The sequence below is a fragment of the Marinobacter sp. CP1 genome (genome assembly GCF_001266795.1).
GTDB classification, from domain to species: domain Bacteria; phylum Pseudomonadota; class Gammaproteobacteria; order Pseudomonadales; family Oleiphilaceae; genus Marinobacter; species Marinobacter flavimaris.
Genome location: NZ_CP011929.1, coordinates 2051511 through 2282196, shown reverse-complemented (window position 1 = coordinate 2282196; position 230686 = coordinate 2051511). Strand labels below are relative to the sequence as shown.

The 230686-nt window shown below is 58.6% G+C and carries 206 protein-coding genes, 1 tRNA gene, 1 pseudogene and 2 riboswitches; of the genes and pseudogenes, 98 read left to right on the top strand and 110 right to left on the bottom strand.

Annotation, left to right across the window (positions count from 1 at the left end; all coding sequences use genetic code 11):
• Positions 1–119 precede the first annotated feature (119 nt).
• Positions 120–343: riboswitch (cobalamin riboswitch) on the bottom strand.
• A gap of 122 nt (positions 344–465) precedes the next feature.
• Positions 466–2340, top strand: a complete 1875-nt coding sequence (locus ACP86_RS10505) for a putative nucleotidyltransferase substrate binding domain-containing protein (RefSeq protein WP_014579070.1) — start codon at positions 466–468, stop codon at positions 2338–2340.
• The gene (locus ACP86_RS10500) at positions 2333–3061 is read left to right on the top strand and encodes a 3'-5' exonuclease (protein WP_053113669.1); all 729 of its coding nucleotides are present in this window, start codon (positions 2333–2335) and stop codon (positions 3059–3061) included. Before ACP86_RS10505 ends, ACP86_RS10500 begins: the two co-directional genes overlap by 8 nt.
• A 1-nt stretch (position 3062) precedes the next feature.
• On the opposite strand, the gene msrB is transcribed toward ACP86_RS10500, so the two are convergent.
• The 3 genes from msrB to ACP86_RS10485 form a co-directional block, all read right to left on the bottom strand.
• Positions 3063–4286 (bottom strand): peptide-methionine (R)-S-oxide reductase MsrB, encoded by a 1224-nt coding sequence (gene msrB, locus ACP86_RS23600; RefSeq protein ID WP_053113667.1) that lies wholly within the window; start codon positions 4284–4286, stop codon positions 3063–3065.
• 79 nt (positions 4287–4365) lie between these two features.
• Complete coding sequence (locus ACP86_RS10490) at positions 4366–5865, bottom strand: ATP-binding protein (RefSeq protein ID WP_053113665.1); 1500 nt, start codon at positions 5863–5865, stop codon at positions 4366–4368.
• Positions 5866–5867: 2 nt separating this feature from the next.
• Positions 5868–6569 (bottom strand): response regulator transcription factor, encoded by a 702-nt coding sequence (locus ACP86_RS10485; protein ID WP_053113663.1) that lies wholly within the window; start codon positions 6567–6569, stop codon positions 5868–5870.
• 160 nt (positions 6570–6729) lie between these two features.
• Between ACP86_RS10485 and ACP86_RS10480 the strand changes: the two genes are divergently transcribed.
• Positions 6730–7311 (top strand): QsdR family transcriptional regulator, encoded by a 582-nt coding sequence (locus ACP86_RS10480; protein WP_014579065.1) that lies wholly within the window; start codon positions 6730–6732, stop codon positions 7309–7311.
• Positions 7312–7473: 162 nt separating this feature from the next.
• Here ACP86_RS10480 and ACP86_RS10475 read toward each other — a convergent pair whose 3' ends face one another.
• The 5 genes from ACP86_RS10475 to ACP86_RS10455 form a co-directional block, all read right to left on the bottom strand.
• Positions 7474–8889: an aldehyde dehydrogenase family protein gene (locus ACP86_RS10475; protein WP_008177061.1), complete on the bottom strand. Its 1416-nt coding sequence runs from the start codon at positions 8887–8889 to the stop codon at positions 7474–7476.
• Between the two features lie 10 nt (positions 8890–8899).
• Positions 8900–10006, bottom strand: a complete 1107-nt coding sequence (locus ACP86_RS10470) for a zinc-binding dehydrogenase (RefSeq protein ID WP_053113661.1) — start codon at positions 10004–10006, stop codon at positions 8900–8902.
• A gap of 72 nt (positions 10007–10078) precedes the next feature.
• Complete coding sequence (locus ACP86_RS10465) at positions 10079–11263, bottom strand: acetyl-CoA C-acyltransferase (protein ID WP_053113658.1); 1185 nt, start codon at positions 11261–11263, stop codon at positions 10079–10081.
• A 164-nt stretch (positions 11264–11427) separates the two neighbouring features.
• On the bottom strand, positions 11428–13521 hold the full coding sequence (locus ACP86_RS10460; protein ID WP_053113657.1) for a 3-hydroxyacyl-CoA dehydrogenase NAD-binding domain-containing protein: 2094 nt from the start codon (positions 13519–13521) through the stop codon (positions 11428–11430).
• Positions 13522–13808: 287 nt separating this feature from the next.
• Positions 13809–14633 (bottom strand): IclR family transcriptional regulator, encoded by an 825-nt coding sequence (locus ACP86_RS10455; protein WP_053113655.1) that lies wholly within the window; start codon positions 14631–14633, stop codon positions 13809–13811.
• Between the two features lie 276 nt (positions 14634–14909).
• On the opposite strand from ACP86_RS10455, the gene ACP86_RS10445 reads away from it, so the two are divergent.
• Entirely contained in the window at positions 14910–15839 is a 930-nt protein-coding gene (locus tag ACP86_RS10445; protein WP_053113652.1) for a 2-hydroxyacid dehydrogenase, read from the top strand.
• A 42-nt stretch (positions 15840–15881) separates the two neighbouring features.
• On the opposite strand, the gene ACP86_RS10440 is transcribed toward ACP86_RS10445, so the two are convergent.
• Positions 15882–17243, bottom strand: coding sequence for a hypothetical protein (locus ACP86_RS10440; protein WP_053115515.1), 1362 nt, complete (start codon positions 17241–17243; stop codon positions 15882–15884).
• A gap of 183 nt (positions 17244–17426) precedes the next feature.
• Here ACP86_RS10440 and ACP86_RS10435 point away from each other — a divergent pair, with 183 nt between their 5' ends.
• On the top strand, positions 17427–18596 hold the full coding sequence (locus tag ACP86_RS10435; protein ID WP_053113650.1) for an acyl-CoA dehydrogenase: 1170 nt from the start codon (positions 17427–17429) through the stop codon (positions 18594–18596).
• Positions 18597–18670: 74 nt separating this feature from the next.
• Here ACP86_RS10435 and oadA read toward each other — a convergent pair whose 3' ends face one another.
• The 3 genes from oadA to ACP86_RS10420 form a co-directional block, all read right to left on the bottom strand.
• Positions 18671–20470 carry a sodium-extruding oxaloacetate decarboxylase subunit alpha gene (gene oadA, locus ACP86_RS10430; RefSeq protein ID WP_053113648.1) on the bottom strand — a complete coding sequence of 600 codons (1800 nt, stop codon included), beginning with the start codon at positions 20468–20470 and terminating at the stop codon, positions 18671–18673.
• A gap of 21 nt (positions 20471–20491) precedes the next feature.
• Positions 20492–21913 carry an acetyl-CoA carboxylase biotin carboxylase subunit gene (locus ACP86_RS10425; RefSeq protein ID WP_053113647.1) on the bottom strand — a complete coding sequence of 474 codons (1422 nt, stop codon included), beginning with the start codon at positions 21911–21913 and terminating at the stop codon, positions 20492–20494.
• A 551-nt stretch (positions 21914–22464) separates the two neighbouring features.
• Positions 22465–23064 (bottom strand): hypothetical protein, encoded by a 600-nt coding sequence (locus ACP86_RS10420; RefSeq protein WP_014579051.1) that lies wholly within the window; start codon positions 23062–23064, stop codon positions 22465–22467.
• Between the two features lie 727 nt (positions 23065–23791).
• Here ACP86_RS10420 and ACP86_RS10410 point away from each other — a divergent pair.
• The 4 genes from ACP86_RS10410 to ACP86_RS10395 are packed head-to-tail and all read left to right on the top strand — an operon-like array spanning position 23792 to position 27414.
• Positions 23792–24988, top strand: coding sequence for an acyl-CoA dehydrogenase family protein (locus ACP86_RS10410; protein WP_053113643.1), 1197 nt, complete (start codon positions 23792–23794; stop codon positions 24986–24988).
• 10 nt (positions 24989–24998) lie between these two features.
• Positions 24999–26135, top strand: a complete 1137-nt coding sequence (locus ACP86_RS10405) for an acyl-CoA dehydrogenase family protein (RefSeq protein ID WP_053113641.1) — start codon at positions 24999–25001, stop codon at positions 26133–26135.
• Between the two features lie 40 nt (positions 26136–26175).
• A complete protein-coding gene (locus ACP86_RS10400; protein ID WP_053113639.1) occupies positions 26176–26934 on the top strand; it encodes a class II aldolase/adducin family protein in 759 nt (252 codons plus the stop codon).
• A gap of 21 nt (positions 26935–26955) precedes the next feature.
• Entirely contained in the window at positions 26956–27414 is a 459-nt protein-coding gene (locus tag ACP86_RS10395) for a MaoC family dehydratase (protein ID WP_008177039.1), read from the top strand.
• Positions 27415–27419: 5 nt separating this feature from the next.
• Here ACP86_RS10395 and ACP86_RS10390 read toward each other — a convergent pair whose 3' ends face one another.
• The 7 genes from ACP86_RS10390 to ACP86_RS10360 form a co-directional block, all read right to left on the bottom strand.
• Entirely contained in the window at positions 27420–29087 is a 1668-nt protein-coding gene (locus ACP86_RS10390; RefSeq protein ID WP_053113637.1) for a long-chain fatty acid--CoA ligase, read from the bottom strand.
• A 22-nt stretch (positions 29088–29109) separates the two neighbouring features.
• On the bottom strand, positions 29110–29889 hold the full coding sequence (gene surE, locus ACP86_RS10385; protein ID WP_008177035.1) for a 5'/3'-nucleotidase SurE: 780 nt from the start codon (positions 29887–29889) through the stop codon (positions 29110–29112).
• Positions 29886–30950 (bottom strand): phosphotransferase, encoded by a 1065-nt coding sequence (locus tag ACP86_RS10380; RefSeq protein ID WP_053113636.1) that lies wholly within the window; start codon positions 30948–30950, stop codon positions 29886–29888. The genes surE and ACP86_RS10380 overlap by 4 nt, the downstream gene beginning before the upstream one ends.
• A gap of 34 nt (positions 30951–30984) precedes the next feature.
• A complete protein-coding gene (locus ACP86_RS10375; RefSeq protein WP_008177032.1) occupies positions 30985–31752 on the bottom strand; it encodes an SDR family NAD(P)-dependent oxidoreductase in 768 nt (255 codons plus the stop codon).
• A 163-nt stretch (positions 31753–31915) separates the two neighbouring features.
• Entirely contained in the window at positions 31916–33118 is a 1203-nt protein-coding gene (locus ACP86_RS10370) for an acyl-CoA dehydrogenase family protein (protein ID WP_053113634.1), read from the bottom strand.
• Between the two features lie 47 nt (positions 33119–33165).
• Complete coding sequence (locus ACP86_RS10365; RefSeq protein ID WP_053113633.1) at positions 33166–33606, bottom strand: PaaI family thioesterase; 441 nt, start codon at positions 33604–33606, stop codon at positions 33166–33168.
• Complete coding sequence (locus tag ACP86_RS10360) at positions 33606–34400, bottom strand: SDR family NAD(P)-dependent oxidoreductase (RefSeq protein WP_053113631.1); 795 nt, start codon at positions 34398–34400, stop codon at positions 33606–33608. The genes ACP86_RS10365 and ACP86_RS10360 overlap by 1 nt, the downstream gene beginning before the upstream one ends.
• Positions 34401–34552: 152 nt before the next feature.
• Here ACP86_RS10360 and ACP86_RS10355 point away from each other — a divergent pair, with 152 nt between their 5' ends.
• The 5 genes from ACP86_RS10355 to ACP86_RS10335 all read left to right on the top strand — a co-directional run bounded on the left by ACP86_RS10355 (position 34553) and on the right by ACP86_RS10335 (position 40063).
• Complete coding sequence (locus ACP86_RS10355) at positions 34553–36148, top strand: class I adenylate-forming enzyme family protein (RefSeq protein WP_053113629.1); 1596 nt, start codon at positions 34553–34555, stop codon at positions 36146–36148.
• A gap of 241 nt (positions 36149–36389) precedes the next feature.
• Positions 36390–37436, top strand: a complete 1047-nt coding sequence (dctP, locus tag ACP86_RS10350) for a TRAP transporter substrate-binding protein DctP (protein ID WP_008177022.1) — start codon at positions 36390–36392, stop codon at positions 37434–37436.
• Positions 37437–37521: 85 nt separating this feature from the next.
• Positions 37522–38070 (top strand): TRAP transporter small permease subunit, encoded by a 549-nt coding sequence (locus tag ACP86_RS10345; protein WP_053113628.1) that lies wholly within the window; start codon positions 37522–37524, stop codon positions 38068–38070.
• Positions 38067–39377 carry a TRAP transporter large permease gene (locus tag ACP86_RS10340; RefSeq protein ID WP_053113626.1) on the top strand — a complete coding sequence of 437 codons (1311 nt, stop codon included), beginning with the start codon at positions 38067–38069 and terminating at the stop codon, positions 39375–39377. Before ACP86_RS10345 ends, ACP86_RS10340 begins: the two co-directional genes overlap by 4 nt.
• Positions 39378–39478: 101 nt before the next feature.
• Entirely contained in the window at positions 39479–40063 is a 585-nt protein-coding gene (locus ACP86_RS10335; protein WP_053113624.1) for a hypothetical protein, read from the top strand.
• A gap of 90 nt (positions 40064–40153) precedes the next feature.
• On the opposite strand, the gene ACP86_RS10330 is transcribed toward ACP86_RS10335, so the two are convergent.
• The 3 genes from ACP86_RS10330 to ACP86_RS10320 form a co-directional block, all read right to left on the bottom strand.
• Positions 40154–41551: a sodium-dependent transporter gene (locus tag ACP86_RS10330; protein ID WP_053113622.1), complete on the bottom strand. Its 1398-nt coding sequence runs from the start codon at positions 41549–41551 to the stop codon at positions 40154–40156.
• A gap of 166 nt (positions 41552–41717) precedes the next feature.
• Positions 41718–43292 (bottom strand): PAS domain-containing methyl-accepting chemotaxis protein, encoded by a 1575-nt coding sequence (locus ACP86_RS10325; protein ID WP_053113620.1) that lies wholly within the window; start codon positions 43290–43292, stop codon positions 41718–41720.
• A 152-nt stretch (positions 43293–43444) separates the two neighbouring features.
• Positions 43445–44317, bottom strand: a complete 873-nt coding sequence (locus tag ACP86_RS10320; RefSeq protein WP_053113618.1) for a carboxylate/amino acid/amine transporter — start codon at positions 44315–44317, stop codon at positions 43445–43447.
• 85 nt (positions 44318–44402) lie between these two features.
• Between ACP86_RS10320 and ACP86_RS10315 the strand changes: the two genes are divergently transcribed.
• Positions 44403–45824 carry an MATE family efflux transporter gene (locus ACP86_RS10315; protein ID WP_053113616.1) on the top strand — a complete coding sequence of 474 codons (1422 nt, stop codon included), beginning with the start codon at positions 44403–44405 and terminating at the stop codon, positions 45822–45824.
• Here ACP86_RS10315 and ACP86_RS10310 read toward each other — a convergent pair.
• Complete coding sequence (locus tag ACP86_RS10310) at positions 45788–46798, bottom strand: GGDEF domain-containing protein (protein WP_053113613.1); 1011 nt, start codon at positions 46796–46798, stop codon at positions 45788–45790. The two genes, ACP86_RS10315 and ACP86_RS10310, sit on opposite strands and share 37 nt — an antisense overlap.
• 275 nt (positions 46799–47073) lie before the next feature.
• Between ACP86_RS10310 and ACP86_RS10305 the strand changes: the two genes are divergently transcribed.
• On the top strand, positions 47074–48198 hold the full coding sequence (locus ACP86_RS10305; protein ID WP_053113611.1) for an HD-GYP domain-containing protein: 1125 nt from the start codon (positions 47074–47076) through the stop codon (positions 48196–48198).
• A gap of 14 nt (positions 48199–48212) precedes the next feature.
• On the opposite strand, the gene fghA is transcribed toward ACP86_RS10305, so the two are convergent.
• Together fghA and ACP86_RS10295 are read right to left on the bottom strand one after the other, a co-directional pair.
• Positions 48213–49055, bottom strand: coding sequence for an S-formylglutathione hydrolase (gene fghA, locus ACP86_RS10300; protein ID WP_053113609.1), 843 nt, complete (start codon positions 49053–49055; stop codon positions 48213–48215).
• A 29-nt stretch (positions 49056–49084) separates the two neighbouring features.
• Positions 49085–49516: a CBS domain-containing protein gene (locus tag ACP86_RS10295; RefSeq protein ID WP_041645917.1), complete on the bottom strand. Its 432-nt coding sequence runs from the start codon at positions 49514–49516 to the stop codon at positions 49085–49087.
• Positions 49517–49698: 182 nt separating this feature from the next.
• Between ACP86_RS10295 and ACP86_RS10290 the strand changes: the two genes are divergently transcribed.
• Positions 49699–51060: an alanine/glycine:cation symporter family protein gene (locus ACP86_RS10290; RefSeq protein ID WP_053113607.1), complete on the top strand. Its 1362-nt coding sequence runs from the start codon at positions 49699–49701 to the stop codon at positions 51058–51060.
• A 122-nt stretch (positions 51061–51182) separates the two neighbouring features.
• Positions 51183–51836, top strand: coding sequence for a peroxiredoxin (locus tag ACP86_RS10285; RefSeq protein ID WP_053113605.1), 654 nt, complete (start codon positions 51183–51185; stop codon positions 51834–51836).
• A gap of 112 nt (positions 51837–51948) precedes the next feature.
• Here ACP86_RS10285 and ACP86_RS10280 read toward each other — a convergent pair whose 3' ends face one another.
• The 3 genes from ACP86_RS10280 to ACP86_RS10270 form a co-directional block, all read right to left on the bottom strand.
• Positions 51949–52731, bottom strand: a complete 783-nt coding sequence (locus ACP86_RS10280) for a MetQ/NlpA family ABC transporter substrate-binding protein (protein ID WP_053113603.1) — start codon at positions 52729–52731, stop codon at positions 51949–51951.
• A gap of 186 nt (positions 52732–52917) precedes the next feature.
• A complete protein-coding gene (locus tag ACP86_RS10275) occupies positions 52918–53583 on the bottom strand; it encodes a methionine ABC transporter permease (RefSeq protein WP_053113601.1) in 666 nt (221 codons plus the stop codon).
• Positions 53583–54590 carry a methionine ABC transporter ATP-binding protein gene (locus tag ACP86_RS10270; protein ID WP_053113598.1) on the bottom strand — a complete coding sequence of 336 codons (1008 nt, stop codon included), beginning with the start codon at positions 54588–54590 and terminating at the stop codon, positions 53583–53585. The genes ACP86_RS10275 and ACP86_RS10270 overlap by 1 nt, the downstream gene beginning before the upstream one ends.
• Before the next feature lie 211 nt (positions 54591–54801).
• Here ACP86_RS10270 and ACP86_RS10265 point away from each other — a divergent pair, with 211 nt between their 5' ends.
• Positions 54802–56223 (top strand): HDOD domain-containing protein, encoded by a 1422-nt coding sequence (locus ACP86_RS10265; protein ID WP_053113596.1) that lies wholly within the window; start codon positions 54802–54804, stop codon positions 56221–56223.
• Between the two features lie 79 nt (positions 56224–56302).
• Here the strand turns inward: ACP86_RS10265 and ACP86_RS22095 are convergent, their stop codons facing one another.
• Positions 56303–56485 carry a sigma factor-like helix-turn-helix DNA-binding protein gene (locus ACP86_RS22095; RefSeq protein ID WP_227507877.1) on the bottom strand — a complete coding sequence of 61 codons (183 nt, stop codon included), beginning with the start codon at positions 56483–56485 and terminating at the stop codon, positions 56303–56305.
• A gap of 114 nt (positions 56486–56599) precedes the next feature.
• Between ACP86_RS22095 and ACP86_RS10260 the strand changes: the two genes are divergently transcribed.
• From ACP86_RS10260 to ACP86_RS10245, 4 genes are all read left to right on the top strand, one after another.
• Complete coding sequence (locus ACP86_RS10260; protein ID WP_053113594.1) at positions 56600–58084, top strand: DUF4331 domain-containing protein; 1485 nt, start codon at positions 56600–56602, stop codon at positions 58082–58084.
• A gap of 13 nt (positions 58085–58097) precedes the next feature.
• Complete coding sequence (locus ACP86_RS10255; protein WP_053113592.1) at positions 58098–58334, top strand: hypothetical protein; 237 nt, start codon at positions 58098–58100, stop codon at positions 58332–58334.
• Between the two features lie 76 nt (positions 58335–58410).
• Positions 58411–59529: a tetratricopeptide repeat protein gene (locus ACP86_RS10250; protein WP_053113591.1), complete on the top strand. Its 1119-nt coding sequence runs from the start codon at positions 58411–58413 to the stop codon at positions 59527–59529.
• Positions 59530–59654: 125 nt separating this feature from the next.
• On the top strand, positions 59655–60656 hold the full coding sequence (locus ACP86_RS10245; RefSeq protein WP_227507864.1) for a HupE/UreJ family protein: 1002 nt from the start codon (positions 59655–59657) through the stop codon (positions 60654–60656).
• A gap of 17 nt (positions 60657–60673) precedes the next feature.
• Here the strand turns inward: ACP86_RS10245 and ACP86_RS10240 are convergent, their stop codons facing one another.
• Together ACP86_RS10240 and ACP86_RS10235 are read right to left on the bottom strand one after the other, a co-directional pair.
• Complete coding sequence (locus ACP86_RS10240; RefSeq protein ID WP_053113587.1) at positions 60674–61291, bottom strand: hypothetical protein; 618 nt, start codon at positions 61289–61291, stop codon at positions 60674–60676.
• Between the two features lie 130 nt (positions 61292–61421).
• Entirely contained in the window at positions 61422–62909 is a 1488-nt protein-coding gene (locus tag ACP86_RS10235) for an amidase (RefSeq protein ID WP_053113585.1), read from the bottom strand.
• A gap of 52 nt (positions 62910–62961) precedes the next feature.
• Between ACP86_RS10235 and ACP86_RS10230 the strand changes: the two genes are divergently transcribed.
• The gene (locus ACP86_RS10230) at positions 62962–64101 is read left to right on the top strand and encodes a hypothetical protein (RefSeq protein ID WP_069182571.1); all 1140 of its coding nucleotides are present in this window, start codon (positions 62962–62964) and stop codon (positions 64099–64101) included.
• Positions 64080–64850, top strand: coding sequence for a sulfite exporter TauE/SafE family protein (locus tag ACP86_RS10225; RefSeq protein WP_053113583.1), 771 nt, complete (start codon positions 64080–64082; stop codon positions 64848–64850). The genes ACP86_RS10230 and ACP86_RS10225 overlap by 22 nt, the downstream gene beginning before the upstream one ends.
• Here ACP86_RS10225 and ACP86_RS10220 read toward each other — a convergent pair.
• Positions 64833–67175: a diguanylate cyclase domain-containing protein gene (locus tag ACP86_RS10220; RefSeq protein ID WP_053113582.1), complete on the bottom strand. Its 2343-nt coding sequence runs from the start codon at positions 67173–67175 to the stop codon at positions 64833–64835. The genes ACP86_RS10225 and ACP86_RS10220 overlap by 18 nt on opposite strands.
• 187 nt (positions 67176–67362) lie before the next feature.
• Between ACP86_RS10220 and ACP86_RS10215 the strand changes: the two genes are divergently transcribed.
• The 10 genes from ACP86_RS10215 (at position 67363) to ACP86_RS10180 (ending at position 74795) form a co-directional block, all read left to right on the top strand.
• The gene (locus ACP86_RS10215) at positions 67363–68151 is read left to right on the top strand and encodes a MotA/TolQ/ExbB proton channel family protein (RefSeq protein WP_008176973.1); all 789 of its coding nucleotides are present in this window, start codon (positions 67363–67365) and stop codon (positions 68149–68151) included.
• Complete coding sequence (locus ACP86_RS10210; protein WP_008176970.1) at positions 68138–68533, top strand: ExbD/TolR family protein; 396 nt, start codon at positions 68138–68140, stop codon at positions 68531–68533. Before ACP86_RS10215 ends, ACP86_RS10210 begins: the two co-directional genes overlap by 14 nt.
• Complete coding sequence (locus tag ACP86_RS10205) at positions 68530–68940, top strand: ExbD/TolR family protein (RefSeq protein ID WP_008176968.1); 411 nt, start codon at positions 68530–68532, stop codon at positions 68938–68940. Before ACP86_RS10210 ends, ACP86_RS10205 begins: the two co-directional genes overlap by 4 nt.
• Positions 68937–69683 carry an energy transducer TonB gene (locus tag ACP86_RS10200; RefSeq protein WP_053113580.1) on the top strand — a complete coding sequence of 249 codons (747 nt, stop codon included), beginning with the start codon at positions 68937–68939 and terminating at the stop codon, positions 69681–69683. The genes ACP86_RS10205 and ACP86_RS10200 overlap by 4 nt, the downstream gene beginning before the upstream one ends.
• Before the next feature lie 335 nt (positions 69684–70018).
• A complete protein-coding gene (locus ACP86_RS10195) occupies positions 70019–70867 on the top strand; it encodes a formate/nitrite transporter family protein (RefSeq protein ID WP_008176963.1) in 849 nt (282 codons plus the stop codon).
• 77 nt (positions 70868–70944) lie between these two features.
• Positions 70945–72669: a bifunctional protein-serine/threonine kinase/phosphatase gene (locus ACP86_RS10190; protein WP_008176960.1), complete on the top strand. Its 1725-nt coding sequence runs from the start codon at positions 70945–70947 to the stop codon at positions 72667–72669.
• Between the two features lie 214 nt (positions 72670–72883).
• Positions 72884–73402 carry an Hcp family type VI secretion system effector gene (locus ACP86_RS10185; RefSeq protein WP_008176957.1) on the top strand — a complete coding sequence of 173 codons (519 nt, stop codon included), beginning with the start codon at positions 72884–72886 and terminating at the stop codon, positions 73400–73402.
• Between the two features lie 53 nt (positions 73403–73455).
• Complete coding sequence (locus tag ACP86_RS22650; protein ID WP_139043689.1) at positions 73456–73803, top strand: hypothetical protein; 348 nt, start codon at positions 73456–73458, stop codon at positions 73801–73803.
• 10 nt (positions 73804–73813) lie between these two features.
• Positions 73814–74263, top strand: coding sequence for a hypothetical protein (locus ACP86_RS22645; RefSeq protein WP_139043688.1), 450 nt, complete (start codon positions 73814–73816; stop codon positions 74261–74263).
• Between the two features lie 103 nt (positions 74264–74366).
• On the top strand, positions 74367–74795 hold the full coding sequence (locus tag ACP86_RS10180; protein WP_008176952.1) for a hypothetical protein: 429 nt from the start codon (positions 74367–74369) through the stop codon (positions 74793–74795).
• Between the two features lie 119 nt (positions 74796–74914).
• On the opposite strand, the gene ACP86_RS10175 is transcribed toward ACP86_RS10180, so the two are convergent.
• Positions 74915–75820 carry a nucleotidyl transferase AbiEii/AbiGii toxin family protein gene (locus ACP86_RS10175; RefSeq protein WP_008176949.1) on the bottom strand — a complete coding sequence of 302 codons (906 nt, stop codon included), beginning with the start codon at positions 75818–75820 and terminating at the stop codon, positions 74915–74917.
• Positions 75821–75867: 47 nt separating this feature from the next.
• Entirely contained in the window at positions 75868–76440 is a 573-nt protein-coding gene (locus ACP86_RS10170) for a type IV toxin-antitoxin system AbiEi family antitoxin domain-containing protein (RefSeq protein ID WP_008176946.1), read from the bottom strand.
• Positions 76441–76739: 299 nt separating this feature from the next.
• On the opposite strand from ACP86_RS10170, the gene ACP86_RS10165 reads away from it, so the two are divergent.
• Positions 76740–77405 carry a hypothetical protein gene (locus ACP86_RS10165; RefSeq protein WP_053115514.1) on the top strand — a complete coding sequence of 222 codons (666 nt, stop codon included), beginning with the start codon at positions 76740–76742 and terminating at the stop codon, positions 77403–77405.
• Here the strand turns inward: ACP86_RS10165 and ACP86_RS10160 are convergent.
• Positions 77389–80034 (bottom strand): nitrate reductase, encoded by a 2646-nt coding sequence (locus tag ACP86_RS10160; protein ID WP_075267775.1) that lies wholly within the window; start codon positions 80032–80034, stop codon positions 77389–77391. The two genes, ACP86_RS10165 and ACP86_RS10160, sit on opposite strands and share 17 nt — an antisense overlap.
• Positions 80035–80129: 95 nt before the next feature.
• Between ACP86_RS10160 and ACP86_RS22640 the strand changes: the two genes are divergently transcribed.
• The 4 genes from ACP86_RS22640 (at position 80130) to ACP86_RS10145 (ending at position 84008) form a co-directional block, all read left to right on the top strand.
• Positions 80130–80312, top strand: coding sequence for a hypothetical protein (locus ACP86_RS22640; RefSeq protein ID WP_139043687.1), 183 nt, complete (start codon positions 80130–80132; stop codon positions 80310–80312).
• Positions 80313–80535: 223 nt separating this feature from the next.
• Positions 80536–81918, top strand: a complete 1383-nt coding sequence (locus ACP86_RS10155) for a CmpA/NrtA family ABC transporter substrate-binding protein (protein ID WP_053113578.1) — start codon at positions 80536–80538, stop codon at positions 81916–81918.
• Between the two features lie 27 nt (positions 81919–81945).
• Positions 81946–82953 carry an ABC transporter permease gene (locus ACP86_RS10150; RefSeq protein WP_200905088.1) on the top strand — a complete coding sequence of 336 codons (1008 nt, stop codon included), beginning with the start codon at positions 81946–81948 and terminating at the stop codon, positions 82951–82953.
• 188 nt (positions 82954–83141) lie between these two features.
• On the top strand, positions 83142–84008 hold the full coding sequence (locus ACP86_RS10145; protein WP_053113575.1) for an ABC transporter ATP-binding protein: 867 nt from the start codon (positions 83142–83144) through the stop codon (positions 84006–84008).
• A 10-nt stretch (positions 84009–84018) separates the two neighbouring features.
• On the opposite strand, the gene ACP86_RS10140 is transcribed toward ACP86_RS10145, so the two are convergent.
• On the bottom strand, positions 84019–85314 hold the full coding sequence (locus ACP86_RS10140) for a nitrate- and nitrite sensing domain-containing protein (protein ID WP_053113573.1): 1296 nt from the start codon (positions 85312–85314) through the stop codon (positions 84019–84021).
• Positions 85315–85698: 384 nt separating this feature from the next.
• Here ACP86_RS10140 and ACP86_RS10135 point away from each other — a divergent pair, with 384 nt between their 5' ends.
• The 3 genes from ACP86_RS10135 (at position 85699) to nirD (ending at position 90075) form a co-directional block, all read left to right on the top strand.
• Positions 85699–86931 carry an NAD(P)/FAD-dependent oxidoreductase gene (locus ACP86_RS10135; RefSeq protein ID WP_053113570.1) on the top strand — a complete coding sequence of 411 codons (1233 nt, stop codon included), beginning with the start codon at positions 85699–85701 and terminating at the stop codon, positions 86929–86931.
• A 25-nt stretch (positions 86932–86956) separates the two neighbouring features.
• Entirely contained in the window at positions 86957–89482 is a 2526-nt protein-coding gene (gene nirB, locus ACP86_RS10130; RefSeq protein WP_053113568.1) for a nitrite reductase large subunit NirB, read from the top strand.
• Positions 89483–89706: 224 nt separating this feature from the next.
• Positions 89707–90075 carry a nitrite reductase small subunit NirD gene (gene nirD, locus ACP86_RS10125; RefSeq protein WP_008176927.1) on the top strand — a complete coding sequence of 123 codons (369 nt, stop codon included), beginning with the start codon at positions 89707–89709 and terminating at the stop codon, positions 90073–90075.
• A gap of 135 nt (positions 90076–90210) precedes the next feature.
• Here the strand turns inward: nirD and ACP86_RS10120 are convergent, their stop codons facing one another.
• On the bottom strand, positions 90211–93375 hold the full coding sequence (locus ACP86_RS10120) for an efflux RND transporter permease subunit (protein ID WP_053113566.1): 3165 nt from the start codon (positions 93373–93375) through the stop codon (positions 90211–90213).
• Complete coding sequence (locus ACP86_RS10115) at positions 93375–94451, bottom strand: efflux RND transporter periplasmic adaptor subunit (RefSeq protein ID WP_227507862.1); 1077 nt, start codon at positions 94449–94451, stop codon at positions 93375–93377. Before ACP86_RS10115 ends, ACP86_RS10120 begins: the two co-directional genes overlap by 1 nt.
• Positions 94452–94502: 51 nt before the next feature.
• Here ACP86_RS10115 and ACP86_RS23200 point away from each other — a divergent pair, with 51 nt between their 5' ends.
• Positions 94503–94643: a hypothetical protein gene (locus tag ACP86_RS23200; RefSeq protein WP_176443080.1), complete on the top strand. Its 141-nt coding sequence runs from the start codon at positions 94503–94505 to the stop codon at positions 94641–94643.
• On the top strand, positions 94640–96007 hold the full coding sequence (locus tag ACP86_RS10110; protein WP_053113562.1) for a WS/DGAT/MGAT family O-acyltransferase: 1368 nt from the start codon (positions 94640–94642) through the stop codon (positions 96005–96007). The genes ACP86_RS23200 and ACP86_RS10110 overlap by 4 nt, the downstream gene beginning before the upstream one ends.
• A gap of 10 nt (positions 96008–96017) precedes the next feature.
• Here the strand turns inward: ACP86_RS10110 and ACP86_RS10105 are convergent, their stop codons facing one another.
• A complete protein-coding gene (locus tag ACP86_RS10105) occupies positions 96018–96425 on the bottom strand; it encodes an NINE protein (RefSeq protein ID WP_176443079.1) in 408 nt (135 codons plus the stop codon).
• Between the two features lie 366 nt (positions 96426–96791).
• Positions 96792–97898 carry a helix-turn-helix domain-containing protein gene (locus ACP86_RS10100; RefSeq protein ID WP_053113558.1) on the bottom strand — a complete coding sequence of 369 codons (1107 nt, stop codon included), beginning with the start codon at positions 97896–97898 and terminating at the stop codon, positions 96792–96794.
• A 225-nt stretch (positions 97899–98123) separates the two neighbouring features.
• On the opposite strand from ACP86_RS10100, the gene ACP86_RS10095 reads away from it, so the two are divergent.
• Positions 98124–99029 (top strand): metal-dependent hydrolase, encoded by a 906-nt coding sequence (locus ACP86_RS10095; protein ID WP_053113555.1) that lies wholly within the window; start codon positions 98124–98126, stop codon positions 99027–99029.
• 128 nt (positions 99030–99157) lie between these two features.
• On the opposite strand, the gene ACP86_RS10090 is transcribed toward ACP86_RS10095, so the two are convergent.
• The 3 genes from ACP86_RS10090 to ACP86_RS10080 form a co-directional block, all read right to left on the bottom strand.
• A complete protein-coding gene (locus ACP86_RS10090) occupies positions 99158–99943 on the bottom strand; it encodes a class II glutamine amidotransferase (RefSeq protein WP_008176917.1) in 786 nt (261 codons plus the stop codon).
• A gap of 48 nt (positions 99944–99991) precedes the next feature.
• On the bottom strand, positions 99992–101092 hold the full coding sequence (locus ACP86_RS10085) for a GGDEF domain-containing protein (protein ID WP_008176916.1): 1101 nt from the start codon (positions 101090–101092) through the stop codon (positions 99992–99994).
• 101 nt (positions 101093–101193) lie between these two features.
• Positions 101194–102009, bottom strand: coding sequence for an SDR family NAD(P)-dependent oxidoreductase (locus ACP86_RS10080; RefSeq protein ID WP_053113553.1), 816 nt, complete (start codon positions 102007–102009; stop codon positions 101194–101196).
• Between the two features lie 205 nt (positions 102010–102214).
• On the opposite strand from ACP86_RS10080, the gene ACP86_RS10075 reads away from it, so the two are divergent.
• The gene (locus ACP86_RS10075) at positions 102215–102673 is read left to right on the top strand and encodes an NfeD family protein (protein ID WP_008176913.1); all 459 of its coding nucleotides are present in this window, start codon (positions 102215–102217) and stop codon (positions 102671–102673) included.
• 2 nt (positions 102674–102675) lie between these two features.
• Positions 102676–103710 (top strand): SPFH domain-containing protein, encoded by a 1035-nt coding sequence (locus ACP86_RS10070; protein WP_014578987.1) that lies wholly within the window; start codon positions 102676–102678, stop codon positions 103708–103710.
• A 14-nt stretch (positions 103711–103724) separates the two neighbouring features.
• Here the strand turns inward: ACP86_RS10070 and yfbR are convergent, their stop codons facing one another.
• Positions 103725–104318 (bottom strand): 5'-deoxynucleotidase, encoded by a 594-nt coding sequence (gene yfbR / locus ACP86_RS10065; protein ID WP_014578986.1) that lies wholly within the window; start codon positions 104316–104318, stop codon positions 103725–103727.
• Positions 104319–104461: 143 nt separating this feature from the next.
• Here yfbR and ACP86_RS10060 point away from each other — a divergent pair, with 143 nt between their 5' ends.
• The gene (locus ACP86_RS10060) at positions 104462–105250 is read left to right on the top strand and encodes a substrate-binding periplasmic protein (RefSeq protein ID WP_053113551.1); all 789 of its coding nucleotides are present in this window, start codon (positions 104462–104464) and stop codon (positions 105248–105250) included.
• A 2-nt stretch (positions 105251–105252) separates the two neighbouring features.
• Here the strand turns inward: ACP86_RS10060 and ACP86_RS10055 are convergent, their stop codons facing one another.
• Positions 105253–108078: a DUF748 domain-containing protein gene (locus tag ACP86_RS10055; protein WP_053113549.1), complete on the bottom strand. Its 2826-nt coding sequence runs from the start codon at positions 108076–108078 to the stop codon at positions 105253–105255.
• A gap of 79 nt (positions 108079–108157) precedes the next feature.
• Positions 108158–109444: an MHYT domain-containing protein gene (locus tag ACP86_RS10050; protein ID WP_053113547.1), complete on the bottom strand. Its 1287-nt coding sequence runs from the start codon at positions 109442–109444 to the stop codon at positions 108158–108160.
• A gap of 234 nt (positions 109445–109678) precedes the next feature.
• Here ACP86_RS10050 and pdxH point away from each other — a divergent pair, with 234 nt between their 5' ends.
• From pdxH to ACP86_RS10025, 5 genes are read left to right on the top strand one after another with little or no spacing between them, the layout of a single operon-like run.
• Positions 109679–110314, top strand: coding sequence for a pyridoxamine 5'-phosphate oxidase (gene pdxH, locus ACP86_RS10045; protein WP_008176900.1), 636 nt, complete (start codon positions 109679–109681; stop codon positions 110312–110314).
• Positions 110283–111041, top strand: coding sequence for a 4'-phosphopantetheinyl transferase family protein (locus tag ACP86_RS10040; protein WP_053113545.1), 759 nt, complete (start codon positions 110283–110285; stop codon positions 111039–111041). The genes pdxH and ACP86_RS10040 overlap by 32 nt, the downstream gene beginning before the upstream one ends.
• Positions 111042–111074: 33 nt before the next feature.
• A complete protein-coding gene (locus ACP86_RS10035) occupies positions 111075–111656 on the top strand; it encodes a DNA-3-methyladenine glycosylase I (RefSeq protein WP_014578980.1) in 582 nt (193 codons plus the stop codon).
• 57 nt (positions 111657–111713) lie between these two features.
• Positions 111714–112019, top strand: a complete 306-nt coding sequence (locus tag ACP86_RS10030; protein ID WP_014578979.1) for a DUF6482 family protein — start codon at positions 111714–111716, stop codon at positions 112017–112019.
• Positions 112016–112474, top strand: a complete 459-nt coding sequence (locus ACP86_RS10025; protein WP_008176894.1) for a DUF3429 domain-containing protein — start codon at positions 112016–112018, stop codon at positions 112472–112474. Before ACP86_RS10030 ends, ACP86_RS10025 begins: the two co-directional genes overlap by 4 nt.
• A gap of 33 nt (positions 112475–112507) precedes the next feature.
• Here ACP86_RS10025 and ACP86_RS10020 read toward each other — a convergent pair whose 3' ends face one another.
• From ACP86_RS10020 to ACP86_RS09985, 8 genes are all read right to left on the bottom strand, one after another.
• Entirely contained in the window at positions 112508–113506 is a 999-nt protein-coding gene (locus tag ACP86_RS10020) for an RNA polymerase sigma factor RpoD/SigA (RefSeq protein WP_053113543.1), read from the bottom strand.
• 138 nt (positions 113507–113644) lie between these two features.
• A complete protein-coding gene (locus tag ACP86_RS10015; protein ID WP_039882177.1) occupies positions 113645–115087 on the bottom strand; it encodes an aspartate kinase in 1443 nt (480 codons plus the stop codon).
• A 50-nt stretch (positions 115088–115137) separates the two neighbouring features.
• Positions 115138–116406, bottom strand: coding sequence for a diaminobutyrate--2-oxoglutarate transaminase (ectB, locus tag ACP86_RS10010; RefSeq protein ID WP_008176887.1), 1269 nt, complete (start codon positions 116404–116406; stop codon positions 115138–115140).
• A 207-nt stretch (positions 116407–116613) separates the two neighbouring features.
• Positions 116614–117129, bottom strand: coding sequence for a diaminobutyrate acetyltransferase (ectA, locus tag ACP86_RS10005; RefSeq protein WP_014578976.1), 516 nt, complete (start codon positions 117127–117129; stop codon positions 116614–116616).
• A 148-nt stretch (positions 117130–117277) separates the two neighbouring features.
• Positions 117278–118228 (bottom strand): hypothetical protein, encoded by a 951-nt coding sequence (locus tag ACP86_RS10000; RefSeq protein ID WP_053113541.1) that lies wholly within the window; start codon positions 118226–118228, stop codon positions 117278–117280.
• A gap of 4 nt (positions 118229–118232) precedes the next feature.
• The gene (locus tag ACP86_RS09995; RefSeq protein WP_053113540.1) at positions 118233–119636 is read right to left on the bottom strand and encodes a sodium:solute symporter family transporter; all 1404 of its coding nucleotides are present in this window, start codon (positions 119634–119636) and stop codon (positions 118233–118235) included.
• A gap of 435 nt (positions 119637–120071) precedes the next feature.
• A complete protein-coding gene (locus ACP86_RS09990; RefSeq protein ID WP_053113538.1) occupies positions 120072–121043 on the bottom strand; it encodes a radical SAM protein in 972 nt (323 codons plus the stop codon).
• Complete coding sequence (locus tag ACP86_RS09985; RefSeq protein ID WP_053113537.1) at positions 121030–123219, bottom strand: FAD-dependent oxidoreductase; 2190 nt, start codon at positions 123217–123219, stop codon at positions 121030–121032. Before ACP86_RS09985 ends, ACP86_RS09990 begins: the two co-directional genes overlap by 14 nt.
• A gap of 254 nt (positions 123220–123473) precedes the next feature.
• On the opposite strand from ACP86_RS09985, the gene ACP86_RS09980 reads away from it, so the two are divergent.
• Genes ACP86_RS09980 through ACP86_RS09965 form a run of 4 tightly spaced genes read left to right on the top strand, consistent with a single transcriptional unit; the run spans position 123474 to position 125875 of the window.
• A complete protein-coding gene (locus tag ACP86_RS09980) occupies positions 123474–124091 on the top strand; it encodes an RNA polymerase sigma factor (protein WP_014578970.1) in 618 nt (205 codons plus the stop codon).
• The gene (locus ACP86_RS09975; RefSeq protein WP_008176876.1) at positions 124085–124351 is read left to right on the top strand and encodes a zf-HC2 domain-containing protein; all 267 of its coding nucleotides are present in this window, start codon (positions 124085–124087) and stop codon (positions 124349–124351) included. Before ACP86_RS09980 ends, ACP86_RS09975 begins: the two co-directional genes overlap by 7 nt.
• Positions 124348–124659, top strand: a complete 312-nt coding sequence (locus ACP86_RS09970; protein ID WP_008176874.1) for an EthD family reductase — start codon at positions 124348–124350, stop codon at positions 124657–124659. The genes ACP86_RS09975 and ACP86_RS09970 overlap by 4 nt, the downstream gene beginning before the upstream one ends.
• Before the next feature lie 43 nt (positions 124660–124702).
• A complete protein-coding gene (locus ACP86_RS09965) occupies positions 124703–125875 on the top strand; it encodes an ADP-ribosylglycohydrolase family protein (protein WP_053113535.1) in 1173 nt (390 codons plus the stop codon).
• A gap of 16 nt (positions 125876–125891) precedes the next feature.
• Here ACP86_RS09965 and ACP86_RS09960 read toward each other — a convergent pair whose 3' ends face one another.
• Both ACP86_RS09960 and ACP86_RS09955 read right to left on the bottom strand, forming a co-directional pair.
• Positions 125892–126584: a TVP38/TMEM64 family protein gene (locus ACP86_RS09960; RefSeq protein ID WP_053113532.1), complete on the bottom strand. Its 693-nt coding sequence runs from the start codon at positions 126582–126584 to the stop codon at positions 125892–125894.
• Between the two features lie 143 nt (positions 126585–126727).
• Positions 126728–127750, bottom strand: coding sequence for a Fe(3+) ABC transporter substrate-binding protein (locus ACP86_RS09955; RefSeq protein WP_053113531.1), 1023 nt, complete (start codon positions 127748–127750; stop codon positions 126728–126730).
• A gap of 193 nt (positions 127751–127943) precedes the next feature.
• On the opposite strand from ACP86_RS09955, the gene ACP86_RS09950 reads away from it, so the two are divergent.
• Positions 127944–129059, top strand: coding sequence for an ABC transporter ATP-binding protein (locus ACP86_RS09950; RefSeq protein WP_053113529.1), 1116 nt, complete (start codon positions 127944–127946; stop codon positions 129057–129059).
• 7 nt (positions 129060–129066) lie between these two features.
• Here the strand turns inward: ACP86_RS09950 and ACP86_RS09945 are convergent, their stop codons facing one another.
• The 3 genes from ACP86_RS09945 to ACP86_RS09935 all read right to left on the bottom strand — a co-directional run bounded on the left by ACP86_RS09945 (position 129067) and on the right by ACP86_RS09935 (position 132579).
• Complete coding sequence (locus tag ACP86_RS09945; RefSeq protein ID WP_053113527.1) at positions 129067–130779, bottom strand: ABC transporter permease; 1713 nt, start codon at positions 130777–130779, stop codon at positions 129067–129069.
• Between the two features lie 147 nt (positions 130780–130926).
• On the bottom strand, positions 130927–131778 hold the full coding sequence (locus ACP86_RS09940; protein WP_053113525.1) for a UDP-2,3-diacylglucosamine diphosphatase: 852 nt from the start codon (positions 131776–131778) through the stop codon (positions 130927–130929).
• 177 nt (positions 131779–131955) lie between these two features.
• Entirely contained in the window at positions 131956–132579 is a 624-nt protein-coding gene (locus ACP86_RS09935; protein ID WP_008176858.1) for a YbhB/YbcL family Raf kinase inhibitor-like protein, read from the bottom strand.
• A 114-nt stretch (positions 132580–132693) separates the two neighbouring features.
• On the opposite strand from ACP86_RS09935, the gene ACP86_RS09930 reads away from it, so the two are divergent.
• A complete protein-coding gene (locus ACP86_RS09930) occupies positions 132694–133026 on the top strand; it encodes an ankyrin repeat domain-containing protein (protein ID WP_008176856.1) in 333 nt (110 codons plus the stop codon).
• Between the two features lie 6 nt (positions 133027–133032).
• On the top strand, positions 133033–133776 hold the full coding sequence (locus tag ACP86_RS09925; RefSeq protein WP_053113523.1) for a spermidine synthase: 744 nt from the start codon (positions 133033–133035) through the stop codon (positions 133774–133776).
• A gap of 6 nt (positions 133777–133782) precedes the next feature.
• Here the strand turns inward: ACP86_RS09925 and ACP86_RS09920 are convergent, their stop codons facing one another.
• Together ACP86_RS09920 and yghU are read right to left on the bottom strand one after the other, a co-directional pair.
• Positions 133783–134343 carry a TIGR00730 family Rossman fold protein gene (locus ACP86_RS09920; RefSeq protein WP_053113521.1) on the bottom strand — a complete coding sequence of 187 codons (561 nt, stop codon included), beginning with the start codon at positions 134341–134343 and terminating at the stop codon, positions 133783–133785.
• A complete protein-coding gene (yghU, locus tag ACP86_RS09915) occupies positions 134340–135212 on the bottom strand; it encodes a glutathione-dependent disulfide-bond oxidoreductase (RefSeq protein WP_014578957.1) in 873 nt (290 codons plus the stop codon). Before yghU ends, ACP86_RS09920 begins: the two co-directional genes overlap by 4 nt.
• A gap of 109 nt (positions 135213–135321) precedes the next feature.
• Between yghU and ACP86_RS09910 the strand changes: the two genes are divergently transcribed.
• A complete protein-coding gene (locus ACP86_RS09910) occupies positions 135322–137430 on the top strand; it encodes a NosR/NirI family protein (protein ID WP_053113519.1) in 2109 nt (702 codons plus the stop codon).
• A 26-nt stretch (positions 137431–137456) separates the two neighbouring features.
• Here the strand turns inward: ACP86_RS09910 and ACP86_RS09905 are convergent, their stop codons facing one another.
• On the bottom strand, positions 137457–138011 hold the full coding sequence (locus ACP86_RS09905) for a carboxymuconolactone decarboxylase family protein (RefSeq protein WP_008176843.1): 555 nt from the start codon (positions 138009–138011) through the stop codon (positions 137457–137459).
• A gap of 117 nt (positions 138012–138128) precedes the next feature.
• On the opposite strand from ACP86_RS09905, the gene ACP86_RS09900 reads away from it, so the two are divergent.
• Positions 138129–138734 carry a TetR/AcrR family transcriptional regulator gene (locus ACP86_RS09900; RefSeq protein ID WP_008176841.1) on the top strand — a complete coding sequence of 202 codons (606 nt, stop codon included), beginning with the start codon at positions 138129–138131 and terminating at the stop codon, positions 138732–138734.
• 246 nt (positions 138735–138980) lie between these two features.
• Positions 138981–140291: an NAD(P)/FAD-dependent oxidoreductase gene (locus ACP86_RS09895; protein ID WP_014578953.1), complete on the top strand. Its 1311-nt coding sequence runs from the start codon at positions 138981–138983 to the stop codon at positions 140289–140291.
• Positions 140292–140315: 24 nt separating this feature from the next.
• Here the strand turns inward: ACP86_RS09895 and ACP86_RS09890 are convergent.
• A tRNA-Gly gene (locus tag ACP86_RS09890) sits at positions 140316–140389 on the bottom strand.
• A 70-nt stretch (positions 140390–140459) separates the two neighbouring features.
• Here ACP86_RS09890 and ACP86_RS09885 point away from each other — a divergent pair.
• From ACP86_RS09885 to ACP86_RS09875, 3 genes are all read left to right on the top strand, one after another.
• Positions 140460–142184, top strand: a complete 1725-nt coding sequence (locus ACP86_RS09885) for a potassium/proton antiporter (protein ID WP_053113517.1) — start codon at positions 140460–140462, stop codon at positions 142182–142184.
• Positions 142185–142291: 107 nt separating this feature from the next.
• Positions 142292–142855, top strand: a complete 564-nt coding sequence (locus tag ACP86_RS09880) for a L,D-transpeptidase family protein (RefSeq protein WP_053113515.1) — start codon at positions 142292–142294, stop codon at positions 142853–142855.
• A gap of 206 nt (positions 142856–143061) precedes the next feature.
• Positions 143062–143343 carry an Lpp/OprI family alanine-zipper lipoprotein gene (locus ACP86_RS09875; protein WP_014578950.1) on the top strand — a complete coding sequence of 94 codons (282 nt, stop codon included), beginning with the start codon at positions 143062–143064 and terminating at the stop codon, positions 143341–143343.
• Positions 143344–143384: 41 nt separating this feature from the next.
• Here ACP86_RS09875 and ACP86_RS09870 read toward each other — a convergent pair whose 3' ends face one another.
• The 7 genes from ACP86_RS09870 to ACP86_RS09840 form a co-directional block, all read right to left on the bottom strand.
• Positions 143385–144188, bottom strand: coding sequence for a slipin family protein (locus ACP86_RS09870; RefSeq protein WP_053113513.1), 804 nt, complete (start codon positions 144186–144188; stop codon positions 143385–143387).
• 37 nt (positions 144189–144225) lie between these two features.
• Entirely contained in the window at positions 144226–145713 is a 1488-nt protein-coding gene (locus ACP86_RS09865; RefSeq protein WP_053113511.1) for an NfeD family protein, read from the bottom strand.
• Between the two features lie 105 nt (positions 145714–145818).
• Positions 145819–146865, bottom strand: a complete 1047-nt coding sequence (locus ACP86_RS09860) for a L,D-transpeptidase family protein (protein WP_053113510.1) — start codon at positions 146863–146865, stop codon at positions 145819–145821.
• Between the two features lie 52 nt (positions 146866–146917).
• Positions 146918–147487, bottom strand: a complete 570-nt coding sequence (locus ACP86_RS09855) for a TMEM165/GDT1 family protein (protein ID WP_014578946.1) — start codon at positions 147485–147487, stop codon at positions 146918–146920.
• Positions 147488–147491: 4 nt separating this feature from the next.
• A riboswitch (yybP-ykoY riboswitch) is annotated at positions 147492–147679 on the bottom strand.
• 46 nt (positions 147680–147725) lie between these two features.
• Entirely contained in the window at positions 147726–149117 is a 1392-nt protein-coding gene (locus ACP86_RS09850) for an MDR family MFS transporter (protein ID WP_053113508.1), read from the bottom strand.
• 3 nt (positions 149118–149120) lie between these two features.
• The gene (locus ACP86_RS09845; protein WP_008176821.1) at positions 149121–149546 is read right to left on the bottom strand and encodes a MarR family transcriptional regulator; all 426 of its coding nucleotides are present in this window, start codon (positions 149544–149546) and stop codon (positions 149121–149123) included.
• A gap of 162 nt (positions 149547–149708) precedes the next feature.
• The gene (locus ACP86_RS09840; protein ID WP_053113506.1) at positions 149709–150992 is read right to left on the bottom strand and encodes an MFS transporter; all 1284 of its coding nucleotides are present in this window, start codon (positions 150990–150992) and stop codon (positions 149709–149711) included.
• Between the two features lie 271 nt (positions 150993–151263).
• Between ACP86_RS09840 and ACP86_RS09835 the strand changes: the two genes are divergently transcribed.
• The 4 genes from ACP86_RS09835 (at position 151264) to ACP86_RS09820 (ending at position 156176) form a co-directional block, all read left to right on the top strand.
• Positions 151264–152166, top strand: coding sequence for a helix-turn-helix transcriptional regulator (locus ACP86_RS09835; RefSeq protein WP_175497395.1), 903 nt, complete (start codon positions 151264–151266; stop codon positions 152164–152166).
• Between the two features lie 150 nt (positions 152167–152316).
• A complete protein-coding gene (locus tag ACP86_RS09830) occupies positions 152317–153936 on the top strand; it encodes an ExeM/NucH family extracellular endonuclease (protein ID WP_094182566.1) in 1620 nt (539 codons plus the stop codon).
• A 128-nt stretch (positions 153937–154064) separates the two neighbouring features.
• Complete coding sequence (locus ACP86_RS09825; RefSeq protein ID WP_053113502.1) at positions 154065–154952, top strand: alpha/beta fold hydrolase; 888 nt, start codon at positions 154065–154067, stop codon at positions 154950–154952.
• A 156-nt stretch (positions 154953–155108) separates the two neighbouring features.
• Complete coding sequence (locus ACP86_RS09820) at positions 155109–156176, top strand: AraC family transcriptional regulator (protein WP_008176811.1); 1068 nt, start codon at positions 155109–155111, stop codon at positions 156174–156176.
• Here ACP86_RS09820 and queE read toward each other — a convergent pair whose 3' ends face one another.
• Together queE and queC are read right to left on the bottom strand one after the other, a co-directional pair.
• Positions 156177–156833 carry a 7-carboxy-7-deazaguanine synthase gene (queE, locus tag ACP86_RS09815; protein WP_008176809.1) on the bottom strand — a complete coding sequence of 219 codons (657 nt, stop codon included), beginning with the start codon at positions 156831–156833 and terminating at the stop codon, positions 156177–156179.
• The gene (gene queC, locus ACP86_RS09810) at positions 156833–157498 is read right to left on the bottom strand and encodes a 7-cyano-7-deazaguanine synthase QueC (RefSeq protein WP_008176806.1); all 666 of its coding nucleotides are present in this window, start codon (positions 157496–157498) and stop codon (positions 156833–156835) included. Before queC ends, queE begins: the two co-directional genes overlap by 1 nt.
• 185 nt (positions 157499–157683) lie before the next feature.
• On the opposite strand from queC, the gene ACP86_RS09805 reads away from it, so the two are divergent.
• Positions 157684–158217, top strand: coding sequence for a hypothetical protein (locus ACP86_RS09805; protein WP_014578938.1), 534 nt, complete (start codon positions 157684–157686; stop codon positions 158215–158217).
• Between the two features lie 15 nt (positions 158218–158232).
• On the opposite strand, the gene ACP86_RS09800 is transcribed toward ACP86_RS09805, so the two are convergent.
• Entirely contained in the window at positions 158233–158472 is a 240-nt protein-coding gene (locus ACP86_RS09800) for a hypothetical protein (RefSeq protein ID WP_008176800.1), read from the bottom strand.
• 546 nt (positions 158473–159018) lie between these two features.
• On the opposite strand from ACP86_RS09800, the gene ACP86_RS09795 reads away from it, so the two are divergent.
• A complete protein-coding gene (locus tag ACP86_RS09795; RefSeq protein WP_041645887.1) occupies positions 159019–159291 on the top strand; it encodes a hypothetical protein in 273 nt (90 codons plus the stop codon).
• A 25-nt stretch (positions 159292–159316) separates the two neighbouring features.
• On the opposite strand, the gene ACP86_RS09790 is transcribed toward ACP86_RS09795, so the two are convergent.
• Genes ACP86_RS09790 through ACP86_RS09780 form a run of 3 tightly spaced genes read right to left on the bottom strand, consistent with a single transcriptional unit; the run spans position 159317 to position 163868 of the window.
• Positions 159317–159730, bottom strand: coding sequence for a response regulator (locus ACP86_RS09790; protein ID WP_008176796.1), 414 nt, complete (start codon positions 159728–159730; stop codon positions 159317–159319).
• 14 nt (positions 159731–159744) lie between these two features.
• Positions 159745–160302: a hypothetical protein gene (locus ACP86_RS09785; protein ID WP_041645885.1), complete on the bottom strand. Its 558-nt coding sequence runs from the start codon at positions 160300–160302 to the stop codon at positions 159745–159747.
• Between the two features lie 32 nt (positions 160303–160334).
• Positions 160335–163868, bottom strand: a complete 3534-nt coding sequence (locus tag ACP86_RS09780; protein ID WP_053113500.1) for a response regulator — start codon at positions 163866–163868, stop codon at positions 160335–160337.
• A gap of 127 nt (positions 163869–163995) precedes the next feature.
• On the opposite strand from ACP86_RS09780, the gene ACP86_RS09775 reads away from it, so the two are divergent.
• Positions 163996–165066 carry a hypothetical protein gene (locus ACP86_RS09775; RefSeq protein WP_053113499.1) on the top strand — a complete coding sequence of 357 codons (1071 nt, stop codon included), beginning with the start codon at positions 163996–163998 and terminating at the stop codon, positions 165064–165066.
• Here the strand turns inward: ACP86_RS09775 and ACP86_RS09770 are convergent.
• Positions 165063–165314, bottom strand: coding sequence for a hypothetical protein (locus tag ACP86_RS09770; protein ID WP_053113497.1), 252 nt, complete (start codon positions 165312–165314; stop codon positions 165063–165065). The genes ACP86_RS09775 and ACP86_RS09770 overlap by 4 nt on opposite strands.
• Before the next feature lie 196 nt (positions 165315–165510).
• Here ACP86_RS09770 and ACP86_RS09765 point away from each other — a divergent pair, with 196 nt between their 5' ends.
• The gene (locus ACP86_RS09765) at positions 165511–165855 is read left to right on the top strand and encodes a hypothetical protein (protein WP_008176786.1); all 345 of its coding nucleotides are present in this window, start codon (positions 165511–165513) and stop codon (positions 165853–165855) included.
• 10 nt (positions 165856–165865) lie between these two features.
• Here ACP86_RS09765 and ACP86_RS09760 read toward each other — a convergent pair whose 3' ends face one another.
• The gene (locus ACP86_RS09760) at positions 165866–167152 is read right to left on the bottom strand and encodes a serine hydrolase domain-containing protein (protein WP_053113496.1); all 1287 of its coding nucleotides are present in this window, start codon (positions 167150–167152) and stop codon (positions 165866–165868) included.
• Positions 167153–167276: 124 nt separating this feature from the next.
• Complete coding sequence (locus ACP86_RS09755) at positions 167277–168464, bottom strand: GGDEF domain-containing protein (protein WP_108018187.1); 1188 nt, start codon at positions 168462–168464, stop codon at positions 167277–167279.
• A gap of 222 nt (positions 168465–168686) precedes the next feature.
• On the opposite strand from ACP86_RS09755, the gene ybaK reads away from it, so the two are divergent.
• Both ybaK and ACP86_RS09745 read left to right on the top strand, forming a co-directional pair.
• Positions 168687–169169, top strand: coding sequence for a Cys-tRNA(Pro) deacylase (ybaK, locus tag ACP86_RS09750; protein WP_008176781.1), 483 nt, complete (start codon positions 168687–168689; stop codon positions 169167–169169).
• 3 nt (positions 169170–169172) lie between these two features.
• Positions 169173–170366: a cation:proton antiporter gene (locus tag ACP86_RS09745; RefSeq protein WP_053113494.1), complete on the top strand. Its 1194-nt coding sequence runs from the start codon at positions 169173–169175 to the stop codon at positions 170364–170366.
• Positions 170367–170464: 98 nt separating this feature from the next.
• On the opposite strand, the gene ACP86_RS09740 is transcribed toward ACP86_RS09745, so the two are convergent.
• The 8 genes from ACP86_RS09740 to ACP86_RS09705 form a co-directional block, all read right to left on the bottom strand.
• Entirely contained in the window at positions 170465–172708 is a 2244-nt protein-coding gene (locus tag ACP86_RS09740) for an NADP-dependent isocitrate dehydrogenase (protein WP_014578929.1), read from the bottom strand.
• Between the two features lie 484 nt (positions 172709–173192).
• On the bottom strand, positions 173193–175181 hold the full coding sequence (locus ACP86_RS09735) for an acetoacetate--CoA ligase (protein WP_053113491.1): 1989 nt from the start codon (positions 175179–175181) through the stop codon (positions 173193–173195).
• A 16-nt stretch (positions 175182–175197) separates the two neighbouring features.
• Positions 175198–175977 carry a 3-hydroxybutyrate dehydrogenase gene (locus ACP86_RS09730; RefSeq protein ID WP_053113490.1) on the bottom strand — a complete coding sequence of 260 codons (780 nt, stop codon included), beginning with the start codon at positions 175975–175977 and terminating at the stop codon, positions 175198–175200.
• A 13-nt stretch (positions 175978–175990) separates the two neighbouring features.
• Positions 175991–177355 carry a TRAP transporter large permease gene (locus ACP86_RS09725; RefSeq protein WP_053113488.1) on the bottom strand — a complete coding sequence of 455 codons (1365 nt, stop codon included), beginning with the start codon at positions 177353–177355 and terminating at the stop codon, positions 175991–175993.
• Entirely contained in the window at positions 177355–177993 is a 639-nt protein-coding gene (locus tag ACP86_RS09720; RefSeq protein WP_008176766.1) for a TRAP transporter small permease subunit, read from the bottom strand. Before ACP86_RS09720 ends, ACP86_RS09725 begins: the two co-directional genes overlap by 1 nt.
• Positions 177994–178109: 116 nt before the next feature.
• Positions 178110–179162, bottom strand: a complete 1053-nt coding sequence (locus ACP86_RS09715) for a TRAP transporter substrate-binding protein (protein WP_053113486.1) — start codon at positions 179160–179162, stop codon at positions 178110–178112.
• Between the two features lie 327 nt (positions 179163–179489).
• Entirely contained in the window at positions 179490–180902 is a 1413-nt protein-coding gene (locus ACP86_RS09710; protein ID WP_014578922.1) for a sigma-54 interaction domain-containing protein, read from the bottom strand.
• Between the two features lie 142 nt (positions 180903–181044).
• On the bottom strand, positions 181045–183150 hold the full coding sequence (locus ACP86_RS09705; RefSeq protein WP_053115511.1) for a 3-hydroxybutyrate oligomer hydrolase family protein: 2106 nt from the start codon (positions 183148–183150) through the stop codon (positions 181045–181047).
• Between the two features lie 354 nt (positions 183151–183504).
• Here ACP86_RS09705 and ACP86_RS09700 point away from each other — a divergent pair, with 354 nt between their 5' ends.
• Positions 183505–184416, top strand: a complete 912-nt coding sequence (locus ACP86_RS09700; protein ID WP_053113481.1) for an alpha/beta hydrolase — start codon at positions 183505–183507, stop codon at positions 184414–184416.
• A gap of 11 nt (positions 184417–184427) precedes the next feature.
• Here the strand turns inward: ACP86_RS09700 and ACP86_RS09695 are convergent, their stop codons facing one another.
• Positions 184428–184790, bottom strand: coding sequence for a DUF6164 family protein (locus tag ACP86_RS09695; protein WP_008176755.1), 363 nt, complete (start codon positions 184788–184790; stop codon positions 184428–184430).
• 97 nt (positions 184791–184887) lie between these two features.
• Here ACP86_RS09695 and ACP86_RS09690 point away from each other — a divergent pair, with 97 nt between their 5' ends.
• Genes ACP86_RS09690 through ACP86_RS09675 form a run of 4 tightly spaced genes read left to right on the top strand, consistent with a single transcriptional unit; the run spans position 184888 to position 189385 of the window.
• Positions 184888–186297, top strand: a complete 1410-nt coding sequence (locus ACP86_RS09690) for a DUF2868 domain-containing protein (protein WP_053113480.1) — start codon at positions 184888–184890, stop codon at positions 186295–186297.
• Complete coding sequence (locus ACP86_RS09685; protein ID WP_053113479.1) at positions 186294–187724, top strand: GTPase/DUF3482 domain-containing protein; 1431 nt, start codon at positions 186294–186296, stop codon at positions 187722–187724. The genes ACP86_RS09690 and ACP86_RS09685 overlap by 4 nt, the downstream gene beginning before the upstream one ends.
• 50 nt (positions 187725–187774) lie before the next feature.
• A complete protein-coding gene (locus tag ACP86_RS09680; RefSeq protein ID WP_008176749.1) occupies positions 187775–188170 on the top strand; it encodes an ectoine synthase in 396 nt (131 codons plus the stop codon).
• A gap of 12 nt (positions 188171–188182) precedes the next feature.
• Positions 188183–189385, top strand: a complete 1203-nt coding sequence (locus tag ACP86_RS09675) for a CynX/NimT family MFS transporter (protein ID WP_053113478.1) — start codon at positions 188183–188185, stop codon at positions 189383–189385.
• A gap of 170 nt (positions 189386–189555) precedes the next feature.
• On the opposite strand, the gene ACP86_RS09670 is transcribed toward ACP86_RS09675, so the two are convergent.
• On the bottom strand, positions 189556–190731 hold the full coding sequence (locus ACP86_RS09670; protein WP_008176745.1) for a type III PLP-dependent enzyme: 1176 nt from the start codon (positions 190729–190731) through the stop codon (positions 189556–189558).
• A gap of 178 nt (positions 190732–190909) precedes the next feature.
• Positions 190910–191728 (bottom strand): alpha-L-glutamate ligase, encoded by an 819-nt coding sequence (locus ACP86_RS09665; protein ID WP_053113477.1) that lies wholly within the window; start codon positions 191726–191728, stop codon positions 190910–190912.
• A 141-nt stretch (positions 191729–191869) separates the two neighbouring features.
• Between ACP86_RS09665 and ACP86_RS09660 the strand changes: the two genes are divergently transcribed.
• Positions 191870–192724 carry a translation initiation factor eIF-2B gene (locus ACP86_RS09660; protein ID WP_008176740.1) on the top strand — a complete coding sequence of 285 codons (855 nt, stop codon included), beginning with the start codon at positions 191870–191872 and terminating at the stop codon, positions 192722–192724.
• On the opposite strand, the gene hrpB is transcribed toward ACP86_RS09660, so the two are convergent.
• The 6 genes from hrpB to ACP86_RS09630 all read right to left on the bottom strand — a co-directional run bounded on the left by hrpB (position 192678) and on the right by ACP86_RS09630 (position 199412).
• Entirely contained in the window at positions 192678–195158 is a 2481-nt protein-coding gene (hrpB, locus tag ACP86_RS09655) for an ATP-dependent helicase HrpB (protein ID WP_053113476.1), read from the bottom strand. The genes ACP86_RS09660 and hrpB overlap by 47 nt on opposite strands.
• Positions 195159–195180: 22 nt before the next feature.
• A complete protein-coding gene (locus ACP86_RS09650) occupies positions 195181–195852 on the bottom strand; it encodes an SCO family protein (RefSeq protein WP_008176736.1) in 672 nt (223 codons plus the stop codon).
• A gap of 148 nt (positions 195853–196000) precedes the next feature.
• Complete coding sequence (gene cyoE / locus ACP86_RS09645; protein ID WP_014578909.1) at positions 196001–196921, bottom strand: heme o synthase; 921 nt, start codon at positions 196919–196921, stop codon at positions 196001–196003.
• Positions 196918–197979, bottom strand: coding sequence for a COX15/CtaA family protein (locus tag ACP86_RS09640; RefSeq protein ID WP_053113475.1), 1062 nt, complete (start codon positions 197977–197979; stop codon positions 196918–196920). The genes cyoE and ACP86_RS09640 overlap by 4 nt, the downstream gene beginning before the upstream one ends.
• Positions 197980–198043: 64 nt before the next feature.
• Entirely contained in the window at positions 198044–198682 is a 639-nt protein-coding gene (locus ACP86_RS09635) for a hypothetical protein (protein WP_053113474.1), read from the bottom strand.
• Complete coding sequence (locus ACP86_RS09630; RefSeq protein ID WP_053113473.1) at positions 198675–199412, bottom strand: SURF1 family protein; 738 nt, start codon at positions 199410–199412, stop codon at positions 198675–198677. The genes ACP86_RS09635 and ACP86_RS09630 overlap by 8 nt, the downstream gene beginning before the upstream one ends.
• Before the next feature lie 80 nt (positions 199413–199492).
• Here ACP86_RS09630 and ACP86_RS09625 point away from each other — a divergent pair, with 80 nt between their 5' ends.
• Positions 199493–199696, top strand: coding sequence for a twin transmembrane helix small protein (locus tag ACP86_RS09625; RefSeq protein ID WP_053113472.1), 204 nt, complete (start codon positions 199493–199495; stop codon positions 199694–199696).
• 10 nt (positions 199697–199706) lie between these two features.
• On the opposite strand, the gene ACP86_RS09620 is transcribed toward ACP86_RS09625, so the two are convergent.
• From ACP86_RS09620 to coxB, 4 genes are read right to left on the bottom strand one after another with little or no spacing between them, the layout of a single operon-like run.
• Positions 199707–200594: a cytochrome c oxidase subunit 3 gene (locus ACP86_RS09620; protein ID WP_014578903.1), complete on the bottom strand. Its 888-nt coding sequence runs from the start codon at positions 200592–200594 to the stop codon at positions 199707–199709.
• Between the two features lie 16 nt (positions 200595–200610).
• The gene (locus ACP86_RS09615) at positions 200611–201213 is read right to left on the bottom strand and encodes a cytochrome c oxidase assembly protein (RefSeq protein WP_053113471.1); all 603 of its coding nucleotides are present in this window, start codon (positions 201211–201213) and stop codon (positions 200611–200613) included.
• A gap of 15 nt (positions 201214–201228) precedes the next feature.
• Positions 201229–202812 carry a cytochrome c oxidase subunit I gene (ctaD, locus tag ACP86_RS09610; protein WP_053113470.1) on the bottom strand — a complete coding sequence of 528 codons (1584 nt, stop codon included), beginning with the start codon at positions 202810–202812 and terminating at the stop codon, positions 201229–201231.
• A gap of 57 nt (positions 202813–202869) precedes the next feature.
• Positions 202870–203994, bottom strand: coding sequence for a cytochrome c oxidase subunit II (coxB, locus tag ACP86_RS09605; protein ID WP_041645870.1), 1125 nt, complete (start codon positions 203992–203994; stop codon positions 202870–202872).
• Positions 203995–204194: 200 nt separating this feature from the next.
• On the opposite strand from coxB, the gene ACP86_RS09600 reads away from it, so the two are divergent.
• The 7 genes from ACP86_RS09600 (at position 204195) to ACP86_RS09570 (ending at position 211143) form a co-directional block, all read left to right on the top strand.
• Entirely contained in the window at positions 204195–205523 is a 1329-nt protein-coding gene (locus ACP86_RS09600) for an MATE family efflux transporter (RefSeq protein ID WP_008176715.1), read from the top strand.
• Between the two features lie 206 nt (positions 205524–205729).
• Complete coding sequence (locus ACP86_RS09595; RefSeq protein WP_008176713.1) at positions 205730–206380, top strand: hypothetical protein; 651 nt, start codon at positions 205730–205732, stop codon at positions 206378–206380.
• Between the two features lie 16 nt (positions 206381–206396).
• Positions 206397–207062: a methylamine utilization protein gene (locus ACP86_RS09590; protein WP_008176712.1), complete on the top strand. Its 666-nt coding sequence runs from the start codon at positions 206397–206399 to the stop codon at positions 207060–207062.
• On the top strand, positions 207062–209416 hold the full coding sequence (locus ACP86_RS09585; RefSeq protein WP_008176710.1) for a putative bifunctional diguanylate cyclase/phosphodiesterase: 2355 nt from the start codon (positions 207062–207064) through the stop codon (positions 209414–209416). The genes ACP86_RS09590 and ACP86_RS09585 overlap by 1 nt, the downstream gene beginning before the upstream one ends.
• Positions 209413–210288 carry a DUF3034 family protein gene (locus ACP86_RS09580; protein WP_053113469.1) on the top strand — a complete coding sequence of 292 codons (876 nt, stop codon included), beginning with the start codon at positions 209413–209415 and terminating at the stop codon, positions 210286–210288. The genes ACP86_RS09585 and ACP86_RS09580 overlap by 4 nt, the downstream gene beginning before the upstream one ends.
• 2 nt (positions 210289–210290) lie before the next feature.
• Positions 210291–210740, top strand: a complete 450-nt coding sequence (locus tag ACP86_RS09575) for a group I truncated hemoglobin (RefSeq protein WP_053113468.1) — start codon at positions 210291–210293, stop codon at positions 210738–210740.
• Between the two features lie 16 nt (positions 210741–210756).
• The gene (locus ACP86_RS09570) at positions 210757–211143 is read left to right on the top strand and encodes a DoxX family protein (RefSeq protein ID WP_053115510.1); all 387 of its coding nucleotides are present in this window, start codon (positions 210757–210759) and stop codon (positions 211141–211143) included.
• Between the two features lie 8 nt (positions 211144–211151).
• Here ACP86_RS09570 and ACP86_RS09565 read toward each other — a convergent pair whose 3' ends face one another.
• On the bottom strand, positions 211152–212948 hold the full coding sequence (locus ACP86_RS09565) for a diguanylate cyclase (RefSeq protein WP_176443092.1): 1797 nt from the start codon (positions 212946–212948) through the stop codon (positions 211152–211154).
• A 159-nt stretch (positions 212949–213107) separates the two neighbouring features.
• On the opposite strand from ACP86_RS09565, the gene ACP86_RS09560 reads away from it, so the two are divergent.
• Together ACP86_RS09560 and ACP86_RS09555 are read left to right on the top strand one after the other, a co-directional pair.
• Positions 213108–213338, top strand: a complete 231-nt coding sequence (locus tag ACP86_RS09560; protein WP_008176702.1) for a DUF1653 domain-containing protein — start codon at positions 213108–213110, stop codon at positions 213336–213338.
• A 116-nt stretch (positions 213339–213454) separates the two neighbouring features.
• On the top strand, positions 213455–214777 hold the full coding sequence (locus tag ACP86_RS09555) for a Na+/H+ antiporter family protein (RefSeq protein WP_053113467.1): 1323 nt from the start codon (positions 213455–213457) through the stop codon (positions 214775–214777).
• A 93-nt stretch (positions 214778–214870) separates the two neighbouring features.
• Here the strand turns inward: ACP86_RS09555 and ACP86_RS22625 are convergent, their stop codons facing one another.
• The 3 genes from ACP86_RS22625 to prlC are packed head-to-tail and all read right to left on the bottom strand — an operon-like array spanning position 214871 to position 217460.
• On the bottom strand, positions 214871–215062 hold the full coding sequence (locus ACP86_RS22625) for a hypothetical protein (RefSeq protein WP_139216041.1): 192 nt from the start codon (positions 215060–215062) through the stop codon (positions 214871–214873).
• Positions 215063–215102: 40 nt separating this feature from the next.
• Positions 215103–215357, bottom strand: coding sequence for a YheV family putative zinc ribbon protein (locus ACP86_RS09550; protein WP_041645867.1), 255 nt, complete (start codon positions 215355–215357; stop codon positions 215103–215105).
• 57 nt (positions 215358–215414) lie between these two features.
• Positions 215415–217460 carry an oligopeptidase A gene (gene prlC, locus ACP86_RS09545; RefSeq protein WP_053113466.1) on the bottom strand — a complete coding sequence of 682 codons (2046 nt, stop codon included), beginning with the start codon at positions 217458–217460 and terminating at the stop codon, positions 215415–215417.
• 484 nt (positions 217461–217944) lie between these two features.
• Here prlC and ACP86_RS09540 point away from each other — a divergent pair, with 484 nt between their 5' ends.
• Genes ACP86_RS09540 through ACP86_RS09525 form a run of 4 tightly spaced genes read left to right on the top strand, consistent with a single transcriptional unit; the run spans position 217945 to position 222887 of the window.
• A complete protein-coding gene (locus ACP86_RS09540) occupies positions 217945–218997 on the top strand; it encodes a tyrosine-type recombinase/integrase (RefSeq protein WP_227507859.1) in 1053 nt (350 codons plus the stop codon).
• The gene (locus ACP86_RS09535; RefSeq protein ID WP_053113464.1) at positions 218994–220640 is read left to right on the top strand and encodes a hypothetical protein; all 1647 of its coding nucleotides are present in this window, start codon (positions 218994–218996) and stop codon (positions 220638–220640) included. Before ACP86_RS09540 ends, ACP86_RS09535 begins: the two co-directional genes overlap by 4 nt.
• Positions 220637–222493: a tyrosine-type recombinase/integrase gene (locus ACP86_RS09530; protein ID WP_053113463.1), complete on the top strand. Its 1857-nt coding sequence runs from the start codon at positions 220637–220639 to the stop codon at positions 222491–222493. The genes ACP86_RS09535 and ACP86_RS09530 overlap by 4 nt, the downstream gene beginning before the upstream one ends.
• The gene (locus ACP86_RS09525) at positions 222477–222887 is read left to right on the top strand and encodes a DUF6262 family protein (RefSeq protein WP_053113462.1); all 411 of its coding nucleotides are present in this window, start codon (positions 222477–222479) and stop codon (positions 222885–222887) included. The genes ACP86_RS09530 and ACP86_RS09525 overlap by 17 nt, the downstream gene beginning before the upstream one ends.
• 342 nt (positions 222888–223229) lie before the next feature.
• On the opposite strand, the pseudogene ACP86_RS23195 reads toward ACP86_RS09525, so the two are convergent.
• The 4 genes and pseudogenes from ACP86_RS23195 to ACP86_RS09505 form a co-directional block, all read right to left on the bottom strand.
• A pseudogene (locus ACP86_RS23195) lies at positions 223230–223394 on the bottom strand (IS110 family transposase); the annotation flags it as partial.
• Between the two features lie 41 nt (positions 223395–223435).
• Positions 223436–223969, bottom strand: a complete 534-nt coding sequence (gene gloA, locus ACP86_RS09515; protein WP_053113460.1) for a lactoylglutathione lyase — start codon at positions 223967–223969, stop codon at positions 223436–223438.
• A 43-nt stretch (positions 223970–224012) separates the two neighbouring features.
• Positions 224013–225596, bottom strand: coding sequence for a GMC family oxidoreductase (locus ACP86_RS09510; protein ID WP_053113459.1), 1584 nt, complete (start codon positions 225594–225596; stop codon positions 224013–224015).
• A gap of 54 nt (positions 225597–225650) precedes the next feature.
• Complete coding sequence (locus tag ACP86_RS09505) at positions 225651–226076, bottom strand: hypothetical protein (RefSeq protein WP_200905087.1); 426 nt, start codon at positions 226074–226076, stop codon at positions 225651–225653.
• Between the two features lie 313 nt (positions 226077–226389).
• On the opposite strand from ACP86_RS09505, the gene ACP86_RS09500 reads away from it, so the two are divergent.
• On the top strand, positions 226390–227301 hold the full coding sequence (locus ACP86_RS09500) for a LysR family transcriptional regulator (RefSeq protein ID WP_053113458.1): 912 nt from the start codon (positions 226390–226392) through the stop codon (positions 227299–227301).
• Between the two features lie 1196 nt (positions 227302–228497).
• On the opposite strand, the gene ACP86_RS09490 is transcribed toward ACP86_RS09500, so the two are convergent.
• The gene (locus tag ACP86_RS09490; RefSeq protein ID WP_053113456.1) at positions 228498–229409 is read right to left on the bottom strand and encodes a TauD/TfdA family dioxygenase; all 912 of its coding nucleotides are present in this window, start codon (positions 229407–229409) and stop codon (positions 228498–228500) included.
• Between the two features lie 29 nt (positions 229410–229438).
• The gene (locus ACP86_RS09485) at positions 229439–230626 is read right to left on the bottom strand and encodes a radical SAM protein (RefSeq protein ID WP_176443093.1); all 1188 of its coding nucleotides are present in this window, start codon (positions 230624–230626) and stop codon (positions 229439–229441) included.
• Positions 230627–230686: the final 60 nt, after the last annotated feature.

The following is a 230686-nucleotide window of genomic DNA, read 5'->3' as shown; positions in this document are numbered from 1 at the left end:
CTCCGCGCGCACCCGCACGGGAATCTGGGTTTTGTTGCGGAACAGGGAATGGGGGCAGGCGGTAGACAGGTGTCAGGAGAGCGGAACCGGCATATCACCCACCCAGGTTGCCCACCGCAACATCGGGTGTTTTTCCAGGCCGGTCTCCGGGCTGGCAGGCGGAACCCTGGGTTCCCGGGCAATCACCTTCCCATGTCGTGGCGACACAGTGGCGCATAGATTGCCGTTGTCCTGCTTACCGTTGCGGGGGCAGCATCGGCCTTGCACTGGCATTACCAGGCTCACCGATTTCCCGTTTCACCCGTCGCGCTTTGCGACGGACACCTGAAAAAAGTGTGGCAAGGCTAGCAACACCCGGGTAAGCGGTCAATGAAATCCATCAAAGGTCGACATGGCCGCAGACCTCTGCCACTGCTATATTCCATGACTGACAATCACTTATTCTTCGCCAGAACAGGGAGTTTTATGCAGGCCGAGCTGGTCGACATCCGCAATCACATGGCTCAATACCCGCCGTTTGACGAGATGGCCGAGGAGCTGCTCGACAGAGTGGTTGGCGACATCGAGATTGTGTACTTCAAGGCCGGGAGCCAGATCCTCGAACTGGGTGACCCGAGCAGCTGGCTGTATTACGTGCGCAGTGGCGCCGTCGAGATCTATCGGCGCACCGGGGAGCTGTACAACCGCATCAGCGAGGGCGAAGTCTTCGGCCAGTTTGGCCTGCTGATGAACAGGAAGGTACGCTTCCCAGCCAAAGCCCTGGAAGACGTCCTGCTTTACAAGATTCCTTACGATACGTTCCAGTACCTCTGGGAAAATGACGACAACTTCGCCGATTTCGTTGAAATTGAAGACCGAAGCCGCCTGCGATCCGCCGTTTCCCGTCGCGAAAAGTCCAACCAGCTGATGACGTCCAAGGTTACCCGGTTGATTGCCCGGGAGCCGGTATCAGCGCCCCACACCGTTCGCCTGCAGGAAGCGGCGCGGATCATGACCGAAAACGGCGTCTCCGCACTGCTGCTGATGGACGAGGAAGGTGAAAAGCCCCTGCTCAAAGGCATCATTACCGACCGGGACCTGCGCACCCGGGCCCTTAGCGAAGCCCTGGCCTCGGAAACTCCGATCAGCGAGATCATGTCGGAGGATCTGATCACCATCCGCTCGAACATGTTCATATTCGAGGCCATGCTCACCATGCTGCACAACAATGTGCACCATCTTCCGGTGATGGATCGGGATGAGGTTCGCGGCGTGATTGCGCTGTCTGACATCGTAAAGTACGAGAGTCAGAGCAGCCTATACCTGGTCAGCAACATCTACCATCAGCAGGATGTCAAAGGGCTGAAGAAGATCAGCCTGGATGTGCGGGACAGCTTTGTTCGCATGGTGAACGAAGATGCCAACTCCCACATGATTGGCAGTGCCATGGCCGGTATCGGGCGCAGCTTTACACAGCGCCTGCTGACACTGGGCGAGGAGAAACTCGGCCCCCCACCCGTGCCCTACTGCTTTATGGCCCTCGGCTCCATGGCGCGGGACGAGCAGCTGGTGGTCACGGACCAGGATAACGCCATGATCCTGGACGACAGCTTTGTGCCGGAAGAACACGACGAATACTTCCTGGCGCTGGCGAAATTTGTCAGCGATGGCCTTGCGGAGTGCGGCTATACCTACTGCACCGGCGACATCATGGCCACCAACCAGAAATGGCGGCAGCCACTGCGCGTCTGGAAGGACTACTTCACCGACTGGATTGATAATCCGAAAGCCGAGGCTCTGTTAAACAGCAATATTTTCTTTGATCTGGATGGCATCTACGGCGAGACCGACTTTGCCGAACAGCTCAAGACACTGGTGGCGGACAAAGCCAGCAACAGCCAGCGGTTCCTGGCAATGCTGGCGCGCAACGCCCTGAACCGCACGCCGCCGATCGGCTTTTTCCGGACTTTCGTGCTGGAAGAGGATGGCAAGCACCAGAAGACCTTCAACCTGAAACGTCGCGGAACAGCGCCCCTGTCGGATCTGATCCGGGTGCATGCCCTGGCCTGCGGCTCCCGTGCACAGAACTCGTTCGAACGACTGAAAGCCATTGGCAACACCAAGCTCCTGCTGGACGACGATCTGGGCAACCTGAGGGATGCGCTTGAGTTTATCTCCATCGTTCGTATCCGACACCAGGCCCTGGCAATCGAGGCTGACCGGCAGCCGGACAACAACGTGCGGCCCGAAGACCTTTCACCGTTTGAGCGCAGCCATCTCAAGGATGCGTTCCAGGTAGTCAGCGGTGCCCAGAAGTTCCTGAAATTCCGGTATCACGCCGGGGTGGCCCGTAATGTCTAGTGAGGAGCAGGCCGAGAATTCTGTTACACGCCTGCCATGGCCCGAGCAATTCAAGGCCCTGGCGGAGCAGAGCAAGTCCCCGATTCTTAAAGCCTATTACGAGAGTGGGTGTGTGTCGCCGGAGACGCCCTTATCCGAGGTGCCCTTTGTCGCGCTCGATTTCGAGACCACCGGGTTGGACGCCAATCAACATTCGATTGTCAGTATCGGTCTGGTGCCGTTTACGCTCGACGGCATCCAGCTGGGCAAAGCCCGCCACTGGATCGTGCGGCCCAAGCTCCCGCTACACCAGACCTCGATTACTATCCACGGCATTACCCACAGTGATATCGACCAGGCCCCGGATTTGAACGATATCCTGAAGGATCTGTTTGCCAGCCTGAACGGGCGTATCCCTGTGGTTCACTACCGCAACATCGAGAGATCGTTCTTCGACGTTGCCCTGCAATGGCGCCTGGGGGAAGGAATCCGGTTTCCGTTGATCGATACCATGGCCATTGAGGCTCACCTGCACCCGGACCGAAACCCGTCACGCTGGCAACAACTGCTGGGGAAGAAGCCCGTGTCGATTCGCTTGGCTGATAGCCGGCTGCGTTATGGGCTGCCTCACTATGCCGCCCACAACGCCCTGATTGATGCGGTTGCCACGGCCGAACTCCTGCAGGCCCAGGTGTTGCAACATTTCAGCCGGGACACCCGGGTGGCGGATTTGTGGTTGTAAGTCAGGCGTCGCTCTCCGGTCTGACGTCATCAACCCATTTGCCGTAACCGGCCTCTTCCATCTTCTCCAGCGGGATAAAGTCCATAGCCGCGGAGTTCATACAGTAGCGTAGTCCGGTTGGCGCAGGGCCATCGTTGAAGACATGGCCAAGGTGGGAATCCGCGTGGCTGCTGCGGATTTCCGTACGGGTCATGAAGAACGAGTTGTCCTCACGTTCCACCACCGCGTCTGGTGTGATCGGCCGGGTAAAGCTGGGCCAGCCGGTACCGGATTTGTACTTGTCCCGTGAAGAAAACAGCGGCTCGCCGGAGACAATATCCACGTAGAGTCCTGGCTTCTTGTTGTCCCAGTATTTGTTGTTAAACGCCGGCTCGGTGCCGTCTTCCTGGGTCACCTCGTACTGCATATCCGTCAGGCGCTGCTTCAGGACATCCTGAGCAGGCTTTTCAAAGCTTGCCGGATCGAAGCCAACGCCCATCTGGCCGGGCTCTGTGCTGGCGCTTTCATCGCCCACCAGATCGTCACTGGCGTCCACTGTGGCATTCTCCTGGAACCGGGTGTAATCGAGCTCGTAATCTTCGCCATACACCTTCTCGATAAACTGATAGCGTCCAGAGTTGAAGGTGTAGAAGTTGTAGCGCACCGGGTTTTTGTCGTAATAATCCTGGTGGTATTCCTCCGCCGGGTAAAATTTCTCAAACGGCACGATTTCGATCACCACGGGTTTCTCGTAAACTCCGGATGCCTCCAATTCTGCAACGGCCGCCTCGGCCAGGCGCTTCTGCTCAGCGTTATGGTAGAAAATAGCAGGACGATACTGCTGGCCGCGGTCCACAAACTGACCCTGATTATCGGTCGGGTCCATCATCCGCCAGAGCGCCTGCAACAAGCCCTCGTATGTCATTTCGTTGGGGTCGTAATAGACCTGTACCGCTTCGGTATGGCCAGTCTGCCCCGAGGCAACCTGCTTGTAGGAGGGGCTTGCCTCTTTCCCACCAGAATAGCCCGAGACTACTTCCACCACGCCCGGCACCCGCTTTTCGTACCCGGCCTCAACACACCAGAAACAACCGCCAGCAAAGGTCGCCACGGCCAGACCCGGTTGATCCGGTGCGTATTTGCTCATCTGCGACTCCGACTTTTCGGCAACCGCGTAGGTGGTGAACAGACCAACTGCAGAGACAAATGCCACTGCGGAAAACAGACCCATGATCTTGCGTTTCATCAGATATCTCCTTCACGTGATTCCATACCTACAGCGTAGGGCGGTGGATTCACGAAAACGTTCACCAGGTATTACGAATTCATAACGCTGTGGATTTTTCGCCGCCCGCGACCGAGCTGTCGCGGGCCAGGGGCAGCCAGACACTGAAAACGGCGCCATCGGCATTGCGTACCGAGAGTTTTCCCTGCTGCAGCGTCACCATTCGCTGGGCAATCGCGAGCCCCAGACCGGCATGGCCCGTCCTGGACGCACCTGCGGCCTGATAAAAGGGTTCGAAGACGTGCTCCAGGTGCTCATCATCGATACCGGGGCCAGCGTCGGCGACGGTAATTTGCGCACCCCCGGCCTGTTCGACAACGCCCAGTGTGATCTCCGTATCTTTCGGCGAATGGCTGAGGGCGTTGCTGATCAGGTTATCCAATACCCGCTCGGTCATGGCGATATCCGCCAGCACCTGGACCGGAGCGACGGAAACAATCGACAGGGCAACGCCTGCGCGCTCCGCCTCGGGTTGGTGCTTCTGCACCACGTCATGCAGCAGTTCGGCAACCACAAACGGTTCCGTCTTCGGCTGTTTCTCCCGGGCATCCAGTGCGGCAAGTTCAAACAGTTCCTCCACAAGACGACCAAGCCGGTGGCTTTCGGTCAGGGCCACATCCAGGAAACGTGCCCGCTCCTCGGCGGCGAGCGTGTCCTGTTTCATGCGCAATGCTTCGATATAACCCTGGATGGATGCCAGTGGCGTTCTCAGATCGTGGGAGACCTGGGCAACCAGCTGCCGGCGCTGGGCATCCTTGTGTTTCAGAAGGTCCAGCTGGGCAACAATTCGCTGGGCCATCTGATCGAACCGGGCGGCCAGGTAATCAATGTCATCGCCTTTGCCCGCCACCGCGGCGGCGCGCTCCGGCGACATGCCGCGCTCGAAGGATTCCACCCGCTCGGTCAGCCGCGACAGCCGACGCGTCAGCAATCGGAAGAACACCAGCCCGGCCAGCAGGCCCACGAACAGGCTCACCGCCAGCGCGCCCGCGCCTAACTGGAGGAGCCGGTTACTGTGCACCATGCTCTCGGCCAGGTCGTACTCCTCGCCGCGCAGAACCACGTACAGATAACCCGTTGGATCAGCAGCCGAAGGCACCGGCGTTACCGAGAACACCTTCCGCCGGTCATGACTGCGCGGATCATCGCCGGGCAGTGGGTAAGCGCCCGGGTTTTCAAGCAGGATGCGTACCGGTTCCAGGGATACCCGGTTGCGCTTGATCTTGTTCGGGTCGGCGGAGTAGGAAAGGATATTACCTTCGGTATCCAGCAGGTAGATTTCGATACTGGGGTTGATGGTCATGTACAGCTCGAAGAGCTGCTTCAGGGCATCGCGGTTGAGCTTGCCATCGGTTACCAGGTTGCGGTCAGACACCAGGTTACGGGCGAGGTCGCGGTTCAGTTGCTGGTTGACCGCAGCCGAGTATTCCCTCACCGAAGCCAGACTCAGAAAGGTAAAGAGCCCACCCACCACGAGCAGCAGCAGGAACAGACCGATCGCCAGCCGGGCATAAAGGGTGCGGAAGACAGACAGGGCCATCGCTAATCCATGAACCGATAGCCAACACCCCAGACCGTCTGGACGTATCGTGGGTCGGCGGGATCGGCTTCAATCTTGTTGCGCAGGCGGTTGATGTGGGTGTTCACGGTATGCTCGTAGCCCTCATGGTTGTAACCCCACACAGAATCGAGCAATTGCTCCCGGCTGAACACCCGGCCCCGATGGGAGGCAAAGTGCCAGAGCAGGTCGAACTCGCGGGCGGTCAGGTCCACTTCCCGATCATCCACAAACACTCGCCGGCGAACCGGATCAATCCGAAGCCCGTCCACCTCAATCTCATCAGCCTGACCGCCGGCAGGCGCTGCCTGAGAGAGTGCGTCTACCCGTCGGAAAAGCGCTTTGACGCGCGCTGCCAGCTCCGCCACGCTGAACGGCTTCGTCAGGTAATCGTCCGCGCCCATCTCCAGGCCCAGGACCCGATCCAGCTCTGTGCTCTTTGCCGTCAACATCAGAACCGGCACATAGCCCGGGCAGGCACGAATCTCGCGGCACACCGCCAAACCATCCAGGCCAGGCAACATCAGATCCAGAATAACCAGATCGACGCCGCCCTCACGGAACCTTTCCAGGCCGGTGTCCCCCCGGTCCACGAGCACGGGCTTCATTCCCAGATCTGAAACCTGCATACGGACCAGCTCACCGATGCCGGGGTTGTCTTCAATAATCAGTACCGTTCGCGTCATGGTGATGGGCTTCGCTGAATTTGCCGGAGGCTTTCGATGCTTTCATGGCAGAGTGTAGGCGGAAAAGTTCACAAAACCATCACAAGCCGTCAGAACCGCGCGCATAGCCGGCTCCGGGTTTAGCCGTTAAAATGAATCCAAATTCGGGCATGAGGTTTCAGTGGCAGACAAAACCGTAACCAGGGCAACACCGGCCGAGGCGTTCAAGCGAGCACGTCGCATGTGGCTCAAGGGTGAGCGCATTCACTTGGCGCCGCTGGCTGATGAGCTCGGAATTGGCCGCGCCACCCTGTTTCGCTGGGTCGGCAACAAGGATCTGCTGATCGGCGAGATTCTCTGGTCCCTGTACGAACCCCTTTGGCGACAGGCCATGGCCGAAACGCCCGGCACTGGCGTGGACTACATTGTCGGCGTGTACCGCCGCACCAACTCCGCGATCCTGCACTTCGAGCCGCTGCGGCGATTCATCAACCAGGACCCGGAATATGCCCTGAAGATCCTCACCTCGTCCCAGTCGATCCTGCACACTCGCACGGTCGAAACCAACACGCGGATGCTGAAAGACCAGGTAGCAGCCGGGCATATCAAGCCACCAATGAACATCTTCAGCCTGTCTTACTTCATGATTAGACTGGCAGAGTCCTGCCTTTACAGCGACATCATCGCCGGACGCGAACCCAGGGAAGCAGAATTGGAGGATGCCTGTACGGCCGTGCGGATTTTGCTTGGGGGGAAGGCCTAGGGCTTACAGGCTTTGGGGGCTGGCCCCGAGGCGAGGGTGTCTTTTCTTCTGGGAAAAACAACTCGCTTCGCTCAGACATTTTTTCCCGGCAGAAAAGACACCCCCACCCCGTGGCCGATCTAACTCTCAGGGCCACCGATCGGCAGCCCAGCCTATCGGCATTTACAGCTGCAAAGACCGGATTTCCAGAAACTCCTCCAGTCCCCACTTGCCAAATTCGCGGCCGATACCGGAATGGCCGAAGCCGCCAAACGGTGCCATCGGGTTAAACGCACCACCGTTCACGAATACCTGGCCAGTGCGCAGCTTGCTGGCAATTTTCTTGGCCTTGGCGTCGTCGCCGGACCAGACTGCACCGGAAAGGCCGTACTGGGTGCCGTTGGCGATTTTCACCGCTTCTGCTTCGTCGTTGTACGGGATCACGCACAGCACCGGCCCGAAAATTTCCTCCTGGGCGATGCGGCTGTCCGGTTTTACGTTGCCGAAGACGGTCGCCTTGACGAAGTAACCTTTCTCGCATCCCTCGGGCGCTTCCGGCCCACCGGCGATGAGCTTGGCACCTTCCTGGATACCCAGTTTGATGTAGTCGATCACCTTGTCACGCTGCTGGGCAGACGACAGCGGGCCCAACCGTGTGGTTTCTTCCAGCGGGTTACCCGGGGTCATTTTAGCCACGGCAGCGGCGGCCAGTTCACAGGCCTCGTCGTGCTTGTCGGCCGGAACCAGCATGCGGGTGAGTGCGGTGCAGGTCTGGCCGGAGTTCAGCAGGCAGTTGTTGATGGTACCTTTAACAGCAGCCGCCAGGTCGGCGTCCGGGAGGATCACGGAGGCGGATTTGCCGCCCATCTCCAGAGCAAAGCGTTTGAAGTCATCGGCTGCGGCGTGGGCGATCAGGTTGCCGGTGCGGGTGGAGCCGGTGAAGGACACCATGCGCACATCCGGATGCTTGATCAGGGTATCACCCACGGTATGACCATAGCCGCACACCATGTTGAACACGCCCTTGGGCAGGTCTGTGCCATCGAGGATCTCGGCAAGGATAAACGCCGTCTGGGGGGCGATCTCCGAAGGCTTGAGCACCACGGTGCAACCGGCCGCAATCGCCGGAACGATTTTCAGGATCACCTGGTGCAACGGGTAGTTCCAGGGGGTAATGCAACCAACCACACCGACCGGCGCATATTGCACCTCGGAGTTGCCGGACTGTTCGGTAAACGGGAAGTCGGGCAGCAGTTTCAGGTAGCTCTTGGTCACGGCTGCCGGCATACCAGCCTGGATCGGCGTGGCCAGCTTGATGGGCATGCCCACTTCCCGGCAGACGGTCTCGGCGATTTCCGGCGCGCGCTCTTTCAGGCCCGCGTGTAGCTGTTCCAGCACCTTGATCCGTTCTTCCAGGGTGCTTTCCGACCAGCTTTCAAACGCCGCATCGGCGGCGGCAATGGCCTGTTCCATTTCATCCGCGCCGGCGGCGGGAACGCGGGCAATCACGTCACCGGTGCCAGCTTCGTGAACGTCGATCATGTCACCGGCCCAGCTAACCCATTGGCCGTTGATGTAGTTCCTGTTCAGCTCGTTCATGCTTCCCCCTTCATTCAAATACGATAACGCCACGGGCGTTCTTGCCTGCCACCATATCATCGAACGCCTGTGCGGCTTCTTCTATGGTGTAGGTACGGGTAACCAGTTCATCCAGTTTGAGTTTACCAGCCTTGTAAAGACCCAGGATCCTGGGGAAATCGTGCTGCGGCCTTGCCGAACCCAGCCAGCTGCCTTTCAAGGTTCGCTCGTCCGCCGGCAGGGTGAGGGTGGTCAGCGAGGTCTTGTCCTTCGGATCTGCCACACCCACGACCACGGCGGTACCGCCACGGCCCAGACTCTTGTAGGCCTGTTCCACCACCGGCCCGGCACCGACGCATTCGAAGGCGTAGTCAACGCCGCCGGTCATTTTCTTCACAGCCTTGGCGGCGTCCTCCACCTCGTTGATATTCACGGTGTGGGTGGCACCAAACTCTTTCGCCATCGCCAGCTTGGCGGGGTTGCTGTCCACCGCCACGATCATCTCGGCGCCGGCGGTCACGCAGCCCTGGATCGCGTTGAGGCCAACGCCACCGATGCCAAACACGGCGGCTCGGGAGCCGGGCTCCAGCTTTGCCGTATTGAAGACAGCGCCGACACCGGTCATCACAGCGCAACCCACCAGGGCGGCGTTCTGCATCGGCACGGTTTCGTCCACGTTCACGCAGTTGTCCACGTGCATGGTGGCGAACTCGGCCATCACGCCGCAGGCGCCGAAGACGTTCAGGGGCTCGCCGTCCGCGCCTTTGGTTCTGACCGTGCCATCCGGCAGGTTGAACATGGCCTTGCGGGCGTTCTCACAGAGCACCGGGCGGCCACGAACACACTGGCTGCATTTGCCGCACATGGATATGAAGGTACTCACCACATGGTCGCCTTCCTTGAAGGCCGTGACGCCCTCACCGACTTCGACAACCACGCCTGCGGCTTCGTGCCCCAATACAAGGGGAGGCGGGTAGGGAATCTTACCCGTGGTGGCGGACAGATCGCTGTGGCAAACGCCGCAGGCCGCGATCTTGATGGTGATTTCATCCCGCTTGGGACCTTCCACCGTGATGGTTTCCACCTGAACAGGCTGCCCCCATTCCCGGCAGACGACGGCTTTTGCTTGTCTGTCCATGCATTTCCCCTTTTGGTCAACAAGGGGTCGAAAGAAAGCATTCTTCTGACCCCGATCTCATACAGGCCGGCTTCAAACCACCTCGAACAGGCCAGCAGCACCCTGGCCACCGCCGATGCACATGGTGATCACCACGTATTTCGCCCCACGGCGCTTGCCTTCGATCAGGGCGTGGCCTGTCTGGCGGGCGCCGGTAACACCAAAGGGGTGGCCGATGGAAATTGAGCCGCCGTTTACATTCAGCTTCTCCATGGGAATGCCCAGGCGGTCACGACAGTAAATCACCTGCGACGCGAAGGCTTCGTTCAGTTCCCACAGATCAATGTCATCCATGGTCAGACCATTGCGCTCAAGCAGGCGCGGAATCGCATACACCGGGCCGATGCCCATCTCATCCGGCTCACAACCCGCCACAGCGAAGCCACGGAAAATACCCATGGGTTCAATGTTGTGCTTCTCGGCATAGGTGCTGTTCATCACCGTGCAAACGGAGGCGCCGTCCGACAGCTGGCTGGCGTTGCCCGCCGTGATGAACTGCTCCGGACCACGCACCGGCTCCAGACCCGCCAGGCCCTCAAGGGTCGTATTCGGGCGATTACACTCGTCACCTTTCAGGGTCACCTGCTTTTCACTGACCTCACCGGTTTCCTTGTCCTTGACCAGCATGGTGGCATCGAAAGGCACGATCTCATCGTCAAACTTGCTAGCCTGCTGGGCCGCCGCCGTGCGCTGCTGGGAGATCAGCGAATACTCATCCTGGGCTTCACGGCTGACGTTGTAGCGCTTGGCGACAATATCCGCCGTCTCAATCATCGAAAGGTACAGCTCGGGCTTGTTCTTCATCAGCCACTCGTTGGTGGCGTGGAAGCTATTGATCTTCTCGTTCTGCACCAGGGAAATGGACTCAACGCCCCCGGCCACCATGGCGGGTACTTTCTCGGACACCACCCGCTGTGCCGCCAGGGCAATGGACTGCAACCCCGAGCTGCAGAACCGGTTAATGGAGAACCCGGCAGTGGTCACCGGAAGACCGGCGCGGATGGCCGCCAGACGGGCAATATTCCGGCCCTGGGCGCCCTCCTGGTAGGCCGCGCCCATGATCACATCCTCAACAATAGACGGATCAATACCTGCGCGCTCAACAGCATGCTTGATAACGTGACCTGCCATATCCACGCTGTGCGTGTTGTTCAAAGAGCCCCGGTAGGATTTCGCAAGGCCGGTGCGCGCGGTGGAGACGATTACTGCATCAGACATAACAATGCCCTCAATTTTTGAAACATGTAGGTCGGGTTAGCCTAAACACTCAGCTAAGCCGGTCGTGGGGCGGGGTGTCTTTTCCGCCGGGAAAAGATGTCTGAGCAAAGCGAGTTGCTTTTCCCAAAGGAAAAGACACCCCGCCCCGCGACCCGCCCGCCAAGTTACAGGTCAGCGAACTTACGGCCTTCAGCAACCAGCTTCTCGAGCAGAGCCGCCGGCTCCCACTGCTCGCCACCAACGGTATCCTGGTACTTCTTAACCGCTGAGAGAATGGTGTCCAGACCTTCCTGATCGGCCCAGAACATGGGGCCACCGCGATAGGCCGGGAAGCCATAGCCGTAGATCCAGACAATGTCGATATCCAGCGGACGATCGGCGATGCCTTCCTCCAGGATCTTCGCGCCCTCATTGATCATCACATACACGCAGCGCTCGAGGATTTCCTGGTCGGAAATCTCCCGGGGCGTGATCCCCTGCTCCTTGCGGAACTGCTCGATCAGCTGCTCCACTTCCGGATCAGGAATCGGCTTGCGGCTGCCTTCCTCATACTTGTATACACCTGCCTGGGTCTTCTGACCAAGGCGGCCCTGTTCGGCAAGCTTATCCATCCAGCTGGCGGGAATGTCTTCGCCAGCCTTGCGGCGCTCTTCGCGAATCCGGTAACCCACATCGATCCCGGCCAGATCGGACATCGCAAACTGCCCCATGGGGAAGCCGAGATCGGTCAGCACCTTGTCGACCTGCTGCGGGGTGGCGCCCTCGTCCACCAGGGACATGGCTTCAGTACCACGCTTGTGGAGCATCCGGTTGCCGACAAAGCCATAGCAGTTGCCCACCATGACCCCCACTTTCTTGATCTTCTTGGCGACCGCCATCACCGTGGCTTTTACCTCGTCGGAGGTCTTGCTGCCACGCACGTTCTCCAGCAGCTTCATCACGTTAGCCGGGCTGAAGAAGTGCATACCCACCACATCTTCCGGGCGCTTGGTGGCAGACGCAATCTCGTCGATATCCAGGGTGGACGTGTTGGACGCCAGGATCGCACCCGGCTTGCAGACCTCATCAAGCTTGGCAAAGATTTCTTTCTTGATGGCCATGTTCTCGAACACCGCCTCGATGACCAGGTCAACGTCCCGGAAATCGTCGTAGGTCAGGCTCGGGGTGATCAGCGCCATCCGCTGTTCCACCTGCTCCTGTGTCAATTTGCCCTTCTTCGCGGAGTTCTCATAGTTGCGGCGGATGATGGCCAGGCCCTTGTCGAGAGCCTCCTGTTTCACTTCAACGATGGTGACCGGAATCCCCACGTTGACGAAGTTCATGGCAATACCGCCACCCATGGTCCCGGCACCAATTATGCCAACGCTCTTCACGTCACGAACCGGCGTATCCTTCGGCAGTCCCTTGACCTTGGAGACTTCACGCTCCCCAAAGAACGAATGGATCAGACCGGCGCGCTGGGGCGACTCCATGCATTCCATGAACAGTTCCCGCTCGCGCTTCATGCCTTCGCCGAAAGGCAGATTGAACGCCGCTTCCACAGCGTCGACACACTTGAACGGGGAGAAAAGACCCCGGGCCCGCTTCTTCAGCTCGTCACGGAACTGGTCGAAGACATCGCTGCCCTTGTCAGCCTCGATCTTGTCGGTGATATCGCGAACACGACGCACCGGCTTTCCTTCATCGACTACTTTCTGCGCGTAGGCCATGCCGATAGCGCGGATATTGTCGCCTTCTTCCACGGCATCGAGAATGCCCAGGGCCAGAGCATCCTTGGCACCGACAAATTCACCGGTGGTGATCATTTCCAGTGCTTTCTGAGCACCGGTCAGGCGCGGAAGCCGCTGGGTACCGCCGGCGCCGGGCAGCAGGCCCAGCTTCACTTCCGGCAGACCCACCTTGGCACTGCTCACCGCAACCCGGTAGTGACAGCTCAGAGCGGTTTCCAGACCACCACCCAGAGCCGTTCCGTGGATCGCGGCAACCAGCGGTTTGTCGCTGTTTTCAAAGGTGTTGACCTGTGTCGGCAAGGTGGGCTCCTGCATGGGCTTGCCGAATTCACGAATGTCGGCGCCGGCAATGAACGTGCGCCCTTCGCAAACCAGCAGAAGCGCCTTGGCCTCGGCATCTTTCTGGCCCTGCTCCAGGGCTGCGAGCAGACCAGAACGAACAGCCTGGCCGAGGGCGTTTACCGGCGGGTAATTCACGGTAATAACGCCGATGTTGCCTTCCCGGTTATAGCTAACGACCTCAGACATGATTTCTCCTCGCATTCTTTCTGAAATATGGTTTTAACTAGCGAAACATGCGTACGATTTAATACAAGTTCTTTGGTGGTTTCAACCACCCATTAAACTACAGGCACAAAAAAACCGCAGGGGTTCCTCTGCGGTTTCTTGTTTTGGAGTTTGTCGGGAGGTGGCGAGCAGGCCCTACAGAAACACGCTGTGAATACATCCTTGTACGCTCGGCTCCGCCATCCATGGCTCCGCACGGTTTCTGTAGGGCCTGCTCGCCACCTCCCTTCGTTACTTCACGGCTGTTATCAAACACCCAGCGATTCGATATCGCCTGCCAGCATTGCGAGCTGGTGCGCTATGGAACCGCGAAGTTTTTCGGCCGGCACCAGGTAAGACGGTGCGGCACAGGTCAGAGCCATGATAGTGCCATCCTGCAGATGGATGGGCACGCCGGCGGAGTTGATGTTGCGGTCCCACTCGCCGATGGACAGGCAGAAGCCGTGTTCCTTGTAATCCTTCATGGCCTGATCCAGGCCTGCCTTTTTCTCTGGCCAGTCGTCACCGTATTTAGCGGCCATGGCGTCGTCGATTACCAGGCGGGCCTTGTCGCTGATGGCGCAGTAGTAGGCGCGGCCGGCAGAGGTGGTGGCCATGGGCAGTTTCAGGCCGATGTCCATGCGCAACAGGGACGCCTCCGGTGGCAGGCGGTTTTCCACGTAAATCATGTGCAGCCGGTCCCGGCAGGTAAGGCCAACCGACATGTTGGTCTGGCGGGCGAATTCGTCCATGTAGGGCTTGGCCAGTTGGCGAACCTTGAGGTTGGACACGTAGGCATAACCCAGTGCAAGCACCCCGGAACTCAACTGATACTTTTCCAGTTGGGTGTTGTAGCTGAGGTATCCCAGCTTGGTGAGGGTATAGGTCATCCGCGACACGGTCGGCTTGGGCAATCCGGTGATACGGGCAATGTCCTGGTTTCCCAGGATGACAGGACCCTGGCTGAAGGCCCGGAGCACGTCCAGGCCGCGGGACAGGGCCTCGACAAACTTGCGGTCTTTTTCCGGCTTCACGGGCTCACCGTCAGTGGATGCCACTTTCAGTTCGGGTGAGATCTGCTTCTTTCCTGCCATAATGGGACGTCCTCCAACCGCGTCGCCCGCTCCGGTAACCGGTGTATTAATATGGTGAATAACAAAGGATTCATGATTTTAATCGCTGCAGAAATCAAGTACCAGAAAGTCTTTTCAAAATCCGCACCAAATATGAAACACTTATCAATTATGTTTCAAAATCAGAATCGCATGGCGGTATCGAATACCGACTTTCAACGTTTTCGCGGATACCTTATTCTGCATTGCAAAACAAATTAGCAGCCAATGAACCCCGTGGCGACCCCCGGAGGCAAAATGAAAATTCTATTTGTGGCAGGCGACCCCAAACCAGAACGCTGGACGGTACCGATCCTGGAGCAATTACCGGACGCCGAGGTTTATGTCTGGAACCCAAACGGCCCAGCCATCGATGCGGATTACGCCATTGTCTGGCAACCGCCCGAGGCGCTGTTCGAACGGGAAAAGCATCTCAAGGCGGTATTCAATCTCGGGGCGGGCATTGATGGCCTGCTCAAAGTGCCCAACCTGCCGGCCGACCTTCCGGTGGTGCGCCTGGAGGATGCCGGCATGTCGGCGCAGATGGCAGAGTACGTGCTGCACCAGTTGCTGGAGGCAAGCCGCGAGATGGAAACCTATCGGGAGCAGCAACGCCAGGGTATCTGGAAGATCCATCGCCCGATCAAACGCAGCGAATGGCCGGTGGGTGTCATGGGACTTGGCCACATTGGTAAGCGTGTGGCCCGCACTCTGTCCAATCTGGATTATCGGGTGAGCGGCTGGGCCCGCGGGGACCATAGCCTGGAAGGAGTCAATACCTACGCCGGTCCGGATCAGCTCGGCGACTTTCTGAAAACCACCCGGGTTCTGGTCAACACCCTGCCGCTGACTGATGAGACCCGGAACATCATCGACTATGAATTACTTAGCCAGCTCCAGCCGGGCGCCGTACTGATCAACGTTGGCCGGGGTGAACACCTGGTTGAGGAAGATCTGCTTCGGACGCTGGACGAGGGCAAACTGTTGCGCGCCTCGCTCGACGTGTTCCGGAAGGAACCGTTACCGGAGGAGCACCCATTCTGGCAACGAAAAGAAATCACCATCACCCCACATATCTCGGCCCGGACCCTGAGGGACGCCACCATTGAGCAGATCACCCGCAAGATTCGGGATCACGCCGAGGGCCGCGCCATTTCCGGCATTGTAGATACTGACCGGGGTTACTGAGCTCTGGCACCAGAACACAACGGCACCGGCCACGCCCGCTCGTCAGGCAAGGCCGGGTGCCAGCCATGCCACCAGCGCTGTCAGCACCAGCAGCACCGGGAGCGCAATCAGCACGAACAGTCCGTTCCAGCGGAACGCCACCACCCATCGTGAGATCTGCCCGAAGCGGGCCAGCAACATCACCGAGGGGCCAAAAGGCGACAGCATCATGGCGAGGGAGAAGCCGATAACCAGTGCCACGGCGACCGGCAAAAGCTCCATCCCTTCGGCCACCAACTGGGGCAGCAAACCAGCCTGAACACTCAGGACCGTGATGGGAATGATCCCGATCATGGAGAACATGGGCATCATCAGCATACCAACAACGGCGACCAGGAACACGCCGCCACCAGTGGCGACAAGGCCGGCAAGCGCATCCGCTGGAATGACAGCAGACAGGGCCACTCCCAGGATGGCAGAGGCGGCAAAAATGGCCATTTCGTTCTGCATGGCCCATACCTGGCCCACACCCTCCTTCAAAACCGGCATGAGCGCCCGCTCCTGCCAGAGCATGTAAAGCAGCGTAACGGTGGGCACCGACAACATAGCCGCCACCGACACCTTGAAACCGGTCGTCGCCACCAGGCCCGCCATCACCGTGAATACCACCAGGATCAGCGCAAGCAGGCGCCCGGTGCCCGGCAACCAGCCTTCAACGGCGATGCGCTCACTGCTGACCTTGCGGAAGCGCCGCTGTTCCAGCACCCAGCCAATCAGCACCATCAGAAGCGCCGCAACCAGACCGAATGGCAGCAGCTGTGACCAGCTGAGTTGCGGCAGTTCGCGGGTAAGAATCGCCACCGCCACACTGGTGGGCGCCACCAGCGGCACCAGGGCAAAGCCCCTGAGGGCACTGATCAGAACGCTCCGTAACCACTGCAGGCGCGACTCGCCGCTGATACCGCGCTCACGCAGTGTTTCAGAGAGGCTTCCGCACAACAGGTTCATCATGCCAAAGCTCAGAACCGTGGCTACGCCACAACTGACCAGGGCGTACTTGGGATAAAGCAGTATGGGCTTTCCACCCAGCAGCACATCGTGAATCCGGCGCAGTACCTCGAACCGGCGCACAAGGCACTGCATCAAGCCCAGGCTACCCAGAAACGCGGAATAGAAGGCCGCGTCAGACGCCGCTTTCAGCAGTTGCCCGGCGTCGAGAGATCCGCGCCAGGCGAAGCCGCCAAGCACCAGCAGGGCGATTACCAGCAGTATCCGGGCGTACCCCTGCAGGCGACCGGCCCCAGCCAGAAAGGCAGATACAAACATACCCCCCGCTACAGCACTGAGCTCGCGGCTCTCCAGGCAAATGGCCACCAGCTCGACAACCACCGCCATGGACACCAACCACTGGAGCATGCCACTCAACACGGGGGCACCTGGTCAGGCTTGAACACCGCTTGCATTTCCATAACACCCGGATTAGTCTTTCGTAAGCAAATTACAAAACTGTGTTTCGCTTAATGAAACACCGTTGACACAAAGATAGCACAGATTGGCCCCTCGCCCCTAGCGCTGGGCTTTAACTATTCGCTTTCAGGAGAGTAAACAATGGCTTCCGCACCCTGGAATGACCTGCTGGGTTTCGACGCCCAACTGGACGAAACCGAGCGCCAGGTCCAAGACAGCATCCGCAGCTTCTGTGACGAGCAACTGATGCCCGGAATCACCGAGGCCAATCGACATGAACAGTTCGATCGCTCTATCTTCAACCAGATGGGCGAACTCGGCATGCTGGGCGCGACCCTGCCGGAAGAATACGGTGGGCCGGGGCTAAACCATGTCTGCTACGGCCTGATTGCCCGGGAAGTGGAAAGGGTTGACTCGGCCTACCGCTCCGCCCTGAGCGTTCAGTCTTCTCTGGTGATGTACCCGATCTATTCCTACGGCAAGGAAGCGATGAAAAAACGCATCCTGCCCAAACTGGCCTCCGGCGAATACGTCGGCTGCTTTGGCCTGACTGAACCTGATCACGGTTCCGATCCAGGCGGCATGGAAACCCGGGCCAAGAAAGTGGACGGAGGCTACCTGCTGAGTGGCTCCAAAACCTGGATCACCAACTCCCCGATTGCCGATGTTTGCGTAGTCTGGGCCAAACTGGACGGCAAGGTGAACGGTTTTGTGATCGAGCGCGAAGGCGCCAAAGGCCTTGACACCCCAAAGATTGAGGGCAAATTTTCCCTGCGCGCATCGGAAACCGGCTCCATCTTTATGGACGAGGTGTTCGTTCCGGAAGAGAACCACCTTGAAGTGGAGGGACTGAAAGGACCGTTCAGCTGCCTTAACAAGGCCCGTTTTGGCATCAGCTGGGGCTCGCTGGGCGCCGCTGAGTTCTGCTGGCACGCGGCCCGCATCTACACCCTGGAGCGCAAGCAGTTTGGCAAGCCCCTGGCCGCCAACCAGCTGATCCAGAAAAAACTGGTGGATATGCAGACCGAGATCACCATCGGCCTTCAGTCGGTTCTGCAACTGGGCCGCATGATGGATGCCGGCACGGCAACGCCGGATGCAATTTCGCTGCTCAAGCGCAACAACTGCGGCAAAGCCCTGGACATCGCCCGGGTTGCCAGGGACATGCACGGCGGCAACGGCATTTCCGACGAGTACCACGTGATCCGCCACGTGATGAACCTCGAAGCCGTAAATACCTATGAAGGTACGCACGATGTCCACGCCCTGATTCTGGGGCGGGGCCAGACCGGTATTCCGGCTTTCAGCTGATCTCGCCCGGTTACCCCCCAAACGAAAACGGCCCCTCAAGATGAGGGGCCGTTCTGCATCACGCTCTGGCGAACCTATTCGATCTCGACCAGAACTTCTCCGGGCACCACACGATCGCCCTTGGCAATAAACACGCCGGAAACCTTTCCGGCCGTGGTCGCCTTTACTTCGGTTTCCATCTTCATGGCCTCGATGATCAGCACCGGATCGCCGGCCTGAACCTCGTCACCTTCCTTCACCAGCACATCCACGATGTTGCCGGGCATGCTTGTGGTTACATGACCTTCCTTGGTGGCGGTGGCCCGGCCACCACTGGACCGCGCGCCCTCCCCGTCTTCTCCCAGCGAAGCCAGGTGGATTTCCTCTGGCACCCCATCGACGGTCATGTAGAAACGACGCTCATTCTCACCGGAGGGATTGGCGCCGGTGACGTGAATATCGTAGCTCTCACCATGAACCGTGATCTTGAATTTGCTGGAGACCGAGCCGCCCGACGAACCGGTGGGAATCGGCTCCAGAGGCTCCGGCTGCAGAGTGCCGTCACGCCGCTGCTCAAGATACGCTTTGGCCTGATCCGGGAACATGGCGTAAGTAAGCACATCCTCTTCGCTGGTGGCCAGATCGCCCACCTGTTTGCGCAGCTCGTCCAGCTCCCGGGGGATCAGGTTAGCCGGGCGCTCTTCAATAAGATCTTCCTTGCCGACGGCGCGCTGCTGGAGTGCCGTGTCGACCGCGGCAGGCGCCTTGCCGTACCAGCCCTGGAGGTACTTCTTCACCTCGTTCGTGATGGACTCGTAGCGCTTGCCGGCAAGCACGTTGATCACCGCCTGGGTACCCACAATCTGGGAGGTGGGTGTTACCAGCGGCGGGTAACCAAGATCCTTTCGAACCCGCGGAATTTCCTCGAATACGTCCTGGATGCGATCCAGCGCGCCCTGCTCCTTCAACTGGTTGGCGAGATTGGACATCATGCCACCGGGCACCTGGGACAGGAGCACCGAGGTATCAACACCGTTATAGGCACTCTCGAACTGGTGATACTTCTTGCGCACTTCCCGGAAATGGCGCGTGGCCTTGTCCAGCAGCTCCAGGTTCAGCCCGGTCTCCAGACCGGCATCGTGCAGCGCCGCCACCAGTGATTCCGTGGGCGGATGACTGGTGCCGCCGGCAAAGGCCGACAGCGCGGTATCAATATGGTCAACGCCTGCTTCCATGGCCGCCCACTGACACATGGGCGCCATGCCCGAGGTGGCGTGGGAGTGCAGGAAAACGGGCAGATTGAGGGTCTGCTTCAGCTTACCGACCAGCTCAGCGGTTACCGCCGGCGTCAGCAGCCCTGCCATGTCCTTGATCGCGATGCTGTCCGCGCCCATGTCAGCCATGGCCCTGGCCTGCTCCAGATAGGCATCAGTGCCATGTACCGGACTCACGGTGTAGCAGATGGTGCCCTGTGCATGCTTGCCAGCCTTCTTGACCGCCTTGATGCTGGTTTCGAGATTGCGCACATCGTTCAGGGCATCAAAAATGCGGAACACATCCATGCCATTTTCGGCAGCCTTGGCCACGAATGCCTCAACCACGTCATCGCCATAATGGCGATAGCCCAGCAGGTTCTGGCCGCGCAGCAACATCTGCAGGCGGGTATTGGGCAGGGCCTTTCTCAGGGTCCGCAGGCGCTCCCAGGGATCTTCCTTCAGGAAACGCACACAGGCGTCAAACGTGGCACCCCCCCAGCACTCCAGGGACCAGTAGCCGGCCTGGTCCAGCCACTCGCAGGCCGGAAGCATGTCTTCCGTGCGCATCCGGGTGGCGATCAGAGATTGGTGGGCGTCCCTGAGAATAACGTCGGTAATATGAATCTTGCGCTTGGTCATTGGGATCTCTCCGATGTTCTTTTACAGGCCCGCCTGCGCCGCAATGGCTGCGGCAATGGCTGTGGCGATGGATTCCGGGCGGGTTTTGCTGCTGTACTCAAGCAATTGGGGGTTACGTTCCACAAAGCCGGTATTGAAGTCAGCGGCCTGGAAATCCGGGTGCTCGAGAATCTGCTTGTAATAGGGGATGGTGGTCTGGACGCCGTAAATGCCCATATCGCCGAGAGCACGGCGGGAGCGGGCAATCAGCTCGTCCCAGTCCATGGCCCAGACAATCAGCTTGGCGCACATGGAGTCGTAATACGGGGGAATCTCGTAACCGGTATACATATTGGCATCGGTGCGCACGCCCGGACCGCCGGCGGAATAGTAGCGGCTGATGCGGCCGAAACTTGGCAGAAAGCCGTTCTTCGGATCTTCGGCGTTGATGCGGAACTGGGCAGCAAAGCCCCGGTAGGAAATGTCTTCCTGCTTGAGGCCCAGTGGTTCGCCGGCAGCGATCCGTATCTGCGCCTTGATGATATCCACCCCGGTGATTTCCTCGGTGATTGTGTGCTCAACCTGAACCCGGGTATTCATTTCCATGAAGTAAAAGCTGCCATCGTGGTCCAGCAGGAACTCGACGGTGCCGGCATTTACGTAACCACACTGCTTCGCCACCCGTTTGGCCAGATCGCCGATGTATTCGCGCTGACTTTCCTCAAGCTGCGGCGACGGCGCCAGCTCAATCAGCTTCTGGTTGCGGCGCTGGATCGAGCAATCCCGCTCGTAGAGGTGGACAACATTGCCATGGGTATCGGCAAGAATCTGGACCTCGATGTGACGGGGCTCGATGATGCACTTCTCAAGGAACACCTCGGCACTGCCAAAGGCTTTGGTGGCCTCGGAGATTACCCGCTCGAAGTTCTGGCGAAGCTCTTTTTCATTATCGCACCGGCGAATGCCTCGCCCACCCCCACCGGAGGTGGCCTTCAGCATCACCGGATAGCCGATATCGGCGGCCTGGGCGACGGCATCCTCGACATCGGCCAGGTTGCCTTCAGAACCCGGCGTTACCGGGACACCCGCGGCAAGGGCCGTCTGGCGGGCCTGGGTTTTGTCGCCCATGGATGAAATAGCATTCGCCGACGGTCCCACGAACGTAATACCTCGCTGCTCACAAATCGCAGCCAGTTCCGCATTCTCCGACAGGAAACCATAGCCGGGATGCAGTGCATCACAGCCGGTTTCCACCGCCATATTCACAATATGGTGGGGGTTCAGGTATCCCGACAGGGGGTCCTTGCTGATCTGATAAGCTTCGTCGGCTTTTTTGACGTGCAGGGAGTACTCGTCAGCCTCCGAATGAATAGCGACCGAGCGGATGCCCAGTTCGCTGCAGGCCCGGGCAATCCTGACCGCAATCTCTCCGCGATTGGCGATCAGCAGCTTCCGAATAGCCATGGAAAATCCTCCAGGTGATGGAAGTCGTTTAAATCGAAAGGTTGGTTCGAAGGGCAGACACGCCCTTCAGTCGGCAAAAGCTCAGATGCCAGGTGGCGCCTGCGGCAGGACCGGAAAGCTGGCGCAATGCACCACACCCGAATAGCCCCTGATGCCCGGAAGGATACCGGCCGGGTGAAGACTGAAATCCCGCATGCGGTTGCCATGGGAAAGCCCTCCCTCCTGACCACCGTCGCTTGTCACATCCGACAATAACGGGCAGAAAGCCGCATCACAGGACAGGGGGGCTGGCGCAGAGTCCGAAGAATGGGTAGGCAATGAAACCAGGCCCAATGCCAGAATTATGAAGAGGCTTAACGCCTGCGTCCGGCATTTTTGTTGGGCGTCCTGCATGGGCGTCCTTTGATGTGACTAAAGTCGTAGAGAGTGTCACGTGATTACGGCATCGGTTCAATACGGTTTTCTGGGCAATAAACATCGTTTTTTTCGATGCTTTCCCGGTTCCACGGGAATCATCGGCGCCCCGGGGAGCGCCGATGACAACTGCCAGACTAGAAACCGCCTTTCACCACGTGAACGATCTCATAGAACTTGGTTGCCCGATGCTCCAGATCGATCGCCAGGTCCAGCCGCTGCAGAAGCTCTTCGGCACAGACCAGTCCCCGGAGATAGGAACGGGAAGGCTGATGCCGGTCGTCATCCAGCACAAGCAGATAGCCTTCATGAACCTCACGGAATGTACTGACCAGGTCGCCCACGGTTGCCGCCCGCAAATCCTGATAATGGATAGCCGGCAGCTCACTTATCGGGCGCATGATATCGCGGACCCGAACGTCCTTGAGGGGCACTCCTTGTCGATGGGCGACACTCATGGCCTTCTCGCCGTTCACATCTTCGATGGCCAGAATGCCCAGACAATCCCCCGCCTGGTTTTCCACCACCTTGAAAGACGTATCGGCAAGTCTCATCCACAACCTCGCCTCCGAAACGGACATATCGGAACTCAAAACGGACAGGCGCTGCTCGGAGAAGTCTGTCAGCAGGTGGACTGCCGAATCCTCGCTTCCTATATGAGACAGGGGTTTGGCGGTGGGTAACGCGCCGGTGCGTCCCAGATCCTGTACTGGCAATGCGTTGAATACACTGTTCATGGTAAACCTCGTGAATCTGAATTCAGGTTGGAGTTCCCTGTGTACACAGGGACAAATCCGTAATGGTCAGAGTTAAACGAGGCTGGGCGGGCCCTGAGGCAGCACCGGGTAGCTAAGCAGCCGGAGCGGTGGCTGAATGAAATCGAGGCTGGCCGAGAAGACAGCCCGGAATCCTCCTCCGGGGAACAGAAGAGGTGAGGTGATCGAGACGGATGCATCCGGCGACGAGGGATCGCCTGTCCCGTCAACTGATATCAGCGTGGGCGTTAAGTGATCGTCTAGCTGTGGATCCAGTGCCGGGTGAGACGAACCGTTGAGAAAAACCACAAACAGACCCGCAACCAACACAGCCAGGAGGCTGAGCTTCAGAGTGCTTCTGTTGATGGAGCAACTCGACATAGTGAGGCTCTGCTATCGTTATTTGAACGGCTCGTCCCTTTCAAACATATAGCCTTTTGAGGGCAATGCAAGCTCCCGACAAGGTTAAAACTGCGCAATGTGCACCGGCGATGGGGGCAGGCTGCCCTGCCGAATGGCCCGATGCCGAGCCAAACCGGATGGATTGACTTTTTTCCGGGGCCAGGTGTTTAAGCACTAAAATTTAACCAATTTCGCCTAGCGGTACAGGCTTTTACATTATTGTTGACAGAAGCCATCACAATCTTCGATCATTGGTACATTCTGCTATGCGGTACGTATTTTCGCTTTTCAGCAAACGAGGTTGCCCATGAACTTGAACTACACTGCTGAGGAACTCGCCTTCCGTGATGAAGTCCGGGCCTTTCTGGATGAGAAACTACCCGCGGATATTGCCGCCAAGGTAAAGGGGTTCCGCCGCCTATCCAAACAGGATCATCAACGCTGGCAAAAGATTCTCAGCGAAAAGGGCTGGTACGCCACCCACTGGCCAGAAGTTTATGGCGGCGTTAACTGGGGTCCTGTCCAGAAACACATTTGGGATGAAGAGTCTGCCCGTTACGGAGCACCGCGCTCGGTGCCCTTCGGTGTCAACATGGTGGCGCCGGTGATTATCAAATTCGGCACCGAAGAGCAGAAACAGCGCTACCTGCCGCGAATCCTTGGCGGTGAGGACTGGTGGTGCCAGGGCTATTCAGAGCCAGGGGCCGGCTCCGACCTGGCGTCCCTGAAAACCCGCGCCGTTCGCGAGGGTGATCATTACATAGTCAATGGTCAGAAAACCTGGACCACCCTGGGCCAACACGCCAACATGATTTTCTGCCTGGTGCGCACCAACACAGAAGTGAAGGCCCAGGAAGGCATTTCATTCCTGCTGATCGACATGAACACTCCGGGCATTACCGTACGTCCGATCATCACCCTGGACGGTGAGCACGAAGTAAACGAGGTGTTTTTCGAAGACGTTAAAGTCCCCGTGGAAAATCTGGTAGGCGAGGAAGACAAGGGTTGGACCTATGCCAAGTACCTGCTGACCTATGAACGCACCGGCCTCGCCGGCATCGGCATTTCCAAGGCGGCACTCCAGCACCTCAAGGAGCTGGCCAGCCGCCGCCTCAAGAATGGTCGACCGCTGATCGAAGATGCCTCGTTCAGCCAGCGTATCGCCCAGGTCGAGATTGACCTGATGGCCGCCGCCATCAGCAACCTGCGCATTATTGCCTCAGTGGAAGGCGGCGGCGTACCGGGCGCAGAAAGCTCGATGCTGAAAGTCCGCGGCACCGAAATCCGCCAGGCGATCAATGACCTGGCGCGTCGGGCCATTGGACCGTACGCCATTCCATTTGTGGAAGAGGAACTGGACCTGGATTACGACGGCGATTTCCTCTCGGACGAGAACGCCGCACCGGTAACTCCCCAGTACTTCAACAACCGCAAGCTGTCGATTTTCGGCGGATCCAACGAGATCCAGAAGAATATCGTGTCGAAAATGATTCTCGGGCTTTAAGGAGGCGACCATGGATTTCCGACTCAACGAAGAGCAGCAGATGCTGCAGGACACCGTGGCCCGCCTGGTGCGCGGTGAATACAGTTTTGAGAAACGCCTGGAATACAGCGAATCGGAGCTGGGCTTCAGCGCCGACTTCTGGAAACAGCTGGGTGAACTGGGCCTGACCGCCGTCCCCTTTCCGGAGGAACTCGGTGGATTTGGCGGTACTGGCGTTGAAGTTCAAAGCGTGATGACCGAACTGGGTCGCGGCCTGTGTATCGAGCCCTACCTGCAGTCCGTGGTTCTCGGTGGCGGGCTGATCAGCCAGGCCGGCAACAGTGAGCAGCACGAACAATGGCTTGGCGGCATCGCCAGCGGCGAGACACAAGCTGCTGTCGGTCTTCAGGAGCCCCAGAGCTTTTACGACCTGAATGACGTGGAAGCCCGTGCCGAGAAGTCCGGGGACGGCTACGTTCTGAACGGTCGCAAGGCCGTGGTCATTGGCGGCCACTGTGCCGATGTATTGGTCGTCTCTGCCCGTACTTCCGGCGACAGCCGCGATGCCGATGGCATCAGCCTGTTCCTGATCAGCGCCGATGCCGAAGGGCTGGACCATCGCACCTACCCCACCATTGATGGTTCCAAGGGCAGCGACCTGTTCCTGAACAACGTCAAGCTGGGCCCCGATGCCCTGCTCGGTGAAGAAGGCAAGGCCGCAGAAGTCATTGAATACCAGGCCGGACGCGCCATTTCCGCTTTATGCGGTGAGGCTGTGGGCGCCATGGAAGTGGCCTGTGACCTGACTCTGGAGTACCTGAAACAGCGTAAGCAATTCGGCGTACCCATCGGCAAATTCCAGGTACTTCAGCATCGAATGGTGGATATGATGTCGGAGCTTGAGCAGGCCCGCTCCATGGCCATCCTGGCAGCCAGCGTTGCCGACGAACCCCAGAGCGACGAGCGCCGCCGGATTCTGGCAGCCGCCAAGAATGTGATTGGTCGCAGTGGCCAGTTCATTTCGGAGCAGGGCGTCCAATCCCACGGCGGCATCGGCATGACCTGGGAATACAACTTTGCCCATTACGCCAAGCGCCTGGTAATGATCAATCATCAGCTCGGTGACGATGACTTCCATCTGGAGCGTTTCGCTGCCCTGCTACAATAATCAGTAGACAACAGTTGTTCGTGGGAATGGGGGCAACACAATGACAACAAATGAGCCGTCAACGGAACAGGATCTCAGGAAAACCGAATGGAAGGTTCGCACCGAGCTGGCCGCCGCCTATCGACTGGTGGCCCTGTTCGGCTGGGATGATCTTGTGTTCACCCATCTCTCGGCCCGGGTACCCGGGCCCGAGCATCATTTCCTGATAAACCCTTATGGGCTGCTGTTTCATGAAATCACCGCCTCGTCGCTGGTCAAGGTCGACCAGGAGGGTCAGGTGGTGGAAGCCGCCGGCCTGGGGCGGGTGAATCCCGCTGGTTTCACCATCCACAGCGCGGTGCATATGGGGCGGGACGATGCCGGCGCGGTGATGCACCTGCACGCACCGGACGGGGTCGCGGTATCGGCACACCGGGACGGCCTGCTGCCCCTGAGCCAGACCGCCATGCTGTGTCTCGACCACCTCTGCTATCACGAGTACGAAGGCGTGGCACTCAATATGGACGAACGCGATCGGCTGATCAGGGACCTGGGCAACCGGTCCATGATGATACTGCGCAACCACGGCGTGCTGACTGCAGGCAAGGATGTACCGGAAACATTTACCTACCTGTATTTCCTGATGAAAGCCTGCGAGATCCAGGTCAAGGCCCAGAGCTGTGGCCCCACCCACCTACCCTCGGAACAGGCCATTCGCACCACCGCCGAGCAGTCGCAACAATTGGGCATGGCAGCGAAACTGACCTGGCCGGCACTGATCCGGCTTCTGGACAGCAAGAATCCGGGTTATGCGGTCTGACGCCCAGCGGGGACTACGGCTATGCTGACAGTGCAACTGGACGATCTGACCCATCACAAGAACTCGGTGATTGGCCACAGTCCCTGGAAAACCATCAGCCAGGAAATGATACAGGCCTTCGCCGATGCCACCGGCGATCATCAATGGATACATCTTGATGTGGAGAGAGCCAGGCGAGAGTCGCCCTGGAAGAGCACCGTAGCGCACGGATTTCTGACGGCATCACTGATTCCCCTGCTGAATCAACAGGTCATCAATGTGCGAGGCAAGAGCGCCAGTATCAATTACGGGCTTAACAAGCTGCGCTTCCCGGCAGCGGTAAAAGCCGGCGCGCAGATCCGCAGCAAAATGGAGCTGTTGGACGTGACCAGGGTAGATGAGCAGCGGACGCTGGCCACCTATCGCACCACCCTGGAAATCCGAGGCGGGGAAAAGCCCGCCTGCGTAGCCGAACATCTCGCCATGTATGTGCGGAGCTGAGTCGCTCAGGACTTGGCTTCCCACTCCTCTTCCTGCAGCGCCCGCCACATCAGCTTACCGGTTGGCGACTTTGGCAGCTGGTCGACAAACTCGATCAGGGTGGGAATCTTGTAGGCTGCCATCTGCTCCTTGCACCAGGCGATGATGTCCTCTTCGCTCGTTTTTCCCTCCGCCTCCGGAGTCAGCACGATGCAGGCCTTAACAGTCTCTCCGCGCTTCGGGTCCGGCGAGGAAATAATGCAGACCTCATGAATCCCGGGATGGCGGTACATCAGGCCCTCCACCTCGGACGGCCAGACCTTGTAACCGGATGCGTTGATCATCCGCTTGACCCGGTCGACCATGAAGAAATAGCCCTCCTCATCGTAGTAACCCAGATCGCCGGTGCGGAAAAACTGCTTGCCATCGATCTCCACAAACGCAGTTTCGGTTTCCGCGGGCCGGTTCCAGTACCCGATGGTAACCTGCGGCCCGCTGGAGACGATTTCGCCGGTCTCGCCAGGGCCTTTTTCCTGCAGGGTGTCAACATCAATGATCCGGCTGTCGACATCAAACACCGGGATGCCGAGGCACTGGGGCTTCGGACGGCTCGAGGGGTTGATGTGAGTGGCTGCCATGGTTTCTGAAAGGCCATACCCCTCAATATAATCAAGACCGGTCATGGCCTTGAGCTTGGCGGCCACGGCCTCTGGCATCGCAGCCCCGCCCCCGCCGATGGTGGTGAGACTCGACAGGTCGTACCGGCCAATGTCGGGGTTGGAGAGGAAGTCCACCGCCATGGTGACAATGTTGGTCCAGCCGGTGACTTTATACCTTTCGATCAGCCGCGCCGCGGTGGTCCGCTCCCAGCGAGTCATGATCACTGTAGTGGAGCCGCTGTAGATGGGGCTGTTCATGGAACCGGTCATGCCGGTGACGTGGAAGAATGGCAAGGTGGCCAGCTGCACCGTACTGGCGGTGCTCAGGTTCCAGAAGGCCCGGTGCACGGCGGTAGCCATCACGCTGCGATGAGTGTGCATGCAGCCCTTCGGCGCGCCGGTGGTGCCGGAACTGTAGGGAATCACGGAGAGATCGGCCGGGCCTGCGGTGTGCGCCGAGGGCGCATGGCCTTCCGCCAGCGCCTGCTCCCAGCTGACCATGCCGGCCAGGTCCTCTGACCAGGCTGGAGCGGCGACTTCCGCTGGCAAGGCCAGATCGGTGTCCGGGGCGATATAGCTGCTGTAGGAAGCTACCACGATGTGGTTGAGATCGGTGGTCTCCAGCAACGGGGCAATAAAGCCGGCCAGTTCCTGACCTGCGAGGCAGACATTGGCACCGGTATCAGCAACAAAGTGCTCCAGTTCCGCCGCTCGGTTCATCGGGTTGATAGGGATTACCACGGCATCCGCCCGCAGAATGGCGTAATAGGCAATGACGTATTGCGGGGAGTTCTGCATGTACAGCAACACCCGATCACCTTTAGCGACGCCCTGAGCCTGCAGGTAGCCGGCCATGGCCTCCACTTCCCGGAACAGCTGGCTGTAGGTCATGGGTGCATCGTAGAAAACGATGGCGTTACGGTCCGGATAGCGCCGCGCCGAAATCTCAAGGTTGGTAAACACGCTGGTTCGTGGCAAGGCCAGGCTTTTGGGCAGTTCCCTGGGCCACACGGCGTGATGGCGGGTAAATGGCATTGTTGTGATCCCCTTTTTCGGTTCAGTGGGCCGCTGATGCGGCCAAATCAAAAACGTCAGCGCCGCCGGGCAGGCGGTCCTGGTGGCGTAATGGCGTAATGGCGATGGCTTTGTCCCGCAGCACGCTGGCGTCTTCATCGGGCGCCACAATGTGACGCGAACTGCGATCAAATCCCAGCCACCAGTACGGCAGACTGCGGGCATCCTGACCCGCCTGCAGGCGGGCGCGCTGTATGGAGCCGTTGGACTCCCGGCACCACCGGGCCCGGCTGATGGCGGCCGCCTCGCAGGCGGGAAAGTTGACGTTCCAGGCCCGATTCAGACCTGGCTGCCACAGCTGCCTGATGATGGCCTCGCCATGAATGGAAACCGGCGACCAGTCCACGCCTTCGCGACTCAGAAACGCCTGGCTCAGTGCCATGGCAGGTATGCCCATATGTTCGGCACTCAGCACCGCGCCGACGGTTCCGGAATACTGCACGGAATCGCTGATATTGGCCCCGCAGTTCACCCCGGAAAGCACCAGATCCGGCGGGGTTTCCCCGAACCACCGGGCCAGCGAATAGAGCACACAGTCCGCCGGCGTACCGGAGACTGCATAGCGCCTGTCACCCTGCTCATACACCCGCAAAGGATCATGAATGGAGATGCTCTGGCCGGCGCCGCTACGATCATGCTCCGGCGCCACCACCCAGACCTCCTCGGCCAGGTTGCGGGCGATCTGCTCGAGCACTTTCAGGCCTGGCGCGTTGATGCCGTCATCATTGGTGATTAGGATGCGTTTGACCATGGGATCGTTCATGACGATGGTCCCTCACTGGCAATCCGCCAGCCGACATCGGCCAGAAGGCTGGCCCGCCGGCCAACCTCCAGGGCATCGGCATTGGCGGCATTGCCATCCAGAGCCCGCTTGTAGACACCCTGAAGAATAGACGCCAGCCGGAACAGGGAAAACGCCAGGAACACGTGCCAGTCGGCGATGCCGTCCCGGCCGGTCTGCCGACAGTATCGGGCAATGGTTTCCTGTTCGTCCGGAATACCCAGCGCCTCCAGGTCTTCTCCCTGCAGTCCTCGCATGCCCTGCAGGTCCGACGGCAGGTAGTACGGCAGACAGTAATACGCCAGGTCCGCCAGCGGGTGACCGAGGGTGGACAGCTCCCAGTCGAGGATGGCAATAACCTCGGGCCGCTGCGGCGCCAGCATCAGATTGCCAAAGCGGTAATCGCCATGGGCGATGGCGCATTCGTCGGTCGAGGGCAGGTTCTCCGGAAGCCAGGCCATAAGCTTGTCCATTGCCGGAAGCTCGTCGGTTTTGGAAGCCAGGTACTGTTTGCTCCATCGAGCCACCTGCCGGGCCACATAACCTTCCGGCCTGCCAAAGTCACCAAGACCGACCGCCTTCACATCCACCGAGTGAAGGCGCGCCAGGGTGTCGATGGCCGAGTGATGGGCCGGCAGCCGTTCCTGGCGATCCAGCGCCCGCAGCGCCGAGTGGCTGACAATACGGCCCTCAAGATAGTCCATGACGTAGAACGGGGTGCCGATGACATTGCTGTCTTCGCACAGAGCCCGGGTGTTTGGCACCGGGACACTGGTGTGCTTGGACAGGGCACGCATGACTTTGTACTCTCGTTCTACCATGTGGGCGGAGGGCAGGGTTTTGCCAGGCGGCTTTTTGCGCAGCACGTATTGGCTGCTGTCGGTGTCCAGCAGAAACGTGGGGTTGGACTGGCCACCCTGGAATTGCCGGACATCCAGCCTTGTGCCGAAGCCCGGTATGGTCTGCTGCAGCCAGGTCAGGAGGCTGGCTTCATCGAATTTGTGGGCCGGGAGGACGTCTACCAGCTCTGGGGTGATGCTCATTTTTGTTTTGCCTTCAGTTTTGGGGCGTCGGCCCCTAGCAAATCGTTTCGCCGCCGTCGGCTACGATGACCTGGCCGGTGATGTAGGCGCTGGCCCTGGTGGAAAGAAACACCGCCAGGCCGGCGATGTCGACCGGGTCGCCAATTCTGCGCAGCGGCGTTTTGTCTTCGGCGCGTTTGACCCGTACCGGGTCTTCCCACAGCGCCCGGGCGAAGTCGGTTTTGATCAGGCCGGGGGCGATGCTGTTAATCCGGATACCTTTCGGGCCCCACTCCACTGCCAGGTTCCGCGCCAGGGCAGCTTCTGCGGCCTTGGAAACGCCGTAGGTTCCGATGGTGGTGTTGCCCCGCATACCGGCGATGCTGGACAGCAGCACCACAGCACCTTCGCCTTTTTCCGCCATCTGCGGCAGCACCATGTTCGTCAGCCAGAAGGTGCCCTTGACGTTGGTGTCCATGATCTTGTCCCAGGCGTCGTCGGTCATTTCAGCGGTGGTGCCGTACACCGGGTTGGTGGCGGCGTTGCATACCAGCACATCGATAGTGCCCCAGGCCTCGTTGGTTTTATCCACCAGGTTCTGCAGCTGGTCTTTTTTACCAACATGGCAGGGAATGGCGATGGCCTCGTAGCCCTGGGCTTTCAGTTCACTGGCCACCTGCTCACAGGCCTCGGCCTTTCGGCTGGAGATCACGACTTTGGCACCCAGGCGGGCCATTTCTTCGGCGATGGCGCGGCCGATGCCTTTGGTGGAGCCGGTAATCAGCGCGACCTTGCCGGTCATGTCAAACAGTGGATTATTCATTCTTCGATCCTCATGCACTGAAGCACGGGAGTGGGCGGGGTGATGTCCTTCAGGGACTGTGCAAAACAGGGATGTTTTGCTCAAGCCTACATGAACGTATTCACGGCGTGTCCCGGAAGGACATCAGCCCAACCGCTCTCCCCCTGATTCAGAGGTTATCGTTTTAGCGGTATTGGCGAAGCTCAATCTTGGCCACAGAATCCAGATGAACCTCATCGGGCCCGTCTGCCAACCGCAGAGTCCGTACCTTGGCCCAGGCTTCGGCCAGGAAGGTGTCCTGGGAAACACCGGCTCCGCCGTGCACCTGAATTGCCCGGTCCAGCACCTTCAGCGCCATGCTCGGTGCAATCACCTTGATCATCGCGATTTCCTGACGGGCCACCTTGTTGCCGACGGTGTCCATCATATGCGCCGCCTTCAGGGTCATCAGCCTTGCCTGCTCGATCTCGATGCGACTGCGCGCAATGTCCTTGCGGATGGAATCAAAACTGGACAGCGGCTTGCCGAAGGCCTCCCGGGCATTGGCACGCTTGCACATCAGCTCCAGAGCCCGCTCGGCGACGCCGATGGTGCGCATGCAGTGATGGATACGGCCAGGCCCGAGGCGGCCCTGGGCAATCTCGAACCCCCGGCCCTCGCCCAGCAGGATATTGCTCACCGGCACCCGCACGTTTTCGTAGTGAATCTCCGCATGGCCATGGGGCGCATGGTCATAGCCGAACACCGTCAGGGGGCGAATCATTTTCACGCCTGGCGCATCCAGCGGCACCAGAATCATCGACTGTTGCTTGTGCTTCTCGGCCTGAGGGTCGGTCTTGCCCATCACGATGGCGATCTTCGAAGTGGTGGTCATGGCACCGGAGGACCACCACTTTTTGCCGTTGATTACGTACTCGTCACCCTCGCGGCGGATTTCACAGGCGATGTTGGTGGCATCTGACGACGCCACATCCGGCTCGGTCATTGAGAAACAGGAACGGATCTCGCCATCCAGCAGAGGCTTCAGCCATTGCTCCTGCTGCTCTTTATTGCCATAGCGGGCGATGGTTTCCATGTTGCCTGTATCAGGAGCGGAACAGTTGAACACCTCAGGAGCCATGGCCGAGCGACCCATCACTTCACACAGGTGGGCGTATTCGTAGTTGGTCAGCCCGGCGCCGAATTCGCTTTCCGGCAGGAACAGGTTCCACAGGCCGGCGGATTTGGCCTTCTGTTTCAGTTCCTCAATAATCGGAACCGGCGCCCAGCGGTCTTCTGCCTGCTCGATCTGCTCATGATGCTTGTGCTCGTTCGGGTAGATATAGGCATCCATGAACTCATTCAGCTGATTCTGCAGCTGTTTCGCTTTGTCAGACAGTTCAAACATGTCCGCTTCCTCTTGGTGTTGTTGGCATTAAGTCGGTAACCGTTCCGTCAGATCGGAACGCCCTCTGGTTTGTCGCTGCCGGACCGGATCCGGAATGTACCTTCGGCGATGGCCAGCAGGTTGCCCTTGTCGTCATGAACCTCACCCGTACTGTTGAAAATCCGGGTGCCCCCGGCGCGCTTACGTCCGGTGATCCTGATCGTTCCGCCGGAGCACTGCCCGGTGAAGGTGGTGGTCAGGGACAGGGTGATGGCCTTACGCATCCGCCCCGGGTAGGGGCAATAGGTGCCTGCCTGGGCCAGCACAATATCCAGCAACGAGGTAAGCACACCCCCGTGGATCACCCCTCCCAGGTTCAGGTGCCGTGGCTGCAGTTCCAGCTCAAGCACCGCCTCGTCTTCCTCCCAGGAGACCTGACGATAACCCAGCAGGCTGTGAAAACCGGGCAGGTCCTTACCGTCGGTAAACAGGGGCTCTTGATCATTCATTACACTTTCATTCCTGGCAGGTTAAGGGATGCGGTATTGCCGCCGTCCACGGGCAAGGACTGGCCGGTGATGTAGCTGGCATCGTCGCTGGCCAGAAACAGGATTGCCGCGGCGATTTCTTCCGGATTGCCATACCGGCGCAGCTCACAGCGGGCGCCGAGCTTATGGGCCTTTTCATTGGCCCAGGCGTAGTCGAACACCGCCCGGGTCATGCCGGTTTCCACCAGACCGGGGCACACTGCATTTACCCGTACGTTGTCGCCGCCCAGGTCACAGGCGGCGGTCATAGTCAGATTGATGACGCCGGCTTTGGAGGCACTGTAGGCGTTGCCGCCCGCGCCGGACCGGATACCTGCCACCGACGCAGTGTTGACGATAGCGCCGAGCTTGCGGGCCTGCATATGGGGCGCCACGTGCTTGATCAGAAGCATGGTGCCTGTCAGGTTCACCGATAGCACCTGGTCCCACTCGGCACGGTCGTTGCCGGTCACCGGCGGGTGGCCCTGACCGGTACTGGCAATGCCGGCGATATTGCACAGCACGTCGATCTGACCGAAGCTGGCGATAGCCTCGTTGACCAACGCATCCACCTGGGCTTCGTTGGCCACATCCACCAGCCGTCGAAGGCGCCGGGCTCGCTCTGGCAACTGGTTTTCAGTTTCCACCAGACCGGCCTCAGAGGTATCCGCCAGGATCACTGACGCACCCTCCCGAGCGAGTCGCAGAGCCGTCGCCCGACCAATGCCGCTGCCGGCACCGGTGACAATGGCTACCCGTTGATCAAACCGTCCCATATGCCGATGCTCCCCGGTCTGTCTCATTGTTGTTGGTTGATGGTGCTGGGGTCTTTCCATCCAGTTAATTTGTCACGCCTGTTGGTTTTGAGTCAATATAATCGGAAGTTAATTTCACTAGATAAAACACAATAACGTTTGAGGGGCAAAAAATGGAAAGCGGCAAGCGAGACATGCCGGTCTATGCGCCAATCGATCCCAGTGAGTCCATGGACGCAATCGGAAATCGTATCCAGCAACACGCCCAGACCCGTCGCAGCCACCCGGCCCTGATTGACGAACAGGGCACCCTGGACTGGCGAAGCCTTGTCGACCAGGTAAACCGTATTGCCAACCGGTTACGCGAGGCCGGTCTGCGGCCGGGCGAGTCTGTGGCTGCCTTGTCAGGAAACAGCCGGGACGATGTCGCCCTGTACCTTGGCACCCTGGTGGCCGGGGGCTGTATGGTGCCGCTGTCTGGCATGGCCAGTAGCGAAGCACTTGCACTGATGGTGGCGGATTGCCAGGCACGCTTTCTGTTCGTTTCCGGCCAACAGCGGGAGCTGTTTGGCCGCCTGCGAGCACAGCTGACCAAGGTACCCGGCGAGCGCATCATCAGCCTGGCCGGCCCCCTGGACGGAGCCGGTTACTCCCTGGTTGACTGGCTGGCGCAGACTACGGCCACCGCCCGGCCCGAGCCGGTCACCCTCGACGATCCGTTCAATATCATTTACAGCTCCGGCACCACAGGCACGCCCAAGGGGATCCTGCACGATTATCGCTTCCGCCAGCGTCAGATGGTCAGGATGAGCCGCTATGGGTTGGACGGCGAGGCTATCAACCTTGTATCAACGCCACTTTATTCCAACACCACCCTGGTTTCAGTGTTACCCACGCTCTACCACGGCGGCACCCTGGTGCTGATGGCGAAATTCGATGCCCACAGGTTCCTGCAACTGGCCGAAACCCACCGTGTTACGCACGCCATGCTGGTACCGGTGCAATACCAGCGGATCCTGGCGCAGCCGGATTTTGACCGGTTTGACCTCTCCAGCTTCAAGCTGAAGCTCTGCACCAGTGCCCCGTTGCGGTCGGCGGTGATTGCCGATGCCATGGCACGCTGGCCCGGCAACCTCCGGGAGGTCTATGGCCTTACCGAAGGCGGTATATCCACCAGTCTCGACTGCGCTGCCCACCCGGACAAATGGGACTCGGTTGGTGTACCCACCCAGGGCGCTGAGGTGCGGGTGATCGGCGAGGATGACCGTGAGCTGCCCCGGGGCTCCAATGGCGAGATCGTGGGCCGCGCCATTTCCATGATGCGCGGCTATGTGAATCGCCCGGAGCTGACCCGGGAGATGCTCTGGACGAGCCCGGAGGGTAAGGTGTATTACCGCAGTGGTGACATGGGACGAATCGACGAGGACGGCTTCATCTACATCCTTGATCGACGGAAGGATATGATCATTTCCGGCGGCTTTAACATCTATCCAGTGGATCTGGAAAAAGTACTGCTGTCGCACCCGGCGGTAGCCGACGCCACGATCATCGGTATTCCCAGCGAACACTGGGGGGAAACGCCCCTGGGCCTGGTGGTTCTCCAGCCCGATCGTAATGAAACCGAAAACGGGATACTGGAGTGGGCCAACACACAGCTGGGAAAATCCCAGCGTCTGGCGGCCATTGAATTCCGTGCCACGTTGCCCCGCTCTGCCATTGGCAAGGTGCTCAAACGGGAACTTCGCGCGCCTTACTGGCCCGGAACCTGAGGCGGCGCGAGACAGATCGGCCGTCGGTACTGCTGACGTTCAATCGATGAACTATCCTTTTATGAATTCTGTAATCAATGACCGATCAACCGCCTATTGCAAAAAACAAGACATGTGTTAGATTCAGAAAACTACGATTCACCATGCAGTCGCCAATTCTGCACAGTGAAACAAAGAAAGATCCATTGGTATAACTAAACAGTCATTCAATGCACAAGTACAACAACGAAAGAGGCCTACCATGACTCTAGTTAATAACGCTCGAAAAAAACTGACCGTCTTTGCCTCGGCACTGACCCTTGGTCTGTCAGCCGCCCTGGCTGCCACACCGGCCGCCGCGCAGGACACCGTAACCTGGAAAGTCCAGTCCCACTGGCCCGGTTCCAGCAGCTCATACACAGACAGCCTTGGCCGGATCAAACGGGTTCTGGAAGAGCGCACTGATGGCCGTCTGAAGCTGCAGCTTTACGAGGCTGGCTCGCTGTTCAAGGCCACGGACACTTTCAACGCGGTAAGCCGTGGCATCCTGGAAATGGGCACTATTTCCCCGTCATATGCCCAGGACAAGATCTCCCTCGCCGGCATTGCCTCTGGCCTGCCGTTTGCCTTCCGCAACGTCTGGGAGGCCGCCTACTTCCACCAGAACCTGGGGTTCGAACAGATGCTCCGGGACGAAGCGGCAGAGCATGACGTTTACTGGGCCACAGACAAAGTCTACCCGACTGAAATGGTGGTCAAGGAGCCGGTTGAAAGCGTGGAGGACTTCAACAGCCTGAAGATTCGCTCCTCCGGCGCCCTGCAAACCTTCCTGACCGAAGCCGGGGCCGCCGCCTCTTATATTCCGGGCAGTGAACTCTACTCAGCCCTGGATTCCGGCATCGTGGACGGTGCCCACTGGGGAGCGGCCCAGGGTGCCTACAGCATGGGCCTGTATGAAGTGGCCAAGTACCATGTGCAGCCTGCCCTGAACATTGCCGGCACTGATGTCATCATCGTCAGCCAGAAGGCTCTGAACAAGCTGCCGGAAGACATGCAGAAGATCGTCAAGGATGCCCTCAACGAGCAGTTCTGGATCCGCACCAACGAGTACCAGTACAAGGAGCGTATCACCCTGGCCAAGGCCATCGAGGAACAGGGCGTGCAAGTGAATGTCCTCCCGGATGAAGTCCAGAACAAGCTGGTCGCCACCGCCCAGGCCATGTGGGATGAGGAAGGTAAGCGCAGTGAGAATGCCAAGAAGGCGCTCGACATGCTGAAAGGTTACCTGGCCGACCTCGGCTATCTCTGATCAGCCATTGCTCTGACCGGGGCCGGGGTCTTCGACTCCGGCCTTTCTTTCCCCGAACCAAACCAGCATCCCATGGGAGAATGCCATGAGTGTGATGATTGCCGCATTCATGAGAGGGGTTACCCGTCTCAACGATTTCATCGGCCGGTGGGTTGCCCTCCTGATTTTCGCAATGTTCGTGTTCCTGCTTCTTGAAGTGGGGTTCCGCTATCTGCTCAATTCTCCCACGGTCTGGACCAACGAACTGACCCAGATGCTTTTCGGCATCTACGCAATAATGTCCGGTGGCTACATCATGGCCCATCGCGGCCACGTCAACGTGGACCTGTTGCATTCGCATCTGAAGCCACGGAAACGCGCGGCTCTGGACATTGTTACCTCCGTGGTCTTTTTCATTTTCACGCTCGCCCTGCTGTGGTTCGGGATCGACATGGCCCAGGAATCCATGTCCAGTTGGGAAACTTCCTACTCGGCCTGGAATCCGCCTATCTGGCCAGTGAAGCTGGCCATTCCCATCGGCACCGCGCTGCTGGTTCTGCAAGGGTTGGTCAAACTGCTCGAAGACATCGCCGTGGCCTTCAACCTGGATTACTACACACCTCAAGAGTCCGAATCTGAAGGAGATCAGCTGTGAGCATTGAAGCCCTGACTCTCCTGTTCTTCGGTTCGCTGCTGTTTTTCCTGCTGCTGGGCCTGCCGCTGGCGTTTGTGCTTGGTGGCGTCTCGGTGGTGTTCCTGTATTTCACCTGGGGATTTGATTCCTTCTACATGGTGGCCTCCCAGATCTGGGGCACCATGGAAAGCTTCACCCTGGTCGCCATCCCTCTGTTCGTATTCATGGCCATGATTCTGGAACGCACCGGGGTGGCCCGGGATCTGTATCGGATGATGCACCTGTGGTGCGGCGGCCTCAGAGGCGGCCTTGCCCTCGGCACCCTTGGCATCTGCGCGGTGTTTGCCGCCATGGTCGGCATCAGTGGTGCTGCGGTGGTTGCCATGGGCACCATCGCCCTGCCATCCATGCTCGAGCGTGGCTATGACAAGAGTATGGCCCTGGGCGTGATCAATACCGGCGGTGGCTGGGGCATCCTGATTCCGCCCAGCATCCTGATGATCCTCTACGCCCTGATCACCGGTGTGTCCGTCGGCAAGATGTTCGCCGCAGGCATCATGCCCGGTATCCTGCTGATGGTACTTACGGCCATCTACATCCTGGTGCGCTGCCATCTGCAACCGGAGCTGGCACCGGCGCTGCCAAAAGAAGAACGAGGCACCTGGCCGGAGAAATTCCGGGCTCTGCGAGCCGTGCTCCTGCCGATTGGCGTGGTGGTCATGGTGCTGGGTTCTATCATCGGCGGTATCACCACCCCGACTGAAGCCGCCGCCATGGGTGTTCTCGGCGCCCTGATTTCCGCCGCCGTGTATCGGCAGTTCAAGTGGAGCATTCTGAAGGAAGCTGCGATCCGCACCTTCAAGCTCACCGGCATGATCATGTGGATCCTGTTCGCCGCCCACGCGTTCAGCGCTGCGTACCAGAGCATGGGTGCCCAGGAGCTGATCGAGGGCCTGATGAACATGGTGCCCGGCGGCCCCTGGGGCATCATCATCGCCATGATGGTGATCGTGTTCCTGCTGGCCATGGTGCTGGATCCGGTGGGTATCATGCTGATCACCCTGCCGGTGTTCATGCCGATCGTGGAATCCCTGGGTTTCGATCCGATCTGGTTCGGCATCCTGTTCGTGATCAACATGGAAATCGGCTACATGACGCCACCCTTCGGCTTCAACCTGTTCTACCTGAAGGGCATCGTGCCGCCGTCGATCACCATGAAGGACATCTACAAGTCGATCATTCCCTTCGTGATTGTGGAGATCATCGGCATCATCCTGATCATGATCTTCCCGGAAATCGCCACCTGGCTGCCGGATCTGTTTTTCTGAGCCTGGGCCCAGCAAAAATTTGGCAGTGAATCCGTGAAAGCGCTACTCTCATAGGGCTCCCGGCATAAGGAATCCGGGGCCCAACACAAGGAGAGACGCTTATGCGCGGCCCATTATCTGCATCAATCCACACTGCAGTCATCACCACCCTGTTTACCCTGCTCGCATTGTTCTCCGCGGGCACCCAGGCCCAGGGCCTGTCCGACCAGACCATCTCATCGTTTATCGACAGCCTGAAGGCTGCCGAACAGCTGGAGCCTGAGTTTGAGGACCTGAGTGAAGACATGGACAGCCAGAACGATGGCACCATGCCCGACTTCTCACGCATTTTCTCCGATTCGCTGAAGGAGCTGGAAGGTCACCAGGCCTATGGTCAGCTCGAGGATCTGGTTCAGGACCACGGCTTCGGTAGCCTTGAAGAGTGGGCGGCAACCGGCGACCGGATCTTCCAGGCCTGGATGGCCATCGAGATGGAGCAGCAGAGCCCGGCAGCCCAGCAAGAAATGAACGCGGCCATGTCCGAGATTGAAAACAATCCCAATATGACCGCCCAGCAAAAAGCTCAGATGCGGGCGATGATGGAGGGCGCCATGGGCGCGATGCAGAGCGCCAGCAATGCGCCTCCGGCAGACATAAAAGCGGTTCGCCCCCATGTTGATGCCCTCCGAGAAGCTGGCAACTACTGATACTCGAGTGCCGAAAAACAAAAAGCCCGACGGTTTAACCCGCCGGGCTTTTTTTGTGCGCGAGCAGCCATCAGGCCGCTCAGGCAGGCATCACGACATCAGGTTATAAACAAACACAATGGCAACTGCGATGGGAGTCACGAACCGGATCAGGTTGTACCAGAGGGTAAAGGCTCCTCCCTGAAGGGCCAGATCGGATTTCAGCGACTCTTTGGCCACGAACCAGCCGACAAATACCGCCGTCAGCAAACCGGAGAGCGGCAGCAGCACGTTGGCTGTGAAGAAGTCCAGAAGGTCAAAGATGGTCTTGCCTTCGAAGCGCTCAAACATGGCGAGCGGCGCGACGTCGGCCCAGACATTCAGCGACAGAATCGAAGCAATGCCCAGCGCCCAGCAGAGCACACCGACAAGGATGGAACTGCCTGTACGGGCCAGGCTGGTTTTTTCCTCAACCCACTCAACTACCGGCTCCAGCAGGGAAATACCGGAGGTCCAGGCGGCGAACAACAGCAGGATAAAGAACAGGGTGCCAAACAGGCCGCCCATGGGCATATTGCCAAAGGCCAGCGGCAGGGTCTGGAAAATCAGTCCGGGACCGGCACCGGCTTCCAGACCGTTGGCAAACACCACCGGGAAAATGGCCAGACCGGCCAGGAGTGCGACGACGGTATCCATGATGGCCACGCTGACAGCGGTGCGACCAATGGACACATCCCGACCCAGATAGGAACCGTAGGCCATCATGATGGCCATACCGAGGCTCAGGGTAAAGAAGGCGTGGCCAAGGGCGATCAGAACCCCGTTGATGGTCAGGGCACCAAAATCCGGCATAAACAGGAAGCTGACGGCCTCACCAAAATGGCCTGTCGTGGTGGCATAACCTACCGCCACCAGCAGCAACAGAAACAGGGCCGGCATCAGGATGGTAACGGCCCGTTCCAGGCCTCCTTTCAGTCCCTGAGACACCACCAGAATAACCAGCGCCATGAAGATCGTGTGCCAGAGCAGCAGCTGCCCGGGGCTGGCCAGCAGGCCGCCGAACAACTCACCGATGGAGTCTGCGGTGCCACCGGTAAAGTCGCCCATGGCGGCATGTCCCACATAGGACGCTGCCCAGCCGCCGATCACCGAGTAGAAAGAGAGGATCACAAAGGCCGCGATCATCCCGATGATGGCCGAGATCCGCCAGCCCGGCGCGCTGAGGTTGCGCTCTGCCACCAGCCGCATGCTGGTGATGGGGTTATGTCGACCATTCCGGCCGATAAACACTTCCGCCATCATGATGGGGATACCGATCACTGCGATACACAGCAGATAAACCAGCACGAAGGCGCCACCACCGTTTTCGCCGGTAACGTAGGGGAACTTCCAGATATTACCGAGACCGACGGCCGAACCGGTTGCCGCCAGAATAAACGCCAACCGGGAAGACCAGAGACCACGGGCGGCCCCTGAACCGTTGCCCGAAACCGAGTTGGACTGAGTCATGTTGTGTTCCTGTGCTTTTGGCTGAGGAATGTCTTCAAAAAGGGATAGCCACGGCGTTGCCGGGGCAATTGGGGCGGGATTCTGCCAGCACTGGCGCGTCGATGCCAGTGCTGGCGCACTCCCGGTCCGGATTGGTCCGGCGGGAGGAAAAGGAAGCTAAAGCTAACTAGCCGTTTTTGCTGATAAACCTGGCTATCAGGTCTTTCAGGCCACGGGACATGGCGCTGAGCCGGTCACTGCTCTGCTTGGCTGAGTCCGCCTGCGCATCACTGTGATCGGCCAGCTCGGCAATATTGGTGATCTGGCGATTGATCTCATCGGACACCTGGCTCTGCTCCTCAAAGGCCGCAGACATACTGATAAAGCTGTCGGAAATGGTCTGGATCGAGGTCACGATATCGCGCAGCGAGTTCTCGGCCTCCCGCACCTTTTCAAGGCCCTGACCGGCAACAGCCTCACCGTCCCGGGTTGCCTGGACCGCCGAGTCCACCTGCTGACGGAAATCATCGATCACGTTCTGGATTCGCACGGTGGATTCCCGGGTCCGGCGGGCCAGTGAGCGCACCTCATCCGCTACCACTGCAAACCCCCGGCCCTGCTCACCGGCACGCGCCGCTTCGATAGCCGCGTTCAATGCCAGAAGGTTGGTTTGCTCGGCAATCTCGGAAATCAGGTTGGCGGCTTCACCGATGCTGTTGGTGGACTCGCCCAGCTTGCTGATCGTCGAACCAATACCATTTACGCGGGTTACCAGCTCTTCAATCGCAACCAGCGCTTCGGCGCTCCGGTCGCTGCCCACACCCGCAAGACGATTGGCCTCCTCGGCTTCACGGGCGTTACTGGTCACCGACTCGGCCACTTCCTGGATCGAGGCGGTCATTTCATTGATGGCCGAGGCAGTCTGGTCGGTTTCCGCCCGCTGCCGGGCGATCGCCGCCGCGCCATCGCTGATATAGCCGTGGGAAGCCCGCGCCTGCTCGTAGAGCAGTTCTGCCTGGTCATCAATCCGCGCCAGGGCCGTACGAACCCGGGCCTCTTCACTGACCAGCAACAGCGACAGCTGCGAGAACAGTCCGCGTTCGTCGCTGTAGGTACGGGCAACAATGGGATCCCGGAAGGCATCAGGGCGAAGGTTCAGCAGCTTGCGCAAGCGAGCGGCCAGGGAGTTGAACACGAGGCCAAACCCCAGCGCGTGACCCACAACAATCAGGCCTGCTGCCAACCAGGGTTGGTTGATCTGGAGGGCACCGAGGCTGAGTACCAGCGACACCAGGAAGGGCCAGCCAGAACGAAGCATCGACAACGCTCTGTTACTGAAGGATGAGGTCATTTTGCCGGCGGAAATCTTACCATAAAGCCGCTCGGCCCTGGCGATCTGCTCGCGGGTCGGCTCGACCCGAACCGACTCGAAGCCGACCATCTGGCCGTTCTCACGGATCGGCGTAACGTAAGCACTGACCCAGTAATGGTCGCCGCTCTTCGCCCGGTTCTTCACCACACCCATCCAGGCCTTGCCGGCCTTCAGGTAATCCCACATGTCCTTGAACACGGCCTGGGGCATGTCCGGATGACGAATGATGTTGTGGGCCTGGCCCACCAACTCTTCCCGGGAGAAACCGCTGATTTCCACAAACTCTTCGTTGCAGTAGGTGATCACCCCTTTCAGGTCCGTGGTGGTAATCAACCGACCGCCTTTCCGCATTTTTACTTCACGCTGGGTTACCGGGAGATTCTTGCGCATAAACGGACCTTCTGACTCGGTGCTGACCACGGGGATAAATATGGGCGAACAAGGGTAAGCCCCGATGAATATCATTGATATTCATCAAAGGTTACCTTGCGTATGTCGAGTGTAACGGCAGAGGTTCGCGGAACCTTAGTGCGTGCAGGTACTTATGTCGTAACCGCCAGCCGGGCCCGGGGATGGAAGCGGGCGTTTACCCAGAGGGAGAAGGCAATCACGCCACCGCCAATCGCCAGCCTCAGCAAATCGGCATCGCGATTCCAGATCAGCAGGTTGACGATCAGGCCTGCAGGCACCAACGCATTGTTCATGATAGCCAGGGTGCCGGCGTCAACCACACAGGCACCGCGATTCCACAGGAACAGACCCAGGCCGGAGGCAGCAAGCCCCAGCCATGCCAGGATGCCCCACTGTACCGGTGTGGTCGGCAGCTTCTCGGCATTGCCGAATATCAGGAAGGACGGCAACGCAATAATCAGGGCGCCAAAGAAGAAATAGCCGAAGGTTCGGTAGCCCGGCAGACCACTCTGGTAGTGTTGCATCACGTGCTTGTAACCTACCTGGCCGGCGGCAAAGGTAAAATTCGCCACCTGCAGCAAAAGGAAGCCGGTAATGAAGTCCTCACTGAGCCCGTCGTAGCGTATGATACCCGCCCCGACAGTTGCGATGGCTGCAGCCAGGAGCGCCACCGGTGAAAACCGGCGAAACAGGGCGTCATCCAGCAGGGTCACATACAGCGGAGTGAAAATCGTGAACAGCAGGACTTCCGGGACGGTCAGGTAGCTAAAGGACCGGTACAGACAGAGGTAGGTAATCCCGAACTGCAGCATGCCGGTAACCAGAATACCCAGCTTCTGTCCGGAAGCCACGCCCCGCCAACGGGTGAACGGCAGAAAGACCAGGGCACCGAGCAGCACACGGCTGAGCACGGCAAAATCGCTGTCCACCTGGCCGGCCAGAAATTCGCCGATCAGACTGAATGAAAACGCCCACAGAACGGTAACAAAAACCAGAAGTCCCATCGCCACTGCCATCTGTTGTGATCAAGGCGCGTACTTTAACGGTTTTCGGAGAAACTTGCAGTGCAGAAACACGGGATAAAACCCCATGGATGAGATCCACCAGCCATTACCGGAACCCCGCCAGCCGCTGGTCACCAGAACACTGACAGAGTGGCGAACCCTCGCCATTCTGGGCGGGCCGATCCTGATCGCCCAACTGGCCCAGATGGCCAACGGCGTGATCGATACCATCATGGCCGGCCACGCGAGTGCCGAGGATCTTGCGGCAGTGGGTATTGGTAGCAGCCTGTGGATGCCCCTGTTCCTGTTTTTCATGGGCATGCTGGGGGCACTGCAGCCCATTATTTCCGGCTACAACGGTGCCCGGGAGGTGGGGAAAATCATGCCTGCAACCTGGCAGGGGCTCTACCTGGCCGCCGCCGGATCCGTGATCATGATCCTGCTGCTGACTCACGTGCACCCGGTGCTGGCACTTCTGAACCTGGAAGCCAATACCGCACGCATCACCCAGGGCTACCTCAATGCCTTCGCCTGGGGCATCCCGGCGCTGCTGTTAATGACGGCACTACGGGGCCTGACCGATGGCCTCGGGCACACCCGCGTGATCATGGCATTCTCTGTACTCAGCACACTGATCAATCTGCCGATGAACTACATCTTCATTTACGGCAAGTTGGGGCTACCTGCGATGGGCGGTGTCGGTTGTGGCTGGGCCACATCCATTTCCAACGGTGTGGCGGCAGCGGCACTGCTCGTGTATCTGAACCGAAGCCGGGTTTACCGTCAGTTCCACCTGATTGCCGATTGGGTGAAGCCGGACCTGGCAGGCATGCGCTACATCCTCGGCATCGGCGTGCCCATCGGCTTCACCATCTTTGTCGAGGCCAGCCTGTTCTCGGTCATTGCTCTGTTTCTGGCACCCCTTGGCCCGGTGGTGGTGGCCGGGCACCAGATTGCCCTGAACGTGGTATCTCTACTGTTCATGCTGCCGTTGAGCATCGGTATGGCGCTGACTCTCCGGGTCAGCTTCCTCATGGGCGCCCGGGCGCCCGCCACCGCACGCCTCATCTCCCGAAGTTCACTGATTCTGGCGGCTGCTACAGCGCTGGTTTTTGCAATATTACTGTTTGTGTTCTCCCGGGAGATCGCTGCGCTCTATACCAGTGATACCGAGGTACAGGCGGTCACCGTGAGGCTTCTGATGTTTGCGGCCCTGTTCCAGATTGCCGATGTTATTCAGGTAACCTGCATCAGCGCCTTGCGGGGTTACAAGGACACCCGCATTCCGATGTTCATCATGCTGTTTTCATTCTGGGGCGTCGGCATGCCACTGGGGTATGTACTGACGTTCATGGACTGGCTGGTGCCGGCCATGGGCGCAGCCGGCTTCTGGGTAGGTCTCACCGGCGGCCTGGCATCCGCCAGTATTCTGCTGGGGTGCAGACTCTTTCTGTTTGCTCCCAATAGCGGTCAGGCCGTTTCGGCTGCAAGCTCCGGCGTGCGCTGAGCATCGGCAAATACAACACAATCCCGGCCAGCTTCCTTGGCCTCATAGAGTGCCGCATCCGCCCGGGCCAGCCAGCTATCAACGCTCTCGCCATGCTCGAGCAGTGCCACGCCGAACGACGCCGTCACCGAACCGCCGGGGTGCTTCATGTATTTGCGCAGCACCTGTTGCAGGTTGTTCATCACGGCCTTTAGGCCAATGCCATCGACACCCGGCAGTAGCAGTACGAATTCTTCGCCACCGTACCGGAACAGCTGGTCTGACTTGCGGGTGTTCTGTTTCAGCAGCGCCACCAGATCGGTCAAGACACCATCGCCCACGCCATGGCCATGCTCATCGTTGATCTTCTTGAAATGATCGATATCCAGCATGACCAGGGCATAGGGCAAACCGGTACGCTCGGCATTCGCTGCCGCCAGATCCAGCTCCTGATCCATTGAGCGCCGGTTCTTGATGCCGGTCAGCGGATCGATCGTTGCCAGATGCTCCAGACGCTCCCGCTGATCATGGTTCCTGTGGGCAAAGACATAGGCGCAGGCACTGACCACAAAGGCCGTTGAAGCAAACGACCACATCTGGACATCAGAGCGGAAAGCCCCACCATGAACCATCAGGACAACGACCGAGGCAACGTTCAGAAACACCGCGATACGGGGATTGGCGAGGAAGAAGGTGGTTACCAGACAGGGGTAAAGCCAGAACAGCCCGGGTTCGCCTACCACGGCGCCAACCGTCACCGCGCCGCTGCAAGCAATAACCGCAAGTACCAGACCGCTTCTTCCGGTATCCCCACTGACCCACGCGTAAATCAACGTGATCAGAATGCCAACAAGAATTGCCGTGTCGACAGCACCCGCAAGCGTATTACCCTGCATAAAGCGCATCGCAGCAAAGGGCGTAATACCCAATATTGCGCTGGCACCCAGCAAGGTAATAATCGACAACCTGAAATCGGTCTTGAGGCGATGGAGCATTTAGCGTTTTCGTCCGACAAAAGTACTATCCAGAATCCCAGAATAGCGCAAACAATTTGAATGATCGTTATACGACAACGATTCTTTACATATTCTCTATCAAAAAGACAAAGTGTGAACATCTGCTCATTTTTATGTGTCCCGAGACAGGGCCAGCAGTAAAATCAGGTAAAACCACGCTGCTTCACCGCCAGAACCGGCTCGCGTCGGTAGAGCGCCAACCACATTCGGAGTTACACTGGCGACACAATTAACCTGTACCAGAGACACCTGATTTGACCGAACTTGTCCGAATTGCGCCCGGGGCGCTGACCATCGGCCGGCCCCTGCCTTGGGACGTCTACGATGCAGACGGCAATATCCTTCTGCGCCAGGGCTATGTAATTCAGACAGATTCCCAGCTGGAACAATTGTTCGAGCGCGGCCGATTCAAACCTCGCAAAATCGAACGCCCTCAGGAAGAAACGTTCGAGGATACGCGGGACAGGAACCCGTTTGCCGATTACCCGGATCTGCTCCATTCCCTAGAAGCAACCCTGAAGGCCATTACCGATTCCGACCCCTCGGCCCAAAAACGGCTGCTCGGCCTGGCCCGGATGATCGAGCGCACCTGCACGGAATCACCCGATGCATCCCTGGCACTGGTTCACCTCTACTCAATCGGCCCGGTCATTCACGAACAGATCCTGTTTTACGCCATTCTTTGCCAGTTTATTGGCCGGCAATTCGGCCTGGAGGAGAAACGAGTAGCTGTACTGACTGCTGCCGCCCTCACTGCCAACCTCGGGCTCGTGCCCATTGCCGACAAGCTGAATGCGTCCAATACAGTGCTGAACGATGAACAGCGCGGCGTCATTCGCAAACACCCCGAACGCAGCATCCAGGCTCTGCAGGCCGCCGGCATCGATAACAAGCTGCTGCTGACCATCATTGCGCAACACCACGAGCAGGCCGACGGCAGCGGCTATCCGAAAGGTCTGAGTGGCACCGAAATACGGCCGGAAGCGGAAATCCTGGCGCTGGCAGAGCGGTATGTGGCCATGATCACCAAACGGGCCTACCGGCAGCGCATGAACGTGGCCGACGCCAGGAAGCTGATTGCCAACCTGGCCGACGGCAAGTTCCGACCGGCCATCCCCAAGGCCCTGCTGCAGATTCTCGGGGAGTATCCGCCCGGCATTCTGGTACGCCTCGACAACAACGAAGTGGGCGTGGTTACCCGCCGGCCGGTGCGGGCCCGGGGGCCGTTCGTGAAAGCCATTTTCGGTCCCCGTGGCAATCGCTACACCGGCACCTTCGAGCGGGACACCAGCGAGCCGGACTTCGGCATCCAGTCCCTGGAAGAGCCGGAAGTCATGCCTTCCATGGACTTCAGCCTGGTCTGGGGCTTCCGCTCCTGACCAACGTCACCATGCTATAAACCCAGTGCTTTTGCATGATGATCAAGGTGATCATCAATGAATGAGGCAATGAAGAAATAGCTGTGATCATAACCCCGGTGCATGCGCAGGTTGATGTGATGGTGGAACTTCTCACAGGCGTCCGCCAGCGCATCCGGGTTCAGCTGGCTGTCCAGAAACTCGTCCGCCGTGCCCTGGTCCACCAGTAGCGGCAACCGCTCCCGAGCGGTGGGAATGAGCAATGTGGCATCCCATTCTTCCCAACTTCGCGGATCGTCTCCAAGATAGCCCTTGAAGGCTTTCCGACCCCAGGGGCACTCGGTTGGGTTGGCGATGGGCGCAAACGCCGACACCGAGGCGTAGCGGCCCGGATTCTTCAGGGCGCAGATCAGAGCGCCGTGGCCGCCCATGGAGTGGCCGCTGACGGAGCGCTTGTCTGTTACCGGCAATTCATTCTCGATCAACTGCGGCAGTTCCTTCACCACATAGTCGTACATCCGGTAATGGGGTGCCCAGGGTTGCTCGGTGGAGTTGATGTAGAAGCCGGCGCCGGAGCCAAAGTCATAACTATCATCCTCACCCGGCAGGTTCACGCCACGGGGGCTGGTGTCAGGACAGACGATCGCCATCCCCAGCTGAGCGGCCCGTTTCTGGGCGCCGGCTTTCTGCATGAAATTCTGGTCGGTGCAGGTCAGCCCCGACAGCCAGTAGAGGACTGGCACCTTCTTCGGGTTGGAGCCCACAGCCACGGGCGGCAGATACACCGCAAATTCCATGTCGCATTCGAGGGTAGCGGAGGTATGCCGGTAGCGGCGGTGCTCGCCTTCGAAACTGACGTTCGTGGATAGGAGTTCCATAGTGTCCTCAATTTTGGGAAAAGTGTGTTTCAGTATTCGGCACTGGCGTGCTTCGGCGGCTCCAGACCAAAGCCGGTGCGAGCCAGCTCGGCCAGGATAGCAGTACGCGTGACAATACCGATCAGTTTGCCGTGATCCACAACAGGGTACACCTTTGGCTTGCCGGCACCGAGGTTCTGGGCGAGATCGACCACCGACATCTCTGCCGAAATCGTGACCGGTTTCCGGAACATGACATCGTCAACGAGCGGGTCGCCCTCCCGATGATAGCCGCTGACCAGCAGAGCATGGATGCAATCCTGCTCGGAGATAAAACCGATCACATGGCGCTGGTCATCAACGACCGGCAGACCAGTTACGTGGTTGTGGAGCAGCGTCTTCACCACTTTGGTGAGCTGCGTGCCGCAACGGACCGGCTCGATGTGGTTCCACATGACATCTGAAACTTTGAGTGAACGCATGGGCAGAATCTCTCTCCTCGGTGAATGGTCGCCATTGTAATGAGCATAGGCAATCACCCCTGAATCCACCACTTTTACCGGGCCATCGGTTTACATGGGAAAATTTCTGACTAAACTCAGCGGGTTATACCCAATCCGGGTCAAAAATCCAAACCAATCCATGGCAGACAGAGGGAGATCCCATGGAAGCTATTTCTGAATTCGTAGGGCAGATAAACGGGCTGGTCTGGGGCCCGCCCATGCTGGTTCTCATTCTCGGCGTCGGCCTGTTTCTTAGCCTCGGGCTCAAGCTGATGCCGGTGCTGAAGTTGGGTGCCGGCTTCCGGCTGATGTGGAAAGGTCGTACCGCCGCGGGCGCTGAATCCGAGGGCGAAATCCCACCGTTCCAGGCGTTGATGACAGCGCTCTCAGCCACCGTAGGCACCGGCAACATCGCCGGGGTTGCCACTGCCGTGTTCCTTGGCGGTCCCGGCGCGCTTTTCTGGATGTGGCTTACGGCCCTGGTGGGCATGGCCACCAAGTATTCCGAGGCGGTCCTGGCGGTGCGTTTCCGTGAGGTCGACGAGCGCGGTGCCCATGTGGGCGGCCCCATGTATTACATCCGCAACGGCCTGGGTCGCAAGTGGGCCTGGCTTGGTGTCCTGTTTGCCGTCTTTGCTGCCATCGCCGGTTTCGGCATCGGTAATACTGTGCAGGCAAATTCGGTTGCCGATGTCATGGAGACCAACTTTGGGCTGCCGCATTGGCTGACCGGCCTGGTTCTTATGGTTCTGGTGGGAATGGTCCTGATCGGCGGTATCCGCAGGATTGGCCATGTCGCGAGCGCCCTGGTTCCGTTGATGGCAGTTTCCTATCTGCTCGCCGGGCTTGTGGTATTGGCTATCAACGCCTCCGACATTCCTGCCGCTTTTGCCCTGGTGATCAACCATGCTTTCAGCCCCATCGCCGCCGAGGGTGGGTTTGCCGGTGCGGCAGTCTGGGCAGCTATACGCTTCGGGGTGGCCCGTGGCATCTTCTCCAATGAAGCCGGCCTGGGCTCCGCGCCCATTGCCCATGCCGCCGCACAAACCCGAAACCCGATCAATCAGGGCATGGTGGCCATGCTCGGCACCTTCATCGATACCATTATCATCTGCACGATTACCGGACTGGTGATTATCACCTCCGGCACCTGGACCTCCGGGGAATCCGGGGCCGCACTGACCTCCATGGCATTCCAGGAGGCGCTGCCCGGCGTTGGCAACTATCTTGTAGCCATTGCCCTCGCGGTTTTTGCGTTCACAACCATTCTGGGCTGGTCGTTCTATGGTGAGCGCTGCATTGAGTTCCTGTTCGGCGTAAAGGCCATCGTGCCGTACCGCATTGCATGGATTCTGGCTATCCCGGTGGGTGCCACCCTGAACCTGGGCTTTGTCTGGCTGGTGGCAGACACCCTGAATGCCATGATGGCATTGCCGAACCTGATTGCCCTGCTGATGCTGAGCCCGATTGTGTTCAAGCTCACCCGTGAGCATTTTGAGAAGGAGAAAGCGCTGGGGGTCTGAGCCCCTTGTAATTGCTTCATCTGGCACCAAGGTTTGTCGTATACACTCAGAACACAACCCGGCCGTTTCAGGGCCGGAATAACAAACGAAATTGTCACTAACATGATCAAAGGAGAGTACACATGACTTTACGTCTCGGAGATACCGCCCCTGATTTTGAACAGGACTCCAGTGAAGGGAAGATTTCGTTTTACGACTGGCTGGGCGACAGCTGGGGCGTGCTGTTCTCGCACCCGGCGGATTTCACCCCGGTCTGCACGACCGAGCTGGGCCTGACCGCCAAACTGAAGGACGAGTTCGCCAAGCGCGGCGTCAAGGCCATCGCACTGAGCGTTGATCCGGTCGATTCCCACCACGAGTGGATCAAGGACATCAATGAAACCCAGGGCTGCGCGGTAAACTTCCCGATCATTGCAGACCATGATCGCAAGGTGTCCCAGCTGTACGACATGATTCACCCGAATGCCGACAGCAGCCTTACCGTGCGCTCGCTGTTTGTGATCGACCCGAACAAGAAGGTTCGCTTGATGATTACCTACCCGGCCAGCACCGGTCGTAACTTCAACGAAGTTCTGCGGGTGATCGATTCGCTGCAGCTGACCGACGAACACAAGGTCGCGACCCCGGGCAATTGGGAGCGTGGTGGCGACGTGGTTATCGTTCCATCCCTTCAGGATGAGGAAGAAATCAAGCAACGCTTTCCGCAAGGCTACAAGGCTGTGAAATCCTACCTTCGGATGACACCAGACCCGAAAGCCAATTGGAGCGGTGACTGATCATCAGCCTTCAATCCAAATAAAAAGGCCGGGCAGCTTAAGCAGCTGTCCGGCCTTTTTTGTGAAAGTGGGGTCAGCTGAACGCTTTCATCTGACCCCAATACTTCAACTATCAGAACGCCGGAACAACGGCACCCTCATACTTTTCCATGATGAAGTCGCGAACCGCATCAGACTTCAGAGCCGCAGCCAGTTTCTGCATAGCCTCGCTGTCCTTGTTGTCCGGACGGGCGACCAGGATGTTCACATAAGGTGACTCGGAGCCCTCGATCACCAGCGCGTCTTCAGACGGGTTCAGACCGGCTTCCAGCGCATAGTTGGTATTGATCAGCGCCAGGTCGACCTGGTTCAGGATACGGGGCAGGGTGGCAGCTTCCAGTTCCTTGAAGTCGAGATCTTTCGGGTTATCGGCGATATCACGGGGTGTTGCAGTGATCTTGCTCTCGTCTTTCAGGGTGATAACGCCGGCCTTCTGCAGGAGCAGCAGCGCACGGCCACCGTTGGTGGGGTCGTTCGGAATGGCAACCACCGCACCTTCTTTCAGCTCGTCCAGCGAATCAATCTTGCTGGAGTAGGCGCCAAACGGCTCAACGTGAACGCCGGTCACAGTTACCAGGTTGGTACCACGGCCTTCATTGAATTCATCCAGGTACGGCTGGTGCTGGAAGAAGTTGGCGTCCATCCGCTTCTGGTCCACCTGGATATTCGGCTGGATGTAATCAGTGAATACCTTCACGTCCAGTTCCACGCCCTGCTCGGCCAGCTGAGGCTTCACGAATTCCAAAATCTCGGCATGAGGCACGGGAGTAGCGGCAACAGAGAGCTCTTCGGCAGCGACGGCGCCGGAGAAAGTAGCTGCGGCAGCCAGTGCTGCGAGTGTTTTCTTCAAATTCATAAATCAATTCTCCTGTTAACAGTTAGAAAAAATCTTGCTGGCTCACCTGAGAAGCCTGGGCCGCTGGCGGGGAAGCCCTTCCGAAAACGTGGAGCGCCAGGGATGGCGCGACCGAGCCCTACAGGGACGTATTTACGGGCGTTTTTCGGAAGGGCTTCCCCGCCAGTGGCTTGCACCAAGGCAAGCCTATTTGCGGCTGAAGTACAGAACCAGACGGTCGCCGACCATCTGCAGCACCTGTACGAAAATAACCAGTAGCGCGACTGTAATGACCATTACGTCGGTCTGGAATCGTTGATAGCCGAAGCGGATCGCCAGATCGCCGAGGCCGCCGCCACCGATTACGCCGGACATGGCCGCGTAGGACACCAGCGTTATTGCAGTTACAGTGATCCCGGCGATGATGCCCGGAAGCGCTTCTGGTAACAGGGCACCGAAGATAATTTGTTTCACGCTGGCGCCCATGGCCTGGGTGGCTTCGATGATGCCTCTGTCCACTTCCCTGAGGGAGGTTTCAACCAAACGGGCGAAGAACGGTGCACCGCCAGCAACCAATGGCGGAATCGCTCCGGCCACGCCCAGGGACGTGCCGATCAGCATTACGGTGAAGGGGATCATGACGATCAGCAGGATGATGAACGGCACGGAACGGAGCACGTTCACCACGAACGACAGCACCGCATAGGCCACCGGCTGTTCCAGCAGCTGGCGTTTGCCGAACAGGAACAAAAGAACGCCGATAGGCAGGCCGATCAGGACGCTGAACAGCAGGGACATACCCACCATGACCAGGGTATCCCAGCTGGCCCAGCCGATTTCACTCCAGTCTACATTGCTCAACAGGTCTTCCATCAGCGCAGCACCTCCACGTGAACGTCGGCGGCCTTGAGCGCCTGCATGGCCACCTCAAGATCACCGCCCACCAGAGACAAGGTCAGCTGGCCGTAGGGTGTATCCTTGATGTGGTCGATTCGGCCGGAAAGAATGCTGAAATCCACGCCGGACTCCCGGGCAACGCTGCCCAGCAGCGGTTTATAGGTGGATTCGCCCTTGAAGGTCAGGCGGAGGATCCGGCCGCTGGCCTTGCTCAGGTCCTCCTGGAGTTCGTCCCGGTCAATGCTTTCGCTCTCGAAGACAAAGTCTCGTGTGGTCGGGTGCTTCGGGTGCAGGAACACCTCGCTGACCGGGCCCATTTCGACCACTTCACCAGCGTCCATCACTGCCACGCGATCGCAGACCCGGCGCACCACGTCCATTTCATGGGTAATCAATACGATGGTCAGGCCCAGCTCACGGTTGATGTCGGCAAGTAGCTTCAGCACCGACTGGGTCGTTTGCGGGTCGAGAGCGCTGGTTGCTTCGTCGCACAGCAGGATCGTGGGCCGGCAGGCCAGGGCGCGGGCAATGCCCACTCGCTGTTTCTGGCCACCAGAAAGCTGCGACGGGTATTTGTTGGCGTGATCGGTAAGGCTCACCCGGGCCAGCAGTTCCTCAACCCGGTCACGGATCTCGGTCTTCGAGTAGATGCCCGCCAGCTTCATGGGGAAGGCAATGTTGTCCGCCACGGTTTTCGACGACAGCAGGTTGAAGTGCTGGAAGATCATTCCCACCTTGCGGCGAAAGGCACGGAGTTCGGCAGCGTCGTAGTCGGTAATGTTCTCGTCGTCGATCAGAATACGACCGCCGGTGGGTGGTTCCAGCAGGTTGATCAGACGCACCAGCGTCGATTTACCGGCGCCGGAATGGCCAACGATGCCGAATACCTCGCCGGTTTCAATGGTCATACCGGTGGGATGAAGCGCGGGGATCGCCCGGCCGCCTACCTGATACGACTTCTGTACCTGGTCAAATACAATCACGGTCAGCGCCTTGTGGGTGCAGCGTTAAAAACTGGCGATTATAGCCCATTCGGTTGGCAAACCCGAATTCCGGAATGATTCTCAGTGTGGGTAGATGTCCCTACACAAACGGTTACCTGACATCCGCCACAGCCCTGAACTAAACTTGGATGTCATAAGAACCTTAATTTCCCTCCGTTTCGAGAGCAGCGCGACCCAGAGATGCCAAAACGTGACCATTGAAAAACAGCCAACGCCCTCACGGATGAACTCTACCCAGGCATGGGTCACTTATCTCAGCAAGGTCGAGCTGCCGGTTCTGGCCAACACTCTCAAGCGTATCAATGAGTTGACTGACAGCCGGAACAGCACGGTTAACGAACTGGCCAATGTCATCCTCAACGATGCCCAGCTCACCTCCCAGGTGCTGAGACTGTCCAACACCGTGTTCTACAACCAGACGCGGACGCAGGTCAGCACGGTCAGCCGGGCCATTACCCTGATCGGCTTCGATGCCGTGAAATCCATGGCCATTTCCTCGCTGATCGTCGATGCGCTCCTGAAACGCAACGACCGCCCGCACCTCCTGCGCTGCCTGGCACGAGCCATTCACGCCGCGGTTCAGGCCCGGTGTCTGATGCCCAAACGGAATGAAACGGCCCTGGAAGAGGTTTTTATCGGGGCCTTGCTGATGAACATCGGCGAGCTGGCGTTCTGGTCCTGCGAGACACAACAGGCGACGGAACTCGAGGAACGACTGCGGCTTGAGGAATCGCCGGTTGAGGCCCAGAAAGCCGTTCTGCACTCAACGTTTACCGAAATCACCCGCGGTCTTGTGGAGGCCTGGTCCCTCGGGCCATTTATCAGGGATGTTGTGTCTCCGGGTCAGGCCAATTCCATGGCTTCTAGCCTGGTGCGGAATTCCGTGGAAATGGCCCGACTGTCGGAACAGGGCTGGAGCGGCCCGGACATGGACAAGGTATTGGAACGCCTCGGCAGGGATATTGGTGAGCCCCCTGCGGTGGTTCGCGACCAGCTCAAGGTGAACGCATCGGAGGCCACCCGCGTGGCCGTTTCCCTGGGCATTCCGCAAGTCACTGCCATGATGCCGGGCGCCGAGGGCAAATCTGGCGACACCGGCGCAAGGGCGCCGGACATGGATGCGGAGCTGCAGCTGGAAATCCTGCGCGAATTAAGCCATTGCCTCGCCGAGAAACCGGATATCAACGAAGTCTGTCAGCTGGTAATTGAAGGCATACACCGGGCTATTGGTATGCAGCGAGTCGCCCTGTTGATGAGTGACCGCACCGGCAATGAACTGGTGCCCAGAAAACTCGGCGGCCGTGGCACCGAGGAATGGCGCGAACATTTCGTGATTCCCAAGGACGGCACCGGGCCACTGGGCCCGCTTCTGCCTCATGCCCATTGCAGCATCTACGAACCAAAACCAAACGCCGAAGGCGTGGCGTATGATCGCTGGCTGGGCAAAGTGCCGGCGTTGATTGGCCCGATCAAGGCAAATGGACGGCTGATCGGTCTGTTCTATGCCGACAATGCAGCCGATGCTTACCTGCCCTCAAAAGAGCAGCTATCAGCGTTCGGCCACTTTATTCAGAACGCGCAGCTGTGCCTGACCTTACTCTCTACCCATTAGCATTGACTCAGAGCTCGTAGAGCCTGGTGACGGGCAAGGCCTTTGAGGGAGCCCTGAACATATTCCGCGGCAAGAATCTCTACGCGTTCGAGTGCTTTTTTCTTCGTTCATGACACCTCTTCAACGCCATGAGTCCCCTTCGGATCCAGCTCTTCACCGTGCCTACCGGCGAGTTCAGGGTTTCCGACAACTCATCGTGAGTGAAGCCCCGGTAATAGGCGAGCAGGATGCTGTCCCGCTGCACATCACTGAGTTCTTCCAGGCAGCCTGGCGGAAGTTGCGCTTATGCCGAAAAGATTTTTCCAACGACTGAAACTTTTCAACGGGCCCACTCGTTCCTTCCTCCGACGCACCCAAACACAAAGAGGAAAGCGACATGAAAACAATTCTGAAACGGTCCAGCCTCGCTATCGCCGTGGCCGGAACCTGCCTCGCCACCGGCCTGGCCCAGGCTTCGAGTCACCGTGAAGCGCCCTTCATCACCGAAATCCCCAAGGTCGACGGCACTGACTTTTATATGTTCCGGAGCTACGAAAGTGGCAGAAGCGACTTCGTAACCCTGATTGCCAATTACCTGCCACTGCAGGATGCCTATGGCGGTCCCAATTATTTTGATCTGGATGACGACGCCATCTATGAAATTCACGTCGACAACGACGGCGATGCCGTTGAGGACCTGACGTTCCGTTTCCAGCTGGAAGACAACCTGAACGACATTCAGTTGCCGGTCGGGCCGGATGGCGACCAGCGGATGGTATCTGTGCCCCTCAAAAACATTGGCGATGCAAGTGACGGGGCCAACGTTCAATTGCGACAAACCTACACAGTGGATGTCATTTCCGGGGATCGTCGCACCGGTTCCGTGCAGGCAGCCACCAACGTGAACACCGGTACCGAAGTCTTTGACAAACCCCTGGATAACATCGGTGCAAAGTCCTTTGGTGATTACGCCGGCTACGCCAGCCAGCACGTGTTTAACATCGCCATTCCCGGCTGCGGAACCAACGGTCGGGTATTTGTCGGGCAGCGCCAGGAGGCGTTTGCGGTGAACCTGGGTGAAATCTTCGACCTGGTTAACACCAACCCGCTTGGCCCCCGGAATGGTGAAGGCCCCGGTGATCTGGCTGACAAGAACGTCACCTCCTTTGCCCTTGAGGTGCCTACCGATTGCCTGACCGGCACCGCCATGAACTCCAACGGCCAGCCCGTAATCGGTGCCTGGACTACAGCGAGCGTCCGGCAGGCACGTATCATCAACCCTGCTCCCAGCACCGCAGGCCGGGGCGCAACCGTTGAAGGTGGTGCCTATACCCAGGTTTCGCGTCTGGGCATGCCACTGGTAAATGAGGTGGTTATCGGGCTCAAGGACAAAGACCGTTTCAACGCCAGTGAACCAAAAGATGATGGGCAGTTCGCCACCTATGTCACACACCCGACACTGCCGGAGCTTCTGGAAGTGCTGTTCCCCGTAACTGCACCGAACAACTTCCCGCGCAACGATCTTGTCACGGCATTCCTCACCGGCGTACCGGGAGTCAACATGCCTGAGGGCGTAACTGCCTCCGAAATGTTGCGACTGACGCCCGCCGTTGCACCAACGCCGCTGAACAGCCAGAACGATCTCGGTGTTCTGGCGGGTGACAACGCCGGCTTCCCGAATGGCCGTCGGCCCTACGATGACACCGTCGACATTGCGCTTCGCGTCGCCATGGGTGTACTGGCAGACCCCGCCGATGCGCCTGATGGCAGCCTCGAGTACACCGACGGCGTCCAGCTGGCAGCGGATCCTACCAGCCTGCCCGCAGACTATGAGTCGTTCCCTTACCTGGCGACACCCATCGCCGGTTCACCCAACGAATAACCGGGAGGTAGCCATGAGGTCCCTCACAAAACTTACGGCCGTCTGCGCGATTGCGTTATTGATGGCAGGTTGCTTCGACGGCTCCAACAGCCGATCGGAAAGGCCGGCTGTGACCGTCGACTTTACAACGTTTGTTAAAACCCAGTTCGCCCGGACAAGCGACGACGCCCAGCCGGCGAACGTCAACGGCATCGACCTGAGTTTCAATGACCAGAATAATCCACAGGCATTCGATGACCTGCTTCAATAACACTCCACTTGGCCGGTTTCCCCGTTGTTTCGGGCCGGCCTTATCCTTGCCTGCCCTTCGGGGCAGGATTTTTTGGTTGATCGCGATTTTCGCGCCCTGCCAGATACACGCCGCCCCGGATCCCATCATCACGGAGTTCAATGACAATGAAATACTGACCGAGTTACCCGGCGCCGCTAACGAGCTCTTACGGGAGACGGATTCCCCCGAAGTGGTTGGGGACCGTCTGCAAATGCTGATCACACAGGCCAGGGCCAGTGGTGATCCGAGATACATGGGGTACGCCCAGACATTGATTAACCGCTGGCCGGACGAGCAGCTGACCGACCGGCTGCGAGTGCTCCGGGCAACCCTGCGCCAGAGCCTGCATCAATTTGATTCCGCCCGCGCCGATCTTGAACAGGTACTTTCAAGCTCTTCGGACAATCAACAGCGTATCCAGGCTCGCCTGACCCTTGCCAATCTCGAGCTGGTTCAAGGTCGTTACACCGAGGCCGGGCGGAATTGTCAGGCACTTCAGTCGGACTATCCCGGCCTGATAGCGAAGAGCTGCCTGGCTTCCGTGCAGGCGAGGACAGCCGACCCTCAAAAAGCCTACCGGAATCTTGCGCAACAACTCGCCGAGGCGACAGGCCGCCAGCCTGCTGATTCCACCAGTCGACTCTGGACCGAAGGCACACTTGGCGATATCGCGGCCCAGGCAGGCCTGCCCGAAGCCGAACTGCATTGGCGAAGGGTTCTGCAGGCATCTCCGAGCGACCTGTATATCCGAGCCCAACTTGCCGACTGGCACCTTGAGCAGGACCAGTTCGAGCGCGTTTTGACACTCACCCTGGGATTCGAGGCCGTTGACACACTGGCCGTGATTCGGGCCATCGCCATGAAACGCTCCGGCCACCCGGGCAGTGACGAACTGATCGGTCGTTTACGGCAACGATTTGAAGAGGCCCGGTGGCGAGGCACTTTACTGCACGCCAGAGATGTTGCCCGTTTCCTGCTGGATGTAGAGAACCAGCCGCACGATGCCCTGAGACTGGCGATCGAAAACTGGGAGAGTCAGAGGGAGCCCCTGGACACCCGGCTTTCGCTCAGAGCTGCTCTGGCTTCAGGTGACAGGGCCCAGCATCAAAGAGTGAGCGAATGGCTCAGTCAGCAGGGTCAGATCGATGCCCGCTATCCGGAGTTCAAACAATGAGGATAACAATAAGAATCTGGCTCGCCTTGACCACAATAGCGCTGATGTCAGCCAGTGGGATGGCAGCAGCACACAAAGCAAGCGACAGCTTTCTTTACCTGAACAGCGGTCCGACGGAACTTCGAATGGATGTTGCACTACGGGACCTCGCGCTGCTCGTGAGCATTGATAGCAACGGAGATAACGAAATATCCGGTCAGGAACTGCGACAGGCAAGACCAGAAATTACGCGGACCATCGAATCCGCGCTCACCTTTTCGAACAGCAGTGGCAACTGCGGTCTGGCCGGTAAGACTTGGGGTATCAGCGAGCACAGTGACGGATTCTATTCCGCTGCCCGTTACGCTATCCAGTGCCCCGATGGTGAGCCGCCGAGAGCGCTTGAGTACAACCTACTGTTTGAACAGGATGCACTGCATCGGGGCCTGGTGAGCCTTGACCATGATGGGCAGAAACGTCTGACCGTACTGGGGCCCGATTCCCGAACGCTGGATCTGACAGGCACGGACACCCCGGGCTATTTCGGTGTGTTTACCACCTTCGTTTACGAGGGCGTTATCCACCTACTTATCGGCCTGGACCACATCCTGTTTCTGCTGGTTCTGGTCATTCCGGCAACGCTGTCCACTGCCAAAAACCAGGCATCCAGCGGCCAGTCACGAGCCTTGCGGGGCCGTCTGCTTGAACTGGCCGGCATTATCACGGCCTTTACCTTGGCGCACTCCATCACGCTGGCGCTGGCCGCCCTCGATATCGTTTCACTCCCCATCGCATGGGTGGAAACGGTTATCGCGCTTTCCATTGGCTTGGCAGCATTGAACGTGGCCTGGCCGATTCTCGGGCACAAAACCTGGAAGCTCGCGTTCGGATTCGGTCTGGTGCACGGTTTTGGCTTCGCCAGTGTTCTGGGCGATCTCACCAGTGGCGTATCCGGGCTGGCGGTGGCGCTGGCAGGTTTCAACCTCGGTGTGGAACTCGGTCAACTGGCGCTGCTGGTCGTGGGATTCCCGGTGCTGTATTACCTGGGTAAAAATCGGATGTATCAAAAGGGCGCCGTGCCAGTGATGCTGGCCGGCATAGGTGCTATCAGCCTGTTCTGGGTTGTCCAGCGCGCGCCCCTGTCCTGAGCGCGCACCGGATGACCTTAATGCAGGGCCCGCATCTGACGCGGATAAAGTGCGGCGCTGACTTCCGGCTCTTCCAGCAGGTCGGCCAGCTCGCGGTCTACGTTAGTCTCTTCACCTTCTTCCGGCAACGGCTCGAACAGGGTGCTCAGCCAGGAGGCTACGGAGGGTGCTTCGTCCCGTTTGTAATCGGTGGACAGCGCCTTGATCCGGCGGAAGCCGATGATGCGCTGGTGTTTGGGATCCCGAATCTGTTCAAAACCCCGCCAGTAGACGTGATCCCTGGTGTGCAGTTGCACGAACAGGGTGTCGATGGGGCCGTCTGAATCGTCGGCACCCTCGGCTTCTTCCTCAATGGCTTCCGGGGCCGCTTCGGCTTCCACTTCGGGTTTCTTGTGACGGATGGTGGTCCAGGCCGGGTACAGCACGGCCACGGCATCCGCTTCAACATGCTCGCGGGCGGCGCGGAGGATCAACCCCCAGCGGGCCTTGTCGGCATCGGTTTCAAGGGAATTGATGGGCAAGTCATAGCTTTGTTCGCTGGACAGGACGATGGCCATCATGGGGGCGTCTAACTCCCCCATGGCCTCGGCCTGTGCTACTGATACCAGTTCGTCGATTGCCATCGGTTGGTTCATAATACGCTCGCCTCCTCGATGCCATCAGGGTCGTTCAGGAAGAAGGGGTCTTCCTGACTAACAGCATAGCCTGTTCCGGCTACAAAGATAAACGTGGAGTTTCCCCAGCCGGATCACAACCCCGGATACCTCAGAACGCGTCCTCAAGCCTTTCGTAGTTGCTGAACCAGGGATTGGCCTCTTCCAGTTGGCCCGCCAGCTGAAGCAGGGTCGCTTCGGCGCCGTGGGGACCGCCAAACTGGACCCCGACCGGTAACCCTTCGGCAGTCCAGTGCATCGGCACAGACATGGCCGGTGTCCCGGTCAGGTTTGCCAACTGGGTAAACGGCGTCCGGGCCAGGCTTTCCAGGGCCATCTGATCCACCTGTCCAGAGCGATGAACCAGTTTACCGGCCTTCAATTTCAGCATCAGACGGGCAGCGAATTTGAGGTGGGCCGGCGTTTCCAGTTCGCCGATGGCGGCCGGCAACTGCCCGGTGGTCGGGCTGAGGTAGAGATCGTAACTCCCGAAAAACGCACCCAGCGCCCTGGCAAACTCGTTCCACTGCTGGCGCCGCCGGACATAGTCGGACAGCGGCATCGTCTCACCAAGCATGCCAATCAGCCGGGTATCCAGCTCGAAATCGCTGTCGGTGGCGCCGAACTGCTCTTTCGCCTTCGCCATCAGCGCCGACACTTCACCGAAATACAGGCCGAGGTAGCAGCGGGCCAGGGCCATGCCGTCGAATTCCGGCGCAGCATACTCAACCCTGTGACCCAGATTCTCGAGAACCCGGGCCGTTTCCTCCACGGCTGCAACGCACTCCGGTGCTACCTCCGTATTGTAGGGTGAAGACGTGAACACGCCGATTCTTAGCTTGCCCGGAGACCGCTGCATGAGCTCGGAGTAGGCCGCAGACGGCCCGGGAATCTCGAACGGGTCGCCCGGAGCCGGCCCACTGAGCACATCCAGCATCGCCGCACTGTCTCTCACCGTCCGGCTGACCACATGGTCGGTAGACGCACCGGTCCAGGCTTCACCCATAAAGGGACCCGAGGAAATGCGTCCCCGGGACGGCTTGAGGCCAAACAGGCCATTGTAGGCAGCTGGAATGCGGATGGAGCCGCCGCCATCGTTGGCGCCGGCCATGGGTACAATGCCGGCCGCCACCGCCGCGCCGGAGCCGCCACTTGAGCCACCCGGGGTCAGCTCCGTGTTCCAGGGGTTGCGGGTTGGCCCCCAGAGCTCAGACTCGGTCACCGCTTTCAGACCAAACTCCGGCGTGGCGGTTCGCCCCAGGAAAACCAGCCCACCGTCCCGTGCCCGGCGGACAAATTCCGAATCCTGGGGCGCAATATTCTTTATCAGCCCCCGGCTGCCGTAGGTACACGGGTGACCCGCCTGCTCCTGGGCGAGGTCCTTGAGCAGCAGGGGCACGCCGGCAAAAACCGCCTGCTCGGGGAAGTGCTGTGCTGGCGCCTCGGAGAACTGCGGATAGCAGATCGCATTAAGTGTGCTGTTCACGCGGGTTGCCCGCTCAACCGCTGCCTCGCATACTTCCCTTGAAGTGACCTCACCCCGACGGACAAGATCAGCGAGTGCGGTAGCATCGTAACGAAGATATTCAGATTGCTTCATGGCAGGTTCCCTTTGTTATTCTGTTTTGAGGAAGGTCACGGGTATATCGTCTATGGTCAGAATTCTCAAGAGCTTACGCCAGCTTGCCGTGATTTTCATCCTGGCAGCGCCGGTTGCCGTTGCCGCCCAGGACCCGCCGCCAGCGGCCAGTGAAGACAGCGACTGGACTCGCGTGGTCCGGTCCTCGCCCTACTGGGTCAGCCAGGGGGTATTTGAAAACATCCTCACCATCCGGCGCTGGGTATTAAAAGAATCCGGCTATTGCGCCAGTGCCGAGCGCCACGTCCTCTACGATATGCGGGGGCGCTTTCTGGCCTGGATCAGTGATGGCGAAGACCGCGAGGCCACCCAGCGCCTGCTGAACACCACCCGAAAATCACTGTATGAGAATGACAAGGTGGAAGACTGGGTTGCCGGCGAGACCGGCCAGACCGGCTATCCGTTCGCCCTTTCCTGCGACCAACCCCATGTGAACGTCGACGAGGCCGTTGCGCGGTATCTTGGCACCCTGCCGGCGGACCGGATCTGGGGCGCCTGGGACGACCTCAATTTTGCCGACAGCAGTGCTCCGGAAAGCCTTCATGATGCACTGATCTACGTGTACGAGCACCGCAGCAGTCAGAACCGCCTGACTCTGCCACAAGCCTTGCCCCGCTACCTGGCGGGCCAGATCCTGATTGAGAGTGGCGCACAGGCAAGAGCCCATTCCCGGGCAAACGCCAGGGGCATCCTGCAGCTGTCACCTGCGGCTCTGTCCGACTGCCAGATTGCCCCCAACAATTTCTGGCATCGGCTGGCACAGATCGACTGCGCCCTGCGGCTGATGAACCAGAATGCCCGCAATCTGGCACCGGTTTTCGAGCAACGGTTTGGTCATCTGCCAGAAGCCAAGAGGGACCGTCTGTTCACCCTTCTATTGGTTCAGGCGTATCATGGCGGCGCCGGACGGGTTCAGGCGTTGTTGGACGATCCAGTGCTGTCGCAACCAGCAGAGTATTTTGCCGCCAACCATGAACGCTTTACCGCCGGCGATATTGCCTTCGGCCTGATTTTTCACAATCTGGGGCGGGACCGCCTCGGTCTTGCGTCGCTCTACTATGTGGCCGACGTTCAACTGGCAACCGAGGCCCTGTGTCGCACGGCCAAACTGAAATCAACGGAATTCTGCGAATGGAAGTACTCCACCAACTGATACCCGAAAGCCTGAGCCTTCCAGTCGCCGTTTTCCTGCTAGCCAGTTCCACCATCACCTCGATGATCACTGCCAGTCTCGGCGCGGGTGGCGGGGTTCTGCTGCTGGTACTTATGGCCAGCTGGATGCCGCCCGCCGCCATTATTCCGGTTCACGGCATGATCCAGCTGGGTTCCAATGTTGGTCGGGCAGCACTGACCTGGCGACACGTGGACTGGCGGGTCATTGCCGCGTTCCTGCCCGGCGTCATGGTAGGCGCGGCCCTGGGCGCCTGGTTGCTGGTGAATCTTCCGGCCCATATCTGGCAGCTGACCATCGCCCTGTTCGTTCTCTACCTTTGCTGGGGGCCGGCTCTGCCAAAAGGCGCGTTCGGGGCTCCGGGCGTGTTTGTGGCGTCGGCCTTGACCAGTTTTGTCAGCCTGTTCGTGGGCGCCACCGGGCCTCTGGTCGCTGCGTTCATCAAGCAGATCCATAACGACAGATTCAAAACGGTGGCCACCTTCGCCACGGCCATGACGCTGCAGCACGCCCCCAAGGCGCTCGTATTCGGAGCCGCCGGATTCATCTTCTTCGAATGGCTGCCATTCATAATTGCCATGATCATCTGCGGCTTTGCCGGCACCTGGCTCGGACTCCATGTACTGAAGTCCCTGAGCAACCATAAGTTCACACTGATCTTTAATATCGTGCTGACCGCGCTGGCCATTCGTCTGCTGTGGCAGGCCAGTGTCTCAGCCGGCTGGTGGTGACGGGACGACGACAACCGTATTGCGCCCCCGGGATTTGGCGATGTAGCTACCCTCATCGGCCCGTGCCATGACCTCTCTCGGGCCGCTATCTTCCGGTGTCAGTTCCGTGAGCCCAATGCTCGTGGTGACACCGAAGGACCCGCCGTCATGTTCGATCCGAAGCGCTTCAACATCGGCGCGAATCCGTTCCGCCAGTGCCTGGGCCCTGGCCATGCCACAAGCCGGTAGAATAATACCGAACTCATCCCCACCCAGTCTGGCCACGGTATCGGACTGGCGAACCGATTCCTTGAACAGTTCGGCGAGCCGTTTAAGCAGATCGTCGCCGAGCAGGTGGCCGCCCTCATCATTGACCGGTTTGAAGTAGTCCAGGTCAATGAGCATCAACACCGAACGTGCTTCCTGGCGCCCGGCCTCGCCCAGGCAACGGACCAGCGACGCATTGAACGCGCGCCGATTCAGCAAATGGGTCAGGCTGTCGTGGGTCGCCTCCCAGGACAGCCGTTCTTCCTGACGACGGCGATCGCTGTCGTCCCTCAGCACGAAAACCAGACGCTCATCCTCTCGCCCCTGGCGAATGTGCAGCATGGTGAGGTCTATGGGGAAGGGAACGCCCAATGAGTTCCGCAAGGTGACGTAAAGGCTGTCCAGGTCATCCCCGGACAGGAACTCCTGTGCCGTCAGTTCCCGCTCTTCCGTCTCGATGGTAACCAACTGGAAGAAGTTTCTAAGCACGCACTCGCCCTCAATGCCCAGCAGGCGGCAGGCAGCATCGTTGGCAAACCGGATAACCCCCTCGACATCGACCATCAGGACGCCTTCCTGAAGAACGCGGAGTATGGTTTCCGCGCGCTGCTGCTCGGTCTTGAGTGCCTCTTCCACTTCCAGCTCATGGGATATATCGCGAACGACCGTGATGGTGCCGAGAGCCTTTTCAGGCGTCTGGATTGCCGCCGTCATCACATCGGCCCAGATCACCCGATCCGGAGCCGCCAGTCTCAACCGGCCCCGGAAAACGCTCTGGCTCCTGATCGCATTCTTCCAACCGGCAATCGCCTCCTGCCGGTCGGCATTGTCCACACGATCGGCCAGGTAACTGTATGTGAGATCTTCCGCCGGTTTGCCGACGATCGCCTCGAAAGCCGGGTTGGCAAACTCGATACGGCCCAGGACGTCGGTCTGGACAATACCGATGGGCGCACTCTGGGTAAGGGAACGGAAAAATGCCTCTCTTTCTGCCAGAGACACCAGAACTTCATCACGCTCATCGGTCACCGTGTTAAAGATCTCGGCAACCTGGCGGATTTCCTTACCCCCGGCGACATCCACCGGATCGGAACGCATACCCAGGTGGCGCTCACGGATCTGGATGCCCAATGTCTTGAGCGGCGCCATCAGCCGCCGGAAACGCCACAGTGCCACGGGCGCAATCAAGAGGATGACCAGCAGCAGGATCCAAACGAAGGCATCCACCGTGCGTGTAATTGGTGCAAGGGCTTCCCGGGCAGGCCAGGAGGCGGAAACAAACCAGGGCACCTGGGTCAGCTGCTGTACCGACATGATGGTTCTTTCCCCGTCGCTGCTGCGAGTCTCCAGCGTGCCTTCAAAGCCCTCCATGGCATCCCGGAGCACAGGATTCGCTACCCGCACCGGCGTCATGGCTTCGTCACCCCGCTGATTGACGACCACAAAACCACTCCGGGTTGCCACTCCCAGATAACCGGAAGTTCCTATGCGGATATTGATAAACTGATCAAGAAAATTGTTGCCATCCAGGGCGATGGCGCCACCAATCACACCAATGAAACGCTGGCGGTGGTCGAAGATCGGCGCGGCCACCATGATGGCCGGCTTGTCCTGATAGTTGGAGATGTAGGGCTCGCTGATCACTGGTGTGAGCGTGGAGGAAATCCGGCGAAAATACTCCCGGTCACTGACATTCAACCCCGCCTGGTGGTAATCCTCTGGATGCTCGGCAATAACCAGGCCCTTTTCATCCATCAGGTAGACCGCATCGAACAGGTGACCCAGGGCTGTTTGCCGGCGGATCAGAACCCGGGCTCTTGCGTCCAGAACATCGCTGGACATGGTCAGGTTCTGGGCCACGTGATTGAGTGCTTCAAGACGCAGGGCGAGCTTGTCGTCCAGCTCCCCGGCAATCAGGGTGGCAATCGTTTCCACCTGGTTACGGGCCTGCTGTTCCAGCTCAGAACGGCTAAGCAGGAAACCGGCGACGGTTACCAGCAAGGCTGTCAGGATGATCGCGACAACCACCAGCGCAACGGCCCGATTCGCCAGGCTGCCCAACCATCGCTTGATCAGCATGACATCCAGACTCCGCAGCGGGTTCGACAACCGGTAATGATCTGACCTCCGTTTTTTCTTTCTTTTTGCAACTCTTACATTTAACTCAATTCTAACAGAGGGCTTTGTGAAGTCAGGTTACACGCTTGCAAATTCAATGATAATCGTTATTATTTAGTTCCATTTTTGCACATTGAGAACTCTTCGCATGACGGACCTAACTCTGCCCCTGAATGCCGGCCCGATCACCCAACTTATTGATATGGGTGGCCCTGTCATGATTGTTCTGGTGGTGCTTGCCGTCATTGGCTTCGTTACCTTCGTGTATCTGATGCTTCTCGGGGCCCTCTATGCACCGCGTTTGTCTGGCCGGCTTAAACAAACCGTAATGAACTGGCAGAAGGATCCGGCGTCAGTCCGACCGTCCGAGGTTCGACATCAGGCCGGACGATGGGGGCAGATGAATCCGCTGCAGCGGCTTGTCACCGATACGATTGAGGCCATTCAGAACGGCCAGGATGATCGCCAGATTCGGGAAACCGCCGCGCGGGATGCGCAACATTCTCTCGAGCCGTTCGAGGCACCCCTCAAGATTATTGAAGTCATCGCAGCCCTGGCGCCACTGCTCGGTCTGCTGGGAACCGTGCTCGGCATGATGGAAGCTTTCAGCGCCATGGCGGCTACCGAAGGCCGGGCCAACGCCACTCAACTCAGTGGCGGCATCTATGAGGCGCTGACCACCACGGCGGCGGGCCTGGTTGTCGCCATACCCTTTGCCGCCCTGGCTGCCTGGATCGAGTTCCGTCTGCGCCGCATCCACAAGACCATCAACAGCACCCTGGTTTCAGTTCTGCATATCGTGCCGGAGCAGACTCTGGAGGCCGCGGACACGTCGTACCAGTCTCCGGCGCAACAGCTTGATACAGAGACAGCCAGCGAGGAGCCTGATCGCTATTCAACCGTCCGGGGTCAGCGATTCGCCCATGCAACTGGTTGAACCGAGACCAAGTCGTCCGATTCCGATCCGGATTACGCCTCTGATTGATGTGGTGTTCATACTTCTGGTGTTCTTTATGCTGACCACCCGGCTACTGCCCGTGGATTACCTGGAGCTGGCCAACAACACCTCGAACCGCAGCCCGATCACTGGCGAGCCGCTGCCCGAGCTGACAGTGACTGCCAATGGCAAGGTGCAGTGGCAGGGACAGGCCATGGCCCTCGACCAGCTCATGACCGAGCTGGGCAACGCCGGTATTACCGAAGTAAACCTCGCAACAACCGGCGACACACCGCTGGGAGCCTTCACCCGGGTGCTCAGCAGCCTGGTTGACCAGGGTATCGACAGCCACTGGAAGCGGACGAACGCGACAACACCATGAGCGATCTGGTTCCACCTCCGTTTACCTCCGGCAAAACCTTGATGGAACGTGTGGAAGATGCACTTCTGCCGTTGATCAACCTTGTGTTTCTGCTGCTCATGTTTTTCATTGTTGCCGGCCAACTGACCGATGACCCACTTCCGGAATTGCCTGCCACGCAGCAGGCGGAGGACCGGCAGTCGCCGCACGCGGACATGATTGTCAGTGCCGAGGGCGAGTGGAAAGTGAACGGCGAGCTACTCGACAGGGACTCCCTGGTTGCCAGACTGCCAGAACCTGGCGAAGAGCAGCCCCTGAAAATCGCCGCTGCAGAACGAATCACCATGGCGGACCTGGAGACACTGTTCCGGTTGCTTGAGGAAGCCGGATACAAGGATATTCTGTTGTTGACGGAGCCTGGCCAATGATGCCGCAACAACCGCCCTTCCGGTGGGCACTCTTGCTGCTGGCATTCATGATCACTCTTGTCGCCCTGGTGTTCGCGTCTCCCGAAAAGACGGTGGAGCTCAACACTTTGGGCGAATCCGCGGTCAATACGGCGCCCGCTATTCGCATAAAGCTGGCCGGTGAACCCGCGCCGAAACCCGAAGCTGCGCCAAAGTCAGAACCCGAACCCCAACCGGAACCCAAACCAGAGCCAGAGCCAGAGCCAGAGCCAGAGCCAGAGCCGGAGCCGGAGCCGGAGCCTGAACCTGAGCCTGAGCCGAAACCTGAGCCAGCGCCTGAACCTCAGCCGGTAGCGGAACCCACGCCCGAGCCAAAGACCGCCGAAGCGCAAGCACCAAGCGGTGAGCCGGCAGAAACTGCAACGGAGCAACAATCACAGGCGACCGTTCCATTGCAGAACGCTGGCGTCAAATCAGAAGTGGACAATTACCTGTCCAGACTCAGCCGCCACCTTGCCCGGTATTATGAATATCCCCGCCGGGCAAGGCGCCTGGGCCAGGAAGGCACTCCTGTCATTGTGTTCGAATTCCAGAGGGATGGCTCGCTGATCGCCCACAGCCTGAGAACCAGCTCCGGACACCAGCTTCTGGACGAGTCGGCACTGGCCATGCTGGAGCAGGCAGCACCTCTGCCTGAGGTACCCGACGAGATTGCCGGACAAAAATTCCGCTACGCCTTGCCAGTGCGCTTCAGCCTTCGCTGAGCCTCGCCATGGCTGCGCCAGGTTGCAGCAGCCTTAACCATTCACGCACCGATCGGGTGCGTCGGATCAGCAATCGCGTCTTCACCCGCTTCGCGCGACATCCCTCTCAGAACGTTACCCTTTTGATTTATATCCGTTTTCCCCGGCAGACCGCCAAGCTGGCACAGTCTCTGCACCCACTCGGTTAGCGGAACCAATGTCGGTTCTGCTCACAGCGACAGATTCATTCAGACGACGGCGTCTACTCGCACCTGCAAATTGCAGGCACCGGGTACCGCCGTTTTTTTTGGCCGCTTGAAAAGTCCGGCCATCCGAGAGAAGTCAGGGGAAACATTATGTCTTACATCGTGCCTTCGGAGTTCGTCACCAAAATGGTCGACGCCGGCGAATCCAAGATCTACATGTCAACGCGGGACACACTGATTCGGGCCTTTATGGCGGGCGCCATTCTGGCGCTGGCTGCCGCGTTTGCCATTACCGTAGCGGTCGAGACCGGCGTGTTCCTGATCGGCGCCATCCTGTTCCCGATCGGCTTTTGCATGCTTTACCTGATGGGCTTCGACCTGCTGACCGGCGTGTTCATGCTCACGCCCCTTGCATTGCTTGATAAACGCCCCGGAGTGACCCCGGCAGCCATACTGCGCAACTGGGGTTGGGTATTCCTTGGCAACCTGGGCGGCGCACTGACCGTCGCCTTCATGATGGCGTTTATCTTCACCTACGGTTTCAATACCGATCCCGGTGCCGTTGGCGCGAAGATTGCCAGTGTTGGTGAAGCGCGCACGCTTGGCTACGCGGAGTTCGGTGCTGCCGGCTGGGCCACCATTTTCATTCGCGGCATGCTGTGCAACTGGATGGTCTCCATGGGCGTGGTTGGCGCCATGATTTCCACCAGCGTCAGTGGCAAGGTACTGGCTATGTGGATGCCCATCATGCTGTTCTTCTTCATGGGTTTCGAGCACTCCATCGTGAACATGTTCCTGTTCCCGTCTGCCATCATCATGGGCGGCGAGTTCTCGGTGATGGACTACCTGTGGTGGAACGAGATTCCCACCGTTCTGGGTAACCTGGTTGGCGGCCTCGCCTTTACCGGCCTGACCCTCTACACCACCCATGTGCGCACCGCGCCCAAGCGCAAGGTTGCGGAAACCTACAACGACGCTGCCCTGGCCCGTACCAACTGAGTCGGGGCGTCCTGCAACTCCGGCTGCCGCACCCGCCGGAGTTGCGTTTTCCTTGATCGAGGAAATGCCGTTTCCCAATGACCAGCTCCCTTTCCGTTTCCGCCGGCCAGTACTCCGACGCTGGCGTCAAACCAGTCAACCAGGACTTCCACGGTTTACTGGTGCCAAAGGGCCACCAGCTGATCACCAAAGGCATCGCCGTTGCCATCGCCGACGGCATCAGCTCCAGCAATGTCAGCCAGATTGCCAGCGAGTCCGCCGTCGCGGGTTTCCTCAGCGACTACTTTTCCACTCCGGAAAGCTGGTCGGTGAAACAGTCCGCCCAACGGGTGCTGCTCGCAACCAATGCCTGGCTTCATGCCCAGACCCGGCAAAGCCAATACCGCTATGACCGCGACCGAGGCTATGTCTGTACCCTGAGCGTGATGGTGCTCAGGTCCGCCACCGCACATCTGTTTCATATCGGCGACACCCGCATCTACCGGGTTCACCACGACCAACTTGAACAGCTCAGCACCGATCACCGGCTCTGGCTCTCCCCGGAAGAGAGCTGCCTGACCCGGGCCATGGGCATTGGCCATCAACTGGATATCGATTATCGAAGCCTGCCGATCCAGCCCGGCGATACCTTTTTGCTGGCGACCGACGGCATCCATGAGCACCTGGATGAGCGAACCATGGCCGGTATCATCCGGGAATCTGGCGATGATCTGGACGCTGCCGCCCGCCGGTTGGCAGCCCAGGCCCTCGAACAGGGCAGTGATGACAACCTGACCGCCCAGATCATCCGGGTGAACTCGGTCCCCGCGGTTCCGGAAAGCAGCGAGCTGTTTCACCAGCTGGCCCAGCTGCCCTTTGCGCCGGAACTTCAGCCGGGCCAACATCTGGACGGTTACCGGATTCTGAGACAGATTCACGCCAGCAGCCGCAGCCATGTCTACCTGGCGGTGGATGAGGAAACCGATACCCGGGTGGTGCTGAAGATGCCCTCACTGGAACAGAGACACGATCCGGTCTACCTGGAACAGTTTTCCACCGAGCAGTGGATTGCCAGGCGAATCAGCAGCGCTCATGTCGCAAGACCGTTCCAGTCCAGCCAACGACCCAGCTTTCTCTACCAGGCCACAGAGTTCGTGGAAGGCTGTACCTTGCGGCAATGGATGCTGGACAACCCGGCTCCGACACTTGATACCGTGCGTGATCTCGTTGAGCAGATTGGTAAAGGCTTGAGGGCATTCCACCGGCTTGAAATGGTGCACCAGGACCTGAAGCCGGAAAACGTGCTGGTGGATCCCCATGGCACTGTCACGCTGATTGATTTCGGTGCCACCCGGGTCGCCGGCCTTGAGGACTCTGAGATCGGCGAACAGGCGGTTCCTCGGGGGGCCGCCCTTTACAGTGCCCCTGAGACCTTTCTCGGCGAGCCCGGCAGCTGGCTATCAGACCAGTTCTCCCTGGGCGTGATTACCTACCAGTTGCTCACCGGCCAGCTTCCCTATGGCGCGGAAGTACCGAAAATCCATAGCCGGAACCAGCTTCGCGGGCTGAACTACCGGCCCGCGAGACACTTACGTGAGAATCTTCCCGCCTGGGTCGACGATACAATTGAAAAAGCGGTTCACCCTCAGGCCCACAGACGTTACCCGGCGCTCTCGGAATACCTGTACAAGCTGCGACACCCATCCGTCGACTGGCACAAGCGTCATCGGCCGCCGTTAATGGAGCGCAATCCCGTGGCCTTCTGGCAGGGTGTATCCGCGTTATTGCTCCTGGCGTTGCTGGCAGCCCTCGGCCTGGGCTGAAGCGGGTATTGCCCGAGCAAGTTTTTGCCCCACCAGCAATCCTTCGCCCGGCGTTCGGGCGCGCGGTTGCCTGGCCCGCCGGGGACATCTCCGAGAAAAAAGATAACCCACTGTTTTAAAAACTATTTCCTCTTCTGGCACAGGCTTTGTAATGAAAGTCCGCGTCCAGGGAACACCCGGGGACACTATTCATTCACAAGTCATGGAGCAGACTATGCCAACTCCTTGTTATATCAGCATCGAAGGCCAGACCCAGGGCAACATCACCGCCGGCGCATTCACGTCCGATTCTGTCGGTAACATCTACGTGGAAGGCCACGAAGACGAAGTGCTGGTGCAGGAATTCAGCCACGTTGTTACCGTACCGACCGATCCCCAGTCCGGTCAGCCATCCGGTCAGCGCGTGCACAAGCCGTTCAAGTTCACCTCCGCCCTGAACAAGGCCACCCCGCTGATGTACAACGCCCTCGCCTCCGGCGAGATGCTGCCCAAGGTCGAGCTGAAGTGGTACCGCACCTCTGTTGAGGGCAAGCAGGAGCACTTTTTCTCCACCATCCTCGAAGATGCGACCATTATCGACATCAACTGCAACATGCCCCACTGCCAGGACGCCGGCAACGCCGACTTCACCCAGCTGGTCACCGTTTCCCTGTCCTACCGCAAGGTAACCTGGGAGCACGCCGTTGCCGGTACTTCCGGTGCTGACGACTGGCGTTCGCCGATCGAGGCGTAATCACGCCAGAAGGGCCCCGCAGGGGTCCTTCTGCCTTTGCAGGGATGAAAAAAATGGATAGTCAATTGTCGGCCGAAGACATTGATAAAATCAGAGCCATCATGAAGGCGTTCTACGGCCATTCTGTTGCTTCAGGATTCACTGAAAGCAGCGTAACCGAAGAAACCGTGCGCGCTATCGCCCATATGCTCGTGGAAACCGTCGATTGTAGTAGATGGGTTGATGCTGTTCCTTCTCCACAGGACCTACTACGACCAACACGCAGGATCACAAAATGGGCTTTACGCCTGATTCGCGAGGCAGGGAAACCTTTTTTGCAGAACGAAGTGAAGGTAAGCTGGATTTGCCGAACTGTTCGTTCTGGCCAGTTCAGATCCTCTATCGAAACGACATTGAGATGAGACTCCCACCATGGCAAGGATAGCCCTAGCTTTATCATTTTTACTTCTTCTCTCCGGCTGCGCATCCCAATCTTCATTGGTCATTCAACCATACAGCGAACTAGCTATAGAAGTACCAGAAAAGATGTTCTCCTCTGTGAAGATGAGGGATGGCGAGCTTGTATTTTTGAGAAACAACCGGGTCGTAGGTTTTGTCAGATCGGAGGAGATTCCAAGTACAGTAAGCTCAAGTTCAGCGATTGACACCTCAACGACGCTTTTTGAGAGTGCCAATCAGGGTTCAAGTAAACCAATTTGGATGGAGCAAATTCCCGAAGCTCAGGTATTTGGAGTAGTTCAGGGGGACTTTAGAACCGTATTTATTGTACCGAACGGCCAAGCTCAATCGCTTATTACCTTCCAGGGCCCAGTTGAAAGCTCAACGTCATTGCGGATAAATGGCGCGAAGATTTCAGAATAATGCATAGCTACCACTCACCCGAGTCCCGAATTCAGCAGCCTTCCAGCAGCTTTACGTCGAAATACAACCGGTAATGAGAAGATTCATAATTTTAAGGATTGTTTTGGCCAGCCTGGTCTCAGGTTGTGCTGTAACTGACCAGGCATCCATTGAGTTTCGCACCTCCAACGATCTGACGTTCGAACTCAGTAAGAGTCGGTTTGATGCTATCGAAGTGCAGCCTTTCGAAACACAACTTTGGCTTGATTCAGCAATCGTTGGTTCGTTGAGGACTATGGAAACCAGCCCAGATTTTGAAACGGCCGTTGACGAAGTTCGGCAAGGATCTAACGAAACGCAACAATACTCTGGTAAGGTCAAAAAGTTGGATTTGGGTGGCAGCGCCTACGGCTTCTCGGTCACCGTCAAAGGCTACACCACTGCATTTATCGCGACCTCGGAACACCCTTCTTCATGGATTACCATTAGTACTCAGGATGACGTGTTCGGCGAAGTTCTATCTTCTTTGTCTGTCAGTAAAACACGCGAATGATCTATGCTGTCTATGTCAGGTTTTCCAGCTTTTCGGTATGACGGTCCAGCCCATTGGAGCCGTAAATATGCTGCAAGCGCTGCAAAAGTTCTTGCTTGATACTGTCTTCCGAAATAAGACTAGCCATAAGCCTGCCGACTCCATGGACCGGGTGGGCACCAAATTTCCTTGGGCGCGTCCACGTCTCTGCTCAGCATCAAAGGGCCGAGGAACTCAACCACCGCCTCTACTACCTCCGAAAAAGCCTCTGGCACATGTTCTTGGCCAAGGCGCTTACGGAAAGCCCGCCACTGTGGTTGCTTGCTGTCCATAAAAGCGGCAGAAAAGGGACTGGTTTCAGGGATTGCTGTCCCACGCTTTCGGAAGGTGCCCTCAACCGCCCCCTCGAGATTTTCCAACCGGAACTCGTGCTGACGCGAAAGCAGCCAGATATCGTAAAAGTCCTTCATCCGGCTGTTCAGTTCGCCAAGGTTGACCATCGCCTGGAACTTCTCAGCAATCGACGATTCCGGGGTGTAGCACTTAATCCGTGCAGTTGGAAAATCCAGCAAGCCCGGGAACTCCAGCCAGGATGGGAACGGAAATATGGGATCGCCAAAGCCAATGTCCAGTTGCATTGGAATCCTGGCGTTGTCGAGAAAACCGCTGAAGGTCACCCTTAGCCCCTGATAGTCTGCATCTTCGGTAATGGTCTCCGCCTTCAGGGTATCCGGATCAAATCGCAAGCCATCATCCGGCACCTCAGTCGCAATAATCTCGCCCACCTGGGCCAGAATAGCCTCTGGATCATTGCTGGTCTGGCCCGACATATCGATATCCCGTGTCGGTCTGCTGTTCGGCCCCTGCATTGCCCAGAACATCAGCGCACCTTTGAGGGTAAAGCAGCGGTTATGGGGCGACTGACTCAACCGGTAAAGAAACCGCTCCATGGCGTAATACTGCAGCAGTTCATCAAAGCGACGCTTTTCTTCCCGGGACTTATTCAGCAATCTCTGCCGAACGGACGCAGCAGTGTTTTGTGCCACCGTGATCTCCTTTCACTCTTTTTATTCCATCGCCAGGATGATTCTGTTCACAGCTTGGCTTCCAAGTAGGGTGCCATGACATTGGCGACCCTGCAGATTCTGGCATATTCCATCAGTTTTCCTGGACGGAAGTTTTTGCGGGTGCGGTATAGATCCAACGCCTCCAGAACCACATCCATGCCGATTCGATTCCGGAACTTGAAACAGTCGGCCAGGGTTTTCTCCGGGTTGTAGACGTTCAGGGTGATGGCATCCACGTCAACCTGTTCAATGCCTTCACTAAAGGCCCGCCCGGAGAACCGGTACCCGGCTACCGGCGGATAATCCAGCACCGGCAAACGGGCATCCCGCTCCACCGCCAGATGCACCTGATGGGGAATCTGTGTAGTAATGTCGTGCCAGGCCAGCGCGGAAATCAGGCAAAGCACCGCATTGGGAAAACGGGTAGCGGCAGCCACCAGATCCGGGTTCTCTATTGAGGGCAGGTCCGCCAGCCGGTAAATGCCACGGCTGACCGGCTCAATCAGCCCCTCGTCCCGAAGCTGATAGAACTGGTACCGGCTAAAGCCCCGAGCCAGCGCTTCTGTCAGGCGGAGCTGACCGCCGCGTTGACGGAACATGGTTTGGAGTTTTGCCCTGGAAGATCGGGCGGAGTCGGAGCCAGACAAATCGTCACCACTTATTTATATATGGTGACAGTTTGTCTGAATGGCATAGGTCATTCAAGTGTCGGCTTTGCTGGACCTTTCCCAAGGTCGATAATCAGTACCACCGCATAATATTGCCGAGCCAGACCATAGCAAACCGTAAATTCGAACGTTAAGCTTGTTTGGTATTACGCATCCGTGAAGTAGCCAGGTACCCAAGTTTGCAGAAAACGCCCCTACCAACCCAGACCGCCATCAGCCTTGGCGAACTCATGTGCGCCGTCACCCGGGACTGGCTCTGGCAACCGGCGGAGCAATGGGTCCGGGAACGCAATCCGGGCAGCGTCCTGCATTGCCGGGTTGGGTCCGGCCAGGCCACCTATCACCGTTACGATTCTCGAGACCGGCAACACCTGATCACCTACGGTGCCCGCATGATTGCCGCCAAGCACCAGCCGGAGACGGCGAGCGGCTGGCTGTCAGGCCGAGAGATCCGGAAACGGGGGTACTTTGGCGGGGAACTGAGCACTCTGAATCTGTTGGCACACACCTGCTGCCACGAGTTTGCCCATCTCCTGCAGCAAAGTGCCGGCCAGCGATATCGGGGCTCTGTGCACAACCGCCATTTCTATACCATTCTGGATGAGTTGCACGAGAACGGGGCGGCGCAAGCGACCCGTAAGGCCCTGGCAGATGAGGCGAGGGAACAGGGTCTGGCGCTACCGGATACGCCCTTCGAGCCTGTGGACACAAGGCAACAGATGGCCCACTGGCAGGTGGGCGATACCGTGCGTTTTGGTGCCGGCCGGCGGGAACTGCACGGGCAGATCATTCGGGTCAATCGAAAGACCTGCACCGTGGACGGCATCGGGCACTCGAAAGGGGTGCGATACAGAGTGCCTGTGCAGATGCTAAGCCCGCTTACACCACCTCGGTAGAGGCAACCAGGAGGCTCCGTATCTCCGGCACACAGGACCCACAGTTGGTGCCACACTTGAGCTCACGGCCGAGGGCATCGACGCTGTTGGCACCCCGCCCAATTGCCTGCTGAATCTGTCGGTCCCCAACCTGGAAGCAGCTGCAAACCAGGTTGCCAGCATCATCCCCATCGACGGCCTTTGCCGCCAGCAGGCCGCGCCGGCTCGCCTCGTCGAGCTCTGGCTGACTAAAGCAGCTGACCAGCCAGTCCACGGATGGCAAGGCAGCCGCGTCACGATCCACCATGAGTACCGCCTCCAACTGACCATTGCGCAACCGCGCCGCCCGGAAGCGGCCTTCGCGGACATCTTCCATCACCAGCTGCGGCTGGCCGCCGAGCCAGTCTGGCACAGCACTTTTCCAATCCATTTTGCACTGCCCCGCCACGATCCAGCTATCGCAATCGGGCAGAACCTGTTGGGCCCAGTAGTCTGCCTTCCAGCGTTTTGGACGATCCCGTCGCACCAGCAAACGTCCATACCAACGGGCAGGCCAGTGGGTGAGGGTAGCACGACCGTGCTTGGCTTCCGGTTGCCCGGATATCGGGTCTACCAGGCTGTCAGTAAGCGCTGTAGCCAGACCCTGCCCGGTGAACTGATCGTTCCAGTGGATCGGCACAAACACCTCACCACGCCGCTGCTCCGGCGCACTGCGCACCCGGCCGACAAAGTGCCCATGGGCACTCTTCAGTGTTGCCAATGCCCCCGGGGTGAGGGAAAGCGCCCGAATATCCTCGGGATGCACCTCAATGAACGGCTCGGGGCGATGGGCCAGCAACCGGCTGGACCGGGCTGTCCGGGTCATGGTGTGCCACTGGTCCCGGATACGGCCGGTATTCACGATCAACGGAAACGCTTCATTCGGATTCCTGGCCGGTAATCGAGAGGCAACTGGCATCAGTCGAGCGCGCCCGTTGGCGGTCGCGAACCGACCGTCAGTGAACAGTCGCCTGGAATCAGACGCCGCCCCGGTAACCGGCCATTGGACAGGCTCAAGCAACTCGTATTGTTCATTGCTCAACTCCGCCAGCCCGGAAATATCAAAGAAACGCTGACCGGCGTTCTCGAACCCCGACAACCGGGCATGTTCCCGGAAAATGTCCGCGGGCTTCCCATAGTCAAAGCCCGCCTGGTGTCCCAGGGCGCGGGCCACCGCACTGACGATCCACCAGTCGGGCCGGGCCTCTCCGGGCAACGGCAGAAAGCGCCGCTGACGGGAAATGCAGCGTTCAGAATTGGTAACCGTGCCGTCTTTCTCACCCCAACCCGCCGCCGGCAACAGGATGTCTGCATGCCGGGCGGTGTCAGTGTCCCTGACGCAATCAGACACAATGACAGTCGGGCACAGGTCCAGGGCCCGCCGGATACGATGGGTCTCCGGCAAACTGACCGCAGGGTTGGTGGCCATGATCCACAACACCTTGATATCACCCCGCTCAACCGCATCGAACAGATCGACGGCTTTCATGCCCGGTCCATCTGCGACCGCCTCGGTCTCCCAGAACCGGGCCACGCGGTCCCGGGCATCCAGGCTGTCGTAATCCATATGAGCGGCAAGGGTGTTGGCCAGCCCACCCACTTCCCGGCCACCCATGGCATTGGGTTGGCCGGTCAGGGAAAGGGGGCTGGCGCCGGGCTTGCCCACCCGGCCTGTGGCCAGATGGCAGTTGATAATGGCGTTGCCTTTATCGGTGCCGGCCGAAGACTGATTGATGCCCTGGGAGAACGCCGTCACCGTGCGCTGCTCCTCTGCGAACCATCGGTAAAAGGTAATGACATCTTCTACCGGCAGTTCACAGATCCTGGACACCGCTTCGGGAGAGGGTGCCGCGGATTCGGCAGCGCTAAGGCTGGCGTCAAAACCTTCACAATGATCCGCCAGGTAACCATGGTCAACTGCCTGCTGGTCGGCCAGCCAGACCAGTAAGCCATTGAACAGCACCGTATCGGTCCCGGGACGAATGGCCAGATGCAGATCCGCCAGATCGCTGGTCGCGGTTTTACGGGGATCAATCACCACCACCCGGCGGCCGGGTCGCGCCGAAGCCTGCATTCTCTGATAGAGCACCGGATGCGCCCAGGCGGCATTGCTGCCGGCCAGCACCAACAGGTTCGCCAGTTCCAGGTCTTCATAACAGCCAGGAACCAGATCCCCGCCAAAGGCCCTTTTATGGGCAGCGACGGCGGACGACATGCACAGGCGGGAATTGGTATCCACGTTGGGTGTGCGGATAAACCCCTTGGCCAGTTTGTTGGCCACGTAATAATCTTCCGTCAATAACTGACCGGAGAGATAGAAGGCCACAGACCCGGGCCCATGAAGCGCCACTGATTCACGAATCTGTCGGGCCACTTCCGCCACTGCCTGCGGCCAGGCACTTTCACGACCGTGAACAACAGGCCGCAACAGTCGTCCATCAGGAGTCAGCGTTTCGTGTAAGGCAGAGCCCTTCACGCAAAGGCGCCCCAGATTCGCCGGATGTGTCTCATCCCCGCGGGTCGCAGATGGCGTTGCGCTCACTCCACAACCCACACCGCAATACGGGCAGGTGGTTTGAACCGTCGCCGGTTTTTTGTTGGTACCGGTCACAGCACCTCCTCGGGTTTCATAAAAAAAGCCCGCCAATCCGGATGCCTTGGAGGCGCATCAGGGGCGGGCTTCTTTGCCAATGGAATCAGGTTGTCTTGAACAGTCGCATTACCGGCTGCAATAACAGGGCCATTCCGATCAAGGGCGGCTCCGGGCTCTGCCAGACACCGACTATGGCGGCTCTCGAGGATTTCAGCCCCGCATCAATGCGCCAAGGCTCCGGGCCAACCATCAAATCCGGTATCAAAGTGGTGCAAACCTGGCCTACCACGCACTAAAACCAGACGAATGCCCGCTCACCATACCTGCCGCCTCCTCGAAGAACTCTCCTAACTCGTTGTTTTATTGAGACCAGCCGAGATGGCACGGCCCGTGCAAGACTATAAACAGAGACGCGCGTTACGACTCAACAGAAAACTGATCCCCAGGCACAGGCGCCTGCTTTCCGGTAACGGAGAGCGGGCGTTTTTGCATTTGGGCCAAACAGAATGAGGTATATCCATGTACACGCTCACACGAAGAACCGCCCGCTGGCTCACTCGAATTCTGCTAACGGCCACCGTCTGGACAGTCAGCGCAGGGGCTCACGCGGAGATTGGTCCGGCCGAGAAGCCGGACCTCAAGCTTGGCTTTATCAAGCTGACCGATATGGCGCCCCTTGCGATTGCCTGGGAACAGGGCTTCTTTATGGACGAAGGCCTGTTTGTTGAACTGGAAGCGCAGGCGAACTGGAAGGTCCTGCTGGACCGGGTGATTACCGGAGAACTGGACGGCGCCCACATGCTCGCCGGCCAGCCCCTCGGCGCTTCCATCGGCTACGGCACCCGGGCCGATATCATCACCGCCTTCAGCATGGACCTGAACGGTAATGGCATAACCGTGTCCAATGATGTCTGGGACACCATGAGCCAGCATATCCCCGATAATGCCGACGGCAAGCCCGAGCACCCGATCAGTGCCAGTGCACTTCTGCCCGTGGTGGAAGCGGCCCGGGATCGGGGCGAACGATTCCGGATGGGCATGGTGTTTCCGGTGTCCACCCATAACTATGAGCTTCGTTACTGGCTGGCAGCCGGTGGACTGAACCCCGGCTACTACGCCCCCCAGCGTGGCGACACCAGCGGCACCCTGGAAGCCGACGTGCACCTGTCGGTGACGCCGCCGCCGCAGATGCCGGCCACCATGGAGGCGGGCACCATCCAGGGCTACTGCGTGGGTGAGCCCTGGAACCAGCAGGCGGTGTTCATGGGCATCGGCGTTCCGGTGATCACTGACTACGAGATCTGGCCGAATAACCCGGAAAAGGTCTTCGGCGTGACCCGTCAGTGGGCCGAGGACTACCCGAACACCCATCTGCGCCTGCTTCGCGCCATGATTCGCGCCGCCCACTGGCTCGATGAGAACAACAATGCCAACCGGGACGAGGCCGTGAAAATCCTGGCCCAGCCCAGCTATGTAGGTGCCGATGAGGCGGTGATTGCCAACTCCATGACCGGCACCTTCGAGTATGAAAAAGGCGACGTTCGCGAAGTCCCGGATTTCAATGTCTTCTTCCGGTATCACGCCACCTACCCGTATCCGTCCGATGCCATCTGGTATCTCACCCAGATGCGCCGCTGGGGCCAGATACCCGAGGCCAAGCCGGACGACTGGTATATGGAAACCGCAGCCCGGGTTTACCGGGCCGACATCTACCAGCAGGCAGCTCGTTCACTGATTGCCGACGGCACGCTGAAGGCCAAGGATTTTCCGGACTTCGATGCCGAGAACTTTCAGCGCCCGCAACAGGGCGAGCTGATTGACGGTATCGCCTTCACCCCCCGAACACCCAACGCCTATATCGACAGTTTCGAGATCGGCCTGAAAGGTACGCAAACCCCGTAACCGGGTTTGCAAGGAGGTTTGATAACCATGACTACGATTACTTCGGCCAAAAAACCCTCCCAGCCGCCGCGCTGGCTGGGCCAGAGATTCAGGTCCCTCGGTGAGTCGCTGACACCCGGCCAGCTCGCCGCCACCGGGCGCCAGATGTTGCTGCCACTGATAGGTATTCTGGTATTCGTCGGTTTCTGGCATCTGGCGGCACCGCAGGTGGATACCTCACTGGGCAGCTTCCCGGGCCCGGCACAGGTCTGGGAACAATCGGGGCAACTCTGGCAGGAGCACGTCAACCAACGCGAGCGGGCCGACAAGTTCATTGCCATGCAGGAAGAGCGGAACGCCCGGATTCTGGCGGACAACCCCGAGGCTGAGGTCAGGATCCGGAATTACCCCGGTGCCCCCACCTTTCCCGACCAGATCCTGACCAGTCTGGTTACGGTCCTGGCCGGATTCATCGTGGCGACCGCTATCGCCGTGCCCCTGGGCATCGTGGTGGGCCTGAACCGGCACTTCCAGGCGGCGGTCAACCCGCTGATCCAGGTGTTCAAGCCGGTGTCACCGCTGGCCTGGTTGCCGCTGGTGACCATGGTGGTCTCAGCAACCTACGTGAGCGACGACCCGATGTTCGAGAAGTCGTTCCTGACCTCCATGATCACGGTCACCCTGTGCAGTCTCTGGCCCACGTTGATCAATACCAGCGTCGGTGTGGCCGCGGTCAATCCGGATCTGCTGAATGTCTCCCGGGTGCTGCGGCTGTCGTTCTGGACCCATGTCCGCAAGGTGGTGTTGCCTTCTTCGGTGCCGATGATTTTCACCGGCCTTCGGGTGTCGCTGGGCATTGCCTGGATGGTGCTGATCGCGGCCGAGATGCTGGCCCAGAGCCCGGGGTTGGGCAAATTCGTCTGGGATGAATTCCAGAACGGCAGCAGCCAGTCCCTGAGCAGGATCATGGTGGCGGTTCTGGCTATCGGGTTTATCGGGTTTGTGCTGGATCGGGTGATGCTTCTGATCCAGCGCAAGGTTGCCTGGAATGAGTGACGTACTCCCATCGAGCTTTCGAGTTCCAACAGTGTTCTTTTACCACGGAGCATGCCGCACCGGGTGGGTCATGCCTCCCGAAACACGCGGCGAGTACATCCCTGTACGCTCCGCAAAAACATCCATGTTTTTGAGGGTTTCGGGAGGCGTGACCCACCCGGCGCTCCGATTACCGCGAGGTGCTTTCCATGAGTAAGGCTCATCTTGAATTAACCGGTGTTGAAATGGCGTTTGATACGCCGAAGGGACCGTTTGTGGCCCTGGACAACATTAATCTGAAGATACAGAAGGGCGAGTTTGTTTCCCTGATTGGCCACTCCGGCTGTGGCAAGTCCACCGTCCTGAACATTGTGGCTGGCCTGCTTCAGGCCACCAAGGGTGGCTGTGTGCTGGATGGCCATGAGGTGAATTCGCCGGGGCCAGAGCGTGCGGTGGTGTTTCAGAACCATGCGCTGATGCCCTGGCTGACGGTGTACGAAAATGTCGAGCTGGCAGTGCAGCAGGTGTTTCGAAAATCGATGGGCAAGCAGGAGCGGCGCGACTGGATTCATCACAATCTGGAACTGGTGAATATGGCCCATGCGGCGGACAAGCGACCGGGTGAGGTATCGGGTGGTATGGCCCAGCGGGTGGGGATTGCCCGTGCCCTGGCCATGAAGCCCAGCGTGCTGCTGATGGACGAACCGTTCGGCGCGCTGGATGCACTGACGCGGGCCCACTTACAGGACTCGTTGATGGAGATTCAGCAGGAGTTGAACAACACGGTAATCATGATCACCCACGATGTGGACGAGGCGGTGTTGCTGTCAGACCGGATCATCATGATGACCAACGGGCCCGAGGCCACCGTGGGCGAGGATCTCTACATTGACCTGCCCCGGCCGCGCAACCGGGTGACTCTGGCCGATAACCCGGAATACGTGCATTACCGGCAGGAGGTCTTGCGCTTCCTGTACGAGAAACAGCGCAAGCTGGAGCACATCTCGCCACGTCGTTCGGGAAAGCCGGAAGCCTCCGAGGGTGAGCAACCGAAGGCCCGGGCCGCCAGGGCGTGATACGTTTCGGTTACTTCAGCACATCCGCCATGGACACCAGGGCCCGGGCTACCTCGGGCAACTTCCGGCCCTGGTCCATGGCCAGTTTCCTTAATACCCGGTGAGCTTCGTCGTTGCTGATCCTGCGATGCTCCATCAGCAGTAGCACGGCTTTTTCCTGGGTTTTGCGGTCTTCCAGAGCCTCCCTGGCACTCTGCAGTTCATCGGTCATCTGTTGCAGGCGCCGGGTCTGCTCCTGGACCAGATCGAAGATGGAGCGGCCAAACTGCTGACCAATACCATCGCTGGCCCAGGACTCACCGGCCTGTTGTTCGTTTCCGGAATCGCACAGCACCAACATGGGTTGAGAAGCCGGTTCCTGGGCATCCAGGGAAGTAATCAGGGTTTCCTGGTGGGCCAGCGAGTTTCTGGCATCGGCAAAACGCTCGGTGCAACGGGCATGAAAACAGCCCTCCACGGAATCCTCTATCTTTTTGAGTTCGTCCATCCGCTCAGACATGAGCCTGAACCATTCATCGGCCAGGGCCGGATCCAGGTCTTTATAACGACCGATGGCAGTGCCCCGCTGGCGAAGTTTTTCAATTTCGGACTCACGGGGGTTTTCGCGCAGTTTTTCCCACAGGTCCAGGGAACCCTCATCGGCAAAGCTGTTAAACACCTCGAAACAGCGCTCCTGCGCCTCAATCAGGTGCGCCATGCGCTCTGACAGTGCACGATCAAACCGGCCACTGGAAAACCCCGCCGAACCGACAGCCCGCTCCTGTCCACAGAATTCTTTGCCGTTCATCAGGTGCACCATGGCCACCAGAAGCCCCGCTATGGTGGGGTCAACCGCGGTATCGGCAGCTTCAAACACAACCGCAATCAGGTTGTGGATCAGGGTACTGTAATCCTCGGTGGCAGAGGCCGCAGTTACTTTCCGGGCCACCACACACCGTCGCAGTTCGGGCAAGCCCTCAAGGCCGTGAAGGGCGCTCGCAAGCTGGTTAAGCAGGCGGCTACTGACAGGATGCGCCGTCAGTTCCTGGTGTATCTCGGCAAGGGCCTGCTCAAACTCCGAACGGAGCCGATCCGACGTCGCAACCAGGTGTTTTCGCTCCTGGGCAAACTTTTCGCCGGAAGAACCAAGAAACACGTTAGACGCACCTCGCTCGCACTGCAGTGCATGTACCAGATTGCTGATGCACTGGACCAGTTTGCCCATCTGCAAGAAGTACTGGAGGTTCATCAACTCGCAGCTTTTCGAGGCAATCAGGTAATCGCCCGCGGATGGCGATTTATAGGCGGCGGCACGTTTGGTGTTCATAACAGACTCCGGAGGCAGACAGCCTTTAATGCGACAATCACGGTCAGATCAGTCACTCGCGTAACCAACCTCTTGCCAGTGCGCAGCAATTACCGCGCCACCGCATCTGGCCCAAAACCGTGCAATCCGCCCCGTCGCAGGGCAGTTTTCAAGTGTTCGTAAAGGTGATAGCAACCCTGAAAAACGCTAACCGTATGATTTTTAAAGGTTCGAAGAACTGGCACGAAGATCGCTTTGCAATTGGTAAGGACGAACGTCCCGGCCAAGGATCAGGCCGGACCATCAGATCATTGTTGTTGGCATTGGCGCCGGACCATCGACTTCCCCTCGGGAATAGATGCTCCGGCTTTTTTTGTTTGGTCGAAAAGTACGGGTTCGAGCGAAATGACAGGAAACACTGAATCGACACTGGTGATCTGCGGGCACGGCATGGTTTCGCAACGCCTGCTGGAAGCTCTCTGCCGTGGGCGAGTCAGACCGTTTACCCGCATCATCGTGTTCAACGGCGAAGCATCCGCTGCTTACAACCGGATACAACTCTCGCTGCTGCTCGCCGGTGAAACAAACGAAGCTTCTCTGGCCTTGCAGCAGGACGAGTGGTTTCGGAACAACGGCATTGAAGTCTGCAACGGAGAACCGGTAGTCACCATCAATCGGGAAGATCAGACGGTGACCACCGGATCCGGTCGGGTACAGCCCTACACCCATCTAGTGCTGGCCACCGGATCCCGGCCTGCAAAACCGGCGCTACCGGGCGCAGACCTTCCGGGTGTCATGACCTTCCGGGACCTGGAAGACACCAGGACCCTGATTGAGTCTGCTGGCCGCCATCGGCGGGCGGTGGTCGTCGGCGGAGGCTTTCTTGGCCTGGAAGTCGCTGAAGGTCTCCGCCAGCGTGGTATGGCCGTCACCCTGCTGCACCGCAGCGGCCATCTTCTGAACCGTCAGTTGGACAGAATCGGGGGTCAGCTCCTGCAACAGCACATGGAAGAGCGGGGCGTAAATATTCGCACCGGAACGGCTCCCAAAGCCCTGCTCGGGCGTTCCATGGTCCGGGCCGTCCAGCTGGATGACGAAACTCTCGTCAGCACGGATCTGGTCTTATTCGCCACCGGTATCACGCCTGCTACCGAGCTTGCCCGGACTGCCGGCCTGGAATGCGATCGCGGCATTCTCGTGGACGGGCAGCTACGCACCAGCGATCCGGCAGTCTCTGCGCTGGGTGAGTGTTGTCAGTTGGGAAACACCACCTTCGGACTGGTGGAACCCGGATACCAGCAGGCCGAGGTGCTTGCAGGCGTGCTCGGCGGAAACACTCCAGACGCCGAGTATCGGCCGGTGGATACACCAACCCGCCTGAAGATCAGCGGCGTTCCGATTTTCTCCTGCGGACAGATCAGCCCCGACGGGGACACCGAATCCGTGGTCTGGCAGGACCACGAACAGAACCACTATTGCCGGCTGCTGATCCGCAATCAGCGCCTGACCGGCGCCGTACTGCTGGGCGACACCCGGGACGGCCCCTGGTACAGCCAGCGCATTCAGCAGCAGGACGATATTTCCCGCTACCGGGACTTCATTGCATTCGGCAAGAACTACTGCGAGGCGGCGGCATGAGCCGCTCCGGAAAGAGGACAGACCCATGAGCAAGAAAACCCTGATAGTCGTCGGCAACGGCATGGTCGGCCATCACTTCCTGGAACAATTCTGCGCCAGCCCGGCCGCTGCCGATTTCGAGATCATCGTGTTCGGCGAGGAAAAACAGCTGGCCTATGACCGGGTCCACCTGTCCGAGTATTTCGGCGGCTCCAGCCATGCCGATCTCGCCATGGGTACCCTGGAGTGGTACACCGAGCAGGGGATTCAACTGCACCTGAACGAACAGGTAACCGGCATAAACCGGGAAAATCGCACTCTGGAAACGCCCCGTGGCAGCTACCGGTACGACGAACTGGTGCTGGCCACCGGCTCCTATCCGTTTGTACCCCCTATCAAGGGCAATGACCGCCCGCACTGCCTGGTTTACCGGACCCTGGATGATCTGGATGCCATTCGCGCCAGTTCAGAAGGTGCCCGCACGGGCGTGGTGGTAGGCGGTGGCCTGCTGGGTCTTGAAGCTGCCAATGCGCTCAAGAGCCTCGGACTGGAAGCCCACGTGGTGGAATTTGCGCCCCGGCTGATGCCGGTTCAGCTTGATGCCGATGGCGGCGCGCTGCTGCGCCACAAGATCGAGGAGTTGGGCGTTCAGGTACACACCGAGAAGGCCACCACAGCGATCACCGAGGGCGAGGATGCCCGTCTGCGCATGAATTTCAGCGACGAATCCTTCCTCGAGACAGACCTGATCGTCTTCTCCGCAGGCATTCGGCCCCAGGACGCCCTGGCCCGGGCCAGCGGCCTGGAGATCGGCGAGCGCGGCGGCATCGTGATCGACAACCACTGCACCACCTCGGACCCCCATGTGCACGCTATTGGCGAGTGCGCACTCTGGGAGCAGAAAATTTTCGGCCTGGTGGCCCCCGGCTACACCATGGCCCGCACATTGTCTTCCGCCCTGAACGGCGATCGAGACACTGCTTTCACCGGTGCCGACATGAGCACCAAGCTCAAATTGCTGGGTGTAGACGTGGGTTCCATCGGCGACGCCCATGCCCAGACCCCGGGCGCTCGCAACATCCGCTTTAACGATGAACAGGCCGGCCACTATCGGCGCATGGTGATCAGCGAGGATGGCAAGACCCTGCTGGGCGCCATTCTGGTGGGCGACAACAGCCACTACGACACTCTGCTGCAATACGCCCTCAATGGCATCACCCTGCCGGAGAATCCGGAAACGCTGATCCTGCCGGAGAGCCAGGGCGGCGCGCCGGCCCTGGGCCCGGATGCCCTTCCGGAAACCGCCTCGATCTGCTCCTGCCACAACGTGACCAAGGGCGATATTTGCGGCGCCATTGATGCCGGTTGCTCGGACCTTGGCAGCGTCAAGGCCGAAACCAAGGCCAGCACGGGCTGCGGCGGCTGCACCGCCCTGCTCAAGAACGTGGTGGACAGTGAGCTGGAAAAACGCGGCGTGGAGGTCAGCAAGGATCTGTGCGAGCACTTCCCGTACAGTCGCCAGGAGTTGTTCCACCTGGTGAAGGTGAACGGCATCCGCACCTTCCGCACCCTGATCAGTCAGCACGGCAAGGGCCACGGCTGCGACATCTGCAAACCGGCCGTGGCCTCGATTCTGGCCACCTGCTGGAACGAGCACATCCTGGCCACCGACCACGTGCCGCTTCAGGACACCAACGACACCTTCATGGCCAACATGCAGAAGAACGGCACCTATTCCATCGTGCCGCGCATCCCCGGTGGCGAGATTACACCGGACAAGCTGATTGTGCTGGGTGAGGTGGCGAAGGAATACGATCTTTACACCAAGATCACCGGTGGCCAGCGGGTGGACCTGTTCGGCGCCACCCTGAGCCAGTTGCCGGAGATCTGGGAAAAACTGATTGCTGCCGGGTTCGAGACCGGCCATGCCTATGGCAAGTCACTGCGTACCGTGAAGTCCTGCGTTGGCAATACCTGGTGTCGCTACGGCGTTCAGGACAGCGTGGGCATGGCGATTCGCCTGGAGGACCGCTACAAAGGCCTGCGGGCGCCCCACAAGGTGAAGATGGCGGTCTCGGGCTGTACCCGGGAATGCGCGGAAGCCCAGAGCAAGGACTTTGGTGTGATTGCCACGGAGAACGGCTGGAACCTGTATGTCTGCGGCAACGGTGGCATGCGGCCCCGCCACGCCGATCTGTTTGCCACGGATCTGTCTGACGAGGAGCTGATCCGGACCATTGACCGGGTGGTGATGTTCTATGTGCGCACGGCCGACCGGCTGCAGCGCACCAGTGTCTGGATGGAAAATCTGGAGGGCGGCCTGGAGTACCTGAAGCAGGTGGTTCTTGAGGACAGTCTGGGGATCGGCGCTGAGCTGGAGGAGCACATGGAGGGGATTGTTGGGACCTACCAGTGCGAGTGGAAGACGGCCGTCGAGGATCCGGAGAAGCGGAAGCGGTTCCGGGAGTTTGTTAATGCGCCTTCGCAGTGCGATCCGGTTCAGGAGTGGACTGTTGAGCGGGGGCAGCGTCGGCCTTTACTCGAAAACGAGCTGGAGAGCGAGGCCGTGTAGATTTCTTGTTGGGGGGCGGAGCGCGGGGGCAGATATCTTTTCCCTCGGGAAAAAGAACTCGCTGCGCTCAGACACCTTTTTCCTGTCGGTAAAAGATATCCACCCCCACGCTCATCAAATCACCCGTTAACGCCATAAGACAAATAAAACCGAATTTTGAAGCTGAATCACCCCACAAACCAGAAATATTCGGTTGATTCGCAATAGCGACATTGGAGGAGCACATGAAACCACGCACTCGTTGGGAAGCCGTCTGTACCGTTGACGACCTGGTGCCGGAATCTGGCATCGCGGTATGGACCGAAGAAGGTCCGGTGGCGGTGTTTTATCTGCCGCATCGGCTGCCGGCGTTGTTTGCCATCAGCCATACGGACCCGTTCAGCGGCGCCAATGTGCTGGCCCGGGGGATTACCGGGGATCTGAAAGGGGAGCCGGTGGTGGCGTCGCCGTTGTACAAGCAACATTTCAGTCTGCTTACGGGTGTCTGTCTGGAAGACGATACCGTGCGGGTCAAAACCTACCCTGTCCTGCTGGACGGCAACCAGATCCGCTTGGAAGTACGGGCCAACCAGCGAGAATCCATCGCGGCCTAGGCCCTTAACAATGCCGGCGAAAGCCGGCGCGTGGTATGGGAAGTCTTTGTGCAGGGGAAAAGATGTCTGAGCGAAGCGAGTTGCTTTTCCCCGGAAGAAAGACTTCCCATGGCGCGTGACGGCGATACTCCGAGGCTAAACCTCTCTGGAGCGACGCCAACGCTCCCGCCAGCCAAGAACAAAGATGGTCAGTGACGGCAGAAAAGTCACGGTTACGATCGCTGCCCCCAGCAGGCCAAACAGAACGATAGCGCCCACGCCGCGATAGAGCTCGGTGCCTTCGCCGGGCAGGAACACCAGGGGCGAGAGGCCGCAGATGGTGGTCAGGGTGGTCATGGCAATCGGGCGCAGGCGGGTCTGGACGGCGGCGGTGACGGCCTGTACTACGGTAACGCCTTTCTGGCGCAGGTTCTGCCGGGCCTGGTCCACCACCAGGATCGGGTTGTTCACCACGGTTCCCATCAGTATCAGGAAGCCCAGCATGGTAATCATGTCGAAGGGTTGTCGCAGAGGCTGGAGGCCGATCATGGGCAGCAGGCCACCGACCAGGTTCATCAGGGCCAGGCCCACAATGCCACCGGCCACGCCAAGCGGTATTGCGGTCATGATCAGCAGCGGGAATCCCCAGTGCGCGAAGATGGCCACCAGCAGCAGGTAGACAATGGCAATGGCAATGATGAAATTGCCGGTCAGAGCCTCCCGTGTGGCATTAAGCTGATCGCTGGCGCCGGAAATATCCACGTTCACATTCGCGGGCAATGCGCCGCTGTCCCGCATGAACTGCAACAGTTCCGTGCGTACCCTCTCAACGCCGGCTTCGAGCGGCACATCGTCCGGGGGAATCACGTTCAGAGTCACCGTGCGGCGACCGTCCACCCGGCGGACCGTGCTGGTATCGACGGTTTCCTCGATGGTAGCCAGGCTGGAGAGCGGCAGGGTAGCACCCTGGGGGGTGTGCACCATGACATCCGGCAGGCTGTCCAGTGACGGGTTGCGACCCTCGCTGCCGTAGACGTAGATATCGATCTTTTCGTCGTCCAGGAAGAAATCGTCGACGTAGCTGCCCTCGGTTAGAGAGGCTACGGTGAAGCCAATGCTTTCTGCTCCCAGACCCAGTTCAGCCGCGCGATCCCAGTCGGGCATAATCTGGATCAGCGGTTGCGCCAGGGACAGCGTGGAGGGCTGGCTCTGGATGCGGGGGTTGTCGAAGATCTCCTCGGCCCGCTGGTAAGCGGCATTGGCGGCGCTGTAGACCGACACCAGGTCCGGGCCGGAGATGTCCAGGTTGATGCTGCGGGTGCCGCCGTCGTTGCTGGAAATGATGGAGCCCTTGGCCGCGAAGGCGCGCATGCCCGGGAACTGTTCATAGAACCGGGTGATCTCGTCCATCAGGGCTTCGATGTGCCTTGGATTCAGGGTCTCGGCGATGATCCGGATCCTGGTGGGCGTTACCTGCATGTTGAGATAGGCCATGGGCGGCACGCTGGTTTCGCCCGCGGCGTAGGCCTGGCCGTCCGCGTTCACGTGGGGCAGGAAGTAGTCTTCCACCTGGCGGGCAATGGCTTCCATCTCCTGCAGGTTGTAACCCGGCGGCGCCGACATGGCGGCAAAGGTCTTGGGCTCCTCGCCTTCCGGCAGGTATTCGGCGGGTGGGGTCAGCACAAAAATCACCCACAGGCTGAAGCCGACGGTGGCTGCCATCACCAGAAGCCGGCGCACCGTGCCATTCACCAGCCATCGCACCGCCCCCATGGCGGCCCCGCTCCAGCGACCCGAGGTTTCGTTGCCGTATTCATCGGTGGTCACGCCCCGGCGGCCGAAATCCAGCCGGGCACAGAGGGTGGGTATGATGGTGATTGCCACCAACATGGAGGCGAGAATGGCAGCAGAGATGGCAATGGCCACGTCGGAATACAGCTGGCCCGCCTCTTCCTCGATAAACAGGATCGGCAGGAACACCAGGATGGTTGTGGTGGTGGACGCCAGCACCGCCGGCCAGACTTCACGCACGCCCTTGAGGGCCGATTCGAAACGGTCCAGCCCCAAACGCCGGTGTCGCTCGATGTTCTCAAGCACCACGATGCTGTTGTCCACCGTCATGCCGATGGCAAAGGCGATACCGGCCAGAGAGATCACGTTGATGGTGCGGCCGGTGATCAGCAGCCCGATAAACGCGGCTATGGCACACAGCGGTATGCCCACCACCCCGGCAAACGTGGCCCGGCCGGACCTCAGAAACAGGAACATCACCAGGGTTGCGAAGGCGGCACCGATACCCAGATTGGTCCAGACATTGGCAACCGAGGCTTCCACGTACCGGGCATCGTCTGCGGTCAGGCCCAGGGTCATGCCCGCAGGTTCCAGCACTTCGCGGTTGATGGCGGCGACTTCGTCCATCATGGCGTGCTTGATATCGATAACGTTGGATCCGCTCTCCCGACGCACCTGCAGGCCGATCACCCGCTGGCCATTGACGACGGACAGTTCCCTAATCCGTGAGTGACCCTGCTGCACCTGGGCAACCTCGCCCAGGCGCACCACGCTGTCACCCTGTCGGCGCACCACCAGTTGCTCCAGGGATTCAACATCATCAAAGCGACCCACCGTGCGCAGCAGGTACCGGCGCTTGCCGGAATCAATCTCGCCACCGGAAATGTCCTGGTTGCGGCTGACAATGGCATCACGCAGATCGAGCAAGCTCAGGCCACGCTGGGCCAGGGCGGCTTCGTCCACGATAACCTGCATTTGCCGGTCGGCACCGCCGCCGACGGTCACCTCGGAAACCCCCGGCACGCTCTCCATCCTGGGCCGCACGCGGTCCTCGATAAAATCGCGCATCAGCTCGATGTCCAGCTCACGGGGATTGCCTTCGAGGGTGGCGATGCGAAAATACATGAATGCGTTGGAGGAGAACGACGCCGCAACTATGCGCGGCTCATCGACGTTCCTCGGATAATCCGGCACCTGGCTCAGGGCATTATTGATCTGGATCAGGGTCTCGGTGATATCCACCCCGAACGGAAATTCCAGCTCAATCTCCGCTGCGCCACTGGAGGCGGTGGAGGTCATCCGGCTCAGGTTCGGAACATTGCGCAGGAACCGTTCCTGCTCGATCAGGATGTCTTTCTCGATGTCCTGGGGCGTGGCGCCTGGCCAGCTGGTTTCCACCGTGACCGTCCGCACCTCCAGATCCGGAATCATCTGGACCGGAATCCGCAGTGCTGCAGCAGCCCCAAGGATCGCGACAATCAGGGCAATAACGGTGACCAGAGTGCCGTGGCGGATAATGCCGGCAAACATCAGCGGCTCTCCCGTTCGGCAATGCGAACGCTGATGCCCTCGCTCAGGGACTCGTTGCCACGGACCACCACCTGCTGGTCCGCTTCAAGACCACTAGTGACCTCTACCCGGCCCTCGAAGCCGGTGCCAAGGCGCACCCGCTTTTCGCTCACGGTCCAGGTGTCTTCATCCCCCGGTTCGGCGATCCACACGGTGGTTCGTCCTTCGGGATACCGGTTGATGGCATCGCGGGAAACCGTCAGGCCACGTTCACCGGTAGTGACCCGCAGTACCGCCTGTACCGACATCCCCGGGAGCAGCTTCACGGATTCGGGCTTGATGGCGCGGAGGAGAAAGGTTCTGGACTGGGGATCGTTGACCGGTACCAGAACATCGATGGTGGCGCTGCTCAGTGCCTGGTCATCCTGCACCAGCAGCCGGCTGTTGTCGTCGATGCGTTTGTAGAAGGACTGGGGTACCTGGAAATCCAGACGAAGGTTGTCGGTATCCACCAGAGTCAGCAGCTGGTCACCGGGGGTAACCCATTCCCCGAGATCCCGGGAGCGCTGGCTGACCACACCGTCGAAGGGCGCGGTCACGCGGTGGCGCCCGGCCCGGACTTCCACCTGGCGGCGGGCGGCTTCCAGGCGAGCCAGGGTCGCTTCGCTGGCGGCCACTTCACTTTCCCGTGCACTGACTTCGGTGGCCGCGATATTGCGGCCTGCGCCGACGGATCTGGCCTCACGCAGGCGACGCCGGGCTTCCTCCAGGCGACTGCGGGCCTCTTCTGCCTCGGCTCTTGCCGCGGCCAACTCCCAGGTAACCAATTCGTCATCCAGCTCGACCAACACATCGCCCCGGTCAACACGATCACCGGTTTCCACCCGAACCTCGTCCAGCAGGCCCGCAACCGCCGCCGACATGCCAGATACCCGAAGGGCATTCACCGTACCATTCAGGGTCACTTCCTGAACGATATCTTCTGAAGAGACGGTTTCCAGCTGAACACCAGGCAGGTCCTGGGCAGCGGTGAGCACCGGAAACAGGCTGCACAAAAACAGAACAACACCCTGCAGGCTCTTCATGGGGGTAGCCACGTCCTTTTCTCCAAGATTCATTTCGATGGATGCAATTACTAACCTTAGTTCATGGCTTACGAAGAAAAACCCCGTCCAGACCTTGGCCCGCGTTTGACCTGGCCGGTGCGGAGAATGCGAACCGTGGTCAATCACGTTGCCAGCTATCTGCGCTACTATTGTCACAACACCGACAACAAGGACGCCCTGTGAAACCTCTTAGCCCTACGGATCAGCTTTTTCTCTGGCTGGAAAAGCGGCAGCAGCCCATGCACGTGGGCGGTCTTCAGCTGTTCTCTTTTCCCGACGACGCACCGGATGATTACGTCGCACAGCTGGCCGACCGGCTCAGGCAGTACACGAAGGTGACTCCGCCGTTTAATCAGCGTCTGGATTACCGTTTCGGCCAGCCGGTCTGGGTGGAAGACGAGCACCTGGACCTGGAACACCACTTCCGCTTCGAGGCACTGCCGACACCCGGGCGGGTCAGGGAACTCTTGTCGTTTGTCTCGGCGGAACATTCCCACCTGATGGACCGGGAACGTCCGCTGTGGGAGTTTCATCTGATTGAAGGCCTGGGGGAACGGCAGTTTGCGGTGTATATCAAGGTGCACCATGCCCTGGTGGATGGTGTATCCGCAATGCGGATGGTCACCCAGATGCTCTGCCAGGACACCGGCGAGCGGGACATGCCGCCGATCTGGGCCATGCCACCACGCCCGGAGCGTGAGAAGGATGATGGCGGCCCCTCGCTATGGCGAAGCATTGGCCACCTGCTGGGTGAATCCGGGAAGCAACTGGGTACCGTGCCCACCGTCGCCCGGGAACTGCTGCGAACCATCAATAACGCCCGCAAAGACCCCGCGTACTCCTCCATATTCCACGCGCCCCGCAGCATTCTTAACCAGAAGATCACCGGCTCCCGACGCTTCGCCGCACAGTCCTATGACCTCAGCCGGATAAAGGCAGTGTGTAAAATCTACGGAACCACGGTGAATGATGTGGTGATGGCCATGTGCGCCACCGCGCTGCGCAGCTACCTGATGAACCAGGACGCCCTGCCGGAAAAGCCGCTGATCGCCATGGTGCCGGTGTCCCTGCGCAAGGATGACAGCTCCGGCGGCAACCAGGTCGGCGTTATCCTCGCCTCACTGCACACCGATGTCACCAGCCCGGTGACACGACTGATGCAGATCCATGAGGACGTGAAAGCCGCCAAGGACCGCTACGCCGACATGTCTGCGGAAGAAATCATCAACTACACCGCCCTGACCCTGGCGCCGGCGGCGTTCAATCTGCTCACCGGCATGGCACCGAAATGGCAGACCTTGAACGTGGTGATTTCCAACGTTCCCGGCCCGCGAGAGACTTGCTACTGGAACGGCGCCACGATGGACGGCATGTACCCGGTCTCCATCGCCATGGATCGCCTGGCCCTGAACATGACCCTGACCAGCTACGGCGACCAGGTGGAATTCGGCCTTATCGGCTGCCGCCGCACGCTACCCAGCCTGCAGCGGATGCTCGACTATCTGGAAGAGGCCCTGGTCGAACTGGAAACCGCCGCCGGCCTTTAGGCAAAACCGATCAACCGAACCGGCGTTCTTCGTTCCGGATGGAAATCTGGTTGTTCAGGGTCCAGAAGTCATACAGCACGCCGATCAGGAACAGGCCGCCGGTAAACAGGTAGATGATGCCGGTAATCCACTTGCCCATGTACATCCGATGAATCCCGAACACCCCCAGGAAGGTCAGCAGGATCCAGCTTATGTTGTAGCTGACCTCACCTTCCCGGAACCGAAGATCCGCCTCCCGGTCCATGGCCGGGATCAGGAACAGGTCGATGATCCAGCCGATGAACAGCAGCCCCAGGGTAAAGAACCAGATGGTGCCGGTAACGGGTTTGCCGTAGTAAAACCGGTGTGAGCCCAGGAATCCGAAGATCCAGAGCAGGTAGCCGATCAGTTTGCTGTGGGTGTCTGGGCGTTCTGTCATATCCGTTCTCATCCTTCTGGATTCGTAGCCGATTTACACTATAGACCCAGCCTGCATGTGCTGGGGGCTGGCCGGGGGGAAGGAATATTTTCCCTCGGGAAAAACAACTCGCTTCGCTCAGACATCTTTTTCCTGTCGGGAAAATATTCCTTCCCCCCGTCCGTCGAACCATTGTGGCATAGGATTAGAAAAACAAATTAAGAACGAGCAATAACTCTTCTGACGGCATTCTCAGCTGTCAGCAGGGCGTGGGGTGGGGCATAAATTTTTCGGGGAAAAAGATGTCTGAGCGAAGCGAGTTGCTTTTTACCCGAAAAATTTATGCCCCACCCTGCGACCACGCTCCAAACCAAGAGGCCCAAAAAATCAGGGCCCAACCTCTGGGGCAGGATCCGGACCACCCTCGCGAAACTCGCTGGCCGACTTGCCGGTCCACTTCCGGAAGGCGCGGCTGAAGTTGGAAAGGTCGGCATAGCCCAGCTCGTAGGCAATCTCGCTGACCGATTGGTTGGTATACCGGAGCAGCTGGATCGCCCGGTCTTTCAGCACCGATTCGACAATTTCCCGATAGCTGGTATCCCGGTCCGCCAGCCGGCGTTTCAGGGTGCGCGACGAGACGCAGAAGCGTTCGGCCATGGCTTCCAGTGACGGCAACGGCCCGGGCATCATTCGGAGCATGTTGCGGATCGCCAGGACGATATCGCCCTGTTCCTTCAGCGCCTTCTGCAGCTCGAATTCGCATTGGTCCCGGGCCATTCGGGAGGCTTCCGCATCGGCCAGGCGCATACGCACATCGAGAAGCTCCCGGGGGAACACCATCATTTCGTCGGCCTGGCCGTACTCGAACCGAACCGGAAGCTGGTCGGCAAACCGCTGGTACCAGGGCGGCTCCGGAGCGCTCAGGCGAACGGTGACACCCGGCAGTTTGCCGTCTTCCAGGGCAAAGCCGTGTTTGGCGGCGTCCTCGCGGTCCAGGAGCTGTTCGGTCAGCAGAATCAGGGTGGCGCTGACGGTCTCGGCCAGAAACGGGTAGAGGCCGGGCACTTCGAATTCGGTGCAGAGTTTTACCAGTACCTGATCCCCCGCTTCGGACTGGCTCATACTGAGAAACGGCACCCGCAGATGCAGGTATCGGCGCACAGAATCCAGGGCATCGGCGAAGGTGGGGCTGGTGAGGGCCGCGAAGCCCAGGGTGCCGTGGATTGTCAGCCGCAACTCCCTGGCCAGCGTGAAGCTGAGACCGTCCTGGCCGGCCAGGTTCACGGCCCGTTTGGCCATGATGATGGCATCGGTGACAAACACCCGACTGTCGTTGGACTTGAGATCGTCCGGGCTGAACTCCAGGCCTTCATAGAGTAACCGGTCGTTATAGCCCAGCTGGCGCACTGTCTCGGCCAGAACCCGCAGGTAAGCGCCCGGCACCAGGAACAATCCCAGCATCTGCCGTTCTTTGTCCGGACCGCTTGCGCTCATTGGCATTCCTTATGATTGAGGTGGCTGAAGCACTTCAACTGACTCTATCAGATGCCTCCCGCCGGAACAGTGGGGCCCGGCACACCCGGATCGCCGTCAGCATGGCCAATCAATTTCCAGCCCGTGTCCCATCCTGATCGACCACCGTCCCCTTTGCGCATTCCTGCCAGACATTGACTGCCCCACACTGGAGCCATGACATCAGCCAGAGTGAGGAGTACGCAGATGCTGAGCACTAAAACCACAGAAAAGAAGACGGCTCCGGTTACCAGAGCCTCCAACACACCCGATAACGTCACCATCACAGCCCAGCGCATGGGCTTTGAGTTCGGTGAGCAGGTTCCCCGTTACTGGGTCGATAACAGCTACACCATCAGCCACATCATGAATGCGCTCTCGGTCCTGTTTCCGCAGGGCGAGCAGTTCTTCGTGGATTCGGTAAGAGCGTTCCGGGACCAGATCTCCGATCCCAAACTGAAAGAGGAGATACGCGGGTTCATCGGCCAGGAGGCCATGCACTCACTGGAGCACATCGCCATGAACCAGCACGTTCGTGACCAGGGCATGCCGGTGGAAGAGCTGGAAAAACACCTGGAAGTGGTTCTGGGGATCGCCAGGAAGCTGCCCAAGCGTCACCAGCTGGCCATCACCTGTGCCCTCGAGCACCTGACCGCCATGATGGCCGACATGTTGCTGGAGCGTGACGATGTGCGCCAGGACATGGATGAATCCATGCGTCCGCTGTGGGTCTGGCACGCGATTGAAGAAACCGAGCACAAGGCGGTTGCCTACGATGTGTTCCAGGCGGCTGGCGGCACTTATGCCGAAAGAGCCTTTTATCTCATGTTCAGCACCGCCGCACTGGGCGTGATGAGCACCTATTTTACCAGCCGGATGATGCTGAACGACCGCAAGAACTTCTCGTTGAAGGACACCGCCACCGGTCTCTGGCGCCTGTGGGGCATAAACGGCACCTTCTCAAGCCTGATTCCCACATGGCTGGAGTACTTCAAACCCGGCTTCCATCCCTGGGATCACGACAACAGCGATCTGATTGCCCGTTTCAAGGAAGAAATCCAGGCGCATATTGCACCGCAGTATCAGAAGGGTAATCGCCGGACTCTGCAGTAATCTTCGGAGTTACGCGGACAAGCAGGTGGGGAGGTCTTTGTTCCGGGAAAAACAACTCGCTGCGCTCAGACATCTTTTTCCCTGCACAAAGACCTCCCCACCCACTCATCCGCTTGATCTGGCAGAGATCAGCTGCCCGCTTTGGCCACTCCGGATCGAATGACCTCACCTTTCTTCCATAACCGCCATTCACCTGGCTGGTAAACATCCCACTTTTCATCTGTGGTCAGAGGTTCAGTAACGATCACGCTGACGATGTCGTTGGGCGTCGTTTCCGATTCGAAATCCACCGTTACATCGGCGTCTTTCAGACGGGCAGGACCAAACGGGGCTCTCCGGGTGATGCTGGCCATTTTGGTGGTGCAGTAAGTGAACAGCCAATCACCGTTACTCAGTAGGAGGTTGAAAACGCCCTGGCTGGCGTAGGCGACGGACAACCGGACCAGGCGGTCGATGATTTCATCGGTTCCGTTATTGCGATCGCAGTGCGTTCGAAGGTGGTTAAGAATATCGCAGAACAGCGCCTCGCTGTCGGTGGTTCCGACCGGCTCATAGAACCCTGGAGTCGAACCGAAGCCGGAGAGCTGGCCATTGTGGGCGAACACCCAGTAGCGACCCCAGAGTTCGCGCATGAAGGGATGGGTGTTGGCCAGGCAGGTGTCGCCGACGTTGGCCTGGCGAATGTGGCAGATGGCCACTTCGCTTTTTATTGGATGAGTCTGGACCACTGCGGCGATTCGGGAATTGGCGCTGGCATCGGCGTCGTGGAAGGCCCGTACGCCTTTGCCTTCGTAAAAGGCGACGCCCCAGCCGTCCTTGTGCGGGCCGGTCTGTCCACCCCGACGGGTCAGGCCGGTAAAGCTGAAACACAGGTCAGTGGGGGTGTTGGCGCTCATGGCCAGTAATTCGCACATGGGTTACGTCATTCTTGCCGGAGGATGTCTGCCACAAGAATAACGTAATCAACTCGCTTCGACAGTGAGAATCTCAAGCTGGCGGGGATTGTGGCCGGCGCCGACCACACAGTTACGCCCCGCTCGCTTGCCACTGTAGAGCCACCGATCGGCAACCCGGAACAGGCTTTCGGCCTCGCGACCATGGTCTGGCCACTGGGCTATCCCGAAGGAGGCAGTCACCCGGATGCGGGCTTCCCCGTAGGGCAGTTCAAGGTCAGATATCCGCTGGCGCAGCTCGTCCATCAGGACAAAGGCATCCGCCGGCTTCACATCTCTCAGAATCAGGCCGAACTCCTCGCCACCCAGGCGGCCGACAAAATCGGTGCTCCTCAGCCGTTCGGTCATGCATCGGCTGATGTTTTTCAGAACAAAGTCTCCGGCCTCATGGCCCAGAGTGTCGTTAACGACCTTGAAGTGGTCAATATCCATCACCACCAGCGCAAAACCGGCTCCACTGCGATCGCACTCGGCAATGGTGCGATTCAACGTACCCTGGAAGTTGCTGCGATTGGCGAGGCCGGTCAGTGCGTCAGTCTGGGCCATGTCCACCAGGCGCTGCTCGGACTCTTCGCGGCGCACCTCATACAGGTGAATGAAGGCCAGCATCAGTGCACCGCACAACACCATGTTGAGCAGATCGATCATCGCGTGGGGGCTGCCGACCTGGCCAAGGTGAATGTAATAGATAACGCCCCCGACGAGCATAAAGGGTGCGCTGAGAATCATGCCTTCTTTCTTGCCAAGCAACAGGTAGGCGAGAACCGGCATCATCAGCACCCAGACGAAAGCGGACACCGAGGCTTCCGGTAACAGCATGATCACCAGGAAGAACGCGAACAAAGGCACCAGATAGGCATAGACCCACTGCTGCAGATGAGGAGTGGATTTCAGGCGCCAGACGCCGAAAAAAAGCAAAGTGCTGGCAAACAGCTCAGCAACCGCCACCCATGGGTAGCCATTGAGAAACTGCAGGCAAGCAAAAATCACCAGAGCCGAGCCGGTGATCAGAAAAAGCAGCCGCATCAGTGAGCGGCGATGGCTGTCGCGCAGACCCGAGCGGCTCTGTTCCAGAGTGGCCCCCAGGTCAGAATGGTGAGGCGTATTCATGCTGACTCTTCCTTGGATCAGCTTCCGAGTATAGCCCCGAAAAACTGTTTGTAAAACGTACAGCGAGCCCAAGCTTCAGGCCCGCCGCACGCATCGAGTCTTCAGATATAGAGGTTCTTGCGGGAGAAACGCTCCACCAGCGGCTGGTAAGCAGAACCCAGCAGGCGGTTGATCGCATCAATACCCCAGGCGTCCGGGCCCACCAATATGCGGGACTCATTCTTGAGGATGCCTTTTACAATGATTTCTGCGGCTTTCTCGGGCGTGGTCATGGCGAGTTTATCGAAGCCTTTACGCTGGGCGACGGCGTTCTCGGACTTGCCCATGCGCGCTGCATTGACAATGTTGGTGCGGATACCACCAGGATGCACACAACTCACCGCCACCGGCTGGTTCTCCAGCTTCATTTCCTGGCGCAGGGCTTCGGTGAATCCTCGCACCGCAAACTTGGCGGCGTTGTAGGCGCTCTGCTTGGGCACTCCAATCAGGCCAAATACACTGGAAACGTTCACCACATGGCCATCGCCCGAGGCAATCAGATGGGGCAGGAAGGCCCGGGTACCGTGAGCAACCCCCCAGAAATCAATGTCCATGACCCATTTGAAGTCTTCGTCGGTCATCTCACGGACCGTGGCAGACAGGGCAACGCCCGCGTTGTTGATGACCAGATTGACCTGACCGAAATCTTTCACAACCTCCTCCGCATGGGCAAAGATGGCATCGCGATCAGACACGTCCAGCCGGTAGGTTTTTACATCAGCGCCGCTTAGCGCTGCAGCGGTTTCGGCCAGGCCTGACTCATTGACGTCGGACAGCGCCAGTCGGCAGCCCCGGTCCGCCAGCGATTTGGCGAGCGCGCGGCCGATACCCGAACCGGCACCGGTAACAACGGCAACTTTGTTCTTCAGATTCTTCATGGTCACAGACCTCTTAATTGTAGGCACATCAATTAAAGCAGATACTCTAACAATTGCCTGCTTGCGGGATATGGCTTTAGTGAACCAGGCCACATGGCATTCCGGCCACCCTCTGACGCGGCACCCGGTTTCCGGTACAATCCCTTGCCGTTGGCCGGTGCACGACACCGGCCCTCTACCTCCCCCGAATCTGTGGATTTTCTGTATGGAATGGAGTCTTACGCATTTCTGGCTGATCCTGGCGCTGGTGCTGGGCCTGGCTGAACTGGCCTCAGGTGTCCTGTTACTTCTGGCCCTGGGCATTGCGGCCGCGCTGACCGCCTTGCTGGCCTTTCTGGGAGCACCATTCGAATGGCAGCTGGCCGGTATGGGGCTGTTCTCGGGAATTCTGGTACCTGTCGCCATTCGCTGGATCCGTCCGCGCTTCTCACCCAAAGGTGTGGCATATGGCACAACCGGTACCGGCGTGGAGCAAGGCCGGCGTTATCAGACCCTGAAGCGGGATTTCGATGGAGCCACAGGCATCAAGGTCAATGGCGATTTCTATCGCCTGCGAGTGACTGACACCGGGGAAACCGACCTTCCGGAAGGAACCGACGTCATTTTCAAACAGTTTGACGGCACTACCGCCGTTGTTGAGACGATCACACACAAGGAACAGTAAACATGGAACAGTATCTTTCACCCGGACTGGTTATCAGTCTGATCGTAGTCGCCATTGGCATTTTCATCATTGCCAAGGGTCTGGTCATTGTCCGCCAGTCGGAGGTAATGGTGATTGAGCGCCTGGGGTCGTTCAACCGGATCCTCGAAAGCGGTGTGAACATCATTATTCCCTTCATCGAGCGCCCACGGCCGATCACCATGATCCGCTACGTGCGCATGGGTGAGGATTATCATCCGGTGATGAGCGATGAAACCCGCATCGACCGCCGGGAAACGGTCATGGACTTTCCGGGACAGCCCGTGGTAACCACCGACAACGTGACGGTGAAGATCAACGGCGCCCTCTACTACCAGATCATCGACCCGCGCCGGGCCGTGTACGAAGTGGCCAACATGAGCCAGGCGGTGGAAGTGCTGGCCAAGACCACCCTGCGCTCGGTGGTCGGCAAGATGGAACTGGACAAGCTGTTTGAATCCCGCAGCGAGGTGAATAACGCGATCCAGGCCGAGATGGAAGAGGCCGCTTCCAAGTGGGGTGTGAAACTCACCCGGGTGGAGGTTCAGGACATCAGCATGCCGGAAGAAGTGGAAGAAGCCATGCGATTGCAGATGGCTGCGGAGCGGAAACGCCGGGCCACGGTCACCGAAGCCGAGGGTGAAAAGTCAGCAGCCATCGCCATGGCCCAGGGCCAGCGGGAGTCCGCCATCCTCAACGCCCAGGGCGACAAGGAATCGGCCATTCTCCGGGCGCAGGGCGAGCAGGAGTCCATCCGTCTGGTACTCAGTGCCATGGGCGATTCCGAGGAAAACAAGCAGACCGTCATTGGTTACCTGCTGGGCCAGAGCTATATCAAGGTTCTGCCGAATATGGCGAAAGAAGGCGAGCGGGTGTTTGTGCCCTATGAATCCTCGGCCCTTCTGGGCTCCATGGGCATGTTCCGCGAACTGGCCGGTAGCCCGGAAGACACCGTTCGGCAGCATTTGCAGCGCGATGGCCTGCGTGGCGGGCTGGTCGGCTCGGCCGGTAACAGCTAAAGCCTGAGGGCCTCTCAACCCAGCAGATTATCCAGGGGTTGCTCGTAACTGGGGGCGAACACCTTCAGAAAATAAGCAACCTCTGGCAACCCGTCCTCGTCCAACCGCTTGCGGATCTGTCGGGCGGCGGGCTCGAATTCCTTGTTGCCGGCGCGGATCTCCGCCTGGCACTTCAGCCACGCCGACAACCTGTCGGCGGCCTTGATCAGTTCCTTGTCTTCTGCCGGTAGCTGCGATTCCCGAACGTAGGGTGAAAAATCCTCCCGCAAATCCTCCGGCAGCAGTGCCAGCAATTCGGCCTCCGCCTTGTGTTCAATATCTCCGAAGGCCTCTCGCATCACCTTTGAATGGTATTTCACCGGTGTCGGCATATCGCCGGTGATCACCTCTGTTGCGTCATGATAAAGAGCTGCTGCGGCAATACGATCGGCGTTCACCCGGCCGCCAAAATGCCGGTTACGGATGATGGCAAGCGCATGGGCGAGGGTCGCCACCTCCCAGGAGTGGGTGGCCACGTTTTCCTCAATGGCATTACGCATCAGCCCCCAGCGCTTGATCCAGCGCAGGCGGGAGACATAAGCAAAAAAATGGCTGACACCGTTACCCATCACTTACAGATCCGTTTTGCATAAGTTAATAATCTTTTGCTTCAGGTGCACAAAATCCCCGTGCTATTCTGAATGCGTATTCAATTGTTACACACCCGGGGAGCATCGTGCTCACAAAAGCACCGATTTGGAAACTACTGGCCATGTTTTCTGCCGCAATTATGCTGGCGGCGGCGCCGGTTTTTGCCGATGAAACCGAAATCACCGTGGGCGTTTACCACTTCCCCCCGATTGCCAGTGTTGACGCCAACGGGAAACCCAGCGGGCTGCTCGGAGACCTGCTGCAAGAACTTGAGCAGGCCAACCCAGCGGTATCTTTCCGGGTCTTTCATACCTCGCCCAAGCGTCGCTACCTGGATTTCGAGGCCGGCCTGTACGACGTTATCTTCTTTGAGAGCCCCGGCTGGGGCTGGACCAAGAGAAACGTCGACATCTCCCGACCGATCCTGGCAGATGAAGAGCTGTATGTCGCTCTCAAAAAACCAGGCCGAGACGATTCGTTCTTTGACGATCTGGAACAGCGGTCGATTGTCGCCATTTCAGGCTATCACTATGGTTTTACCGGTTACGAAACCGACAACTCCGTGCTGGAGCAAAAATTCAACATCGAATTCTCCGACAGCCACAGCCGCAACATCAACCTGATCAAGGCGGACCGGCCGTCCGTTGCCGAAGTCGCCATTGTCAGCCATTCCTACCTCCAGCGGCACCTGGCACGACACCCGGAAGACTGGGACAAATTGCTGGTTTCACGGGAGCCGGACCAGCGCTACCAGCTCAGCATCATCGCCCGCAAAGGCGGCGCTGCGAGCGCCGACGAGATGCTGCGGCTTCTGGCGCCACTGGTCGATAACGGTCGCTACCGGCAAATCGTGGAAAACTGGGGCCTCCAGTTGCCAGCCGGTTTTCTGACCAGTTTCGAGACCCCCTGAGTTCAACGAACGTCCAGGTTGAAGGCGACGATAACGTTTCCTTCGCTGCCCACGTCCGCATTACGTGCCGGATCCAGCAGGAACAACTGATCAGCCGGCACACCGTGGGTCTGCTGGAGAACATTACGCAGGGTCACGCCTCTCGAGGACGCCAGATTGCTCAACGCTTCCGGAGCGAGTGAACGCTCACCGGCAAGATACGCCTCCCGGGCAGCTTGCCATTCCTCCTCGGACACATCCCGCTGGCCACCCGCTGTCAGGTCTTCCCGAAGCAGGGCAAGGCCATCCGCCTGAGGCTGAACATTACCCCGAATATTCAGCAGCAGGTCCGGGCGCTCCAGCATCGCGTCTGCCAGCGCCGCCAGCTTTTCAGCCTCGCCTTCGGCCAGTTGGATACTGCCAGGGATAAACCTCACCTTCCCGAGCTCCTCCCCGCTCAGGCCGGCGAGCTCGGCAATCGAGCCGAGCATACTGAACGGTGAGGCCGCTGCCTTGGCCAGAAGGTTCACGAACGCCCGCATCACAACTTTTCCGACGCTGAAGTCCGGGTCAGACAGGTCGCCGCTGATGGGCAAGTCGACTTCAATCACTCCCTTACTGTCCCGAAGCAGCGCGAGGCCGAGTTTTACCGGCGCATTAACGGCCTGATCACTGGCGATGGCCGAACCCAGCTCGAGACGATCCATCACCACCAGATTGGACGCATCGATCCTGGATCCGGCAATTTCATAATCAAGATTCAGGTTCAGCTTGCCACTGTCCACGCCATAACCCAGGTAACGACCAAAGTAAGGCGAAAGCGCAGGCAGGGACAATTCCTGCATATTCAGTTTCAGATCGCTGACATCCTCGGTACCAAGGGTGCCAATGGTGCCTTCAAAGTCCAGGTCCGCCACGCCGCCGACCCGGCCCCGGATAGAGACCTTGCCCTGTTGTGGGGAAATGTTGCTGAGGCCTGTCACGCTGCCGTTCAGCTCATCAAACGAGGTGGTAAACGCCGGCGCCAACGTGCGGTCGGTATACGCCAGCTCGCCATTTTCCAGCATCAGCTGGCCAATACGGAAAATGAACCCCGGCTCGGAATCCTCCCCCTGCTGAGCATCTGCGGTCGCCTCCTGCTGACCACTGGCCGCTGACGCTTTGGCGATCCGCTCGACGTTGTGGATATTGTCGGTATTGCGGACAACGTTGATGACCGGCTGGGCCAGGGTCACCGTTCCTATTTCCAGGCGTGCCGGATACACGTTGTATTCAATAGGTGCCAGGCGCAGGGTTTGCCAGGAAACCAGCGAACCGGAACTGTCGGGCAGCTTCAGATCCAGACCGGCCACTTCCGCGGTGCCGCTGAAGGTGCCCGTGAGAGGCTCCTGCTGCCCATCCAGATCAAGGTTGCCGTCAACGCCCAGCGTGCCGCTGGTAATGGCGAGGTTGGCGCCTTCCTGAACGTAGGGCTCAAAGGCGGCCAGAGCGATGCCGTTTCCGGAGATGGCGGCTTCCAGGGTAAACGGTGCAGGTGTCAGCTGGCCGTTCAGTGACAGTTGGCCGCCACTGGCCAGGCTTCCGGTTATTTCGTAAGAGACCGGTTCTTCAAGTTGATGGCTCAGTGGCCCGATGGATGCGGAAAGCTGCTCTACGGCAATTTCAGTCGCTGTCGCCGGTTGACTGTCCTGCCAGAGAATACGCCCACCGGAGAGCGCGACGCCCGCCACTGACCAGCGGAATGGCTGTCCGCCGGTGGACGCTTCGCCGCCGCCCTCCGTCTCACCGTTGTTGGTGGCCAGCGGCGCCAACCAGTCAATCTCTCCGTTTGCGCTCCTGGCCACGGCCACATCGAGCTTGTCCAGAGAAACCTGGCCGATACGGATTTCGCGGCCATTCAAGTCGAACCCGACAGCATCCACAGAAAGCTCAGCGTTGGTCAATCTCGCCTGCTCACTCTGTTCATCCAGCGCGACGGCCAGATTCTCGAGTTGCAGCTGACCGTTGGTCGTCTCCAGGAAAAAGCCGTCGCCGGCCTGGATTTCATAGTCGGAGCTCAGGGTGACGCTGCCACCACGCAGATCATAGGGAAAGAAAGGAGCCAGGAAATGAGCCAGGGTTTCATAGCCCACCGATGACACCTTGAGCGTGCCGTTCGAGTAGAACGGGGCTACGCTCAGATCACCCTGCCACTCAATGGTCTGACTGCCCAGCGCCGCCAGCAGGGAGTAATCGCTGTCCTGCCCCTCGCGACGCCAGGTGGCCAGATCACTCAGGGTAAGATCCATCGGGGTAATCCGGAACTCGGCCATGTCGGCCTGGGTAAAATCCCGGAACAACATTTCGCCGCCGTTGAGTTCAATTTTCCCGAAGTACAGCCGTGGTGGCGCCGCCGCGTCATCCGATTGCGACGCTTCAGGCGCTGGCTCTGCAGGTCCCGGGTTGGCCGCCTGCCAGTCTCTCGCAAAATTGACGCTGTAGTCCTCCAGCAGATCCACCCGAACATAGGGCTCATCCAGCTGGATGGCTTCAAACCCGGCAATACCCCGAACCAGCTGGAAAAAGTTCATGTCCAACATGAGCCGGTCAAAGGCAACCACCTGCTCACCCTGGGGATCTTTTGCCGACAGACCCAGCGCCTCGACTCGAAGGGTGAACGGGTTGGTTCGGATATCAGTGATTTCTGCCTGCCAGCCCATACGCTGGTCCAGCTGCTCGGGTACCAGACGCTCCAGCCACCAGGGAAGTAGCAGGAAACCGGCCAGGGCATAGAGGATGAAAAGCACCAGGAATCCGATCAACAGATTCCTGGGCATATGACTGCGTTTACGGCTCTGGGCCACGGACATCTCCTTCTAAACGGCGGATTCCCGGGGCAATATTGCCCACCTGCCTGTTCACAAGGATAGTCGGCCCAGAGGCGGTTTGTCAGCTGTGACGGTTATGACCCGGCATCACCAACTCCGGGTCGGCGGCCATGTTCGCAAATTCGCCGATCTCATTGAGATCTCTGGGTACCATGGCAGCTCGCACCAGCTTACGAGTCGAATTGCCGGTTTTCGGATAGGCCGCCTGACCGGCGCGCCAGGTTACCGGCATCGCAGGCGTGCCGATACGCTGATCAATCTGCCGCAACCGCTTGTACATGAAGGCATGCTGGCTATCTTCATGATCTGGCACCAGGGCAAAGAAGGCGCTGGCCGAGTATCGGGCGAGAAACACCTGGTCCGACATCTGATCACGCAATGCCTCGCTGATTTCCCTGACGACCGCGTTCAACGACTCATCACCCATTCCGGTGGACAGTTCACGGAAGTTGGCGATGTCGAGGTAAATCAAGGCAAACGGGTTGCCGCGGTCGTTGTCCCGGGCAAGGATATCCAGCAGGCGTTGTTCCAGCGCTGACCGGTTGGGCAGGCCGGTAACGGCATCGGTAAAGGCAAGCTCTGCCACCCGTTTATCCTCTTCCGCCTTGAATTCCTCAAGTGCCCGCTGATGTTTTACATCCAGGACGGTCACCACCAGGGCCACGGCCAGCATCGCAATGCAGAAGACGGCCAGGGGTATTCCCATCCAGTTCCCCCGCAGGCCGTTGTCAGCTGCAGGTACGGCGCCCTCCGGAAAGGTCATCGCCATCATGCCCGTGTAATGCATTCCACAGATTGCAGCGGCCATCGCCAGGGCCGCCACAAACTGGACCGCCAGGGTGCCGGATCCGTCCATGCCCTGCAGTTTCCGGCAGAGGGCAAGTGCGGCTCCCGAAGCCACAACGGCAATCGCGATCGAAATCAGCAAAAATACGGTGTTAAACGTCGGCGGCGCCGACATCCGCATGGCGTACATGCCCAGGTAGTGCATCACTACGATACCGCTGGCCATGGACAGGGTCGCACTGACGAACAGAGGGACTCCCAATTGTTTGCGCCCGATGATGTGCAGAGCCACACCGGAAGCGAGCACGGCTGCGAACCAGGAAACCAAGGTCATGATCACATCAAACGACATGGGAACACCCATCGGCATAGCCCGCATTCCAACGAAATGCATCGTCCAGACTCCGGTGCCCATCAGCAGGGCGCCGGCCAGTAGCCATTTCCGACGTTCGCCAGACTCCGCATTAACGAGTCTGGCGCCAAAAAACAGAGCCGCATAAGCTGCCAATACAGCAACCAGAAAGGAGGCGACAACCAGGGGCAAATCATATTCGGACATCATTTGTGCAAACCTTTGTTTTGTGTGTGCGCGCGGGCCAGCCAGGCAGTTTGCCCAAACCAGACCCGCATCAGCGTCGAAGGAGATACGGGCCAGCTGTGATACAGGTCTCACTTTATTGTTGGGTTTATGTAACCGTTTCAGACATAAGCAGCGCTGACAGTGAACCCTGAACCCGATATGCTTCTGGCTCGTATTTCTCCCGGGTCGTTTTACGCGCAGGCAAGAGGACAGGTTATGGACATCGGCGATATGCGTCGTGATTTCGAGAGCGAGGGGCTGGATCGCGATGCACTGGACAACAATCCGGTGCAGCAGTTCCAGAACTGGTTTGAGGATGCCCGGGAAGCAGGCATTCTGGAACCCAACGCCATGTCGCTGGCGACCACGGGGCAGGACGGCATGCCAGATCTCCGCACGGTATTGCTGAAGTACTTCGACGACCATGGCTTTGTGTTCTACACCAACTACGGCAGTCGCAAAGCGAAGGAGATGGAGGAAAATCCGCAGGCGGCGCTCTTGTTCCCCTGGATCGGACTGAACCGACAAGTGAGGATCCAGGGTGCCGTTGAGAAAGTCAGCAAGGCCGAATCCCTGCGCTACTTCGCATCGCGCCCCAGAGGCAGCCAGATCGGCGCCTGGGTTTCCGAACAGAGCAAGGCCATTACGTCCAGGGGCCTGCTCGAACAGAAGGTTGCCGAAATCAAGCGGAAATTCAGCGAGGGCGAAGTGCCTCTTCCCAGCTTCTGGGGCGGCTATCGCATCGTGCCGGAGCGTATCGAATTCTGGCAGGGCAGGCCCAGCCGGCTTCACGACCGTTTTGAATATGTGAGGAAAGGCGATGGCTGGCTCATCCAGCGACTTCAACCCTGAATCCCGGCCGTCGGTCTGGCTGTGTCACCAGACCGACGGGCCTGAAATTGCGCACCCGCATTGGCTGACTGACTACGAACGCCAGACAGCGAGCAAGTTCAGCGGTCCCCGGGAACGAGAATACCTTTCCAGCCGCTGGCTGATTCGTCAGGCCATCGGCAAGTCAGCGCAGGTGGCACCGGACCTCTGCTGCCCGGTATCCGGGCGCCCCAACGCGTCGGGCACGCCCGAGGGCTGGCGACTGTCCCTCAGCCACAGCCAGGGCCTGTCTGCCTGCGCCACTCTATCAGGCTCGCCCATTGGACTGGATCTTGAACCCTGCCAGCGCCATGCTCAATGGCAGAAAGTGGTAAAACGCTGGTTCTCCCCCGTCGAGCAGGAGTGGCTGTTCCGGGAAGACGACTCCAACACCTTCCTCAAGGTCTGGACCCTGAAGGAAGCATGGCTGAAAGCCACGGGCAGGGGCATTGCCGGCAACCTGCAAACGCTCGAGGTGCGGAAGAATTTCGAGATCTACGGCGACCAGCCCGAGCAGGACTGGCAGGCGGCCTGTTGCTACATCGAAGGCTATCTGTTGACCGTGGTGTACCGTGGAAGCCGGCCCCTATGGCCAGAAATCACCCTACTTGAGCCGCCGCCACGGGACTTCGCCCTGGTGGATGCCGAGCCGATGGAGGCCTACTGGGAGCCACTGTTCCAACGCACGATTCGTCGAAAAAGCACGTAACCCGAACCAGACACAAATGACACAGGCTATTGTATGGAGAACGCTGAACGCTGCCCCTGGTGCGGGGATGACCCGCTTTACGTGCACTATCACGACACCGTCTGGGGCCGCCCGGAGTACGACGATCTCGCCCTTTTCGAAAAACTCTGCCTGGACGGCCAACAGGCCGGCCTGAGCTGGATCACCATCTTGCGAAAACAGCACAATTACCGAGCCGCTTACGATGACTTCAATCCGGAAAAGATCGTCCGTTACGATGAAGCGAAGGTCGAGGAACTGCTGTCAGACCCGGGCATCATCCGCAACCGGCTAAAGGTCAGGTCGATCATCAAGAATGCCCGGGGTTATCTGGATCTGCGGGAACAAGGTATCGGTTTCAGTGATTTCCTCTGGTCTTTTGTTGGCGATAAACCGATCCAGAACCATTGGCGCGCCTTCTCCGAAGTACCGACCACAACCGCAGAATCCGAGGCCATGTCGAAAGCTCTGAAGCGATCCGGTTTCACCTTTGTCGGCCCAACCATTGTGTACGCCTTCATGCAGGCGACCGGCATGGTGAACGATCATCTGGTTCAGTGCCCACAACACCGGGAATGCTATTTACTAAGCCAATGATCTCAATAGGCTGAGGGGTCGTAAGTTCTGGAGTGTTTGAAACCGCGGAGCTTTACTGTGCGAATCACTCTTGACCAACTCAGAAGCCTGCAGAGTCCGGTTATCGACCTGCTTGAGATCCTCTCGCTTGAGGGCCAGCACTACATGGCCCGCCTGAGTATGGACAACCAGACCCTGCTCCTCTCGGAAAAGAACGGAACCACCAGCCTTTTCCGGGGTGCCTGGCAGATCCAGGACACCCTGGCCTCGTTCGACATTCGGGAGACCCAGGTGGTCCACCCATCGGCTTACCACGAAATGGTGGGAATGGAACCGACCGACGTTGAGCCGATGCGAATCCGGGTGCAGAGGCAGAAAACGTGATTGCTGTAGCGAGACTTGCCATCCTTGTTGGCATCGCCGGATTGATCCCGTTTATCGGCCTCCTGGCGGGGCTGTTTTTCATGCCGCAATACAGTGTGGCGCTTCTCGGCTACTTCTATCTGTACAGCGCAGGCATTCTGGCGTTTATGGCTGGCGTTTATTGGCCCATTGCCATGCAGCTGGACAACTGCTGCTACCCGTTGTCCCCACTGATGACCATGTTACTCAGCCAAGTCTTCTTTGTGGCCGCAGGGATAGGGCTACTTCTGCCTGTCAGTGGCCAGATTGTGTTGTATACCAGTGCCTATCTCGCCCTCTATCTGGTGGACGCCCGCTGGATGAAGGTCTATTGGCCAGCCTGGTATCTTCGTCTGAGACTGGTCCTCACCTCGGTGGTACTGGTCTGTCAGCTTACAGCGGCAGCCTGGTTTCTCCTGCTGCACACTGCTCACTGAATTCTGAAGGGGAATGCCGGAGCCTGACTGATGTCAGGCTCCAAACGCATCTTCGGGGGATTCGTAACGACTCTGCAGCTTCTTCAGGGCAGTTTTCTCGATCTGGCGCACCCGCTCTCTGCTGATGCCAAGATCGTCGGAAATCACCTGCAGCGTTTCCGGTTCCGGCAGTCCCAGACCGTAACGACGCGACAGAATGTCTTTCTCACGATCATTCAGCTCGCTGAGCATCGACTTCAGGGTGCGCTGCCGGTCCCTGTCCGACATCGGATGATCCGGCGCCATCTGGTCGCCGGCGTCCAGGCTGTCTCCCAAGGTGACGGACCCGTCCTCAACAAGGGGAACATCGGTTGATATCTCCCGGGTCGCCAGCGCCCTTAACTCGCCGATCCTCGACGGGCTTGCCTCCATTTCGCGGGCAAGCTCCGATTGGGAAGGCGTCCGCCCAAGGCTCTGATGCATTCGCAGTGACACCTTGTGCAGCTGGCGAATTTCATCCACCACGTTTTCCGGTGTGTGCACCAGCCGGGTCCCACGCTGCAGGCAGCGTTTGACTTCCTCGCTTATCCACCAGTAGGCATAGGTCGAGAATCGGAAGCCCTTGGTGGGATCAAAACGCTCTACCGCCTTGACCAGACCGACGTTGGCGTCCTGGATGAGGTCAGACATAGGGATACCGTGCTGCCCGTAACGGCGGGCAATATGCACCGCCAGACGCAGATTGCTCTGTATCAGCTTGCGACGACAAGCCGTCGCCAGATGAAAGGCCCGGCGACATCGAGATGAAAACGCACAGGCGTCGCCGAGGCTACCAATCACTTCCCGGAACGTCTGCGGAGTCTCCTCCGGCAGGGCCAGTTCGGTACTGATGATTCGGTAGCACAGTGTCAGTTTGCGGGAGAGGCGGCGTTCGGCCTCATCTGTCAGCAGTTCATACCGGGACGCATCCCTGAAGTACAGCCCGACCAGGGAATCCCTTTCACCATCGTTGGGCGTTGTCGGAGACGGTCCCAGCCTTTCGGTCGTTCGCATGGCTTAGGTACCGGTCAGAATTTACACCAAAGAATACGACGTGCTGTAGCTGATGGATTTACCGGGGCAGGGTCAGTAAAAACCCACAGGCGACACGGACGGTCGGCTGTGGGTATTGTGCGGGGAGGTTACAGAAACTCAGGCTGCGACGATCGCATACTCATGGTTGTGAGGCTCGATCAGAACGCCATGCAGAGCAACGATGGCTTTCTCATAGTCGTCCTCATCCACCACAAACTGGATGTCCACCTGACGCATGCACTGGTGCAGCGCAAGAATACTGATTTCCTCATCGGCCAGCGCCTTCACGGAACGGGCCAGAATACCCGGAACCTTCATATCGCTGCCGATGGCCGAAACAACCGCCACCTTCCGGGTGTTGATTTCGGCATTGGGGAACTCTTCCTTCAGCGCCTTGACCACCCGCTTGACGTGTTTCAGCGTGCTGCCCACATAGTGGGTAATGGTGTTGGCGTTGGTGTCCTTGGACATGAAACGAACCTTGAAACGGCTCAATACATCCAGAATACGGCGATCGGAGCCCGGCTCGCCCTGCATGTCCTGATCGAACACTTCCACGGCAAAAACGCCTTTGGCACCCGCGATGATCTCCACCTGAGGCTTCTCACTGACGTAGTCGCCAGTGATCAGCGTACCGGTGTGCTCCGGCTCAAAGGTGTTCATCACACGCAGCGGAATCTCGTTCTGGCGCATGCCTTTACCGGCACGGGGATGAATCGCTTCCATGCCCAGATTGGCCAGCTGGTCGGCCACGTCGTAATTGGTGCGACCGAGGGGCACCACCTTGTCTGCGCCAACAATGTTGGGGTCGGCAGAGCTCAGGTGGTATTCCTTGTGGATAATCGCTTCTCGGGCCTCGGTGATTACCGCTACCCGGCTGAAGGTCATCTCGCTGTAACCCCGGTCGAAGGTACGCATCAGACCTTCCTTGCACTGGGCATAACCGGTCACGATCGGCAGCTCACGGGTGAGGTCCACCGCATCGAAGGCCTGCTTGAGCTTTTCGTCCAGCGGCAGCAACTCGTTATCGCGCCAGCCGGTCAAATCCACAAAGCGGGCATTGATGCCTTCCTGCTGGAGCTTCAGGGCGGTATTGAAGGCACTGTGGGCCTCACCAATACCGGCCAGCATTTCACGCACCGTCAGCAGATGTTCTTCCAGCTGAAACTGGCCATAGGAGCACAGGCGCTGCAGGTCGATCAGGCAGCCCCGAACACCTTCAATCCGGTCGGTGATAAACTGGTCCGCCTGCTGCTTTAGCATCGGGTCTTCGAACAGCTCGCCGTTGATATCAGTCAGGAACTTGACCAGTTTGGTGAGGTCGTCGCCCCAGGCCCAGTCAGACTCTGCATCCGCAAACAGGGCATAAACGCCTGGCTCACCGGTCTTCTTGTGTTCCAGCAGTTCGTTGGTCACGCCACCATAGGCAGAGACCACAAAAATGCGCTGGTACAGGTTATCCTTCTTGCGATTACCGATAATGATGTTGTCACGGACGGCCTCGTAATTACTCATCGAGGTGCCGCCGATTTTCTCAACGGTATGTAGTTGGCTGGTCATAATCTTGCCTTTGCTATCCTGCAGCATGAATGTCCGGAGGTGCAGGCGTCTTACGACGCCTCGCTAAGCCCTTCCTGCATGATTTCGTCCACACTTTTTGCCAGCAGAGCAGCCCCTTTCTTGAGGTCTTCCTCGCTGGTTGTAAGCGGCATCAGGCACTTGATGACTTCATCATTCGGACCACTGGTCTCGATGATCAGGCCGTGCTCGAAGGCACGTTTGGTAATCGGGCCTGTGATGTCTGCGTGCTTTGCTTCAATACCACGCATCAAACCGCGCCCCTTCATTTTGAACTGACCGGGGTACTTGTCGCAAATCGACTGAAGGGCATCGCCCAGCACCTTGGTCTTGGCCTTCACCTCATTGGCAAAGGCATCGTCTTTCCAGTAGTTCTCGACAGCAGCGCGGGCAGTGATAAACGCCATGTTGTTGCCGCGGAAGGTACCGTTGTGCTCGCCCGGATCCCACACGTCCAGCTCCGGCTTGAACAGTACCAGGGCCATCGGCAGGCCATAGCCACTGAGGGACTTGGAAACCGTTACGATGTCCGGCTTGATACCGGCAAATTCAAAGCTGAAGAACTCGCCGGTGCGGCCATTGCCCGCCTGGATATCATCCAGGATCAGCAGAATATCGTGCTTCTTGCACAGCTCCGACAGGCCTTTCAGCCATTCCGCGCGACAGGCGTTCAGACCGCCTTCGCCCTGAACCGCTTCGACGATTACCGCCGCTGGCAGTTCAAAACCGGAGGAGCCGTCGCTCAGCAGTTTATCCATGATCGCCAGGGTATCGACATCGTCGCCCAGGTAGCCGTCATAGAACATGAAGTCGACATTGCCCAGGGGCGTGCCAACACCGCCGCGGTGATGCTTGTTACCCGTAGTGGCAACCGCGCCCATGGTCACGCCGTGGAAACCGTTGGTAAAGGAAATAATGCCGCTGCGGCCTTTCACCTTACGGGCCAGCTTCAGGGCCGCTTCCACACAGTTGGTGCCGGTGGGACCGGTGAACTGCATTTTGTAATCCAGACCACGGGGATCCAGAATGTGCTTCTTGTAGGATTCCATGAAGTCGTGCTTGGCCGTGGTAAACATATCCAGGCCCTGGCTCACGCCGTCTGCCTCGATGTACTCAAGCAAAGCCTTCTTCAGGGTATCGTTGTTGTGGCCGTAGTTCAGGGACCCGGCGCCGGCGAGAAAATCCAGGTATTCCTTGCCATCTTCGGTGTACAGATGCGCGTTCTTGGCGCGGTTGAAGATAACCGGAAACGCACGGCTGTATACACGTACTTCGGATTCAGTCGACTTGAAAATTTCCATCGTCTTGCCTCTTAGCATGTCAGGTTCGAGGTAGATGCGCGGCGGCTTATCAAAAACTGCTGATGGGGTAGCGATAGGCCTACCGTGCGTTGATTAAAGCCCTGTGACAGACCTACCTCAGTGGTCCGCCGGCTAATTCAAATCACAGCTTTACAGTCGTTCACAGCCCCGCAATCTTGTTGCAGGGCTGATCCAGGACCGCGGCCCTCAGGCTGGCTTCGTGAAAGGCCCTATGCGCAGCAAGAATTCGGAATCGTGCTTGCCGCCAAAGTGGGTCTCTTTCTCGAAATGCTCGTGGTAGGTGAGCTCGGCTCCCATATCACGGGCGAACGAACGGAACAGCGCCCATGAAGCCTCGTTGTCCTCGGTGATGGTTGTCTCCATATGGGTGACGTTCTTGCACGCATCACGGCCAACGATTTCTTTCAGCATCCGCTTGGCCAGGCCCTGTCCACGACCTTTCTCATGCACGGCCACTTGCCAGACAAACACGGTTTCGGGCTGTTGGGGAGGGATGTATCCGGAGATAAAGCCGACCAGATCGCCGTCCTTCTCCGCGGCCACGCCGGTTTCGGCAAAGTGGCTGCACTGCAACAGGTTGCAGTAAATCGAGTTGGGGTCCAGCGGCGGGCACTCTGCCACCAGCTGGTGGAGCCTGAAGCCATCATCTTTCACCGGTGTGCGAAGCGTGATGGCGGTGGTATTCGATCCTTCTGATGTCATAACGAGATCAATTCGTGGCAAAAAGTTAGTGTTGAATTATATAGACCACAAAATATATTTCAAGTACAGCTCAAACCCGCCTACGGCAAGGCTCCAGCTCACCTTTTCAGAATAGACCGGATTGAAGCATTCGCCAGTGACAAAATGGTTAAATTAATGAAGGAAAAATCACATCATCGGCACTCAGTGAGGTGCCTTTCAGAATTCGGTTCCGATAGGACACAGCGGCAGGCGAGCCGGCCGGCCATAACCGGTCAAACTCCGGCAGCCAGGCTTCAAGGGGGAAGGACACCGGCAGCAAAGAGACATGCAGCCCATGCCGCTCAATTCCGGCAACAGGCTCAATGACGGGGCTGGACAGACCAATTCGGGTGATCAGCCCACGCGGGTCTGATTGCAGATTCCCCATGCCTGCGGAGCCATTGTTCACCACCACCCGACTCTGCTCACCCACCAACCCCGACCAGAGCACCGGCAGGCACGTGTGGGTTGAGGCAATGACATCGGCCCCCGACGCCAGGAACCATTGCGAGAGCTTGCCATCGTTACCCTCGACAAAAGCTTCGTGAGCCAACCCCCATCCGGCCAGGGACTCCAGATCCCCGTGCACCACCAAAACCTTTAGGCCTCCAAAGATCAGGCATCGATACCGCGGCAGCAAGGACAAGCGACGCTGGATATCCGGATGTTCCCCGGCAATCCCCTGAAGCCGCTCCATGATAAGGTTCGACCGCTCCACTACGCCCTGATCGACAAAATCCGGGTAGGCGCAACCGCATCCGGCACCGGCACTGGGATTCGCCAGCTCGAAATCCACATTCCCGAGACTGACCGTGTGATCCAACACCCGGTTATTGATGGTTCGGAACAGGCGATCGCTGGCGTTGAACCAGTTGAAGTCACCATTGAACACCAGCTTCACCCGGTGCCCCTGACGCTCCTCCGCCAGCGCCATCTGCTCGATTTCATCGAGGGCCCAGGGATTCCCGTAAAGCCCTCCAATGATATACAGCACGTCCTCGGAAACCGTGCGGGGATCCTCGCAAAGCGATTCGGCAGAGTACCGGTACGCCAACGGACAGCTGCGGCCTTCGCTCATCGGCTCAGGCCTCCCCCGCCGCCAGTGACCGTCCGGCAAGACGACGAAGCACTAAAGGCGTAAAGAAGCCAGCCGTGCAGATCAGGAAGCCATAGGCGTTCACGCCCAGCAACATGGCGTATTTGCCATCGCCAATGGCCCAGCTTGCTGGAATCAGCCCAACCGCAAGCAAGACCCCGAGCCCCAGGCCGGTCCAGAAACTCAGATGGAAACTCCACGGCGACCACTTGGTGAAACCGTAGAACAGGAACACCGGCGCCAGCCCCATGACCATCGTCCCGGAGATGGTGGTGGCCTTGAGGATATCGGTGCCGGCGAACATCGGCAGGTTGCCCAGGAAGGCAAAGATCACCATCACGACCGCACCCACCCGCATGCTCGGCAGCTTGTCAGAGGCACGTTGCGCCAGCCTGGGCAGATCTACCGCCAGCGACTTGGCCAGCGACGTGAAAGTGGAATCCAGGGTGGACCCCGCCGACGTCATCATTACCACGCTCATGAAGAACAACGCTGCCAGGCCCAGAGACTGGCCCACGGCAGCAGGCGCATTGCCCATGGCCTCAATGCCGTTAAGCCGGGCGTGAACCCCCACCAGACTGAAGATAAACACCGCCACGAAGCCCAGTAGTCCGGCCACCACAAAGCTCTTGAGCATGGTCTTTTCCTTGTTCACAAAACCCCGGTCGGTCAGTACCGGATCGTGGAACGGATAACTGAACAGTTGCAGCAGAGCCACCAGCAACAGATCAAACCCGGCATTGAGCCGGAACTCACCATCGGTCAGCAGCACGCTGGTATCGTTGGCAGGAATGATCAAAAACAGCACCGCGCCCACAAAGAACACAAACACGAACGCCTGAATCACATCGGTGAAAATCGACGACCGCAGCCCACCCTTCAGGCTGTAGGCAAGCGTAAACACCGTAAACAACATCGCCGCCGCGTAATACTCCCATTCACCGGGCAACCCGAAGTAACCACCCACCACTGCCGTGTTACTCCAGACCTCGTTATACAGCCGAATCAGAATCGCCGCCGCAAACGCCAGACTGGCCAGCCGGCCAAACCGGGAGGTCAGAAAATCCTGCAGACTCCGCGCCCCGGTCTGGGTCCGGATCAGGTAAATCACATACCCCGCCACAGGAATCGAGAGCCAGTAACTGGCATAGGCCAGACCGCCCACCACACCATAAGCCGCACCCAGGTTCGCCGCATTGGTCACTGACTTGGCGAAGATCCAGCTGATAAAAATACTCGCCGTCAGCGACCACTGACCCACCGGATTACCCTGGTCATCGGCGCCCTTGTAGAAAGAGTTCGCGTTCTTGCTCCTGGGCGACAGCCAATACATCACCACGCCGTAGACCAGCAGGAATCCCCAGAACAGGGAGGCCTCTGTGAAGTTCATGTTTTCTTACCTTGTTCTTTGTCGTTTAGTCCGGGGTTTTTCCCGGGGTTTCTGGTTTGGGTGCCTTTCGGGACAGGCCGGTAGGGATTTCAAAAAAACGCCCGTGAACCCATCCATGGGGGGCTTGGTCGCGCCGTCCATGGCGCTCCACATTTTTTGAAATCCCTACCGGCCTGCCCCTTGTTTAACCTCGGTGTTGGCATCCCCGGCAACGGAAATAGGCTCCAACGAACTCTGACGGACTTTTCTTCTTTCTTTTCTTTCCCACTCAGCGACCGAATAGCAAAGCCGTACCCGCGGTCTGGGTGGTGAGGTTATTTTCCCGCCAGGAAAAAGATGTCTGAGCGAAGCGAGTTGTTTTTCCCAAGGGAAAATAACCTCACCTCCCAGGCCGCCAATGACCAACTATCAGTCCTTAGCGGCCCTACACCAGAATCAAGCCGGCGCCGAACAGCTGGCCCCAAAGCGGTAACAGGAAAAACACCGGTGATGCCGCAACATAATGCGCTCATCCATACTCTCGGCCAGCGTCCCCCCCAGGTCATACTGCGGGTCATCGTCCACCAGCGTGCAGGCATAAACCCGAACCTGATCGCCCTTCTTCACCAGCATCCGCGTATACGTGCACATGAAATGGGAGCGAGCCTCTTTGGTCGGATACTTCTCCATGCAGGTCTCGGTAATCTCCGGGCTGCCGTCTTCCGAGCCTGGCGTACCCAGATCCGGAAATGCGGTGAATGCCAGGTTCTCCGGGATGCCCCACTCCCGGAAGATGTCACGGAACGCGGCTTCGACATCTGCCGGAATTTCCTCCGGATCGGTCTGGCGGGCAATGGACACCTTGAAGCCCTGATCGACCAGCCAGCGGATGCCCTGCAAGGCCTCATCAAAGCTGCCGTCACCGCGGTCCTTGTCGTGACGGGCCCGGTCCGGGAAGTCCAGGCTGACCCGGAAATGAATCGGGTAGGGGTTGTCCAGCAAAGGCAGCACCTGATGCTGTCGCTTGTGCAGCGGCTCGGTGGCGTTGGTCAGCACGAAGCAGGGCCGGTGCTGGCTGGCGTAATCCAGGATATTGACGAAGTCGCGGATTACGAAGGGCTCACCACCGGTGAAGGAAAACTGCTCCACGCCCATGTCGATGGCTTCGTGGATAAACGGCTTCACGTCACTGAGCTTCATGCCCGGAATCCGGCCATCGCCGGGATGGGAACCTTCCAGGCAAAAAGGGCAGGCCAGGTTGCATGCAGTACCGGTGTGGATCCACAGCTCTTTCAATTTGTCCGCGTCGATGTAACCCCGTGGGTCACCGTTGCGGGTGTGGGTCCAGCTATCACGGGCCCGGGGCTCCAGGACTTCCACGGCCGGAATACGGGTACTGCGGGCCGGTCTGGTTTCAATCAGGGGCATAGATGCTCCTCGGTGTATTCGTGTTTTTCCCACGGCGCCAGCCATGGAGCTTCTCCAGCAGTTTCAGGATGCCTTCAGGCGCGTGGGCCCGTTTCCATTCACCGGCAGCGTACTTGGCTGACTCGTTCCAGGTCGGATACGGGTGGATGGTACCCAGGATCTTGTTCAGGCCCAGGCCATGCTTCATGGCCAGGGTGAACTCGGCCAGGATTTCCCCGGCGTGGCTGCCAACTACCACGGCGCCCAGAATCTTGTCCTTGCCCGGCGGGGTCAGCACCTTGATAAAGCCATGATCCTCACTCTCGGCAATGGCTCGGTCCAGGTCGTCCAGACCGTAGCGGGTGATCTCGTAGGCCACGCCCTGCGCCCTGGCTTCGGCTTCACTCAGCCCCACTCGTGCCACTTCTGGCGAGGTAAAGGTCACCCAGGGCATTACCCGGTAATCCACCTTGAAGCGCTTGAACTGACCAAACAGGCCGTTCACGGCCGCATACCAGGCCTGGTGCGCCGCCGCATGGGTGAACTGATAAGGGCCGGCCACATCGCCGCAGGCAAACACATTGGGATAGCGCAGGCTCATATCTTCTTCCACCGGCACGGTTCCGTTCGGCAGAGTGTCCACGCCAATCCGCTCCAGATTCAGGCCTGCGGTGTTGGCCCTGCGGCCAACCGCCACGACAACCTCATCAAAGGGAATGCGAACCCGCTCACCCTCGTGCTCGCAGTAGGCAACCTTCTCGCCTTCCTCTATACGGAACTCTGCTGCGGAATGTTTCAACCGGACATCTACACCGTCCGCCTGGAACTGCTTCAGAACCAGTTCGGAGACATCCGCATCCTCCTTGGCCAGCAGGCGATCGCCCATCTCCACCTGGGTCACCTTGCTGCCTAGTCGGGCAAAGGCATGGGCCAGCTCCGAACCGATCGGGCCACCGCCCAACACCAGCAAGCGCTCGGGCTGCTCCTGCAGTTCCCACAGGTTATCCGAGGTTAGCGGCTCCATGTCCTTCAGGCCGGGAATTGGTGGTACAGCCGGCTTGCCGCCGGTGGCAACAACGATACTGCGGGCGGTCAGGCGTTCGGTGCGGCCATCATTGTGCCGGACCTCCAGTTCCCAGGGCGAGACGAAGCTGGCTTCGCCGGCAATGCAGTCCACACCCAGCTTGCGGTATCGCTCCGGCGAATCGTGGGGCTCCACTTTCGCGATGACATCCTTGACCCGGTTCATGATGTTCTTGAACGAGCCTTTAACGGGCACCGATTCCAGCCCGTACCGGTTGGCATGGCGCAGGGTGTCCGCCGCCTTGGCGCTGCGGATAAGCGCTTTGGAGGGCACGCAGCCGGTATTCAGGCAGTCGCCACCCATCTTGTGCTTCTCTATAAGAGCCACCTTGGCTTTCACGGCTGCGGCAATGTAGGCCGAGACCAGACCGGCAGAGCCACCGCCTATGACCAGCAGGTTGTAATCGAAATGTTCGGGCTTCTGCCAGCCGGCGTACACTTTGCGGCGGCGGATAAAGCCCACCACAAATTTGGCAATCAGCGGGAACAGACCCAGTAGCGCGAAGGAGAGCAGCAGATCCGCCGAGACAATGTCCCCGGTGGACTGGATCTGGCCCAACTGGGTGCCGGCGTTCACGTAAACAAATGTGCCAGGCAACATGGCGATCCAGCTTACCAGCGCATAGGTGCGCAGCTTCATGGCCGTCAGGCCCATGGCCAGGTTGATCAGGAAGAAGGGAAACACCGGCACAAGCCGCAGGGTTGCAAGGTAGAAGGCGCCGTCTTTTTCAATGCCGCGATCCATCTTCGCCACGGTTTCGCCATACCGTTTTCGAAGCGTGTCTCGCATCAGGAACCGCGCCACCAGGAAAGCAAGCGACGCACCGATAGTTGAAGCAACGGAGACGGCTGCCAGACCGTAGAGATTGCCGAAAAACGCACCACCGGCCAGCGTCATGATGGTAGCGCCTGGCAGAGAAAGCGCTGTTACCACGACATAAACAACAACGAAGCCCAGCACCGCAACCAACAGATTCTGATCGATCCAGTTACCGAGGGACTGTTGGTTTTCCTTCAGGTTCTCGAGAGTCAGAAGCTCGCTACCGCCACTGGCAATAAACCCGACAACCACAGCCGCAATCAACGCGACCAGAATCCATTTCTTGAGTGTCATGAAATAATCCTTTCTACCTTGAACGTGATAACGAAGAGACACCCCAATCCCGGAAGTGTTACATCAAACCTTGGGCTCAGTGTTCGTTACCGGCTTACCGTTGTTGTACGTCGTTCGGCAACGCATTGTGTCAACGATTGCTCATGAATATCTAACAATTTGATTACACCGCCTACCGAATACGCCGGGAACTTATCGACCGATTTCCAAACTTACTGCTATTCTTGAACAATTGCTCATAAAAGGGAACGGTCATGACTGACTCAAGTCGGGAAAAGGAGATAGAACTGATTCAGGGCTTGAAAACGGGTGATAATGATTCTTTTCAGGAAGCAGTACGTGCCTACACCCCCGGCATGTTAGCAGTCGCCCGGTTCTATCTGGATCATTCCAGTGCAGAGGAAGCCGTTCAGGATTGCTGGGTTAAAGTTATTGATGCGATCCATGGCTTTGAAGGTCGTTCAGGTTTAAAAACCTGGTTGCACCGGGTTGTTGCCAACCGTTGCAAGAATCAGCTTCGATCGGCCAAGCGAGAGGTTTCTTCAGATTTTTCGGAGGCCCTGGAGCCGGCACTGTCGGACCGATTCAACGCCAAAGGCCGATGGGAGTTGCCGCCCAAACTGCAGTTTCACGACTCTGCCGACACCCTGATGGAAAACGGCGCCCTCAGCGATTGCCTGGACAAGCACCTCTCTGCGCTGCCGGAGACCCAGCGTTCTGCCCTGATGCTTTATGAGGCCCACCAGCACAAATCCGATGACGTCTGTAACATTCTGGACGTCAGTGCCTCTAATCTGCGTGTACTTTTGCATCGAGCGAGGCAAAAGATCTTTCTGATGGTGGAGAATTTCCAGGAGACCGGCGAATGCTGATGTGCAGGGATCTCGCGGTAATTGCCAGCGACTATATTGATGGCGAGCTGCCTGTTCTCCAGAACATGTCAGTCAAAATGCACCTGATGATGTGCAAGGACTGCCGGACCTTTATCGGCAATCTGCGGGCAAGCACCGACATGTTAAAAGCACATTCCTCTGGCGAGGCAGACGAGGAGCTTATCCGCAAGATTGACGAACGGGTGGCCGAGGCGCTAAAAGAGGGTCCCCGCGATTCCACAAACCGAGGCCCGAAATGATCAAAGTCAGTGTGATGTATCCGAAAACCGCAGAAAGCACCTTTGACCTTGCCTACTACCGAGACACGCACATGGCGTTGGTCCGCGACAGGCTGGGCGATGCCTGCAAGCGCACAGCCATCGAATCCGGGTTGGCCGGCGGCGCCCCGGGAGAGGGCCCCACTTACATTGCCATGGGCCACATGTATTTTGACTCTGTTGCCGATTTCCAGACCGCCTTCGGCCCCCATGCCAAGGAAATTCTTGGCGACATCCCGAACTTCACCAACGTTCAGCCAACAGTCCAGATCAGCGACGTTATCGAATAATCCTTCAGGTCGGACTCACAAACCGGACATCAAGGATCCCGCCATGGTCAGCAATCTCCCTCCCGGAAGAAAAGCCGCCATCACCGCTGCTCTGGCAGGCGGCTGGGTCGCAGACGCAGCCAGCCTGGGTTTGCACTGGCTCTACAACAGCGAGCGCATTCTGGAGGTGGGTGGACAGTCGGCCGAATTCCTGCCTCCACGAGCCGAGTACTACACAAAGGGATTCGGTTACTTCGCTCACGAGGGGAAACAGGTTGGCGATGTGAGTCACTACGGCGCAGCCACCGGCGTGCTGACCGACAGCTTACTGGCCACCAACGGCAATCTGGACATCCGCGATTACCAGCGCCGGTTTCGTTCGTTCTTTGGGCCCGGTGGCCAATGGCAGGGATTCATCGATAACCCGACACGGATCACGCTGGAGAATTTCAATGCGATCGAGCGCAAGGCGGTCGAGGAGGCGCAGTCCGGCATGCCGGATGATCTTTCCGACAAACAGAAGCGGATTCTGGTGCAGAAGGTCATGCCCTACACCCGCCGTCTGAGCGGCAGCGCGCTTGCGCAGCCGGTGCGGGAGGCCATCAGCCTGACGTACAAGGAAAAGGCCATTCAGGACGCCGGCGTTCATCTGGCGGAAACCATCGACCGCAATCTGGTACCGGCGAGTGGCGCCGACGACATGCAGTTGCCTGCGGTGTCCAAGCTGCCGCCACTCGTTGCCGCCCATAGCGGAAGCACAAACCTCCTGGACGTTGTTGAAGCAGCCGTGCGGGTTACCAATCACAACGACGAGGCCGTTGCCTGGGCAAAGTGTGCAGCGGTGCTTCTGGACGGGCTATTCAGGGGCGAGCCTCTTGCCAAGGCAATGAATTCGGCCATCGACGAAGCACCCGATCAGGCGTCCCTCAAACGGGCACTTGAGAGCTCGGAACTGAACGGCGTTGCTGCCGGTGACACGTTTGGCCGCACCTGTTACCTGCAGGAAGCCATGCCGGTCAGCTTTCACATTCTGAACACGGCCCGGAGCTACACCGAAGCCATCCGCGCCAACATTCATTGTGGTGGTGACTCCTGCGGTCGAGCCTGGCTGATTGGCCCGGCCATGGCCGCCATGCACGGTGTTGGCGGTGAGAACGGCATTCCTCTGAGCTGGCTCGCCAGGGTAACGGATGCTGCGACCGTCTATCAGGATATCGAGTCGCTTGTGGGAAATTGAGAATCTGCAGCGGGCATCAGACCCTTCCATCCAGCTGCAGCCAGCGAGCCAGACGGGAATGTGGGCGATGCCGCAGGTAAAGGGGCAACGTGCTCATGACCAGCAATACCGTAGCTGCCGCTATAACGGTCAGGGTGGGGTTAAGCTCGAGGGTATGCCCCAACCCGGCAAACACAAAGGTCATGGGTAACATTCCAATAACCGTTGCCAAGGCGTAACGCCAAAGGTGTATCGCCGTTACGCCGGCGGCATAGCTGATCAGGGCGAAGGAGAACACCGGGATTAACCGGGTGAGGAGGACTGCAATAAACAGGAACCGCTGTGACCCTCTGGCCGAGAATACCGGGTTGTTTTCGAGCTTCTGCTGAACAGCATCGCGACCAAGCACTCGCGCCAGATAAAAGGCAATCAGCGAACCCGCCAGTGCACCGGCTACCGCGATTGCCGTTCCGTTGAACATTCCGTAAACCAGGCCGGACGCCGCACTGATCGGCAACGTGGGTATTGGCCCGACCACGACAGCAAGAACCATCAGGAGCATCAGTAATACCGGTCCAAGAGCCCCCTGACTGGCAAACCATTCAGACAGCACCGTTGGTGCAAAGCTGGCAGGCATGCCCAGTTGACGCAGCAGAAGCCAGATCGTGGCCATCAAAAACGCGACAATGGCAAGAAAGGAGAGACGGAAAACCAGCGGCGATCGGGTCATCCGGCTATTCTACCCGCTCATCAGGTAACAGGAAGCACAGCCGGTGCCTCGATAAAATAAAAAGGACCGGATGTCTTACCAACATCCGGCCCTTGGGCACGCTCTCTCAAGCGTAATCTGCGATCAATTTCGTGATACTTCGATTAACGCCAGCCCACACGGTCGAAGATCTTCACCGCTTCCGGATTGTTGGTGCCCAGTACGCTCACATTGATGTCATCAATGTTCAGGTTGCCCCAGGAATCCAGCACCGGATTCTTCAGTACACCGTCTACCGCCGGGAACTCGTGATTGCTCTCAGCGAAGATCTGCTGGGCGGTATCGGAGGACAGGAACTCCAGGAACCGGACAGCGTTGTCGCGGTTAGGCGCGGTAGCCACCACACCCGCACCACCGATGTTGGCGTGAACACCACGGCCATCCTGGTTCGGGAAGATAATGCCAACCTCCCGGGCCACTTCACGGTCTGCAACATCATCAGAGTTCAGCAGGCGCGCGTAGTAGTAATGGTTGCCAACCGCCAGGTTGCATTCACCGGCAGCCACAGCGCGGATCTGATCGGTGTCACCACCCTGGGGATCACGGGCCATGTTATTGACTACGCCCTGCGCCCACTCCTCAGCGCCTTCTTCGCCGTGGTACTCAACCATGCTTGCCAGCAATGACTGGTTGTAGATGTTGCTGGAGGACCGGATGCAGATCTCGCCCTTGAATTCCGGCTTGGCCAGGTCCTCGTACTGACTGATCCGGGAAGGATCAAAGTCTGAACGATCGTAGTAGATCACGCGCAGACGCTGACTGAAGCCGAACCAATGCCCTTCCGGATGACGCAGGGAATCCGGCAGACGGCTGTTCAGAACTTCGGAATCCACCGGCTGGAAGATGCCTTCCTGGTCGGCTCGCCAGAGGTTACCCGCGTCAACGGTAATCAGGATATCCGCCGGGCTGGCGACACCTTCTCGCTGGATTCGCTGGATCAACGCATCGGACTTGCCCTCAATCAGGTTGACCTTGATGCCGGTCTCCTCGGTGAAGGCGTTATAAATTGCCTGGTCCGAATCGTAGTGCCGCGCAGAGTAGAGGTTGACTTCACTCGCGGAGACACTCGTTGCTGCCAGTGTTGTTGCCAGGGCAGCGGCTGCCAACTTCGCTTTATGAGATACCACGGGATCTCTCCTTGGTTGCTAATTACTATTGCAGGTGAAAACGATTAGTATTTAGATGCGATTTAAACGAACCCGGGCATAGAAGTCAATAAATAGGAATCAGTCGCTTTTACGTATTCAATACACAATCAGACGCAACAAGCTTACAATTGCACCTCCACTGGAGTTTGAACCGGGAGGCTGGATCGGCACCATGAGCATTTATCAGGAAAGCCCAACCTACAGCGACCAACTCGAGAACGGCCTGTCGGGCCCGTCATTGATGCTTGACCGCGTGCATTGCCAATTCCATGGCGATAGCGTTGTCAAAGACATCAACCTGCATCTGGAAGCAGGCGAGGTTGTCTGCCTCCTCGGCCCTTCTGGCTGCGGCAAAACAACGCTGCTGCGTATCGCTGCAGGCCTCCAGACGCCGTCCCGCGGCAAAGTCTTTCTCGGCAGCTCCCTGGTTTCGGCACCCGGTGGCGTGCAGGTACCCCCGGAAAAGCGGAATGTGGGCCTGGCATTCCAGGAATCTGCACTCTTCCCCCATCTGACGGTGCTGGAGAACGTCTGCTTCGGCATCAGCTCCATGCCGAAAAAGCAGCAACGTACGCGCGCACTCGAACTGTTGGGGCGCCTGGGCATGGCCGATGCCGCCAATGTTTACCCACATACCCTCTCAGGCGGTCAGCAGCAGCGGGTAGCCCTGGCCAGGGCTCTTGCTCCGTCGCCACGGGTCATGCTGCTGGACGAACCCTTCTCCAGCCTCGACGCCCGGCTGCGCGACCAGATTCGGGACGATACACTGCATGTGCTGAAAGAGCTGAACACGGCCACTCTTCTGGTTACTCATGACCCGGAGGAAGCCATGTTCATGGCGGATCGGATCGCACTTATGCGAGACGGAGAGATCGTGCAAACGGGGACTCCTACAGACCTCTACTGCAATCCTGCCGAGCCGTTCGTGGTCAACTTTTTCGGGCAGGTGAACGAACATCGCGGCGTTGTCCACAACGGCGTGGTGACAACGCCATTGGGCCACCTGGAGGCTAAAGGTTTTGAGGACGGCAGCAGCGTTCGAATTCTGATACGTCCGGAGGCGGTCAAAGTCAGGCAACTTGAAGGACAGGCCGGTGATGACCGCAACAGCCATGTTCTGATGTCCCGACTGCTCGGCCCGACCAGTCTGTTGCACATTTGTGCTCACGGGCCAGACGGGCAGGAAATGCACCTGCATGCAAAAGTGCCCGGGGTGTTTCTGCCGGAACAGGGACAGGCTGTCTCGCTTGAGCTGGATATGTCGCAGGTTTTTCTCTTCGCCGAGTAAACCGTGGCTACCCCGTTTTACTTCCCGGGCGGGACCGACGCATCGCCAGGCTCAGAATGACCACGGGAATGATCCCGACCACAACAATGGCCAGGGATGACATGGCCGACTCGGCTAATCGCTCGTCAGAGGCCAGGCTGTAGGCACGGACCGCCAGGGTATCGAAGTTGAACGGCCGGAGTATGATGGTCGCCGGCAACTCCTTCATCACGTCCACAAACACCAGTATACCGGCCGCCAGCAGGCTACTGCGCATGATCGGCGTATGAACCTTGCGCAAGGTACCACCGGCGGTTTGACCGAGGGTTCGCGCAGCTGCGTCCATTGAGGGCGTAACCTTCCCCAGACTGGCCTCAACCGTATTGAAGGAGACGGCCAGGAATCTCACCGTGTAGGCGTAGATCAGGACAAAAGCGCTGCCACTGAGTACCAGACCCACCATGAAACCAAAGTTGTCACGAAGAAAGAGATTGAGCTTCTGATCCAGCCAGGCCAGCGGAATCATGATGCCAACGGCAATGACAGACCCGGGGATGGCATAGCCCATGGCTGCAATCCGGTTCGCACTCCGGACCCAGGAGCTGGGATTCAGCCGCGCGCCGTAACTCAGCATTACCGCAAGCGTAACGGCAACCAGCGCCGCGCTTGAGGCGAGTATCAGACTGTTGAACGCGAATTCCAGAAAACGCGTCCCAAAAAGGCTGTCACCGGTCGTAATCGCCATTTCCAGCAGAATCAGGGCCGGAACAATAAAACCGATAAGAACAGGCAGGAAACACACTGCAAAGGCGAGCGCAGCCTGACCTGAATTCAGCGAATACTCGGGCAATGCCTGATACCGTGCCGAGGTATGGTATTGCTTGCCACCGCGAGAAACGCGTTCCAGAACAACAACAAGAACCACGAACACCAGCAGGCAGGCTGCGAGCTGAGCCGCTGCAACCGGCTCACCCAGGCCAAACCATGTCCGGTAGATTCCTGTGGTGAAGGTATCGACGCCAAAGAACTGGACTGCCCCGAACTCGTTCAGTGTTTCCATCAGGACCAGCGAAACGCCACCGATGATCGCAGGACGGGACAGCGGCAGAGCAATGCGTTTGAACATACGCCACGGCCCCAGGCCGAGAGTGCGGCCAACATCAAGTGCACTTACCGACTGCTCCATGAACGATGCCCGGGCAAGCAGGTACACGTAGGGGTAGAGCACCATGGTAATCAGCAGGGCAGCACCGCCCAGGGACCGGATATCTGGAAAGTAATAGTCGCCAAACTCCCAGCCGAACCAGTCGCGCAAGGCGCTTTGTAATGGCCCCGCAAACTGCAGGAAATCCGTGTAAGCATAGGCAATAACGTAGGTTGGCACCGCCAGCGGCAGCAGAAGGGCCCACTCGAACAGCCGCCTGCCGGGAAACCGGCACATAACCACCAGCCAGGCACAGGCAGTGCCAATCAGGGTGGTTCCTACGGCCACAGAGACACTGAGCACCACGGTGTTACTGAGGTATCTTCCAAGAACCGTGCTGACAAGGTGTTGCCAGACTTCACCGGACGGGAAAAACACATGGGCAAGGATGACCAGCACTGGCATCGCAACCAGCAGGGCGATCACGAGGGTGCTGACCGTCCAGGCATTGAAACGACGCGCGCGATGACTGGCGGCGCCGGTTCCGGGGCCAGCGCCAGCAAAACCGCTTGTCTGTGATGTCGTATATTCAGCCATAAAGCCTATGAAGGGCTGGTAGGGACACGGAGTATAAGGGATACGATGGCGTTATGAAAAATAGCCACCCTGAAGGAGGGATATTGAAGCCTCGATCGGCCTGAGCGAGTGCCAGGGTGGGCGACCGAGGTCGCCGCACACCTCTGCTCAGCTGACGAGCCGGTTGACCTGCTCCACGAACGCTGTGGGCAGGGCATCAATCACCGGCCGGGCGTCTCCACACACATCCGGATGCGGGGCGTCAGGCTCTCTGGCCAGAACATTGGGGTTTTCCGACCAATGCAGCAGCTCCAGTGTGCCGTTCTCCTGCTCCACCAGCGCCGTGCAGTGTTCTACCCAATCGCCGTCATTGCAGTAAAGACCATCTTCGCTGCGCAGGAAGCCGGCGGAGTGGATGTGGCCGCAGATGAAACCGTCGTAGTTGCCCTTTTCCGCGACCGTCAGCGCCGCCAGTTCAAACCGCCGGATGAACGTGCGCGCCTTGCCGATTCTGCTCTTTACCCAGGCTGCGAGCGACCAGTAAGGCTTGCCCTTGAGCCGGCGCCAGGCGTTGAACCAGCGGTTCAGGCGGAGCAGGATACCGTGGGCACGGTCACCGACCAGAAGCATCAGTGGGCTGCATCGCACCACCTGATCAAACTGGTCGCCGTGGCAGACCATGAAGCGTCGACCATCAGCCGTGGTATGCACAGCTTTGTACTGCAGTTCAATTCCGGCAATGGTCTGGCCGCAGAACCGGCGCAGGAAATCGTCGTGGTTACCGGGCACATAGACCACCCGCGTTCCACTGGCCGCCAGCTCAATGAGTTTGTGAATGACGGCCTGATGGGAATCCGGGAAGTGAACCCGTCGCTGCATCGCAATCAGGTCGATGATATCGCCCACCAGATACAGAGTTTCGCAGCGGACCTGGTTCAGGAAATCCAGCAGATACTCGGCCTGGCAGTCAGCCGTGCCCAGGTGCACATCGGAAATGAAAACGCTCCGGTAGCTCCGCATCTTGCCTCCCGTCTTTCAACCATTCCGGATGCTGACACCTTGGCAAGACCGGGTGACGGGGACATGACAACAACAAGACACTTCTGTGACGTTCAGAAAGGAATCAGGGGGAGGGAACGATGGCTATCCGGTAACCGATTGGGTTACCGGAATATCACTGCTCGGTGTCTGAATCCGTTAGCGCAGGTCCGGATTCAGGGTGTAGGTACCCGTCACCCGGGCGCTGGCCAGTACGTGACCTGCCATGGCTTCGCGCACATCGTTACCATCGAACTCGCCATCCAGGGCAAGGGTATCCACATCCAGTGCATGCACCTCGAAGTGGTAGTGATGGATAATCTCATCGTTCCAGGGCGGACAGGGACCATCGTACCCGGCGTAGGTGCCGTTCATGTCGGGATTGCCCGCCAGGAACTGGGTGTAATTGTTCACGCCGCGGATACCGATGGGGCCGGGCCCCGGCTCCTTGCCCTTGGGAATCACGCCATCGCTGTCTTCGCCTTCCGGAATCCGGGTGGTGCCGGCAGGCACATCAACCAGCAGCCAGTGGAAAAAATCGACCCTCGGGATGTCCCTGGAAACCGTCTTGCCTTCCTGGTTTACATCATCCGCAACGCTGGGCACGTCCGGATCAAACATCATCACCACGAAGCTTTTCGTGCCCTCGGGCGCACCGTCCCAGACAACTTCGGGGTTCCGGTTGGGACCGAAGCTCATGTGGTCATCTTCGCTGTATACCCCGAATGCGAACTTCTCGGGAATCGGCTGGCCTTCTTCGATGCCTTCAACCTGTAGTTTCACGGCGTTGCCTCCTGTCGTTTTTAGCCTTGGGCTCATTGACTGTGTCTGGGACAGTCTCATTCTGTGATAATACGTTTTTAACACAAAATCGATTGAACTGACCACGGAGCCCCGATGAGCCAACAGAAGCCCGGCAAGCCGCAACAACCCGCGAACCAGAAAGACGAGGATGCGGTTGCCTTCGCCCAGGGTATTTTCGAACTGGCCCGCAACGGCGGTGCCGGACCTCTGAGCGTGATGCTTGATGCCGGTGTCCCGGTGAACATGCGCACCAGCGAGGGCGAGACCCTGCTGATCCTGGCCAGCAAGCACGGCCACCCGGAAACGGTACGTCTTCTGCTGGAAAAAGGCGCCGATCGCGAAGCGAAGGACAGCAACGGCAATACCGCTCTGTCGCTGGCAAAAACCGACAGCGTAAAGCGCCTGTTCGAAGAATCCGGCCGGTAAGCCGGCATGTTCAACAAAGGCGAGATTATCCACCACACCCGGGATGCCCTGGGCAGCATTCTGGTGGTCGATTACCGCAAACACCGGGTGCTTACCTTCAATTCGGTGTTCGAGCAAAGCAAGATTGATCGCCGATTTCCCTATCTGCCAGTTCATGAGTACAACCGGGCCATGATGCTGCCGGCGGTCTTTGCCAACCCTCGCCACGTCACCATTCTGGGTCTGGGCGGCGGCGTGATGGCCGGCGCCTTTCACCATCTTTATCCCGAGTGTCGGATACACGCCGTCGAACTGCGCCAGGCGGTACTGGACACTGCCCGGGAATTTTTTGATCTGCCCGGCAGTGAGCGCCTTGAGGTCACCATTGCCGATGCCCGGGATGCCCTGGAAAAGCTGCCGGAGGCGAGCACGGACATGATCCTGGCCGACCTGTATAACGCAGACCGGATGAGCCCTGCCCAGGCCCAGAAGCAGTTCGTTGATGAATGCACGCGGGTGCTGACCGACGATGGCTGGCTGGTGCTGAACTACCACAGAACACCGGATGTCGAAGGGGCCTACTTCCGGCGGCTCAAGCGGCACTTTGCGGTGCTTCTGGGTTTCCGAAGCAAGAGCAACAACACCGTGGTTTACGCCAGCAAACAGCACTTCCAGTCCGTACATCCGAAAGACCCGGTGTTGGCGGAACTGGAGAACCGGCTACCAATAGACTGGCGTCGTTTGATGGCGAAAGTCAGCCGGATGGAGTGAGGTCGCTCACAACCACTTTTCCCCGGGGCCCTGATAGTCCTGAAAAGCCCTATGCAGGCGATCTGGCTGGTCGGTCCGGATCAGCATGTCGATGTATTGTTGCTGCAAAAAACCGGCACGTTCCATGTTCTCCGCCATCGCCAGCAACGGGTCAAAAAACCCGTTGACGTTGTAGATGGCACAGGGCTTCTGGTGCAGCCCCAACTGGCCCCAGGTCCAGGCCTCGAACAGCTCTTCCAGGGTGCCAATCCCGCCCGGCAGCGCAACGAAACCATCGGCCAGATCGGCCATCAGGGCCTTGCGCTCGTGCATGTTTTTAACCACATGCAATTCGGTCAGGCCGGAGTGGGCCAGCTCCCGGTCCCGCAGATGCTCGGGGATCACCCCGTGAACCCGGCCGCCCGCGGCCAGGACAGCATCCGCCACAACACCCATCAGGCCGATGTGCCCGCCACCGAACACCAGCTCAATGCCATTTCGACCGAAGTAATCACCCAGCTCCCGGGCCTTGTCCGCGTATAGCGGATCATTTCCGGACCGGGAGCCGCAATAGACCGCGACCTTCATTCACCGTCACCAATCTTGTCCTGGGTTTGGGTCTCGAAATCACTGGCGTCGTGACGCTCGTGCAGCTGGCTGCTCGGCTCACCCCAGGCCCGGTTGACCATGCGGCCACGCCTGACCGCCGGGCGCTGGGCGATCTCATCCGCCCAGCGAATGACGTTGGTATAGGTGTGGGCTTCCAGGAACTCGGCCGCGTCATACACCTTGTTTTTCACCAGGGCGCCGTACCAGGGCCAGATCGCCATATCGGCGATGGTGTATTCATCGCCCGCGATGTAGCGGTTATTGGCCAGCTGCCGGTCGAGCACATCCAGCTGACGCTTGACTTCCATGGTGTAGCGGTTGATCGGGTACTCGTAGTATTCCGGCGCGTAGGCGTAGAAATGACCGAAGCCGCCACCGAGCATGGGCGCACTGCCCATCTGCCAGAACAGCCAGTTCATGGTCTCCGCGCGTCCGGCGATGTCACTGGGCAGGAACGCCCCGAATTTTTCCGCCAGGTAAAGCAGGATGGACCCGGATTCGAACAGGCGGATGGACGGGGTGACACTGTGGTCCACCATGGCCGGGATCTTGGAGTTGGGGTTCACTTCCACAAACCCGCTGCCAAACTGATCGCCCTCGGTAATCCTGACGAGCCACGCATCGTACTCGGCGTCCTTGATACCCAGCTCCAGCAGCTCCTCCAGCATCACCGTTACTTTCACGCCGTTGGGCGTCGCCAGCGAATAAAGCTGCAACGGATGCTTGCCAACCGGTAGCGCCTTGTCGTGGGTCGGACCGGCGATCGGGCGATTGATACTGGCAAACCGACCTCCGCTCTCAGAGTCCCATTTCCAGACTTTGGGTGGCGTGTAGGTAGCGTCGGTCATGGCATTTCTCCTCACAAAGTAGCATTCAGCTGGCTCCGAGGTCGCATTGAGCCCGGGGCCGAAAACTCTAGCATGGAAGTTCAAACAAAAAGAACCACAGGAGTACCCCATGGCAGGGCGCATCGTGCTCCTTCTTGCCTGTCTGTTTTTAGTGCCCCCGGTTCACGCCGAGCTGTCAGACAGCAAGCGGGCGCTGATTCAGGAGCTGTTTCCCTCGGCAACGGTCATTGAAGACAAGCTGCCCGATTTTCCCGTGTACCCGGTGTATCAACTCCAGGAACTGCTTGGCTATGCCTACGAAACCGCAGACCATAGCCGCCTACAGGGCTTTGCCGGCAAACCGATCAGCATGCTGATCGGCCTCGACAGCAAAGGGCGTTTCACCGGCATCAAGGTGCTGAATCACCACGAGCCGGTTTTTCTCCATGGCCTGGGCGAAGGCCCCCTGTTCGACTTTGTAGACCAATACGAAGGGCATTCGTTACAAGAGCAGATTATTGTCAGCACCTCCAACTCCAGCCGTTCCGGACGAACCAGCGACGGCAACGTGGTGCACTTTGACGGTGTCAGCAAGGCCACGGTTTCGGTCCTGATCATCAACGACACCGTGCTCTCTTCAGCCCTCAAGGTGGCCCGCAAGAAACTCGAGGGCTTTGCCCAGAGCGCACCCACACGGGCGAAACCGGATTTCTACCAGCCCATGTCCTGGCAGCAACTGGTGGATCGCGGTTACATCGGACACTGGCAGATTGCTGCCGAATCCATCGAGGCCGAGCTGGGCCGGCCTCTTTCAGACTACCCCATGGACATCGAACCCGCAGACGGCGAACCTTTTACCGAGCTTTTCTTCGCCTACATCAATTCGCCCATGGTGGGACGAAACCTGCTTGGAGACGATGGCTATCAGCGCCTCATGCAACGGCTGGATGACGGCGCACAGGTTCTGGCCGTCATGTCCCGGGGCGCCTTTCCCCACGTTTCCCGAGAGTTCGTGCCCGGCAGCTCTCCGGACCGTGTTGGGCTCACCCAGAACAACCTGGCCGTGGAAATGCGCGACCTCAACCTGCTGGACCAGAATCTCGATTTCCGGGCGGCCGGCATTCCGTCATTCGATGCCGGAAACCTGTTCCGCGTGGGCGGTAACGCCGGCTTCAACCCCGGGGCGGAAGCCAATCTGAAGCTCAATGTCGAACTGGCCCGCAATCACCTGATGGTGGACCGCACGTCCCTGAATATCCCGGTTCGCTTCAACGAAGAACTGTTCGAAACCGTCGAGGTTGCTCCCAACCCGGAGGACACCCGTGAACCGGTCTGGATCGGCCTTTGGAAAGAACGTTGGTGGCAGATTTCACTGCTGGTAATCGGCCTGACCGTTCTGACCGTGTTCTTCGCCCGCCAGAAAACCCTGAGCCGCAACCCGAAGCTGGTACACCGGTTCCGCTGGGGATTTCTGTTCTTCACCCTGTTCTTTATCGGCTTCTACGCCCAGGGCCAGCTTTCGGTGGTTAACATCTACACCCTGTTCCTGGCGATCTGGGACGGTTTCTCTCTCAATGTGTTCCTGCTGGATCCGATCATCTTTATTCTCTGGGTGTACACATTCATAACCCTGTTCATCTGGGGCCGTGGCCTTTTCTGCGGCTGGCTCTGCCCGTTTGGCGCCCTGCAGGAAATGGCCGCCTGGCTTGGCGAGAAACTGAAGTTCCGCCAGATCAAAGTGCCCGAGCACTGGCACCGGCGCCTGATTCTGCTCAAATATCCGATCCTGCTGGCTCTGGTGGGCACCGCTTTCTACTCCCTGACCGTCGCCGAAAAAATGGCGGAGGTGGAACCATTCAAAACCAGCATAACCCTGTTTTTCGTTCGCTCCTGGCCCTTCGTTCTCTACGCCGTCGGCCTGCTTGTGATCGGCATGTTCATCCACAAATTCTACTGCCGCTACCTGTGCCCGCTGGGCGCCGGCCTCGCGGCGCTCGGCCGGTTACGCTTGTTCAGCTGGCTGGACCGGGTTGAGCTCTGTGGCAACCCCTGCCAGCACTGCAAGAATGAGTGCGGTATCAATGCCATTCGCAAGGATGGCCGGATCGATTACGACGAATGCATTCAGTGCCTGGAATGCGTCGTTATTCTCGAGGACGACACCCGGTGCGTCGACAAGCGGCTCGAGACCAAAAAACGATCAAGACAGGCGAACATACTGGCAACGGACGCGGGCTGACCCGTCCCGTTGCCGCGAAGCCCGGATTATTGCTTCTTCTGCCATTCAAACTTCTTGAACGGCTCATCAACGGGCGTCTCCGCAATGTGGTTGACGTAGTTACTCATGACTTTCTGGGACAACACCAGAATCACTTCCAGTACCTGGCGGTGCTGGTAGCCCGCTTTATAAAACGCGTCCAGATCCTCTTTGCTGACATTGCCGTGTTTGCGCATGACTGCGAGAGTGAAGGTTCTCAGCGCCTCGAGCTTGTCGCTCGGCAGCGGCGTTTCGTCCCTCAGTGCATTGGTAATGTCGTCAGACACGTCCATCATTTTGGCAATGCCGGTATGGGCCGGGACGCAGTAATGACAGGCGTTTTCCACGTTGATGGTCTGCCAGACGACGGTCTTTTCATCATTATCAAAGCTGCTGTCCAGCACCAGTTGATGCAGTTGCTGGTAACCCTCGAGGATGCCCGGCGCCTCCGCCATGACCGCGTGCAGGCCAGGAATCATGCCGAACGCCTTGAGCGAGTTGTCCAGCAATGGTCTGGATTTCTCCGGCGCAGTGTCTTTGTCGTGAAGGGGGAAATCTGTCATTGCCAACTCCTTTATTGAATGATTGCTCAATTACTACTTCAGGCTAACTGTTATTGAGCGGTCATTCAAGATATAATTGAGCGGTCATTCAAATCACTACGATGGTGAATTGTTGTTATGGCCAGACACGCACGCTATGACCGAAAAACCGCTCTGGAAAAGGCCGTTGGCCTGTTCTGGGAGAAGGGCTATCACGGCAGCTCCATGAAGCAGATCGAGCAGGCCCTCGATATGCGGCCGGGCAGCATCTACGCCACGTTTGGCAGCAAGGACGGTCTGTTTTCAGAAGCACTGGCCGCCTATGCGGAACAGGGCGGCCGGGAGTTGGCCGTTCACCTCAAGGGTTTTGATTCCATTGTTGACGGCCTTCAGGACTATCTACGCGGCATCGCCTGCAGTTGCGGAGACGGAAGCGCGGCACCCTCACGAGCCTGCATGATCGTGAAAACGCTGCTGGAATCCAGCAATACGCATTCGGCCCTGGCGGACCAGGCTAACAGCATTCTAGCCGCGATCGAGGGATCTCTTGCAGACCTGGTAGAGCAGGCTCGGGTGAAAGGGGAGCTGGCGCAATCCGTAGACAGCCGTCGACTTGCCCGGCTCCTGCAGGCGCAGATCATGGGCCTGAGATCCATGGGTGAACGCAATCTGGATCCGCAAGCCATGAAAGACCTTGGTGACGATATGGCCGCCATCCTGGACGGGTATCGCACCCAGCATTAGACCCGCTGTTCCTTCTGCGGCTCCGGCGAGCGCGCCACCCACAGGTTCGCGAGCGCCAGGCCGGAAGGAAACAGCACTTCCGTAGAATTGTACCCACAGGTCCGGGCGCGTTAACATTATTGCCCGGCTCAGGCCCCGCCCTGTTTCCCGATCGAATTCCGGCTGCTCGTCTGGTTCCGAGTGAGGACAGCCAAGCATTCTCGCCTGAAGAGTGCTTGGCTCTCTTCACTTACAGGTCTGATTGGTATGGATAACCTTCATCACATTGTTGTGGTCGGCGGTGGCGCCGGCGGTCTCGAACTTGTTACCAGCCTCGGCAACAAACTGGGTAAAAAGGGAAAAGCCAGAATCACGCTGGTGGATTCCGGTCTGACCCACGTCTGGAAACCCCTGCTGCACGAAGTTGCCTCCGGTTCCCTGGATGCCAGCGCGAACGAGATCAACTACCGCGCCCATGCCCGCAAACACCATTACGAATTCCAGCTCGGCCGCATGAGCGGACTGGACCGCGATAGCAAGAAAGTGGTCATAGCCCCGTTCCACGATGTCGACGGCACAGAGGTCGTCCCCGAACGCCATATCCCCTACGACACACTGGTGATTGCCGTGGGCAGCACCGCCAACGACTTTGGCACGCCCGGCGCCCAGGACAACTGCCTGTTCCTGGACAGCCTCAAACAGGCCCGGCGCTTCCACAACCTGATGCTCAACGCCTTTCTGCGCAAGAATCACGAGGCGTTGCAGGGGGCTGAGCATACCCTGAATATCAGCATCATTGGCGCGGGTGCCACCGGTGTGGAACTGGCAGCAGAATTGCGACTGGCGTCTCGCGAACTGCCGGTGTACGGCATGAACCACCTTCAGCCCTCGGACGTTTCCATTTCCGTGATCGAGGCTGCCGACCGTATTCTTCCCGCCCTGCCTGGCCGGCTGTCTGCAGCGGCCACCAGGGAGCTGGAACACCAGCGGGTGAAAGTGCTGACCGGCCAGCCGGTAAGTGAAGTCAGGCCCAGTACGGTCGTGATGAAAGACGGCACCGAATTACCCTCGGAAATGACCATCTGGGCAGCGGGCATCAAGGCCCCGGCCTTCCTGGCCGAGCTGGAAGGTCTGGAGGTGAACCGGAGCAATCAACTGGTGGTGGAACAGACCCTGCAAACCACCCAGGATGCCAATATCTTCGCCTTCGGCGACTGCGCTGCCTGTCCGCAACCGGATTCCGACCTGCCGGTGCCCCCCCGGGCCCAGGCTGCGCACCAGCAGGCAGACACCCTGTTCAAGACCCTCTGCAACCGCCTGGACAATGGCGAGGCGGTGCCCTTCGTCTACAACGACCACGGTTCGCTGATCAATTTCAGCCGCTACACCACCGTCGGCAATCTGATGGGCAACCTGTCCGGCCGCAGCATGTACATCGAGGGCAAGGTGGCCCGCATGTTCTATCTGTCCCTCTACCGAATGCATCAGGTAGCCCTGCACGGCATGTTCCGCACCGGGATTATCTGGCTGATGGATAAAATCAGCCGTGCCATGCAACCCCGACTCAAACTACACTAGAGATACAGTCGAGCGGCAATGAAGTGGAGCGGGTGAAGGGAATCGAACCCTCGTATGCAGCTTGGGAAGCTGCCGTTCTACCATTGAACTACACCCGCAAAAAAAGGGCCGCGAAAGCAATATAAGCGGTCCGCCCGGCAATGGGCAAGCATTCTGTCTGGAGCAACAATGGATCCCACCCTGACTCTGATTGGCGCCCTGATGCTGGTCATCAGTATCGTGCTCAGCCCGCTTTCCAGCCGGGTGGGCATGCCGGTGCTGCTGATCTTTCTGGTGGTCGGCATGATGATGGGCGAGGACGGCCCGGGTGGCATCCAGTTCGACGATTTCGAGCTCGCGTTCCTGATTGCCAATCTGGCGCTGGGCGTGATCCTGCTGGACGGCGGCATGCGCACCCGTGCCGAAACCTTCCGCGTGGGGCTGAAACCCGCCCTGGTGCTCGCTACGCTCGGGGTCGCGATGACCGCCGCTGGTGCCGCAGTTGTGGCCTGGTGGGTGTTCGACCTGCACTGGCTGACGGCCCTGCTGATTGGCGCCATCATCTCATCCACCGATGCCGCAGCCGTGTTTTCACTGCTTCAGGGGCGGGGCCTGCACCTGAACGAACGGGTCAGTGCCACCCTGGAGATCGAATCCGGCAGTAACGACCCCATGGCGATTTTCCTGACCCTGATGCTGGTCACGCTCATCGGTAACGAAGGCGACCACGCGGGCTGGGCGGTCTTGACCATGCTGGTGCAGCAGTTCGGTGTCGGCGCCGTTGCCGGGATTATTGGCGGCTTCGCCGTGGTTGAGCTGGCCAACCGGATCCGCCTGACGCCTTCGCTGTATCCCCTTCTGGTCGCCGCTGCTGGCATCTCGGTGTTTTCTGCCACAAACGCCCTCGGCGGCAGCGGATTTCTGGCCATTTATCTGACCGGGGTGGTGATCGGTAACCGCCATGTCCGGATGATGCCGATGATCCTGCAGGTGCACGATGGTCTGGCATGGCTGGCCCAACTGTGCCTGTTCCTGATGCTCGGACTGCTGGTAACGCCCTCCGATCTGATTCCGCTGGCCGGCGGCGGGTTGATCCTGGCCCTCTCGCTGATCTTCATTATCCGCCCGCTGACGGTCATGCTCACCCTCTGGCCGTTTGCCTTCAATCGCCGCGAGCTTGGTTTCATCAGCTGGGTCGGCCTCCGGGGTGCGGTGCCGATTGTACTGGCCCTGTTCCCGATCATCGCTGACTTGCCGGAAGCTCAACTGGTCTTCCACGCGGCTTTCTTTATCGTGCTGGTCTCACTCCTGGTTCAGGGCACCACCATGACGCCCCTGGCCCGGAAACTTCGCCTGGAAGTTCCTGCCGGAGAGGATCCCTATCGAAGGCTGCCCCTGGATGCGCCGGCCGCTGGCGACCACGAATTGATGCTCTTCCCGCTGCGGGGCGAAATCTGGCAGACGCCGCGGCGGCTGAGCCAGCTGCGGTTTCCCGAGAACACCGCCGTCGCCGGCGTCTTCCGGAACCGGGTTTGCCTGCAGCCGAAAGCCGATCTGGAAGTTTCCAGTGGCGACATGGTGGCGATGTTCGCAACCCCCAGTGTGCTGCCGGAACTCGGCAAGGCCCTGAGCGGCCGCCACGCGCCCAAGTACCTGGCTGAACGGGCATTTTTCGGAGATTTTGTGCTCAACGGCGATGCCCTGCTGGGTGACGTCGAGCAGGTTTATGGCATTGAATTCGACGATCTGCCTCCGGAACTGTCCCTGGCTGAATGCTTTGCGAGGCGCACCAAGGGGCACCCGGTTGTCGGTGACGTGGTTACCCTTGGCCCGGTAACGCTGGTGGCCCGGGCCACCAGTGCTGACCAGGTAACCAAGGTGGGACTGAAGATGGACAATTCACAAAATGGTTGATCAGCGAACCAGATAGCCAAAAAAGTTAACAAAACCCCTTAACAGATCCCTTGCGGGCTATGGTATAAAACGCCTGTACAAAGATTAATCATTGGTAAGTTAAGGACATGAGCATTTTCCGCGCCCTGTTATCCAGCCTCGCCCTGCTCTGCATGGCGGCCGCTCCAACCGCCTTTGCAACCGAGCTGCTGGCCAAGGCCGACACCCGGATGCCGGTTGCCACCATGTATGAGCCCGCGGACATTCAGAACGTCAGTAGGGTGGTAGTTCGCAAGGGAGAGCGCCGTCTGTACCTGATGGATGGCGAGGACGTGGTTCGCAGCTACCGCATTTCCCTGGGCGACAATCCGGAAGGCCATAAGCTGTACGAGGGTGACGAGCGCACACCGGAGGGCGATTACACCCTGGACTGGCGCAATGCCAAGAGCGATTTCTACAAATCCATCCACATCTCCTATCCCAGTGAGCGGGATCAGGAACTGGCGTCCGCCTGGGGCCTGGATCCCGGTGGCAGCATCATGATCCATGGCCTGCCCAATAACGTGGGCGACATGGCCTTTGCCTATACCGGCCTGGACTGGACTGATGGCTGCATCGCCGTCACCAACGAAGAGATGGACGAAATCTGGCAACTGGTGTCCAACGGAACCCCCATCAGCATTCACCCATGAGCCAAACCTGACAGCCGCATTAAGTTGTTGTCATATGCTTAGCAAATTTACGTATCTGTAGTTAACATTCCCACTTACAGTGTTTTACACTATTTAACGACTCCGGTAGTCATTGCCTGACAAACTTTGCTGCGCAGGTTGACAGGAAGTCGTCTATACTGACTTTCGGATCACAGGAAATAACTCGACCAATAAGGGGATTTACAATGCGTAAACTGACGATCGCCGGGATTGCACTGGCCACTGCTCTGACTGCAGGTTGTGCCACCACTGACCAGGGCGCTATCGACGAAGCAAATGCAACCGCCAGCTCCGCTGAGCGCACTGCAGAAAATGCTCTGAACACCGCTAACAGCGCTGCAAGCTCTGCACGTACTGCCCAGCAGACTGCAGAAGAAGCTCTGGCCGCTGCCAAGGCAGCCCAGAAAGCCGCTGACGAAGCAAACGAGCGTGCCAAGCGTATGCTCGAGCGTGCCAGCCAGAAATAAGGCTGATACGTAACCGAAAGGCCGGCATTGCCGGCCTTTTTTTATGCCCCGGAATCGGGCTTTTCCGGTTCGGGTTTGTCCGGCGTAAAGGGCTTGTTCTCCTTCAGGAATGTGGTCATCAGTTCCATGGGCAGAGGGAACACAATAGTGGATGAGTTTGTGTTGCTCATATCCGCCAGGGTCTGGAGATAACGCAACTGCATGGAGCCGGAATTGGTAGACATGACATCCGCCGCTTCCACCAGCTTTCTGGACGCCTGCAATTCGCCCTCGGCGTGGATGACCTTGGCACGACGCTCACGCTCGGCCTCCGCCTGGCGGGCAATGGCACGAATCATCGATTCGTTGAGATCCACATGCTTGATTTCAACATTGGCCACCTTGATGCCCCATTCCTCCGTCTGGGCATCGATGATCTCCTGGATATCGGAATTGAGCTTGTCCCGTTCTGACAGCATTTCATCCAGGTCGTGCTTACCCAGCACCGACCGGAGAGTTGTCTGGGCAAGCTGGCTGGTAGCGGAATTGAAATCCTCCACCCGGATAATGGCCCGCTCCGGATCCACGACACGGAAATAAAGCACGGCATTCACTCGCACCGTCACGTTATCCCGGGAAATGACATCCTGGCTGGGCACATCCAGAGTGATGACCCGCAGGTCCACCCGCACCATCTGCTGAATGCCGGGAATCACAATGATCAGCCCCGGGCCTTTAACACCCTGGAACCGACCGAGAAAGAACACGACGCCCCGCTCATACTCCGGCAGGATCTTGATGGCCGAAGCGAGAATCAGCAGTAACACCACCGTGGGTGCCAAATAGGGAATCAGATCGCCAATCATACGGCCTCCTTGTATTGCCGTTACTTTGTCTGCCAGGTCAGCCGTTGTCCGGAATAACCCTGACGGTTACCGTCAAACCCTCGATTGCTGTCACCTGAACCCGGTCACCTTCGTTGACCGGTCCTTCGCTGATGGCGTTCCACCGCTCACCGCTCAGACGGACGTGGCCGCGAAAATGACCATGGTCTCCGGAGAAGTCATCCAGCGCCACACCTTCCTCGTGGGTAATCTGTTCAGCACCACTGACCGGATGCCGTCGACGCAGCCCGATAAACCGTGTCACCGTCCACAGGATAAAACCGGCAGCCACGACGGCCGTGCCGCCAATGGTCGGCAGGGAAATATCCCGGTGACTGCCGTCCATCAAGATGATCGAGCCAGTCACGAAGGCGACAATCCCGCCAACCCCCAGTATCCCGAAACTGGGCACAAAAGCCTCGCCCACGATGAACGCCAACCCGAGCAGAATGAGGGCCAGGCCGGCATAATTCACCGACAGGACCTGGAAGGCGAATAGCGCAAGGATCAGCGAAATCGCGCCAATCACGCCGGGCACGACGGCACCGGGGTTGGCCAGCTCGAAGATGATGCCGTAGAAGCCGATGATCATCAGAAAGTAGGCCACGTTCGGATTGGTAATCACCGACAAGAGGCGGGTGCGCCAGTCCGGCTGGGATCGGACGATTTCCATATTGGCCGTGTTCAGGGTCCTGTCGCCTGACGCCATGCGAACGGTGCGTCCATCCACTTGCTGCAACAGATCCCGGAGGTTGGGGGAGACCACGTCAATGACGTTCTTCTCCAGCGCCTCTTCGGCACCGAGGTTTACAGCCTCACGGACGGCCTCTTCAGCCCAGTCGGCGTTGCGACCATGGCGTTCGGCCAGGCCGCGGATGTAACTGACCGCGTCCTCCAGAACCTTGCGCTCCATGGCGGTACCTCCGCGCCGTTTGCCTTCGTCGTCGCCGGCTTGACGCTCATTGTCGGATGACGATTCGGAGGCGGAATCCGACCCTTCCTCGGAGGTCGGAGCTTCGGAGGCCGGATCGCTCTCGGGTTCAGGGCTACCCGGCAGCCCACCCATCTGGACCGGCGTGGCCGATCCCAGGTTGGTGGCAGGCGCCATGGCGGCAATGTGACTGCCATACAGAATGTAGGTGCCTGCGCTGGCAGCCCGGGCGCCCTGCGGGGAAACATAGGTCGCGACAGGAACGTCGGAGGCCAGGATCACCTTGATGATGTCCCGCATGGAATCCATCAGGCCGCCGGGCGTATCCATTTCGATAATCACCAGACCGGCACCCTCGGATTCCGCGCGGCGGATGCCCCGGGTCACGTAGTCCATGGTGGCTGGGCCGATAGCCCCCTCAACGGTGAGTACCAGAGCAGTTTCGGAGGATTTCTGCTGGGCAAAAACCTGATGGGCCAGGGACGCCAGCGCTAGCAGCACACCTGCCAGGAATACCAGAGCCCAGGCCCGGAAGCGGGCGGGATTCTGTGATCGCATGGGACGGTGTGCCTGCATAAAGCCTCCCCGGATCCGGAAGAAATTCAACTTGATACAGATACGATGGCAGCGGGGCCGCGGTTCTGTCCTACACAGGCCGGCAACCGTGTTCAGCGCACCGCATCAGAAGTATAGCCGCTGCTCCGGCTCCTTGGCCGATTCCGGCGACTTGTCTTCCACGGTCTTGTCGGCGGCCATCCGGGTCACCCGCTCACCAATCATGGTCGGCAGGCCATCCGCCTGGTCGACGGCCAGTTCAATGGCACCGCGTTTGACCTCGACGTCCGGATGACGGCTCCGGAAAGCTTCAACTTCAGCGAACACCTGTTGCCACAAGCGCTCTCGATCTTCGCGGGGGTAGTCTTCATGGGGACGGTGGACTTCCAGCCAGACCTCGCCATCCGAAAAACCGATCTTGACGGCGTCGTGGACAACCTGGACCGGCGTGCCCTTCTCGACCTGATACACGAACCGGGAGATATCCTCGTTGTACATCCGGAAACAACCATGGCTGACCGGCATGCCGACGCCAAATTTCTTGTTGGTACCGTGGATCAGATAGCCTTTTTCACTCAGGAGCAGGGCGTGGGTGCCAAGCGGGTTGCCGGGGCCGGGCGGAATCATCCTGGGCAGATAGTCTCCGGACGCCTCGTACTCTGCTCGAATGCTCGCAGGCGGATACCAGGCCGGGGACTCAAGTGGCATGGTGACCTCGGCATCGGTCAGAGGCGACGGATTCTCTGCCGTGCCAACGCCCACGGGGTAAACCTGCACCCCCTCATCGGTGAAGTAATACAGGCGGTACTCGGCAAGATTGATAACGATGCCTTCCCGCCGGGCGTCCGGCAGCACGTACTGGCGCGGCAGGGTGATGGTGGTGCCGTCGCCGGGTAGCCAGGGGTCCACACCAGGGTTGGCCTTGACCAGCTCCAGGTACCCCATGGCCAAACGGTTACCAATGGCGGCAAAGGTGTCCTCATAACGGGTTTCAAAAACACCGAGCTCTCCGGCCAGATCCCCCTGGACAGGGAATGTGGGCACACGAGGGCTTCGATCCGGCTCCTCGGGGGATTCCGGGTCGCTGGCAGCATCCTGAGCCTCCGCAAACACGACGGTCGGGAACACCAGAAACTGTGCCAGAGAAAAAACCGCTAAAAATCTGAACCACATAGAAAACGTTCCGAAAGCATCAGGCAACCGGGTACAGTGACAGCAAGTACCCTCAGGAGTTCATATAGGTCGCCCATACTGTTACGACGGCAAGTGCCACAAACAACACACTTGCACCAATCCGCGCTGTGGCGAGGGGCAACCTCTCCATCAGCCAGCGTCCCGCCATGATAACCGGTATATTGGCCAGCAGCATACCCACCGTGGTGCCCAGAATAACCCAGAACGTCTCGGTAAACCTGGCAGCGAGAACGACGGTCGCAACCTGCGTCTTGTCGCCGATCTCCGCCAGAAAGAACATGATGGTAGTGGCCATGAACGCCCCCATGCCCAGGAACTTTGAATCGTCGCTGTCGTCCTTGTCCGGCACCAGCAACCAGAGCGCGATCGCGACAAAACTGCCGGCCAGAATCCACGGCAACCAGGCTTCCGGAATGAAAGAAGCGACCCAGGCACCGAGCCAGGCAGATAAGGCGTGATTGAGAACCGTTGCGACAAAAATGCCGAGAATAATAGGCAGGCGGGTGGCGTATCGGGCAACCAGGAAAAGCGAGAGCAACTGGGTCTTGTCACCAATTTCCGCTATGGCAACAGCAACCGTCGAGGCGAGAAAAGCGTCCATGAAAAACTCCAGGGCGGATAACCAGACATGAGGCAGCCCACCTTCCGCCCAATGGAGGTGAAACCGCCTCAGGTCTTGCCAATATCACCGGTGTTGCGGTGAGACATGATAGCCATGGGGATTTGGCCCCAAGTATGTTGACTATCATCCGCTCGGACAATCCGATGCGGAGGCTACTCCCCTGAAGAGATGCCGGCATGATAATGAATCCGGCGCGGGGCCGCAACCAAAGGTCTTCCTAGACCCGCATTCGCCACACCGGGATCGCCGCAACCGCTACGAATGCCGCCACCAGCCACCAGGCCGAGTGGAACGCGTTGATCGTGGGCATCCCGGAGGTGTGCTCGCCAAATTCAATGGTCAGTGCCACCAGGTTAACGCCAAAGGCGCCACCGAGCTGGCGCATGAAGTTAAGCGTGCTCGAGCCGGCCCCCAGCTCCTGTGGCTCCAGCGGATTCAGGGCGCCGGTCGAGAGGGCCGGGAGCATGAAACCGATACCGATGCGGCCCAGCACTGTCCAGAGCACCAGCCAGCCAAAGGCGAGCTCGAGATCGGACAGCGCGAACAGCACGGCGGAAAGGGCAAATGCCCCAATACCGAACACCACCAAACCCCGGGCACTGTGCCTGTCGGCCATGCGGCCGGCCAACGGAAACGTCATACCCAGGACAATACCAGCAGGCAGCATCAGCAAACCTGCCTCCGTTGCGCTGAAGCCCAGAGCTGTCTGTACGAACAATGGAATGAGGTAGGTGGATCCGAACAGCGCCAGCCCCAGTGCCATGGCACCCAGGCAGGCGAAAACAAAGACCGGCTTGCGCAGCAGGGCAATGTTCACCAGAGGATGGGCAGTTTGTCGCTCACGCAGTATGAATAGCAGCAGCCCGCCGAGGGCCAGTAGCCCTTCGATCAAGATCCAGCTCTTCTGGCCTGCCGCCTGTTGCAACCGGTTCAGAGCATCGAGCGACAGGGCGATGGTAAACCCGAGCAATACAAGGCCGGGGAGGTCAAAGCGATAGGGGGCTGGCCGGGACACCGGCAAGGGCAGGAAGCGCCAGGCCATGAAAACACCCAGCAGCGTGACCGGAGCCGGTGCAAACATCACGTAGCGCCAGTCCAGCTGATCAACCAGAAAGCCTCCCAGCACCGGACCGAGGGCCGGGGCCAGAATCACCCCCATACCGTAGATACCCATGGCCTGGCCGCGGCGATCGCGGGGGAAAATCCGGAACACCAGATACATGCCCATGGGCTGCATCAGGCCGGCCATGGCACCCTGGCCGATCCGGGCGGCGATAAGCTGCCCCGGCGTCTCGGCAAAACCGCCGGCAAGGGAAATCAGGGTAAAGAGAAACATGGCTACGGCAAGGGTCTTGCGAACCCCGAAGTGATCCAGCAGCCAGGAGGAGGCCAGCATGGTGGTGGTCATGGCGGCGATAAAGCCCGTTGCCAGCCAGTGAACCTGGCCCTGGCGAATGCCGAACTCCACCATGATATCGTGCAACGCCACGTTGACTACGGTGGCGCTGAGTACGGTAGCCATGGTGCCTATCATCACCGTGGCCACCGCCAGCCAACGCCAGCGATCCCCGTAGCGGGCTTTCAGGCCCTCAACTGAGTTATCAGCCAAGGGTTATTTCTGCTTTTCGGCGTTTTCCAGGATCTTGTGGAACACCTTTACGGTGCACTCGATCTCTTTGTCGCTGATGCCTTCCAGCATTTCCTCGCGCAGCACCTCGGCTCGCTCGGAAAGGTCATCCATAAACGCCCGGCCGGCGTTGGTCAGATGCAGCCGCCGCGCACGGCGATCGTTCGGGCAGGGCCGGCGCTCAATCAAATTCTGTTGCTCGAGACTGTCCAGCAGTCGCACCAGAGTCGGATTCTCGATCGCCATCAGGCTTGCCAGCTCACGCTGTGTGAGGCCCTCACCGCCTTTTTCCAGGTACACCATCGTGCTCCAGCGCGCCTGGGTGACGCCCAGATCCTTCAGGCGCTCGTCCAGCATTTTTCTCCAGCGCCGGGTAACCCGCGCTACCGCAAAAGGAAACTGGTCTCTCATTTGTCGTCACTCCATATCAAAAGAGGGCTTGGCCCGGGCCGGGCGCTGCCGCGCCTTCGGCCAATTAATCACATTATCGGAAAGTCACCAATAGTATGCTAACCATTGTGATAAAAACAGATACGGAAGTAAAAACAAAATCGGGGAAAACCGAAAGCAGCGTCAGCTCGCCTGACGCTGCTCTTCGTGCATCTCCTCGACTTCAGGAGACTCATGGAATTCGGTATTTCGTGGATCGATCTCGGCAAGAACCGGCGACGCTTCCGGCATGGCAGGCACAAAGTGCTCCTGATCTGCAACGGCAACGTCCTCAGTATGACTGATCCGGTAGCTGGTAATCACGGCCAGCAGCAGCAGGAAGCCAGCATTACCGAAGAACAGGCCTTTCGGCCCCAGGAGATTGATCAGCTCCGCCATGACAACCGGCCCGATGACACTGCCAACGCCGTAACTCAGCAACAGCGTGGCACTGGCCGCCACAATACGGGTGCTTTCCATACGGTCATTGGTGATGGCCACGGCTACGGGGTACAAAGCGGCTGAAAGCCCCGTGAACACACCAACCAGAAGGGTCAAAAGCCACGCGTTTTCGGCCCCGAGAACTCCGACACCGCCTGCCGCTGAAGCCGCTACCAGAGCGATCCAGAACATCACGCGGCGCCGGTCGAAACGGTCGCAGAGCCGGCCCAGCGGCCAGGCAAGGATCATGGCAGCGACAATGGCACTGGCCATGAACGTGGATGTCCGTGCAACGTCCAGCCCGACCAGTGTTGCGTACACCGGCCCAAGCGCATAAAAGCCGCCAATCATGACGCCACAGATCAGGGCGCCGGCAACACCGGAAAAGGATTCCCGTGCCAAAGTGAAAATGGAGATGCGCTGAACCTGCTCAATAACGGGCGCTTCCATTTTGGTCAGTGCCAGCGGCATCAGCGCCAGCGCCAACAGGATCGCGGCAATCGAGAAAGGCATGAAATTGGCGGGGTCGCCGATATTTACGATGAGCTGGCCGCCGGCGGCGGACAGATAAAAAACAATCTGGTACACCGCAAACAACGCACCGCGGTTGGCATTGGTGGCACGGCTGGAGAACCAGCTCTCGATGACCACCAGCACACCGGCAATACTGAACCCGGAGAGTACCCGCAGAACGGCCCAGAAAATCTCGGAAACGGCCATCGGATAGAGTAACGACGTGACAGCGGCAGCAGCGGCAAACACCGCGAACGCCCGGATATGACCAACCCGGCCGATAATCCGGTGAACATAGAGCGTACCCAACACAAAACCGATGGAATAGCAGACCAGAATCCAGCCGATAATATCCGGCGATATCGCCTCGATACTCAGACGGATGCCCAGCAGTGTCATCAGGAATGCATTGCCACTGACCAGCAGAATAATGCTTAGAATCAGGGCAGACAGGGAGGTGACCATTCGGGTCATTACATCGGCTCCGGGCGTTACAGGGTATTTTCGCTTGGATGACAAACAAAATAGCAACAAGTCCCGGACTTTGCCGGCGACGTATTAGATCAGTAGCGGGAAGTGAAGCCACTAGGCACTTCCCGAAACCTGTTAACTGCATCACAAAAACCCGCAAAGGCCGCCGTGTAGCGGTTTAACAGGGTTTTACATTAATGCGCCGTAACAGACCATGAGTGCCGGAGCAGGTAACATGAAAACGAGCTATTCATTGGACCGTGAGCGCCTGGTTATGAAAAAAACGGACTGGCCCATCCGCTGGGATCTGCTGCTTCGCTATCGACTTATCGAAACGATTGCCCTGTGGGAAGGTCGTCTGACTACCAACCACATCTGCCACAGTTTCGGGATCGGTCGTCAGCAGGCGTCCAAGGATATCAACACCTATCTGCGCGAACTGGCGCCGGGCAATCTGGTTTACGACCGTCACCTGAAAGGTTATGTCCCGGCCGATAGATTTCGCCCGGTGGTCACCCGAGGCGTGGTCAATGAATATCTGGACCTGCTTGCCCGCCAGCAAAACCTGAGCACCACGTTTGAATCCCTGAACATTGGCCTGCCGGACAGCACCGTGGTCCAGGGTCCGAATCGGGTCATCGCGCCCGAAACCATGCGTGCGGTGGTGACGGCAACACGACAGGGAAGACAGCTGCGGGCCAGCTATGCCTCCCTGAGCCGACCGGAAGCGGTGGAAAGCATACTTGAGCCGCATACTCTGGTTTGTGCCGGCGACAGCTGGCATTTGCGGGCATGGTGCGACTCAAACCGGGAATTCCGGGATTTCGCCCTGAGCCGATTCCGGACCTCGCCGGAGGCCCTCCGGCAGCGCGCCAGACACACCCGGGACCAGGACGAGCACTGGAACCGGCAGGTTACCCTGGTGGTCACCCCGGATCAGCGCCTGACCCAAGCCCAGCAAGAGATCATTGCCCGTGACTACGGCATGGAACATGGTCGTCTGGAAGTTGCTACCCGTGCCGCGCTTGCCCCCTACGTGCTGTCACGGCTCGGTATTACCTTCGACAATCAGCACCCGGATCCTCTGGTGCAACAGCTTGAGTTGGCCAATCCCGACCAGTTGGGATTTGGCAGCAAACGCGAACAGGCCCTCAAAGCCGTTGCCGGCCTCAGCTAAACCGCCAGTGTGAGCTCTGGGACCTGGCGGTATGTCTTTCTCGGCGTTCTGATTCTGTCGTTTCTGCCCGCAGCAGGGAGGGCAGAATCGGTCTGCGGTGATCCCGCAACGCCGATTTCCCGGGTCCAGGGAACTGGCCCGACCTCACCCATGGCAGGAGCTACCGTCACCGTCGAGGGCATCCTGACCCAGGATTCCCGGGCAAAGGGCGGCTTTGGTGGTTTTTACCTGCAGCAGGCCGACCATCAGACCGACGGGAATCCCGCCACTTCCGAAGCGCTGTTTATTTACACCGATCGTGAAATCGCCGATGTCGGCATGCGAGTGCGGGTAACCGGAAAGGTGAAGGAATACCACGGGCTGACCGAACTGGTGTCGGTTCGGAGCATCCGGGCGTGCGGGCGTGGGCCGCTTCCAGCGCCCATTGCCATCACCCTGCCCTGGACCGTCGATCCGGAACATCTGGAGAACATGAGAGTTACCTTTCGCCAGCCCCTGACGGTGGTGGACAACTACAACCTGGCTCGCTACGGCGAGCTTGGGCTGGCGGCCTCAGACCAGGTCCAGCCTACGGAATACCTGCCCCCCGGCAAAGAAGCACACCGGGCATTCACCCGGAACGGGGCAAACCGCGTTCTGCTTGATGACAACCGGTCCAGGAGAGACCCCCGCCCGGTACCCTGGCCCCCGGGCGGCCTGTCCTCGGCAACCGTAAGGGCCGGTGATCAGATTAGAGGGCTCATCGGTGTGCTGGATTTCCGCTTCGATGCCTGGCGGCTCCAGCCTTCTCAGGAGCCGGCTTTCCTCGCCACCAATCCCAGAGAAACCGCACCCGGGCCGCGGCATGAGGCTTCGGTGCGGATCATGGCTCTGAACCTTGGTAATTTCTTTAACGGAGATGGCCGGGGCGGCGAGTTTCCAACGAGTCGTGGGGCCGGGACACCGGCGGAATTCCGGCGCCAACAACAACAACTGGTGAACACACTTCTGGCCCCCGATCCGGACATTCTTGCGCTGACCGAACTTGAGAACGACGGCTATGGACCGGCAAGTTCCATAGCGAAACTTGCAGAGGCCCTGGGCGGCACCTGGCGGTTCGTCAGCACGCCCGGCCAGGACGGCGATGACGAGATCCGGACCGGCCTGCTCTACCGCAGCGACCGGATTAGCGCCGTTGGCCCGCCAGAACGGCTTACCAAAGGGCCATTTGAATCGGGAGGCCGGCCTCCCCTGGCTCAGGATTTCGGCCGAACGGACGGTGATGCTACCGTTCGGGTAATTGTTCCTCACCTGAAATCGAAATCCTGTCGGGGCGCCCGTGGCGATGATAAAGACCAGGCCGATGGCCAGGGCTGCTACGCAAGCCGGCGGACCAACGAAGCGAAAACACTGGCGGCCTGGTCCGGCAGCGATACCCGCAGGCACCATTCAGTCGGCACCCTGATAATCGGTGACCTCAACAGCTATGCCCGCGAACATCCCATAGCGGTGCTGGAGCAGGCAGGATTTACCAGCATGGTGCACCATTTCCATCCCTGCACCGAAAAGACCTGTGGTCACTACACCTACCGTTACCGTGGTCAGAAGGGCTCGCTGGATTTCGCACTCGCCTCCGAGACCTTAAAACCAAGGGTCATGGGCGCCTGGAGCTGGCTGGTGAACGCCGATGAGCCCCGGGTACTCGACTACCGGAGCGATCACCCGGCATCCGGCCGGGGACCCTGGCGATCCAGCGACCATAATCCGGTGATTGTCGACCTGAAGCTCTGACTTTCGATGCCCCGTCACGGGCAATCTGTTGCCCATTCGCCGACGTCCACGGGCACTGTGGCCAAGGCTCCGGATTCTGGTCCCGGTAGACTGGTGGTCAGACCCAAAACCGGTGATCGCTGACAACCATGAGAATTCCTGCCCCCAACTTCTGGCCCGCTGCCCGCACGGGACAACGATTTCTTCTCCAGGCCCGCCGCCGTGAAACCATGGTCGATGGCCACAAGATGGTTTTCCTGGAACGGGGATCGCCAGATGTCGGCCGCCCGACGATCGTCCTGATTCATGGCTTTGCCGCCATGAAGGAAAACTGGGGGCTGTGGCTGCAAAGACTGCCAAGACACTGGCATCTTCTGGCGCCGGATCTGCCGGGATTCGGGGAGAGTGATTACCGGCCGGAGGCCTGCTACCGCTACGAAACCCAGGCCCGTCGACTGGCTCAGTGGCTTGCCGGCGTTAACACCGACAACATCCATCTGGCCGGCAGCTCCATGGGTGGCGCGATTGCCGCAATACTGGCCCACACACTGGATCCGGCGCCCCGCTCGGTGACGTTGCTCAACAGCGCCGGCATCCCCGAACATGAAGAGGTAGACATTCACGCCCCCCTGAAGCCTGACCGGGATGGCATCCTGATTCCACGGGACTGGAAAGGCGTCTACCGTATGTTCAACAGTGTTGGCACCGGCAAGCCCACGGTCTCCGGACTTGCCATGGCCGGCCTCCTCGGACCGGACCTCCTGGGCCGCACCAAGGCCCTCCGTCATATCTTCAGTGACATGGTGGCAGACGCGCTGGCACCGGCCCGCTACCTGGGCCCCGAGACACCGCCACTGCAGGTTCAGTGGGGCGACCGTGACGTGATTACCCCGACCCGCTGCGTCGACTGGTTCAGCTCGGCCACGCCTCAGGCAGAAATCCACATGTTCCGGGGTGTCGGGCATCTTCCGATGCTGGAAACGCCCGGGCGATCTGCCGCAGCCCTGGAACACTTTGTCCGCCGTCATGGCCAGTGATCGATCCGGATGCTTCCTGCCAACCAGCCGATGATTGGCCTTTCAGGCCATTTATTCCGTCACCGAAGTCATGGGGCAACGAGCCGCGAGGCGCCATAATCGTCGAAACCAAGCGTTCTGCGACATAACAAGAACAGAATCAGACGAGGAAATCCCATGCGCGCCTCCGTTTCAACGGCACAGGACCTGGGCATGCCGGCCATCTACCTGCATCTTCTGGCCGAACTGCTGAACACCATCGGTGTTGACGAACAAGACCTCCTCCTCCGGGTCGGTCTTGACCCCGTCCGCCTGCAATCCACCGATCGGCGGGTGAGCCAGACCCAGGCCAGCGAATTCGTCACCCGGGCCATTATCGAAAGCGGCGAACCTGGACTCGGTATCATGCTCGCCAGGGAGCTGAAGCTGCCCCTGCACGGCGCCCTGGGTACGGCCGTCATGAGTAGCCGTACCCTGGGCGATGCCATGGAGCTGATGACCCGATACCTGACGCTAAGGGTGCCTCACCTTCGGGTCTGCAAACGGGAGACCGGCAACCTGGCCTGGTACGTTGTGCATTGTGATATCGACCTGGGGCCTCTGCACGGCTTTATCATGGATGCCATGCTGTTTGGTTGCGTTTCCATGGGGGCACAGTTGACAGGCTCGGTCATTGACGGTTTGCGGATTGTTCGCCGGGGAACGGAGCCGGCCTATTTCCAGCGTTTCCGCTCACAGATCCCGGTGCCGGTGGAATTCGGCGCTACGGAGAATGCCCTGGTGATTCCGGTTGGCCGTCTGAGCCTGCCCGTGCGCTTCACCGATGATCAACTGGCGGCCTCGTCCAAAGCCCAGTGCGAGGAGGCGCTGCGGCAGCTGACCGAAGACGCCGGATTTGCCTGTCGCGTCCGACGGGTAATCGAGACCAGCCACCCCTTCCCGCCAAAACTGGCCAGGGTAGCGGCCACCCTGTTTGTGTCCGAGAGAACGCTCAAGCGGCGGCTGCAGGAAGAAGACGCCAGTTTCCAGCAGCTGGTAGATCAGGTCCGCCTGGAACGGGCACAGGATCTGCTCCGCAGTACCACCATGAATCTGAGCCAGATTGCCGATGCCCTCGGTTACGCCGACGCGGCGAATTTCACCCGGGCTTTCAAGCGCTGGACCGGCAGCAGCCCCAGCCATTACCGAATTTCGCAACCCGGCCCCGGGCTGATTACCGCCAGGCGGGCACTGGCCACGGGGTAATCAGTCGATGCCGATGATCTTGTGCATTTGCAGGGTCAGGCGCCACTGCGGATGCGCGAGACAATAATCGGTGGCGCGTCGGGTATTGCTTTGTTTGATCTCATCCACAGCCGTTTCCGGTATCGAGGGAGAGGCCATCGGCGACAGGAAATAATGGCTTGCGCGAATGCCCAGGAATCGCTCCGGCATCGCCAGGGGCTGGGGATAGACCAGCTTCAGCTCGTCACAGGCCTCAAGCACCACCGGGGCATCGGCTTTCGGACTGACGCAGAGCCAGTCGATGCCTTCGGGCGCGGGCAGGGTACCGTTGGTCTCTACCCCTACCTCGAACCCTTCCCGGTGCAGAGCCTCGATCAGGGGAGCATCCAGCTGCAGCAGGGGCTCGCCACCGGTGCAGACCACGTAGGGCTTGCCGGGTGCCTCCGGCCAAAGATTGCGTATGTGACGGGCCAGTTCCTCCGGGGTTTCAAAGCGACCACCATTCTGGCCATCAGTACCGACAAAATCGGTATCACAGAAATTGCACACGGCAGTGGCGCGGTCCTTCTCGCGACCGGTCCAAAGGTTGCACTTGCTGAAACGACAGAACACGGCAGCACGCCCGGCCTGGGCACCTTCACCCTGCAACGTGTAGAAGGCTTCCTTGACCCGATACATCAGCTTGCCGCCTCGTAGTCCAGGGGATCTTTGACACCATTGGCAGCGAAGGCTTCCAGTCGTTCAACACAGGAGCCGCAGCGTCCACAAGCCCGCTCCCGGCCGTTGTAGCAGGTCCAGGTCTGTGCATAGTCCAGTCCCAGGCGCAGGCCTTCAGCCAGGATCTGACCCTTGTCCATGGTCATGAAAGGCGCCTCAATGCCGACCGGCTCGTAGTTGGCCACGCGGCAGACCGCGTCCATTTTATCCACAAACTCCGGGCGACAGTCCGGGTAGATAGCGTGGTCGCCACCATGAGCTCCGTACCAGACGGCGCCAGCACCTGCGGTCACGGCGTAACCGGTCGCCAGGGACAGGAGAATCATGTTTCGGTTAGGCACCACGGTCGCTTTCATGCTGTCTTCTTCATAGTGGCCTTCCGGCACATCGATATCCGAGGTCAGCGATGAGCCGGCCATCACCTCACTCATGGCGCGGATATCGATCACCTTGTGGGGTACACCCAGCGCTTCACAGACCGAACGCGCGCACTCAAGCTCCCGGACATGGCGCTGCCCGTAGTTGAAGGACAGGGCATGAACCTGGTAGCCGCGCTCCCGGGCCAGATGCAGCAGGGTGTAGGAGTCCATGCCTCCGGAATAGATAACGACTACGGTGTCTGTCATTCGGGCTCCCCGTATGGTGCGGTTCGGATTTGGCTGGTTTACTGTCGCGCCCGAGGCCTGTTGCTGTCATCGGGCTTTTACAATGAATGGACATATTGTAACAGTGCAGGAACAGGTTGGGTTCGCGTCTCGCTTGCGGGGCGGGTAAACTCAGCGAAAAACAACTCATCAGCTACACTGACTCCATGACCACTATCCAGCCGGCATTCATCGATTTCGAGGCATCAAGCCTTGATCTGATCGCGAGCTACCCCATTGAGGTGGGAATCTGCATGCCGGATGGCACTCTCCACAGCTGGCTGATCAGCCCCCACGTGCTGTGGCAGGACTGGTCACAAAGCGCTGAGCAGATTCACGGCATTTCCCGCGAGACCCTGGAAGCGGATGGTATTGCGGTGAGCGAAGTCGCCAGTGCCCTCAACGAACTGCTGCCGGAACAGGTGTTTTGCGATGCCTGGACCTTCGACAGTTTCTGGCTGCATCGTTTGTTCAAGGCCGCCCGCATAACGCCAACGTTTCAGCTTGAATCCATTTCAGCGCTGTTGGACACGAGGCAGGTGCGCGAATGGTCAGCACTTCGCCAACAGGTGATTACAGAGCTTGGCCTGCCTGTGCATCGGGCCGCAAACGATGCCCTGATTCTCCACAAAACCTGGGAACGGATTGCGCCGAATCAGGACGAATTGGCGCCGTTAACGGGTCAAACCCGGCAGGCCTGACGCATTCCCGGTTGATCAGTGCCTGGCGTGACGGACACGCAGTGCGATGACCTCGAGACCATCCCGAAGGGTATTCAGCGTCCAGTAGGTCACCAGGGCCATGAGCGCGGCTCCGGTCACGGTAAACACCAGATTCTCACCCACGACCTGCTCCTGCGCGACCAGCAGGTAAAGACCAAGTGCAATAATCAGGGCGAGTTCAATCAATGCGTGGGAACGGAACTTTTTACTGGCAGATCCGGCTTCGTCGGACATTTTGCTAGGTTTCAACCTCTGTCTGTTGATGGCGATTAATCGAATATTAGTGTGCGAATTATCGCCGGGACAGGCCGCAAAATCTGTAAGAAGTAATGGCTACGAAGATTCCACTACCCAAAAAAAACGCAGCCATAGAGGCTGCGTAGAAAGGAGAGATCCATCAACTGCCTGGCGCGGCAGGCAGTCGGGATTGCACAACGTAAAACACGTGACGGAAAGAATTATGCCAAGCGCCCCTGGAGGCCGTCTGTAGGGGTTTGCCGAAGAAGCCGGGCTATTGCAAACGGCCCATTAGCCTATACACTGGTAGTCGAACCGAAACATAAGAGCCGGTATGACCAGAATGATTCCACAGTTCAGCGCTTACACAGCAGCAGGTTGCCATGCAGGGCAGTCTGTTCGCGCGATGGTGAAAGACATCTAACGGCTTTCGGTCAGTCCCGGGAGCCTATGTAGCGACCGGGTCAGCTTCTCCGCGAAACCCCGGTCGCTTCAGGCACCGGGGTTTTGTTTTTGCAGCCGCAAAACGACAAGGAGAACATCATGAAAAGACATCCGACAACTCGCGCAGCAAACCAGCCCATGAACAATCGCCAGGGCCCGATCAAGCGTCCGGAGAAGCTGCCGCTGCTGGATGCCATCTGCAAAAAACTTAATCAGCGCGTCAATCTGGATGACGAACAGCGGGTGCTGGGAGTGTATGAGCGGGGCTGGATCTTCAAGGGCGTCCTGGGCAATATGAACGACGCCGAGGCAAGGTACGTCAGAGCATTGGCGACCCGTTACAATTCATGGATTGCCCGGCAGGTCGCCTGATTCAGAAGCCGCGTGTCTGAACCGGTCAGTGGCGCCGGTTCAGACCCTGCATCATCGCCATATCGCCGCCGTGAACCATGGCGTAATTGTTGACCACATCGTGTATTTTTTCCTGGGAGTAAGGCTTGACCACGTAGCCGTTAGCACCGGCACTGATCGCCCGCTGAATACTCTCGATCGAATCGTCCGCCGTCACCAGCACAATGTGCTGCTCCTCACGGGCGTCCTTGAATTCCAGCATCAGTTCGTGCCCATCGCCGTCCGGCAACCCCAGATCCAGCAGGATGATGTGAAATTCCCCGGCTTTGAAAGCCGTCCTGGCGGAAGCTGCGTCAATACACTCGATCACCTTGGTTGCGCCAGCGTTGTAGAGCATATCCACGAGCCGCTCTCGCATCACAGGCTCATCTTCCACTACCAGCACTTTCAGATCCGTCATGTGGGTTGCTCCTCTCAAACTGTCGGGTCGTTGCCTGTGCGCCGCGGCAGGTCCAGCGGCGCTGGTCGGGGCTCGCTCATGTCACTGTAGTCAGGGCGTGGCGAGGTCTCCGGATTGGCCGTCGTCCCGTCCTCCATGCCAAACCGTGTCAGTATATTGCTGATGCTCACAGCGGTTGTGTAGAGGGATATCGCAATAATCAGAAGGATCGGCTGAACAAAGGTTACAAAACCGGGTACATCCGCGCTTCCCAGTATACTCAGGATCAGAATGATTGCCGGCCCCAGCACCACGAAAAGCGTCAGGGCAATGAAGAAAACAATCCGCTCCTTGTAGCGCCCGAGCTCCCGGTTGGTCACGAGACCGAGCACGAACTTGCCGATAGCCAGACCGGCAAGGATAGCGGCGGCGATGCTCAGGTCCGGTCGCAGCAGGGTTTCGTAAAGCCGGCCTTCCCACAACCGTTGCATACCGATAATCAGAAAGGGAAACAACACAAACAGGATGTCGGCATAGGTACCATACATCATGCTCAAGGAATGGTGTTCTCGGCGTTCCGGCAGCTCACTCATCGGGTTCTTCCTGTTGGTCATACTCACACACGTCAGCCTGGCGTTTTCGCAGCGGCGAGGGCACGGTCTATCATTTCACCGAGTTCCTTCAGTTCGCTGCGAACACGTTCCCAGTCCGGCTCAGTGACTTTCAGCAGCTCTTCCAGTATACCCGCCTGTCGGGTCATCAGCGGATAGCCCATGGCACCCGCCGTGCCCTTGATCTGGTGGGCTTCGGTTTTCATTGCTTCACGATCTGCGTCCGCCAGCGCGGCATCCATTCGGGTCCGCCGCGCGGCAAGCCCATCAAGAAACTGTGCCACCAGGTGGGCAATTTCAGCGTCTTCGCCAGTATCCGCGGCGAAAACGGGGCCCGTGCCCAGCAGCCGGTCCAGCAGGGCCGTCAGGTGGGACTGATCAATGGGCTTGTTCAAAACGCCGTCACAACCGGCCTCAAGCAATGCATCGGTTTCCGGCTGATCGCCAGCTGTAAAGGCAATCACCGGCCGGCGGAACCCGGCCTGGCGCAGCAACCGGGTGGCGTCAACACCATCCATTCCCGGCATGTGACGGTCCATCAGCACCAGATGAACCGTATCGGACAATGCAGTCCGAACCGCGTCCTCGCCGCCGGTCACTGCCACGACGTCCAGACCTTCCCGGCGCAGCATACGCTCTACCAGCTGCCGGTTTTCCGTGTTGTCTTCGGCAACCAGCACCTTGCCCTGATAGCGTGAGGTTCGTTCATTAGCGGAGGCCGGCGTCACCGACAGGTATCGTCCCAGTGTTTCATAGAAGCGCTGCTTGTCGATGGGCTTCGCCAGGTGTTCATTGCAGCCGGCCAGGCGATAGTCGGCAATGTCCTCGGACATCACATTGGCGGTGAGCGCGATGACTGGCGTATTCACCCCGGCTTCGCGAAGTGCCGCCGTCGCGTCACGGCCGTTCATCACCGGCATCTGTATGTCCATCAGGATCAGATCAAAGGGTTCGCGAATCGCCATTTCCAGGGCTTCCGCTCCGTTGCCCACATGGACAAGCTCGGCTCCGGTTCGAGACACCAGCAGGGAAACAAGCCGCCGGTTCACCTCATTGTCCTCGGCACACAGGATACGCCCTGACAATCGCGGCGCGACAACCATGGGGATGGTCCGGCGGCGCTGGCTCAGCTCCGAGGCATCGCGCAGGAAATGCACCTCATCCAGTGGCCCTGTCCGGATCGAAAGCTCAAACTCGCTGCCCTCGCCATAGGTGCTGTTCACCCGGATACTGCCGCCAAGCATTTCCGCCAGACGCCGGGAAATGCTGAGCCCGAGGCCAGTGCCACCATATTGCCTGGAAATGGCGGCGCTGCCCTGGGCAAAGGGATCGAACAGACGCCCCAATTGCTCCGGCTTCATGCCAATGCCGGTATCCACGACCCGGGCCACGAGCAATTCCTGATCGCGATCACAACGGACCACCAGGGAAATGGACCCCTTATCGGTAAATTTAAGGCCATTACCACACAGGTTGATGATGATCTGGCGCAGTCGGGTGGGGTCGGTGCGTACCTGCTCCGGCAACGGGTATTCGCAGATGATGCTGAAATCCAGTCCTTTTTCCCGGGCTCTTGGCGCGAAGAAGGCGCGAATCTCGTCAAGAAGTTCCGGCAGATTGACCGATACGATGTCCACATCCAGTTTGTTCGCGTCGATTTTCGAGTGGTCGAGGATGTCGTTGACCAAGTCCAGCAGATGTCGGCCGCTGCGCACCACCGTCTCGGCACTGCTTCTTTTCTCCGGCTCACTGAGATCCGGATCAAGCAACGTTTCTCCGTAACCGATGATGGCTGCCAGCGGTGTGCGGATCTCATGGCTCATATTGGCCAGGAACTGGCTTTTCGCCTCCGCGGAATTGCGGGCAAGCTCCTTCTCGAGACGCTCCTGCTCGCGCTCCCTCTCGATTCTCAAGCGATTGTGACTTTCGGTGGCGTCGATGCAGGTGCCTTCCAGATGGGTCGGCTCACCCTCGGTGTCATACACCGTGTGCAGTGAGATGGTCGCCCAGCGCTCGTCACCATCCCGGGTCAGGTATCGAGCCTCAATGCCCTTGACCGTGCCCCGGGCCTCCAGCTGCTCGATCACCAGCCGCCGCAACCGCTCGTCGGCGATGCAGGTTTCCAGTACGTCCGGGTTCCGCTTGAGCAACTCGCGGCTGCTGTTGTAGCCCAGCAGCCGCGCCATAGCGGGATTGGCCGTGACAAATCGCCGGTCCGGTGACATCTGGAACACGCCCTCGATGGCGTTATCGAACAGCGACTGGTAACGCTGAAGGTTCGACAACGCCCGCTGGCTCCAGCCCAGGGCCTCGCCCTGGACCTGCTTGATCCTGTCTGCCAGGGCAAACGAGAACAGAATGATCTGGGCGGTCAGACCGAATTGCGGCGAATAGGCGGTGAATGTGTTCAGCGGGAGTATGCCCATTACCGTCAGGGCGTAGATGCCGAAGCCCACCAGCGCCAGTGTCCAGGCAAAAAAGTAGGACCGGGCCGCCGGGTTGTAATAGCGCCAGGACAGGTAACTGACCACAATCAGGATCAGGCTCAGCAGGACAGAGCCAACCACAATCCATTCCATGGCCACGTGGTAGGGCAGGAATAGGGAAAGCACGAACGTCGCGACCACCGAATAGAGACAGAGGCGGATCACCTGATCAAGGTCGGCCGACCGCTCCCGGGTCTCCAGCAGTGACCTTGCCATCAGCAGGCCCCAGAACCAGGTCAGAATGATCTGGAAGTGCAGGAACTGCTTGTCGAACAGAGCGGGCCGGCTGTCGAGAAGCTGGATACCGTGAACCTGTTCGGTGAAGATAAAGATGGCCGCAAAGACCAGGTAGAGCACGTAATAGATGTTGCTCCTCTCGCGAACCGAGACCGCGACGAACAGGTTGTAGGCGAGAATGGCCAGCACCGAACCAAGCAGGATGCCCCGCACCAGCTCATCCACCGAGACTTTTTCGATGTAGCTGTCCGGATGCCAGAGGCCGATCGGCAGACGGAAAGTATTGGTGTTGACCACCCGCAAGTAGACGTGGCTCAGGGAATCCGGTGCCAGTGAAAGGCGGAATGTCGGGTTGGGGACGGCGAGGTCCCGTTCCACCCAGTTGTCCTCATAACCCGCCTGTCGCTGATCAACCAGATCCCCGTCGCGGACCATGAACAGGGTGACTTCATCCACCAGAGGCAGGGCAAGCTCAAGGATCCATCCGTTCTGGTCAGGATTGCCCGCGGAGCGGAGATCCAGGCGCACCCAGTATGCGGATTCCGTGTAGCCGAAGTTCAACACGCCGCCTTCGTGGCGGGTAAAGGCACCCGATTCGAGAGCGCGAACCTCATCGAGGGTCAGTTCCTGCCCCGGGTCCTCGAGATACCAGATGCAGCCACCCAGATCACGGATACTCTCGATACCGCCGTCCAGTACAATCTCGCCATCATGGCAGGGCCCGGCCGCACTGGCCGACACCGGCATCATGGCCGTGACCAGGAACAGCAGGACCGCTACCAAAGACGTCACCGCTGGAAGCGCCAATTCAAGCCGTTGCCGCAAAATGTGATCTCCGCGAGGGTAGATACCGGTTTTTTGTTTTACTGTCAGTAGCCACGCCGGGGCTATACCGTCCCGGTGACTCACTTTAGCCGTTTACACCGTTTTTCGCATCCCGGGGCCATCTGAAATGAGACATTCCTGCATTTTCGCCGCTGTTTCCATGACCACACTTGTCCTGAGTGGCTGCGGACTTGAGGATACCGGACCTTCCGCGTTCAATCCGGCGACCAATGTGGATCTGACGTTCTCGAGCTTCAACCTGGAAAACACGGAGGTGGCACCGGACAACCTCGGCAATACCCGTTTCTGGGACTTTTACCGGGGCATCCAGCCGGCAGCAGACGATTCCGACGACCTGCAAACCACCGGGGAAATACGCAGCCACATCGAGGTTTTCATCCGCGCCACGCCAACGGACGCCGGCAACAGCTATGACAGCGTGCGCAACCCGCTGGACCTGATGAACCAGGTGCTGGCCTCCGGCGAAGTCACCAATTTCCAGGAAGGCAAACGATACATCAGCCAGAGGATTGCAGATGGTGTCGCAGGCACCTACAACAGCCGGGGCAAAGGCGCGCAGATCCGGTTCACAGACCAGTCGGCGGTGATTGCCAATCTGCCGCTGAACGACCAGCTCTGGATCTACCCGACGCTCGACTGGCGTTACCTGCCGGATGGCCCGGAAGGCTCGGATCTCGAAAACAAGGTATATCGCACGATCCAGTATGTCAGCCGCAGTGTTGAAGAAGAGGAGCAGGCCGCCCAGCCGGAACTGGTCAGCGTGCTGGCAGGCAGCCGGTTTGATGCCAACAGTTTCATGACACTGGGCTACAGCCCCACCGAATTCGCCACCGCCGACTACCTGAGTCGGAACCATGGCAGCATTGAACTGCGCCAGGATTTCATTGACGAAAACACCGACACGCTGTTTATAAAGAATGACGAATCCGAGGTGATCACACTCGATCGCTATCCGGGTTATGGCCTGGGAGACAACAGCCCGGACTGCCTGAGAGTCGAGCTGGATTACAACATGGACGTGGTCAGGATTTTTGCCTCGAACGGCGAGCCAGCGCGCATTGACGATCCTGACTCAACGGACGAGCAGGACACGATACCGAATCCGGCCAATTGCACCTACCAGGAAGATGCCGACGCGATTACCAGCTGGACAACGGTGCCTGTCGCCGGCCGCTAGCCGGCGCCGCCATCCCTGAGGTCCCAGTTCTGCAGGAAGCCTTTCTTGCGGTCGATCATGCGTTCATAGGTGGAGATCATGATGGCCGCGTGGGGTGCTTTGACAAGACGCAGGGTTTTTATACGGCGCTCCAGCCGTTCAACTTCAGAGCGCACCTGTTGGTGCACATGATTGCGAACGCTGTCGTGATGGTCCAGCTTGACCTCGCGGGAGGCGGGCTGGTTACTGGGGGGGGTGGGCTTGTCCATTCGGCTTCTCGTCCAATGAGTCGTGATAGATCCTTTTCCCATCACGCAAGTCTGCACAACTGTCCGACATAGTGCAATTAAAATGAATAGAGTTTCATTTTTATTTTCAGCTCTGCCGGACCACCTGTCATCCAGACGACAGAACCCCTGCTATAGTTCCCTGTAGAGACGACAATGCCCACCGACAGGAGCTCCCATGACCCAGACATCCGTGGCGGATACCCTCCGTGAATATCTGTCGCTGCTGGAACTGCTGGACGATGCCTACTGGGAAGCCAGCAGCATTCACCACAAGGACATGCTGTACGACATCATCAGCATATTCAGCCAGGAAGTGGCCGAGATAAACAAGCTCAGTATCCAGGACCACCATTACCCCTATGAGGTAATTACAGAAGGCATACGCCGGGTTGTGCCCAAGCTTGAGCGACTTGATGAAAACCGGGAAGACGTCATCCAGCGCACCCAGACCCTGACGGATTTCAGGGACATTCTGTCCTCCGTGCTGGGCATACTCGAAGCCCAGCTCAGGACGCTCTGAACCCTTTGCCTCAGGCGGCGATCAGCGGTCGCCGGTGCTCGGGTATCAACGGAAAACGATTGCCCACGGTATACACGAACTTCGCCAGTGCCGGCAGGTGATGACCGACGATCGGGATGCCGGTGTTCAGCAGACTGACCGAAATATCTCGGGCCGCATCCGCCCAACACAGCTTGTTGATCAGACCGACGTGACCGAAAGCAAACCGGCTGTTCTGACCCCAGAGGCCCACAGGATTGCCACCCAGCATCATGCCGGCACTGAAGCGCATGGGTATCATCATGGTGCGGTCTATCTGTAGCGAACCGAACTGTTGAATGGCCCGGCGGATGGTGATTTCGCTGCAGATACGACGGCCGTTCCAGAGCCCGCCATTCAGCATCATCTGGAAGAAGCGGCCCATTTCCTCGGCCGTACCGCACAGATTGCCCGCCGGAATCACCGCTTCCTGGAACCTCGGGTCATTGGTAACCCGCTCGACGGTCCGGATATCGCCACCCAGCGCGCGGTTAACAACCCAGGAAACGGGGAAACGCGGCGTTGGTCCGGTGGCGTAATTGCAGGCCAGCTCATCGAGATGCTCCGGGGCAATGCCATAGGTAAACCATTTCATGCCCATGGGCCGACGCAAATGCTTGTCGAGGTATTTTTCAATGGTGTCGCCCGTGACGCGTTCCAATACCCGCTGCAGGACAAAACCGCCGGTGATGGCGTGATAGGCCACCTTGGCGCCGTCCACTTCCACCGGTCGTGCAGCACAGAGCAGACGCCAGATTTCATCGTTATCCCACAGCACATCAATCGGCGTTTCCCGTGGAATGGCAGGAATGCCCCCGCGGTGAGAAAGAATCTGGTGAACGGTGATGGTCCTTTTCCCATTAACCCCGAACTCCGGGCAGTAGTAGGAGACGGGATCCATCAGGTTGACCAGGCCCTGTTCCGCCAGCATGTGCATAAGCAGTGCCGTCACCGCCTTGGAGGCGGAGAAGTAGCAGATCGGAGTATCAGTCGTCATCGGAACCTTGGCGGCGTCGCGCGGGTCATGGGGGCCATTGCCACTGGCATGGCCAATCGCCCGGTGCAGAACCTGCTCACCCTTGTGGCGGATGGAAATCTGGATACCCGGGTGCACGCCGGTCCGGTAAAGGCTCTGGACGCTGCGCCACAGGGCATCAACCGTTTCCTGACTGACACCGGCAGCAGCCGGATTTTCACCGGCATCATCCCGAAAGGTGACGGATTCGAGATCCTCGGGAATCTGACTGCTATGGAGGGCACGGCGGGCAAGTCGGTTCATCGGCTCAAACCTTTTTCAGTACGATTGTTGTTTTTCTATGTTCAACAGAACCGGCCCGGGCCACATTGGCCGGGCCGCAGCAAAGCGGACGTCACCTCCTCCACCTGCCAGGACACGAGTCTCACTACTGATTATGGACCTGGTCGTGCAGGTGCGCCATGGCGACACAGTTGCGGCCCCTATCCTTTGCCAGATACATGGCTTTGTCGGCGGCGGCACAGAGTGTCGAAGCAGTCTGCCCGTGATCCGGGTAGACCGCAACGCCCACGCTGATGGTCAGGGGCACCGCCTCGCCATTCCCCAACGGCTGCGGCTCTTCCGCCACTTTGCGCCGTAAACGCTCGGCCGTTTCCTGGGCCTCCTCCAGATCCATTTCAGGCAAAACAATCACGAACTCCTCGCCGCCAAACCGACCGATGGAATCGACGCTGCGGACGCTACCCAGCAACAGGCGGCTGATAGCTCTGAGAACCGAGTCACCTGCAGCATGGCCGTAGGTGTCATTCACATCCTTGAAATGGTCGAAATCCACCCAGAGCACTGCCATGGGTCGCTGGTAACGACGGGCTCTCTGAAGCTCCTCATCCAGCACCCGGGACATCTCCCGCCTGTTCAGAAGACCGGTCAGGGGATCCCGAGTGGCCATTTGCTCAAGCTCTGTCTCTAGCACTTTGCGGTCAGAAATGTCCAGAATGATGCCTTCCAGGTGGAGCGAGCCATCGTCCTCCTGAACGCCTCGTCCCCGCTCCCAGACCCAGATACGACTGCCGTCTTTTCGGGTGACCTCGTATTCCAGGGAAAACGATTCTTCTTTTTCCAGGGCCACTCTGACTTGCTCGAACAGTTGCTGATTAGAAGCGTCGCTAACCAGCGCCGCATAGCTGGTGACCCGGTTGTTGACCAACTCATCGGGCTCATAACCAGTCAGCTTGGTGCATCCCTGGGAGACAAATTTCATTGTCCAGTCGGGATCATACAGGCAGCGATAGGCCATGCCCGGGAGATTGTCCATCAGGATCTGGAGCTGACGCTCGCGCTCACGGAGTGCTTGCCGTTGTCGGTGCTGGAGGTTGAGCAGGGCCCGATCCTTGGTGAGTTGGCGGAGCAACACAGAAAAGAGAATCACCCCGGTTATCAGCACAAAGAAAGAGCCTTTCCAGGTCTGGATGACGGAGAGGGTTTTCGGATCGGGAAACCATGTTTCCGCGAGAGTGTCGGAAAACGCAATCCAGGCAAAGCCGGCGATCAGATAGACCACGGCAGCCCAGCCAGCGCGCCGCAGGGGTGTGCGGTTTTCGTTCAAGCTTTTCATTCCCTGAGATTTCGACGACGAAGGCTCCATGAACACCGCCATCGATGTTTGAATATTTATAATGTACGAAAAATAGTCATAACGGCGCTTTAAGTCGAGCGTCAAATGTCATGCCCGGTAAAATCCACCCGGGAATCGGGTTTTGCCTCCACGCCAGACAGTTGTTGTGATGCCGCTTAGCTGCTTTAATTCCCGGTTTCTGCCGTCTTTCAGGAGCCCAGCATGACGCCTGGCATCAACGCTGCGCGCAAAGCCTCTGTACCCCATACCATCCATGAGTACGACCACGACCCGGCCAGCGAGAGCTATGGTACCGAGGCCGCCGAGAAAACCGGCGTGGATCCCGCCCGGGTCTTCAAAACACTGGTTGTGGCCATCGACGGCAAGGAGCTGGTGGTTGCCATTGTCCCGGTGACCACCATGCTCAATATGAAACTGATCGCCCGGGCCTCAGGTGGGAAAAAAGCCGGGATGGCAGACAAACAGTTGGTCGAGCGCACCACCGGCTATGTCCTGGGTGGTGTCAGCCCCCTGGGCCAGAGAAAACAGCTGACAACCTTTATTGACGACTCGGCATTGGACTTCGACACCATATTTGTCAGCGGGGGGCGCAGAGGGCTAGAGATTGAACTTGCGCCCCGCGATCTGGCCCTCCTGACCAAAGGCGCGTTCGCTCCGCTACATTCCACCCCCCACCAGGAGTAGCCCGTGAATCACGCAACGGATCTGCTACTAATCGGCGGCACCCTGCTGCTGGCTCTTGCCGCACACGGCATCGGCCAGCGCATACACGTGCCCAGGGTTACCCTGTTGCTATTGCTTGGGGCGCTTGCCGGGCCGGAACTTCTGGATCTTCTGCCAGCAGGTGCAGACGATCACTTCGGATTCATTACCCAATTAACGCTTGCCATGGTCGGCTTCCTGCTGGGCGAGCGCATGGCAGTGAAAAACCTGTCAGAAGGCCGGGAAGCCGTGATTGTGAGCCTCGCGGTCACTCTGGTGACGGCGGCATTTGTTGCCGTTGCAGTCTGGCTTGTTACTCGTAATCTACCCGCTGCGCTGCTCCTGGGTTCCATCGCAACAGCAACAGCACCGGCAGCAACACTTGATACGTTGAAGGAAGCTGGTGCGAACGGTCCGCTGACCCGGCTGGTGTTCCAGGTCGTCGCCATTGATGATGCCTGGGGCGCCATCCTGTTCAGTATCTGCCTGGTCGGTGCACAACTGCTGCTGGGCGAAGGCGGTACCGGGCTTTCGACCCTCGGAGTCGGTCTTTTGGATGTCGGAGGGGCGGTTCTGCTGGGCACGGTCCTGGGTCTGCCTATGGCCTGGCTTACGGGCCGGCTGCGGCCCGGCGAGCCGATGTTGCTCGAGTCCGCCGGGTTTGTTTTTGTAGCCGCCGGTATCGCGTCATTTCTTGGTCTCTCCTATCTGCTGACCTGCATGACCCTCGGCATCGTGGTCGCCAACCGGGCAAGGCATCATGTGCGCCCGTTCCGCTCAATTGAAGGGGTTTCCGAGCCGTTCCTGGCCCTGTTCTTCTTTATGGCCGGCTACCAGCTCGAGTGGGCCATGCTGCCAACCCTCGGCGCACTGGGCCTCGCCTATGTTGCCGCCCGGATTGCCGGCAGGTTGGCCGGCGGACGGTTCGGCGGCTATCTGGCCGGTTCTGCATCTCATACCCGGAAACGGATCGGCGCCTGCCTCATGCCCCAGGCCGGCGTTGCCCTAGGCCTGGCACTGCTGGCCACAGAACGGCTGCCGGAACTGACGTATATTCTGCCTCTGGTCATTGGTGCAACGGTGATCTTTGAACTGGTGGGACCCCCACTCACCCTGATTCAGCTCAGGCGAGCCGGCGAAACCGGCAAAGGCTATCAGGACGAACCGGACGAGGAATGAACGCCCGGTATACAGCCATAAAAAAACCGGAGAACCCGCCAGGGTTGTCCGGTTTTTTGAGGGCATCCGCCTGTTAAGCCGGATGCTCACAGGCTGACTTACTTCACGGATGCGCGAGCTTCTTCGAGAATCCGGTTCAGCGTGGCGCTCGGCTGCATCACTTCGCAGACCTTCTCCATCGGCGGGTGGTAGTAGCCACCGATATCCGCCGGGTTGCCCTGAACCACCGTCATCTCTTCCAGGATCTTGTCCTTGTTCTCTTCCAGCTGTGCAGACAGCTTGGTGAAGAACTCCTTCAGCTCCTTGTCGCTGTCCTGGTTGGCCAGTTCCTCTGCCCAGTAGCGGGCGAGGTGGAAGTGGGAACCACGGTTGTCGAGCTCGCCGGTTACCCGGGACGGAGACTGGTTGTTTTCCAGCAGACGCTCGGTGGCCTTGTCCAGGGTCTGACCCAGCAGACGCGCGCGCTCGTTGTTCTGCTTCTCGCCCAGCTCGTCCAGGGAGACCGCAGTGGCCAGGAACTCACCCAGAGAGTCCCAGCGCAGGTGGTTTTCCTGGATCAGCTGCTGCACGTGCTTGGGTGCGGAACCGCCGGCACCGGTCTCGTACAGGCCACCGCCGTTGAGCAGCGGAACGATGGACAGCATCTTGGCACTGGTACCCAGCTCAAGGATCGGGAACAGGTCGGTGAGGTAGTCACGCAGTACGTTACCGGTCACGGAGATGGTGTCGAGACCGCGAATCAGGCGCTCCATGGTCCAGCGGATGGCGCGAACCGGGGACATGATGCGGATATCCAGACCTTCAGTGTCGTGATCCTTCAGATAGGTGTTCACTTTCTGGATCAGCTGCGCGTCGTGAGCACGCTCGTCGTCCAGCCAGAACACGGCCGGCATACCGGTGGCACGGGCACGATTGACCGCCAGCTTGACCCAGTCACGGATCGGCAGGTCCTTGGTCTGGCATGCGCGCCAGATGTCGCCTTTCTCAACGTTGTGCTCGGTCAGCACGGTGCCGTCTTCGGCAACAACGCGAACAACACCGTCTTCCTTGATTTCAAAGGTCTTGTCGTGAGAGCCGTACTCTTCGGCTTTCTGCGCCATCAGACCAACGTTCGGTACGGTCCCCATGGTGGTGGGATCGAAGGCACCGTGAGTCTTACAGAAGTTGATCACTTCCTGGTAGATGGTGGCGTAGGTGGACTCGGGCATAACCGCCTTGGTGTCCTTGAGCTTGTTGTCACGCGCCCACATCTTGCCGGAGTTACGGATCATCGCCGGCATGGAAGCATCAACAATGACGTCGCTTGGAACGTGCAGGTTGGTGATGCCCTTGACGGAATCAACCATGGCGATTTCCGGACGGTGCTCGTAACAGGCGTGCAGGTCTTCCTGGATCTGCTCCTGCTTGGATTCCGGCAGTTGCTTGATCTTCTCGACCACGCTGGACAGACCGTTGTTCGGGTTCACGCCGATCTCGTCGAACAGCTCGCCGTACTTGTCGAACAGATCTTTGTAGAAAACCTTCACCGCGTGACCGAACACGATCGGGTGGGAGATTTTCATCATGGTGGCTTTCACGTGCAGGGAGAACATGACACCGGTGTTCTCGCAATCGGCAATGGCGTCCTCGAAGAACTTCACCAGCGCCTTCTTGCTCATGAACATGCCGTCCAGAACTTCGCCTTCCTGCAGCGGCAGGTCGGATTTCAGAACCGTCTGCTTACCCTGCTTGTTCTCGAACACGATGTTGGCTTTGGTCGCCTTGTCGAGAGTTACGGACTGCTCGCTGGAGTAGAAGTCACCACCGCGCATGTGGGCCACGTGGGTACGTGAGGCCGGGCTCCACTCACCCATGGAATGCGGGTATTTGCGGGCAAAAGCCTTTACGGCAGTCGGCGCACGACGGTCGGAGTTGCCCTCACGCAGCACCGGGTTAACGGCACTACCGAGAACCTTGGCATAGCGGGACTGAATTTCTTTCTCTTCGTCATTTTCCGGGTTTTCTTTGTATTCCGGAACGTTGTAACCCTGCTCGTTCAGCTCCTTGATCGCGGCCCGCAGCTGGGGAATGGACGCTGAGATATTCGGCAGTTTGATGATGTTGGCGTCCGGGTCCTTGGTGTATTCACCCAGTTCGGCCAGGGCATCCGGAACCCGCTGATCTTCCTCCAGATAATCCGGGAAGTTCGCCAGAATACGCGCCGCGAGAGAGATGTCGCTGGTTTCGAATTCAATACCAGCCGGCTTGGCGTAGGTTTCCAGGATGGGAAGAAGCGACCGTGTTGCGAGGGCTGGCGCCTCGTCAGTCAGTGTGTAGACAATCTTGGCTTTGGATGATGTCATTTTCGTCCTCAGGCTAATGGGTGGGTTCAGGACGGTCATGGCGGGGTCAGGCGTCTTTTGAACGTCCGACCTGAGCAATGACTGATTAGGAACTTTTGATAGGGCTACTAAGATACCATTTTTTCGTTAATTTTGGTTACGATCTTAGTATAAGAACGGACTAAAAATGCCTGATCTTCGGTTACAAGACGATGAAATGGCGGGAATTTACGAAACTTTCTAACATCGGACATTCGGGTAGAGCGGCAGAAGAACCCCTTTCCAAAACACGCTCCTAACGGCACATCCCTGTGACGCTTGGGCTCCGCCATCCCTGGCTCCGCACAGTTTTGGAAAGGGGTTCTTCTGCCGCTCACCGGGCCTCTCGGTGTGCCTCCGCGCGGTCAATCAAGGCCATTCTCGGAAGCATTTTTGTCGACAAAATCAAGAGAGTAAGTCGGATTAGCACAGCATAAACCGACAGCCTCCATCAGATTTCAGACCTTCAACTGGGCAACAGCCCAACCTCGGCCAACCGCTCCCGAATGTGATCCAACGCTTCGGGGTTCCCCAAAGCATCCCGATTGTCCGCCTTCTTCGAACCATTGATCAGACGGGCCACTGCCAATTCCACCTTTTTGCCACTGCGGGTGTACGGAATGTCGTTCACCTCCACAATGTGCTTGGGCACGTGCCGTGGGCTGGCGCCCTCGCGGATTCGACTCTTGAGCTGTTTCAGCAGATCGTCGGTGATTTCCTGACCGTCGGCCGGAACCACCAGCAAAACCACTTCCACGTCGCCGTCGATCTGACGGCCGACAACGAGGCTGTCTTTGACCTCGGCCACGGTTTCGACCTGGCGGTAGATTTCCGCGGTACCGATTCGAACGCCGCCCGGGTTCAGGGTGGCGTCAGAGCGGCCATAGATGATGGCGCCGCCGTGTTCGGTGAACTCGATGAAATCACCATGGGCCCATACGCCCGGGAAGGTGTTGAAGTAGGCGTCGCGGTAGCGCTCGCCATCCGGATCCTGCCAGAAGCTGACGGGCATGGATGGCAGCGGCTGACGGCAGACCAGCTCGCCGCGACCTTCACTGACCGGCTGGCCATCGTCGCCGTAGGCAACCGCGTCGACGCCCAGGAAACGGCACTGGATTTCGCCGCGGCGAACAGGCAGCAGTGGCGTTGAACCCACGAAGCAGCCGCAGATGTCCGTGCCACCGGCAATGGAGCCAAGCAGGGCGTCGGGGGCGCCATCGCTGTAAACCCAGTCATAGTCTTCCGGCAACAGCGGTGAGCCGGTGGAAAACACCACTCGCAGCTTGCTCTGATCCAGGGTTTTTGCGGGCTTGAGTTCGCCTTTTCGGCAGCCGGCAATGAACCGGGCGCTGGTTCCGAAGTGGGTGACCTTCTCTTCCGCAACGGTGTCCCACAGAAAGTTCAGGCTCGGGTAACCCGGAGAGCCATCAACGGTGATTACGGCGGCGCCGGTCATCAGGGCGGAGGCCTGCCAGTTCCACATCATCCAGCCACAGGTGGTGAAGTACAGGAATCGGTCTTCGGGGCCAACGTCGCCGTGAAGCATCAGCTCCTTGGCATGATTGACCAGCAGGCCAGCATTGCCGTGCACGATGCACTTGGGTTTGCCCGTGGTGCCGGAGGAATACAGGATATACACCGGATGATCCGGAGGCAGAGGCGTAAAGGAAGGAGCCGTTCCTTCGCCAGCAGCGAGGGCGTTTTCCCAGGTAGTCACCAGATCGCCCGAAATCGGAGCCTCGTCTGGCAGTTGCTGGACACTGACAACCGCCTTGAGCGTTGGCAGGCCGGCAATGAGCTCGGCAAAATCCTGCTGGCGCGCAAACACTTTGCCGCCGTAGCCGTAGCCGTTCACGACGATCAGAGCCGAAGGTTCGATCTGGCCAAAGCGGTCAAGAATCGCGCCGATGCCGAAATCCGGTGACGCGGAACTCCAGATGGCCCCAAGACTTGTAGCGGCCAGCATCCCCACCAGGGCTTCATAGCCGTTGGTAACAACACCGGCTACCCGGTCACCCTGTTTGATGCCTTTGCTGCGCAGGAAGGCTTCCAGGGCACCGGCATCGGCTTTCAGTTCGGCGTAGGTGCGACGCAGCACCGGACGGGTTTCGCAGTACGCCACGACCGCTTCGCGATCGCGGTGCTCACCATCTGCCAGCCTCAGCAGGTTGGCAGCAAAGTTCAGCTTCATCCCGGGGAACCATTCGGCGCCCGGCATTTCATGCTTGCCCAGTACTTTTTCAGCCGGCGTATCGCAGACAAGACCACAGTAATCCCAGACTTTTTGCCAGAAGGTTTCCAGCTCATCAATGGACCACTGGTGCAGTGCGTGGTAGTCAGCAAACGGGCCGAAGCCCTGCTGCTCAAGCCATGTCCTGAACTGGCCCATACGGGAATTGGCCAGGGTGTCTTCCGACGGAGACCAGACTACCGGTGATTGTTCTTCATTGCTCATCCATATCTCCTGAATGTTACTGCATATGCCAGCCGTGACTGACCACGATGGACTGGCCAGTCAAAGCCGCAGAGGGGAATGCAGCCAGATGAACCGCCAACTCTGCCACGTCTTCCAGGGTGGTGAATTCCCCGTCCACAGTGTTCTTGAGCATAACTTTACTGATCACTTCCTCTTCGGAAATGCCCAGCTCCTTGGCCTGTTCCGGAATCTGCTTGTCCACCAGGGGCGTGCGCACAAACCCGGGGCAGATGATGTTGCTCCGCACCCCGTGTTCCGCACCTTCCTTCGCCACCGCCCGACACAACCCCAGCATGCCGTGCTTGGCCGCCACATAAGGGGCTTTCAGGGGAGAAGCCTCCAGAGAATGCACCGACCCCATGTAGAGCATGGTGCCACCGCCGCTCTCGTACATGTGCTTGAGTGCCGCGCGAGTCACCAGGAAAGCGCCATCAAGATGCACATTCATGACTTTGCGCCAATCGGAATAAGCCAGTTTGTGCACCGGATCAATGTGCTGGATGCCGGCGTTCGCAATGGCGATGTCCAGACCACCCCACTGTTTAACCACAGAGTTGACGTTTACGTCAACTGCATCTTCGTCAGTCACATCCATTTCAAGGGCGATGGCAGTGCCGCCGGCCTGCTCGATGGCATCTACGGTGTCCTGGGCCGCCTCGAGTGTCAGATCAGCCACAGCGACCTTGGCGCCTTCGCGGCCGTAGGCCTCGGCAATGGCCCGGCCGATGCCGCGACCGGCACCGGTAATCAAAGCAATCCGGTTTTCCAGACGCATGGTTATTTTCTCCTTAGTCGTAAGCCACGCTGGGCAGCCAGGTCGCGATTTCCGGTACCACGAACACAATAGCCAGCGCTGCCAGCTGAATAATGATGAACGGTATAACGCCACGGTAGATGTCGGTAACGGCGATCTCCGGCGGCGCTACACCCTTGATGTAGAACAGCGCGAATCCGACCGGTGGCGTCAGGAAAGAGGTCTGCAGGCACATGGCAAACAGGATGGTGAACCAGACCAGATCAAAGCCAAGGCTCTGCACAACCGGGGCAACCAGCGGCAGGATGATCAGTGTGATTTCCACCCAGTCCAGGAAGAAGCCGAGCAGGAATACGCCGAACAGAATGGTCAGAATCACGCCATAAGGACCGAACGGCAGACCCAACAGAGCGTCTTCGATCACTTGGTCGCCGCCCAGACCCCGCAGGACCACGGAGAACGCGGTGGCACCCAGGAAGATGGCAAAGATGAACGCCGCCGTGCGCGTCGTCTGCTGCATGGAAGAGTTCAGCACGTTCAGGTTCAGTCGGCCAGACATCAGTGCCAGCAGGAGAGCACCCAGGGCGCCCACACCGGAAGCCTCCGTTGGAGTCGCTATGCCGGCAAAGATGGAACCCAGTACGCCCAGGATCAACGCGGCGGTTGGCACTACTGCCTTTGCCACTTCCCAGACGATGGCCCAGCTCACTTTTTCGGTACCTTCCGGCACCGGCGCAATGTTCGGCTGCAGCATCGGACGGATAATCGCGTAGGCCACGTACATGGCACCCAGCATAAGGCCGGGGAAGAAGGCGCCCATGAACAGGTCACCGACTGACGCCTCGGGAACCGCCAGGCGGTCGGCCATCAGAACCAGCATAATGGAGGGCGGAATCAGAATACCCAGGGTTCCGGTGGCACACGCCGTACCCACCGCAAAGCCCTTGTCGTACTTGTTCTCCATCATGACCGGCAGGGACAACATGCCGAGGAGCACGACGGACGCCCCGATGATACCGGTGGTCGCGGCCAACAGAACGCCGATAACGATGACGGTCACCGCATAGCCGCCGCGAACGGCGCCAAACAGTTTGACCATGCTGTTCATCAGTCGCTCGGCTACGCCGGACTGGTCAAGCATGATGCCCATGAATATAAACATGGGCAGTGCCACAAGGGTTTCGCTACTGACCACCTTCCAGATTCGCTCGGGCACAAGCCCCATGGAAGATTGATAATCGAACCACAGATTGGCTCCAAAATTCTCAACGGCGACGACACCAACAACGGTCCAGATAACCGCGGTGCCGCCCAGTACCCAAGCAACCGGATAGCCGGTCATCAGCAGCGCCCCGAAGGTGAGGAACATGCCGATTACAAATAGGGTTTCAAGCTCCATCAGGACGCATCCTCTTTCTTGGTCTCACCGGACTCGACCCGGATTGGCTTCGGAAAGCCGAAAAGCAAAGCCGTCACTTTCAGCAGACGGGACAGGGCCGCGACGATCAGGAGCCCAAACGACAGCGCGAGAACGCCCTTGAGAATCCAGCGGTAAGGAAGGCCCGCCGGCGCCTGACTGGTCTCGCCCTGCTCCCAGGAGCTCACGGCATAGGGAATCATTTCGTAGACCGCCAACACCAAAAACGGCAACAACAGGAACACCAGCCCAAACAGCTCGATCCAGGCCTGGCCTTTCAACGACAAGCGCTCATGGATAACGTCCACCCGCACGTGATCATCGGTTACCAGGGTGTAGCCCAGCCCCAACAACCAGCCCGCGCCAGCCAGATGCCATTGAACTTCCTCCAGAGTGACCGACCCCATGCCAAAGGCATAGCGCCCCACCACTGCGTAGATAATCACGCCCGTGACCACAATCCAGAGCCAGGAGGCACTCTTGCCTATTGCAGAAATCACGGCGTCCAGAACCCGGCTTAGCCAGGTGGTTGGAAACTCGGTGTGATGATGAATAAATTGACCGGCGTCCGACGCCGATGCATGCACCTCGGGCGGAGAGCCTTTATCAGACACTGTCATACAACAGTTCCTCGTTCAGAAAGCCTGCCGTGAAACAAGGATGGCCCCGCAGGGCCATCCAGACTAAATCAAAGAGCACCGGCATTGCGTCCGGTGCCCTGGGTCAGCCCCGAACCTTACAGGTCCGCCGGAACATAGGCGCGGGTATCCCACACCTTGTAGGATTCCATGAACTCCTGCTGGCTTTCATAGACACGCTTGAAGTCAGCATCCTTGGAAGCTTCTTCTTCAAGCACTTCCTCGGTTACTTCGCGCAACTTGAGCAGAACGTCGCGGGGGATCTGGTCAGCCTGAACGCCCTTGTCCTGGAACTCGGCCAGAACCTTGCCGTTCTTGTACTCGCCCTCGGCCAGACCACGGGTGGTTGCCGCGGTGCAGGAAGCCTCAACCAGCGCCTTCTGTGCCTCGGTGGCCCGTGCCCACTCGTCCTTGTTGATCAGCATGTACTGGGCTGTGAACTGCTGGTGCCAGCCCGGGAACAGGTTGTACTTGACCACCTGGTTGAAGCCGAGGATCTGATCGATGGCTGGCATGGAGAATTCGGTGGCATCGATGGTGCCCTTCTCCAGTGCCTGGTAGAGCTCGCCGCCAGGCATCATGGTGACAGAGGCGCCCAGCTTTTCGAGGACCTTGCCGCCGAGGCCGGCGAAGCGGATCTTCAGGCCTTTGTAATCTTCCAGGGTCTCGATGGGCTCGGAATACCAACCCGCTGTTTCAGGCCCAATGATACCGCACAGCTGTGCGTGAACATTGAAGCCTTTGTTGGCATAGGTTTCCTGCAGCATTTCATGACCGCCACCGTAGTAATACCAGCCGATGTAGGCAGGCGGCTTCATGCCGAAGGGAACAGCGGCAAACAGGGGAATCGCAGGCACTTTGCCCTGGTCGTAACCGATCCAGGTGTAACCGGCGGAAACCTTGCCGTCTGAGACGGACTGCAGGATGTCGAACGGCGGAACCAGCTTGCCGGGCTCATAGACACGGACCTGGATGCTGCCATCAGAAGCGGTAGTGAGGTTGTCTGCAACCCAGGCAGCGGGAGAACCGAGGCCAGGAAGGTTGGTTGCGAAGGCTACGGGCATTTTCCAGCGCAGATCGTCTGCAAAAGCGGAGCCCGTGGTAAGAGCGATCGCACCGGCCACACCGGTGAGAGCCTTGAGAAGTTTCATTGGCAAGTCTCCTAACTTTGTTGTTTTGTCTGGCCTGGCGGCTTTCAACCAGAAAGGCCTGAACTGAGTATAATCAGAGAATGCAGGAACAGACGGACAGGGTGATGTTTGGGGTCCAACAGTTAGCGCCAGTCTTGTTCTGTGCATTGTTCTGACGTCCTGCGCCTCGGATATAGCAGACACTATGCCATCTTAGTTTTATTGATATAATTCAGCAAGTTATAAAATGCGGTCGAAGCCGGCACGAGGGAAAGTGTCCGGAATTTAGGACATCATTAGACGTCAGTCGTAAGGGATTGTACGGATGAGCAGACAGTCGTCCGGATTTCAGGACAACTTGGCCAGTTTCTCGTACAGAACAGATCGGGATATACCCAACAGCTTGGCAGCCCGGGTACGGTTGCCACGGCTTGCCACCAGAGCTTCTTCGATCGCCTGGGCCTCTGCCTCGGCGAGTGTCTGGGACAACGGCCTCACGGGTTGCGGTGCAAGAGAAGACACCGGGCGCGTCCCGGCTCGGGGCAACACCTTGAAAATCGCGTCGGCATCGAGCAAGCCACCTTCCTCGCCCATGGTCATTGCCCGCTCGAGAACGTTGCGCAACTCACGGATATTGCCCGGCCAGTCATAACTGCCCAGCGCCGAGACGCCGGCATCCGTAATCTCACCACGCAACTCCAGACCCTCGCAGATCTCTTCAAGAAGCGCTTCGCAGAGCACACCGAGATCCGCCAGCCGATCCCTCAAGGGTGGAATGGGGATTTCCAGGACATTAAGGCGGTAATAAAGATCGGAGCGGAAAGTACCTTCGGAGATCATGACCTCAAGATTTCTGCTGGTGGCAGCAATAACCCGAACATCCACCGAAACCACCTTGTTGGAGCCCAGCGGTTCAATCTCTCCCTCTTGCAGGGCCCGCAACAGCTTGGCCTGCAGCGGCAACGGCATGTCACCCACCTCGTCGAGAAACAGGGTGCCACCGTTAGCCAGTTGAAACTTGCCTTCCCGGGTGCGGCGATCGGCACCGGTGTAGGCGCCGGGTGCGACGCCAAAGAACTCGGCCTCAAGGAGGTTGTCCGGAATGGCGGCCACGTTCACTCCCACGAACGGTTTCTCCGCACGTCCCGAGACCGTATGAATCGCCTGGGCGAGTACTTCCTTGCCGGTGCCCGTTTCTCCCAGCAGTAGAACCGGCATATCGCGACCGGCCGCCAAGCGCGCGCGACGCTTGACCTCCAGCGCTGCCGGGCTGGCACCAACGAAATCACCGAGGCTGTAGCGAGTACCTCGTGCCTTTTTCGCCAACGCCTTGCGCGCGGCCGCAAGATCCTGGTGGAGCCGACGGTATTTCGACACCAGTGGCGTCAGGGGCTGAAGGTCGTCGTAAAGTACAAAGGCCACGGCACCGACGATTTTTCCGTTGTCGTCGTAGTACGGCAGGCGCGTTACCACCAACTGTTGCTGGTTGTGCTCCATGATGTCCAGCAGCAGGGGTTTACCGGTTTCGACCACTTCGGGCATTCGGGTGTGAGGGATTAGCTGGCGCACCGGTTTGCCGATGATGGTAGACGGATCGCCCAGGCCAAGAAGATGGGAGTAGCTGCTGTTAATCCAGGTAATCCGTGCATCGCAGTCCACGGCGATGGCACCGGCGCTGGCTTCCTCGAACATGGGAAACAGGGCTTCGATCAGGTCTCTGGTCAGGCCACTTTTATTGTTGTCAGAAAACAGCTGTGTCATGTACCGCGCACCAACGGGTCGAATGTCATTCATCTGGATAACCCTCGCACCCGACAGGCCGGGTGCAGTGACGGAAGTATATGGGGCCCCCGGACCGGGGGCAAACGAAGCCGGCCCCGCAACGGGCCGGCGCGTGTCACACTTATTCCGGGATCCGGACCTGATTGTCAGTAAAGACAATCCGGTCGCCAGCATCCGGCGCGGGATTGATCGCCGGCAGGTTGACCTCCGCCAGCGGTGTTGTGATAGCGCCCCGTGGCACCGTCCGGACTACCTGGCTTGGCGGCAACGCCCGCTTTTCAGTCAGATTCGCCCAGACCAGGTCCAGCGCCTGGAAATAATAGTGGTGCAACGGCACATACCGGTCAGCAACGCCCGGGAACCCATTAAGTACGTCCAGGTGATGCGCGTTCAGGATTTCGTAGTACCGCAGGTTACTTTTCTCCCCCTCCACTCGCTGGTTCAGGCCAAAATAGGGCCGGGAGGTGTGGTTGATGGGTAGAATCGCATCGGCACGGCCGGTCACGAAAACCGTCGGCTTGCCCTGCAGATCACCCGAGGCACGGACTTCGGCGATACCCTCGGCAATAGCCGTTGCCAGCTCGGCGTCAGAGCCCTGCAGATCAGCTCCGCTGACGGCGTCGCTGCCCTGGGCAAGGCTACGAAGGCACAACAGTGCATCCAGGCCATAGTCCAATTGGTTGGTACTTGGTGAAGCACTGGCAGGCAGATTGGTGGGCTGACCATCGGCACCATCGTAGACGATGTTCACCCCGGCCGACGGCGGAATGCCATTGCTGATAGAGAACAGAGCGGCCTCTACCCCCGGCGCTATCGGAGCCACTGCCCCGGCGCCATCCACGGCCGCCAGGCTGAGATCACAGACACGATCCTCGACACCGGCGCGACTATAAGCATTGGCATAGGTCATGGAAATACTCTGGGCTACGGCGAGCCCGAAGTGCACCGGCGCCAACAGATTCTGCTCCGGCTGAATACCAAAGTCCTCGTTCAGGATGCGCAGCGCTTCGGTAGCCCGGTCATCCAGCGTGGCACCACTTACCAGACCCTTGTTGGCAAGGGAGTTACAGATATTCTCGCCGATTGCAGGGGGATTGAAGGTGGCGTTCAATGGCGCATCGTCCCGGATCGCCGGCGCCTGGTTGGCACAACCCTGATAGACGGCAAGGGCCGTGGTGTAATCCAGCAGGCTGCGGCTGTGCTCGGTAATCTCCGGGCCCTCGCCCTGGCGTATGGTGAAGCTTCGGTCCACCTGCGGGTTCACGTTGGGCTCGGACACCGCCACTCCATCGATAAGGCCCTTCGTATCCTGCTCGGCTGCACGGACGGAAGAACCACCACCGTTGGAGACACTGGAGGCAATGACCACGGTGTTTTTGGGTTTGATGGTCAGCAGCGTTTCGCCGTTGCCCAGCTCACGGCCAAACTTCTCGTTCAGCACGTAAAACCCGAATTCGATGGACTGCAGTACATGCTGGCCCCAGTCGGCTTCCGGATTGGCTCTGGAGTGAGCGTGCTTCCAGGCAAACCGATCCGGCCACGCGCTGTCGAAATCCGCTCGCTGCCCATCGGTCAGGTCGGCCCGGAACTGCACTGGTTCGACATCGGAGGTGAGCGTGCCATCAATCCGCTGGGCGGTGTTTGTAGCCAGGTTATGGGAACCTGTTCCTGTGCCCTTGTCGGTGTATACGACAGCACACCCTTTTTTCAGGCCCCACTCGCCGGCCGTACCGATAGCACCGTAGATGCCCCGGGAGCCGGAGGACGGCGCCGTGACCATGCAGGGTCGATCCGGGTCAAAGCTATCGGGCACCTGGGCCATCACCGTAACCGGCACGTCGGTTCCGGGCACAGACATGTAGGCAATGAATTCTTCACCCGCAATCAGGCCTTCACCGCTGGCGTTAACCTGCGGACCAAAGAAGGTCCCATAACCGCCTCCGGGGGCGGTATCCACCAGTGCGCGGTAGTTGTTATAGATCGCCAACCGCCGGAGTTCTGCAGCGGTAGGGTTCAAAGGGTCTGCGAATGCAGGCCCGGGCGCACTGGCCAGACCGCTGGCACCCAGGCCCGCAGTAAGCAGGTCATCGGTGATACCGTCGTAGCTGGTCTGACTGATATCGCCCTGAATGAAATCGGGGATTTCGTTGAACGGTGGATTATCCTTGCAAGCTGAGAGGGTCAACCCCGTGGCGCCGATCAGGGCGCAGAGCATTATTCGTTTCATGATCGTTCCTTGTTTGTTGTTGTAAACGAACAGACCAGGCCGCAAGCCGGGCCCCGGGAACGCCATGCGCATCCTGTGCCAATTGGCTATGTATCTGATTTATATATATTAAAATTACCTATTACTTGAACTTGAGAGAATAATTCCGGATTTCCGGACAGTCCCGGGGCCGGCAATCATCAAAAAACACGCCTATTGCGAGCCTTGCAGAGATTGTCCTTGAAACCGGACACTGTACTGAATGTCGGACAATGGAGTCTGGATGAGGCAATCCGCCCCGTACCGGCATCCATCAATATCAGTGCGTCGTAGATTTGATGTGAAACCTCAATTCGCCTGAAAAAGGAGAGCCCAGTGCCCGGTTACCGAACAGGGGGCAGACGGGGTGGGTTGGTCGGCGTGATTGGCAGCCTGCTGTTGCTGGCCGGATGCGCGACCCACCACAATGGACCAGAGAACGCGGCCTTGCCGGGAGAGCAATCCTTTCAGGTAGAGCGCAATTTACAGTTCTCCCCAGATAACTGGCCACAACAACTCTTCGCCGACCTTTACCTGCCCGAGAACGGGGCCTCAGGGCATCGCCATCCGGTGGTCCTGATGGTTCACGGGGGTGGCTGGCAACGACGGTCCCGTGAAGACATGGCCTGGATCGCGGAAGAAGTGGCCAGCCACGGTTTCGCGGTGCTGAACATCGACTACCGGTTTGCACCGGAATACACCTTCCCGGCGCAGCTGCATGATCTCCAGCTCGCCCGCCAGTGGTTGAACGAGCATGCCGACAAATACCGCCTAGACCGCAAGCAAGTCAGCGGTTTCGGGTTTTCATCCGGCGCCCATCTGATTGCCCTGCTGGCCCTGGTGGCAAGCTCCGACAGCGAGCTGAACGAGCCCTACGGCGGGCCGGAGTCCCGGCTGCACGCTGTTGTCGCCGGCGGCTTGCCGTCTGACCTCATGGCGTTCGGTTCGGGCAAGTTGATCCGGCAGTTCCTCGGTGGCGAGCAGCAGGCGATGCCGGACACCTATCGCAGTGCCTCACCGATCAGTCACGTGACGGCCAACGCACCGCCCTTCTTCCTCTTTCACGGCGCCGTGGACATGCTTGTGCCCTTCAGCCAGGCCGAACGTTTCCGGGACGCTCTCGCAAGTCATCAGGTATACAGCGAACTCTATGAAATGCATCTGCGAGGACATGTCACCAGCTTTCTCACAGCCGGCGATGCGGTTGACGAGGCAATCGCATTCCTCGACCGAAAAAACAGCGACTGATTGCCGGGTCGCTATCCGATCCGGATGAACGGCAGCAGGCTCAGGCCCATGATGACCAGAATGGCAATGCAGGCCGCCAGAGTCCGGATTGGCCTCTGCCTGAGCATGAACCAGAAACCGCCGGATTCGCCCCGGGCCAGGTGCTCCTCGTAGGCCTGTCGCTGGGTTTCATAGCGTTGCCTCTGATACTCATCCAGCAGCGCCCTGGCCCTGGCCGCCTCATCGTCGTCGTGCACCCAGAAACCGCCCATGCTGATGCCCCAGCGGCTTGGTGGCGTCTCGTAATAGGCTACCTCGTGGGCATCAAACAGGGCCCGGATTTCCTCGGCCTCGTCATCGGGTACATGGCGCAGGTTCATCAGATGGTGGGGCATGGACTCTCGTTGTCTGGTATCAGGTGCGGGTATCCCTATATCCTAGCACTAAAGCCCGACGGGGCCCGACAGCCCGAATTCGACACCGGAACCCTGAATGACCGACAACCCCCTCCGATTGCTGCTGGAGTTTGACAGCCAGGCGCAACGGGACAGATCACAGCCGCCTACCTTCCTGCATCGACGCGATCGCAAGTTTGCTCTCGTCTGTGAAGAGCAGGGCGAGGCCCCGGACGCGGCCCGCTGGCTCGCCCACCTGAACCGCCTCAGCGGTCCCCGGACAACCCCGACATCCGCGGACCGGACACTGGCATCGTGGCGCCGGATCAACGGTGGTTTTGCAGTGTCAGGCGCGGTTGCGGGCACGCTGGCGATGGCCGGGCTGCTGTTCTATGACGGCGGCCAGCGCATCAACATCACGGTTTTCCTGGCGTTCGTGTTGCTGCACCTGATATTCGCCCTGTTCACCACCGTGCAAGCCATGGCCGGATGGCAGCCCTGGCGCTGGTTGGCACGTCGATTGGGGGTCAACCCGGGAGATGGCGCCTTCACCAGGCTTCAGCCTGTTCTGATGGCCAGAGCGGCTCACCTGGGCGGCATTGCGTTCGCCATCGCAGGGCTGTTTACCTTGCTGGCCATGGTCGTCTTGCAGGACCTCGCCTTCGGCTGGAGCACCACGCTGGACACTGCCGCCACCAGCTATCACGGATTGGTAAAGGCCATTGCGACGCCCTGGGCCTGGCTCTGGCCTGCCGCGGCCCCGGATCTTGCGCTGGTCGAGGCGACGCGTTTTTTCCGGGCCGGTAACCCAACGGCAAGTCCTGACCCGGCCCTCTGGGGCCTGTGGTGGCCGTTTGTGGCCATGATGTGGGCAACCTGGGTTCTTCTGCCAAGGATAATTCTCTGGGCGTGTGCGTCCGTGCAGGCCCGGCAAAAATCCCGGCGCCTGCTCACCAGTCATCCAGCCATGCACGCCCTGCTGTATCGCATGGAAACACCCGCCCTGGACACTGGCAACAGCCATCATGACGCCGACGATCTTCCGGACACCGACACTCGAGGCAACCTGCTACCACTGCCCGACAGCGACATTCTGTTGTGTTGGGCCGGCGCCGGTGAACCGGAATTGCCAGAGTCGCTTCGGTCAGGCAAGCAGCTCGTGCTCACGGCCGGCGGCAGCGCCAGCCTTTCGGACGATGATCAGGCTCTGCACCGGATCGCCGAGCATCTGAAAAACAACGCCAAGGCAGTCATCCTGCTGGTTCGCTGCTGGCAACCCCCGACCGGCGAGCTTCAGGACTTCCTCGCGGCCGCCCGGGACATCTGGCCCGACAACGCCAGGGTCGCGCTGGTGCCACTGGCCACGGACAGCAATCAGCAACCCGATGCCCACCAGATCCAGCCCTGGCTGCGATTTGCCCAAAGGTTGGGCAGCGAGTTCGTCCAGGTGTCTCTGCCCCGGCTCCAGATGCGGGATCCCTACACAGCCATCGGGGACGGGTCATGACTCAGATACCCACGTTTGCGGTCGTCGGACACCCGAACAAGGGTAAATCCAGCGTGGTGGCGACCCTGTCCCAGAATGATGCCATTGCCATTGCCCTGGAACCCGGCACCACACGCAGGCATCAGGCTTACCCGCTGAAGGTGGACGGCCAGACCCTCTACACTCTGGTCGACACGCCCGGATTCCAGCGGCCGAGACGGGTAATGGAGTGGCTGGAAGCTCACAGTGTCTCCGCCTCTGATCACGCAGACACCGTCAAAGCCTTTGTGGCACAGCATGAGGGGGACGGCCGATTCACCGATGAATGTGAGCTTCTCAGACCGCTGATTGAAGGCGCCGGGATCATCTACGTGGTGGACGGCTCGGTGCCCTACAGCGCAGAGCACGAGGCAGAAATGACCATCCTGCGCTGGACCGGCCGCCCGAGCCTGGCCCTGATCAACAGCATCGGTGCCGACGACTACAGTGATACCTGGCAGGCCGCGCTGGGCCAGTTCTTTCAGGTTGTCCGCCGTTTCGACGCTGTTCGCGCCCCATTCGAGCAACATCTGGGCCTTTTACGGGCTTTCGGACAACTGGAGCCGGACTGGGAAACACCACTGGAACAGGCCACTCACTACCTGTCCGCCCAGCGGCAGCAGCGCCGCCATCAGGCCGCAGTACTGATCGCCGGGACACTGGAGAGCATGATGTCCTACCAGGAAAAACGGACGCTTACCGCCGGCCAGGCTGCAGAAACCAGTGACGGCTCCCTGGCCGAACAGCTGCGGGAACGTTGGTATCGTCACCAGCGCAAGCGGGAACAGACCCTGCGCGTGGATATCGAACATCTTTATCAGCACCAGCGCATCCGTCGCCAGGAGCCCGAACTGGAGTGGCACAGCGAACACGACCTGTTCTCGGAAGACAGCCGCAAAGCCTGGGCGGTCAGCAAGCGCTACCTGGCCACCGCCGGCTTCGGCGCGGGCGCCGTCAGTGGCGCCGGAATCGACGCGCTGACCTTCGGCTCCTCCCTTGGAACCGGCGCTCTGGTGGGCGGTTTGATCGGTGCTGCCGGCAGCTATTTCTACGGCGATCGGCTGGCCCTGCCGGCGCTGAGCATCGGCGTGCTAAGGGACGGATTGAAAACAGCCACCTTCGGTCCTGTACAGGACAGCCAGTTCGGCTATGTTGTATTGGGAAGGGCCGTGGATCACTGGTGGCATATCTCCCATCGGAATCACGCTGGTCGCGACCTGCTGGACCTTGAGCCAGCAGACCATCACTGGCTCGAGCGACTTGAAAAATCGAGCCGACAAGAAATTCAGAAAGCCTTCGACAAGTGCCGGAAACGGCGCCCCCTGGATGAACGCCAGCGGGAAAGATTCGCCACCTCGATCGAACAGGCCATGGCCGTTTACGACGATTGGCGGTTGAACCGCACCTGAAAGGGATGTTTATACTAAAAGGCTATTCCATCACAAAATGAGGAATGCTCATGAAAATCGTACGAGTGCAAGACATTATCGGTACCGAGCGGGAAGTCACCGGCCCAGGGTGGACAAGCCGCCGCATGCTGCTCAAGAAAGACGGCATGGGCTTTTCCTTCCACGAAACCATCATCCCTGCCGGGGCCGAGTTGAACCTCTGGTACAAGCATCACCTCGAAGCGGTCTACTGTGTTGCCGGCAACGGCAAGATCCTGGACAAAGCCACTGGTGAAACCCACGAGATCACTGACGGAACCCTGTACGCACTCGACAAGCATGACCAGCACACCCTGTACGGTGGCACGGAAGACATGCGACTGATCTGTGCCTTCAACCCACCGGTTACCGGCCGTGAAGTCCACGACGAAGACGGTGCCTATCTGCCGGACACCAGCGAAGACTGAATCGTCTTGCCCGTGGCTGAATACCAGGCCGCGACCACACCGCCACCGCCAGCGAAGCTGCTGCCGGTGGCGGTGTTGCTTTGGCTGGCCGGCGTTTACCTGCGGATACCGGTACTGGTCGCGCCGCCCCTGGCGCCGTTCATCAGCAACGAACTGGCACTCACCCAGGCACTCACCGGCGCCCTGACCACCCTGCCCATCCTGATGCTGGCCATCGGCTCCATGCCCGGCTCACTGGCCATTGCCCGGATTGGCCCCCGCAATACCCTGGCTCTGGCCATGGTGATTATGGTGATCGGCTCCGCCGGGCGCGGCCTGATGCCCGACACCCTGACCCTGATGATTGCCAGTGCCGTCATGGGCATCGGCGTCTCCATGATGCAACCATCACTGCCGGCACTACTGCCCCGGTGGCTGGACCCCCACCACCTCGCGTTAGGCTCGGCGATCTACATGAACGGCATGCTGATGGGTGAGTTCATCGGTGCCGGCATCACGCTGCCTGTGCTCATGCCCCTGCTAGACAACAGCTGGCGCGCCACCCTGGTGGCCTGGTCACTCCCGGCGCTGCTGGTTGCCGCAGCCCTGTTCCTGCCCAAACGGGACCGGGCCAAACCGGTGCGAAAAGTAGCCTGGCTACCGGACTGGCATAACCCCTTGACCCTGAGAATCGGTCTACTGCTCGGCCTCTCCGGCTCGCTGTTTTTTGGCCTCAACGCGTACATGGGCAACCTGCTGCAGCATCAGGGCCAGTTCGACAAACTGCCGGATGCCCTGTTCTGGTACAACCTTGCCCAGGTCTTCGCCTCCCTGATCATGCTGAAAATGGCGCGCTACTGGGTCGGGCGTCGTGGCGTCATCGCCACCCTGGCCAGCATCAGCCTGCTCGGCGCCATTGGCGCGGTCATGCTTACCGGCTGGTGGTCCATCGTCAGTGCCACCCTCATGAGCTTGGTCGCCGGCATGCTCCTGATCCTGCTCGTAGCGATACCCCCGCTGGTGGTCTCCGCCGCCGAAACTGGCCGCCTCTCCGCCGGCACCTTCCTGGTCGGTTACACCGTCGCTTTTTGCGTGCCTATGCTTGGCGGTGTCGTCGCCGACTGGACCGGCGATGCCCGCCATGCCCTGATGCTGATGATCACCTACGGCCTGCTGGTCTTGCCCCTGGCCTTTACCCTGAACCTGGAACGAAAAAAGGACCAGCCCGAAAGCTGATCCTTCTCTGAATACCAATTTTCCCTTCGCGGACTCCCCATATCCAGCCGGAACGGCCGTGGGGCGGGGGTGTCCTTTCCGCCGGGAAAAAATGTCTGAGCAAAGCGAGTTGTTTTTCCCAGAGGAAAGGACACCCCCGCCCCGCGGCCAGACTCCGAACTAATACAGGGTCAGATGTAATAGTCCTTCAACGGAGGAAACCCATTAAACTCAATGGCGCTGTATGTCGTTGTATAGGCTCCGGTAGACAGCCAATACATCCGATCCCCAATCGCCAGATTCAACGGCAACGGATACTTGTGATGCTCATACATGATATCGGCACTGTCACAGGTCGGCCCGGCAATCACACAGTCCTCGCCTTCGCCCGCCTTCTCAGTCCAGATCGGAAACTTGATCGCCTCATCCAGGGTCTCGATCAGGCCTGAAAACTTGCCCACATCGGTAAACACCCAGCGATGCAGGGCAGTACGGGATTTCCGGGAAATCAGAACCACCTCGCTCACCAGAACACCGGCGTTGGAAATCAGCGATCGGCCCGGCTCGATGATGATCTCCGGCAGCTCCGCACCAAAGTCCTCGTGCAGGAAGCGGGCAATCTCCTCGGCGTACACCTTCAGCTCATTGGTGCGAGTGATGTAGTTGGCCGGGAAACCACCGCCCATGTTGATCATCTTAAGCTCGATACCGTCTTCTTCCTTCAGACGCTCGAAAATCACCTTCACCTTGTTCAGGGCCGCATCCCAGGCGCCAATCTCGCGCTGCTGGGAACCGACGTGAAACGACACGCCGTAGGGCACCAGACCCAGGTCACGGGCAAGGATCAGCAGGTCCATGGCCATGTCGGTCTGGCAGCCGAACTTGCGGGACAGCGGCCAGTCTGCCGTCAGGGTACCTTCGGTCAGGATACGCACATACACTTTCGAGCCCGGGGCCGCCTTGGCGATGTTGCGAAGGTCTGCCTCCGAGTCGGTGGCAAACATACGAACGCCTTTCTCGTAGAAGGTGCGAATGTCCTTCGCCTTCTTGATGGTATTGCCGTAGCTGATCCGCTCACCGGTCACACCCAGGGCCATCACCTTGTCCAGCTCGTAAACCGACGCGATATCGAAAGAGGCACCCTTGTCGCGCAGCATGGTCAGGATCTGCGGGGCCGGGTTGGCTTTCACCGCATAGTAAACCTTGGCGTAGGGGAAACCCTCGACCAGCTCGTCATACTGACGGTCAATCGTTGCGGTGTCGATCACCACAAACGGAGTTTCCTTGCCGTCGGCAAAGTCCTTGATGCGCTTGAACGTGTCGGCTTCGTAGTAATCGGCGATATTGGCGTTAGCGGCTTCGGTCATGGGTGGTGTGTCCCTCCACAGGGCAAACAGGCATAAAAAAAGGCACTACAGCAACGCTGCAGCACCCGTTAGATAGCGCGATCATCGGGCTTTTTTGAGGGCCCGGATATGAGCATATCTACCCATAAGTAATAGGCAATACTGGCAACGCCACTGGCATGAATTCTGGCGGGTTTTCCTAGACCGCCACCGGCCATATCGGCGGTGGTTCGGTAGGCCCGTCCGGGTCTTCCGGTTCAGTCTGTTCCCGTAGATAGCCGAGAATCGCTTCCTGGAGCTCCGTGCCCTGGCCCAATCCCTTGTTTCCGAACAACCGGTTGAATTCCAGTACGTAAGGGTGGCCATCCACCAGCGCAATATCAAAGCCGGCGTGATCAACACCCAGATCCCGGGCCAGCCGCAATGCCAGCGCCGTCATCGCCGGGGGAACCGGGCTGTTGTCGATGCGGCCACCTTGGGCCACATTGTTGTAGAAGCCCTGATCGGCCTGGGTTCGCCAGTAAGCCGTCAGCACCTGATCGCCAACCACAACAACTCGTGCATCCCGGTCCAGAGGCAGGTATTCCTGGGCGTAGAGCACGTCAGTGCGCTCGCAGTAGCGGCGCCAGTCCTCACGGGATTCAATCAGCCAGACGCCTTCGCCCATGCTGGCCTTGGGAAGCTTTGCCACGAACGGATGCACCATGGCATCCCAGATCATGTCACGTTCCACCGGGCCGTTGGCCTCAATCATGGTCCAGGGCGTGTGCTCCGGGGCCACCGTCTGGAATGCACGGGTCATCTCCACTTTGTCGTGGCCGATGCGGTAGCTGGCTTCGCTGGGAAACACCCGGCACTTGAGACCGTGAACCAGGGCATTTAACTGCCAGTACTCTGGAAACAGGACCCAATCTGCTTCCCGCAACAGTTCTTTATGACGCAAAAACTGGTCCGGCTTGAGGACGGTGGTGTCGGGAAAACCCAGGGTTCGGAAAATATCGAAGGAAACAAGGTGCATGGATACTGCGCACTCGGGGTTGAGTTGCGCGTATTTTATACAGGGCTGACATTCAGGCAAGTGCTATTTTCACCTCCAGACATCAGGAAAAGACCGTACAGGTGCTACCCTTGAAGCAGCACATAAGCACGGAAGAGCGGAATGCAGGAACTTGATGCGAGGGCAAAGTCCCTTCTGGCCGCACTGAAAGCGGACTCCCGGTCAGGCGCTACACAGCTGGCAATGAACACCCTCGATCAACTGCTATCTTACCTGGACGAGGTCGAGCCAGAGGGCGAGACATTTCTGAGGCTACTGGCAGAACTCCGGGCGGCACGCCCGAGCATGATCGTGATTGGCAATGCACTGGCCATGATCGAGCAGCGTCTTTCCAGTGATGTTCAGGTCGCACTTCAGGCCGTCATGGACATCAGAGACCAGCTGGAAAATGCCACCGGAACCATTGCCCGGCAAGCCCTCGATCTTCTGCCAGAGTCGCCGGTGATACTGACCCATAGCGCCAGCTCCGCGGTACTGGCGCTGTTTCGTAACATGGCGGAACAGCGCCAGGCCTTCTCTGTCATCTGCACCCAGAGCAGCCCGGGCTTCGAGGGCCACTCCCTGGCACGGGCGCTGAACGAGCTAGCCATACCCGTCACCTTGATCACCGATGCGCAGATGGGGCTGTTTGTGCCCCAGGCTGACCTGGTGATCACCGGGTGCGATACCTGGCTTTCCAATGGGCATTTTATCAACAAAAGCGGTACACACTTGTTGGCTCTGGCGGCCCATGCGGCCGGGAAGCCCCTCTGGGTTCTTGCCGACAGCTTCCGGAACAGCGACGCCGACCCCGGGTCGGTTGAACTCGAGGAAATGCCCGCGGAAGAACTCAACGCACCGCCGGGAGACTGGATAACGCCACGGAATATCTACTTTGAGCGGGTGCCACACGCGCTGGTCAGCAAACGCATCAGCGAGTTGGGCGTTTTTTCGTGCCCTGCTGAGCCTCGGCGGTAAACGGATCTTCCGGCCAGGGATGCTTGGGATACCGCCCACGCATATCCTTGCGCACCTCGGGGTAGGCGTTACGCCAGAAACTGGCCAGATCGGCGGTGACCGCCAGAGGCCGTTGCGCGGGGGACAACAGATGAAGCACCACCGGTACCCGCCCACCGGCAACGGCAGGGGTTTCTTTCCAGCCAAACAGCGCCTGGAGCTTGGCCGCCAACACCGGGCCATTGTCGGCGGTGTAATCCAGACTCACCCGCTGGCCGGTCGGTATGGTCAGATGTGTTGGCGCCAGACTCTGAAGCTGCTGCTGGGACGGGTAATCAATCAGGCTGTTAAGGGCCGCCAGCAAGTCGATCCGGGCCAGATCGGACCATCGGGTCATGCCGACCAGAAACGGGCCCAGCCAAACCTCGAGACTATCCAGTAACGCCGCGTCATCGGTGTCCGGCCAGCCGGAATCCGGGAAGGTTCTGGCGAGCAACCTCATTCGGGCACGCCACTGGCGACTGCCATCACTCCAGGGCAGGCTTTCCAGGCCCTTCTTCCGAATCGCGCTGAGCAGCCCCTGCCGGACCAGTTCCGGATCCACCCGGCCGAGCGGCTTTTCCTGAAGCACGAGTTCACCCAGTTTTCGCGCACGCCGCGCCAGAATTTTACCCTGGCTGTCGTCCCACAGTGCCTCTTCGATCTCCTGTATGTGGTCAGCCAGGTCGAGCTCCAGGTCCGGAATGTCCACCGGCGCGGCCAGGTAAATCGTGGCTTCGCGGGCCTGGCCATCCAGCTCGGCCGCCACCAGCCACTCGTGCCGTGCCAGGGGATCATCCTCTCTCAGTACCGCACCTTTGCCATTACTGAGCTGATACCTCGCCGCCTTATCCGATCGCCGCCTGGCAATACGGTCCGGATAGGCCAGGGCAAGCAATCGGCCGATTTCGGTCTCCGAGGGCGGTGTTGCCTCAGTCGTCCCGGGCCCGGAAAGACGCCGGGCCGACTGGCGTACAGCCTTCAGGCGAGCGACATCCAGCGTGCGATCCCGCCGTTCCCCGAAGAACACCCGAACCCGCTCGTGCATGTCCGCACCAGTTCCGGGGCCCAGGAGATCACGCTCTTCCAGCAAGGCGGCCACGGCCGCAGCCGCGCCTCCGAGCCCTATAGAACGGCCTTTCAGCACCATATGCGCCAGTCGCGGGTGTATACCCAGCTCCCGGGCCGCTTTGCCGTGGTCCGTAATAGCTCCGTCTGAATCGAGCAGATCGAGCCACCGCAGGAGGGCCACAGCCTGCCTCCAATGGGCGGCAGGGGGCTTATCAATCCAGGCGACGGCATCGGCTTCCCGCGCGCCCCACTGGGCTAATTCCAGCACCAAGGGTGCCAGATCGGCCTCCAGAATTTCGGGCGGCGTGTAATCGGCCAATCCGAACTGTTCCGATTCGCTCCACAATCGATAACAGACCCCGGGCTCCATCCGGCCGGCCCGGCCTTTACGCTGTTCCGCAGAAGCCCTGGATACCCGGCCAGTGACCAGGCGGGTCATGCCACTGTTGGGATCAAAAACGGCCCGACGCTGCTGACCGCAATCGATAACAACCCGAACCCCTTCAATGGTCAGACTGGTTTCGGCAATAGCCGTAGCCAACACCACCTTGCGCTGGCCTTCGGGAGCCGGCGAGATTGCCTGGTCCTGCTGCTCCGATTTCAGATTGCCGTATAGTGGAGCAAGCATCACCCGGTCCGGCAGGTTTGCACGGAGCTGTTGCTCAACCCGACGTATCTCACCCACACCGGGCAGAAACACCAGCAGTGAGCCGCTTTGATCAGCCAATGCCTCCCGAACCACAGCGGTAACCTGATCCACCATGCGGCCACTGCGCGGCAACGGCCGGTAATGAACATCGACCGGAAACGCCCGTCCTTCACTGGTTATTACGGGAACGTCTCCAAGCACTTGCGCAATCGGCCCGGTATCCAGGGTTGCGGACATCACCAGCAACCGCAGATCCTCCCGCAACGCCTGCTGCGATTCCCGCACCAGGGCCAGGCCCAGATCCGCCTGCAAAGAGCGCTCATGGAACTCATCAAAGATGACCGCCGCGTACTCCTCCAGCATCGGATCCGCCTGGATCAGCCGGGTCAGGATGCCTTCGGTCACGACTTCGATCCGGGTGGCCGCAGACACACGGGTATCCAGCCTTGTGCGATAGCCTACCGTCTGTCCGGGCTGTTCATTGAGTTGCCGGGCCATGAACCGGGCGGCAGAGCGAGCTGCAAGCCGACGGGGCTCCAGCATCAGGATCTTGCCGTCACCGCGCCAGGGCGCATCCAGAAGGGCGGCAGGCACACGGGTGGTTTTACCGGCACCGGGCGGAGCCTGCAGAAGTAAGGTAGTCGTGCGTTCCAGGGCCGCTTTCAGGTCTGGAAGAATGGCATCAATAGGGAGCATCGGATTCCGGGTTTCTGAAGCGTCAGGAGCTCACCCGCTCACGATTGGCCTTTGCCCACTGGTAAATCCGCTCAAAGGCCTCGGCCAGGTTGTGCGGATTATGGGGCGGCTGGATCACAGCAGCAAGTTCGCCGTCGGGGTTCAGCAGCGCAAAATGGCCGCTGTGATCCACCAGCAGCTCGCCATCCACCTCACGATGGACAAACACCGCGTTCAGGCTTTTGGCCAGTTCCCGCAAGGTGTCCAGATCTCCGGTCAGACCATGGAAATGTTCACCGAAGAAGTCCGTGTAGGCTTTGAGTTTCTCCGGCGTATCGTGCTCCGGGTCAGCGCTGACCAGCAGATAGTCAGGCTGGGGCAATTCCTTGGACAGCAGCTTGTCGGTCTGGCGCAAATTGGCCATGGCTGCCGGGCAGATATCCGGGCAATTGGTGTAGCCCACGAATGCAATGGTCCAGCGACCCCTCAGACTCTCCCGCGTGACCGTTTCACCGTTCTCATCCGTCAGCGTGAACTCTGCCAATTGACGAGGCTGATCATAGACATACGTATTGAACTCCGTCAGCTCCGGCGCCGGAATCGGTTCCTGGTTACCCACCAGAAATACCTGCCGTCCAACAACCAGTCCAAAGATCAGAACAACGATTAGCAGAAGGCAGAACAGGGTAAGGCGAATAGAGCTGGAGCTTTTCATGGGTGGTCCACTTCGTTGATCAGATAAGCAGACGGGGATGGCTTTCCGAAACCGTGCGGAGCCATGGATGGCGTAGCCGGGCGTACACGGACGTATTTACAGCGTGTTTCGGAAAGCCATCCCCGCCTGCGTCAGCACAATGTCTGACTCAGAAGAATACAAAATGATCCACAAGCAATACCACAAACAGGGCCATGAGGTAAGTGATGGAATACTTGAAGGTATTCAGGGCCACCCGCCGATCGTCACCCTTCAACAGCCTTACCGCATACTGCAGAAAGCGCAGGCCAAGGGCCAGGGCGCCCACCAGGTAGATACCGCCGGACATGCCTGTGACAAAAGGTAGCAGACTGACCGCCAGCAACATCAGGGTGTAGAGCAGGATGTGCAGCTCGGTGAACTTGTTGCCATGAGTGACCGGCAGCATGGGAATGCCCGCCTTGGCGTACTCTTCCTTGCGATGGATAGCCAGAGCCCAGAAATGCGGCGGGGTCCAGGCAAAAATGATCAGCACCAGCAGCAGAGCGTGGCCCTCAACCTGGCCGGTCACAGCGGTCCACCCCAACAGCGGTGGCATGGCTCCGGCAAGACCACCGATGGTGATGTTCTGGGGCGTAGCACGCTTGAGGAACAGGGTATAGACACCGGCGTAACCCACCAGGGAGGCGAGGGTCAGCCAGGCAGTGAGGTGATTCACCTGCCACATAAGCACGGCCATACCAACACACGCGAGTATCGTTGCGAACAGGATCGCATCCACAGGCGAGATCTTGCCTGTGGCCACCGGGCGCTTGCGGGTGCGAGCCATGACGGTGTCAATTTTCTGGTCTACCACATGGTTGACCACTGCAGCCGCGCCGGCCAGCAGGGCGATACCCAGATTGCCCCAGACCAAGACGCCCCAACCGGGCACGCCTGGCGCCGCCAGCAGCATCCCGATAACCGATGTGAGGATCATCAGCGCGACAACCCTGGGCTTGGTCAGCTCCAGGTAGTCACGCCAGGAAATGGTTGTTCTGGAGTCGCTCGCAATTGCCTGGGCCGGCAGTGCTTCCACTTGCTCGCTCATGCCGTAACCTCCTGGTTCATTGTTGTTGTGTGTGTTGCCGGGATGCTATGTGGTTCGAGTAACAGCTGATGCCGCCAGATCAGGTGAATGACTGACAACAGCAGACCTGCGCCCATGGCGTTGTGGGCCACGGCGATGGACAGGGGAATATGGAAAATTACGTTGGCCAGACCCAACAGGATCTGAACACCCAGCAGGACCGCCACCAGCCGGATGGCGTTATCCAGGCCGGAATCACCACGTCGACGCCACATCAACGCCAGTAATGCGGCGAAATAGACCAGCACCAGCATGGCACCGAGTCTGTGAGTGACATGAATGGCCACCCGGCCATCCGCCGTCAGCTGGCCACCCAGGTAGTTCGGGCCCACATGCTGGGTCACGTCAAAGCCGTGCCGGAAATCCATGCCCTCAGGCCACCACTGGCCCTGACAGGTGGGCAGATCGGTACAGGCAACGGCCGCGTAGTTGGCCGCTGTCCAGGCCCCCAGGGCAATCTGCATCACCACTAACAGCAGCCCGCCATAGAGCCAGGGCCGGAAACCGGACAGGGCATTGGATGGCGGGGGCTCCCGATCCCCTGTCCGTCTGGCCTGACGTCGCAACCGGAGGGCCAGCAGCGTCAGGAGACTCAGGGTGGTAAAGCCGCCAAGCAGGTGCAGCGCCACCACCTGGGGCCACAGTTTCAGGGTCACCGTCCACATGCCGAAAGCGCCCTGAAGAATGATGAAACCGGCGATAAACAAAGGCAGCTTTACCGGAACACCCTGGCGCCGGTTACGAACCGCGTAGGCCGCCAGGCCGAACACCACCAGCCCCAGGGTGCCGGCGGCGTAACGGTGGATCATTTCGGGCCAGCCTTTTTGCACATCCACCGGCGTATCGGGAAAACGGGCATTCGCTATGGCAATGTTCGATTCGCTCTGGGGCACCGTGAGAAAACCATAGCACCCGGGCCAGTCAGGACACCCCAGCCCTGCGTGCACCAGGCGGGTCCAGGCACCCAGCATGATCACGACAACCGCCAGCAAAACGGCAAAGGTTGCCCACTTTGCCATCTTGTGGGCTGCCGTAGTTGGGGAAACAGATGACTGATTCAAGGCTGACTCTCCGCTCTGGCCATTAACCGATCTGCGACAGTTTGAGCAGGTGTTTCAGGTCCTCCAGCATATCCTTACCAGTATGCTCGGAACCGTAATGCATCATCACATTACCGAACGGATCAACCAGCAGGATGCGCGGCTCCGCTTCCGGATTGATACCGGCTGGCCAGTCCGGCCGGGCACCCGCCGCAGGCACAAGGCGCTCCATGGAGCTGTATTCGGAGGACCAACGCGCCTGCAGATCGGAGGGCACACTACCCAGTGCGGCAGCCCGGGAGACCCGGTTGGCGTTCTTGCCAAGGGCGATATTCACCTGCCTGGCCAGATAGAGCAGCTCTTCGCACTGACTGCCACATTGGCCGGCAGCCACAATCATGAGCCAGTCCGGATCGATTTTTTCCGGGCCAAAGCGTTCTGCCAGCGGAGTACCGGAAGCCGTTTCGAGATTGAGCGTTGAAACCGGGGCCACTGGCTGGAGCAAAACGCCGTTATTGGTGTGGCCGGCCGGGTTCAGCCAGCCGGTATAAAACATGATGGTTGCAACAATCATCGGGCCAAAACCCAGCGCAAACAGGAGGAATGCCGTGCGACGGCCGCGACGCACCTGTTCCGGGGTTGGCCCTTCGTTGTGTTCCTGGTCGGATATCCGGTTAGCCATTGTCATTGTCATTATTGGCTCCTGTCTTTCGGTAACTCGCCACTATAGTCAATATAGTCAGCGCCACGGCCAGCGCAAACCATTGCGTGGCATATCCGTAATGGGTTTGTGGCCCCATCAGGTCCGGTTCCCAATCCGCCCGGTAAGCGCCCGGCTGGCGATTGCCGGAAAGCCTTACTATTTTGTCGGGAAGATCCGGAATCTCCTTTCGTGCGGCCTCTCCGGACAGACTCTGTACCCGCCGGGGCCACGGACCGCCTGCCTCTGGCTGATCCACCAGCACCGGCGGCACCGGATAGTCACTGAGTCGACCTTCCAGGGTAAAAATCCCTTCCGGCGTTTCCAGCTGCGGGAGCTGATCCCGGGTTCGCGGCGCCTGGACCCAACCGCGATTAACCACAACCGGCGGCCCTTCCAGAGGACGAAACTCTGTCAGGACTTCATAACCCGGGATGCCATCACGGGTCCGGTTATCCAGCAGCCAGTTTCGGCTTCCGTACATCCCGGTCAGTGTCAGAGGCCGACCACGGGTCAGATCACCGGACTCCATGTCCTGCCAGGCCCGGTTTTCCGCTTCCTGCTGCCACTGGTTCAGCAGAAGCTGCTTTTCTTCCGCCCGATTCAGCTGCCAGACACCGAGGCCAATAAGTATGGGCAGGAAGACGCCGCTGAACACCAGCAATCGCCAGTCAAAGTGCCATTGACGGTGTTGGCCCTGCGAATCAGACATGCTCTGCTATAGTGACCTCAACGGGTCTGGAACCTGTTCCTGCCCGTACATTCACTGCACCTACAAAAACAGGAACTCCCATGCTCAAGGGCTTTATCGTTTTTCTGATGCTTGCCGTCGTGGTGAGTCTGTTCAGTGGCCTGTTCTTTCTCATCAAGGATGGCGGCAAAACCAACCGGGTGGTGAACTCCCTGGCGGTTCGGGTCACACTCAGCATACTGCTCCTGGCGGTCATTCTGATTGCTCTGTGGCAGGGCGCCCTGACATTGAACCCGACGCCCTGATCAACCTTTTTCAGAGAATGTAGACAAAGACAAAGAGACCAAGCCACACCACGTCCACAAAGTGCCAGTACCAGGCCGCCGCTTCAAACCCGAAGTGATTATCGGCCGTGAAGTGGCCTTTGTTTATGCGAATCAGCATGATGATCAGCATCAGAGACCCGAGAATCACATGTGCCCCGTGGAAGCCTGTCAGCATGAAGAAGGTGCTGCCGTAGATCCCGGATTGCAGAGTCAAATCGAGGTCCTGGTAGGCGTGCATGTACTCATAGCCCTGGACAAACACGAACACGATGGCCAGCGCAATGGTCAGGGCAAGCCAGAGCTTGGTTTTCGCCCGATTGCCCGCCTTCAGGGCATGGTGAGCCACGGTTACCGTGAAGGAAGATGTCACCAGCAGAATGGTATTCATCAACGGCAAGCCCCATGCACTGATGACCTCTTTGGGTCCGGGGTAGGCCTCCGGGCTAGGGTTATTGATGAGAGGCCAGCTCGACTGAAAGCCTTCCCACAGCATGTTGGAGGAACCCCGGTCGCCCTCGCCACCCAGCCAGGGCACAGCGAAAACCCGAACGTAAAACAGGGCCCCGAAAAACGCGGCGAAGAACATCACTTCCGAGAAAATAAACCAGCTCATGCCCCAGCGGAAAGAACGATCCATCTGCGGACTGTACAGCCCGGCCCGGCTTTCCTTGATGACGTTCCCGAACCAGCCGAACAACATGTACGCCATGATGATGGCGCCAATCATGAACATGATCCAGGCACCGGTGGTGCTCTCGCCCTGCTTGCCGTTGACCATGATGGCCGCAACCCCATAGAGGGTCACGCCGAGGCCAACCGTCGCAATGATGGGCCACTTGCTCTGTTCCGGAACGTAGTAGGTCTGGTTTTCCGCCATGACAGTCTCCGATGGCTTATCCGTTATCGTTTGTTGTTGTGTCTTTCCGGGAAGTTTGCGTTACCGCCGGCTGCTTGCCCTGATCGTAAAGCGTATAGGACAGGGTGAGTTTCGTGATGTGCGCCGGCAGGTCTTTATCGACGATAAAAATCAGGGGCATTTCAGTGCTTTCGCCGGCTTCAAGCGGTTGCTGGTTGAAGCAGAAGCACTCGGTCTTGTGGAAGTAGAGCGTGCCTTCCGAGGGCGCAAGGCTGGGAACCGCCTGCCCGACCATCGGCTCGGCCGTGGGGTTCTCGGCATAGAAGTTCACCGTCGTCGGCTCTCCGGGATGCACTTCCACGGAGCGCACAACCGGGCGAAACTTCCAGGTCATTCCCGGGCCATTGGACGCAAGAAACTGAACTTTTACCGTCCGGCTCATGTCAGCTTCGGCCACCTCGGTGGACTCGTATCGCCCGCCGGTTTTGCCGTTTATCCCGGTAATCTCACAGAACACGTTGTAGAGAGGCACCATGGCAAAGCCGAAGACAAACATGCCAACTACCCCGGCCAGGCACCAACCCACAACACGGTTGGTGCTGCGGGATGCGCCTGCCTTGTTTGCCTGCTGGTTCGACATGGTGCCGGCCTCCGGTTACTTAACTTCCGGTGGTGTCGAGAAGGTGTGGTAAGGCGCCGGTGAGGGCACGGTCCACTCAAGACCTTCGGCACCATCCCAGGGCTTGGCGGCCGCCTCTTTGCCACCCCTGATGCACTTGACCACGATAAACAGGAACAACAGCTGTGTGGCACCGAACATGAATGCACCGACACTGGAAACCATGTTGAAATCGGCGAACTGCAGCGCGTAATCCGGAATCCGTCGTGGCATGCCTGCCAGTCCCAGGAAGTGCATCGGGAAGAACGCCAGGTTCATGCCAACAAAAGACAGCCAGAAATGGGTCTTGGCCAGGGTTTCGTCATACATGTGCCCGGTCCACTTGGGCAGCCAGAAGTAAGCCGAAGCGAAGATCCCGAAGATGGCACCCGGCACCAGCACATAGTGGAAGTGGGCAACCACGAAATAGGTATCGTGGTACTGGAAGTCAGCCGGCGCGATGGCCAGCATCAGACCGGAGAAACCTCCAATGGTGAACAGGATCACGAAGGCCACGGCAAACAGCATGGGCGCCTCAAAGGTGAGAGAACCCCGGAACATGGTGGCCACCCAGTTGAACACCTTCACCCCGGTGGGCACCGCGATCAGCATGGTGGCGTACATGAAGAACAGCTGGCCAACGATGGGAATGCCAACGGTGAACATGTGGTGGGCCCAGACCACGAAAGACAGCAGGGCAATGGCACCGACCGCATAGACCATGGAGGCATAGCCAAACAGGGGTTTGCGGGAAAATGCCGGAATGATATGGGAGACCGCCCCGAAGGCCGGGAGGATCATGATGTATACCTCGGGGTGCCCGAAGAACCAGAACACGTGCTGGAACAGTACCGGATCGCCGCCGCCGGAGGCGTCAAAGAAGCTGGTGCCGAAGTTGATGTCCATCAGCATCATGGTCACCACACCGGCCAGGACCGGCATCACCGCAATCAGCAGGAACGCCGTAATCAGCCAGGTCCAGACAAACAGGGGCATCTTCATCAGGGTCATGCCCGGCGCCCGGAGGTTCAGGATGGTGGCGATCACGTTGATCGCGCCCATGATCGACGAGATACCCATGATGTGGACCGCGAAAATGAAGAAGGTCGTGCTCGGCGGCCCGTAGGTTGTGGACAGGGGCGCGTAGAAGGTCCAGCCGAAGTTGGGACCGCCGCCTTCCATGAACAGGGTGGAAACCAGAATCAGGAAGGCGCAGGGCAGCAGCCAGAAGCTCCAGTTGTTCATCCGGGGCAGCGCCATGTCGGGGGCGCCAATCATCAACGGCAGCATCCAGTTGGCAAGGCCGACAAACGCTGGCATGACCGCACCAAAGACCATGATCAGACCATGCATCGTGGTCATCTGGTTGAAGAATTCCGGCTGCACGATTTGCAGCCCGGGCTGGAAGAGTTCTGCCCGGATGACCATGGCCATGCTCCCGCCCAACAGGAACATGGCGAAGCTGAATATCAGGTACATGGTCCCGATATCCTTGTGGTTCGTGGTCAGCAGCCAGCGGCTGAAGCCTTTTGCCGGGCCGTGATGATGATCCTGGGCGTGGGTATCTGCAACCGCACTCATGAAAACCCCCGTTACCGCCATTTATTGTGGCTGGTGATATCTGTTATCTGGCGTTGATTACTGCTGGTTCTTGTAATCAAAAATTTCTTTCGGAGTGACCATTTCACCGGTGTTGTTACCCCAGGCGTTCCGCTCGTAGGTAATCACCGCCGCCAGGTCCACTTCGCTCAGCTGGTTGCCGAAAGCCTGCATGGCCGTGCCGGACTTGCCGTTCACAACGATGTCTATGTGAGCCGCCATGTCCTGGGTTGCAATGGGACTGCCCTTCAGCGCCGGGAACGCCGGTGGCGCACCGCTGCCGTCGGCCTGGTGGCAGGCAGCACAAGCGGTCTGGTAGGCTTTTTCGCCCCGTTCCATCAGCTCGGCCATGGTCCAGTCTTTCTGGGTCAACTGGCGCTCGCGCTCGGCAGCTTCCTTCTTCTCCGCGACCCAGGTGTTGTATTCCTCCTCGGGAACCGCCTCGACAACCACCGGCATGAAGCCATGGTCCTTGCCACAAAGTTCGGTGCACTGACCGCGGTAAATGCCGGGCTTGTCGACGCGGGTCCAGGTCTCGTTGATGAAGCCTGGAATCGCATCTTTCTTGACACCAAAGTCCGGCACCCACCAGGAGTGGATAACATCGTTCGCCGTTACCAGAAAACGAATCTTTTTCCCGACCGGAATCACCAGATGGTTATCCACCTCGAGAAGGTAGTTTTCACCTTTGGCCTGTCGGTTCTCAATCTGGTCACGTGGCGTCGCCAGGTTGGAAAAGTAGCCGAAATCTTCATTGATATATTCGTATTGCCACTTCCACTGATACCCGGTGATCTTGATGTCCACCTCCGATTCGGAGGTGTCATACATGTCGACCAGGGTCGCCGTGGCAGGAATCGCCATAACAACGAGGATCACAAACGGTATGATGGTCCAGAGAATTTCTACCAGGGTGTTCTCGTGAAAGTTGGCCGGTTTGGCGCCCTGGGATTTTCGGTGGGCAAAAATAGACCAGAACATGACTCCGAAGACCACGACGCCAATGACGACGCAGATCCAGAGTATGGTCATGTGAAGGCTGAAAATTTCGTTACTGGTGCCGGTCACCCCCGGGGTCATGTTCAGTGTCCAGTCCGCCATGGACCAGGCGGGGAACATCAGACCGCCTAAAAGGGCACCTGCCCGCTGAGCGTGCACGCGCATACTGTGTCTCCACAGAGTGTTATTCTTGTCGGATTTTGCGTTATCCCGCTGGCATTTTCGGCGTCGCATACACCGCAAAACCAGAGTGGAAGCCTGCTTTCGGATACTCAGCTTGGAGTATAGACACAGATCAAAAAAAGACTAAAAAATCGGCTAAACCCAAAAAAGCTAAACAGAATTTTTTAAGAATTAAAACGCATATGCCTTTTAACTTGCCGGCAACCGACCGACGTCTCTGGGCCCTGGCCTGGCCATTGATGCTCACCAACCTCACCGTCCCTCTCCTGGGACTGGTGGATACGGCCGTGCTCGGCCACCTGGAAAGCCCGGAGTATCTTGGCGCCGTCGCCGTTGGTGCCAATCTGTTCAGCATCCTGTACTGGACCTTTGGCTTCATGCGCATGGGCACGACCGGCCTGGCCGCTCAGGCATGGGGCAAGCGGGACAACTTCAGTCAGGTGGCATTGCTGCTGCGCTCGATCCTGTTGGCAACCGGGATCGGCCTTCTTCTCATTCTGTTTCACCAGCCTCTGATACAGACCGGCCTGAGCCTGATGAATCCCAGTGACAACGTGACCGAACTGGCGGCCGAGTACGCCGGAATCCGGATCTGGAGCGCGCCGGCCGTTCTCTGCCAGTACACGCTGGTTGGCTGGCTCATCGGCACCCAGTTTCCACGGGGCCCGATGATCATGCTGATTGCAGCAAACGGCCTGAACATCGTGTTGGATATTCTTTTTGTTACCGTGCTTGGCTGGAACAGCCGTGGCGTGGCCATTGCCACTGTGATCGCCGAATACGGTGCCGCCGCCATCGGTTTCCTGATCGTATTACGGCGAATGCCTGAGGGGCAGGGGCTGACGAAGGCTCTGTTCGGCAAACTCGAGGATTACCTGAGGATTCTCCAGGTTAACCGCTACATCATGGTCCGAACCATCGCGCTGTTATTGGTGCTGGCATTTTTTACCGCCCAGGGCGCCCGTCAGGGAGACACCATCCTCGCTGCCAATGCCGTTCTGATCACCTTTCTTCTGTTGATCTCCAACGCCCTGGACGGTTTTGCCAATGCTGCCGAGGCGCTGATTGGCGAGGCTATCGGCAAAGGCAGCCGGCGGCGCTTCCGGGTGGTCTTTCGAAGTGCCCTGCGATGGTCACTCTGGGGCGCCCTCTTGCTCACCATTGTTTTTGTGGCCGGCGGGCATTGGCTCATTGCACTGCTAACCGGTATCGAGGAAGTGAGAGCCACCGCCTGGCGCTACCTGCCCTGGCTCTGGCTGCTACCTTTTGCCGCAGTCTGGGGCTTTCTTCTTGATGGGATTTTTATCGGCGCAACCCGAACCCGGGACATGCAGAACACCATGCTGTTTTCGGCCCTGGCCGTGTTTGCACCGGTCTGGTGGCTGACCACGGGCTGGGGCAATCACGGGCTCTGGTTCGCGCTGATCTCTCTGATGGTAGCGCGGGCCCTGAGCATGGGATGGCTGTGCTGGTCCCATACCAGGAACGACCGTTGGTTCCAGAGCCAGTGACGCAGATTCAATCCGTAACATTACAGCCGGGTATTTTCATCACAGCGGAAAAGCAGTCGCAAAAATCTCGGCTACACTTGTCTGAAAAGGCAGGCACGATGTGGTAGCCAGCCCTCCTCTCCTGCCCGGGAACTCGTTGCTATCAGTTGCTAACAACGGGAGGCGCCTTGCGACCTCAATTCGTTCAGACATCGGCTTCTCCTGAAATGACACCACAGGTAGTCCTTGAGATTATTGACCAGGCGCGGCGCAAGGAAGCCCGCTCCGGGACCTTCCTCCGACAGCTTCACGAAAAGGTTGCCGCGCTCCCGTCTGCGGTCACTATTGAGGGGTATCAGCCCGCCACCTGCCTGTTCCAGTTCGTGGTTGAGTACATCGAAATGGCACCAAGGCTCATCGAATGCGTTGAAGCCTGTGCCCGGGAAGCCGGAAAAGCCGATCTGTTTGAGCCCTTTGTGAATGCCGCCATCCGGTATTTTACTCAGCCATCAGCGCTCCTGGTTCGCTACGACGGTCTCGATGGCCTACTGATCCGCGCCTACCTTTGTCATCGGTTGATGGAAGAAATGTACGAAAACAACCGGTGTACCCGGGCCAGCGAAATCGTGGATATGGAAGCAACTCGTGCTAATCTTCTGGCTCATCAGCTTATCGGCGAGCCCTTTGCCAACGAGCTGGACGACTCCATCACCGTAACCGTGTTGCAGATAGCAGGCACGCCGGACTACTACGAACTCAACCTCGACCCGTTTGTCGAGCAGGTGAACAACGCCGCCTGGGACTGGATGCGGCATTACTGGGAAAATCTGCTGGTAAGGAACCACATTCGATTTTCTCTCGGGTCCGGCCTGGCCTGACAGGTTCAGAGGTTTAATGAAAGTATCAGCGATTGCAGTGCTGGCGGGACTGTTGATTTCTGCCATGGTATCGACAGCCAACGCGTACGAGCTGTCCGTAACCGTCACCCTGGAAGGCAACACCGAACCCGTGGCCAATGCCGTGGTTTCCGTAGACAGTGCCCGTCCGGCAACACCGGTTTCTGCCGAAATCTATCAGAAGGATCGCGCCTTCCATCCCCATGTACTGGTGGTGCCAGTCGGCTCCAGCGTGGATTTCCCGAATCGCGACAATACCCAGCATCACGTGTATTCCTTCTCGCCGGCAAAAACCTTCAACATCGAGCTTTACGCCGACCGCCCGGCGGCTCCCATTGTTTTCGACAAGCCAGGCATCGTTGAACTGGGCTGCAACATTCACGACCACATGCAGGGCTTTGTGGTGGTCACCGACACCGCTGACACCGGCCGGACAGATACCTCCGGCAAGGTCACCCTGTCGCTCGATACACTGCCCAGCGAGGGCAGCCAGGGCACGGTGACACTTGAGATCTGGCACCCACGGCTGCCGGATAATACCCGCCCGGTCACCCGTGAAATCGAACGTGATAGCGAGTCCGCAATCGTCACCCTCAATCTTGAGCCCGAGCCTGCCGCAGAAGGCTCGCTGGACCGTCTCCAGCAGCGCTTTCGGGAGCTTTGATGGGTCTGGTATCTCGTCTCGGATTCCGGGGCCGGCTTATTGCGGCGATGATCTCACTGGTGGCGCTGGTCAGCCTGGTGATCATCGCCCTGCTGATGGTGTACCTGTTCGAGGATGAAAAAAGCCGTGCACTGGAACAGCTGGCCATCGGAGAGCGGCTGACCAACGAGGTCATTGATCGCCGGACCGATCTGGAACTGTCCCGGCTCAGTGTTGTGGTGCAGGATTTCGGCTTTCGCTCGGCCATTGCCAGCCGCGACCCGGCAACCATCGACAGTGCCCTGGAAAACCACAGCGGCAGGGTGGGTGCCGACTTCGCGCTCTTGCTGGACAGTCAGGGAGAGCCCCTGGCTTCGACCCTGCAAAACCCTTTTCCTGCCGTCAGCCAGGAACAGCTGACAAGCACCCGTCGTAATGGGTTTACCCGGTCACTGCGGGCCATTGATGGCAGGGGCTACGAGATTCTCATCATCCCGATAGAGGCCCCGGGGCTTCGGGCCTCGCTGGTCAGCGGCTTTGCCATGGACCAGTCCCTGGCAGAGGTCATCGCCAGGCTCAGTGGCACCTCGGTGATCTTCCGGGCGCGATCGAACCAGAACGACAACCTGAACAGTTTTGCCGCCACCAGCAGCATCGATGCCAAGCTGGAACAGGAGCTTGCAGGCGCATCCGCCAACGCCAATTTTATTGAAAGTGCCGGTTATTTCACCCGGATCATCAACCTGGGCGAATCAGACCCCGCCGCCGTCCAGGCCGTGCTCCTGATCAGCCGTGATGCCACGCTCCAGAATTACTACCGGCGAGCGGTGGAAATTGCCCTGCTGGTGACCGCCATCCTGATTTTCGCCATTCTGCTGGCGCTGGTCATTGCCCGGAACCTCGGGCGCCCGGTTTTGCAGCTGGCAAGCTACGCGCGGGCTATCGGTGAGGGCACCACACCCGAGGCACCGGCCATCCGGGCCGGCGGCGAACTGACCCAGCTCCGCAACGCCCTGCGGGATATGCTGTCTGGCCTTCGGGAGCGGGAAGCCCAGATCCGCTATGCGGCAACCCACGATGACGTCACCGGACTGAAAAACCGCAACGCCCTGATGCAGGAGGCCGCCGAGCTGTTTGAGAACCGTGGCACGGGTTCACTGGTGGGGATCCGGCTCAACGATCTCTCCGATATCAACGACACCCTGGGGCTGGAATTCGGCGACAAGGTCCTGATCGGTATTGCCAAGCGCCTGCAGCAGGAACTCCCGGACGCCCATATCCTCGCCCGCACCGGTGGCGGCGAATTCCTGGCCCTGATCCCTTCACTGCCCCCGGAGCAAGGCAGTGACAGAATCCGGCAACTGCACGCGCTCATCGAATCTCCCTTGCAGGTAGACCAGACGCCCTTCTCCCTCAGGGTCACCATCGTCACCATGGAACTGCCGGAAGATGCCTCGGATACCGACGCCCTGCGTCGCCGGCTCAATCTCACCTTCGAGCAGGCGGAGGCCCACCCCGAAGCCTTCACGCGCTACAAGCCCGGGCAGGATGAGAGTCACCTCAGAGAACTGAAACTGATCACCGACCTGCACGCCGCAATTCTGCATAACGGGTTGCACATGAACTACCAGCCCAAACTGAACAGCCAGACCGGCGAATTGGTGCAGGTAGAGGCCCTGGTGCGATGGATTCACCCGGAACTGGGCTTTATTTCCCCCGAGGAGTTCATCTTTCTCGCCGAACAGTCAGGGCAGATCCACGACCTGACAGCCCATATCCTGCAACGGGTGGCCAGCGATGCCCGGCGATGGCACGAGCAGGGTGTTGACGCGGGCGTTGCCATCAATCTGTCCGCCATGGACCTCACCTGGCCCGCCCTGACCCGGCACATCGCGGAAACCTTTCACGATTGGCACCACGATCTGGAACGGGTGACCCTGGAAGTCACGGAAAGTGCCCTGATGGAAGATCCGGAAGAGGCCATGGCCACCCTGAACCAGCTCAGGGCGCTGGGAGTGACCCTGTCGGTGGACGACTTTGGCACCGGCTACTCCTCGTTGTCCCAGCTGCGCAAGCTGCCGGTACAGGAGCTGAAAATCGACAAGTCATTCGTGCTGAAGCTGGATTCCGAGCCCCAGGACCAGCTGATTGTCCGGTCCACCATTGATATGGCCCACGGCCTCGGGCTGAAGGTCGTGGCAGAAGGGATCGAGAACCTGGAAGCCTGGCAGCTGCTGCAACACTGGGGCTGCAACCTCGGCCAGGGTTTTTACCTGAGCCGCCCGATTGCCCCCGAGGATCTGCCGGAGACTGCGCTGTCCCTGGCTGCCCGCAAAGGAGAGCTGAGCCGACCCAACCCGGAGTATTCAGAATGATAAAGAGACGTCTGATGACACTGACCGTGGCGCTTCTGATGGCACCGGCCGCCATGGCCGACATCGGCAGCCGGATCTGGGCGACCGGAGGCGTCACCACCATTGAGGGCAGTGCCGGCGGTGGCCTGGTTCCCTGGGCTCTACTGGGCAGCTACGCCAGCGACGAGGAGTGGGGCGGCACCGTGGCACTCAGCCGGGCCGAAGTGGACGATTACTCTCTCTCGGTGACCGGTGCCGGGCTGAACTGGAATAACCGCCTGGAGATCACCGTGGCCCGCCAGACCCTGGATCTGGACAGCCTGGTGTTTACCCTCAAGGACGGCTTTGGCCTGGAGCAGGATGAACTGAATCAGGATATTTTCGGCGCCAAGGTCCGGCTCGCCGGCGATGTGTTGTACAGTCCCTGGGGCCAGTGGTCTGCGGGCGTTCAGTACAAGCGCCAGAGGGATTTCACCGTACCCTCGGCGATCGGCGCCCGGGATGACAGTGGCACCGATGTCTATGTCAGTGGCAGCAAGCTGTTCTTCGCCGCGGTGAAGGAGCGAAACCTGCTGGTAAACCTGACCGCCAGGGCTACCCGGGCCAACCAGGGTGGACTCCTGGGCTTTGGCGGCGACCGTAACAACAGCCACGAACTGATGATGGAGGGCAGCGTCGGGCTTTTCCTCAACCGCCAGTGGCTGGTGGGCGCGGAATACCGTCAAAAGCCGGACAACCTGGGCTTTGCCAGCGAGAATGACTGGTGGGACCTGTTCGTGGCCTGGGTGCCGGACCGTCGCCTGGCTGTCACAGGGGCCCTGGTCAACCTGGGTGACGTTGCCACCCTGGAAGACCAGCAAGGTCTGTATCTGTCGCTGCAGGGGAGTTTCTGATCATGACCAACCTGAACCTGAAACCCCTGTTCGTCGCCCTGTTGTCAGCGATCGCACTGGTTCTAGGTGGCTGCCAGAGTCTGAACAACAAACCCGATGATTCCCTATATCAACAGCTCGGTGAACGTGAAGGCATCGCCAACGTCGTGGAGGATCTGCTCTACCTGATTGTGGACGACGATCGCATCAACCAGCAGTTCAAGGGCATGGATGTCGACCAGTTCCACCACAACCTGACAGACCAGCTGTGCGAGCTCAGTGGCGGGCCCTGCACCTACACCGGGCGGGAGATGCGCGAGCTGCATTCCGACATGGCCATCACCAATACACAGTTCAATGCCCTGGCCGAGAACCTGATTCTGGCCATGGAGCAGAACGACATACCGACCGGCGCCCAGAACCGGCTGATCAAACAGCTTCTGCCGCTGTACCCTGACATTCGCAACCTGTAAAATGGAGACCCGCACCTTGCTCGAAAACGCTGATCTGGGAAAATTGTTTATCCGTCTGACCCTGGGCGGACTCTTGCTGTTCCACGGCATTGCCAAACTGCTCAACGGCGTCGGCTTCATCGAAGGCGAGCTGGCCAGCCACGGCCTGCCAACCATCCTCGCCTACGGAGTGTACGTGGGTGAGATAATCGCGCCTCTGATGGTCATCCTTGGCTATCAGACCCGGATCGGTGCGCTACTGATTATTTTCAACATGCTGCTTGCCATCATCCTGGTTCACGGCAATGAGTTGCTAAGCCTTGGACGCAGCGGCGGCTGGGCACTGGAACTGCAGGGCTTCTTCCTGTTCACGGCAGTGGCGTTGATTTTCCTCGGACCGGGGCGCTACAAGCTGAAGAACTGAGCCGCGACTCAGGCGCCGGGCACACTCGCCGCCCTGAAATCACGGGCCACCATGACACGGTTACGGCCGGACTCCTTGGCCGCATAGAGTGCTTCATCAGCTTGACGGATCAGCTCCTGGGGCTCCACGCCCGGGCCCGGGACCAGGGAGGCAACCCCGACACTGATGGTGAGGCTGACCGGGGCCACCCGTTCGCCGGAGTACACCGGCGAACGGGCCACGGCCTGGCGTACCTTTTCGGCAACCCGAACCGCGCCTTCTTCCGGTGTTGCCGGGAGCAGGATGCTGAATTCCTCGCCGCCATAGCGGGCCAACAGATCCCCGGAACGCTGCACTTCTGCGACGCACAAGGCGGCCACCGCGGTCAGGCAATCGTCGCCAACCAGGTGTCCCAGCTCGTCGTTTACCCGCTTGAAGTGATCAATATCCAGCATCAACAGGCTCAACGGGTGACCGTGTCTCTGGGCCCGTCGCCACTCATCGTTGAGTTTTTCATCGAACCGACGCCGGTTGGCCACATGGGTCAGACCGTCGGTGAGGCTGATCGCCTTGAGCTGCTCATTGGCCCGTTCCAGTTCGTCGGTGCGCGCCTGAACCCGCATCTCCAGGGTCAGGTTGGCCTGCTGCTGGATCGCCAGCGCCTGCTCCTGGGCCTCATGGCGCTTGCGACGTTCCAGGTTGATCCGGTAGGCAAGCGCAAAGGAAAGCAGAACCACCTCCAGGGCCACGCCGATCTGAGGCATGAACTCGGTCAGGAAACTGCGGGGCATGATGCCAAGCTTGCTGACCGCGAGAATCAGATGGCCGATCAGCAATGGCGTCCAGGCCAGAACGTAGAAACCGCCCAATACCTGACCTTTCCGCCAGACCAGGAAACCGATGAACCAGACCGCGGGAGTGACCACTGCCGCAATCGCGCTGACCAGGACAATCCCCGTCTGGTAACTGCCAAAAAGAGTAAAGACGAAGCTGGCAGAAATGGCGGCCAGAATCCACTGCAGGAAGCGGTAACTTCTGAGGCTGTAGGACCGGATATTGAGAAAACGGATGGCGAAGATAATGGCGGAGAACAGAGCGAAACAGATAACCGGAATGGTGAAATACCGGTTGATACCCGGGGCATTCGGCCACAGCCACTGGAAGAGCACACCATTGAAGTTGAGCTGAACCAGCCCGGTAAACACAACAGTCAGCACGTACCAGAAGTAGGTGGAATGGCGCACGATGACAAACAGAAACAGATTGTAGAGCGCCATGGCAACGATGATGCCCAGGAACATCGTCTGCCAACCGTAGGACAACTGCTCATTGGCGAGGAATTCCGCCGACGGAATAACTTCCAGTGGAATCTGCACCGAACCCAGCGTTTTCACCCGCACGAAGGCGGTGACCGGCTCGGTGTTCGAGGGCACCAGGAAAACAAAATTCCGATGGTGAATCGGGCGACTGCTGAAGGGCAGGGTATCGCCGGTATGGTGGGTCTGGATCAGCTCACCGTTCAGGACCCAGTAAACAGAGACCTCATCCAGCAACGGATAACCGATTTCCATCACCCGGTTCGCCGGCTCAGGCGGAATCTCGACTTTCAGCCAGAAACTGCCATCGCTGAAGCCACGATTGAACACCTCACTGGAGCCAGATGTCTGCCAGTCGCCCGGGGGCAGGGCGCGAACGTCTTCGAGTGCCAGCTCATCGGCGGGCGCTTCCAGCCAGTCAAAGGCGACGGGAGCGGCCTGAACAGGCGCGCTGGCCAGGCATGCCAGCGACAGAAAAATCAGAAGGATGCAGGATAACTGCCGCATCATAGCGGTTTCCGGTTTCCGGGCCCTTCCTGGTGTTCTACACTTTCAGGCCCTGACTGAGTCTTTTTGCATCCTTGCAGTTGCTTCCATTTTAGACGGTTGCGCGTGCTGCGTCCTCTATAACTGCAAGGCCAGCATAGCCTGAAACCATCGAGGCCGAGAATGACCGAACGCAAGAACGACATACGCCCTGGCCGTTACCGGCACTATAAGGGCAAGGATTACGAAGTACTCGGGATCGCCCGGCACAGTGAAACTGAAGAACAGATGGTGGTTTATCGCTGCCTGTACGGTGATTACAGCCTCTGGGTACGCCCGCTGACCATGTTCCGGGAAACCGTGGAAATGGCCGGCGAACAGGTCCCCCGCTTTGCCCGCCTTGACGAAGTCTGACCGTTACACAACCGCTTTGACTACCGCGATCATTTCCTGCACATTACCGCGCTTTTCATGATGCCGGCCCCCAAAAGGGGCCGGAACAACTATTAATTCCTACCCGGAGTTTTGCCATGAATGCCGTCGTTGCCGCGGTCGCGATTATGCTCGTGCTGAGTTTGTGCCGCATCCACGTTGTTGTTGCCCTGATCATCGGTGCCGTATCCGGTGGCCTGATTGCAGGAATGTCCCTGGAAGCCACCATCGAAGCCTTCAATAGCGGCCTCGGCGGCGGTGCCACCGTGGCACTGTCCTACGCCACGCTCGGTGCCTTCGCCGTTGCCATCGGAAAATCCGGCCTCGCTCACGCCCTGGCCGACCGGGCCGTGGCTCTGGTCGGTCGCCAGGAAGAAGGCGCCGCCGTAAACGGCATCCGCTTTCTGATCATCGGCCTGCTGCTGGCCATTGCCATCTCGTCCCAGAACATCCTGCCGATCCACATCGCCTTCATCCCCCTGGTGGTACCGCCGCTGCTCTACGTGATGGCCAAACTGAACATGGATCGCCGCCTGGTGGCGTGCGTGCTGACTTTCGGCCTGATCACCCCCTACATGTTCCTGCCCGTCGGCTTCGGCGGCATCTACCTGAATGAAATCCTGATCGCCAAGATCAACGCCAACGGCGTCGACGCCTCCGGTCTGAGCGTCATGAAAGCCATGGCGCTGCCGGCACTGGGCATGTTGTGCGGCTTGCTGATCGCAGTCTTTTTCAGCTACCGCAGTGGTCGCACCTATAACCTGGAAACCATCACCAAGGCCGAGCGGGTAGACACCAGCTATAGCCCGCGCACCCTGGTTATGGCCTTGCTGGCCATCGTTACCGCCTTCGTGGTGCAGCTCTGGCTGGGCTCCATGATCCTGGGCGCCCTGGCCGGTTTCGTGCTCTTCAACCTGTCCGGTGTGGTGCGCTGGAAAGAAGCCGATGACCTGTTCACTGAAGGTATGAAGATGCTGGCCATGATCGGCTTCATCATGATCGCCGCCTCCGGCTTTGCCGAAGTGATGCGGGAAACCGGAGAAATCGCCAGCCTGGTGGACAGCTCCGTGGGCGTGATCGGCGAGAACAAGGCCATGGCCGCACTGCTGATGCTGGTGGTAGGTCTGCTAATTACCATGGGTATCGGCTCGTCCTTCTCCACCATCCCCATCATCGCGGCCCTATACGTGCCCCTGGCCCTGCAACTCGGCTTCAGCCCCCTGGCCATCGTGGCCCTGGTCGGCACCGCCGGCGCCCTGGGGGATGCCGGTTCCCCGGCCTCCGACTCCACCCTCGGCCCCACCGCCGGCCTGAACGCCGACGGCCAGCACAACCACATCTGGGATACCGTGGTGCCGACGTTCCTGCACTACAATTTGCCGCTGCTTGGCTTTGGGTGGTTGGCGGCTATGGTTCTCTGAGCTTGGAGTTTGCCGTCCCTTGTAGCCTTCGTGTTGAGGGGAATTGCGAGGGGGCCGTACTACTTTTCCCTTGGAAATGGCAACTCGCTGCGCTCAGACATCAATTTCCGGCGGGAAAAGTAGTACGGCCCCCTCACATAAGAACTCACGGATATCGCTAAAAAGATCTTGTTCTGAAGAAATATCTTTTGAGTCAGGTAGAGAGGGTGTGGGTGTGCTTTTCTGGCGGGGAAAAGATGTCTGAGCGAAGCGAGTTGCTTTTCCCCAGAAGAAAAGCATTCCCATGGCCTCTCCGCCCGCAAACCTGCAGGCTAGGAAGAACAGCTTACTCGTCGTCGGCAGAAGACTTGAAGAACACGACCTGCTTGACCGTGTGATCGTCCTCGTTCTTGCGCTTGTTCACCCGCGTCTCAAGCTCGGGGTTGGACGGCTGTTCGGCGTCAGACACTGCATCGGTGAAGCCACAGGCCACGCACTCGCGAACCTGGTCATCGTCGTCGGTGGTGAACATCATGATCTTGTCCATCTCCGCGCAGCGAGGACAGACGGCGCCGGCGATAAAACGTTTTGGACTCGCCATATAAATACTCCCGTTTGGAACAACCGGCAGCCTTTACGACTGCCGGCTCAAATTGGGTCAGGCCGCTTCGTCCGTGATGCCGGTTTGTTTCAGTAGCGCATCCACCTGCGGTTCGCGACCCCGGAAGGCCTTGAACAATTCCATCGGCTCCTGTGAGCCGCCTTTCTCCAGAATATTATGGAGGAAGGCCTTGCCGGTTTCCGGGTCGAAGATACCTTTTTCCTCGAACAGGGAGAAGGCATCGGCCGCCAGCACTTCCGCCCACTTGTAGCTGTAGTAGCCAGCCGCATAGCCACCGGCAAAGATGTGCGAGAAGGAGTTGGGGAAGCGGTTGAATTCCGGGGCTTCCACCACGGCAATCTCGCTTCGCACCTTGCGATGCATATCCAGCGGGTTGGTGGGCGCTTCGTCGGTGAATTCCGCGTGCAGGCGGAAGTCGAACAATGAAAATTCGAGCTGGCGCACCATGCCCATGCCGGACTGGAAGTTCTTGGCCGCCAGCAGTTTCTGCAGCAGATCTTCCGGCAGCGGCTCACCGGTTTCGTGGTGCGAGGCGATCAGGCCCAGGGATTCCGGATTCCAGCACCAGTTTTCCAGGAACTGGCTGGGCAGCTCGACGGCGTCCCAGGCGACACCGTTGATGCCGGACACATCCAGCACGTCCACCTGGGTCAGCATGTGATGCAGGCCGTGGCCGAATTCGTGGAACAGGGTGGTGACCTCATCGTGGGTCAGCAGTGACGGCTTGCCGCTGACCGGCGGTGTGAAGTTGCAGGTCAGGAAGGCTACCGGCAACTGGAGCTGGCCACGCAGGTTGCGCCAGCGCACCCGGCAATCGGCCATCCAGGCACCGCCACGTTTGCCTTGGCGGGCATAGAGGTCGAGATAGAACCAGGCCAGGGGCTCACCGTTGCGACTGATACAGTAGGCCGTCGCATCCTCGTGCCAGGTTTCCACTTCCGGCTTCGCTTCAATCTGGACATCGAACAGCTTCTCTGCGACACGGAATAGTCCGGGCACCACCTTGTTCACCGGGAACCAGGGACGCAGGGTTTCCGGAGAGATGTCGTAGCGCTTCTGGCGAAGTTTTTCGCTGTAATAGCCGATATCCCAGGCCTGCAGCTCCTCGGCGCCGTACTCGTCTTTCGCGAACGCCTTGAGCTCGGCAAATTCTTTCTCGGCCTGTGGCTTGGACTTGGCCGCCAGTTGGTTCAGGAAGTCCAGGACCTCCTCGCTGCTGCGGGCCATCTTGGTGGCCAGGGAGCGCTCGGCGTAGTTGTCAAAGCCCAGCAGCTTGGCCTGGGCGTGGCGGCGCTTGAGGATTTCCGCCATCACCGGGGTGTTGTCCCACTGGCCGGCATCCGGGCCCTGGTCGGAGGCGCGGGTCACAAAGGCCTCATAGACTTCCCGGCGCAGATCCCGGTTGTCGCAGTAGGTCATGACCGGGAAGAAGCTGGGGAAATCCAGGGTGATGACATAGCCGTCCCGTTCCTTCTGGCGGGCGGCCTGTTTGGCGCTTTCAATAGCGGTCTCGGGGACGCCGGCGAGCTCATCGACGTCGGTGATATGTTTGAACCAGTGCTGGGTAGCATCCAGCACGTTATCACTGAACTTGTTGGACAGCTCGGACAGCTCCCGGGACAACTCGGCATACTGCTTTTTCTTGTCTTCCGGCAGGTCGACACCACCCAGATGGAAATCCCGGAGGGTGTTTTCCACAGACTTGCGCTGGGCTTCGCTCAGGTTCTTGAAGTCTTCTCGCTCGGCCAGCTTCTTGTAGGCGTTGCAGAGTGCCGCATTCTGGCTCACCTCGGTGCTGTACTCGGTGAGCTTCTCCAGGCAGTTTTTGTAAACCTTGCGCAGCTCGTCGTTGTTCATCACGCCGTTCAGGTGCGAAATCACTGACCAGGCATTGCTCAGCTTGTCATCCAGCGCCTGCATCGGCTGGGCCAGGGTTTCCCAGGTGGGATCGTCCTGGTCTGCGATTTGGCTGATTTTCATCCGGTTTTCACTGAGAATCTGGTCAATTGCCGTTTCCATGTGTTCGGTGCGGACATGGTCAAATTTCGGCAACAGGTCGTCAGTCAGTAACGGGTTATTCATAGGTCCCCTTCTCAGTTCGTCGAATCTTGGGTAGTTTGGTTTCTTAATTCTATGGGGCTGGCACCTGTGGGAGAGGTCCTTCCAAAACACGCTCCTGGCGGCACCCCTCCGGGGTCCGGCCTGCAATCATAGATTGCAGTCGTTCGGCTGAAGCATGAAGCTTTGCTTCATAAACGCTCAGCCTCACCCATGTGACGCTTGACTGTCGCCATCCATGGCGACAGACAGTTTTGGAAGGACCTCTCCCACAGGCGCCCCGGGCCTCCGGGTATACGCGTTCAATTTCACTTTAACAGGTACTATGTAATGTTTTGTACCCCAGAATATGCCACCCCTTAATTGCACCCAAATAGAAACCAGATATACTGATTAAAAATACAGTATTTGAGAGTCAAGGGTGGAGTTCCTTTTATCTACGTCAGAGTTTGGGGTCAGGGGCCATTCTTATCAAGGGTTCCCCATTCTTCTTAAAGGCAACCATGATGTGTTTGTCGAAGGAATGGAGTTTCTCGTTTATCACTGCTTAAAGCGTGGAAGTGTCCAAAGCCGAAGCAGTTGGGAAACGTTCGGGAGAGACTTGTGTGACTATTTCGAGTTCATAGAAGCCAATGGGTTTGATTGGCGAGAGCTTGATCACCGAAATCACGAAACCCTGTTAGCCCTGTATCGTGACGTTTCCTTTGATCGCTTTAACCTCAGTACCTCGACGGTCAACAGACGACTGCATCTGGTCATCAAGTTCTATCAATTTGCTCTGAAGCAAGGTTGGGTACATACACTGCCTTATGACCTTGAGACGGTAAGAGTCAGACAGCCCAAGGGATTCCTGGCACACACGGACACATCGGGAGGGTATGCCGTTAAGCCGGATGTGCTGCTGAAGACCTCACCAACCAAGATCAAAGTCCTCAACAAAGAACAAGTGGATGAACTGCTCAAACATATCAAGAACAAGACGCTTCGGTTGATCGTTCGACTGGCCTTGCTAACCGGTTTGCGAAAAGAAGAGTTGCTGACGTTGCCAGTTACTTGTGTGTCAGCACCCCAATCGACCTCGGCTCGAAGTCATGTGGTGGTTGAACTTGATCCCCAACAGATGAGCACCAAGGGAGACAAACCACGGACGATTCATGTGCCGATTTCCTTGATGGCCGACCTCTGGGATTACGTGATTCACGAACGTCATGAAACGACCCGAAAACACGGGACAGCCCCCAAAACCCTCTTCGTGACGGCAAAGGGAAATCCCTGGAGCATTCGTACCTCGCTCAACAATTCACTGAACCGATTGGAACTGTCGTTTGCCTGCCATCCTCACATCCTGCGTCACACCTACGCGACGCACACCCTGAAATCGCTGATGTCCCGCAAGAGCATCACGTTCAATCCCTTGATCTATGTGCGAGATCGGTTGGGGCACAACAGCATCACGACCACGGAAAAATACCTGCACTTTCTGGACGACATCGAAGACGATCTGCGCACCAGGTATCAGGAAGAAATTGAAGAAACGGCAAGGGAGGCAGCCTGCGCATGAAAAAGGATTTCACGATAGAGGAGCACGAGATCGGCGTTCAGGGCGCTGGCGAGACGGCGACCGAGACGAAAGCCGCCACCGTTGATCAAGCGCCGGTTTTAAAACCGGCGAACACCGTCGTTGCCTTTCCCGAAAACACATCAAACAGGCGGTCCGCAGACGTCAGTCCGTTTTACGGTCAGGGCTATGACGACATCACCGCCGCCTGCCACCGCACCCTCGAAAAGCTGGTTGCCGAGAGCGTCAAAACGACGGGAAAGTCCCTCAGCCTGACCACGATTGTTGGTTACTGGAACTCTGGCTTTCGTTACTTTGCGCCCTTCCTGTCGCTGCTTCACGCTGCCAGCGAAGAATGCCTGACCATGGCGGATCTGAACGCCGACACCATCAAACAATTTCTCCAGTACCTGAGAAACGAACCCATCGAATACGGGGCTCAGAAGAACTACTTCACTGCTACTAAATCTCTGCTCAGGGCCTGTCATCGATTCGGCTTCTGGCCGGAGGCGGACATGACAACCGTCTGGCCTCGCAATCCATTCCCGAACCTCAATAAGCGAACTAAGAGTCAGAAAGCCCTCACCAAGAACGAGAAGCGGCTCCTGATCAAAGCGCTAAGGATCGAGATGGAACGCATCGTGGCCCATTCGGAGCCGCTAACCAACTACGATTTGACCGTGTGCGTCCTGTCCATCGCGCTGTCCACCGGCATGAACGTGACGCCCATCCTGGAGTTGGTCGCGGATTGTGTGCAGCCCCACCCGCTCAAAGCCAACCTGCGCCTGCTCGTGAGCTTTAAACGCCGTGGCAGGTCCACGCACGTGGTGGCTCTTCGGAAGTCGGAGGAGGTGGCCGAGATGGCCAGTATCCACCTCTATGCCGCCGATGCCATTGATCTGATCCATACGAGAAACGCCACGATACGCGCCCAGTTCGATGACCCACATCGGCTGCTGGTCTACGAGAGCAGTAGTGGAACTACTGCTGGAAAACCTTGCCGACTTTCGGCTCAAGTTTTGCAAAGATCAATCAAGCGACTTGTCGACCGACACCAGCTTCAAACGGACGATGGCAAACCGCTCGCTTTGAACGTCAGTCGATTGCGCCAGACGCTCCTGAATCGCGTTTGGGAGCTGTCCGGGCAGGACCCGTTGATTACTGCCAGAACGGGGCGACATACGGTTCAGACCGGCGACGCCCACTACTGGGAAGCGCCGCCTGAAGCGGAAACCAACATGCGGTTCCTGGGCGAAGCCCGCGTGGAAGCCATGCTCAGCACATCGACGATCATTGCCAGTGATCGAACGCCTGTGTCGTCGTGTAAGGATGTCCGTCGAGGGCACCGTGCCCCGAAAAACGGTGAGCCCTGTCAGGACTACTTGGGCTGCTTCCGATGCAAGAGCTTTGTGGTGACTGGTGACGACTTGTATCGGCTGTTCAGCTTCTACTGGGCCGCTCTGCGGAACTACGACACCTTTGGTGGCAAGCGTTGGACGAAATACCTCAAGCAAGTCATCCGTCTGATTGATGAGGAGATTGCTCCTCTCTTTGATGCGACTCTGGTGTCCGAGCAACGGGAAAAGGCCAAACACAACCCCCATCCCTTCTGGCGAGACCTCAGCATGGCGAGGATGGCGGTATGAGCATAATCACAGGCGCAGAGTTGCTGACCGACCGCGAACGGCTGTTGAAGGCGTTGCCCGGTGGAGAGGTGCTGCAAGGCATCATGACCACAGACCGGGCCGAGGGCGCACTCTACGTGCTCTCAAGGTACGAAGACCCGCAGTGGTGGCTGCCCAAATCCAAGGACACCGGCAACCACCGCGACAGCCACCGTAAGCTGGACTTTACGCGGATCAGCGGCGAGCAACTGTGTGCCGAAGCCAAGCTCGTGATTGCACGCTCTATTTGGGCGGAAAATTCGTTGGCCAACGCGACGATCAGAACTCGCTTCGAAAACCTGGTGCATTGGCTGAACTGGCTACACGGTCAGGGCATTCGCTCGCACACGCAGGTTACCCCGTTGGTGGCATTACGCTACGTGCAATACGTCCGCGGTTTGACCTTGCCCAACAAGCCGGGAACACCCTTGAGTGGCACGACAAAGTTTTACAGGTTGTTTGCGATCGAACTCTGCTGGAAGGGCCTCCGGGCCACTGCGAGCGGCTTTGATCACCCCTGGCCCGACGGCTCGGCCACGGCGTTGGCCGGAATGAAACAGGATCGCAAATCCAAAACTGAGATCATCCCCGATGACGTTCTGAAGCAGCTGTTCCAGCACGCGGAGTCATTGCTCCGCCAAGCCGACGATCTTCTGGCGCACCGGGATGCCGTGGCGGCTTATCAACCGCGCTCGAAACTCCCGAATACCCAATCTACAGAGAAAACCCGCTTCCTGAAAACCCGAGGCTGGGATCGGGGAGTGGCAGCCCTGAAACAAACGCTGACCAACCTGCGAGACGGGTGCTTTGTGATCATTCTGGCCACCACCGGCATCCGCGCCCATGAATTGGGCCAGATCCATCGGGGCGACTGGTTCAGCCAGGTTCGGGACGGCGAGCGATTTTACTTCCTTGTCTCCCGCTCGGACAAAACCCATGCGGGCAAGACCTCCTGGCTATGCCCGAAGATTGCCATCGAAGCCGTGAATGTCCTGGAGCGGCTCTCAGCACCCTTCCAGCATGGCTTGGAAGCAGCGTTGGAAGCGGCCAAGGAGGCGGAAGACCTACAGGAAATAACCCGTTTACGGGCGATCTCCGGCGCGGTGGGACTGACCAAATCCCCGCCGAACCACAATAACCGCCTTACCCGACTAAGTGGTGCATCTCTGGATACAACCTTAAAAAACTTTACGAAGGCTCTTGGACTGGACTGGAAGCTGTCGTCGCACCAGTTCCGGCGCACTTTCGCCAACTACGTGGTCCACCACAAGCTTGGCGATCTACGGTATCTGCGGGATCACTTCAAGCACTGGAGCCTCGATATGACCATCCTGTACGTGATGAATGAGGCTCAGGATCTGGAGCTGTACGACGAAATATATGCCGCGTTTGATCACAAACGTCAGGCAATTGTGGGTCACTGGTTGGAGCCCGATACGCTGCTTTCCGGTGGCATGGCCGGTCACATCCTTCAGATGCGCAGCCGCACCGAGGAGGTACGCACCTACAAAGATCGGCGGGCGATGGTCGAGGCCATCAGCGAGCTGGTGTACCTGCGCTCCACAGGCATCGCCTGGTGTACCAATGACACGGGTGTGGACTGCGCCGGTGGTCAATGCGAAGGCTGTGAGCACGGCTGTATCGACGATACCCACAAACCGTTCTGGGAAGGGCTCTACCTACAACAGATTGAACTGCGTCAGATCGACGACCTGACCGACTCCGGCCTGAAGACCGTCAAGCGCACCATGGAACGCTGTATAAAGGTGTTGACCGATCTCGGCGTGGACATCAACCGCCTCAAGGAGCAACTGGCTGATGCCAAAGCCATCTGAATCAGACACCCACAAGCGTATCCGTCTGGCCATTGTTCGACTGGAAAACGGCCAGCCCAAGGTGGTGGAGAAGGGACGCAAGATCTCCGTAGCGGCGGTGGCTGAGGAGGCCGGAGTCAGTCGTGCCCTTATCCACAAAGACTACCCTGACCTGATGGAGCGCATCCGGGGCAATGCCAACAAAGCGATCCAGAGACAGCGTGATGAAAAGCACGATAAACTCAAGGATGAGAGAGCCAAGAACCGTCAGCTGCGAGAAAAAATCGTTGAGCTGACTGAGCAGCGCAATAAACTCGCCTCCAAAAACGCGACCTTAGAGCTCGAAAATCGTCGTCTCTCTTCAATTCTGGAAAGTAAAAACGTGACAGTTTTTTGGGGTAAACCAAGTGAGTAGTCTTATACATATTTTTGCCGCCCCAGCCACGTTATTGTGACATAAGTCGCCAGTTCGGCCGGTACTCTTTCCCTTGCACCCAACTAAACAGAAGCGAACATTCAAATCAGGGCTTTTCTCCGGAGTCTCCAAGCTAATCACGGCCATTTCATCCAGTATGATTGGCGGTGCAAATTGCAGGCGCTTCATGATTACATGGGAGAGATGCAAGGCACAGCTAATTGCTTTTATAGTGTCAAAGGACTGATCGATTAAAGGTGAATATCTTTGCGATAGCGGTATGCGGATCAATGCCGGGAATCGCCATCAGTCGCTTGGCCTGTTCATCCTTGCGAGCCATCGACCCTGAGGAATAATCAGGCCGAAATCAGCCAGTAATCCACGAATCTGGTTTATCCGAACGATGTGTTCCTTGGTTATTCCGCTTCGAATACGATGCAGACACAGCACCGCCTGCTGGTCTTCTGTCTTCACCGCAACGAAGCGCATATTTGAATTGGGCACGGATCCAGATGGATCCGTGCTTGATACATGAAAAAGGCGAGGAATCAGTCTCCCAGATTGCTCAGGCGTTGCGCCTCGACAATCTCGATCCAGTAACCGTCCACGTCCTTGATAAAGGCAACATCTTTCATCTTGCCCTGTTCCGGACGTTTCACATAGGTGACGTCATTGGCGTCAAACCATGCAATTGCCGCGTCCAGATCCGGTACGGAAAAACAGATGTGTCCGAAGCCCTGGGGTTGCGCGTTTCCATCGTGGTACGCGAAGTTTTCCTGACTCTCTGTGCCCCAGTTGTGTGTAAGCTCCAGGATGCCTGTCTGACTGAAGGTCCAGACGGTACGACCGCCTTTATCCTCAGGAACGTTGTTGTCGTCATCCAGCTTGGCCAGGAAATACAGCGAAAACTGCATTTCCTCGAAATCCAGCTTCCGCAGCACACGCATCCCGAAAATGTGTGTGTAGAAGCTCAGCGCCTTCTCCGGATCTTTGATCCGGAGCATCGTATGGTTCAGACGGAATCCTGAAGATTCTTTGGTCGGGGATTTTACTCCCGGGTAGTTTTCACCAGTAAAACTCATAGAACGAATCCTGAGTGATGGTTAGTTTATTGAATGAGGGCGCTCAGACTGCCCCCTGCTTAAGCATCTTCCCGAGTTTTTCGGATTGGCGGAGTGCCATGGCCACAATGGTCAGCGTCGGATTTTCCGCTGCAGAGGTGGTGAACTGGCTGCCATCTGAAATAAACAGGTTCGGAATGTCGTGGGTCTGTCCAACACCGTTGCAAACGCCGTCCTGGGCCTTTGCGCTCATGCGGCATGAGCCAAGGTTATGGGTAGACGGATACGGCGGCGTACGAATGGTTTTTTTGGCACCTACGGCATTGTAAATGGCCTCACCACGTTCAAAAGCGTGCTCGCGCATTGCAACATCGTTCGGGTGATCGTCGTAATGGACATTCGCCACAGGCATGCCGTAGGCGTCTTTGACGTCGGTATTGAGCGTAATGCGGTTGCTCTCACGAGGCATGTCCTCGCCAACCAGCCACATACCGGCCATATAGGAGTATTGATCCATGGCATCGGTGAACTCGGCACCCCACGCGCCTGGATTCAGGAACGCCGCCATGAATGGCAGGCCGAGGGACAGAGTTTCCATCTCATAGCCGCCTACAAAACCCCGTGATGGGTCATGGCGTGCTTCATCTGAAATGATGCCCGCCATGGTCGTGCCACGGTACATGTTGACCTGCTCTTCGAATGTGGCATAAACGGAACCGGTCATATGGCGCATATAGTTGCGACCCACCTGTCCGGAGCTGTTTGCCAGCCCGTCAGGGAACATGCTGGACGCAGAGTTCAACAGCATGCGTGGAGTCTCAAGAGAGTTACCTGCAACCGCCACGACTCGCGCTTTCTGACGCTGCTCTTTGCCGTCCTTGTCAAAATAGACCACTCCACTGATGCGGCCTTTTTTGTCATGCTCAATGCGCGCAACGTGGGACTCGGGACGAATTTCGAGGTGTCCTGTTGCTACGCCTTCGGGTAACTCGGTATACAGCGTCGACCACTTGGCGCCGAAACGACAACCCTGGAAGCAGAAGCCGCGCTGCTGGCAGGCCAGACGACCATCACGTGGCTGACTATTGATGGCCATGTGACCGGTGTTGCAGCTGTATCCAAGCTTTTCGGCGCCGGCATGCATTACCTTGAAGTTGTTGTTGCCGGGCAGGCCACCAATACCGTTGGTGCGCGTGACACCCATGCGGTCTTCGGCTTTTGCGTAATACGGTTCCAGGTCGTCATAGCCGATTGGCCAGTCGAGCAGGTTTGCCTCGTCAACCTTGCCGTAGGTGCTCAAAGCCTTGAATTCGTGAGGTTGGAAACGGAGACTTGCGCCAGCCCAGTGGATTGTAGTGCCACCTACCGCCTTAACGATCCAAGCGGGTAGCCCAGCGAAATCCTTGGCGAGGCGGAAACTGCCGGAGGTGGTGCGGGGATCCAGCCAGGCCAGTTGCGAGAACGAAGCCCATTCATCAGCCAGAAAGTCGGCCTTATCGTGAAGAGGGCCAGCCTCAAGAACGACCGTATTGATACCTTGCTGAGCCAGGCCGTTAGCCAGTGTTCCTCCACCGGCCCCGGAACCGATGATAACGACTACGTCATCGTCGTTGTGGGCAAAGGTTTTTTGTTTTTCAGTCAATGACATGGGATTTCTCCGGACTGTTTTTTTATAGGAATTCTTAAAGGGAGCAACGGAAAATCAGCTTGGTCTGATTCCACTGTCTGCTCGGGCAGGGTCTGGCAACCATTCAAGATCATCAAAACCGCTGTAGAGGTAACCCCCGTCGCCCTTGGAGCCCTCATAGCCGAAGTGTGCAAAGGCCAGTTCATTGTTATAGAGGGAGACGACAGCCGTGCTCCGGATGGTCTCGAAGAACTCTGAGCCGGCGATTGCCTCGACATGGCGGAATTGTTCTTCCGAACCCAGAGCAAGCCAGTCACCACCAGCACGTTGGTTAAGGTCTTTCACGCCATTAGCCAGCATGGAATGAATCGAGGGATTTTTGTCGAGGTCTTTGACTACAAACGCATAAACCGCATCTTCCAGGGTCTCGTGAGGAAAGATGTGACGGGTGAGTTTGAGGATTGTCTCGCCCTCTGCCGTGCTAAGAATCTGCAGTGGCATTGACCAGGCCCTGGAAGGTGCCAGTAAGGCGATTGATCCGTTGCTGAATGCCAGGGTTCCAACGAGGGCATTTCGGGTATTTCTGAGAAAATTTCTTCTTGATAGTGACATCGGTACTCCCCGTGGGATTCGGGCTTCGCACAGTCGGCCAAGCGCCTTTTCCCCATTTTTTGTTGTGATGTTGATTTGATCCTCTGGAGTCATTTCAGATTAGTCATTAGTTGAGGTTGTTTAACAGAAAAATTTCTGGTTTTCTTAATTCCATAAACTGGAACAATAGTGAGCTTTTGCTCCTACTACGGAACTGCGGTTTATGTACGATCGTTTTCGTTTGCTTAAAATCTTTGCGACGGCTGCCCGCTCAGAGAGTTTTCGCGATGCAGCCTTTCAGTTGCGTACATCCCCCCAAACCATCAGTCGGGGAATTAAAGAGCTCGAAGATCAGTTGGGAGAGCTTCTTTTTCACCGGAGTACCCGAAGGATCCAAATGACGAAATTCGGTGAACAGTTTTTACAGGATTCGAACAGCCTTTTGTCTGAGCTGGAGCTGCTGTTCGAGGACTCAACATCACCGGATAGAGAGCATTACGAAGGTAGGGTAGGTATTACCGCGCCCCACTCAATTGGCCGGGGCCGTGTTTTGCCTCTTCTCGAATCCTTTATCTGGACGTCCCCTGCATGTTTGATTGATTTGCGATTGGAGGACCAGGTTACCGACACCGTCGGGGCGCAGATCGACATAGGAATTCGTGTTGGCATGCTGCGGGATAACCGGTTCGTCGCCAAAGAAGCCGGAAAAGTTCCTTTGATGGTGGTAGGCACTCCGGAATTGATCCGCGAGGTAGGAGAACCCAAAACGATCTCGGACCTGATGCATTGTCCTATCTCAGGCAGGATTGATCGAAATTCCGGAAGGGTCTGGCCATGGCGATTTAACGGATTTACACACACGCCCCATAATCCACGATTCCTGTCGGATGACCCGGAAACTGAACTGCGTGCCGCATTGAACGGTTGGACGTTCGGACAAATTGCGGCATTTCTCGTAATTCCCTACATCAGGGAAGGACTTTTGGTGCCGGTGTTGCGACAGTTTGAACCAACGCCATTGCCCCTTTACGTTTATCGACCTCAGCGGGGGCCGGTCCCGGCGAGGGTTCGAAAAGTTTTTGATATTCTGACTGAAGGCTTTGCCGATGAAGAGTCCTTTCCGTCGGTCATCTAGGTGTCCTATCTGCGGGCAGCTGAAATCGGTGACCGGTTTGCCATGGAACATGGTTGCAAGCGCTTACCGCACGGGCGGGCCCAATGAATACCGAAAACGTCACTTGGCGTTTGGACTATCTGCTCGATGATGAGACTCCATTCGAGGAAGACCCTGAAAATTCAAGAGTGAGGGCTGCATAACAGGCCCAATTCCAATTTTGGCCTGTTATCGAGTGAGTCGAGCGGCCCGACTCAGCACATCGTTATGCCCAAATTTGAATGTTCGCTTTGCGACCTTCGGTACCCCAGACAAGACTAGACAGAAGCGGACCTTTTTATCACTCCTAGATGATCCAGATAAGTGATCCTGGATAGTCGTCCAAAGGTAACCGGGGTTACTAAGCAGAGAAGGGCTCCGGGATTGTGGAGACGTCGGGAAGAGAGTGGAAAGGCCGATTTAGAGTCGCGGGCGGGTTCTTGCAAAAGATGGTATCCCACTTAATCTTGATAGTGAATATAACTGTGCAAAATGCCTCTTAAATACTTCAGTACGGCGTTTAGGATTGTAAAAATGGATATTTCCCTGCGTTCTGGTTTCAATCAGTCCACAATTCTCGAATCAGGTCTGGCTCCGAGAGCCCTTCAGAATCTTGCATTAAGCCTTGAGATAATCGGGTTTGGTGCACTGTCAGGGGCGGTTGAAGCGAACGCGCTTGCCAGTCTCAAGCGAGAGGCCGCACAACGTAGAGCGGGCGCTCGATTGGTTTACGGGACAAAACCCTGTTTGCATAGCGCCTGTCTAGCGGGGTTGGGAAATGCAGGTTTCGAATTTCTCCATGGAAGGCTGATTCAGAATGTCTTGTATGCCCTGTTTAATGAACCTCTCGAATTGGAGGAAGGTGCGAGTTGCTACACCTACTACAGTGCAGGAGATTGCCTGGGGCCCCATCTTGACCATCCGCGCCAATGCGCGGTCACTGTTATTCTTTACGTGGATGTAAGGACGCCCGCCAGAAAGGCTGCTGATACAGGACTCCAGTTGCGTATTCTGGAGAATGACGATGGTGGACCGGGCCCTATTAGGGCCGCTTTGCGAACCGAGCTCGGAGGGATTTTAGTCGGATTGGGATCAGAGCACTGGCATGAGCGGCCGCGGCTAAGGGCGGGAGAACGACTCACAGCATTAACTGCTTGTTTTTCCCTCCGTCCCTGATTTCAATATGTAGAAGAACTTTGGGGATTGAGTTTTAGAATTGTTCCGTTTTCGATGGGGGCTCGGGAGACGTACGTGCCTTTTATCCATCGATCCTTGCCATTGTACCGGGGTTCGAAAGGGGTTCTTGCATGCAAGCAGCGTTTATTGTTCAGTATCAGGAGAGAATTTGCATAGTTTTTAACAGGTTTTGCAGACTGCCTTATGGCTAGGTTAAGGATGTCGATGGCTTCTCTAGATTGTTTGTCAGTCCCGGAAACGTTCTCTTCATCGTACTTAATGGTGACGTTGCCTTGTTCGTAATTGAGTATGGCTTTACAGACAGTTTTCTGAGGAGTTTGACTGACCAGATGTATAAATCGTGGTTCAAACAGAATCTTTATTATTTTGTCCGGTAATATTTTGATGACATCATCCACATAAGCAATCAAGTTAACTGAAAGTAGATCGTTGCGGATGCAGAACAAGAGCGTGTAGTCAGGGGCCAGTTGGGTATGCGCGGAACCATCCGAGTGAAACCCCAGCATTTTACGCGAATTAATGAAGGAGCTCGATTGTTCGTATCCGCAAACCGGGTATATGTCGTAGATAAGGTAGTCGCTATTCTCTTGGTAACCGAAGATTTTCCCAAGAGTCTGGCCGATACATCCAACGATTCCTGTGGCCTGGGAGACATTAGACTCTTCCGGAGGTGGGTAGGCGAGTGGAGTTGGCGGTATCCTTTCAGTAATGGGGATGTCAGTAAATTGATAGTGCTTATACTCCCCATTCTCCAGCTTCTTCAGAATGCTTTTTGTTTCCGGCGAGAGAAGTGCGCAAAGACTTCTTGTTTGCTCCAGGAATTGTTTCGGGTCTTTGAAGTGGGGTAAGGGGGGGCGGTTTAGCTGCCACTGCTCTGGTGTGTCGGCAAACATTAGTGTGCTACCCTTCTAGGTCGGGCCTTTTAGTTGATATGGTCAATTAGCGCGTCTGTAAATGCCTTGATCTGTACTCGGCATTCCGGGGTTTCACTAACATCGAAACGCCCAAAGCGCTTGTATTTTGTAAGGTTATACCCTCCGGGACAGAGCGAGTAATAGGGGCAGTCTTCAGCGCAGGTTGAGTGACTGAGTTTGAAGTCCTGATAGACCTTCTTTAGCTTCCTAGATGTCACGATGTCATCCAAGCTGTCCTCATTCAAGTTGCCGATGACCAGCCCTTTTCCATCACCATAGATGTTTGGGCATTCGTCTTGGGTAACGCCAGCATAGAATGTCGAAATATCACCGTTTCTCTCGATGTTGAAGGCACGCAAAGGTTGGCTCATGTACCCGGCCGTTGTGGTTAGTGAGGGCTCAGGAGTCGCTGTGAGTCGTTCGTAGAAATAAGAGAAATTCTTAATGTTCAGAATCTGATTCTCGGAAGGGGTGGTTTCTATTCTGTTCAGCAGTGTTTTTAGGAAGTCGTAGAAGCTTTGCTCAGAGCGTATATAAGAAAGCTCTCCGTTATCTGGGAAATCGTCCAGGAGGTTGAAACGAAATTCCGAGATATGGCTCTGATAAGAAACGAAGAAATCATAAATTTCATTAGGATGCTGAAGTGCCTGTGGAGAAATGACGGCGATCAATCCGAACTTGATTCCATGGTCAATGAGCTGTTGGATCCCGGAAAGGGTCCTTTCAGATGAACCCTTGTTCCGCCAGTCCCGGCGATATGCGTCATGCAACGCTTGAGGCCCGTCGCAGCTTACTCCAAGGGTCACAGTGCCCTCGTAACGTTTGAAGAACTCACACCAACGTTTATCAATCAAGGTCCCGTTGGTTTGAAAATCGTGGAATACGCGAAAATCAGAACCACATTGTTCAGTTGCAATGTCTGCAATACTGTTGATAGCGGCTTCGTAGTAATCGGTGCCGAGAACCATCGGCTCACCAGAGTGCCAGTTCACAACCAAACGGTCCTTTACATAGCGACTGGATAAAATCTTTGTGAAGTAATCAGTGATTTTTTGTACAGGGATACTACCTCTGTCGCGCCGGGTTTCCTCGGTGAGATAGCAGTACTTGCAGTTCAGATTGCAAAAAGATGTGCCCTGCACGACAACCAGTTCTATTGGTGAAATCCAGGATGGAATGTCAGGTGGCTCTGTCATCACGATCATCTCTGGTTGATGCGGGACAGTCAGTTTGTGGGGCGACTCCCCCCTACCGCG

Bases quoted from the DNA above. Each gene is read 5' to 3' on its own strand.
- ACP86_RS10505 (WP_014579070.1), top strand. From the start codon at position 466: ATGCAGGCCGAGCTGGTCGACATCCGCAATCACATGGCTCAATACCCG.
- ACP86_RS10500 (WP_053113669.1), top strand. From the start codon at position 2,333: ATGTCTAGTGAGGAGCAGGCCGAGAATTCTGTTACACGCCTGCCATGG.
- msrB (WP_053113667.1), bottom strand. From the start codon at position 4,286: ATGAAACGCAAGATCATGGGTCTGTTTTCCGCAGTGGCATTTGTCTCT.
- ACP86_RS10490 (WP_053113665.1), bottom strand. From the start codon at position 5,865: ATGGCCCTGTCTGTCTTCCGCACCCTTTATGCCCGGCTGGCGATCGGT.
- ACP86_RS10485 (WP_053113663.1), bottom strand. From the start codon at position 6,569: ATGACGCGAACGGTACTGATTATTGAAGACAACCCCGGCATCGGTGAG.
- ACP86_RS10475 (WP_008177061.1), bottom strand. From the start codon at position 8,889: ATGAACGAGCTGAACAGGAACTACATCAACGGCCAATGGGTTAGCTGG.
- ACP86_RS10470 (WP_053113661.1), bottom strand. From the start codon at position 10,006: ATGGACAGACAAGCAAAAGCCGTCGTCTGCCGGGAATGGGGGCAGCCT.
- ACP86_RS10465 (WP_053113658.1), bottom strand. From the start codon at position 11,263: ATGTCTGATGCAGTAATCGTCTCCACCGCGCGCACCGGCCTTGCGAAA.
- ACP86_RS10460 (WP_053113657.1), bottom strand. From the start codon at position 13,521: ATGTCTGAGGTCGTTAGCTATAACCGGGAAGGCAACATCGGCGTTATT.
- ACP86_RS10455 (WP_053113655.1), bottom strand. From the start codon at position 14,633: ATGGCAGGAAAGAAGCAGATCTCACCCGAACTGAAAGTGGCATCCACT.
- ACP86_RS10445 (WP_053113652.1), top strand. From the start codon at position 14,910: ATGAAAATTCTATTTGTGGCAGGCGACCCCAAACCAGAACGCTGGACG.
- ACP86_RS10435 (WP_053113650.1), top strand. From the start codon at position 17,427: ATGGCTTCCGCACCCTGGAATGACCTGCTGGGTTTCGACGCCCAACTG.
- oadA (WP_053113648.1), bottom strand. From the start codon at position 20,470: ATGACCAAGCGCAAGATTCATATTACCGACGTTATTCTCAGGGACGCC.
- ACP86_RS10425 (WP_053113647.1), bottom strand. From the start codon at position 21,913: ATGGCTATTCGGAAGCTGCTGATCGCCAATCGCGGAGAGATTGCGGTC.
- ACP86_RS10420 (WP_014579051.1), bottom strand. From the start codon at position 23,064: ATGAACAGTGTATTCAACGCATTGCCAGTACAGGATCTGGGACGCACC.
- ACP86_RS10410 (WP_053113643.1), top strand. From the start codon at position 23,792: ATGAACTTGAACTACACTGCTGAGGAACTCGCCTTCCGTGATGAAGTC.
- ACP86_RS10405 (WP_053113641.1), top strand. From the start codon at position 24,999: ATGGATTTCCGACTCAACGAAGAGCAGCAGATGCTGCAGGACACCGTG.
- ACP86_RS10400 (WP_053113639.1), top strand. From the start codon at position 26,176: ATGACAACAAATGAGCCGTCAACGGAACAGGATCTCAGGAAAACCGAA.
- ACP86_RS10395 (WP_008177039.1), top strand. From the start codon at position 26,956: ATGCTGACAGTGCAACTGGACGATCTGACCCATCACAAGAACTCGGTG.
- ACP86_RS10390 (WP_053113637.1), bottom strand. From the start codon at position 29,087: ATGCCATTTACCCGCCATCACGCCGTGTGGCCCAGGGAACTGCCCAAA.
- surE (WP_008177035.1), bottom strand. From the start codon at position 29,889: ATGAACGATCCCATGGTCAAACGCATCCTAATCACCAATGATGACGGC.
- ACP86_RS10380 (WP_053113636.1), bottom strand. From the start codon at position 30,950: ATGAGCATCACCCCAGAGCTGGTAGACGTCCTCCCGGCCCACAAATTC.
- ACP86_RS10375 (WP_008177032.1), bottom strand. From the start codon at position 31,752: ATGAATAATCCACTGTTTGACATGACCGGCAAGGTCGCGCTGATTACC.
- ACP86_RS10370 (WP_053113634.1), bottom strand. From the start codon at position 33,118: ATGTTTGAACTGTCTGACAAAGCGAAACAGCTGCAGAATCAGCTGAAT.
- ACP86_RS10365 (WP_053113633.1), bottom strand. From the start codon at position 33,606: ATGAATGATCAAGAGCCCCTGTTTACCGACGGTAAGGACCTGCCCGGT.
- ACP86_RS10360 (WP_053113631.1), bottom strand. From the start codon at position 34,400: ATGGGACGGTTTGATCAACGGGTAGCCATTGTCACCGGTGCCGGCAGC.
- ACP86_RS10355 (WP_053113629.1), top strand. From the start codon at position 34,553: ATGGAAAGCGGCAAGCGAGACATGCCGGTCTATGCGCCAATCGATCCC.
- dctP (WP_008177022.1), top strand. From the start codon at position 36,390: ATGACTCTAGTTAATAACGCTCGAAAAAAACTGACCGTCTTTGCCTCG.
- ACP86_RS10345 (WP_053113628.1), top strand. From the start codon at position 37,522: ATGAGTGTGATGATTGCCGCATTCATGAGAGGGGTTACCCGTCTCAAC.
- ACP86_RS10335 (WP_053113624.1), top strand. From the start codon at position 39,479: ATGCGCGGCCCATTATCTGCATCAATCCACACTGCAGTCATCACCACC.
- ACP86_RS10330 (WP_053113622.1), bottom strand. From the start codon at position 41,551: ATGACTCAGTCCAACTCGGTTTCGGGCAACGGTTCAGGGGCCGCCCGT.
- ACP86_RS10325 (WP_053113620.1), bottom strand. From the start codon at position 43,292: ATGCGCAAGAATCTCCCGGTAACCCAGCGTGAAGTAAAAATGCGGAAA.
- ACP86_RS10320 (WP_053113618.1), bottom strand. From the start codon at position 44,317: ATGGGACTTCTGGTTTTTGTTACCGTTCTGTGGGCGTTTTCATTCAGT.
- ACP86_RS10315 (WP_053113616.1), top strand. From the start codon at position 44,403: ATGGATGAGATCCACCAGCCATTACCGGAACCCCGCCAGCCGCTGGTC.
- ACP86_RS10310 (WP_053113613.1), bottom strand. From the start codon at position 46,798: ATGCTCCATCGCCTCAAGACCGATTTCAGGTTGTCGATTATTACCTTG.
- fghA (WP_053113609.1), bottom strand. From the start codon at position 49,055: ATGGAACTCCTATCCACGAACGTCAGTTTCGAAGGCGAGCACCGCCGC.
- ACP86_RS10295 (WP_041645917.1), bottom strand. From the start codon at position 49,516: ATGCGTTCACTCAAAGTTTCAGATGTCATGTGGAACCACATCGAGCCG.
- ACP86_RS10290 (WP_053113607.1), top strand. From the start codon at position 49,699: ATGGAAGCTATTTCTGAATTCGTAGGGCAGATAAACGGGCTGGTCTGG.
- ACP86_RS10285 (WP_053113605.1), top strand. From the start codon at position 51,183: ATGACTTTACGTCTCGGAGATACCGCCCCTGATTTTGAACAGGACTCC.
- ACP86_RS10280 (WP_053113603.1), bottom strand. From the start codon at position 52,731: ATGAATTTGAAGAAAACACTCGCAGCACTGGCTGCCGCAGCTACTTTC.
- ACP86_RS10275 (WP_053113601.1), bottom strand. From the start codon at position 53,583: ATGGAAGACCTGTTGAGCAATGTAGACTGGAGTGAAATCGGCTGGGCC.
- ACP86_RS10260 (WP_053113594.1), top strand. From the start codon at position 56,600: ATGAAAACAATTCTGAAACGGTCCAGCCTCGCTATCGCCGTGGCCGGA.
- ACP86_RS10255 (WP_053113592.1), top strand. From the start codon at position 58,098: ATGAGGTCCCTCACAAAACTTACGGCCGTCTGCGCGATTGCGTTATTG.
- ACP86_RS10245 (WP_227507864.1), top strand. From the start codon at position 59,655: ATGGATGTTGCACTACGGGACCTCGCGCTGCTCGTGAGCATTGATAGC.
- ACP86_RS10240 (WP_053113587.1), bottom strand. From the start codon at position 61,291: ATGAACCAACCGATGGCAATCGACGAACTGGTATCAGTAGCACAGGCC.
- ACP86_RS10235 (WP_053113585.1), bottom strand. From the start codon at position 62,909: ATGAAGCAATCTGAATATCTTCGTTACGATGCTACCGCACTCGCTGAT.
- ACP86_RS10230 (WP_069182571.1), top strand. From the start codon at position 62,962: ATGGTCAGAATTCTCAAGAGCTTACGCCAGCTTGCCGTGATTTTCATC.
- ACP86_RS10225 (WP_053113583.1), top strand. From the start codon at position 64,080: ATGGAAGTACTCCACCAACTGATACCCGAAAGCCTGAGCCTTCCAGTC.
- ACP86_RS10220 (WP_053113582.1), bottom strand. From the start codon at position 67,175: ATGCTGATCAAGCGATGGTTGGGCAGCCTGGCGAATCGGGCCGTTGCG.
- ACP86_RS10215 (WP_008176973.1), top strand. From the start codon at position 67,363: ATGACGGACCTAACTCTGCCCCTGAATGCCGGCCCGATCACCCAACTT.
- ACP86_RS10210 (WP_008176970.1), top strand. From the start codon at position 68,138: ATGCAACTGGTTGAACCGAGACCAAGTCGTCCGATTCCGATCCGGATT.
- ACP86_RS10205 (WP_008176968.1), top strand. From the start codon at position 68,530: ATGAGCGATCTGGTTCCACCTCCGTTTACCTCCGGCAAAACCTTGATG.
- ACP86_RS10200 (WP_053113580.1), top strand. From the start codon at position 68,937: ATGATGCCGCAACAACCGCCCTTCCGGTGGGCACTCTTGCTGCTGGCA.
- ACP86_RS10195 (WP_008176963.1), top strand. From the start codon at position 70,019: ATGTCTTACATCGTGCCTTCGGAGTTCGTCACCAAAATGGTCGACGCC.
- ACP86_RS10190 (WP_008176960.1), top strand. From the start codon at position 70,945: ATGACCAGCTCCCTTTCCGTTTCCGCCGGCCAGTACTCCGACGCTGGC.
- ACP86_RS10185 (WP_008176957.1), top strand. From the start codon at position 72,884: ATGCCAACTCCTTGTTATATCAGCATCGAAGGCCAGACCCAGGGCAAC.
- ACP86_RS22650 (WP_139043689.1), top strand. From the start codon at position 73,456: ATGGATAGTCAATTGTCGGCCGAAGACATTGATAAAATCAGAGCCATC.
- ACP86_RS22645 (WP_139043688.1), top strand. From the start codon at position 73,814: ATGGCAAGGATAGCCCTAGCTTTATCATTTTTACTTCTTCTCTCCGGC.
- ACP86_RS10170 (WP_008176946.1), bottom strand. From the start codon at position 76,440: ATGTTCCGTCAACGCGGCGGTCAGCTCCGCCTGACAGAAGCGCTGGCT.
- ACP86_RS10165 (WP_053115514.1), top strand. From the start codon at position 76,740: ATGTGCGCCGTCACCCGGGACTGGCTCTGGCAACCGGCGGAGCAATGG.
- ACP86_RS10155 (WP_053113578.1), top strand. From the start codon at position 80,536: ATGTACACGCTCACACGAAGAACCGCCCGCTGGCTCACTCGAATTCTG.
- ACP86_RS10150 (WP_200905088.1), top strand. From the start codon at position 81,946: ATGACTACGATTACTTCGGCCAAAAAACCCTCCCAGCCGCCGCGCTGG.
- ACP86_RS10145 (WP_053113575.1), top strand. From the start codon at position 83,142: ATGAGTAAGGCTCATCTTGAATTAACCGGTGTTGAAATGGCGTTTGAT.
- ACP86_RS10140 (WP_053113573.1), bottom strand. From the start codon at position 85,314: ATGAACACCAAACGTGCCGCCGCCTATAAATCGCCATCCGCGGGCGAT.
- ACP86_RS10135 (WP_053113570.1), top strand. From the start codon at position 85,699: ATGACAGGAAACACTGAATCGACACTGGTGATCTGCGGGCACGGCATG.
- nirB (WP_053113568.1), top strand. From the start codon at position 86,957: ATGAGCAAGAAAACCCTGATAGTCGTCGGCAACGGCATGGTCGGCCAT.
- nirD (WP_008176927.1), top strand. From the start codon at position 89,707: ATGAAACCACGCACTCGTTGGGAAGCCGTCTGTACCGTTGACGACCTG.
- ACP86_RS10120 (WP_053113566.1), bottom strand. From the start codon at position 93,375: ATGTTTGCCGGCATTATCCGCCACGGCACTCTGGTCACCGTTATTGCC.
- ACP86_RS23200 (WP_176443080.1), top strand. From the start codon at position 94,503: ATGGCTTACGAAGAAAAACCCCGTCCAGACCTTGGCCCGCGTTTGACC.
- ACP86_RS10105 (WP_176443079.1), bottom strand. From the start codon at position 96,425: ATGACAGAACGCCCAGACACCCACAGCAAACTGATCGGCTACCTGCTC.
- ACP86_RS10100 (WP_053113558.1), bottom strand. From the start codon at position 97,898: ATGAGCGCAAGCGGTCCGGACAAAGAACGGCAGATGCTGGGATTGTTC.
- ACP86_RS10095 (WP_053113555.1), top strand. From the start codon at position 98,124: ATGCTGAGCACTAAAACCACAGAAAAGAAGACGGCTCCGGTTACCAGA.
- ACP86_RS10090 (WP_008176917.1), bottom strand. From the start codon at position 99,943: ATGTGCGAATTACTGGCCATGAGCGCCAACACCCCCACTGACCTGTGT.
- ACP86_RS10085 (WP_008176916.1), bottom strand. From the start codon at position 101,092: ATGAATACGCCTCACCATTCTGACCTGGGGGCCACTCTGGAACAGAGC.
- ACP86_RS10080 (WP_053113553.1), bottom strand. From the start codon at position 102,009: ATGAAGAATCTGAAGAACAAAGTTGCCGTTGTTACCGGTGCCGGTTCG.
- ACP86_RS10075 (WP_008176913.1), top strand. From the start codon at position 102,215: ATGGAATGGAGTCTTACGCATTTCTGGCTGATCCTGGCGCTGGTGCTG.
- ACP86_RS10070 (WP_014578987.1), top strand. From the start codon at position 102,676: ATGGAACAGTATCTTTCACCCGGACTGGTTATCAGTCTGATCGTAGTC.
- yfbR (WP_014578986.1), bottom strand. From the start codon at position 104,318: ATGGGTAACGGTGTCAGCCATTTTTTTGCTTATGTCTCCCGCCTGCGC.
- ACP86_RS10060 (WP_053113551.1), top strand. From the start codon at position 104,462: ATGTTTTCTGCCGCAATTATGCTGGCGGCGGCGCCGGTTTTTGCCGAT.
- ACP86_RS10055 (WP_053113549.1), bottom strand. From the start codon at position 108,078: ATGTCCGTGGCCCAGAGCCGTAAACGCAGTCATATGCCCAGGAATCTG.
- ACP86_RS10050 (WP_053113547.1), bottom strand. From the start codon at position 109,444: ATGATGTCCGAATATGATTTGCCCCTGGTTGTCGCCTCCTTTCTGGTT.
- pdxH (WP_008176900.1), top strand. From the start codon at position 109,679: ATGGACATCGGCGATATGCGTCGTGATTTCGAGAGCGAGGGGCTGGAT.
- ACP86_RS10040 (WP_053113545.1), top strand. From the start codon at position 110,283: ATGGCTGGCTCATCCAGCGACTTCAACCCTGAATCCCGGCCGTCGGTC.
- ACP86_RS10035 (WP_014578980.1), top strand. From the start codon at position 111,075: ATGGAGAACGCTGAACGCTGCCCCTGGTGCGGGGATGACCCGCTTTAC.
- ACP86_RS10020 (WP_053113543.1), bottom strand. From the start codon at position 113,506: ATGCGAACGACCGAAAGGCTGGGACCGTCTCCGACAACGCCCAACGAT.
- ACP86_RS10015 (WP_039882177.1), bottom strand. From the start codon at position 115,087: ATGACCAGCCAACTACATACCGTTGAGAAAATCGGCGGCACCTCGATG.
- ectB (WP_008176887.1), bottom strand. From the start codon at position 116,406: ATGGAAATTTTCAAGTCGACTGAATCCGAAGTACGTGTATACAGCCGT.
- ectA (WP_014578976.1), bottom strand. From the start codon at position 117,129: ATGACATCAGAAGGATCGAATACCACCGCCATCACGCTTCGCACACCG.
- ACP86_RS10000 (WP_053113541.1), bottom strand. From the start codon at position 118,228: ATGAGCGAAGGCCGCAGCTGTCCGTTGGCGTACCGGTACTCTGCCGAA.
- ACP86_RS09995 (WP_053113540.1), bottom strand. From the start codon at position 119,636: ATGAACTTCACAGAGGCCTCCCTGTTCTGGGGATTCCTGCTGGTCTAC.
- ACP86_RS09990 (WP_053113538.1), bottom strand. From the start codon at position 121,043: ATGCCCCTGATTGAAACCAGACCGGCCCGCAGTACCCGTATTCCGGCC.
- ACP86_RS09985 (WP_053113537.1), bottom strand. From the start codon at position 123,219: ATGACACTCAAGAAATGGATTCTGGTCGCGTTGATTGCGGCTGTGGTT.
- ACP86_RS09980 (WP_014578970.1), top strand. From the start codon at position 123,474: ATGACTGACTCAAGTCGGGAAAAGGAGATAGAACTGATTCAGGGCTTG.
- ACP86_RS09975 (WP_008176876.1), top strand. From the start codon at position 124,085: ATGCTGATGTGCAGGGATCTCGCGGTAATTGCCAGCGACTATATTGAT.
- ACP86_RS09970 (WP_008176874.1), top strand. From the start codon at position 124,348: ATGATCAAAGTCAGTGTGATGTATCCGAAAACCGCAGAAAGCACCTTT.
- ACP86_RS09965 (WP_053113535.1), top strand. From the start codon at position 124,703: ATGGTCAGCAATCTCCCTCCCGGAAGAAAAGCCGCCATCACCGCTGCT.
- ACP86_RS09960 (WP_053113532.1), bottom strand. From the start codon at position 126,584: ATGACCCGATCGCCGCTGGTTTTCCGTCTCTCCTTTCTTGCCATTGTC.
- ACP86_RS09950 (WP_053113529.1), top strand. From the start codon at position 127,944: ATGAGCATTTATCAGGAAAGCCCAACCTACAGCGACCAACTCGAGAAC.
- ACP86_RS09945 (WP_053113527.1), bottom strand. From the start codon at position 130,779: ATGGCTGAATATACGACATCACAGACAAGCGGTTTTGCTGGCGCTGGC.
- ACP86_RS09940 (WP_053113525.1), bottom strand. From the start codon at position 131,778: ATGCGGAGCTACCGGAGCGTTTTCATTTCCGATGTGCACCTGGGCACG.
- ACP86_RS09930 (WP_008176856.1), top strand. From the start codon at position 132,694: ATGAGCCAACAGAAGCCCGGCAAGCCGCAACAACCCGCGAACCAGAAA.
- ACP86_RS09925 (WP_053113523.1), top strand. From the start codon at position 133,033: ATGTTCAACAAAGGCGAGATTATCCACCACACCCGGGATGCCCTGGGC.
- ACP86_RS09920 (WP_053113521.1), bottom strand. From the start codon at position 134,343: ATGAAGGTCGCGGTCTATTGCGGCTCCCGGTCCGGAAATGATCCGCTA.
- yghU (WP_014578957.1), bottom strand. From the start codon at position 135,212: ATGACCGACGCTACCTACACGCCACCCAAAGTCTGGAAATGGGACTCT.
- ACP86_RS09910 (WP_053113519.1), top strand. From the start codon at position 135,322: ATGGCAGGGCGCATCGTGCTCCTTCTTGCCTGTCTGTTTTTAGTGCCC.
- ACP86_RS09905 (WP_008176843.1), bottom strand. From the start codon at position 138,011: ATGACAGATTTCCCCCTTCACGACAAAGACACTGCGCCGGAGAAATCC.
- ACP86_RS09900 (WP_008176841.1), top strand. From the start codon at position 138,129: ATGGCCAGACACGCACGCTATGACCGAAAAACCGCTCTGGAAAAGGCC.
- ACP86_RS09895 (WP_014578953.1), top strand. From the start codon at position 138,981: ATGGATAACCTTCATCACATTGTTGTGGTCGGCGGTGGCGCCGGCGGT.
- ACP86_RS09885 (WP_053113517.1), top strand. From the start codon at position 140,460: ATGGATCCCACCCTGACTCTGATTGGCGCCCTGATGCTGGTCATCAGT.
- ACP86_RS09880 (WP_053113515.1), top strand. From the start codon at position 142,292: ATGAGCATTTTCCGCGCCCTGTTATCCAGCCTCGCCCTGCTCTGCATG.
- ACP86_RS09875 (WP_014578950.1), top strand. From the start codon at position 143,062: ATGCGTAAACTGACGATCGCCGGGATTGCACTGGCCACTGCTCTGACT.
- ACP86_RS09870 (WP_053113513.1), bottom strand. From the start codon at position 144,188: ATGATTGGCGATCTGATTCCCTATTTGGCACCCACGGTGGTGTTACTG.
- ACP86_RS09865 (WP_053113511.1), bottom strand. From the start codon at position 145,713: ATGCAGGCACACCGTCCCATGCGATCACAGAATCCCGCCCGCTTCCGG.
- ACP86_RS09860 (WP_053113510.1), bottom strand. From the start codon at position 146,865: ATGTGGTTCAGATTTTTAGCGGTTTTTTCTCTGGCACAGTTTCTGGTG.
- ACP86_RS09855 (WP_014578946.1), bottom strand. From the start codon at position 147,487: ATGGACGCTTTTCTCGCCTCGACGGTTGCTGTTGCCATAGCGGAAATT.
- ACP86_RS09845 (WP_008176821.1), bottom strand. From the start codon at position 149,546: ATGAGAGACCAGTTTCCTTTTGCGGTAGCGCGGGTTACCCGGCGCTGG.
- ACP86_RS09840 (WP_053113506.1), bottom strand. From the start codon at position 150,992: ATGACCCGAATGGTCACCTCCCTGTCTGCCCTGATTCTAAGCATTATT.
- ACP86_RS09835 (WP_175497395.1), top strand. From the start codon at position 151,264: ATGAAAAAAACGGACTGGCCCATCCGCTGGGATCTGCTGCTTCGCTAT.
- ACP86_RS09830 (WP_094182566.1), top strand. From the start codon at position 152,317: ATGGCAGGAGCTACCGTCACCGTCGAGGGCATCCTGACCCAGGATTCC.
- ACP86_RS09825 (WP_053113502.1), top strand. From the start codon at position 154,065: ATGAGAATTCCTGCCCCCAACTTCTGGCCCGCTGCCCGCACGGGACAA.
- ACP86_RS09820 (WP_008176811.1), top strand. From the start codon at position 155,109: ATGCGCGCCTCCGTTTCAACGGCACAGGACCTGGGCATGCCGGCCATC.
- queE (WP_008176809.1), bottom strand. From the start codon at position 156,833: ATGTATCGGGTCAAGGAAGCCTTCTACACGTTGCAGGGTGAAGGTGCC.
- queC (WP_008176806.1), bottom strand. From the start codon at position 157,498: ATGACAGACACCGTAGTCGTTATCTATTCCGGAGGCATGGACTCCTAC.
- ACP86_RS09805 (WP_014578938.1), top strand. From the start codon at position 157,684: ATGACCACTATCCAGCCGGCATTCATCGATTTCGAGGCATCAAGCCTT.
- ACP86_RS09800 (WP_008176800.1), bottom strand. From the start codon at position 158,472: ATGTCCGACGAAGCCGGATCTGCCAGTAAAAAGTTCCGTTCCCACGCA.
- ACP86_RS09795 (WP_041645887.1), top strand. From the start codon at position 159,019: ATGAAAAGACATCCGACAACTCGCGCAGCAAACCAGCCCATGAACAAT.
- ACP86_RS09790 (WP_008176796.1), bottom strand. From the start codon at position 159,730: ATGACGGATCTGAAAGTGCTGGTAGTGGAAGATGAGCCTGTGATGCGA.
- ACP86_RS09785 (WP_041645885.1), bottom strand. From the start codon at position 160,302: ATGAGTGAGCTGCCGGAACGCCGAGAACACCATTCCTTGAGCATGATG.
- ACP86_RS09775 (WP_053113499.1), top strand. From the start codon at position 163,996: ATGAGACATTCCTGCATTTTCGCCGCTGTTTCCATGACCACACTTGTC.
- ACP86_RS09770 (WP_053113497.1), bottom strand. From the start codon at position 165,314: ATGGACAAGCCCACCCCCCCCAGTAACCAGCCCGCCTCCCGCGAGGTC.
- ACP86_RS09765 (WP_008176786.1), top strand. From the start codon at position 165,511: ATGACCCAGACATCCGTGGCGGATACCCTCCGTGAATATCTGTCGCTG.
- ACP86_RS09760 (WP_053113496.1), bottom strand. From the start codon at position 167,152: ATGAACCGACTTGCCCGCCGTGCCCTCCATAGCAGTCAGATTCCCGAG.
- ACP86_RS09755 (WP_108018187.1), bottom strand. From the start codon at position 168,464: ATGAAAAGCTTGAACGAAAACCGCACACCCCTGCGGCGCGCTGGCTGG.
- ybaK (WP_008176781.1), top strand. From the start codon at position 168,687: ATGACGCCTGGCATCAACGCTGCGCGCAAAGCCTCTGTACCCCATACC.
- ACP86_RS09740 (WP_014578929.1), bottom strand. From the start codon at position 172,708: ATGACATCATCCAAAGCCAAGATTGTCTACACACTGACTGACGAGGCG.
- ACP86_RS09735 (WP_053113491.1), bottom strand. From the start codon at position 175,181: ATGAGCAATGAAGAACAATCACCGGTAGTCTGGTCTCCGTCGGAAGAC.
- ACP86_RS09730 (WP_053113490.1), bottom strand. From the start codon at position 175,977: ATGCGTCTGGAAAACCGGATTGCTTTGATTACCGGTGCCGGTCGCGGC.
- ACP86_RS09725 (WP_053113488.1), bottom strand. From the start codon at position 177,355: ATGGAGCTTGAAACCCTATTTGTAATCGGCATGTTCCTCACCTTCGGG.
- ACP86_RS09720 (WP_008176766.1), bottom strand. From the start codon at position 177,993: ATGACAGTGTCTGATAAAGGCTCTCCGCCCGAGGTGCATGCATCGGCG.
- ACP86_RS09715 (WP_053113486.1), bottom strand. From the start codon at position 179,162: ATGAAACTTCTCAAGGCTCTCACCGGTGTGGCCGGTGCGATCGCTCTT.
- ACP86_RS09710 (WP_014578922.1), bottom strand. From the start codon at position 180,902: ATGACACAGCTGTTTTCTGACAACAATAAAAGTGGCCTGACCAGAGAC.
- ACP86_RS09705 (WP_053115511.1), bottom strand. From the start codon at position 183,150: ATGAAACGAATAATGCTCTGCGCCCTGATCGGCGCCACGGGGTTGACC.
- ACP86_RS09695 (WP_008176755.1), bottom strand. From the start codon at position 184,790: ATGCCCCACCATCTGATGAACCTGCGCCATGTACCCGATGACGAGGCC.
- ACP86_RS09690 (WP_053113480.1), top strand. From the start codon at position 184,888: ATGACCGACAACCCCCTCCGATTGCTGCTGGAGTTTGACAGCCAGGCG.
- ACP86_RS09685 (WP_053113479.1), top strand. From the start codon at position 186,294: ATGACTCAGATACCCACGTTTGCGGTCGTCGGACACCCGAACAAGGGT.
- ACP86_RS09680 (WP_008176749.1), top strand. From the start codon at position 187,775: ATGAAAATCGTACGAGTGCAAGACATTATCGGTACCGAGCGGGAAGTC.
- ACP86_RS09670 (WP_008176745.1), bottom strand. From the start codon at position 190,731: ATGACCGAAGCCGCTAACGCCAATATCGCCGATTACTACGAAGCCGAC.
- ACP86_RS09665 (WP_053113477.1), bottom strand. From the start codon at position 191,728: ATGCACCTTGTTTCCTTCGATATTTTCCGAACCCTGGGTTTTCCCGAC.
- ACP86_RS09660 (WP_008176740.1), top strand. From the start codon at position 191,870: ATGCAGGAACTTGATGCGAGGGCAAAGTCCCTTCTGGCCGCACTGAAA.
- hrpB (WP_053113476.1), bottom strand. From the start codon at position 195,158: ATGCTCCCTATTGATGCCATTCTTCCAGACCTGAAAGCGGCCCTGGAA.
- ACP86_RS09650 (WP_008176736.1), bottom strand. From the start codon at position 195,852: ATGAAAAGCTCCAGCTCTATTCGCCTTACCCTGTTCTGCCTTCTGCTA.
- cyoE (WP_014578909.1), bottom strand. From the start codon at position 196,921: ATGAGCGAGCAAGTGGAAGCACTGCCGGCCCAGGCAATTGCGAGCGAC.
- ACP86_RS09640 (WP_053113475.1), bottom strand. From the start codon at position 197,979: ATGGCAAAGTGGGCAACCTTTGCCGTTTTGCTGGCGGTTGTCGTGATC.
- ACP86_RS09635 (WP_053113474.1), bottom strand. From the start codon at position 198,682: ATGGCTAACCGGATATCCGACCAGGAACACAACGAAGGGCCAACCCCG.
- ACP86_RS09630 (WP_053113473.1), bottom strand. From the start codon at position 199,412: ATGTCTGATTCGCAGGGCCAACACCGTCAATGGCACTTTGACTGGCGA.
- ACP86_RS09625 (WP_053113472.1), top strand. From the start codon at position 199,493: ATGCTCAAGGGCTTTATCGTTTTTCTGATGCTTGCCGTCGTGGTGAGT.
- ACP86_RS09620 (WP_014578903.1), bottom strand. From the start codon at position 200,594: ATGGCGGAAAACCAGACCTACTACGTTCCGGAACAGAGCAAGTGGCCC.
- ACP86_RS09615 (WP_053113471.1), bottom strand. From the start codon at position 201,213: ATGTCGAACCAGCAGGCAAACAAGGCAGGCGCATCCCGCAGCACCAAC.
- ctaD (WP_053113470.1), bottom strand. From the start codon at position 202,812: ATGAGTGCGGTTGCAGATACCCACGCCCAGGATCATCATCACGGCCCG.
- coxB (WP_041645870.1), bottom strand. From the start codon at position 203,994: ATGCGCGTGCACGCTCAGCGGGCAGGTGCCCTTTTAGGCGGTCTGATG.
- ACP86_RS09600 (WP_008176715.1), top strand. From the start codon at position 204,195: ATGCCTTTTAACTTGCCGGCAACCGACCGACGTCTCTGGGCCCTGGCC.
- ACP86_RS09595 (WP_008176713.1), top strand. From the start codon at position 205,730: ATGACACCACAGGTAGTCCTTGAGATTATTGACCAGGCGCGGCGCAAG.
- ACP86_RS09590 (WP_008176712.1), top strand. From the start codon at position 206,397: ATGAAAGTATCAGCGATTGCAGTGCTGGCGGGACTGTTGATTTCTGCC.
- ACP86_RS09585 (WP_008176710.1), top strand. From the start codon at position 207,062: ATGGGTCTGGTATCTCGTCTCGGATTCCGGGGCCGGCTTATTGCGGCG.
- ACP86_RS09580 (WP_053113469.1), top strand. From the start codon at position 209,413: ATGATAAAGAGACGTCTGATGACACTGACCGTGGCGCTTCTGATGGCA.
- ACP86_RS09575 (WP_053113468.1), top strand. From the start codon at position 210,291: ATGACCAACCTGAACCTGAAACCCCTGTTCGTCGCCCTGTTGTCAGCG.
- ACP86_RS09565 (WP_176443092.1), bottom strand. From the start codon at position 212,948: ATGATGCGGCAGTTATCCTGCATCCTTCTGATTTTTCTGTCGCTGGCA.
- ACP86_RS09560 (WP_008176702.1), top strand. From the start codon at position 213,108: ATGACCGAACGCAAGAACGACATACGCCCTGGCCGTTACCGGCACTAT.
- ACP86_RS09555 (WP_053113467.1), top strand. From the start codon at position 213,455: ATGAATGCCGTCGTTGCCGCGGTCGCGATTATGCTCGTGCTGAGTTTG.
- ACP86_RS22625 (WP_139216041.1), bottom strand. From the start codon at position 215,062: ATGGGAATGCTTTTCTTCTGGGGAAAAGCAACTCGCTTCGCTCAGACA.
- ACP86_RS09550 (WP_041645867.1), bottom strand. From the start codon at position 215,357: ATGGCGAGTCCAAAACGTTTTATCGCCGGCGCCGTCTGTCCTCGCTGC.
- prlC (WP_053113466.1), bottom strand. From the start codon at position 217,460: ATGAATAACCCGTTACTGACTGACGACCTGTTGCCGAAATTTGACCAT.
- ACP86_RS09535 (WP_053113464.1), top strand. From the start codon at position 218,994: ATGAAAAAGGATTTCACGATAGAGGAGCACGAGATCGGCGTTCAGGGC.
- ACP86_RS09530 (WP_053113463.1), top strand. From the start codon at position 220,637: ATGAGCATAATCACAGGCGCAGAGTTGCTGACCGACCGCGAACGGCTG.
- ACP86_RS09525 (WP_053113462.1), top strand. From the start codon at position 222,477: ATGCCAAAGCCATCTGAATCAGACACCCACAAGCGTATCCGTCTGGCC.
- gloA (WP_053113460.1), bottom strand. From the start codon at position 223,969: ATGAGTTTTACTGGTGAAAACTACCCGGGAGTAAAATCCCCGACCAAA.
- ACP86_RS09510 (WP_053113459.1), bottom strand. From the start codon at position 225,596: ATGTCATTGACTGAAAAACAAAAAACCTTTGCCCACAACGACGATGAC.
- ACP86_RS09505 (WP_200905087.1), bottom strand. From the start codon at position 226,076: ATGCCACTGCAGATTCTTAGCACGGCAGAGGGCGAGACAATCCTCAAA.
- ACP86_RS09500 (WP_053113458.1), top strand. From the start codon at position 226,390: ATGTACGATCGTTTTCGTTTGCTTAAAATCTTTGCGACGGCTGCCCGC.
- ACP86_RS09490 (WP_053113456.1), bottom strand. From the start codon at position 229,409: ATGTTTGCCGACACACCAGAGCAGTGGCAGCTAAACCGCCCCCCCTTA.
- ACP86_RS09485 (WP_176443093.1), bottom strand. From the start codon at position 230,626: ATGACAGAGCCACCTGACATTCCATCCTGGATTTCACCAATAGAACTG.